The following is a 230,686-nucleotide window of genomic DNA, read 5'->3' as shown; positions in this document are numbered from 1 at the left end:
CCAGAAGCCACAATGGTATCTACATATATGGAGATCAAAAAGCTATTTCAAACCAAAGAAGCGAGCAAAACCGGCTTTAACCTAGATCCAAAAGATTTAAAAAATATCTTAAATCAGATCAAAAAAGGCAAAAATATCAGCGATGACGCTAAAGCCAAAATGGCAAAATCAAATTTACGCCTAGTTGTCAGCATAGCCAAAAAATATACTAACCGTGGGTTGCCGTTTTTAGACCTTATCCAAGAGGGTAATATAGGCCTTATGAAAGCTGTGGATAAATTTGAGTATAAAAAGGGATTTAAATTCTCCACATACGCCACATGGTGGATACGACAAGCTATCAGCAGAGCTATCGCCGATCAAGCTCGTACGATTAGAATTCCAATCCATATGATTGAAACTATTAACCGAATTAATAAGATAAATAGAAAATATGTCCAAGAAGAAGGCAAAGAACCAGATGTTTCAATTATTGCTAAAGAAGTTGGGCTAAGTGTTGACAAGGTCAAACAAGTTATCAAAATCACAAAAGAACCTATCAGCCTAGAAGCTCCAATAGGTAGCGAAGATGATGGTAAATATGGTGATTTTGTAGAGGATAGAAGCGCATTAAGCCCGATGGAAGCAATATTAAAAGCTGATTTAAAAGAGCAAATTGATGAAGTTTTAGACCAGTTAAATGATAGAGAAAAAGCTGTAATTAGAATGAGATTTGGTCTATTAGATGATGAGAGCGATAGAACTCTTGAAGAGATTGGCAAGGAATTAAATGTAACTAGAGAGCGTGTCAGACAGATTGAAAGCTCAGCAATCAAAAAGCTAAAACACCCAAAAGTTGGTCGCAAACTAAAAAACTATATTGAGGGGTAAATTTGCAAGGGTTATGTGCTTTGAAATTTAAATCACTATGCCAAAAAATTAAATTTAAAGGCTCTACCCCCCCCCTATTTTCTGAATTTTAAGGGGAAAATATGCTAAACTCAGCTCATCAAATACTAGCTCACACAGCCAAGATCCTACCAGATAAATCAGCGTTTATAACGCCAAATGGCACCACCATTAGCTACTCTAAGCTTGATGAGCTTAGCGGTGCTTTGGCTAGTGAAATTTTAAATCATAAAATATATAAATCCCCTATTTTGATAATTTTACCTAAATCCATAGAGGCGATTATAAGCTTTTTTAGAGTGTTAAAAAGTGGTAATTTTTATACTATAATAGATGAAAATATGCCACTTGAGAGAATTGATAAAATAATTCGCACACTCTGCCCTGCTTTGCTTATTACTAGCAAGGATTTAGCGCTAAATTTGGATTTATTAACCATTTTTATTGATGACTTACCAGGTTTTAAACCTGATCAAACCATTCTAAATAGTGTTAAAATTATTGATACAGATTTAGCCTATACGCTATTTACTAGCGGAAGCACTGGCGAGCCAAAGGGCGTTAGTATCAGCCATAAAAGCCTAATAGATTTTACCATTGCTTGTGTGAATGATTTAGCAATCGATGATAGTCATGTAATCGCCAATCAAGCGCCATTTTATTTTGATTTAAGCGTTTTTGATATCTATGTTAATACATTTGTTGGTGCTACTACTCATATTTTACCAAGCTCTATTTTTGCTTTTCCGCTTAAAGTAGTTGAGTATCTAATCACAAATAGTGTTACTACCATTCTTTGGGTACCAAGTGTGTTAATATATTTTGCTAATTCTAATGCCCTAAATGGAGCAAATTTATCCCTTAAAATGATAATATCTTGCGGCGAGATGATGCCTACAAAACAGCTAAATTACTGGATAAAATCCATTAAAAATGCTAAATTTTATAATATGTATGGCCCTACTGAAACAACTCTAGCAAGCTCATACTATATGGTTAATAGAGAGCTTAGAGATGATGAAATTTTACCAATTGGCAAGGCTTTTAGTAATACTGAACTTTTAGTCTTTGATGAAGATATGAAACTTATTACTAAACCAAATATAAAAGGTGAGCTATACATTAGAGGTTCAGGGCTAAGCTATGGCTACTATAACGACCCAGTTAAGACAGCTAAGGCTTTTATCCAAAATCCTTTACAAAGTAGCTACGCTGAGCCAATCTATAAAACTGGCGATATCGTAGCATATGATGAACATGGTGATTTGATATATTATGGTAGACAAGATTCGCAAATTAAACTTAACGGCTTTAGAATTGAACTTGGCGAGATTGAGACAGTACTTGGAACACATCCTGATATTTATAGAGTTGCGTGCATTTTTAAAGATTATCAAATCATTGCATTTTATGAGAGTGCTAATGTGATTACAAATTTAAAAGAATTTTTAAAATCAAAACTCCAAGAGTATATGATTCCACGCAAATTTATCTATAAAAATAAATTCAAACTAAATCAAAATGGAAAAATTGATAAGGAAGCACTAAAAAATGAGTGAAGCTAAAATTTTATTAAATGAGATTGGTAGAGATGATATTAATGATGATAGCTCAAATTTATTAGATTGTGGGCTAATTGATAGCATTGATATCATATCCTTAGTTGCTGCTATGGCGGCACGATATGGGAAGGATTTAGATGCAAAGTTTTTAAGTGCAGAGAATTTCCAAAGTATCGCTGCATTAGATAAGATGATAAAAGAGGCATATGGAGTATAAAATGGATTATGAAAAAGAGTATATTTACGCCCCAAAGTGCTATGAGAGTTGCGCTGGGTATTGCTGTGCTGGATTTACTAATCCAAATTTTAAGCTAATTCGCTCAAATTTCATCGCTTTACCACTTTTTGATATCGAGTATAAGGAGTATCTAAAAGCAGGCGCTATAAATGGCATGGAAGTAGCCAAAAAGAGTGAAAAATTTAAATTAAAAGGCGGACAAACAATAATCCTACACTGGCTTCACTGCGATAAAAAGGGGCTTTGTAATCCTCACGCCAATCGTCCATTAGTTTGCAAGTTATATCCGATCTTACCTAAAGTTAGCCCAAATGGTGAGATTTTAGGATTTTTTAATGGTACGATTTTTGATCTATTCTTTAGTGCTAAATCTCATCCTTGTACTCTTATAAGAGAAAATAGACAAGAAACTCAAGATATGCTAAAAGCCAATTTAAAAGATCTTTTAAAAGATCCAAATTATATATTTATATTTATGGTAGCAAATATCGCAGTAGAGCATTTGCAAAACTATATAAAAGCTAAATTTGGCACATATATCATTGATGATATAGCGCCTAATAAGTTAGCTGAGTTTTGGAATGAAGTAGAGATGGCAATGATGCTTAGATGTGCGTGGAATACGCATGAATTTGCCTTTGATATAGAAAAAACATATAAAAGCGTAGCCCAAATTTGGGGTGAGTTTTTACCAATTGAACCATGAATTTAGATGAAAAACTAAAAAAATCTGAGCGCCTAGAGAGTCGTCCGACTTACTATATAACTGAGTATATTTGGCGAATTTTGATAATCCAAAGATTTATCTTGCCTACACTCTTGCATACGGCTATTACGCCAAATTTAATTACAATATTTGGTATGGCTTGCACTTTGCTAAGCTTTGCTTTGCTTTATAATGGATATAATGTTCTTAGTGGAATTTTTTATATTATTTATAGCTTAGCTGATCATACAGATGGAATGCTTGCTAGGCTTAGGGGACAAAGTAGCACTTTAGGTCATTATATGGACTATGCTAGTGATTATATAGCGTGGTTTGGTTTAATAGTTTTGGCTGGATATTTATATGATATTAATGCTTTTTTAGTGAGCTTTATATGTATTATTTTACTTTTTCATCAGCAATTTTGTAAGCATTTTATCCATCCTCGTCTAAAAAAGCTTAAAAATATCCACCGATTTGGGTTAAAAAAGTGGCTTTTAGAGCGTGGGGTTTTACTTGGGATTGATGCGAGTTTATTAGCATGGATTTTAGCCTTTGGGATATTTAGTGGTGAGTTTGAAATTTGCTTTTATATCCTTGGGATGATATATATTTCAGATATCATTTATAGACTTTTTGAGTTAAATTTGAATTTAAAAATACAAAAAAAATTAGGGGGGGGGTAGATGGACTTTAAAGACAAAACCTATATCATAACTGGTGCCACATCAGGTATAGGTAGATGCATAGCTCGTACTCTAGCTAAAAAGGGCGCTAGACTCTTATTGCTTGGTAGGGATATTAAAAGATTAAATTCGCTCAAAAATGAACTAAGCTTAACAAGTCAAACCAGTCATAATGTAGCAGTCTTTGACTCTAATAATTTAGATAGTATTGAGAGCGCCGTGGCTGAATTTGCTAGCAAATTTAAACTAAATGGCTTTATTCATAGTGCTGGAGCTCTCAATCCAATGCTACTGCGTGATCTAAATTTATCCAAAATGCATGAGTTGATAAATATAAATCTATTAACATTTTTTGCGCTTGCAAAATCTGCACTAAAGCATGGTAGATACGCCAAGAGCGACACTAGTATAGTAGCTATTAGCTCTATGGCTGCATTTGGTGCTGAGCCTGGTCTAAGCGTATATAGCGCTAGTAAGGCTGCACTAAATTCAGCTGTACGAAGTCTAGCTAAAGAGTATTCTAAAAAAGGAGTTCGCATAAATGCTGTAGCGCCATTATTTGTCAATACACCAATGTATGAGAGCTTTACTAGCGAATTTATATCTCAAGAAACTCAAAATGAACGATTAAAAGAGATAATGCCACTTGGGTTGATTGAGCCTAAAGAGGTGGCTGATTCGGTTTTGTTTTTGCTTAGTTCTAAAGCTAGTAGAATTACTGGAGAGTGTCTTAAAATCAGCTCAGGGGGGGGGTTAGGCTTTGGCAATTCTAAATTCGAGTGTTAAAACGGAAAGCAATATATGAAGATTGCATACTACCTACCAAATGAGCGTGTAGATAATGAATATTTTGCAACCTTAGCTAATAGCGATGAGTGGAGCTGCGAACAAATTTATAAAAAATCTGGTATCTTAAGCCGCCAAAAATCTGCTAATGATGAGCTAACTAGCGACCTAGCTGCTAAAGCTGCTTTGAATTTAAGTAAAGAGTATGATATAGACCTTAGCGATATAGATACGCTATTGCTTTGCACTCAATCGCCCCAGTTTCTACAACCAGCAACTGTCTATCTGCTTCATCATAAGCTAAATTTACCTAAAACAACAAACGCTATGGAGATAAATATAGCGTGTAGTGGCTACATTCATGGTCTATTAGTGGCTAAATCATTAATACTATCTAATAGCGCTAAAAAAGTATTACTATGTACAGCTGATATGTGTTTTAAAATGTTTGAGCATAGCGATATGGCTCAAAGGATACTCTTTGGTGATGGAGCTAGTGCTACGATAATTGATGAGAGTAACGCTCATAAAATTGCTCAGGTGATTAGCGGTACAGATGGGAGTGGATTTTTTAGTATGTATAAACACCATGGAGGTTATGCTAGTCCATTTAATGGGCAAGATCCAAAAGATATAGCCCTAACAATGAATGGCCCTGAGGTTTTTTTATTCACTATTAGAGAGGTACCAAATTTAGTTAGGCAAACTCTAAAAGCAAATAATTTAAACAGTGATGATATTGACTTTTTTGTCTTTCATCAAGCAAATTTATTAATTTTAGAAGCCATTACTAAATCGCTTAAACTTGAGCGCTCAAAGGTAATTTTTGATATAGAAAATATAGGTAACACATCATCATCAAGTGTGCCAATTGCCCTAAAAAGAGCCATAGAAAATGGCACTATAAAACCAGGTTTTAAGGTATTAATAGCTGGTTTTGGCATTGGGCTTGCATGGAGTGCTACAGTAATAGGGATCTAAAAGGATAAAAATGGATACAAAAATAGCAAAATTTAAAGATGTAATAGAATGTGATGAGACTCTAACACCGCAAACACCGCTAGACTCCATAGCCGAGTGGGACTCAATGGGTAAGATTAGTACAATTGTAATGTTGGCTGATGATTATGGTTATACACTTACATTTGATGAGTTAAAAAAACTAAGTATTGTTGGTGATATATTGGATTTGATGAATGAGTGAATTTAGTAGATATGGCGTCAAAATCGAAAAATTAAAGCTAAAAGATATAGAGATTTTGCGTAATTGGAGAAATGACCCAAAAATCGCTAAATTAATGCTAAGCCAAAATGGCACACACATAACCAAAGAAGAGCAATTAAACTGGTTTAACTCTATCCAAAATCAGCCAAATTCGCTATATTACATGGCTTTTGTGGGTGGCGTAGCTATTGGGTATTTTTGTTTTCAGCAAATTGATTGGCAAGTCCGCACAGCAATACCAGGCGAAATCATCTCCATACCACAGCACCTAGACGAAGCTAGAATCACGCTTGGGGCATACTGCGCTATTTATGATATGGGCTTTGAAAATTTAGGTCTTAAAAAACTAAAAGCATATTGCAAACTAGAAAATAAACGAGCTATAAGAATGGCAAAACTACTAAATTTCAAAACCACTCACACAGATAATCAATGCATATATTTTGAGCTTGACAAAGATGATTACTACCAAATGCGAGATAGCCTGATAGCTAAACTTGGCTTATCATGATTGGGAATGGCGTGGTGATTAATCTTATAATTTTTGCGCTTTTAAATGCTATATATTTTGATTAAAAATCTTATGATATTTATCCATATATCCAAAAATATAAAAAGACGAAGTTTTATCTAAAGCCATAGGGGGTTGTATTTCCCCACTTTCGTGGGGCAAGGCTAATAAGCCTTGACAACAATTATACAAAGTAGTATAATTACCGTAAATACATTAAGCATTTATTCTTCTCTCCTTTCTATGGAGACGGAATTTGCCGTAGGGGTTCCAGCCCTATGGCATATCCCCATAACAAAATTATAGCATATAATATTCTAATTTATCTATGATAAAAAGCATAAGAAATGCTCACTGCTAATATTAATTATTACTTTATTTATTTTATGATTAATTATCAAATTTACAATAAAAGTTATAAAGAATATAGGATAATAATAGAAAAATTGAAATAGCTAAAATATTTTATGTTAAATTCCAAATTTTAAAAGAATCATTAATAATATAAATCACATAACTCAAAATAGTTCAAATCTCACGCAATCAAAGCTTGGAAATTAAAATTCCCAAGCTTTGAGGTTAGAATTATAAATTCTAGATGTTAAGGGCTTACATCATACCGCCCATTCCACCCATACCGCCCATATCAGGCATTGCTGGCATAGCTGGTTTATCCTCTTTGATTTCGCTTACTGTAGCTTCTGTAGTAAGTAGCAAGCTAGCTACGCTAACAGCATTTTGAAGTGCTATGCGTTCTACTTTAACAGGATCTATGATACCAGCTTCAAACATATCTACATACTCTCCGCTAGCAGCGTTAAATCCGTAATTTGCCTTATCAGCACTGCTTACTGCGTGAGCTACCACACCAGCATCAAATCCAGCATTTTCAGCGATTTGGCGAAGTGGAGCAAATAAAGCACGCTTGACGATATCAGCACCGATTAACTCATCGCCTTTTAAATTCAAATCTACTTTATTTCCAGCCTTAATCAAAGCAGCACCGCCGCCTATCACGATGCCCTCTTCTACTGCTGCTTTAGTAGCGTTTAGAGCGTCATCTACTCTATCTTTTTTCTCTTTCATTTCAGTTTCAGTAGCGGCTCCGACTTTGATAACTGCTACACCACCGCTTAATTTGGCCAATCTTTCTTGAAGTTTTTCTTTGTCATAGTCGCTTGTAGTTTCAGCTATTTGAGCTTTGATTTGGCTGATTCTAGCATCTATCGCCTCTTTTGAGCCAGCACCATTTACGATTGTAGTGTTATCTTTGTCGATTACTACTCTATCAGCTTGACCCAAATCATTTAAACTAGCACTCTCCAAAGTTCTACCTAGCTCTTCGCTAATTACTTCACCACCTGTTAAAATAGCGATATCTTCTAGCATAGCTTTTCTTCTATCACCAAAGCCAGGTGCTTTAACTGCTGAGATATTTAGCACGCCACGAAGTTTATTGACAACTAAAGTTGCTAAAGCCTCGCCCTCTATATCTTCGGCGATGATTAGTAGAGGTTTGCCTGTTTTTTGGATTTGTTCTAAAACTGGTAAAAGATCTTTTAAATTTGATATTTTTTTATCAAATAATAGTATAAATGGGCTGCTTAGCTCAACTTGCATTTTCTCTGCATTTGTGATGAAATATGGGCTTAGATATCCTCTATCAAACTGCATACCCTCAACTACATTTAACTCATCATTTATTGATTTAGCCTCTTCAACTGTGATAACTCCATCTTTGCCTACTTTTTCCATAGCTTCAGCTATTAGATCGCCAACGCTTGTGTCGCTATTAGCTGAGATTGTAGCTACTTGGGCGATCTCTTTTTTGCCTTCTACTTTTTTAGATGCGTTTTTAAGCTCGTTTATCACTGCAGTAGCGAATTTATCCATACCTCTTTTTACTTCGATTGGATTTGCTCCAGCTGTGATATTTCTTAAACCTTCTTTAAATATAGCATGAGCCAAAACAGTAGCTGTAGTAGTGCCATCACCGGCTTCATCGTTAGTTTTGCTAGCTACTTCTCTTACTAGGCCTGCGCCCATATTTTCTATAGTATCAGCTAGTTCAATCTCTTTAGCCACGCTAACGCCATCTTTTGTTATTGTTGGCGCACCAAAACTTTTTTGTAAAAGCACATTGCGACCTCTTGGACCCATTGTTACTTTAACCGCATCGCTTAATTTTTTAACGCCATTATATAATCTATTTCTAGCATCATCTGCAAATATAATCTCTTTTGCCATTTTCTATCCTTTTTACTATTTTATGATACCTAAGATATCATCTGTATTTAATACTAAATATTTTTTGTTATCAAGCGTAATTTCGCTACCGCTATATTTCGCAAATACAACTCTATCGCCTTCGCTAATGCCTTCTACTTCTTTGCTAACAGCAATAACTTTGCCTTCGCTTGGTTTTTCTTTGGACGCATTATCTGGGATGATAATACCTGAAGCTGTAGTTTTAAGCTCCTCCTCTCTTTCTATAAGCACACGCTTACCTAATGGTAAAAAATTCATTTTGATCCTTTCATGTAATCTGATTTAAAAATTAGCACTCTATATATTTGAGTGATGAAAATATATCATAATTTTATATATATGTCAATAAATTTTGAGCAAATTTAAATAGAATTTATCAAAAACATTTAGTCTAAGCCACTAAAGTTTAAATTAATTTCGCATAAAAATAGATTTGTGATTTTGATTTTATTAAATTAAATTTTAGTATAATAAACAAAAATTTATAAGGAATTTAAATGAGAGTTATATATTGGATTTTAGGTAGTTTAGTGGTAGTTTTGGCTGCTATTTATACACTGCTTTTTAGCAGTGTTGGAAATAGTATTTTAAAGCCATATATAGAAAAAATCGCTTCTGAAAAAAGTGGAATGGATATTAGACTTGACGAATTTAAGCTTGGTATTAGCAATCTTGATATAACTGCTAGCGTCAATAACGCCTTAAAAGCTAGAGTTTATGGGAATTATAGCCTATTTAGTCAAGCACTTGATCTTAATTATACCACAGCTACAAGCGATTTGAGCAACCTTGGAATAGCTATAAAAGATGATATTAACCTAAAAGGTAAGGTCATTGGTAAACTTAGCAACTTCATCGCCGATGGTAGCGGCAAGATTGTTGGATCAAATTTACGTTTTGCAGCTAGAATCAAGGACTTTGCTCCACTTGAGATAAAGCTAGATGCTAAATCATTAAATTTAGCTCAAATCACAGCTATTGCTCTAGGCAAACCATACATAACAGGCAATATGAATATCCAAGCTGATATCACTAGCAAGGACACACTATATAGTGGAACAGCTAACCTAAATATACCAAAAGCTATAACAAATAATGAGTTAATTGCAACTGATTATGGAATTAATTTACCAAATAATTTTACTATAAAGGCTGATTCAAATCTAAATCTAGAAGGTCGCACAGCTAAAGCTAAAAGTATAATTACCACACCAATTGCTGTTGCAGCAGCTCTAAATTCTATATACAATATAGATGAAAATGTATTAAATAGTGATCTGAATTTAAATATCCCAAACTTAGCCAAGCTAGAACCAATAATTGGCCAAAAACTAAGCGGAGAAATTACAGCCAAAGCCAATACAAAAATATCTAATGGAAATTTAGAGTTTTTAGATGCTGATATAAGTGGATTAGGTGGGGTTATAACTGCTAAAATGGCAGATAATAAAATAAACGCTGATATCAAAAAAATAAAACTAAACGAGCTTTTAAAGCTAGTTTCAATGCCAGCAATTTTAAATGGCAATATTAATGGGGCTGCTTTAATTACTGCACTAAATGATCCAAACAAAAGAGCTGGAAATGTAAGTATAAATATAAATGGTGGAATAATTAATGCTAATGAATTAAATAAAATGATAGGTGCAAGCCTACCTAAAAATGTAAGCTTTAATTCAGATATTCAAGCCGCACTAAAAGGTGATAATGCAGAACTTAAAGCAAATTTAATATCTGAGATTTTAAACCTAAACAATCTAGATGCTAGCTACAATCTAGCCCAAAATACTGCCAAAGCAAATGCCCAAGCACTAGTACCAGATTTAGCTAAGTTTGGCAATATCTCAGGCACAAAACTATCTGGCCAAATCGCTCTAAATGCAGATATAGATGCCAATTTAAATAATCAAAAATCACCACTAAAAAGCGCCAATGTAGATATTAAAGCAATGGATGGCATAATCACAGCAAATCTTGATAATGGAAAACTAAAGGCTAAAATTCAAAATATCCTAGTTCAAAATATATTCTTGATGATTGGACAAAAACCACTTTTAAATGGTGAACTAAATGGTGAACTAAATTTAGATAGCATTGATATAGCAAATCTAAATGGAAAAGGCGATATAAAACTTGAAAATGGTGTATTAAATGCAGCTAATTTAAAAGAACTAACTAATAAAGAATTTCCACAAAATACAACACTAAACGCACATATCAAACCAACATTTACCAACTCAACCGTGCATTTTGCCTCCATAATTAATTCAAATTTAGCTACAATAAATAAATTTGATGGAAGCTATGATATTAATAAAAATAGCCTAGAAGCACTATATAACGCAGATATACCAAGCCTTGCAAAACTTGAGTTTTTAACTGGAATGAAGTTAAATGGCGCACTAAATCCAAGCGGAAAAATATCAATCAATGAGAGTGTAAATGCCACATTAAATAGCGATTTTATAGGCTCAAAACTAAAAATTGATATCAAAGATAATAAAGCAAATTTAAATCTATCAACATTTGAGATTGCAAAATTGCTTGAATTTTTAGATTTTATGCCATTTTACGAGGGTCAAGCTACGCTAAATGCTAATTATAATCTAGATAGCGCCAAAGGAGATTTTAATGCCGATATAGCCAAAGGTCAATTAGCAAGAAGTGGGTTAACTACGCTAATAAGCACAGCAATTCAAAAAGATATCACAAAAGAAGTATTTAAAGATGGCTATTTAAAAGGAACAATTGATCTAAATTTAATAAATTTTATAACTCAGCTTAACTCGCAAAAGGCAAATATCAGTATAGCTAATGGTAGTTTAGATACTGCTACAAAAGCTATCAATATTCCAATAACAGCCAATATAGAAAAAACAGATATCGATATAAAGATAACTGGCACAAGCGATGAACCAAAATATTCTATCAGCTCAAACTATATCAAAGAGAAAATAAATGAAGAAATTAGCAAAGGAATAGATAAACTTTTTGACAACGATAAGGAAAAAAGTCAAGGCGCTAAAGAGCTGATAAATGGCTTGCAAAATCTATTTAATTAAAATCATTAATTTGAGACTTAAATACAAGTCTCAAATTAATACTAAATTTTAAATCAAATCCTTTCTAGCTTGCCCAATAGCATTAAGTAAATAATCCACATCATCTAAACTATGAGACCAATGCAAACTCACACGCAACCAGCCTGGCTTAAAGCTTAAAGGTTCATCATCTTTTAATCCCAATAAATCATGACCATATGGCCCAGCACATGAACATCCAGCACGACTTTGAATTCCAAATTTTTTACTTAAAACCTGAGCTAAATCAAAAGGTGAAATACCTTTAATATTAAAAGCAAAAATAGCTAACCTTTCTAAATTTTTAGGCACATAATCTATCACACCTTTTATATTAGAAAGTCCTAGCTCAAATTTATCCATAAGCAAAGTCTTTTGCTCATTTATAAACTCTAAACCAACCCTATTTCTAAGCTCAAATGCTAAATATGCTCTAACTAACTGAGTGATCGCTGGGGTTCCAGCATCTTCAATTTTCTCTATATCTTCTAGATAATGAATACTTTTTTTACTGACATAGCCTACTGTTCCACCAGCTGAAAATGTCGGTAAATTTGAGCTAAATAGCGACTTTCTAATTGCTAAAATACCACAACTCCCAACACCGCCAAGCAGCTTATGTGGCGAGATAAATATCGCATCGCAAAGCGAGCTATCTACATTTTCATAAGCAATAAGACTTGAGGCATCTACAGCAATTATAGCGCCATATCGCTTAGCAGCTGCATTTAGCATAGCCAAATTTGTCTTTATACCAGTTACATTTGAAGCAGCACTTATGCTAATTATGATTTTTCTATTGGCATTGATTTTTAAAATTTTATCAAGCTCACCCCAGTGAAGTCCACCATCTCTAGCCAATGGAATACGAACTACCTCACACATCCCAGTTCTATAACTAATCTCATTGCTATGATGTTCATAAGGTCCTACAATTACAAGCGGTAAAGATTTTTTAATAGTATCAAAATCAATATTTAAAGCCATTTTAGTTGCTGGTGGGATATAAATTCCCATTATCTCTTGAAATTTTTTAATCGCAGCACTACTACCTTGCCCACATGGTAAAAGCAAAAAATCACTTTGTAATCTTAGTAATCTTTTTATTCCAGTACGTGCATTTTCATAGTAGTTTGTAGTAATATTAGAACATTCGCTGCACTCGCTATGTGTATTAGCATAGGTTTGAAGCATTCGCCTAATTTCATCTTCAATTGGTATATACCCAAGCCCACTAGCTGTCCAGTCAAAATAATAAATCCCATCTTTTAATATGATATTTTGGCGAATTTTATCGATATTCAATGGCTTTTTCCTAGATTTTTTATCTTATTATACTAAATTTTTACCAAATATAAATTTATACTACATTTTTAGCTTTAAAATCTGCTAGTCTTTTTTTAGCTCGTTGAGTTATTAACTCGTCCATGTCATAGTATTCAAATGTAGCTCCATGCTGCATTGTTCCATCTAAAATATCACCAGCTTGACGGTTTTTTAAATCAATTTTAGCTACAACAAATCCATCAAGCGTCTGAGCAAATTCATTTAATCTACTTGGAATACTTGCAAGCTTAGTATATAAATAACACCAACCTCGCCCACCATTTCTACCAACCCTACCACGCAGCTGATGAAGTGAAGCAAGTCCTAGCTTTTCAGGACCTACAATTACGATAGTTGAAAGCCGTGGAAGAGAGATCCCAACCTCAACAATAGTCGTAGCTAATAAAATATTTCCATCATTTGCAAACTGTTCTAAGATATCATCTTTTTGCTTATCTTTACCATGTGTTACATAGACTTTTTGAAATTTATTTAACCAAAATGGCGCAGCTACACTTAGACTTTGATAATTGCTTACCTCGCTCTCTTCTACTAGCGGATAAACAATGATCGTCTGTTTATTTTGTGAAATTTGCTCTTTGATATGTTCTAAAAGTGCGCCAAATCCACTATTTTGAATAATATGTGTGCTAATTTGCTTAGCAAATGGAATCTCTTTTAAAAAGCTAAAGCTTACTAATTCAGACTCAATGAGTGAAAGCGTTCTAGGAATTGGTGTGGCGCTAAACTGTAAAAAATGCGCCCTTAAGCTCTCATCGCGCGTTAATTCATCTATTTTTTGTCTTTGAATAGAACCAAATCTATGCTGCTCATCAATCATTATAAGAGTACTTTTTGGAAGTTCTTGATACAGTAAAGCATGAGTGCCAATGATCAAATCTGCGTCATTTAAATTTACATTTTTTGCCCCTTTTTGTAGATATTTTACTCTCACAAAATCAGGCAAAAGCCTCATAGCCTCGCTATAAAGCTGTGTAGCTAAAATAGTTGTAGGTGCCATCAAAATCGAGCGGTTTGGATAATTAAGTAGTGCTGCGCCCAAGATTACCAAAGTCTTACCGCTTCCTACATCACCCATTACTACACGCTTTGCTGCTATACTTTTAGCTAAATCTTCCTTAATATCTTCTAATGCTTTTATCTGATCGCTTGTAGGAATGAAAGGCAATGAGCTAAGCCAATGCGTAATATTATAGGGCTTAATAGCAGTGGCCTTAAAAAGCACCTTTTTAGCACTAAGCTTTTTTAGATAATTATAAATTTCAATAAATTTAAGTGTATCTAGCTGTTTATTATTTAAATTCATAACCGAATTTAAAGCCTCATCGCTAAGTTCATGTAAGGCTAAAATTTGCCTAGCCTCATCACCATTTAATCCTTGAGATTTTAAGGATTCTAAATTTATATATTTTTTGATTAAATTTTGAATTTGGTTGTCTTTTAATGCTCTTTTATAATGTGGAATAATCTGGCCAACTTTTGTAATAATTTTAGGATTACTAAACTGCCAAAGCCCATTATATAATACGGATTTACCATGGATATAGAGTCTTTTGCCACGCTTAAAAGAGGCGTAATGCCATGGCCTAGCATTAAATATCACAATAGAAACATCACACTCCCATGAGATACAATAGGCCAAAATACTAAGCATCGTAGGACGAGTTATAGATGATTTAATCTCAATTTCTACACTATTTTCACCGATACTTGGCTCATTTTTAACACGCAAATCATCAAAGCTTTTAGGCAAAATCAAAGCTAGATCAAGTAAACTTGCGATACCTAGCTCTTTTAACTCCTTGTACTCCACTATTTTGGCTCGCTATATAGACAACTATACAAGCACGCAATACTAAGCCAATTAAGCTCTTCAAGACTAGCTATAAACTCATTTAGCTCCTTTTGCTTTAGTGATTTAATACGCTCTAAATTTAGATCAAATTCGCCCAAATCATAGCCTTGATAATACTCTTTTTGAGCTATTGCAAGACGCTTAAACATCGTCTCTTTTCTAAGTGGCTCACTACCAAGCAAGAAATTTCTAGCTGCATTTAACTCTTTTTGAGTTACGCCCTTTTTGACAAATTTGGCAATCTGACTTTTTATTAGATGTATAGCTTTATCTTTATTCTCATTTTTAGTCTGCAAATATCCACTCATTGAATTATAGCTAAGATTTAAATTAGCCGAACAATATACGCTATATGCTAGTCCTCGCTTTACACGAATCTCCTCCATAAGCCTAGATCCAAATCCACTACTACCTAGAATAAACATTGCTACACTCAGCTTATATCTATCTTCTAAAGCAAATTTAAGCGGTGAGCCAAAATATATATAAGCCTGCTGGCTTGGTCTAGAAATTATCTCTTCTCTTTGTTCAGTGCTAACTTCTACAGGACTTAACTCTCTAACCTCTCCAACTTTTAATACATCAGCTAATCTATCAAATTTAACTCTCTCAAGCGCTATATCACCGCCTAAAACTATAAACATATTTTCTAAATTTAAACTATTTTCTATAAACTCTTTGATATCGCCAAGCTCAATTTGAGCGATACTTTCAGGTGTGCCGATACTAGGCGCAGCTAAGCGTGAGTTTGGATATAAAATTGCTTTTAATGCATTGCTTGCTTGATAATCAAAATCACTGTTATTTGAAGCAATGATGCCAAGTGTCTGAGTTTTTAGTTTTTTTAGGATATTTTTATCATAATTTGGCTGAGCTAGTAATTCTAACAGCATATCAAAACCATATTCAAAATGTTCACTTAAACACTCTAAGCTAATTTCAAAAGTCTCATATCCAGCGCTAGCACTAAGTAAAATCGCACGCATATCAAGCGCCCTATTAAACTCATTACTACCTAATCTTTTACTACCTTCACCTAGCAATTCAGCAGCCATTGTAGCTATGCCATGTTTTTTTTCATTGCAACTTCCAGCCACCTTAAAGACAAGCTTAATTCCAACAAGTGGCAATTCGCTACTATGTTCATAGATTAGAGCAATATCACTATTAGCGATTTTTAAATTTAATCTTTCCACTATTTTACCTCATTTAGATAGTATTTTATTTGCTCTTTTCTTAAAATTCTTATATAATTTGTACTACCAATTTTGCCAGCTGGATAGCCTGCTGTAAGCGTATAGGTGGCTTCATCGCTTATTAAATTTGCATCTTTTAATCCTTTTATGGTGTTGGCTAAAAGCAGATTTAACTGATTTTGTGGCACAACTAAACTTGGAGTTACACCCCAAACAATAGTCAAACTTCTAGCCACGCTCTCATCATGAGTTACAGCAATTATTGGCATAGTTGGACGATTACGAGCCATCTTAATAGCGCTTGAACCACTACTAGTAATTGAAATAATAGCATTTGCGCCTATTCTTTGAGCCAAATGCGAACTAGCACTTGCTACCATATCAGTTTCATCAGCAAATTCAAACTCATCAAATTTGCCATATGGATATATAAGCTCACTTTGGACTATTGTTGCACTCATAGACTTAACCACTGCTACCGGATTTATACCTACAGCGCTCTCTTCGCTTAGCATAACAGCATCTGTTCCATCTAATACAGCGTTTGCTACATCGCTTATTTCAGCTCTTGTTGCACTTTGACTCTTTGCCATTGAGAGCATCATTTGTGTAGCAGTAATTACTGGGCGGTTTGCGGCATTAGCCTTTTTAATAATTAGCTTTTGAATGGTTGGAACTTTATAGTATGGCACCTCAATACCAAGATCTCCACGAGCAACCATAATTCCATCACTAGCTTCTATTATGCTATCAATATTTTCTACTGCATCAAATTTCTCTATTTTAGCAAATACCTTAGCACTTGAGCTAAACTCTTTTAATATAGCTTTAGCATTTATAATATCATTTGCATTTTGCACAAAACTAATAGCAACAAAATCTACTCCATTTTGTGCTCCAAATAACATATCAGCTCTATCTTTTTGAGTAATAACATCGATATTTAGTTTAGTATTTGGGAAATTTACCCCTTTATTTGAGCTTAGTATGCCATCATTTTCTATTACAGTTTCAATCATATCTGGCAGACATTTTACTACCTTAGCCTTTATCATTCCATCATATAAATATATATATTCACCCTCTTTTAACAAGGATAAAATTTGAGGCTGATTTATGCTAAGTTCATAAATTTCTCCATTTTTGCGGCCAATTATACTCTCTTTTAATACATTTAATCTATCACCTGCTTTTAACTCAAATGGTTCATTTAATGTACCAATTCTAATTTTTGGTCCGCAGATATCTTGAAGTATTCCAACCCTGATTCCTAAGGCATTTGAAGCCTCTTTTATCTTAGCAATTGTAGATTGATGATATTCATGTGTTCCATGTGAGAAGTTTAGTCTAAATACATTTACTCCCTCTATAATTAAAGATTTAATAACCTCAATAGAATCACTAGATGGGCCAATTGTTGCTACGATTTTTGTTTTTTTCATATTTACTCCTAAATTTTGGTAATTATACCAAATTTAAGGATAAATGATAAGAATTTTGGCAGAATTTAGGCGGATTATCCGCCTAAAATATTAATCAAATAACTCTTCGTTTAGCTTAGCTTCGTTGAAGTTCCTACCTAGATATTCACAAACTTCACGAACATCCCTTAATGCATTGCCAAGACAGCTAGTAGCCCCTGGACTTGGTGTCATATTAAAAATTATACCAGTTTTTGGATTAATACTTGCCTCACCTAGCATTAGCTTTTTCTCAGTTTTATTTAAAACTTGTGGGCGAACGCCACCAAAACCTTTAGCATAATAGATATCATTTGTAGTTAGGCTTGGGACAATTTTTCTAGCATCTTTTACAAATAGTTTTTTATTAAGATATGGTACTTCAAATAAGAAATTACGTAAGATATAGTTGCGAATTTCACTATCTTTAAATAGATCAAACAAGATACCGGCAATAGCTGTGTCAAAATTTAAAGTCTTACAAAAGTCAAGGAAGCTACCCCAATTCTCATGATATCTCTCAAGTTTAGGCAATGCAAGTGCTGTTGGTCCAAATCTTGTACAACCATCAGCTAAGATATCAGGGTCACCATGAAGTGCAGCAAATGGAAGTTTTGGATTTTGCACCATATAAACTTTACCATTTAGAAGTTTTTGCTTAGTTAAATAAAAGCTACCAGCTACTGGCAAGCAACCAAAGTCTAGACCATAGCCCATTTTATGTGCTAAATATAATGAATGAGCACCTGCATTTACTACAACAAAATCAGCACTAATTGATAAGCCATTTGCGGTTTGGATATAGTATTTATCACCATTGCGGTAAATTTCATCTACTCTTGAATTTAAATATACATCGCATTCGCTTTTATCTTTTTTAGCATTTTCTATAAATGTAGTTGTAAATGCACCATAATCAACTGTAGTATATTCTCCACTTTTTACACCCATACCAACTACATTTTCAGCTCTATGAGTGCCATCACTATTTAAAATAATTTTTGGCTCAATTTTAGCTAATTCAGCCTTATCATAAAACTCTAAATATGGATAAAGCTCTTTAAATTCCTCATATCTATTTTTAATATAATCTACCTCGACATCACCTACGCCAATTGCCATTTTTTGACCATCAAACATATATTTACCTTGATAGCCGTGCTGCAAACCGTATTTTACTACCATTCTAGCAGTTTTGCTTACCTTTTGAGCTTTTTCAAATGTATAGTTTGTCTCTATATCACCACAATGTACAGTCTGAGAATTAGCTGTTCCTTTTGAATTTAACGTAGCAAGACCGCCGTACTTTTCTACCAATGCAATATTTTTAACATCTGTATATCTTGCTAATTCATATAGTAGCGCACCACCACTGATACCACCACCGACTATCACCACCTCGTAGTGTTTTTCTTTCATCCTTAACTCCTAAGACAATTTTTGAATTCCATAGTATATATTAATAAAACTTAAAGATAACAAAAGAAAAATAGTAAATTACAATATTTATAAATTTATCAGTTTATATGTTACAAATTTACTCTAATAAATATTAAATTTTTCTTTTATTGTCTCTTGATCAAATCCGCTAGCAATACAAAGCATTAAAAGCACTCTAGCCTTTTGTGCATTAAGCGAATCACTAAGGATAAAATTTAACTTATTAAAATCTAACTCATCTCCACTAATTATGCCACTATTTGTACGGCTTGAGATTACTACTATCGCTCCTTTAGAATTTGCAAATTTCAGCGCATGGAGCATATTTGGACTTAGGTTGCCATTGCCAAGAGCTGCGCAGATTATACCCTTTGCACCTAAATTTAAAGCGCTATAGACAGCCTCACCGCTAGCCCCTGCGTAATCATAGACTATCTCTACGCATGGCAAATTTTGTAAGCTTGATAGATCTTCACAAAATTTAGCACTAAACTCGCTTTGCATCGTATGGCGTCTAAGACTTTTGGTATAAAATACCGCCTTGCCATAATGTACAATTCCGCATTTACCGCAATTTGGTGAAGCAAAGGCATTTAATGCTGTTGTATTTGTCTTTATAATCTCACGAGCTAGGTGAATCTCATCATTTATCACCACCAGCACACCCATATTAGCACTATTTTTACAAGCTGCGACACTTATAGCATTATATAAATTTATCGCTCCATCGCTACTTAAGGAGTTTGCACTTCGCATAGCTGCAGTTATTACTACTGGTTTTTGGCTTTTTATGGTTAAAGTTAAAAAATACCCGCTCTCTTCAAGCGTATCAGTTCCATGAGTTATAACTAACGCATCTATTTTATCATTAGCCAATAACTCATTTGCCCTATGTGAGAGTTTAAGCCAAATTTTTTCATTCATATCTTGAGAACCGATATTACAAATCTGCTCTGCACTAATATCGGCTATACTTTTTAACTCATTAAATTCGCTTAAAATCTCATTAATACCAAATTTGGCACTCTCATATACTGAATTTATCGGCCCAGTACTAGCACCAGCGATTGTTCCACCAGTAGCTAAGATTGCTATCTTTTTCACTGCGTATCTATCTCATCGTAGCTTTGAGTATATGGTAAGGTTTTTGAAGTTTTTGCCCCAAGCTTTTTGAGCATTTCAAATTTACTTATTAAATTTCCACGCCCTTGATAAAGCGTAATTTTACCATCTTCAATAACCTTACTCATAGCAATTATTTGATTTTCTAATCTCTCATAATTTTTAATAAATACATCAAATTTATCATATATTTTTCCAGCTTCAGCAAAGATTTTCATTGCATTTTCATCACTTTTTAAATTGCGCCAACATATATAGACGGTTTTTAGCGCCATAAGAAGTGTAAGTGGAGTAGTTATAAATACACCTTTTTCATAGGCATATTCATATAAGCTACTATCAGCACCAAGTCCTACAAACAGCATATTATCATTAGGAATAAACATAAATACATACTCATAATTTTTACTATCTAAAAATGTGTAATTTTTAGAACTTAAATTATCAATATGATTTTTTATATCCTTTGCTAATGCTTTAGCATAAGCCTCCTTGGTGCTATCATCTGTAGCATTATGGTATTCATTATAATTAACCAATGAGCATTTAGCGTCTATTATCGCATGCTTACTTTCATCAAATTTCACTACCACATCTAGATATTTTTGATTTCCATTTTCATCTTTGCAAGCTACTTGCCTATCATAGTTTTGACCCAAAATCAACCCACTACTTTGCAATACACTATCAAGCTGAATTTCTCCCCAGTTACCAAGTAGTTTTTTATTGCTCTTTAATGCATCGGCTAAATTTTGCGCTTGCGTCATCACCCCTTTTGTTTCACTTTTTAAATTTTCAAAATTTACTTTGAAGGCGCTATTTATCTCTATATTTGACTTTTGATATTTACTTATCTCATCTTTTAAAGGAGTGATTAAACTCTCTAAAATCTTAGCTGAACTCTCAGTCATCTCTTTGCTACTTAAATTTAGCAAATTCTCGCTCATCTGTTTAGTTTTTAGATCAAAATACTCCCTAGTTTTATTATCTAACTCATCTTGACGAGCCTTTAGTTGAGCATTTGTCTCATTTGCATTTTCTAATTTTGTTGTTAATTCTGTAATCTTTTGTATATTTTGTATATTTTTCTCTTGAAGCTCTTTATTTTCATCTTTTGCGCTATTTAACTCTTGCTCTTTTATATTTAAATTTGCATTTAAATCACTCAATCTTTGACCTAAAGCACTTAATTGACCACTCTTTTTAAATAGCATAAATCCTAACCAAAAGCTTGCGCTAGCAATTACTGCAATCACTCCACTTAAAATCTCAACCATCGCATCCTCCATATAAGAAAAAACCTAAGCCTTTTCTTATTAAATTTAGATTTTTTTAAGGAATTCGCATTTTAGAACTACTGTCCCAACGCCATTTATTTTGCACTCTACCTCACCATCCTTGCTAGTTAGCTTGATATTTTTAATTGTTGTGCCACATTTAATAGTACTGCTTGCGCCTTTGACTTTTAAATCTTTAATAACTGTAACGCTATCGCCTGCGTTTAGCTCTGTACCATTTGAATCTTTTGCCATATTCTCTCCCTTAGTTGAATTAAGAGCAAATTATAGCTAGTTAATGCTTAAATTTCGCAACCTAGAAATGATAAATTTGGATATAAAATTTATCTTAAATTTAATAAATTTAGTAAATTTATGATACAATCTAGCCATTTTTTTAAATAGGATAGAATCTATGGATATTAGAAAAGAGTATTTAGAGTTTTTTAAAAGCAAAGGACACGAAGTAGTTGCTTCTTCAGCCTTGGTTCCTGATGATGCAACCTTGCTTTTTACAAACGCTGGAATGGTTCCATTTAAGAGTATATTTACTGGGGATGTACCACGCCCTAATCCACCAATTCGTACTAGTTGCCAAACTTGTATTAGAGCTGGAGGCAAACACAACGATTTAGATAATGTAGGCTATACAGCCAGACATCATACATTTTTTGAAATGTTAGGAAATTTTAGCTTTGGTGAATATTTTAAAACTGAAGCAATTGCCTATGCTTGGGAGTTTGTAACTGAAATTTTAAAACTACCAAAAGATAGATTATATGTAACAGTCCATGAAAACGATGATGAGGCTTATGAAATTTGGCAAAAACATATCCAAAAAGAGAGAATTTATAAATTTGGTGATAAGGATAACTTCTGGGCAATGGGAGATACTGGACCTTGTGGGCCATGTAGCGAGATATTTTATGACCAAGGCGCTGAACACTTTAATAGTGATGAAGATTATATGGGTGGCGATGGTGATAGATTTTTAGAAATTTGGAATCTTGTATTTATGCAGTTTGAAAGAAGTAGCGATGGAACTATGACGCCACTACCAAAACCTAGCATCGATACTGGAATGGGGCTTGAGAGAGTTACAGCTATTAAAGAGGGCAAATTTAGCAACTATGATAGTTCACTATTTATGCCACTTATCAACGAAGTAGCTAAGATTGCAAATTTAACCTATGAATATGAAAGTGGTGCAAGCTTTAGAGTTATTAGCGATCATATCAGATCGGTTGTATTTTTGCTAGCTCAAGGCGTAAATTTTGATAAAGAAGGTCGTGGATATGTCTTAAGAAGAATTCTAAGACGAGCCCTAAGGCATGGATATCTTCTTGGCATAAAAGAGCCATTTATGTATAGACTTGTAGATAAAGTAGTAGAATTAATGGGTGGTCACTATGAATATCTAAACGAGAAAAAAGAGTATGTAAAAGAGCTAATTAAGCTTGAAGAAGAGAGATTTTTAGCTACTATTGCTGCTGGATTAGATCTATTTAATGAAGAACTTGCTAAAACTAAAGATATTTTTAGTGGCGAAGTAGCGTTTAAGCTTTATGATACTTATGGTTTTCCGCTAGATCTAACTGCAGATATGTTAAGAGAAAAAGGCTTAAGTGTAGATGCTGCTAAATTTGATACTTTAATGAGTGAACAAAAAGCAAGAGCAAAAGCTAGCTGGAAAGGGAGTGGCGATGCGGCTAAGGAGAGTGGGGATTTTAAAGAACTACTTGAAAAATTTGGCAAAAATGAATTTATCGGATATGACAGCTTAAGCTCAACTAGCCGTGTTCTAGCTCTACTTAATAACGAATTTAAAATCACCAATAAATTAAGCACTGGCGAGAGTGGATATATAATGCTTGATAAAACTCCATTTTATGCTCAAAGCGGTGGACAATGTGGAGATAGTGGCAAAATAAATGATAACAAAGTTTTAGATACTAAAAAATATTTTGAACTAAATTTAAGCCAAATTCAAGTAAGTTCTACTATTAGCGTAGGTGACGAAGTAGAGTGCAAAGTAAGCCCAAATAGATTAGAAATCCGTCGTCACCACTCAGCCACACACCTACTTCACGCAGCACTTAGAAGCGTTTTAGGCTCACATATATCTCAAGCTGGAAGTAGCGTAGAGGCTGATAAATTAAGATTTGACTTTAGTCATCCAAAACCTGTAAGTAGTGATGAGTTAGCCCAAATTGAAAAATTTGTAAATGACCAAATCCAAGCAGGCGCTAAAGCAAAAGTAGAAATAATGGATATAAACTCAGCTAAAAATAGTGGAGCTATAGCACTCTTTGGTGAAAAATATGGCGATGAAGTGCGTGTTTTAACTTTGGGCTGTTCTAAGGAGCTATGTGGTGGCACTCATGTTGAAAATATCAATGAAATAGGTAGTTTTTTTATTACCAAAGAGAGCGGTGTAAGTGCTGGAGTTAGGCGTATTGAGGCGGTTTGTTCTCGTGCTGCACTAAACTACGCAAATGAGCTAAGAAACGAGCTTGAAGAGATTAAAGCTAGCTTAAAAGGCGCTAGTCCAATTGCTGCTATTGCTAAGTTAAAAGATGAGATAAAATCTCTTCAAAATGAGATAAAAAATGCCACTTCATCAGTAGAGCTAAGCTCTAAGCTTATAAATGGCATTAATGTAGTTGTTGATGAATTTAATGGTGATATCAAGGCAAAAATTGATGAAATAAAAAATAAATTTGATAGTGTTGTAATATTTTTAGCTAGCGCCAAAGATGGCAAGGTAATGCTAGCAGCTGGATCTAAAAATTGCAATATAAAAGCTGGAGAATTAGTAAAAGCAATTGCCCCAATTGTAGGCGGAGGCGGAGGTGGAAGAGATGATTTTGCCACTGCTGGAGGCAAAGATATAAACAAAATATCAAATGCCTTAGAAGAAGCTAACAAATTAATTAAGAGTAAACTTTGAACGCTTTAAATAGTTCATTTGCTAGACTTGACCAGATTGCGCCATTTATGCATATTAGTGTTGCAGCGCTTTTTATTGCTTTACAAATTACGGTAGTAGTTTGTGGTCATTACTGCTTTAAGGATATTGAGCAAAATCCACATCGCTATAAGCTAATTTTAAAGGAATTTAATAAATTTCTTTTTAGCGCCTTAGCGATAGTGGCATTTTTAGGCTTTGGCGGAATGTTTATGTCTTATGGAGAACGATTTCCAATTGGCGATCCGATGGTCGAAGCAATTGTTAAAACTAAGATAGCAATTTTAGCATTTATTGGGGCAAATTTAGCATATATTTGGTATAAATTTCGTCAAGCCAAAGAGGCGTTTTTAAAAGATGATATGCTTATGAGTCATGAAAATTTGGTTTTGATAATATATTATTTTACCCCTTTAAATATCGTTTTATCATTTATTAATATCTATCTTGGTGTTACTTTTAGAGGATTTTTATGATAGTTTTAGCATCTAGCTCAGCTAGTAGAGCGATGATTTTGCGTGAATATGGTGTTGAGTTTATTCAAGTTAGCCTAGATTATGATGAAGAATTTGACACAAATTTACCACCAGCAAAATATGCTATGAGTATCGTAAATAACAAAGCCAAGCAATTTTTTGATAAATTTAAAAACCAGTATGAGCGTGTTCTTTTTGCTGATAGTAGCGTAACAGCTTGCGGAAAAATTCTTGGTAAGGCCACAGATGAAGCGCACGCTAGATATATGCTAGAGTTGCAAAGCGGAAATTTGACTAGCGTCTATACTGCCATGAAGTTTATTAGCCCAAATATCTCTATTGATATGCTAAGTATTGCAAGCTATAAATTTGCTAAATTTAATTCATCTCATTTAGATGAATACATAGCTAGTGGATTATGGAAAGATAAAGCTGGAGCGATGATGATAGAAGGATTTAATAAAATATATATAGAACAAGAAAGCGGCAACAAACCCACAGCCATGGGGCTAGATATTATAAATTTAAAGGCATTTTTATGAAATATATTTTCAACCTAATTATAATTTTAGCATTAGCTAGCGTGGCTGGAATTATATATTTTTACTCTCAGATTAAGATTGATATATCTAAAATTGTAGATTACAATCCAAAATTAACTACTCATATTTATGATAAAAATGGTGATTTAGTAGCCTATATTTTTGATGAAGAAAATAGACAATACGCTAAATTTAGCGAAATTTCGCCACGCATTATAGAAGCACTCATTGCTATAGAAGATACAGCATTTTTTGAACATGGCGGGATAAATTATGAAGCGATTTTTAGAGCAGCAATTAAAGATATTCAAGCAATGTCTTTAGTTGAAGGAGCCTCAACCCTAACTCAACAACTAGTCAAAAATATGCTCTTAACACGTGAGAAAAAATTTACTCGTAAACTAAAAGAGCTAATAATCTCTTACGAAGTTGAGTACACTCTAACTAAAGAACAGATAATTGAGCGATATTTAAACCAGGTATATTTTGGTCACGGATATTATGGGATTAAGACTGCTGCGCTTGGATATTTTAAAAAAAATCTTGATGAACTAAGCTTAAAAGAGATATCTATGCTAGTGGGCCTACCAAAAGCACCTAGCAGCTATGATCCTACAAGACATTTAGATCTATCTCTCTCAAGAGCAAATAATGTACTGCTAAGAATGCACAATATCGGCTGGATAACAACCAAAGAGTATCAAGCTGCTATAAAAGAAACGCCAAAAATCTATGATCAAACCCTAACCCAAAACAAAGCTCCATATCTAGTAGATGAGACTATAAAGCAGCTAGCCCCTCTATATCCTGATATACGATATGGTGGATATAAAATCACTTTAAATGCTGATTTAAAAATACAAGAGATAGCACAAAATGCACTTAAATTTGGCTATAACGAAATCCTAAAACGAAATAAAGACGCAAATACCACAGTATTAAATGGCGCAATGATCGTCACCAATCCTACTAATGGAGATATACTAGCTTTAGTAGGCGGTGTAGATTATGCCAAAAGCAACTTTAACCGTGCTACACAAAGCTCCCGCCAGCCGGGTTCTAGTTTTAAACCATTTATATATCAAATTGCTTTAAACCAAGGATTATCCCCACAAAGCAAAATAGCTGATATATCTAGAATTTATGAAGGAGTAAATAAAAATAACAAAGAAGATCAAGACTGGAAACCTAAAAACTTTAGTGGCAATTTTAAAGGCTTAATCACTTTAAATGATGCATTAAAACAATCGCGTAATCTTGCTACAATAAATCTTTTAAATTCTATTGGCCTTGATGTAATTCAAAGAGATTTAGAGGATTTTGGTTTTAAAGATATTCCTAATAATCTATCAATTGCACTTGGAAGCTTTGGAGTTAGTCTTATGGATTATAGCGAACAATACTCGATATTCCCAGGACTTGGTACTAGACATGAGACTAGACTAATTAATTTTGTAGAGAACAAAAATGGTGAGATATTTAAATTCGAGCCAAAAAGCAGCGAGATTATCAAACCAGAACAAGCATATCTAATGATTAAAATGCTTCAAGATGTTGTAAATAATGGAACTGGTCGCTCAGCAAAAGTTGATGGAATTGAACTAGCAGGAAAAACCGGAACTACAAATGAGAGCGTAGATGCATGGTTTTGCGGTTTTGGCCCTGAGATTCAAGTATTAATATGGTATGGAAATGACAATAACACTCCGATGCGCTATGTAGAGGGTGGTTCTAGAACAGCCGCACCAGTATTTAAGCAGTTTATGCAAGAGTATATAAATGAATATCCACAAACTAAACGCAAATTTGATATGCCTCCTGGCGTATATCGTAAAGTTTATAACGGAGTAGATGCATTATATACAACTACTTCTCCGCTACCAAAAGAACAAAATAATATCCTAGAAAAGCAAGATAGAGAAGGGATAATTTTTTAGTTTTTTAGAGTTTAAATTTGATAACTTCAAATCTAAACTCTAATTATTTATAGCATAAGTAATTAAAGCTAGTTTTTGTAAAAATTTAAATGATAGTAGTATATTAAGGCAAATTTAAAAATTACTTTTTACTATTTGCTACCTTAAAAACTCTTGTATGGCTATCTGATTTTGATAAACTTAGTCTTATTATAGAATTTTCTAATGCCTTTAACGAATGAGGTATAAATGCAGGCAATGTAATCATATCAAATTCATTCATAACCAAAATCTTGCCACTCATTTCAAATTCAATACCACCACGAAGCACTTGAACTATAATTGCATTTGGAGCCATATGTTCTTTCATAACCGCATCTTTAGCCATAGTTATGCGAATTTCCTTGCTAAATTCACTCTCACAAAGCATAGCAGTCTTAACACCATCAAAAATATTAAAATTAAAAATAATTTTTTCCACAGTAAGTCCAAAATAATGATTAAAAATCGAGATAAAGAAGAAGCCCCAAAAAAAAGGGGCGAAATTGCAATAGAAATTATTTTTTAAGCTCTTTAATTCTAGCAGCTTTACCACGTCTATCACGTAGATAGAATAGTTTAGAACGTCTTACACGACCTCTACGTAGTACTGTAATACTCTCTAAGCTATCGCTATAAATAGGGAAAATTCTCTCTACACCAACGCTATTAGCACCAATTTTGCGAATGATAAAAGTCTCACCAGTACCACTACCGCGGCGAGCTATACAAACGCCTTCAAAGTTTTGAATTCTGCTTTTGTCGCCTTCTTTGATGTGGATAGCAATTCTCAAAGTATCACCAGCACGAAAGTCAGGCACAGACTTAGTCGCGATTTGAGCATTTTCAAATGCTTCAATATATTTATTTCTCATCTTTTTTCCTTAAAGTTTGGCGATTTAAGAGTTTGATACAAATCAGGGCGAAAAAACCGAGTTTTGCAAAGCGCCATATGATTTTTTAAAGCGTTGATTATACTATGATTACCCTTTAAAAAAGCTGAAGGCACAGGTGAGCCATTAAAAATATTTGGCTTTGTAAAGCTTGGAGCCTCTAAAATTCCATCTTCAAAACTCTCAATATCTAATGAATTTGCATTACCTAAAACCCCGGCAATATTGCGGCTAATAGCATCACAAAGACTCATAGCAGCAAGCTCACCACCAGTTAAAATAAAATCCCCTATGCAAAAAACCTCATTTACTCTAATCTCGATAACACGTTCATCTATACCCTCGTATCTACCACAAATAAAACTAATATTTTCTAGCTTCGCAAGTCTCTTAGCGTCATTTTGATTAAATTTTTTACCGGCTGGAGTAAGATAAATTACATGCGTCTGCCCTATACTATCAATCGCATCACAAAGCGGTTGCGCACTCATCAAAAGCCCAGCCCCACCACCAACCATATACTCATCAACTTTTTTATGTTTATTTTGAGTAAAATCTCGTGGGTTTATACAATTGATCTCTATTAGTCCACTTGTCTGAGCTCTGCCAAGTATAGAATCGCTAAAATATGGCGTAACTAAATTTGGAAATAAGGTTATAAAGTTAAATTTCATAAGCTAAGAATTAAGCAATATATCCATAGAGTTTTTTACATCTACTCTTTTGCTGTTAATATCAATCTGAATAATAAAATTATCTTGATATGGTATATAAAACTGCTTTGCAAGTCCTTTGCTAATAAGTTCTGTGCTAGTCTTAATATCAAATAAAAATCCAGCCCCAACTTCTAAAATATCGTCAATTTTACCAAGCAAAATCTCGCCCTCATAAACCATAGAATCTATGATATCAAAATAAAAATACTCATCTTTTTTAAGCTTACAACTCTTTTTAGTATCTTCTACAGTACGGTATAAAACTCGATTTACAAGCTCTTTTGCTGCTTCAATACTCTCAAATCCATCAAATATTACGAGCGAATTAGAAGGTTCATAGCTCTTAATGGATAAAAGATTACCAAACTTATCATAAAATTTAGCGCCTTTTTTATACTGCTCTATAAAATCACTACGGTTATGAAGCTTTAAAGCTCCCTTTAATCCTACGGTTTTACCAAGTATGCAAACCTCTACTAAATCACTCTTCAATAGCTTTTACCGTAATTCTATATGAAGTTGGATCTTTGGCTTTATAGCCTATAACTACGGTTTTGATAGCATTTATCATTTTGCCATCTTTACCGATTAATTTTCCGGTATCGACCCTACTAGCATAGATAATAATCTCATCGAAGTTCTCACCTAAATTTATCCGCTCTGTGCGGATAATATCAGGTGAATCACTTATAAGTTTAGCATACTCTTTTAAAAAATCTTCAACCATTATTTTGTAATTTGAGCGACTCTATCGCTTAGTTTAGCGCCAACACTTTTCCAATATGCAAGTCTCTGGGCATCAAATTTAATCACTTCTGGCTCTACCATTGGATTGTAATAACCAATACTTTCAATCCAACCACTATCACGTCTTTTTCTACTATCAGTTACTACGATACGATAAAATGGTCTTTTTTTACGTCCCATTCTTGTTAATCTAACTACTGTTGCCATCTTTTTCTCCTAAAATATTTTTTATAAGGCTTAGTTATAGCTAAATTCATAGCCATAAATAAACCCTAAATTATTTAGGGCGGTTAGCGTTTGCCAACATATTTGCAAAGCCTTTCATACTATCTTTATTAGAGAATTTTTTAGCCAACTTTGCAGCACTACTAAACTGCTTTAAAAATCTATTTACAGTCATTTGGTCAAGTCCAGCACCAGCAGCAATTCTACGCTTTCTAGCATTATTTAATAGATCTGGATTCTCTCTTTCTTTTGGAGTCATTGAGCTTATCATCGCTTTTATATGTTTAATCTGCTCTGAATTATCTAAATCAATATCTTTTAACTGATTTGCCATAGAACTCATACCAGGAATCATTCCTAAGATTCCTTTCATGCTTCCAAGTTTTTTAACACTCTCAAGCTGAGCTATAAAATCATTAAAATTAAACTCACCTTTTTTAATCTTTTTATTGAGCTTTTTGGCCTCTTTTTCATCTATGATTGTAGAAGCTTTCTCAGCTAAAGTTGCCAAATCGCCCTCGCCTAAAATTCTGCCAACGATTCTATCAGGGATAAAACTCTCGAGATCGGCCACTTTTTCACCCACACCGACGAATCTCAGCGGAATTCCTACTTGGTGTGCTATACCTATAGCTACACCGCCTTTTGTATCTGCATCAAATTTACTTAAAATAACCCCAGTAATACCAAGAGCCTCATTAAAACTAGTAGCAGTGCGTACGCCATCTTGCCCACTCATCGCATCCGCAACATAAAAAATTTCATCTGGATTTAATACAGATTTTACCTCTTTTAATTCACTCATTAATGCTTCATCTATTGCCAAGCGACCAGCAGTATCAACTAAAAGTACATCATAAAGACCATCTTTTGCTTTTTTTAATGCTTCCTTAGCTACATTTACTGGATTATTTTCACCATCGATACTAAAAAGCTCGATCTCATTTGCGCTACAAAGCTGTCTAAGCTGTTCTACTGCTGCTAAACGCTGCAAGTCGGCTGCAGCTACTAAAACACGTTTTTTACGTGCTTTTAGGTAGCTTGCTAATTTTATAGTTGTTGTGGTTTTACCACCACCTTGTAAGCCGGCCATTAACACAACTGTTGGAGGGTTTGAAGCAAACACAAATCCGCTACCTTTATTACCATCATTTGGAGCGGTTAAAATATTCGTTAAATTAGTTTTTATACTATCTAAAAACTGCTTTTGGCCTATAGTGCCCTTTTTCATATCAGCTTCTACAAGACTTACAAGTTCTTTTGTCACCTTGTGATAAACATCAGCCTTTAACAGCGACTTTTTCAGCGTCTCAAGCGCATTTTTTAATGCCTTTTCATCATCAACAAATTTAAGTTTATTTACAGCTGATTTTAGCGATTCGCCAATAAGTTCAAACACTATATACCTTTTAAATTTGATTAAAATTGCTAATTATACCCTAAATTTCTTTAACTTTCTTTAATTGCTTAACTATACTTATACCTTTATGACAGATATTTTATGTAATACATAGATGCAAACTAGTACTAAAACAAATATGTAAAGCATAAAATTGGCTATAAAATATTAAATTAATTTTTTAAAAGCACTTCATTATAGATTACTTTATAAACTTAGCGGTTCTTTAACAGTTACCGCCAAGCAAAAAATAATTAATAATTATATCTCTTGCTAAGTTTAAAACCTAGATAGACATTTAATAAAACATACTTTCAAAATAACAATTATTTTACATAGACTTTATATTCAGAATATCCTCTAATATCCATCTGATCATATGGGATAAACTCTAATGAAGCACCATTAATACAATATCTAAGCCCTCCTTTATCAATTGGCCCATCATCAAATACATGACCTAAATGGCTGCCGCTCTGTCTTGATGTGACCTCTATTCGTTCCATTCCATGACTTAAATCCCTATGATAACTAGCCGCATCAGTTGTAATTGGCCTTGTAAAGCTAGGCCACCCACATCCAGCATCATATTTATCGCTAGAGCTAAAAAGCGGTTTTTTACTTACAATATCTACATATATCCCACGCTCATCAAATTTATCATACTGACTACTATATGGTCGCTCAGTGGCCTTTTCTTGTGTTACTTTAAATGCTAAATCGCTTAACTTTTCTTTTAATTCAGATAGGCTTGGAATTTTAAATTTGCTTTCATCATATAGTGGTTTGCTAGCCAAATTTAAATCAATATGGCAATAACCATTTGGATTTTTATCTAAATATTTTTGGTGATATTCTTCTGCTTTTATATAATTCTTAAGTGGCTCTATCTCAACTACAATTGGTTTAGTAAATTTAGCCTGTTTGCGACTGATAAAATTCTCTATAACACTCTTTAGCTTATCATCACTATAATATATACCAGTGCGATACTGTCTGCCTATATCATTGCCTTGTTTATTGATAGAAAATGGATCAATAATACGAAAATAATGCTCTAAAATTTCATTAATATCAACCCTATTAGCATCAAATTTAAGCCTAACAACTTCTGCGTGATCTGTACGAGCAATCTGATTATAGCTAGTTTGGTCACTTATGCCATTAGCATAACCTACTTCGCTATATACCACTCCATTAATAAGATCAAAATATCCCTGAGTCCCCCAAAAGCACCCACAACCTAGATATATCTCTGTTAAATTTTCCATACTATTGCCTTTTGGATTAGCCATTAAAGCAGTAATGGCAAGAATTATTGTAGTTATGTATTTTATCATTATACAACCTTGAAATCTAAATTTAGACAATTTTAGCAAAACCAAAAAAATAAAATCTAAATATATTATTAAGATTTAAATTTAATCAAAAGCCCATTTAAAGGGGTAAAACTCTCAAAAGAGCTTTGCTATATGTAACCCTATAAACGAAGCCAAATAAGCAACAAATGTAGTAAAAATGAATAGATAAGCTATATATTTATATCCGCCAGCCTCTTTGCCAAAGACAATTGTAGCTGCTAAACAAGGATTATAAATCATAACAAATAGTATAAACGCTATAGCTACATCAACTGGTATAGCCTCTTTAATTTTACTCATTAGACCTTGACTTGTCTCATCAACTTCTGAACCTAAAGAGTATAATACACCCATTGTAGAGATGGCAACCTCTTTGGCTGCTAGACCACTAATAAGCGATACGCTTAGCCTCCAGTCAAATCCAAGCGGAGCAAAAACTGGCTCTATAATCTTACCAGTCATTCCTAGATAGCTATTTTCTATCAAATATTTTTCTAATTCAAATGATAATTCATCTTTTTGTTCATCACTTGTAGCAAGCTCTATCTTTTGTTCATAATCTGCTACTACATCTTTATGCAACGGAAAAGTGCTAGCTATCCATATAAGCACAGTAGCAGCAAGAATAAAAGTACCAGCCTTTTTAATATACATTTTAGCTTTATTATAAACCATAAACCAAACTAGCTTCCAATTAGGTATTCTATACTTTGGCATCTCCATAACAAATGGCTCATCAGGCCCTTTAAATGCCGTCATTCTAAGAATCTTAGCAGCAATAAGCCCCAAAATCGCCCCTAAAATATATATAGCAAATAGCCAGTTGCCTGCTTGAGACTCTAGAGCAAACGCTCCTACAAATAGCACATAAACAGGAAGTCTAGCCCCACAACTCATAAAATTGATAATAAATAGAGTTAGTAAGCGATCTTTTTGGTTTTTAAGTGTGCGAGTAGCCATAAAAGCCGGCACCGAACAACCAAAACCAGTAACTAGCGGAATAAAGCTCTTACCATGTAAGCCAAATTTATGAAAGAATCCATCAAGCAAAAATGACACACGAGCCATATATCCAGTAGTCTCTAAAAGTGCTATTCCAAAAAACAAAATTATAATATTTGGCAAAAATAATATAACGGCACCAACTCCACCAATAATCCCATCAGCTAGAAGTGAAGCGAGCATCTCATTGGCTATATTTTCTTTAATTACATCACCAAGCGCAGAAAACCCAGCCTCTATATAATCCATCGGTATAGACCCAAGCGTAAAAGTAAGCCAAAACAACAACCACATAAAAAATAAAAATATAGGAATTCCAATATATTTATTAATTAGCACCTTATCTACAATCTTAGTATAATTAATTTCTTTAGGCTTATTATATTTAACACTCTCAGTTATTGCACCATTTACAAAATCGCTATACTCTTGCATAAAAATTTGATTTACGGACTCTGTTTTATATTGTATGTATAAATTTTTATGACTATCGCTAATAATGCGTGAAAGCTCAGTAAAAATTGGCTTATCATGTAGGTTTTTATAAATTTCATTATCTTGTTTAAGCAAAGCAATAGCAATATCTTTAATATCTTGATTCATCGATTTAATATTTGGATCATTTTTAGCAATTAAAAACTCATAAATTCTTTGTATCTCATTCTCAATCGCATCACTAAATATACGCTTATTTTGTCTATACTCAGTCTCATAAGTTTTAATAATGCAATCAAGCAATTTATCTAAATTTAATTTTGTACTAGCTGAAACCAGCACACACGGCACTCCTAAAAGCTCCTCTAAGGTATCAACATTAATATTAATACCCTCCTTTATAGCTTCATCACCCATATTTAGTACCAAAATCATCTTTTTATTCTTTTCCATTATCTGTGTCGTAAGGATTAAATTACGCTCTAGATTAGTAGAATCAGCAACATTTATAATAAGGTCATAATCATTTTGCAATATATAATTCCTAGTTACTTTCTCCTCTTGAGAGTAACCATAGATGGAGTAAGTGCCAGGCAAATCAATTATATTGATAATATAATTTTTATAATTTAATTTAGCTTCCGATTTTTCAACTGTTACACCAGCAAAATTACCAACTTTTAAATGCGAGCCACTTATAGCATTAATTAAAAGCGTTTTACCAACATTAGGCTGTCCAACTAGTGCTATTTTAATAATCTTTTTCATTAAATTTTTCCACCTCGATACTTTTAGCTTCATCACTTCTAAGCATTAAGCACATCCTATCACACTCTATTAAGATTGTTGAGTCACCTAAAGTACTATAAACTTTTTTGACCATTTTAGCCCTAGAAAGTCCTAGACTAAAAAATCGCTCAAGCAACTGCTCTGTTACGTTAAAATTTGAAATTTTAGCTACTTCACCGTTTTCTAATAGATCTAGAGTCATATTTATAACCTTTAATAATGAAATGCATTATCAATTATAGTGAAATATACATTAAAGTTTTATTAAAAATAGTGGTTATGTTGCAGAATGAAATTTTTGAATTGCTAATACATATGCGCAACTACAAGATAGCTTAATACTAATATATAAATAAGATTTTAAACTAAAAATATTTAACAATATTTATTAAATAAAATTAATCTATTATTGTCTAGAACAGCTTAAATTTTATTCCTATAATAATTATATTTGACGCAATCTTGTGTTATCTGGCGTATAATAGAATATTTTGTAATGCTACAATTTAGGTATTATAAATAAAATATAATTAAAAGAAAATTTATTTAATTTTTATAAAAGGATAATTTTACTGATTAAGCTTAAAAGGTTAAATTTGGTTTCTAACAGCTATGATTTTTTAAAATCTAAGAAAAAAACTTGGATAAAAGTAAATAAAGAGTATTAATCCTATTTAATTACAAAATGGCCTCCCCAATAGGATTCGAACCTATGGCCTCAGAATTAGGAATTCTGCGCTCTATCCTGCTGAGCTATGAGGAGCAAACTCCGCCGAAGCGGAGAAAATCAAAATGTATTAACCATTTCTCTTTTTGATAATTTCATCAGATACATTTTTAGGAACTTCTTCATAGTGATCAAATTCCATTGAGTATGATGCACGGCCTTGAGTTTGACTTCTTAAATCTGTAGAGTAGCCAAACATCTCAGCAAGTGGACAGAATGCAGTAACAATTTTATTACCACCTCTTTCATCCATTGAGCTAATTTGACCACGGCGTCTATTTAAGTCACCAATTACATCGCCCATATACTCTTCTGGAGTCTCTACTTCGACTTTCATCATAGGCTCAAGGATAACAGCACCGGCCTTTCTAGCACCCTCTTTAAAGCCCATAGAAGCAGCAAGTTTAAACGCCATTTCAGAAGAGTCAACTTCATGGTAGCTACCATCAAATAGTGTAACTTTAACATCTTCTACTGGATAACCAGCTAAAACACCGTTTTGAAGTGCTTCATTACAACCTTTTTCAACAGCTGGGATATACTCTTTTGGTACAACCCCACCTTTGATATCATTAACAAATTCAAATCCGCTACCTGGTTCAAGCGGCTCAAGGCGTAAAAATACATGACCATATTGACCACGACCACCTGATTGTTTAGCGTATTTATACTCTTGCTCAACTGTCTTTTTGATAGTTTCACGATAAGCAACTTGAGGTTGACCAACTTCCGCTTCAACCTTAAATTCTCTTAACATCCTATCAACAATAATTTCAAGGTGTAATTCACCCATACCAGCGATAATTGTTTGGCCGCTTTCTTCATCAGTGCTAACTCTAAAGCTTGGATCTTCTTGAGCTAATTTGCCTAGAGCTATACCCATTTTTTCTTGATCAGCTTTAGTTTTTGGCTCTACTGCAACGCTAATAACTGGTTCTGGGAAATCCATTCTCTCAAGGATAACTTTATCTTTTTCACTAGCTAAAGTATCACCTGTTAAAGTATCTTTAAGACCAACTACAGCACCAATCTCACCAGCATAAAGCACTTTAATCTCTTCACGTTTATTTGAATGCATTTTTAATAGACGGCCGATTCTCTCTTTTTTATCTTTCGTTGAGTTATAAGCATAACTACCGCTCTCAAGTTGGCCTCTATAAACCCTTACAAATGTAAGCTGTCCAACAAACGGATCGGTCATAATCTTAAATGCAAGACCAGCAAATTCGCCATCATCTGTGCTATCTACAACTACTTCAGTACCATCTTCAAGCTCACCTCTAATAGCTTCAACTTCATCTGGAGCTGGCAAGTAATCAACAACTGCATCTAGAAGTGGTTGAACACCTTTATTTTTAAATGAAGTACCACAAACCATAGGAATAATACTCATAGATAGACAACCAGCTTTGATACCTTTTTTAATCTCTTCAATAGTTAACTCTTCGCCACCAAAGAATTTTTCCATTAGAGCATCATCAGTCTCAGCTACAGCTTCAATCATTTTATTGCGATATTCTTCAGCTTTTTCTACAAGATCAGCTGGAATATCTTTAACTACAAAATCAGTTGGTTTTGTATCATCTTCCCAAACAAGTGCTTTCATAGTAATTAGATCTACAACACCCTTAAACTCATCTTCAGCGCCAATTGGAATTTGGATAGGCACTGGATTTGCTTTTAAGCGGTTTTTGATCTGCTCTTCAACATTATAGAAGTTAGCACCGATTCTATCCATTTTATTTACATAAACCATTCTTGGAACACGGTATTTATTAGCTTGTCTCCATACTGTTTCACTTTGAGGTTGAACCCCACCAACAGCACAAAATACAGCTACAGCACCATCTAAAACACGCATAGATCTTTCAACCTCGATAGTAAAATCAACGTGTCCTGGAGTGTCTATAAGGTTGATTTGATGGTTTTTCCAAAAACAAGTAGTCGCAGCAGAAGTAATCGTAATACCGCGCTCTTTTTCTTGTTCCATCCAGTCCATAGTAGCAGCACCATCATGAACCTCGCCGATCTTATGGCTCATACCTGTAAAAAATAGAATTCTCTCACTAGTTGTAGTTTTACCAGCATCGATATGCGCAGCGATACCGATATTTCTAACCATATTTAATGGAGTTTTTCTTGACATAGATACTCCTTATTACCAACGATAGTGAGCAAATGCTTTATTAGCTTCTGCCATTTTATAGGTATCTTCTTTTTTCTTAAATGAAGCACCTTTTGAATTTGATGCATCTAGCAACTCAGCGGCTAATTTTTCTATCATTGTTCTCTCGCTTCTTTTGCGAGCAAAACTGATAATCCAACGGATTGCTAGAGCTTGTTGGCGAGCTGGGCGGACTTCTACTGGCACTTGATATGTAGCACCACCTACACGGCGAGATTTAACCTCCATAATAGGTTTTACATTATCGATAGCACTGTTAAATACTTCGATACCTTTTAACTCTCCACCTTTAGAATCAATAGCTTTTAAAGCGCCATACATAATCTCTGTAGCTACACTTTTTTTGCCATCATACATAAGTGAATTAATAAATTTAGTTATAACTTTATTGCCATAAATTGGATCAGGCATTACTTCCCTAACAGGGGCTTTTCTTCTTCTCATAACTTTCCTTCAAATTTAAATTTTACTCAAACTAAGCCATATCTAAGGGCTAGTCTGCGTCCTAAAAGATTACTTTTTAGCTTCTTTTGGGCGTTTAGCACCATATTTAGAGCGTGAAACAGTTCTTTTAGCCACGCCAGCTGTATCAAGCGCACCACGGACAATATGATATTTAACACCTGGTAAGTCTTTTACCCTACCACCACGCACTAGCACGATGCTGTGCTCTTGTAGATTGTGACCTTCACCACCTATATAGCTGATAACTTCAAATCCACTTGTTAGCCTTACTTTGGCAACTTTTCTCAAAGCTGAGTTTGGTTTTTTAGGAGTTGTTGTATAAACTCTGGTGCAAACTCCTCTTCTTTGAGGACACTCTTTTAACGCTGGTGATTTAGATTTTACGATCACTTTTTTGCGTTCTTTTCTGACCAATTGATTAATGGTTGGCACAATTTTTCCTTTCAACTAAATTTATTAAAAAGTTGCTATTTTATCCAAATTTTACTTAATTTAAAATGAAATATATTCTATGTATTTATAAAATTTTTTAAAGCCTGTTCTATTGCTTTATTTCTAGATTCTATATCCATTTTTGACCAAATTTTATCTTCTCTATTACCAAGTTCTTTTACCTCTTGTGAGTTATGATTCTCTTTATATTTTTCTTGTTTTAAAGAAAAAAAGTTATTAGCGCATTTAATATTTGTTAGTTTATTAAGCAAAATTTTATTACTAATTTGCTCCAAATATTGTAAGTGACTTGTCTCGTTCCACTCATCAAAATTCGTATTTTGCCAAGTTTTAGGTAAAATATGCTCTACTTCTAATTTATAGCTTTCTATATCACTAGAAAAATTATTTAAAAATCTCTCTGGCAAGAATTTGCTATAAGAAAAATTTATATTTTGATTTAGCTCTGCATTCATTTTAAAAACTAAATCTTTAATTTCATTTGTATTTGTTTTATTATTTAGAATTTTAACAATCATTGCTTTTAGCAGTTCAAGTAGATAAATTTCGAATTCTTTATTAAAATTCTCATTAAATTCATCTTTTATAAAATTATCCTTATTTCTCCAAACCAAAAAAGCCACAAAAAATCTCCACATATCATTTTGATACAAACAAAGAATTTTAAAATATCTATAAGCTTTTTGGCTTAAATATACTTCAGGTGCTCCCCAAAAATAAACTAGAATTTAAGTAAAATTCAGATCAATGATCCAAATTTTACTTAATTTTTTGTAGTTTATTAATCTTTATACTTCATCTTGATTTTTTTATCTTGATAAAGACCAGTACCCACAGGTATCATACGACCTAAAATAACATTTTCTTTTAAGTCTTCAAGGTAGTCAAATTTAGCCGCTATACTAGCTTCTGTAAGCACTTTTGTAGTCTCTTGGAAAGAGGCTGCAGAGATAACACTATCACTACCGATAGCTGCTCTAGTAACGCCTAAAAGCACAGGCTCAGCGATCGCTGGCTCGCCACCCATTCTAATGATTTTCTCATTTTCTTCACGGAATTTACGACGGCTAACCATATCGCCTACGATGAAATTCGTATCGCCGCTATCTACAATTTTAATCTGTCTTAGCATTTGAGATACAATAATCTCAATATGTTTATCACTAATAGCAACGCCTTGAGAGCGATAAACTTGCTGAATTTCACTAATTAGATATCCATGAAGTGCCTTCTCTCCAAGAATTCTTAGCACATCGTGGCTACTTACTAAACCATCAGTTAATTTCTCACCAGCATGAACAAACTCGCCATCACGGACTTGAATTTGTCTTGATTTATCGATTAGATACTCAGCCGTTGTGCCATCTTCGGCTACTATTACTACTCTTTCTTTAGAGCGTAAAGGCTTTTCAAATCTAATAACGCCATCGATTTCAGCAATTATTGCTGTATTTTTAGGACGACGAGCTTCAAATAATTCAGATACTCTAGGAAGACCTCCGGTGATATCTTTTGATTTTGCTACAGCTTTTGGTGTTTTAGCTATAGTATCAGCTCTTTGAACTGTAGCACCATCTTTGACAAATATCGCAGTTTTTGGCTCTAGTTGATAGCGAATTAATTTGCCATTATCAGTTGTAATAACAATTGTAGGTTTAACTCCGCTTGGTAGATACTCATTAATAACTAGCCTGCTCTCACCTGTAGCTTCATCATACTGCTCAGTTACACTATATCCTGGTTCAATATCTTCATATGCTACCGCACCAGCTTCTTCAGCGATTACTGGATTTGAGTATGGATCCCACTCAGCTATAATTAGCTTAGAATCAACCTGTGGTTTAGCTAAGATATCAGTAGCTACTACATCAGAGCTATCATCAAATTCAATTACACTATTTCGTGGGATATAATGACGCACAGCCTCTCTATCTTCTTCATCCGCTACTACGACAAATAGACCTTTTTCTGCTACTATATCGCCTTTTTTGATATCTTTGATTCTCTCTAGATAATCACCTTTTAAGATATAGTATTTTAGCACACCATGCGCACTAGCTACAATCTCTTGAGTTACTGGATCGCCATCAGCTACCTTAACTTCACTTGCAAATGGAATACGATTTGGAATATTCCATCCATCTTTAATCATCTCTACGATACTTTCATTCTCTTTTACTTCATCACCTTTTGAATAAGGAATATAGAATTTACCATCTATTTTACCGCTTACACCAGCTAGCTCATTTGGTTTAGCAAGGTCGTGCTTTCTTAAGACATATTTAACTTCGTCTTTTTTGCCTTTTACGATAATATTTACATCCTCATGAGCAACTTCAATATCTATAACACCATCAAATGGGGCTTTAATCTTTGGTTCAACCAACAATATAGCAGCGTTGCGTCTATTTATCACTATAGATTTGCCATTGTTTTCATAGGTTTTTAGGTTATAATATCTTATAAAGCCCTCTTTTTGTGCTACGATTTGTCTATCTTGTTGTTCAGTAGAGGCAGTACCACCGATATGGAAAGTTCTTAGCGTTAGCTGAGTTCCTGGCTCACCGATTGATTGAGCTGAGATGATACCTACGGCTTCACCTGGTTTGACTAATTTACCCTCACCTAGATTTATGCCATAGCACTTAGCACATACACCTTTTGGTGCTTTACATGTAATTGGCGTTCTAATACTAATTGATTTTATACCAGCTTCGATAATTACTCTAGCCTTAGCTTCATCGATTAATGTGCCTTCTGTGTATAAAATTTCATTAGTAATAGGATCGATAACATCATCGCTTAATACTCTACCTAAAACTCTCTCTTCTAAACTCTCAATTAACTCACCACTCTCAGTGATTTCAGTAATTTCAACACCTTCGTGAGTGCCACAATCATCCATTGTAATCTTAACATTTTGAGCAACATCAATTAATTTTCTTGTTAAATATCCAGCATTTGCGGTTTTAAGCGCAGTATCAGCAAGACCTTTTCTAGCGCCGTGTGTTGAGATGAAATACTCAAGGACATTTAGACCCTCACGGAAATTTGAAGTAATTGGTGTCTCAATAATACTACCATCAGGCTTAGCCATAAGACCACGCATACCAGCAAGTTGGCGAATTTGAGCCGCACTACCCCTAGCGCCGCTATCAGCCATCATATAAATAGAATTAAATCCGCTCTTATCATTTTTGATGAGTTTCATCATATCGCTAGCCACTTTGTTGTTTGTATCTGTCCATATATCAACAATTTTATTGTATCTTTCTGAATCAGTTAGCAAACCTGAGCCATATTGATTTTGGATTTCACGAACTCTTTTTTTGGCTTCATCTACATATGAATATTTGCTATCAGATACTATTATATCAGCTATTGATATGCTAACTCCAGCTTTTGTAGCGTATCTAAACCCAAGATTTTTAAGCTTATCCAAAAATCCCGCTGTGGATTCTAAGCCTCCGTTTTTATAGACATAATCAACTAAATTTGCTATGTCTTTTTTCTTCATTACCTTATTCCACATACTCTCTGGAACTGAATTCTCTCCCAAATCAGGTAGAATTGATTTGATAATCAATCTCCCCGCAGTTGTAAATACAGTCCTACCATCTACCATTGTCTTAATCTTAGCATGTAGATCAAGGAAGTGAGTCTCAACTGCTATCATAACTTCATCAACGCTAGCAAAAATTTTATTTGAGCCTATTACATCTACTTTTTCAAGGCTTAGATAATATATACCAAGAACCATATCTTGGCTAGGGACTGTCACAGCCTTACCACTTGCTGGAAGCAAGATATTCATAGAACTAAGCATTAAAATTTTACACTCAGCAATTGCCTCTTGAGATAAAGGGACATGAACGGCCATTTGGTCACCATCGAAGTCAGCATTGAAAGCTGAACAAACAAGTGGGTGAAGTTGAATAGCCTTGCCCTCTATCAATACTGGGTGAAATGCTTGAATCGACATCTTATGTAGAGTTGGAGCCCTATTTAATAGCACTGGATGATCAGCAACAACCTCTTCAAGGCACTCCCAAACCTCATTTGTCTTATCTTCTATCATCTTTTTGGCTAATTTAACATTTGTCGCATAGCCTTTTTCTTCAAGGCGGGCTAAAAGATGTGGCTTAAATAGCTCTAAAGCCATCTTCTTAGGCAATCCACACTGATCCATCCTAAGTCTAGGACCAACTACGATAACGCTACGACCTGAGAAGTCAACTCTTTTACCAAGCAAATTTTGTCTAAAGCGCCCTTGCTTACCTTTGATAATCTCGCTTAGAGATTTTAGTGGGCGTTTATTCGCACCTTTTACGGCATTTGCTCTTCTACCATTGTCAAATAGAGCATCAACTGACTCTTGCAACATTCTCTTTTCGTTACGGATAATAATCTCAGGCGCATCAAGCTCCATAAGTCTTTTTAGTCTTGCGTTGCGATTTATAACACGGCGATAAAGATCATTGACATCACTAACTGCGAATTTACCACCATCAAGGCTTACTAATGGGCGAAGATCAGGCGGTAAAACAGGTAAATTTGTTATCATCATCCACTCAGGGCGATTACCTGAATTTAAAAAGCTCTCAACTACTTTTAATCTTTTTACAATACTTTTTTTCTTAGCTTCGCTATTTGTGCTTTCAATCTCTATTTTTAACTGCTCTAAGATGCTAACAAGATCTAAATTTTCAAGCATATCACGGATGACTTCACCACCCATTCTAGCACTAAATCCACTATCGGCAAATCTTTGTTCTAAAAGTATATATTGCTCTTCATTTAAGACATCATAAATTTCAACTTTTTTGCTATTTTCGTTATCATAGTATGCTTCACCTGGATTTTCTACTATATATGCTTCATAATATAATACACGCTCTAAGTCTTTCATTTTAATACCAAGAAGCGTACCTATACGACTAGGAAGTGAATTTACATACCAAATATGCGCCACTGGAGTAACTAGCTCGATATGCGCCATTCTAGAACGGCGAACCTTAGAGCTTGTAACTTCAACTCCACATTTTTCACATTTGATACCCTTATAGCGCATCTTTTTATATTTGCCACATAAGCACTCATAATCCCTAATAGGCCCAAATATTTTAGCACAAAATAGACCATCTCTTTCTGGTTTTAGAGTTCTATAGTTGATGGTTTCAGGCTTTTTAACTTCGCCATAACTCCATGCTTTTATACGTTCAGGACTTGCTAATCTTAATTTAAATGCTTCAAAATCTCTTGGTCTTGCATCTTCTTTAATCTCTATAGGTTTTAACTCACTCATTATTATCATCCTCATCGTAAATCTCAACATCTAGTGCTAGAGATTTTAGCTCGTTTGTTAAAACAAAAAATGTCTCTGGAATACCAGTACTTGGGACATTTTCACCTCTAGTTAATGCTTTATAAGCTAGCCATCTTCCTTCAACATCATCAGATTTTACAGTTAGCATCTCGCGAAGTGTATGGGCAGCACCATAAGCTTCTAAAGCCCAAACCTCCATCTCACCAAATCTTTGACCACCGCTTAATGCTTTACCACCAACTGGTTGCTGCGTAACTAAGCTATATGGGCCAGTACTTCTAGCATGGACTTTTTCATCTACTAGATGGTGAAGTTTTAGCATATACATACAACCGACATTTACACGCTCAGCCATCTTAGATCCGGTTCTACCATCGTATAATTCAGTTTTACCATCCATATCGATCTTTGCCATCTCAAACAATTTGCTAAATTCTTCAGCCTTAACCCCTTCAAATATAGGAGTAGCAAATCTTACACCGCTTGCCCAATCTCTTGCATATTCTATTAGCTTCTCATCATCGATTTTTTCTAATATTGCTTTGGCATCCATTAGTCTTGATACATCAGCTATTTCAATCATTTTAGCTCTTAATTCTGTTATCCACTCTTTTGACTTTCTATCAAATATCTCTTGAATTTGCTCGCCAAGCTTCATACCTACAAGACCTAAGTGGCTTTCTAAAATTTGACCAATATTCATACGACTAGGAACGCCTAGTGGATTTAAAACAATATCTACTGATCTACCATCTGGAAGATATGGCATATCTACATCTGGAACGATATTTGATACAATACCTTTATTACCATGGCGACCAGCCATTTTATCTCCAACTTTTAGCTTACGCTTAGTAGCTACATATACTTTGACAAGTTTGACTACTCCGCTTGGCAAAATATCATCTTTTTCTAAAATTTCAAGCTTAGCATCATGCTCATCTTTTAATTTTTTCTTCTCATTTTGGAAGTAAGCTTTCATATCTTCATAGCTTTTTTGTACATCTTTACTAAAGCTTTTTACATATGAATTTAGAGTAAATCTATTTATATTGGCAAGATACTCTTTTTGTATCTTTTGACCTTTTACATATGTAGTTTTACCAACTTCTAAATCGCTTTGGAGTTCGTTATTAGCTAGTAAAGCAGTTACTCTTAACATCTCTTCTCGGTCAAGCATTAAAAGTCTATCGTGATGCTCTTTTTCTAAGATATTTTTCTCATCTTCATAGGCTTTAAATGATCTTGAGTCTTTTTCATAGCCTTTTTTAGTAAAGATTTTAACATCGATTACCACGCCTTCCATGCTTGCTGGAGCGTATAGGGATTTATTTACTACATGGCCAGCCTTTTCGCCAAAGATTGCTCTTAGAAGTCTTTCTTCTGGAGTTGGCTTAACTTCACCTTTTGGAGATACTTTACCTACTAAAATCATACCTGGTTTTATATGAGTTCCGATTCTTACGATACCACTTTCATCTAGATGCTCGATCTCTTCTTCTTTCATATTAGGAATATCTCTAGTAATCTCTTCTACGCCATCTTTTAGCTCTCTAGCTTCAATCTCTTTTTCATAGATATGAACACTAGTAAATGCATCTGTGCGAATCATTCTCTCGCTCATCACAATAGCATCTTCATAGTTATATCCATTCCACGGCATAAAGGCAATTAAGGCATTTTTACCAATTGCTAGCTCACCTTGATCCATACTAGAACCATCGGCAATTATCTGACCAGCTTCTACTTTTTGTCCTTTTTTTACGATTGGGTGTTGGCTAAATGTCGTATTTTGGTTGGTACGCATATTTTTTTCCATTGTATATTGATCAATATATGGACCATTTTCATCTTCGCCTAGAATAAATATATTTTTATTATCAACTTTTTCTATTACACCGCCACGTCTTGCTTTAATAGCTTCCCAAGCATCACGTGCTACAATAGCTTCCATACCTGTACCTACAATAGGTGCAGTTGATTTTAAAAGAGGCACAGCTTGGCGTTGCATATTTGAACCCATAAGCGCACGGTTAGCATCATCATGCTCTAAAAATGGAATCAATGAAGCAGCTACCCCCATAACCATACCGCTACAAAGGTCAATTAGTGTTACATCATCTCTTTTGGCAAGTATCATCTCACCATCTTGTCTAACCTCTATTAAATCCTCGCTAATCATACCATTCTCATCTAAAATTGTAGATGCTGGAGCGATAATATGACCCTCTTCTTGAGTTGCTGTAAGATAGACAATTTCATTTGTTACTCTACCATTTTCTACTTTACGATATGGAGATTCAACAAAGCCTAAATCATTTACTTTAGCATATGTAGAAAGAGTATTTATAAGACCGATATTTTGACCTTCTGGGGTCTCAACTGGACAAATTCTACCATAGTGAGTTGGATGGACATCACGAACTTCAAATCCGGCTCTCTCTTTTACCAACCCACCCTCGCCAAGTGCTGATAATCTACGCTTATGAGTAACTTCACTAAGCGGATTAGTTTGATCCATAAACTGACTTAGCTGACCACCGGTAAAGAATTCCATAATAGTAGTGGTAATCATCTTAGGATTTACAAGATCATATGGCATAATCTCATCGATATTGTTGCTTAGGCTTGTAAATTTATCCCTAATAGCCTTTTGCATTTTTACAAATCCTAAATGAAGCTCATTAGCTAAAAGCTCACCAATAGAACGAATACGGCGGTTACCTAAATGGTCTCTATCGTCTATATGACCTTGACCATTTTTTACCTTAATTAGATATTTAGCAGTTTTAATGATATCTTCATTAGTTAATACTGTTACATAATCAGGCGCATTTAATCCAAGCTTGTGATTCATCTTCATACGACCAACCTTGGTTAGATCATATCTTTCTGGATTAAAGAATAGATCATTTACAAAACTTCGAGCAGCTTCTTTAACTACAGGCTCACCTGGACGCATAACTTTATAAATTCTAATTGCAGCTAGATCATTTTCATCTTCTACGCCTTCTGTTTGTTTAAGAAGTTTAAGAGTCTCATAATCTTGCAAAAATGAGTTAATAATAGCATCATCGACTCCATTTGCTAAATCATTTGCTATCTCTATACTATCTTGCTCATTAGCAATTTTAGCTATCTTATTCTCATCAAGTTGTGTAAGAGTATCATATAAAACCTCACCACTATCTTTATCGATAACAGGACTAGCAAGATATCTATTTACCAATGTTTCAAGCGGATATTCTATAAATTTAACGCCATCTTCTATTAATTTATCAGCTTTTTTTCTAGTTAATCTCTTACCAGCTTGATGTAAGATATTGCCATCTTCATCTTTAATATCATAATCAACCCTACCAGTAAAGTCATCTGGATTAAACTCTACTAAGAATTTATTATTTTGAATTTTTAGAGTTTGCATAGGGTAAAATAACTTCACAATATCTTGTTTTTTATATCCTAAAGCCCTAAATAAAATGGTAATTGGCACCTTACGACGCTTATTAATACGAACATATAATACATCTTTTGTATCATATTCAAAATAAAGCCAAGACCCACGATCTGGGATAATCTGAGCAGTATAAATAAGTTTATTTACAACCGTAGGACTCTCTTCTTCTTTAAAAATCACACCTGGGCTTCTATGCAGCTGATTAACAACAACTCTCTCAACACCATTAATAATAAATGAAATTCTATCGGTCATTAAAGGAATTTCACGAACAAATATCTCTTGTTCTTTGATATCCTTTACTCCAATTTTTTCACCTGTTTTTTCATCTCTATCATGAACTATTAATCTAATTTTTATTTTTAAATTTACAGAATATGTTAAACCTCTTTCCATACACTCTCTAATTGTGTATCTAGGCTTACCTATTTCACTACTGACATATTCAAGTGAAAGTCTATTTTGCGGATCGTGAATAGGAAAAATAGATTTAAATACTTTTTCGATTCCGCTTTCGGTTTGTGAATTATCAAGATTTAAAAAATGATCAAAACTCTTTTTTTGTAATTGTAATAAATTTGGAACATCAATCTCTTTAGCAACATTAGAAAAATCTACCCTAAGACGATTTCCAGAATAAAGGCTATTTAGCATTTTACTACCTCTATAGAATAGTTAATTGAAAGAACGTCGTAAAAACGACAATGGAGTTGGAAGCGAGAAAATCTCGCTTCTACAAAATTGTAAATTATTTAAGTTCGACTTTAGCGCCAGCTTCTTCAAGTTGTTTTTTAGCTGCTTCAGCTTCTTCTTTGCTCGCACCTTCTTTAAGAACTGATGGAGTACCTTCAACAGCATCTTTAGCCTCTTTAAGACCAAGACCAGTTAAAGCACGAACAACTTTAATTACTTCTATTTTTTTAGCACCACTATCAACTAAAACGATATTGAAATCAGTTTTTTCTTCAGCAGCTTCAGCAGCTCCGCCAGCTACAGCACCAGCTACCATTACTGGAGCAGCACTTACACCAAATTTTTCTTCAAATTCTTTTACTAATTCACTTAGCTCAAGAACTGATAAATTTGAAATAAACTCTAATACATCTTCTTTAGTTATTGCCATTTTAATTCTCCTAAATTTTATTTTTTAAATTAAGCAGATTGCTCTTTTTTCTCTTTAAGCGCATTTAAACCAATAGTGAAATTTTGAATTGGCGCATTCCAAACTTGTAGTAGCATAGCAATAAGTTCGTCGCGAGACGGCATTTTTGACAATGCAACAACTTTAGATACAGGAGCAACTTCACCATCAATATAAGCTGTCTTGATTTTAAATAGATCTTTATTAGCTTCTTCAAATTTAGCTACAACTTTAGTAACTGCTAGTTGGTCTTCACCCCATACAAAGATATTTGTATCTTTAAGCTCCATACCATCTTTAGCAGAGTTATTCAAAGCTATTTTTGCTAAAGTATTTTTAATAACTTGAACTTTTACATTTTGCTCTTTAGCAGCAATTCTTAACGCCTCAAGTTTTTTAACACTTAAACCTCTATAGTCACATACTACTATAGCTTCGCTAGCTTTAAATTCAGCCTCAAGGTTTGAAATAATTTCAGCTTTTTCGTTTCTAGTCACTTTCATTCTCCTTTCCGACCGGTGATTTCAAGCAGAGAGAGCGAAAATACGCTCAATTAAGCTTACGCCTCGGCTATCTCCAATCTAAGATAAAAATATTAATTATTTAAGATCCATAAGCTCTTGAGTTTCAAGAGATATAGATGGACTCATTGTTAAAGATAGTGTTGCAGATTTAATATATTTACCTTTTGCAGCTGCAGGTTTATGTTTATTTATCATCTTAATAAAGGCAAAGATATTATCATTTAGCTGCTCTTTTGTAAAGCTAACTTTACCTAGACCAGCATGAATATTTCCTTGTTTATCAACACGGAAGTTAACTTGACCACCTTTAGCATTTTTAACAGCCTGAGCAACATCCATAGTTACTGTACCAGTTTTAGGATTTGGCATTAAACCTTTTGGTCCTAAAAGACGACCAATTTTACCAACTAAGCCCATCAAATTTGGAGTAGCAATAAGCACATCAAAATTGATAACTCCCTTAGCAATTTCATCAACAAAATCCTCAGCGCCAACTATATCAGCACCAGCTGCTTTGGCTTCATCAGCCTTAGCATCTTTAGCAATTACTGCTACTCTTACAGTTTTACCAGTACCAGCAGGTAAAACTACTGAACCACGAACCATTTGATCAGCATGTCTAGGATCAACATTTAATTTAAGTGCTATTTCAACTGTTTCATCAAATTTAGCTGAAGCAAGTGTTTTAACTGTCGATATAGCTTCATCTAAATTATAAATTTTATTTGAATCTACTTTCTTAAGTAATTCTGCAAATCTCTTTGTAGTTTTTTTTGACATTAATTTCTCCGCATTTTTAAAGTGCTACCACTAATTTTAAATCCTAGTGGTAAGGATTAATCTACTACAGTTATACCCATAGAACGAGCTGAACCAGCTATAATTTTAGCAGCTTGCTCTCTATCTTTTGTATTCATATCAACTATTTTTTTATCAACAATCTCAAGAATTTGAGCTTTTGTTAACTTGCCAACTTTATTTTTAAGCGGATTATCCGCACCTTTAGTGATGCCAGCAGCTTTTTTGATTAGATCAGTTGCTGGTGGTTGTTTTGTGATAAATGTAAAGCTTTTATCTGCATAAACAGTGATAACAACTGGAATATTATAACCAGCCATATCTTTTGTTCTTTCATTAAATGCTTTACAAAATTCCATAATATTTACACCTTTTTGACCTAGAGCAGGACCAACTGGTGGACTTGGATTTGCTTTTGTAGCTGCAATTTGCAATTTAATTTCACCTACAACTTTTTTAGCCATAAACTATCTCCTTAGACTATCTTTTCAACTTGTGAATACATAATTTCAACAGGTGTACTTCTACCAAATATTGATACATTTAAGCGAAGTTTACCATGAACCATATCATACTCTTCTACAGTTGCGTTAAAGTTTGCAAATGGGCCTTCTGTAACACGAACAATTTCGCCAGTTTCAAATGAAATTTTTGGTTTAGGCGCTGCTCTTTTACTAACCTTTTCTAAAATAAGATTTATATCTTTATCACTCAAAGGTGTAGGTTTCTTTGCTTCACCAATAAATCTGCCAACCTTAGGAAGAGACTGAATTTTGTGCCAAAGTGCAGTATCAAGATCCAAATAAGCGAAAGCATAACCTGGATATAGGCTTCTTTCATTAATCTTTTGCTTTCCATTTTTAATCTCAATTACATCTTCAGTAGGAACGATAACTTCTAAAAGTTTCTCTTCAATACCATGATCTTTTACTAGATTTTCAATGGCTCTTTTGACACTCATCTCACTACCTGCATAAGTTTGAATAGCATACCACTTATGTGCCATAATATGTCCTTATACAAGCTTAGAAACAGAAAATGACATAATTAAATCAACCAAAGCCAAAAATAAAGAAACTATAGTCACAACAGCAAAAACTGTTATAAAAGCATTTCTAATCTGCTCTTTGGTAGGAAATATAACCTTGCCAACTTCTGCACGTGATAATTTTAAATAACTTATAAACTTTTCCATATCTAACCTTTTGTGGCAGGGCAAGAGGGATTCGAACCCCCAACCATCGGATTTGGAATCCGGCGCTCTACCGTTGGAGCTATTGCCCTATATAAATACAGCTAAGAAGTTAGCTTATTTTAGCTTAACTTCTTTATGAACTGTATGTTTTTTTAATCTTGGACAATATTTTTTAAGCTCTAACTTTTCAGTTTTTGTTTTGCTATTTTTGGTTGTTGTGTAATTAATATCATTACATTCAGAACACTTTAAACCAATTTTAACTCTATTTGCACTTGCCATATTTTTTCCTTAAAAAGGGTGCAAATTAATTTCGCACCCATAAGTTAAATTACTTAATAATTTTAGACACAACGCCAGAACCAACAGTTCTACCACCCTCACGGATAGCAAATCTTGTACCCTCTTCTAGCGCAACTGGAGCAATAAGTTCAACAGTTATTTTTAGGTTATCGCCAGGCATAACCATCTCTGTACCTTCTGGTAGAGTGATTGAACCAGTAACATCTGTTGTTCTTACATAAAATTGTGGTCTATAGTTATTAAAGAATGGAGTATGACGACCGCCTTCTTCTTTAGTTAAGATATATACTTCACCTTCAAATTGTGTATGTGGAGTGATAGATTTTGGCTTACATAGAACCATACCTCTTTCAACATCTTCTTTTTTAGTACCACGTAATAGAACGCCTACATTATCGCCAGCTTCACCTTGATCCATCTCTTTTCTAAACATTTCAACACCAGTAACTGTTGTTGTTTGAGTATCACGGATACCAACGATTTCAATAGTATCACCAACTTTCACAACACCTTTTTCAATTCTACCTGTAACAACTGTACCACGACCAGAAATTGAGAATACATCTTCAATTGGCATTAAGAAATCTTTATCAGTTGCACGAACTGGAGTTGGAATATAGCTATCAACTGCATCCATAAGAGCCATAATTTTAGCTGACCACTCACCATCTATACCAGCTTTAGCTTCTTCAAGCGCTTGAAGAGCAGAACCGCTAACAATTGGAGTGTCATCACCTGGGAAATCATATTCACTTAGAAGTTCACGAATTTCCATTTCAACTAACTCTAAAAGTTCAGCATCATCAACCATATCAGCTTTGTTCATGAAAACAACGATATATGGAACACCAACTTGGCGAGATAATAGTATATGTTCACGAGTTTGTGGCATTGGGCCATCAGCTGCAGAAACAACTAGGATAGCGCCGTCCATTTGAGCAGCACCAGTAATCATATTTTTAACATAGTCGGCGTGACCTGGACAGTCAACATGTGCATAGTGGCGATTTGTTGTTTCATATTCAATATGAGAAGTAGCAATTGTAATACCTCTCTCTTTTTCTTCTGGAGCATTATCGATATTATCGTAATCTTTAAGCTCTGCAAGACCTTTTCTTGATAAAACAGCAGAAATAGCAGCTGTTAGTGTAGTTTTACCATGGTCAACGTGACCGATAGTACCAATATTTACGTGTGGCTTATTTCTTGAAAACTTCTCTTTAGCCATTGTATCCTCCGTTATAAAATTCAACTTTTATACTTAAAGTTTGTATTTTTTGTATTTCTTATTTCTACTTTTATGGAGCTCATAGCGGGACTTGAACCCGCGACCTCTTCCTTACCAAGGAAGTGCTCTACCTCTGAGCCATATGAGCGTTTCTAGATATGGAAACTTCAGCTTGGCAAAACAGAGTTATACTAAAATTATACAAACACCGAAAAACTAAAAAATGACTAAGATTAACTGCAGAATAGAATATAAATTCAAAAAAACAGCTCCCAGTCAAATTTAAATGGAGCGGGAAACGGGACTCGAACCCGCGACCCTCAGCTTGGAAGGCTGATGCTCTAGCCAACTGAGCTACTCCCGCGTATAGCAATGGTGGTGAGACGTGGATTCGAACCACGGAAGACATAGTCAGCAGATTTACAGTCTGCCCTCGTTGGCCACTTGAGTATCTCACCCTAAGTAATTAAAATAATGATTGCTATATGTATCTGGTCAAACACTGTAAAGATAAATGGAGCTGGTGAACGGAATCGAACCGCCGACCTACTGCTTACAAGGCAGTTGCTCTACCGGCTGAGCTACACCAGCACCTTTAACTTGTGAGCTGGAATTATAGCTAATTTTATTTTATTTGTCAAGGGTTTTTTGAATAATTATAAAAAATTTCGCCAATTTTTTTTATAATCGGCGAAATTTAGTATTTAGAATTTATTTTTATTTATATTAGCAAGCATCCCTTCACTCATCTCTTCAACATTATTTGAGATACTAGCTATTTTAGTAGTTTCTTCATAATTGCGTTCTGTACCATTCTCTATAGCGCTCATAGCTTCGTTTATTTGATTGATTGCTGCAGTTTGTTCGTTAATGCTAGCACTCATATCAGTAATACTTTGAGTTAAAATATTTACATTAGCTTCAATTTCAGTTAGAGATTTGCCAGTTTTTTCAGCTAATGTTCTAACTTCATCGGCCACAACTGAAAATCCTCTACCATGTTCACCAGCACGAGCAGCTTCTATAGCAGCATTTAGAGCAAGTAAATTTGTTTGTTCAGCTATATCTTTAATGATAATAATAATATTTTTAATATCATCACTTTGCTTTATAACCTCATTTGCTCTTTCATTTATAGAATTCATTGAGCTGCTTAACTCCTCTACGGCTGCGGCACTCTCTTGTAAAGATGCTGCTTGAAGTTTTGATGATTCATTTAATTTATCAATTCCATCTTTCATATTGTGTGATGCTTCATATAGTGTTTGACTGGATTTTTGTGATAGGCGTAGCATCGCTACAGTAGCATCACCTAACTCATTTACACCATCAGCCATTTTAAGAAGATAGTGTTTTAAATTCTCATTTGAAGCTCTTTGAGTATAGTCATGCTCTGAGTATTTGGCTATAATTTTAACTATCTCATTTATATTTTTTTCAAGTGCTAAGGCCATGTTGTTTAGCGTCTCTTGTAGTTGTTTCATTAGTGGAGAGTCGCAATTGCTATTTAAACGCACATTAAAACTACCTTGAGATAGCTCTTTTAGAGTTTTTACTGTTTCATTAATAAATTTACGCTCAGAGCCGATTTGAATGCGTAAATTTGATATATTTTGGTTAATCATCTTAGCTATTACGCCAAATTCATCTTTTGAGTTAATATCTATAGTCTTGCAATCATCTTTTTCATGTCCAAGGAAAGCAAAAAATCCTCTAAGTCCATCACTAACTGGCTCAATTTGAGCTATCTTTTTACGAAGAACAATAGAACCAAGCACAATCACGATAATGTTAATAATGAATAATCCTAAAACAGCATCAAAATATAGTGTAGTTTTATCGATTTTAGATTGCACTTCTTGATCTGTTCTGTTCTTAAGCATCACAAAAAACTCATCAATTGGCTCCATAATTTTAGCTTTTTCAATGTGATATTCTTTAGAATGAGTTAAATCAATTGCTAGGCCTACATCTGGCTGACCTATGATGGTGTATTGACCATTACTATCCATAAATTTACCCATTACCGCATTCATAGCTCTAGTTTCGATATCTACTAAGTAATTTGAGCGAGCCTCAGACTCTTTTAATTTATCTAGCTCGGCTCTACTAAAGCCTAACGCTTCCATTTTTTTAGTCAAAGCAATTGTCTCGTTACTATCTGGGCGAGGCTTTTGGCCTGTTGCTGCTACAAAATCCCAATAAATTCTTTCATAATTCATAGGTCTTGGAACTTTACCATTTCTAATATCTAATATAGTATTATACTGGTCAATATAGTGACTATCACCTGTAACGCTATAAGTACGAGCTAATCTAGTTAAATCATCAGAACTTTGGCGAAGTTCATCAGCTAGTATATATGACTGATATCTTCTCTCAGATGCCTCTATAAGCTCATCTTGTACACCAATCACTCCAAGTAGAGCGACTAAATTTAAAACGACTATAGTAATAATCGCACCAAAAATAGCATAAAACAAGGTAGTGAATTTCATGAAAATCCTTAAAAATAGTAAAATTGCGATTTTGTTATAATACAAACATTGTAGTTAAATATTGCTTAAGTTTATGGGTAAATATTAATAATTTATTTAAAGAATTTTAACTTCGCGTGAGAAAACTCACGCAATAAATATAATTGAGTTTATAAACTCTCTTTGATCTCTATAGTAGTGATTTTATCCCCTTGTCTAATCGCATCTAAAACACTCTTGCTCTCATCATCTATCAACTCGCCAAATATAGTATGAACACCATTTAGATGTGGCTGAGCGCTATGGCATACGAAAAATTGGCTACCGCCTGTATCTCTGCCGGCGTGTGCCATGCTTAGGCTACCTCTATTGTGTTTGCGTTTTTGACCGACACATTCGCATTTGATTCTCCAGCCTGGGCCACCAACTCCATTGCCATACGGGCAACCACCTTGGATAACGAAATTTGGTATAACTCTATGAAAATTAAGTCCATCATAAAATCCAGATTTAGCTAATTCTACGAAGTTAGCTACGGTTTGTGGGGTCTCATCTGGATATAACTCGGCTATCATATCGCCTTTATCTGTTTTGATAACTGCGAATTTACATTTAGATAATTCATTTGTATCTATATCATATATTTTTAACTCTTCCATTAATTCTCCTTATTCTATATTTGTATATACTGCTTGAATATCATCGTCATCATCAAGCTTATCTAAAAGCTTTTCAATCTCGCTAAGCTCCTCATCATTGAGCGAAATTGTGGAATTTGGAATGTATTGTAAGCTACCTTTTTTAAGCGTTAAATTACACTTCTCAATCCCATCGCTAAGCGTGCCAAAGCTCTTATAATCACCATATATCATCAAGCTATTTTCACCTTGTTCTAATAGCTCAAGACCATAATCTATAAGCTCTAATTCTAACTCTTCTAGATCGCCACTTGGTAACTCTACTTCAAATACCGCCTTACGACTAAACATAAAGCTAAGGCTACCACTTGGCAAAATCTCTCCACCATTTTTGTTAAATATAGCCTTTACATTGGCCACCGTCCTAGTGGCATTATCAGTAGCTGCTTCTACGATGATTTGAACGCCGTGAGCAGCCTTACCATCATAAAATATAGTTTTGATATCGCTACTATCTTTGCCACTTGCCCTTTTGATTGCTGCGTCAATATTATCTTTTGGCATATTTTGAGCTTTGGCTGTAGCTATGGCTGAGCGGAGTTTTGGGTTCATATCTGGATCGCTTCCACCCTCTTTGGCCGCTACTGTGATCGCTTTGGCTAATTTTGGGAATAACTTGCTCATCTTATCCCATCTAGCCTCTTTACTAGCTCTTCTATACTCAAATGCTCGTCCCATTTTTGTCCTTTTGGATTTTCTAAGGCGGTAATTATATCAAAAAATCGTTAAATTTTAATTAGCTATATAATTATATAATTTTTAAAATCTCAATTAAATTTAGGATAAATCGTGAAATTTGAAGTTAAAAATATCAATTGCCAAAGTTGTGTAAATTTGATTAAGAATTCTCTTGAAGATGAATTTGGCACTATTATCATTGATTTAACAAGTGAGCCAAAAATTCTTACTATAGATATAAATAGTGATGAGATTAAGGCTAAATTTATAGATGAGCTAAATGAGCTTGGCTTTGAAGTTATTAAAGAAATTTAGGAATTTACTTGAATAAGATTGAGTTAAAAATCAGCGGAATGAGCTGTGTAAATTGTGCAAATTCTATTAAAAAATCAGCACTAAAAATCCCGGGAATAAAGTCTGCAAATGTAGATTTTAACACTCATTGTGCTGTATTTGAATATGATCAAAATGCTGATATAGAAGCATTAAAAAATAAAATTATTAAACTTGGTTTTGGTATTGCAAACAATCAAGATGAGCTTGAAAATGCTCAAAATAAAGAATTAAAAAATTACCAAAATAAATTTATAATCTGTTCTATAATTAGCGCAGCTCTTATGTGGGCAGAGATGAGTAAATCCAATCCTATACCTATGCCATTTATGATTGCTTTGGCTTGTATTGGGATATTTTATTGCGGATCTAGTTTTTACTCTCATGCATTAAAGAGCTTAAAAGAGCATAATTATGATATGAATGTACTTATATTTTTGGGTACTTTTTGCGCATTTTGCTACTCTATTTTTGCTACAATTTTTCATAATCAAATTCCAACAAATCTAAACTATCTATATTTTAGCGGTGCGACAATGATTATAACCTTTGTCTTGCTTGGCAAATATTTAGAAAATAAAGCCAAAGCCACTGCTTCATCTTACCTAAAATCTTTAATAAATCTAAGCCCAACCAAGGCTTTTATCATCTCTAGCGATGGGAGTACCAAAGAGACTTTAGCTAGTAATCTTAAAATCGGAGATATAGTTTTAGTCAAAACTGGCTCTATAATTCCATGTGATGGCATTATAGAAAATGGAGGTGCTGAGATAGATACAAGTGCAATAAATGGCGAAAGTATGCCAATTTATAAAAGCACTGGTCAGATGGTATATAGCGGTACTCTAAACTGCAATGGCCATATATTAATAAGAGTTACTAAAAGTCCAAATGATACCTTACTGGCTCAAATTTTAAATCTTATTCAAAACGCAGCTAGTAAAAAGCTATCTATCTCACGCATAGCTGATAATGTAGCAAATATTTTCATCCCTTTAATAATAGCTACTTCTGTGGCTACATTTTGTATCTGGGCTAGTTTTGGCATGGAATTTAATGGAATTTTAAGTGCTATTTGCGTGCTTATTATCTCATGTCCTTGTGCTTTAGGACTTGCTACACCAATTGCTATAGTTTGTGCTATATCACTGGCTTTGAAGCATTCAATTTTAATTAAAAATCCAGTTGCCCTAGAGCAATTCAATGATATTAAATTTGCCGTATTTGATAAAACTGGAACCATCACAACAGCAGATATAAGCGTAATAGAAACCAGTCTTAATAAAAATGATTTATCCATAGTAGCCAATATCTCGGCACTAAACTCGCACCCAGTTTCAAATGCGATTACAAACTACGCCAAAGAGCTAATCAATGTCAAATTTCAAAGTAAATTTGAGTATATTAGCGGGCTTGGGATTAAAAGCGATAATGTTTTAATAGGCAATGAAAGATTACTAAATTTAAATTTAATATCCATAGACAAAAATCAAAAAGCCATAATAGAGCAAAAAATGGATATTGGCTATGGGGTTATCTTAGTAGCAATTAATGGCAAATTTAGCGGTTATATTGCAATTAGCGATACTATAAAGCCTGAGGCAAAAGAGGTTATAAAGAGCCTAAAATCACAAAATATAACCCCAGTAATTTTAAGCGGAGATAGCCATAAAATCAGCAATCTAGTAGCCAAAGAACTTGGTATTGATATGGTTTATAGTGAGGTTTTACCACATCAAAAATATGAGATAATAGAAGATTTAAAAAAATCAGGAAAAGTCGCATTTATAGCAGATGGAATCAACGATGCTGCTGCTTTAAAAGCTGCTGATATCTCTATAGCGATGAACTCTGGAAGCGATCTAGCTAAAAATAGCGCCGATATAATCTTAATGCAAAATAGCCTAAATGGAGTTATAAAAAGCATAAATCTAGCCAAAAAAAGTAACACTACTATAAAACAGAATTTAACTTGGGCGTTTGGATATAATACTATTTGTATTCCAATTGCTGCTGGAATTTTAGAGCCATCTTTTGGAATTCATCTTACACCGATGTGGGCAGCACTTGCTATGAGTCTAAGCTCTATTAGCGTAGTTTTAAACTCTTTAAGATTAAAACTAGCTAGAATTTAGACTATGTTTATTCACATAGATCTTGATGCATTTTTTATCAGTGCAGCTGCAACAATAGATAAAAGCTTAATTGGTAAAAAAGCCGCCGTAGCAAGTGGAAGTAAATTTGATATATTTGGCGACTATCATGAGTATGGCATAATTTTAAGCGCTACCTATGAAGCTCGTGCTATAGGAATTAACTGCACTATGCACTCAAGTTTAGCTAAAAAACTCTGTCCTGATTTAATCATAGTTCCAACAGATTTTGAGCTATATCATACATTATCAAATTCTCTTTATAATTTATTGCTTAATTATACTGATGAAATTGAGAAGTATAGTATTGATGAGTATTTTATAGATCTTGCTGGAACAAAATATGATATTAATCCTTTAGTATTTGCTAATAAGCTTAAATTTGAGATCAATAATAAACTAAATTTACCTTGTAGTATAGGAATTGCGCCAAATAAACTACTAGCTAAGCTTGCAACCAATCTAGCAAAACCTAGCAAAATATATCAAATAAATAGTCCCCAAGAGATAGAAAATCTACAAATTTCCAAGCTTCCAGGAGTAGGTAAATCTCTTTATAAAAGCTTACAAAAATATGGAGTTACTACTATTAAAGATGCTCTAAACGCCAAGCATATATTTGACAAACTTGGCAAATATGCCATAAATCTTTATAGCTCTTTAAATTTAATCCATCAAGACAAAATTATTAAAAATCAGCCACGCAAATCTCTAGCTATAGCTAGAAGCTTTGCCCCAATTAAAAATAGAGATGATATCAATAAAAGATTAATGACTCTGTGTAGGCATCTATATTTTGAAGTAGCCTCACTTGCTTTAACCCCAAGCAGGATCGAGCTAAAATTTCGCTATAAAGGACAAGAACAAATAAGCATAAGCACTACTATTAATGCTAACTTTACTCACAAATTTTTAGAACAGATTACTAAAGATCTATTTATAAACTTAGATAAATTTAAAGAGTATGAGATAAACTATCTAAGTCTTTGTGCGGCTAGATTTGATAAGCAGCAACAGCGATCTTTATTTGATACTCAAAGTCCAAAAAATAGCAAAATTAGTACTGCCATAATGCAAATTCAAAAAAAATATGGTGTAGATGCTATTAAAAGCCTATCTGAGTTTTAAGCAAAATTTAGCTAAAATCAGCAAAAAATTTAAGGAAAATTATGAAAGTAGCCGATGCGTACTCTATGATTTGTATGGTTTTTGCTAGTAATTTTGCTAATGCAATCACTGATGAAGTAATCAAAAAACTACAGCCAACTTGGATGATAAAAACCCAAAATCTAGAAAATGAAAAGGGTAACGCCCTGCTAGCTAGAGCTTTAATGCACTGCAAAGCTGAGGAGATTGCTGCAGATTTGGATAATTTTAAAGTTGCGTGCTCACTAAAATTTTTTAGGCAAGTTAGCGATGAAGAGATAGAGCATTTGTATAAACAGCTTAACTTTGATAAGCCATTTACTAACTTACGCGCTACCCATGTTTCAAATATGTTTGCTCTACTTGGCGTTATATTTAAAAATAATACAAATGAAAAAACTCATACAATTCTTGGAATGTATTTGGTTGATTTTTTCCTGCCTAGTTTGGTGTTATTTGCTAAATTTCTGCGTTATAATGCCAAAACTCCATATTATCAAGCTATGGGAGAATTTATAATGGACTTTATAAAAACTCTTAAGACAAATTTGGGGTTAAAAATTGACGTTAAATAGTTGGAATTTAATCTATTTAAATATGAACCCAGTGGCATTTAGCCTATTTGGATTAAATATACACTGGTATGGAATTATGTATGTTTTAGCCTTGCTAGTAGCGCTTTGGATGGCTAAATTTTTTGTTAAAAAAGACAAACTACCAATCTCAAATTCGCTTTTAGATAGCTACTTTTTCTGGGTTGAAATCGGCGTAATTTTAGGTGCTAGGCTAGGCTATATCATCATTTATGACCCAAATACCCTATACTATCTCACTCACCCATGGCAGATTTTTAATCCGTTTATAAATGGCGAATTTGTAGGTATTCGTGGAATGAGCTACCATGGTGCTGTGGTTGGATTTATTATTGCGACTCTTCTGTTTTGCTATAAATTTAAGCAAAATATCCTTTTATATCTTGACCTTGTAGCAATTAGTGTGCCATTAGGTTATATCTTTGGTAGAGTTGGAAATTTCTTAAATCAAGAGTTAATTGGTCGTACTACTGATGTGAGCTGGGGGGTAGTAAGTGCGGGCGTATTACGCCATCCTAGCCAACTTTATGAAGCCGTGCTTGAAGGACTAGTGATATTTGTTATTTTATATTTTTACCGTATTTATAAACGATTTAACGGTGAATTAATCGCCCTTTATGCTATGCTTTATCCCATTATGAGATTTATTTGTGAATTTTATAGAGAGCCTGATTTTGGTATTGGGTTTGTCGCATTTGGGCTAAGTATGGGGCAAATTCTCTCTATTATTATGTTTGGCTTTGGTCTTTGGCTATACTTTTGGCTTAAATTTATTAAAAAAGAGAAGCTAATATAGTGGCAATTATATTTGCCGCTATATTGGATTATTATGAATTTACCTATTTTTAAGTGATTCTTTTAATATATTTTTGATATCCTTAGTTATCTCTTCTTCGCTCTCAATCATCTCGTATAGCTTAAATCCAGCCTCGATAATTGCATATAACTCAGGCTTTGTTGTTCGCCATCTTTGTAGTGTTCTAGTAGTGGTGCGTAGTATCCGCGCTTTATCTTGCATTGTGTATTTTATCAAAATAAATTAATAACTTTGTATCCAAACAAAAATTAAAATATTACTTAATAATTGTTATTATAAATTTAAACTTAATGTCTTATAATTCATATTGCTGACTTTACAAAAATGATTAAAATGTTTAAGGCATGGGGCTTGTCGTTGGTCATCCTACTTTAGAACAAGTAGATATGGAAACTTGTCAAAAAGAAATTGTAGACACCGTAAAACCAGAATAATCTTTTCGAACCTAGATTTCTAGGCTTGGTTTTATCCAAATTTATTTCAATGCCTTTCAATTTTGTTTTATAATAATAGCTAAATTTAACTAAAATTCACCGGATCGATATCAGGTAAGGCGCCATAATCTCTAGCAATTTTACTAGCCTTTAATAGCGGAGTATGAGTAGCAGATCGTAAAAGTATCTGATAGCGGTGCTTAGATGCTATCAACTCTATGATGCACTTACCATACCCTACTATCTCTAGATCGGCCATACTCTTTAGCTTGCCTAAAATTTGCTGCATTTTACTCACGGCCTTAGATTCATCTTTATCTTCAATTTTAATACGCAAAAGCCTCATAAATGGTGGATATAGCCCCTCTCGCACAGCCATCTCATCAGCAATAAAACGATCAAATTCATCCATATATTCAGCAAAAAACTCACACTTTAATCCTTGGATAATCACCCTGCCATAGTTAGCACGCCCCGCACGCCCCGCTACTTGCATAGCTAGAGCCAGACTCTTGCTTCTAGCTTGATAATCACTATAATCTAAATGCTCATCAAGCCCCATAATGATAGCAAGGCTAACATTATGATAATCATGCCCTTTGCTTAACATCTGAGTACCGACAATTATATCAATTTTATATTCATTAAAATTTTTAAGAAGAGTTGTTAGTTTTTTTTGTGTAGTAATCTCATCACGGTCAAATTTTGCCACATTTGCAAGCGGAAAATACTCTTTAATCTGAGCGACTAACTCACTAGTTCCAATTTTACGAGACTCTAGCATATCACTATTACACTGAGCGCAAACACTAGGAATCATACAAGCAAATCCGCAGTAATGACATCTCATTGCCCTATTTTTTTTATGTAAGCTTAGGGCAATAGAACAGTATGGGCACTGCATACTTTGGCCACACTTTTGACAAATTAGAAATTTAAAATTCGCTCTAGTTGGTAAAAATATTATTACCTGTTTTTTAGCCTGCAAGGCTTGTGAAATCTCACCTAAAATTAACTCATTTAATCCTGTTGGACTATGATCATAGATATACTCTTTTTGTGATGCGTAAAATCTTCCTTTTAGCCTAAAATTCGGAAATTTAGCATAGCTATTTAGACTTGGTGTAGCACTTCCTAAAATGCATTTTATCCCCATTTTATTTGCAATATAAATAGCTAAATCTTTAGCATTATAGTATGGGTCGCTGTTGCTTTTATAACTCTCATCATGTTCTTCATCAACTACAATTAACCCCAAATCACTAAAAGGCAAAAATAGCGCTGAGCGTGCGCCTGCAATTAGACGAATTTTGCCTTGACTAAACTCACTTAGCAAATTTTGCTTTTTTTTAGGTGTGATTTTAGAGTGCCACACACCTACGCTATCTCCAAAATATGCTTCTAAGCGCTCTTGCATCTGCGGTGTAAGAGAAATTTCAGGCATTAAAAATAATGCTTGCTTACCTAGGTTTAAATACTCACGAATTAAGCTAATATATATCTCGCTTTTACCGCTTCCTGTATCGCCAAAAAGCAAACTAATAGGATTTTTTTTAATAAATTTAGCAGCTTCAAGCTGTAGAGGGCTTAAATTTGGCGCTTTGATAAAACTACACTTTGATTTGTCATAATGGCTAAAAGGTTCAAATAATCCTAATGAAACACCAATTTCGCAGGTATAGTAATAACTAATAAATTTAGCCAGTGTAATTTGTAGCTGTGTAAAGGTTAAATTTAACCGCTCAATAACTGGTAATGTTTTAAAATCTGGCTTTGGTACTGCTTTTATTATACAACCATTTTGAGTTTTATTTCTTAGCTTTATAGTAACTATTTCAAATTCATTTAGCACGCACTGACTTTCATATGTAAGCGGAGCTAAATTTGCACCTATTATGGCAATCTCATAGTAGTTCATAGTTTTAGTTTATCACAAATTTCTTGTGGGCTTAGGCAATTTATAGTAGCATTGCTATCATAGCTAAATCTCACGCTATTATCAAAAACTAAATTTTGATTATCAATACTCCACTTGTGTAAATTTAACTCAGTGAAAATTTGCGAATTTAAAACTGGTTCTTGCACTTTAGCACTAAGTAAAAGAGCGGTTTTTTGGTGAAGAATATTTGCTTGAATTGTAGCTATATCGGTTTTGATTTTGAGTAAATTTGCATCATCTTTACTAAAAAATAGCCTTGGCACTGCTATTGCTAACAAAACACCAAGGATAATAATAACAAATGTTAATTCAATTAAGCTAAATGCTTTTATCATGAGTTAGGGCTTTGTCTATATTGCCAAGAATCGAGCTTAGCTCATTTTTTTGCTCATAATTTTCATAGCACTTTTGAATAAAGGCAGTAAGCAAAGCCTTGATAGTAAGGAGATTTTTATCATCCAAATAGTGTCGTAACTCCTCCTCAAAATAGTCAGCAAATTCATCATCAAGAGTAATATTAAAATCTTTACTAGCTATATTTAAAGAGATTTGTCTCATCGACCAAGCACAGCCTCAACTTGCTTTAATAAATCATCGCTAGCTAGGTCTTGATTTTTTAGCTCCTCTTCAAGCCTCATTATTTGATTTGATTTAGCTTCGTTTTGTGCTTTAACGCTAATTAATTCATTTCTTAAAGCCTCATTAGCTTCGCATACTTCTTCATATTTTAGCATCAGTTCAGTTACTTTTGAAGCTAGATTATTTAAAACCTTTCCGTTTTCTAACATTACAAATCCTTATTTTATGGTGATTAAAATAGATAATTTTATCATATTTTTTGTAAATATGGGCTAAATTTTAGCTATTTTTTAGCAATTTTAGTGTAGGAAATTTAAAATTTTGGTTAAATAAAAAATGGTAAAATCACCAAAAATTAAGGCAATAATATGGACAAATTTGATTTAAATAGCAAATTTTCACCTAGTAAAGACCAGCAAAACGCCATTAACAATATTGTAAACGCATTTAAAAATGGTGCAAAGTATAGCGTATTACTAGGCGTAACAGGTAGTGGCAAGACATTTACCATGGCAAATGTAATAAAGCAGTTAAATATCCCAACACTAATTATGACACACAATAAATCCCTAGCCGCTCAGCTATATAGTGAATTTAAAGGCTTTTTCCCACACAATCATGTGGAGTATTTTATAAGTTACTATGACTACTATCAGCCTGAGGCATATATCCCAAGACAAGATTTATTTATAGAAAAAGATAGCGCTATAAACGATGAACTAGAGCGCCTAAGACTATCAGCTACAGCAAATTTACTCGAACACGATGATACTATCGTGATAGCTAGCGTATCAGCAAATTATGGTCTAGGTAATCCAGCCGAATACAAAGGTATGGTTATTACTTTAGAGCGTGGTATGCAAATTAGCCAAAAAGAGCTACTTTTAAAGCTAGTTGATATGGGTTATAAGAGAAATGATAGCTACTTTGATAGGGCTGATTTTCGTGTAAATGGTGATGTAGTAGATATCTATCCGGCATATTTTTGCGATGAAGCTATTAGACTAGAGTTTTTTGGTGATGAAATTGAAGAGATTTATCACTTTAACGCACTAGAGAATAAAAAAACTAAAAATTTAAATAAATTTATTCTATACGCAACAAGTCAATTTGTAGTCGGAGAAAATCGCTTAAAAGAAGCGATTAAGGGGATTGAGGCTGAACTAGATGAAAGACTTAAATTTTATGAAAATCAGGGGCGAATGGTTGAATATCAAAGACTTAAGCAACGGGTTGAATTTGATCTAGAAATGCTAGCTACCACTGGAAGCACAAAAGGCGTAGAAAACTATGCTAGATATCTTACCGGTCAAAAAGCAGGAGAAACGCCATACTCGATGTTTGATTATTTTGAAATGAATGGACAAGATTATCTAATTATAGTTGATGAAAGCCATGTTAGCTTGCCACAATTTCGTGGAATGTACGCAGGCGATAGAAGTAGAAAAGAGATCTTAGTAGAGTATGGATTTAGACTGCCTAGCGCACTAGATAATAGACCGCTGAAATTTGATGAGTTTATAGCCAAAAAAGGGAAATTTCTCTTTGTCTCTGCTACGCCAAATGAGTATGAAATTCAGCTAGCAAACAATCATATATATGAGCAAATTTTACGCCCAACTGGCCTGCTAGATCCTGAGATTGAGGTAATTAGTAGTGATAATCAAGTTGAAGTTCTTTATGATAGAGCAAAAGCTGTAATAGAACGAGGCGAAAGAGTGCTAATAACTACTTTAACAAAAAAGATGGCCGAAGAGTTAACAAGATACTATCTAGAGCTTGGATTAAAAATCAAATATATGCACTCAGATATTGATGCTGTGGAGCGAAATGAGCTGATACGCGGCCTAAGGCGTGGGGATTATGATATTTTAGTTGGGATAAATTTACTTCGTGAGGGATTAGATCTTCCTGAGGTGAGCCTAGTAGCAGTAATGGATGCAGATAAGGAAGGATTCTTGCGTTCTAAAACTAGTTTAATTCAGACAATGGGGCGAGCTGCTAGAAATGTAAATGGAAAGGTGATTTTATTTGCTAATAAAATTACTAGTTCAATGCGTGAAGCTATTGATATTACCTCCGCACGCCGCAAATACCAAGATGAATATAATAAAGCAAATGGCATCACACCAAAAAGTGCAAGTCGCAATATCGAAGATAGTTTAAAAGAGGATGATACTATAGAGCTTTACACTAAGGCTAAAAAGCTTGAAAAGATGCCAGCTAATGAGCGTGCTAAGATAATCAAGGAGCTAAGAACTATGATGATAGAAGCTGCTAAAAATCTTGAGTTTGAAAAGGCAGCCGCACTGCGTGATGAGATTGCTAAGTTACGACAAATTTAATCATTATAATGTTTATTATTACTAGAAAATAAATAATTTTTAATAATAAACCCTCGCAATGACTAAGCATTGCGAGTAAATTTAAGCTATTAAAGATTTAAATTTAAGCTACTGTAGTAGTCTTAATATATTTTGTTGTACAGCATTTGCCTGACTCATAGCGTAGCTTCCACTTTGGGCTAGTATGTTAAATTTAGAGAAGTTTGCACTCTCGCTAGCAAAGTCTACATCTCTTATTTGAGATTCAGCTGATTTTACATTTACTTGGGTAACTGTAATATTATTTATAGTAGCTACTAATTGGTTTTGTACTGAACCTAGGTCAGCTCTTAGCTTGTCTAGAGTCTTTCTAGCTGCTTCAGCTACATCCACCATAGCCTGGGCACCACCATAAGTATTTACGCCACCGGCTTGAGCAGCTGTACCATACACTGCCGAGAAACCACCAGCAAAGAAGCCCATAGCCTTAGCAGTTTCAAAGCTAATTGTTCCTGAATTCATATATTTTAAATTTACAGAAGCTTGAGCATAACCAGTTGATGCATTAGCAGCGGTTATCATAGCGTCACCAGCAGTAAAACCAGATACTAAGGATATACCACCTAAACCAACTTTAATATCCCTAGCATCTTGGCGAATAAATGTGATTTGACCTAAATAAACCGTACCAGCCGAATGCGCATCTCCAGCTAATGAAGCACCCGTTTTAGCGCTAAATACAGTATTAGCACCAGTAGATGTTGAACCAAGTCTAATAGCTCTACCATCTTTAGCAGCTAAAACTAGATGACCATTTTCTAGGCTTGCTTCTACTCCGGTTTCATCTTTTTTAGCGTTAATTGCTGCAGTTAAAGCGTTGTCAGAATCATTAGCTTTTACGGTAATATTTCCGATTTTAACACCATTAATCATAAAATCTTTAATTGTACCAGCAGCAACCACGCCAAAAATTTGAGTATTATTAACTTCAGCTCTTATACCAGTTTTATCTGATACACCATTCATCATTTCAGCTACAGCTTTTAAACCATCTGTTTGTAATGTTTTTGCGCTAATAGTTTGAAATACATAACCACCCGGATATCCATCGATTCCGCTAAGTTTTACAACTGCATCTTCCATTTGAGAAATATTAGAAGCTACCACATTTTTTAGCGTCTCAAACCTAGTATGCCCAATTGTATTTGAGTTTGTAGCACCTATGCTTACTTTTGCAGTTTCATTACTATAAGCACCTATTTGGAAGTTTTTGTTTGAAAAATTTCCATTTAATAGCTGTTGGCCATTAAAGCTTGTAGTAGTAGCTATCATATCTAGTTCTTCAAGAAGTCTGCTAATATCATTTTGAAGAGCTCTTCTAGAATCAGCATTTTGACCATCTTGTGCTGCTTGGATAGCTTTGGTTTTAATAGTATCAAGAATTTTAATCTGTTCATCCATAGCTTTATCTGCAGTTTGAACAATACCAATTGCATCATTACCATTAGATATGGCTTGACCTAAAGAGCTAGCTTGGCTTTTTAATGAATCAGCAATAACAAGACCTGATGCATCATCAGCTGCTGTTTGAATTCTAAGACCTGAGCTTAGGCGACCAAGTGAGCTAGTAAGCTCTCTATCTGTGATTTGTGAGTTTGCGTGAGCATTCATCGCTGCGATGTTAGTATTTATTCTAAAGCTCATAACTTTTCCTTTGTGTTAAGATTTCCCTATAAAACTTAAATCCATTTAGGGGTTGTTTTTATTATATCGAACCAAATATTAAAAAGTTTATATATGGGGGGGGGATTTTGATAAATTTGAAGAAAATATTGCAAATTTTTTAATAAATTTGAGAAATTTATTAAATTTAGATTAGATATTATAGATTTAGGCTAAGTGATTTTATAATTTTTAGAGTGGAATTTAGATTGGATTAGGTGAGATATTAAATATTATGGGGGTGTAATTAAATTTGTGGGTTTTGGGGAGGTTAATGAGTTGGCTATGGGATAAGAGTGAATTTGATAGTTTTTGGTTTATAGATAATGTTAGGTTTTAGCATTGGATTCACCCTAGCAAGATTGGGTTGTGCTAGGGTGATCACAGCATTTATCTATACCTTAATGCTGCTTGATGAATTTGCCATAAAGCATTTTCTAGTGCCAAATTCATAGCATTCATTGCAATATTTTCACTACTCGTAGCATTATTTAAACCATCAAAACTTTTTTTAGCACTAATTATCTCATTTGATATTACTTTTCCATTTTGGCTTAGTTCTAGTGCAATCTGAATAAATGCATATCTTGGTTGAATACTCATTTCAGTAATATTTAATCCCATTTGCAAACTTGCATCACTGCTTAATTTTAAATGGCAATTGCTATTTAAATATAATACCAGTGCTTTTTTTAACATATCTTTGGGACTAGCGATATATTTTGCATTATTCATTTTTGATACATTTATACCATCTTTTGTAATAATATCACGACTATTGTAACCATCTTGTACTTTGATATAGGCTAAATTTAGCATCAAATCAGCTCTTCTATCGCAAATTTGAGTTGCATTGCTATCGTTATTATATCCCAACTCATAATAGCTTAATTTTGGAGCATCCTTGGCCAAACAACCAGACATCAATACGCCAAAAATCACTGCTAAAATAGTGCTTTTAATCTCTACTTTTAAAGAAAAATTCATAAGGGTTATCCTCCAAATTATTTAAATTATTTTTTATTTGTTCTGCTAAATCATTTAGTTCATCTATGCTTTGCTGAACAGACTTAATAGTTGGCGCTAGCATAGTTTTAAAATCGATCTGACCACTATTTATACGCTCATCGATATTGTTCCATGCAGTATTTATATCGCTAATACTCTTATCTAAATTAGCTGCGAGTCTATCTAGATTAGCACTCTTTAAATCTTGAGAAACAATATATAAATTATCGATAATTCCATCGATTTTATCCAAATTCTTATCGCTTGCGATAACATTCATTAGCGAATTTATTTTATTGATTGAATTTAGCAATTTATCTAAATTTTCTTGCCTTAAGGCTTCATCGATTTTACTAGCAATTTTATCTAAACTTACAGTTAAATTTGCCGTTCTTGAGCCTATTTTATCCAATAAACCCTCACCTAAGCTAATTTGAGCTCTTTCATTTTTATTAAAAATTCTAGCCGTATCGCTACCTTTAGTAATATTTATATAAGCAATTCCACTAATACCTGAGCGTTCTACAATAGCTTGACTATCAGTTTTAATAGGCAAATTATCATCTATACTAAGCCAAATCTCAATCGTTGCTGAGTGTGGATCGCTAAAATATATATCTCTTATATGCCCTACTGGTACACCTATAAATCGTACCTCACCATCTTTTTTAATCCCATTTGGCAGCTCTTTTGTAACTATATAATAATCCCTTGTTTCCTTGCTATTATATCCTTGCATAAATAATAAAAATATTCCAATAAACCCTACAACTAAGCAAAAAAATAGTCCAGCTATAAAATATGAATTTTTATTTTCCATCTCCTACCTCATCAAAAATAGATCTTTTAAAGGATTATCTTTAAATGCTAAAGCCTGTTTTAAATCCCCTTCAAAAGCGATTTTTTTATTATCAACTATCAAAAACCTATCCAAAATATTAAATATACTATCCACATCGTGAGTCACCATCACCACAGTAATCCCAAGACTATCACGCAGCTCACATACTAGTCTATCCATTGCTCTAGCACTGATAGGATCTAGACCGGAATTTGGCTCATCTAAAAATAAAACTTTAGGACTAAGTGCTAAAGCACGAGCTAAAGCTACTCTTTTTTTCATTCCACCGCTTAACTCGCTAGGATATAGACTCATTGCATTTGGCTTAAGACCAACTTTTATTAACCACATTTTAGCAATCTCATCAATGTCGCTTGAGTCAAATTTGCTATACTCTTTTAACATAATTGCAATATTATCTAATACGCTCATATTGCTAAAAAGTGCACCAAACTGAAACATAACACCCATTTGCAGCTTAATATTCTGTTGTTCTTCTTGTGTGGCTCTCCAGATATCAACGCCGCCAATTTTTACACTACCACTAGCTGGTTTTTTTAAAAATATCATAGTTTTAAGTAGCGTGGTTTTACCACTTCCAGATCCACCTAAAAGGCCGTAAATTTCACCGCTTTTTATATGAAAATTTGCTCCTTCATGTATTACTTTGCCACCATATGTAGTTACTATATCTTTACAAACTATCATATTTTAAGCTCTGTATAAATCACTGAAAATAACGCATCTAAAGCAATAATCCAAAATATCGCATTTACCACGCTTTTAGTAGTTAGCTCACCTACGCTACTAGTACTCCCACTAACTTCAAATCCCCTCATACACCCAATCAGCCCTATCATTGCACCAAAAAATGGCGTCTTAAGCATTCCAACAAAAAAATGCCGTAATTCTACACTCTCTTTAAATCTTTGTAAATATTCATAAAAGCTAAAATCTAAATAAATTTTACATACAATCATCTGAGCAAAAATACTAATAGCATTAGCCAAAAATACTACTAGTGGTACTGCAATTATCAGCGCCATAATCCTAGGCATAACAATAAATTTAAATGGATCAAAGCCCATTGTATTCATCGCTTCAATCTCCTCAGTTATTTTCATAACTCCAATTTGCGCTGTATAGCTAGATGCAGAGCGTCCAGCAATCACAATCGCAGCAATAAGCGGCCCAACCTCACGCAGCGTCATAATACCCATAATATCAACTACATAAATACTAGCTCCAAACTGGCTAAGCATACTTGCCCCTTGATAGGCCAATACTACTCCAATTAAAAAACTTGTAAGCCCTACAATTCCTATAGCCCCAAAACCAGCGCTAACTATATGATTAGATAATTCAGCAAACCGAATTTTAGTAGGTTTTTTAATCCCATCTAAAAGTGAAAATAAAAACTTACCCAAAAATATACAAAAATTAATAATATTTAGCCGAATATCAATAAATATTTTGCCAATTTTCTCAAGTGAATTTATACTGCTTGGTTTATAAATTTTTAGCCCTAAAATATCATTATCACGTACTAAAGCAAAGATTTTATCAAATTTATCATTTGAATTAATCAGCTTAAAATCTCCAAAATTTTTTGAGATAAAAATTGCCATCGCATAATCAATATGCTCTAAATTTTCTAAATCTAGCTTATCTATTTTTAGTTTTTTTAACTCTTTTAGTTGGGATTTTGGTGCTTTATAATCCCAAATTCCAATAAGCTTAAGAGTGGTTTTATCTAATTTAAATTTCCCCATTTTAATTGCTTTAAACTCTTAAATCAACCTACTGATCAAAAAGTCCTTTTTCAGACTCACTCATTATATGTACTGGTGGTTTTTTACCAAACATTTTATAAATTTGATCACTTAGAATTCTACCTTTAGCTGTCCTTTGAATATATCCATTACTTAGTAGATACGGCTCTATAACATCCTCTATAGTCCCCTCATCTTCGCTTAGTGCTGCAGCTATAGTAGAAAGCCCAAGCGCACGAGTAGAATAAGCTAAAATATTTAGATATTTCAGATCCATCTCATCAAATCCAAGCTCATTTACCCCTAAGCTATCAAGCGCTATTTTAGCTCTTTCGTGGCTAATTTTGCTCTCATCAGCAACTTCAGCAAAATCACGAATTCGCCTAAGCAACCTAAGAGCGATTCTAGGCGTCCCACGACTACGCCTTGCTATCTCTAAACTAGCCTCTTTACTAGCCAATTTACCTAGTTTATTAGCCGCTAAAGAGATGATTTGAGCTAACTCATCAGCATTATAAAATTGTAATCTAAATTGCATCCCAAAGCGATCACGAAGTGGAGCTGAGATCATCCCTGCTCTAGTTGTAGCGCCTATTAGCGTAAATTTAGGTATATCTATTTTAATCGTTTGAGCTGCTGGCCCACTACCTATGATAATATCCAAGCGAAAATCCTCCATAGCCGAGTAAAGCACCTCTTCAATAGCTGGGCTTAGGCGGTGAATTTCATCTATAAATAGCACATCGCCCTCTTCTAAATTTGTCAAAATAGCTGCTAAATCTCCACTTTTTTCTATCATTGGCGCTGATGTTATCTTGATATTTGCGTTCATCTTAGAAGCAATTATATGAGCCAAAGTTGTCTTACCAAGTCCTGGCGGCCCATAAAACAAGGCGTGATCTAGACACTCACCACGCTTTTTAGCCGCTGCGATAAAAACTTCTAAATTCGCTTTAATCTTATCTTGACCAATATACTCATCAAAATTTGAAGGCCTTAAGCTCACTTCATATTCAGCATCAAAGCTAACTCTCTCAATCTCTACAATCCTATCCAAATCCTAGTCCTACAAATCAAATTTATCAAATTTAGCACCCATTTTTTCATAGTAATACGCCCCGCCTCTAATCTCCTTAACCGCCTTAAATCCATGCTTTTGCAAGAGCTTTAAAGCCTCTTTAGAGCGAGTTGCCGTAGCACACATTAGATAGAATTCATCATCTTTTTTAAAAATATTCTCCACAGAGCTTACAAATAGCGGATTTACCTTGCCGCTTAAATTCGCATAAGTTATCAAATGCGACCCATCTAAAATCCCAAATTCCAGCCATTCACTAGGCAACCTGATATCTACTATTTTGCTATTTGGTATATTCATATTGACTACTTGGAAATTTAATATTTCTTACTTCATCAGCGTAATTTTTCATCGCTTCACGAATCAAATTCGCCCCATCCATATATCTTTTGACAAATTTAGGCCTAAACTCATCATAAAACCCAAACGCATCACTCCACACAAGCACCTGCCCATCACAGCTAGCACCAGCCCCAATCCCGATAGTAGGTACTTTAAGAGCTTTTGTTATCTCTTTGGCTAGATCACTTGGGACGCCTTCTATTAAGACCATTTTCGCCCCAGCAGACTCTAAAGCCAAAGCATCTTCAAGGATGGATTTTGCCTCTTTATCATCCTTGCCAGCGACTCTATATCCCCCTTCTTGGCGTGAGAGTTGAGGCTTTAAACCTATGTGAGCGATCACAGCGATTCCATTTTGATCTAATAGCTTTATTGTAGGTGCTATCTCTTTTGAGCCTTCTATTTTCACAGCATCGCAAAGGGTATTTTTGTAAATTTTCACAGCATTTTTCAAACTAATTTCTGGCGTGATAGTAGAGCCAAAAGGCATATCCACAACCAAAAACGCCCTTTTAGCACCCCTTTGAACGGCTCTTGCGTGATATATCATCTCATCAACACTTATCCCCAAGGTCTCATTAGCACCGCCAAAACTCATATTTAAGCTATCGCCTACTAAAATCATATCAGCATAATCATCAAAAAGCCGAGCAAACAAAGCATCATAGGCTGTTATCATAACGATTTTTTCTCTATTTTTCTTAGCGATTAAATCAGTGATTTTTATTTTTTTCACACTTTTCCTTTAATTTTTTGAAATATTTTACTAAATTTAACCTAAATTTTGTTACAATTTGGCAAAAAATCAAAGAGTAAATGATGGGTTTATTAAAAGAGCTAGAAGCAGATTACGATCTAGACATTATCGAGGACTATTTAACACACTTTGGCGTGATGAATGGATTACTCGATAATCTCATTGTAAATTTGGGTAGGAATGATAAATTTGATGCTAGTAGCTATGAGCTTAATAGAATTTTTCACAATATCAAAACTGCAAGCCAATACTTAGAACTAACCCCAGTAGTCAAACTAACTACACTGGCTGAAGATATCACAGCAAAACTAAAATCTAAGCGTGGAACAGGAGTTACTGCTTCAAATGAGCTTATTGACTGGCTACTTTTAGTAGCTGATCAGATGCAAGGCTATTTAGATGATATAGAAAACGATGAGATATATTTAAGAATTCTAAATCCCAAAATCATCGCTATCCCTAATGAGATATTTAATTAAATTTTAAGACAAATTTGAGTATTATAATTGCCTTTTTATGGGGGTGACTTGGCTTCGACAGGAGTAGTGAGGTCACGGTGGCATGCAGCTTTGGGCATAGCTTAAAAAGCCTAAATAAAATTAAACGCAAACAACGTTAAATTCGCTCCTGCTTACGCTAAAGCTGCGTAAGTTCAGTTGAGCCTTGCTATTTGGCGATACTATCTAGCTAAATCAGCGAGTAATTTTAGATAGTGTAGCTTTGCTATTTGACGAGTAGTAAGGTGAAATTTAGTCTTAGCTTGGCTAGTTGTTTTGGGAAGTGAGCACGGCTAGGTGAATTTTTCACTTCTGCTAAGCATGTAGAGGCTGTGGGTTTGTTATTTTTGGACTGCGGTTCGATCCCGCACACCTCCACCATTTAATATCTTATATCTATTTAAATCCTTTTTTATTTATTCAGTTTTATTGCCTATTTTTCATACTTGGAGAGGGTTTTTTATTGCTGTTTTTTCTCAATTGATTTTGAAAAAATACTATTAATTCTCAAAAAATTTTACTACTAATTAAGTCACTACTATTTTAATAAGTCACTATTGAAGGAGTTGTTATGGCTAATATTTCAAAGACTTGTTTGAGCGATAAGGATATCGAGCTTTTAGAGATAAAAGATAAAAGATATTTTGCTGTTGTGGGAAATCCTAAAGAGCTTGAAATTTATATTAATCCTAAAGGAAGCAAGGTTTTTTCAATTACTATTTATGACAAATATGGCAAAAAACATAAATACAAATTAGAAGAATTTAGAGTTGGGCTTTATAATGCATTTAAAGCTAGAAGAGATGCTATTAAGCTATTAAACAATTTTGATGAATTAGGAAAGGATTTTAATCTATTAAGTGGAACTAAAAAGCATACATATAAAGAGCTATTTATAAAGTATATGGATAAAAAATTAAGATAGATGGCGATAGCAAAGATTATGCTAAAAGAATAACCTTAGTACACGAAAAATACATAATCCCAGCAATTGGAAATAAAAATATCAAAGAGATTAAATATGAAGATTTGGTTGAGATATTAAACAATATTTTTAATCCTAATAATCCTAATAAAAGCAGATTAGAAACTATTTATAGACTTATTTCTATTATGAAAAATGTATTTGCAATCGCTATAAAAAGCAGATATATCAGTTATGATCCAACTTTTGGACTAAGAGACGAATATCATAGCACCGACAATCGTCTCATCTCTTGATACAAAAGTTATAAATTATATGATTGAGATTGTAAAAAGCGCTAAAGATTTTAATGAAAAATTTATTAACTTATATAGTCGTAAATAAGGCTACCACAAATAAATTTTTATCAAATGAACTGGATATATTAAGATCTGATCTAAAAGATATAATAGGTGAAAATCAAGATATATTTTTATTAAATCACCAAATTTCACAAAGAGTGGCGTATAAAAGAGCCATTAATAGTGGCTTATCAATCAGCGAATATAGTGATGAAAAAGCAAAAAATGAATTTGAATGCTTTTATAAAGAATTTGAAAAATCAATTAAATTTAATATAAAAAAAATTAGTTAAGAAAGGATATGTATGGGCTTTAAAGATGAGAATGAATTTCTAAATTCAGCTAGGGGGGATACTAATATTGCTCAAAAAAGAAAGACAATCCCAAATAAAGAAAGAATAGCAAATTTCAAAAGAAAAAAGACAATAACGATATATTTCACAGAAGAAGAGCACCACGATATCAACCAAACAGCATTTAATATGGGCTTTTCTGCTTCAGCTTTTATAAGATATGCTATAAAAGAGAAGTTAGATAACATTAAATCAAATAAAAGCTTTGGGAGCTAAATTTTAATAAAGAGTAGGAAACTAAAGCGAATTTAAGTAATAATCCAAATTTCATTTCTACTCTATTTTATTTAGAATAGACCATTAAAGAAAAATCTCTATTGCTTTTTAAAGATCTATGTATGATGTTTAATATTTCATAGACTAAATTCACTAATATCTTTTTTTACTGGTTTTTTTATCATTAGTTTCATAAACTTTATTTCTATATAAATTTCTAATTTTTTCAAAATCTTCGTGTTCGTAATTATTTTTTAACATTTTTAAGTTATCACTATTTATTCCATTTTTCTTAGCTATTTTTTCAAATTCATCTCTTGCCATCAACATATCAGATAAAATTTCTTTAAATTCGCTTTCATTTATCTCAAAAAATTCTTTTATCCCATTAAATAATTCAATAGAAGGCAAATTTACAAAATCTATAAAATTTAAAGCGTGGCTTTGCTTTGAATATATTATCATATCAGGCGTAATGTCAAATGCTGGACTTAAATTCCAGCTTTTTGTTTCTCTATCATATAAAACGCCGTGATTTCTCAAATGATCATCCGTATTACCAAATAAACCATTAAAAACCATTCTACGAAATAGCTCTTTTTTATTTTTACTATCTAATATAAAAGCCAAATCAACATAGCTTTTTTCATCACTTGTCTCATTATCTTTAACCCCTAAAAGCGTCATTGCTGATTTATATGGTATTCTCTCATTTCCTATCCTATCAAATCTTTCAACTAATAAAGCAGTTCCTTTTATCGTTTCATAAAGTTGTGTTTTACAAACATTGATTTTTGCTATTTTTGCCACTTCTAACATAGTTTGTTCGCATTTTGAAATTTGCTTATATTCATCTTTGATTGATGGAAATTTGGCGATATAAAGTTTGTTATCTTTAATGATGCTAGCCTTTGGTCTAGCTCCACCCAAACTACCGCTTGGAGCTAATAAATTTTTTATATCGCTATCTAAACTTTCGCCTTCTTCTACTCTACTAGCTGATTGGCAAAGTTCATTTATATTGGTTAATTTTGGAATATCAGTTTTTGAAGATACAAATTCTCCATCTCTTTTGATTCTAATAGAACCTACTCTAAAATAATCACTAACCCCAATTAAATATTCACTATTGGTAAGTTCGCTGTTTGATTTTCTTTTTTGGATAAGTCTTCCCCATCTATCAGGACTAATATCGCAAAAGATACCCCAAAGATCTTTTGAGATAAATTCCATATCCTTTAGAGGTAAATTTGGGTCTATTTCAAATCCATTTTTTAACCATTGTTTATCGTATGAAAAATAATATGTTTCGTTTTTACCTATTGCATATACTTTCATTTCTCCAATTTTGGTTTCATTATCATAAATTTCAAATAAATTTTTCATCTTACCTTTCAAATTGCAAATTTGATACCGGGATACCTTTTTATATACATAAATTCACTATATATGCTACTACGTCAAGTGCTTTCATTGTTTACTCTCTTCGCTATCCTTTTTAGTAGTAGATAATTGTATCATAAAATTAGCAATATTTTTCTTTTTAATGGTAGTAGATTGCTTGATAATAGAATTTTACACATAAATGAATTGTTTAAAAAATAACATATAAAATTTTTGTTTTACAATTTTGAATTTTTGATATTTTTTATAAAAATATAATACTTACCCCTTTTCATTTTTCTTTTTTTATAAGAAAGGTCTGATGAAAATTAACCAAATTTTAACAAAAATAAACAACTAATTATATATTATATTTAGTAAATATATAATTAATAAATCAAATAATATAATTTTTAATTTATTTATATTTTTTAATCTATTAAAATATATGCTATAATCTGTGTTTTAATTAGTAGTTAAGTATTAATAAGTTTCAATAAATAAAGTTATTAATTAGGTCATTATTAAAGTTGGATAATCTATAGATATAGTTAAATAGGTATTTTGTAGATATGTAATTAATTCGCACACCTCCACCATTTAATATCTTATATCTATTCAAATCCTTTTTTAATTATTCAATTTTATTGCCTATTTTTCATCCTTGGAGAGGGTTTTCTAGTGCTGTTTTTTCAATTGATTTTAAAAAAATATCATTAATTCTCAAAAAGTTTAGTCATTAATTAAGTCACTATTGAAGGAGTTATTATGGCTAATATTTCAAAGGCCTGTTTGAGCGATAAGGATATCGAGCTTTTAGAAATCAGAGATAAAAGATATTTTGCTGTTGTAGTAAATCCTAAAGGGAGCAAGGTTTTTTAGTTTGCTATTTATGATAAAAAAGATTGAATTAGGCAAAATAAGAATATAATAAAATCAAAGTCTCAATATAAAAGGTTTTACTATATGGATAATATAAAAGATACTAAACAATTATATATTTTTGCTGGAGTAAATGGGAGTGGCAAAAGCACATTTTACATTAATCAGCTTTTAAAAAATTATTTTTATGGTTATAGAGTAAATAGTGATGAGTTAGCAAAGGAATTAGGTAATTACGAAAGCTCATATATACAAAATAAAGCAGGTAAATTGGCTATTACTATGAGAAATAAATTTTTAAATAGTGGTGCTAGTTTTAATCTTGAAACAACACTTAGCGGAAAAGGAATTATCAGATTTATAAAATTGGCTAAAAACAAAGATTATAATATTACGCTTTTTTATATAGGCTTAGAAAATGTTGAAATATCTAAAAAAAGAGTAGCAATTAGAGTAAGCAAAGGTGGACATAATATAGACAATGAAATTTTAGAAAGAAGATTTGGACAAAGTTTTGATAACCTAAAAGAGCTACTTGGAGTATGTGATAAGATCTATTTCTATGATAACAATAGTGAAATTCTAGACGACAAAGAGCAAACCCTATCAAATGCCAAATTAGTGGCAGTTAAGCAAAATGGAGAATTTTTTACTATAATAGATAGTTATGCTAATGAAATTATTAATAAGTACAGAATACAAAAAAGAATATGAAAATATAAATAAACACAAAATTGACTTACTTAGGTGATTTATAATTTATCTTAATTTAAATTTTCATTTCATTGCCTTTATTTTTGGATTTATTTATACTGTTTGGAGTGATTTGATTTATAGGTTTTGTCGGTTGATAAATATTTTGCTGATTTTTATCTCTTTGATTAATATTTTAGAATTTATGCTATTTTGAGCATTATCTATATCTACTCTGTTGTCTGCTTGAGTTCTTTGATAGCTTATATTTGGGCATCGCATATCTCTATAAAAACTTACAAAATATACTTATATTTAACTTAATCTATTGACATCGTAAGAATATATGCTATATAATCCATCATAAAAATTTAAATATTCTATAAAAAAGAAGTCTTAGAAAGGAAAATAGATGAATAAATATCCAGAAGTGTATAGCTTAGAAGAGAGCTTAGCTATACTTGATAAATATAAAGATGATTTGACAAAAGAGCAATATAGAGCTATAAGATCTACCGTTTGCGGACACACTATTGAAAATATGTTTGCAAATGAAAGAAACATTATTGATATGATAAAAATTGCAAAAAATGAAAAAACAGCTGATGAAATAATCGCCGAATATAAAAAAGAGTGGGGAGTAAGTGTTTAAATTTTTAGATGATGGTATCCCTGAAAATGATTTTGATAGACAGCTTTTAGATTCTAATTTAGTAGGTGCAATAAATTTAGTAGAACTAAAAGAACGAGAAAGAGAAATTGCATTAAAAAAACAATTGGAGTTAGAACTTAATCCAATTAAAGTCAATTTTGACTATCAACATTTAAAAGATATACATAAAAAACTTTTTGAGGATGTATATACATTTGCTGGTCTTGATAGGGCTGATATTGGGCTAGAATGAAATACAATGATATAGATATCTTAGTAGCCTTTTTGGTGCTATCAAAGATGGAGATGAAGAATACACAGAAGCAAAACTAAATGTAAGAAAAGATGGTAGCCATATATCCAAAAACCAAACAAAAGCAGAGTTTCATGATAATTTCAATGTATTGATAGTTGCAAAGAAGTATCAAACAGGATTTGATGAGCCTTTGCTACATACGATGATGAAATATCAATATAAGCTCAAAAGAGTTTAGATATTCAAATAATAAATTAAATCAAAATATATCGACTTTCAAGCCAAAATAATATAGATAATTAAATATGAAAAAATATTAATCAAATTTGAACAATATGGTTTTTATTAAATAATAATGCTAAAAACTTAAAAAAGGATTTGGATAAAGGTAAAATTTCTTTAAGTGGCGGACAGAGAGGGATTTGAACCCTCGAAGCCCGATTAAGACTTGCACCCTTAGCAGGGGTGTGGTTTCAGCCGCTCACCCATCTGTCCTAAAAAGAGCTGAAATTATACAAGCTTTTTACTTAAAAACCGCTTAAATATGCTCTAAAATCCTTTGAGTAATCTCTTTTGGACTATTTGCTTTATATATAGGCCTGCCAACTACTATAAAATCAGCTTGATTTTGCACCGCAGTAGCTATATCAGCTACTCTTTTTTGATCTGCATTATCCTCACCAAACGGCCTAATACCTGGCGTTAAGGTTAAAAACTCTCTGCTAGTAGCCTCTTTAATAGCTAGACTTTCATATACTGAACAGACCATTCCATCTAGGCCACTTGCGTATGCCATCTGCGACATATTTACTACGCTTTTTTTAATACTAGAGTTATACACAGCTTTAAATTCACTCTCATCAAAGCTAGTAAGAGCTGACACTGCCAATACTAGTGGCCTACTAGGCAAAGCGTTTAATCTATCCATTACTGTTTTCATTGCTACTACTCCAGCACTAGCGTGAATATTTATCATATCAGCACCAACTCTAGATACCACCTCGCAAGCATCTGCCATAGTGTTTGGTATATCATAAATTTTAAGGTCTAAAAAGATCTTAAAATCACTAATGCTTTTTAACTCTTCTATAAATTTTGCTCCATCACGCAAATAGGCTCTAAGCCCAACCTTTAGCCATAAATCAAGCCCTTTAAGCTCTCTAGCTAGTGCTAGACACTCATCTTTTTGCGCCATATCTAATGCGATACAAAGCTTCACTTTTTATCCTTTGCGATAGCGTCTAAAACACCATTTATAAGTTTGATAGAAGATTCACTGGCTAATTCATTAGCTAGCATCACAGCCTCATTAATCGCAATAGCTGAGTCTATATCACTATATCTCATCTCATAGGCTCCAAGTCGCAGAATTTGTCTTTCTACGCTACCTATCTCGCCTATTTTCCACTTGCCAAGATAGTTATCTAGCTGTTCATCAATGCTAGATAAATTTTCTAAAATACCATTATATAAGCTAATTGTAAAGCTCTTTTGGTCGTTTCTTATCTTTTTTTCTTCTAAGAACTCATCGCTAAAATGCTCCATCTCGCTACCCATCTCCTTAGCATAGAGTAGGCTTACTACGCACTGTCTTACTTGATGTCTAGTAGCCATTTTATCCCTTTAAATTTTCATACAAACTAAGCAACTCAATAACTCCAACCATTGCTTCAAAGCCTTTATTTCCAGCTTTTGAGCCGGCTCTTTCTATGGCTTGTTCTAGATTATCAACTGTTAATACGCCAAATGTTACTGGCTTAGCGTATTTTAGCGTTATATTTGCTACGCCTTTAGTAGTTTCTGCACTTACATAATCAAAATGCGGAGTAGAACCACGAATTACAGCTCCTACGCATACTACAGCGTCGAATTTGCCACTTTCTAGAGCTTTTTGGAGTGCCATTGGTATCTCAAATGCACCAGGAACTAAGATTAAAGATAGATTTTCTTCTTTACCGCCATGGCGTAAAAACGCATCTTTTGCACCTTCTACAAGCCTATCAGTTATAATATGATTAAATCTAGCGTTGATTATAGCTATTTTTTCACTGCCTTTTAGGGCTAAATTGCCTTCTATTATATTCATTTTAACTCCTTATATTAATTTTAACATTATTACACTAAAAACTATCAAAAATAGATAAACTGCCTTTTTGATACCTATCTTTTCTTTATTAAATATTACTCCAACTCCAACAGCTCCAACAGCTCCAATCCCAGTCCAAACTGAGTAGGCTACTGACATTGGCAATATATTCATCGCAAAGCCAAGCAGACTTAAAGATATTCCAAAAGTTACTACTACAAGCATAAAAAGTGCAATCTTTTTGATATTTTGACTTTTTGCCATTTGATTTAAAAATACGACACCTAAAACCTCACAAACTCCAGCACCAAAGAGCGCAGCTGTATATATCACGCTTCACTCCTTTTAAGCCCTAAAACGCCGATAATAATAAGCAAAATAAATAAAATTCTAAGGAAACTAATGCTTTGATTATTAAAATAGTTTGTAATTATCTCGGCACCTACGATGAAAATTGTCCCAAATCCAATAAACATTGTATAAGCTATACTTGCGCTAAGATATTTAAAGCTCATCATAAATGCCCAAAAACTACAACAAGCAAGCAAAGCAGTAATCACCCATTCAAATGGTGTATTAGCATACTTTAAGCCATAAGCCCAGCCAGCTTCAACACTAGCTCCACTAATGACCCAAAAAAATCCTTTATTATTCACCTAAAGCGTCCTTGATTTTTTTGATCTGTTCTAAATTTGCTTTAAGGGCTTCAAGATTTAGCATATTTGGCCCATCGCACATAGCCTCACATGGATTAATATGCGTTTCATAGAAAAATCCATCCACACCCACAGCCGCTGCTGCTCTAGCAAGATATGGTACAAATCTGCTATCGCCACCACTTGTAGCGCCGTTTGCACTTGGCATTTGAACGCTATGAGTAGCATCGAAAACAACAGGCGCAAACTCTCTCATAATAGGCAAACTTCTCATATCCACTACTAAATTCCCATAACCAAATGTAGAGCCTCTCTCGCATAAAAATACCCCATTTGCCTTAGCTACTTCATAACCAAACTCACTTACACCACGAGTTTCTAAGACCTTTTTAACGCTATGTTTCATCGCATCAGGGCTTAGGAATTGACCCTTTTTGATATTTACTATCGCTTTGGTTTTGGCTGCTGCTACTAGCAAATCTGTCTGGCGACATAAAAATGCTGGTATCTGCAGGGCATCTGCTACTTGCGCTGCGGGCTGGGCTTGATAACTTTCGTGGATATCGGTTAAGATTTTAAAGCCAAACTCACGCTTAACTTCATCTAAAATTTTTAAACCCTCATCAAGTCCTGGCCCTCTAAAGCTACTAATACTTGTGCGATTAGCTTTATCAAAACTAGATTTAAAATAAAAATCTATCCAATCTAAATTTGCAAACTCTCTAAGCTTACTAGCAACCTTAAATACCAAATCTCTACTTTCTATTACGCAAGGTCCTGCTATTAATATCATTTTTACACCTTAAATTTCATTTTAGCTATGATTATACCCAAATATTGCTAAATTACCGCTCACGAGCAACTAAAATTCCAGCACCAATAATCATTACAATACCTAAAAATGCCCAAGCGTCAGGCAGGGCATCACCCAAAATTAACCCAAAAATCATACTAAAAACTACATCGCTATAGCCTACAGCTGCTACAACTCCTGCTTTTTTACTTGCTGCATAAGCTTTGGTTAGATAAATTTGAAATCCAGTAGCTAATAATCCCATAATAACTATCATAACCCAACCATTTAAGCTAGGCATCACAAATGGACTAATCAAAAAATCCAAATTTGGCCTATAATAAAAGCTCCCAACAATCATAGATAAAAGCGGCATAGCACTCCCACAAATCATAAAAGACAAAACAATCGCCCTAGTATCATAATGCTTTCTAAGCCCTCTAATACTAGTATAAGCAAGAGCTGCACCAATTCCACTAAGTAGGCCTATATATTCATCTTTGCTTACGCCAAGAGTTGGCTCAATAACAAATAAAATTCCAATAAATCCGATAAAAATCGCAAACCAGCCTAGATAGCTAAGTCTCTCTTTGAAAATAAAAGCAGCCAAAAGTGCTGTAAAAATTGGACTAGTCTTAGAAAATGTAAAGGCTGTTGCAAGGTCTATATGAGCAATATTGTAAAAAAATGCATACAGCCCAATTGTCCCAATAATTCCACGAAAAGCAAGTAGCCAAAACTTGCCACCAGCTTGATGAAGTGGCCTTTTATAAATCATCCAAATTATTAGCCCAAGTCCTATGATATTGCGAAAAAATACAATCTCAATAGAACTTAGCTCGCTGCTTAAAATTTTAGATAATGCTCCAGTCCCAGCAAAAAGCAAAGAGGCGATCAACATATAATAAATACCCAAATGGCGAATTAAAAATCTGTTATATCTCATTTTTATTTTATATCCGGTTTTACTTTAAATTTTTAAAATAAAATATTAGTTAAATTTCATTGAATTTAAGATAAATATCACAATCAATCATTAAGCCCAATTTACTTTCGTACCTTACATGGATTACCATAAGCTATACTACCACTATCTATATCAGATACTACCACGCTACCAGCTCCAATGGTTATATCTGATTTGATTTTAATCCCTTGAATAATACTCGAACCAATCCCTATCCAAGTACGCTCACCAATATTTACACCGCCTGCTAAAACCACACCAGGGCAAATATGCGCAAAATTGCCGATTATGCAATCGTGTTCTACTATAGCACCACTATTTATGATAACACCATCTCCAATTATACTATTAGCATTGATAATAGCCCTAGGCATTACCACGCTTCCAGTGCCAATTTTTACACTAGTGCTAATAATCGCACTTGGGTGGATGAGTGTAGCTAACTCAAATCCACTTTCAACTACAAGCCTTTGAAGTCGCTCCCTAGCTATAGTATTACCAATAGCTATGATTATAGGATATTTGGGCAATTTAGGGCTAAATTTCACTCCGTTTACATCATCTAAAAATATTAAATCATTATAACCATTTATACGAGCTATATCAGCTACAACTTTAGCGTGACCACCATTTCCATAGATATACAAACTAGTTATTGCCACTAAATTTCTCCGTAGTTACCATACCATCTTTATTTATTCCATCTTTTTTTATAACCTTTTTAATAGTTAAAAAAGCAATTTTAATATCTAAATTTAGACTTAGATTATCAGCATAATATGTATCAAATTCAAATTTTTGCTTCCAGCTAATAGCATTTCTACCATTTACCTGCGCAAGGCCTGTAATTCCTGGACGGACATTATGGCGACGACTCTGTTCTTTAGAATATAGTGGCAAATACTCAACTAACAATGGTCGTGGCCCAATAAAACTCATATCGCCTTTTAAAACATTAAAAAGCTGCGGAAGCTCATCTATACTAAGCGCTCTAATCCTCTTTCCAAATTCTCCAAGTCGAACCTCATCGCTAAGCAAATTACCATTTTCATCACGAGCATCACTCATAGAGCGAAATTTATAAATTTTAAAAATTTTAGCATTTTTACCGGGTCGTGCTTGGGTAAATATTACAGGTGTCCCAAGATGTTTTTTAATCGCAAAATATGCCCACGCCATCACTGGTGCAGTTAAGATTATTAAAATTAACGCCCCTAAAATATCAAAAATCCGCTTAAAAAAATATCTATACACTCGCAATTTCCTTATAAAACTCAATATATTTTGCCGTAATGATTGGCTGGTTATAGTGTTTTAGTACAATATTTCTAGCATTTTGCCCCATCTTTGTAGCTTCTTTTTCATCATCGAGCAACTTAGATATTTTTATAGCTAAATCATTAGCATCTCTAGCTTTACAAATTAAACCATGCAAACCATCAGTTATTGCTTCCTTGCAGCCATCGCAGTCGCTTACAACTGATGGTTTTGCCATACTCATTGCCTCTAACACCGTACGTGGAAAACCCTCTTTATAACTTGGTAAAGTAAAAAGATAGCACGATGAAAGCATATTGGCTACCTTATCACTCCAGCCTATATGACGCACATATGGTGAGCGTAAAAACTCCTCATCTAGACTAGATGTATTACCTAAATCACTTGAACCTACAAATACAAACTCACAATCTTTACGCCCACTTAAGATCTTAGCTGCTTCATAAAATTCCATCACTCCTTTATCTTTTAACGCTCTAGCTATCATTAAAACGATTTTCTTATCACTTTTAAAATCATATGGCGTTACTTTTTGTGGGTCAAATTCACTTGCATCTACTCCTACACTTTTAATTCGTTTTATCTTGTTTTTTTGGATTAAGTGGCGGCTCAACATATAATTAGGATCTGAATCATTGACAAAAATCGTAGCCCTTGATAGTCTAAATGTGATAAAATATAGCCCTTCAATAGCTACTCTTATAAGCCTACTTTTTAGAGTATTGGATATATAAAAGCTACCTAAGCCCTCTACTAAATTTATCACGCATTTTACGCCTGCTTGCTTAGCTGCAAGTGTCCCAAATACATTTGATTTATGTGCTGATGTTTGGAGCATATCTAAATTTAATCCACCTAAAAGTCTAGCTAAATTTGCTGTATCTTTAAAAACTTTAAGAGGATTTAAACTTGCCTTATCGATATCATAATGCACTAGTCTAAACTCAGCACCAATAAGACTACTATACTCTCCCTTTGGCGCAATAGCAATCACTTCATGCCCAAGCGCCTTTAATGCTCTCATTATTGGCAAACGAAAGTGATAAATACTCATATCTGAATGAGATAAAAACCCTATTACCACGCTCTACCTTTTAAGTTTATATACTTTAGCTGCTGGTTCTAAAATAACAGGCTCAAATGGTGTATCAGCGTAATTTTCTAGCACAAAAAGCTGAACATAGCTACTATTAAACATCTCCCTATCCATTATAACAAATCGCCCATAATCAACCATATAAATCAGATATATATCAGCTAAATTATCTATATTATGAATAGTTTTATTTAGCTTCATATTTTCATCATATTTAGTTTCAATATAACTATTTACCCTAAATTTCTGCCCACCTAGCTCAATATGCGTAGCATCATTTGAGATAATTATACCATTATCTAAAGCAATTCCATTTTGGGTTTGAGCAAAATTGGTCGCAATAACAAAAAATGATTCAGCCCACTCTTTGCCATTTAGTAGATCAAGACGACTAAATTTAGCTACAACCGGGAAAATCCCCATCATTCTATCAGGTAAGAAATAATATATATCACGACTCTTTAGAGGTGGACTAAAAGTTTCTTTTTTAATATCACTTAAAAATTCTCCAAGCTCGATATAGTTATAATCTTTTAAAATTTGCTCTAAATTCTTACCGCCAAAGTTTTGCATATAGCCTTTTTCAGTATATTCAACCTCTAATCGTGCCATATTAGCAGAATTTAATGGTGGCATAGTTAAAGCATAACTAACTGCATAGTTTTCTCTACCTAAATGTTTACCCCCATCAATTAATGTTTTTGTATCGCTATAATATCTAATCGCATAACCATAATCCCACCATGCCAAGGTATAATCATCTCTTTTTGCAATCTTGCCAAGCTTATCTAAAACATTCACTTCAGTTTTAAATAGTACGCTTGATGGTTTGTAATAATATATATGAACAATAGATGGAATCAACGCTGCTACTGTAATAATAAAAGCTATTAAATTTATCTTTGCTATTTTGGCTCTTTTGAGTAAATAATATAACAAATATCCAAATCCCATCGCCACAATCGGTACAGCATAAATTGTAAATCTTAGCCCACCTTTAAGTGCTAAAAAACCAAGACCAATCATTGGAATAGCTACTAAAAATATTCTAAATTTAAAACATAGCAAAACATAGCCAATTACACCAGCAATAAACACGCTCCAATGTCCGCTAATACGCTGAGTAAATAGATCTAAATCAATTCGCCCAGATTCCATAATTGTTTGATTAACATTATAAAAATAAAATGATACTGAACTACTATCACCAAGACTTCTAAATAGATAAAATTTAGCCTGAAACCATATCGGGTTTAATCCACCAAATATAACAAATAGCGCCAAAACAGATACAAAAAGCCCAATCATAACCCTAACGCTAAGTAAATTTGCCCTAAAATAAATCAAGCCAAAAAGCGCTATAATTAGCCCTAATCTAACTGCATAAGGCGCAGCAGTAATAGCTAAAATCATAAATAAAATCGCTTGATAATTCTTTAAATTTCTACGTTCTAAAACTACAGTATAAATAGCATAAAATAGCGTTATAGCCACACATAGTGTATAGCTAGATGGATACCACCAATTATATGCCAACATTGAAAGCGAAATAATTAAAAAAGATATCAAATCGCCTTTAAAATGTAGTCTGATTATTCCCCAAATAGCAAAAAGTGGTAAAACAATTACCAACATATCAGTATCATAATATCCAGCCATTGTGCGATTGTAGTAGCTATTTGCGATTGATGCAAGGAGACTAGCAACGAAAAATTCTTTAACATGGCCAAATTCTTTGCCTATTAAAATCATTGGCACAACAATAAGCGAGGCTAAAAATATGCTTAAATAGACCATAATAGTCTCTAAGCTAAATGGCAAAACCTTACAAAGCAAAAATGTCAATGTAGAAAGCGGAGTACCATAGTAGCTAAGATCGTTTGGCTGGTGAAATCCAGCTATCATATCTCTAGCGCCTTCAGCATAAGCATATCCATCATTTGTGCTAATCATCAGCTGATTATTCCAAATAAAATCGCTATAACCTCCAGCCCACAATACCCACTCCATACGGCATAACAAAGCAAAAAGGTAGGCAATAATTATAAATATTGAAATTTGATATCTATTTAGAAGCTGCATATATCTCCTCTAATTCATTTATAAGATTTTTAGCTATTATTTTTTTGTCAAATTCTTTAGCTCTTATGATAGCGTTTTTTTCATAATATTTTACAAAATTTGGCTCATCAATAGCTCTTTGCATAGCTTTTTGTGTAGCATCTTGATCGCCTACAGGAACCAAATAACCCCACTCATTCTCCCCTATTAGCTCTTTTGCTCCACTTTTATGCTCACTTGTAATTACTAGCTTACCGCACGCCAAAGCTTCAATTAAAGCATTTGAAAATCCCTCAAAAAGACTCACAAATACAAATGCATAACATTTTGATATATATTTATATGGATTATTATCAAAGCCAGGTAAAAAGACTCTATCTTCTAAATTTAGCTCTTTTATTAGATTTTCAAGTCTAGAGCGCAAAATTCCATCACCTAAGATTATTAAAGATTTATCACAATTTTTAAGTCTAGCATAGGCTCTAATTAAAAGTTCATGATTTTTACCGCTATCAAGCCGCCCAACACTTAAGAAAAATTCACCCTTAAATTCTATAGGTTCACTAGATTTACGAGCAATATCATCAAGATCAAGTGCGTTATATAGCACTCTCATTTTACGCTCGTCAATGCCAAAATTATCCCGCAAATCGGCCAAATTACCAAGACTATTTGGATAGATAAAATCACCTTTTGGATATAGCCATTTAAGTAAAAATTTACTAATCCTAGACTTTAGTGTATCATTAGCATACAGTACCGATGGTGTTGAACACTCATTTAACACTAATGGGCGTTTATCTCCTAAAATCCTAGCTAAAGCTGCAACATAACAAGGGCGATTCATCCATACAAAATGCAAATCCACATCAAGTGCTAGGCAAAGTCGCTTATATTTTAATGCCAAAAATGGTAATTTTGCAAATTTAATCAGTCCATTTTCAAAAGGCTTAGAATTCTCCAAATAATATATTTTAACATCATGTGGGATTGGGTAGGCGATGCGATCATTCATTAAAATTAGATAAATCTCATAACGCCCTACTAGCTCACTAAGCAGATTTGACACCACACGCTCAGCTCCACCGCCAGCCATTGAATATATAAATACTGCTAATTTTTTCATTATTTTCCTTTTAATTTACCGATTAATTCACTCCATTGGGAAATAATATTTTGTGGAGTAAATTTAGTTAAATTTATATTTTTTACCAAATTTTCTTTTAAATTTGGATCGCTTAGAACTTCACTTATGCATTCACTTAGCGCCTTAGGGCTAAAATCTTTAGCAATTAAAGCATCCTTTCTATGAGATAAAATCTCCATAGCTCCAGCTGTGGGTGTAGATATTCTAGCAACTTTATAAGCTGCAGCTTCATTTAACACATTACCAAAAGCCTCACTAAGGCTAGGCAAAACCAAAATCTCAGCCCTTTGATAGAGAGTCTCAACGCTCTTAATATGACCTAAAAATTCAATATTTAAATTTAAATTTTTAGCTAAATTTTCTAAATTTTGTCTTTGAGACCCCTCACCTGCAATAGCGATTTTATAATCTTTTAACAAATTTTTATCTACAAGAGCTAAAGCGTTTAGATATAGCTCATAGCCTTTTACTGTTTCAAGCCTACCAACACTTAAAATAAGTTTCTCTTTTTTAGCTAAATTAACACCTAAATTTGATGAAATTTTAGCTAAGTTTTCAACCATAAATAGCGGATTATATATTATTTCACAATGCTTAACAAAACTGTAATAATCTTTATCTCTTTTACTTAAAACCACTAATGCATCGCAAAATCTATAACTAAAATTTCTAATTTTTCGCCAAATTTGCGAACTTAGTAAATCATAACTCACATGTTCAGTAGCTATAATTTTTTTTCCCATAAATGCTGTGGCAATTAGCACATTTATATTAGTTTGATCCATAAAAGTGATTATAATATCAGGTTTTGCACTCTTTATATAGGATCTAATTTTTAAAAATTTACTAAATTTGCTTAACAAGCCTTTTTGATTATAAATATCTAAATGAGTAAGCTTACCACTAATTTTATAGTGGTTTTGATTCTCTTCAAAGTAGATGGTCTCAATCTCATAATTTTTACTTAACTCATGGCTTAAAAGCTCTACTACACGCTCAGCTCCACCATTTCTAAGTGCAGAAATTACTAACATAATTTTCATTTTAATACTCTATTTATAAGATTTAACCACTCTTGAGTGATATTTTGAGGCATAAAACTAGCTCTATTTTTATAGCCATTTTGAGCAATTTTAGCTCTTAAATTCTCATCTTGTATAGCCAAGTTTAGCTTTTTAGCTAAACTTTGTGGGGTAAAATCGCTACTTATTAGCCCATTTTTACCATCTTCTATTAATTCGCATGCGCCAACTGTAGGCGTAGCAATTCTAGCAACCTTATAAAAGCACGCCTCAATTAATACATTTCCTAACCCTTCGCTTCTTGAGCTTGAAACTATAATTTTAGCTCGCTTATAATAGCTTGATATATCGCTTACGCTTCCTTTGAATTTAACTCTATCGCTTTTAAACTCGCTTTTCAATTTTTCAAACTCACTTCCATCTCCACAAATCTCCACACTAAAATCTCCAATATTGCAAAATTTAAGTGAATTTAAAAATATATCGCACCCTTTTACACTCTCAAGTCTACCAACAAAAATTATTAAATTTTCTTTTTTACTTTCATCAAAATCAGTACCAACCTCTCCAAAAAATGGATTATAAATCACCGCACGATTTTTAACATATTTATAATATTCATAATCGTTTTTGCTTAAAAGTGATAAAGCATCACAAAATGGATATAGTAATCTTTTAGCCACTCTCCACTTTAAAGATAAAAAGCTATGTTCGCTATGTTCTGATATTATTAGCCTCTGTTTTAAGCCTAAATTTGCCATTAAACATAATAAATTTGTACTATCCATAAAGCTAATTATAAGATCAAACTCACCACTTTTAAAAATCTTACGCAATACAAAAATCTTGCTAATTACTCTTTTGAGATTACCTAAAATACCACTATTTTGTAAGCTTAGGCTTACTACACGCACTTGCTCATCAATCTCATAAAATGGCGCCTTGCTATCAAATTTAAAAATAGTTATTTCATGCTTAGAGCTTAAATTATTTGCTAAAATACTTAGCACCCGTTCTGCTCCACCAAATCCAAGCGTAGAAATCACAAATCCAATCTTCAAAAACGCCCCCTAATTTTAGCTATAAATATCGCCCTTTGTGCCAAATTAAATATCATAACAAACCCTACTAAATAACCAAGCCCGCTCATCAAAGTACAACAGAGTAAAAACTCCAGCCAATTAGTTACGCTTAACATATTTGAAATAGGATAAATTATTCCAGTAATTAAAGCAAAAACAGCAAGACATTTTATATAGATTGGATAAAATGTACTTAGTTTTAACCCCAAATTTGCCCCAGCATTTGCAATATCAAACAGACTAATCTTAAGCGCAATTCCAATGGTTATTACAATTGCTATCTCTTTGAGTCCAAACTCAAAAAAACTAAGCCCAATAAGCTGTATACAAAATACGCAAACAGCCATAAATAGCGTTACAAGTGCTGGTTTTTTAAGTTTATCAGTGATCAAATTTATACTAATTAATGGACGTGAACTAGCAAAAATAATAGATGGTACAAGCGAAATTAAAACTAGCTCATAAATAAATTCAATCTCCTCTTTGCTCTTAAATGGCAGCCAAAGTGTATAAAACTCATCAGCTAAAATCCCAAAAGTCGCAATCAATGGAAGCGAGACAAAGCTTACACTCTTAATAGCCAAAATAACCTCATCTTTAAGAGGCTTAGCGCCTGCATGCAAGGCAACCAGCCGTGGATTCCACGCTACTGCAGTAGTAACTACAAAACTCTCAATAATCATAGTAACTGAGCGAGAAAGCGCTAGTATCCCCATACTAAATGCACTAATAAAAATATTAACCAAAAGCAAGCTAGCGCCACTAATAAGCACTTGACTAAGCATATTTAAGCTATTAAAAAGCCCGCTTCTAGCTAAAACATAGACAAATTTTGTTCTAAAAAGCTTGGAATTAAAGTGTAAATTTAGCCCAAATTTATGATTTAAAAATAGAGCACTAAAAAATACAAAAATTGATGATATTAAAGCTGCAATTGCTGTGTAGTAAATCATAGCCTCAAACGCCCAAAATAACCCTAACACGCACCCAGCATAAATAGCAGTGGATATAGCATTGCGAATAGAGATTAAATACATCTGGTTTTTAATAAATGCATGCACGCTAAAAAGTGCATTAAATAGCCCAATACTAAAGTTGATAAAATATATTGCCATTGTAGCTCTTACATCGCTTAAAAGGGCCTGTGATATATTTATTATTGATTGAATTTTAACCAAAAACACAAATGAAACTAGCGCAACTATAAGACTAAAAATCAGATTAGCTACAATCACTGAACTATAAAATTTGCTAGCCCTAGCAAAATTGCCTTTATGATAGCTAGAGGCAATAAATCTACTAGCTACAGAGTTAATCACAAGTGTTAAGATAAATCCATAATTTACCAGCGAATTAGCAAGTGCTAAAAATCCATAAGCTTCATCGCCTAAAACACGCAAAATATATGGAGTAAGAAAAAAATTAATAGCTGTTTGTAGAGCAAAAACAATAATAGTTGTAAGCAAATTTAGATACATAACGGGCTATTTTTCCTTGAATATTTGGATAGATTTAGGTTGAATTCTAACTAAATTTAAATAATTCTTTGCTTTAATCAAAAATTATTAAAGTTAATAAATCTAAATTTAATATAAAAAATGTTAAATTTAGCACAAAAAATTTAAAAAACAAGCCCATATTTTGCCTAACTTTAAAAATAAATTTTGCAAATTTTTACTAAAATTTAGTCTTAAATTTAAGCCAAATTTGGGTAGCATTACGAATTCTAAAATTATCAAGGACAGTCTTATGGATTATTTGGAACTAGCTCATAAGTATCAAACACCGCTTTATGTGTATGATTTTGATCATATTACTACTCAATATGAGAGATTAAAAAAGGAATTTAATGCTAGAAAGTCACTTATTTGCTACGCTGTTAAAGCCAATTCAAATTTGAGCCTTTTAAAGCATATTGCTACTCTTGGTGGCGGGTTTGATTGTGTGAGTATAGGCGAAGTAAAAAGAGCCCTGCTAGCAGGCGCTAGTAACTATAAGATAATTTATAGCGGAGTTGGCAAGAGCGATGAAGAGATTAAAGAGGCTTTAAATTTAGATATTTTAATGATAAATTTAGAGAGCTTTGCTGAGATGCAAAGAGTTGAATTAATAGCCAAAGAGTTAGGTAAAAAGGCTAGAATCTCAGTTAGAGTTAATCCAAATGTAGATCCAAAAACTCATCCATATATCTCTACAGGATTACATGAAAATAAATTTGGTGTTAGTATAAATGAAGCTAGGAAAATTTATCTACATGCTCATAGAAGTGATAATCTAGATCCAGTTGGTATTCACTGCCATATTGGAAGTCAGCTAAGTGATATTAGCCCAATTATTGAAGCAGCAAATATTACTAGCGATCTATTAAAAGAGTTAAGAGCAGCTGATATAAATATTAAATTCTTTGATATAGGTGGCGGTATTGGCATTAGATATAGTGATGAAAATGAGCCAAATTTATATGAATATGCTCAAGGAATTTTAGCAGCACTAAAGGGTCAAGATGTAACCATCATATGCGAACCAGGTAGATTTATAGTAGGAAATAGCGGAGAATTACTCACTCAAGTATTATATGAAAAAACTAATGGTGATAAGCGTTTTGTAATTGTCGATGCGGCTATGAATGATCTTATTCGTCCAAGTTTATATGAGGCTTATCATGAGATAATAGCATTAAAAGATGGAGATAAAACTAATTGTGATGTAGTAGGCCCAATTTGTGAAAGCGGTGATTTTTTAGGTAAAGATATCGAGCTTCCAAGCCTAAATCATGGTGACTTGCTTGTGATTAAAAGCGCTGGGGCATATGGATATTCAATGTCTAGTAACTACAATACAAGAGGCAGAGCTGCACAAGTTGCTATTGAAGGCGGCAAAGATCGCTTAATAGGCAAAAGGGAGAGCTTTGAAGATATGATACAAAATGAGAGAGAGTTTATATAATGTATTTTATCGATGTTCAAGGAACCTTAATAAGCGATAGCGATAAAAGTCCAATTAATGGCGCTTGTGAACTACTTAAGAAATTAAATCAAAAACAAATTCCATATGTAGTTATAACAAATAATACAAAAATTAAAAGTGATGAGTTTTTACAAACGCTAAGAGATAAAGGATTGGCAATAAAAGATGGTGCTTATTTAGATCCATTTTGTGTATTAAATAAAACTATTTCACCTTGCCCTGTGGCACTTTTTGGAGCTAATGAGTTTATTTCTACTATGCAAAATATAGGCTACACACAAGATTTTAGCAATCCAAAAGCAGTTTTAATAGCTAGCTGGGATAAATTTAGCTTTGATGACTTTGCTACTATCAACGAACTTGCCCTAAAAGGGATAAAAATTATAGCTATGCATGAGACTAGTATCTACAAAAAAAATGGTAGATTATATCCAGGAGTTGGCGCTATTGCTAATATGATTAGTTACGCTACTGGAGTGCAATTTAGCAGTATTGGCAAGCCAAGCTTAGGATTTTATACAGCTGCGCTTGAGCTTTTAAAATTGCAAAATCCTAAGGCTGAATTTAAAGATATAACAATAATTAGCGATGACGCAACTGGCGATCTTTATGGAGCTAAAGAGTTGAATATGAGTACGGCTTTGGTTTTAAGTGGTAAAATAGATAAAAGTAGTGCCGCAAATTTAAATAGAGATAAAATTGATAATATATATGATGATGTGAGTAAAATTTGGGAGATTTTAAAATGAGCATTGATGAGTTAAGAGTTGGCATCGATAAGATTGATAATGAGATTTTAGGCCTACTTAATCAGCGTATGGAATTTGTCAAAAAAATTGGCGAATTAAAAGTTGGTTCAAATGCTCCAATTTATCGCCCAGAGCGTGAAAGAGCAATACTAGAAAGATTAAAATCATTACCTAATAACACTCTAAGCAGCAAAGCTATCGAGGCGATATATTTAGAGATTTTTGCTGTTAGTCGCAATCTAGAACTACCACAAAAAGTAGCATTTTTAGGCCCAGTTGGGACCTATACACATCAAGCAGCTGAGAGTAGATTTGGGGCAATGAGCAGCTATACGCCAATCAGTTCTATAGAGGGTGTTTTTAGGGAACTTAACAATGGTGAGGCTAAATATGGAGTTGTACCAATTGAAAATAATACAGAAGGTGCTGTTGGGATTACCCTTGATTGCTTAAGAAAATATGAAAATGTAAAAATCGTAGCTGAAATTTATATGGATATTCACCATAGTTTTGTTAGTTTAAATGAGAATTTAAGCGATATAAAAAAGATATATTCTCATCCGCAAGGCTATAATCAGTGTCATAAATTTCTAGATGATCATAATCTAAATTCAATAGAGTTTATACCAACTAAATCAACTGCTCAAGCTGCCTATTTAGCCTCACAAGATCCTAGTTCAGCAGCAATCTGCTCTAAAATAGCCGCACATATAAACAAAGTGCCAATAATGTTTGAAAAAATCGAAGATAATATGGCAAATAGAACAAGATTTTTTGTACTAAGTGATTTTAAAAATATCAAAAGTAGCTGCAATAAAACCAGCATCCTAGCACTCACTGCTCACCGTCCAGGCGGCCTTGTAGAGCTGCTTAATATGTTTAAAGAGGGTGGAATAAATTTAACCAAGCTTGAGAGTAGACCAATCAAACAAAAAGATTTTAAAACGGTATTTTATATAGATTTTGAGGGGCACATCGATGATGAAAATGTCGAAGCAGTGCTAAAAAATGCTAGCCAAAACGGACATGAGATCACCTGGCTGGGTAGCTACTTAAACCAAGAAGGACAAGAATGAATTTCAATTCACAAATATCAAATTTACCAATATATGAAGCTGGCAAGCCAATCGAGCTTGTTATTAGAGAGTTTGGCATTGAGCCACAAAATGTAGTAAAACTAGCTAGTAATGAAAATCCACTAGGCTGTTCATCGCTTGCACTTGAAGCTATGAAAGAGTCAATCAAATGTGCAAATTTATATCCAGATGATAGCTATTATGAACTTAAAGAGTCTTTGGCAAATTTATATCATGTAAGTAGTAAAAATATTGTAATTGGTAGTGGTAGCGACCAAGTAATAGAGTTTATCATGCACGCAAAGCTTAATCCAAATACAGCAATGCTAAGTGCAGGTATAACTTTTGCAATGTATGAAATTTATGCTAAACATATTGGGGCTAAAATTTATAAAACCTCAAGTGCTACACACAACCTAAATCAACTAAAAGAGCAATATTTAGCACACAAAGATGAGATAAAGGTTATATTTTTATGTCTACCAAATAACCCACTTGGTGAATGTTTAGATGCTAATGATGTATATGAGTTTATATCTAGCGTTGATAGTGATACCATTGTAGTAATTGATGGAGCATATATGGAGTTTGCTAAATTTAAAGATAGCAAAAAAGCTATAAATCCAAGTGATATAGTAAAACTAAATAACTCTATATATCTTGGTACATTTTCTAAAGCTTATGGATTAGGCGGAATGAGAGTTGGCTATGGTATTGCAAATGATCAAATAATTACTGCCATTAGCAAGCTTAGAGCGCCATTTAATATTACAACTCCTAGTCTAGCAGCAGCCATTGCAGCTATTAAAGATCAAGCCTTTATAACGCAAACTTTAGAAAATAACTTTAAAGAAATGGAAATTTTTGAAAAATTTGCTACTGAGAATGGGATTGAATTTATTCCAAGTTATACAAATTTTATTACTTTTAAATTTGATACCAGTAGAGACTCAACTCAAATTTGTGATAATCTACTAAGACAAGGTATAATTTTGCGTAATCTAAAAAGCTATGGATTAAATGCAATACGCATAACAATAGGTACCAGCAAACAAAATATAAAAGTTTTAGAAACTCTTAAAAAGGAAATTTAATAGATTATGGATTTTAAAGCTCTTTTTCAACAAATTAGTCAAGTCGTTCAAAATCTAACCAAAAAGCAAAAAATTGTAGTTATTAGCTCTGTTGTTTTGGTTATTGGATTTTTGGTGTTTTTGACTCTATTTAGCAGTAGTAATAAAAACCCAGAGGCTGAGTATGAAGGCTATAGCGTATTATTTCGCAATGTTGATCCTGCTATATCTTCTCAAATTATCAATGAATTAGAGGCTCAAGGCGTAAAATATAAACTAGCTGATGAAGGTACGATTTTAGTTCCTACAAGTGATGTCTATCGCCAAAGAATAGCCGTAGCTAGCCTTGGCATAATGGGTGATAATAAAAAGGGTTTTGAAATTTACGATACACAAGATTTTGGAGCAACCGAAAACGAACAAAGAGTTAAATTCCAACGTGCAATTCAAGGCGAGCTATCTAAAACCATCGAAAGTCTAGAGCCAATTGATAAGGCTAGTGTGTATATAGCTTTTCCTAAAGATAGCGTATTTACCGAGCGTCAAGTCCCACCAACAGCTTCGGTTGTAGTAAAAATTAAAGATGGCGCTAAGTTAAATCGTAGACAGATTGATGGAATTAAAAGAATCGTAGCTGGTTCAGTGCCAAATTTAAAACTAGAAGATGTAAAAATAGTAACACAAGATGGCGTAGCACTTGGCGATGATGAGATTGCATTAGAGAATGAATTAGTAGCTGCACAAATTAAATATAGAAGCCAATTTGAAGATTCATATGAGAGAAAAATCATTGATATGATTGGCAAATTTATTGGCGGAAAAGATAAAGTAACAGCTAAAGTTAGCATTGAATTTGATTTTTCAACCAAAGATAGCATAAATGAGATTTATGATCCAAACTCAGTTATTAGAAGTGAGCAAAATATAGAAGAAAAAAGGGAAGGAAAAGAGCCAAAAGATGTTGGTGGAGTTCCAGGTGCTGTAAGCAATATCGGCCCAGTTCAAGGCCTAGAAGATAATAAACCAACCGAACTATACTCCAAAAATGTCGCCAATACCAACTATGAAATTTCAAAACAAACAATAAAAGTAAAAGATCAATACGCCACTATAAAAAGAGTAACCGCAGCCGTAGTCGTAGATGGAAAGTATGAATTCCAAACCCTTGAAGATGGCTCACAAGCTCAGACTCCAACCTATATTCCATTAAATCAAGATGAATTAAACTCAATAAAAAGTCTAGTCCAGCAAGCAATCGGATATAATGCTGATAGGGGCGATGAAGTTACAGTAAGTAATTTTGAATTTAGACAAACTGGTAAAATTGCACAGGTAACAGGCTTCCAAAAAGTTGTAGATACATATTTTAAACCAATTGTACCGGTATTAAAATATCTAATAGTTTTAATAATTTTATATGTATTTTATAAACAAGTTATTACTCCATTTCTTAATAAAATGCTTGAAGAGTCTAAAGACGAAGGTCTTGAGCCGCTCTCACATGAATCTACTATCCAAGAAGAAGCCGAGGATACATTGGAGAAATTCAAAGCTGCTAGAAAACGGGTTGAAGATGAACTTGGAATTGGTGAGAATTTTGATGAAAATGAGCTTAAATACGAAGTTATGCTAGAAAAACTCAAACTCATTGCCACTGAAAGAAGCGATGAGATCGCTACATTGTTGCAAAATATGCTTAAAAATGATACTGGATTTAACTCCAATAAGGAATTCTAATGAAGCTAAACGAAGAACAAAAGGCAGTATATGAAGATTTGAGCATGGCTGAAAAAATAGCCATCTTACTCATTCAGCTAGGTGAAGATGTTACTACGATGCTTTTTGCGCATATGGATATAGATATTATCACTGAAATCTCAAAATATATTGCCACTGCCAAAACTATCGATAAATCAATAGCAGCTGCAGTGCTAGAAGAATTTTATGTAGTTAGTCAGTCTAACCAATATTTACAAAGTGGCGGTATCGAATATGCTAAAGAGATTTTATTTAGAACATTTGGTCCAGAAATCGCTCAAAAAATTATGGATAAACTCCAAAAATCACTCGAAACCACCAAATCTTTTGGCTATCTTGGCCAGGTGCGACCTCAGCAGTTAGCCGACTTTATCGTCAAAGAACATCCACAAACCATCGCTCTAATCGTAGCCCATATGGATTCATCAAGTGCTGCTGAAACCCTAGTTTATCTACCAGATGATATTAGAAGCGAAGTTGTAATGCGTATGGCAAACCTAGGCGATATTAGCCCATCTGTTGTCAAACGTGTTTCAACCGTACTTGAATCCAAGCTTGATAGCCTTACAAGCTATAAAGTTGAAGTTGGTGGACCAAGAGCTGTTGCAGAAGTTCTTAACCGTCTTGGTCAAAAAGCAAGCAAATCTACAATTGAAATTATTGAGAAAAATGATCCGGCTCTTGCTACGATCATTAAAGATCTTATGTTTACATTTGATGATATTAGCTCTCTTGATAACAATGCTATTAGAGAAATTCTCAAAGTTGTGGATAAAAAGGTACTTATGGTTGGTTTAAAAGGCAGCGGCGAAGAGTTAAAACGCAAATTCCTAGCCAATATGAGTCAAAGAGCAAGTGAAGCATTTATCGAAGAGATGCAATTTATTGGTGCTGTACGTGTAAAAGAGGTTGAAGAGGCGCAAAGAAAAGTTGTAGAACTAGTTCAAAAACTAGCTGAAGATGGAGTATTCCAAGTCGGCGTAAGCGAAGAGATGATAGAATGATAGCAAGTAGTGTAATACATAAAAACAACGAAGAGCATATAGTCGAGCCATATAGATTTAAGGTTTTAGCGCTCCAATCAAATGAATCACCAAAAGAGCAACCAGTCAAGGAGCCAATCCAAGATACAAATAGCGATGCAAGAGATGATTTTGAGTCAAATACACAAAATGCTGAATCAAGCTCAACTCCAGCTCAAGAGTCGTCAAATTTAATAGAATCAACATTTATTGAAGAGCTTTTAAAGCGAACTGATGATCTAAGCGGTAATATCGTTAAGCTTCAAATGCAGATTGAACATCAAGAGAATGAATTTAAAATTCGCCTAGAAAATGAGACTCAAAGAGCCAAAGAAGAAGGGTTAAGAGAAGGACACGAACAGGCTAAAGCTGAGTATGATGCAGCTTTAAATGAAATTAGCAAAAAGTATTCAAGTTCCATTGATAAGCTCGATGAGCAAACTGCTAAACTTGAAACTTTACTAGCAACTAGTCAAAGTGAAATCGCAGCAACTGCTATTGAGATTGCTAAAGAAGTAGTCTTAAAAGAGATAAAAGACAGCTCAGCTCAGATTGCCTTAAATATCGCTAAAAGCTTAATTGATGAACTAAACCAAGCTACAGCAATTGAGATAAAAGCCAATCCAAAAGATTATGAGTTTATAAAATCAAATTTAACTCTAAAATCTAATATAAAACTTAGCAGTGATGAGGCTGTATCAGTTGGTGGTGTAATCGTTCTAAGCGATATAGGCAATATCGATGGCAGCGTAATGGCTAGATTTGAGAAAATTAAAAAAATATTAAGCGAATAAAATGAATATAAAATCTCTAAAGCTAGGCGAACTAGAATCTCTAGCCTGTGATATCAGGGAACGAATTTTAAGTGTAGTTAGCACCAATGGCGGACATTTAAGCTCAAATTTAGGAGTTGTAGAGCTTAGTATTGCGATGCACTATGTATTTAATCCCCCAAATGATCCATTTATATTTGATGTTAGCCACCAAAGCTACACCCACAAGCTATTAAGCGGGCGTTGGAATGAATTTGATAGTTTGCGTCAATTTGGTGGAATTAGTGGATATACTAAACCTAGCGAGAGTGAATATGATTATTTTATAGCTGGACATAGTTCTACATCTATTAGTCTTGCAGTAGGCGCTGCTAAGGCTATTAAGCTTAAAAACGAAGATAGATTACCCGTAGCTCTAATCGGCGATGGGGCATTAAGCGCTGGGATGGCGTATGAAGCTTTAAATGAGCTAGGCGATCTTAAATATCCATGTGTTATTATCTTAAATGACAATGAGATGAGTATCTCAAAACCGATTGGTGCTATGAGCAAATACCTATCACAGATGATGGCGGGGCCATTTTATCAAAAATTTAAAAGCAAAATTAATCAACTTTTAGAGCTTATGCCAGACTCAGCGGCTTATATGGCTAAAAGATTAGAAGAAGGCATTAGACTCATTACTCCTGGGATGTTTTTTGAAGAGCTTGGGCTTGAGTATATAGGTCCAGTAGATGGGCATAATATCAAGGATTTAATCTCAGCTCTTAGCGTAGCAAAAAATATGAAAAAACCAGTTATAATCCATGCCCAAACGATAAAAGGCAAAGGTTATGAAATTGCCGAAGGCCCAAAAGAGAAGTGGCATGGCGTTAGTCCATTTAATCCGCAAAATGGTATAGCACTACAAAAATCTAGTCAAAAAAATGCTACTGAAATTTTTAGCAGTTTACTTTTAGAACTTGCTAGTAAATATGATAATATAGTAGGCGTAACAGCTGCTATGCCTAGTGGTACTGGAATTGGGGCTTTGATTGAGAAATTTCCAGATAGATTTTGGGATACTGCAATTGCAGAACAGCATGCAGTTACATCTATGGCAGCAATGGCAAAAGAAGGTTTTAAACCCTATATTGCAATATATTCAACATTTATGCAAAGAGCCTATGATCAAGTCATTCATGATTGTGCTATTTTAAATTTACCTGTAGTCTTGTGCATGGATAGAGCTGGCATAGTAGGAGAAGATGGTGAGACGCATCAAGGAGCTTTTGATATTAGCTTTTTAAACGCTATACCAAATTTTACTCTTGCAGCACCTAGAGATGAATTAATGTTTAAAGAGATTATGGAATTTTCTTATAGTTTTAATTCGCCACTTGCTATTAGATATCCTAGGGGAAATTTTGGGCTTAGTGATGAGTTTAAACCAGTTAAAGTAGAGCTTGGAAAATCCCAAATTTTATCGCAAAATAATGAAAATGTCGCATTTATTGGATACGGTAATGCGGTGGCTAAAGCATACAAGGTAGCTAAATTTTTAGATATTAATCCTACAATTATAGATCTTATCTTTATAAAACCACTTGATAAAGAGCTGCTTTTAAACCTTGCTAAAGAGCATAAAAAATGGTATATTTTTAGCGATAGTGCTAAGCGTGGTGGGGTTGGCGAGATTTTATCTGGATTTTTACAAGAGAATAATATTAAAGATGTAAGTATTGTAAGCTTTGAGTATGAAGATAAGTTTATAACGCATGGATCTATAAATTTAGTAGAAAATAGCTTAAACATCAGTATTGAAGAGATTGCTAAAAAAATCATACTTTAAACAAGATAGGCTAATAGATAAAAAATATTAATTAATAAAGTTGAATTTAAATATTTTTTGGATAAAATATACCCATTTAATTAAGAGGAAAAAAGTATGGATTACATGGAGCTTTTAAAACAAGCCAAACTTAAAGCCACTCCACAAAGACTGTGTGTGTTAAAAATACTAAGCAATCACACGCATCCAACTATAGATGAGCTTTATGAACAAATTAAAAGCGAATACCCATCTATATCACTTGCAACAGTATATAAAAATCTAAGCACCCTTATAAATGAAAATTTAGTAATTGAGGTTAATAGCCCAAACCAAAAAGCAAAATATGATATTTACGAGCAACCACACATTCATTTAGTATGTAGCAATTGTGGCAACATTACAGATATTAGCGCCAATGATGCGCAGATGATCTCATATCAAACCCATCTAGAACAAAAGATAGGTAACTTAATAAATAGATTAAATATCGTTGCAAATGTCTCAAATTGTTCAAAGTGTTGCTAAATTTAAAGCCCTAAATACGGGGTTTTAAAGCTATATTTTAGTAGTTTTAGTGTAAAATTCTTCACTTTTATTCAAGGAAAAATTTTGCAAAATATCAACTATTTAGAAATCACATCCAAACTCCCAAAAATAGGCAACAAAATGCTATATTTTGGTATCGATATTAGTGCTTATGATGGGGTTAGATTGCTAATTTTGCAAAAGCTCTTTTTAATTGATGGGCTTAGAAAACTCTACCAAAAAGATAAAAATAGTGCGATTTTGGCTATAATTGGAAAGCATTTAATAGAAATAAACTGCCTAATTAATAGCTTTGATTTTATATTTGATAAGCTTGTTGTTGTTAAATTTAGCAAACTTCTAGATCAAATTTTACCGCTATTTGAACATTTAGGCCAAATTTTAAAAGGACAAAATAATTCTGAATTAAAAGATATTTTAGCTCAAATTCAGATATATTTTGAGAATGGGTTTCAATCATTATGCTTTGAATTGGAGATTTTTTTATACGATACACACTCATTTTACTGCATTAAAGAGTGGAAAATTTCTTCATCATCAGCATATGCAATCCGCAAAAGTATAGTAAATTTACGCCAAGAAATTAAAGCCAAAACCGCCTTAAATTCAAACACTCTAAGCGAACTTTTTGTGCTTGTTAATGCATTTTATCAGATTTTTGGATTAACTAAATTTGAGCAAAAACTCTCAAAAATCACAAATTTAGTCTATAAATTCAAAAAATCTAACCAAAAAGATAGCAAATCAATAAATAAAGAATTAAATAAAAAGCTAAAAAAATTCGATAAAAAGCTAGCTAAAATCTCAAAAAAACTAAAACCATACTATCAAAAGGAAATCTAGTGCAAAACCAAGAAAAAATCATAAATATGTTTAATGAAATTGCGCCTACTTATGATAAAGCTAATAAAATATTAAGCTTTGGAATCGACGCTTCTTGGAGAAGCTCAGCCTGTGATCAAGTTTTAAAAAATTTTAACTCATCGCTAAATATTGCAGATGTCGCTTGCGGCACTGGAGATATGATTCAAGCATGGATTAATAGCGCCAAAAAAGCAAATTTAAAAATTGAAAAAATTACCGGAATTGACCCAAGTAAGCAGATGTTAAAAGTAGCCAAAGAAAAGCTCCCAAATTGTGAATTTAAAGAGGCAAAAGCTGATAATACAGGATTAAACCCAAATACCCAAGATATAGTTAGTATAAGTTATGGTATTAGAAATGTTGTAGCTAGAACTCAAGCTTTACATGAGTTTAATAGAGTTTTAAAAATTGGCGGATATTTAGTTGTTTTAGAATTTACCAAAAGGGATAAAAGTGGCCCAATAGCAAAGATTAGGGATTTTTATCTACACAATATTTTGCCTGCAATCGGTGGATTTATAAGCAAAAATAAAGAGGCTTATGAGTATCTACCTAGAAGCATTGAAGGTTTTTTAGACTCAAATGAGTTTTGTCGTGAACTTGAAGGAAGTGGTTTTGAGATGGTGATAGTTAAAGGGTTTAGTATGAATATTAGCACTATGTTTATTGCTAAAAAGGTTAAAAATATATGACAGTAAGCGATCTAAATGAGTCGGCTAAGGCGTTATTAGAGTCGCACTTTAGCGTAGTTGAAGTTGAAGGCGAGATAAGTCGCTTAACAAAACATAGTAGTGGCCACTGGTACTTTACGCTCAAAGATGAAAAATCTGCCATCAGCGTAGCTATGTATAAATTTACTAATCAAAATATAAAATTTGAAATAAAAGATGGAATGAAAGTTACGCTAATTGGTAAGCTTTCAATCTATAGCTCAAATGGTAGCTATCAGTTCATCGCTAGTCGCATTATTCCAATTGGTGTAGGTGAGCTTGAGCTTGCATTTAATCAGCTCAAAGAGCGTCTAGCTCTTGCTGGTTTATTTAATAGAGCAGATAAAAAACCACTACCAAAATATCCAAGCAAAGTAGGAATCATTACAAGTGCTAGCTCTGCAGCATTTGCTGATATGTGTAAGGTTATTAGTGATAGGTATGTTTTGCCTAAGTTTTATCTATTTAATTCCTTAGTTCAAGGAAATAGCGCTCCAGCAAATTTAATTAAGATGTTAAAGCTTGCTGATTCTATGGAGTTAGATGTAATTGTCATTGCTAGAGGCGGCGGGTCCAAAGAGGATTTGTGGTGTTTTAATGATGAAGGCTTGGCTTATGCAATTTATGAAGCAAAGACGCCTATTATCTCAGCTATAGGGCATGAGATTGATTATAGTATTAGTGATTTTGTAGCTGATCACAGATCGCTTACACCCACTGCTGCGATGGTTGATCTCTTGCCTGATAGTAATGAACTTCATCAAAAACTTGATATTTTTCAAAATACTCTTGAAGCGATTATATCATCTAAATTCAACAAATGTGAAAGCTATTTAAATTTAGCCAAAGCACAGATAAAATCTAAAGCAATAGAACAAAAAATCAACTTAGCTACTCTTACTTTAGATAGTTTTAAGTCAAATTTAGATAACTTTTTACATAAAAAATTTAATTTAGCTCAATCAAAAATTGATAAATTTGAGTTAGTTTTTAAAAGACAAGAGTATTTTTACAAGGTAACAAAAAATATGGCACATATTATAAAAGATTCGCAAATCATCTCATTATCTGAGCTAAAAAGCGGCGATGAGATTACTATTAGTTCACAAAATTTATGCAAACAAGCAATAATAAAATAAGGGGATAAAATGAGTAGAGTTTTAAATTTTAGTGCTGGTCCAAGTGCGATTCCATTAGCAGTTTTAGAGCGTGCACAGGCTGAATTTACCGATTATCACGGCTTTGGTTATAGCATTATGGAGGTAAGCCATAGGGGGAAAGTTTTTGAAGAGTTGCACAATAACGCCATTGCTAAACTAAAAAGTTTTTATAATATCGGCGATGATTATGCGGTGCTATTTTTACAAGGTGGTGCGACTTTGCAATTTGCTCAAATTCCGATGAATATTTACACTGGTGGCGTGGCCGAATATGTAAATACCGGCGTTTGGACGCAAAAAGCAATCAAAGAAGCCAAAATCCAAAATATCAATTACAAGGTAATAGCAAGTAGCGAAGATACTAAATTTGATCACATTCCAAATTTTAATTTTAGTGATGATGCTGATTATGGTTATATCTGCTCAAATAACACGATTTACGGCACACAATACGCCACACTTCCAAGCCCAAAATGCCCACTAGTAGTAGATAGCAGTTCTGATCTTTTAAGCCGTGAAATTGATTTTAAAGCACACAATATCGGATTATTCTATGGTGGAGCACAAAAAAATGCTGGCCCAGCTGGTATAACTATTGTTATAGTTAAAAAAGATTTAGCCGCAAGAGTTAAAGATAGCGTTCCTACTCCGCTTCGTTATATAACGCAAATAGAGGCTAATTCACTAGCTAATACACCACCTACATTTGGAATTTATATGTTTGATTTGGTTCTTGATTGGATCAAAGATCAAGGTGGTTTAAATGCTATAAATGCTGTAAATGAGCAAAAAGCAGCTGCTTTATATGAACTTATAGATAATTCAGATTTTTACAAAGCATTTGCAAAACCAGGTTCGAGAAGTTTAATGAATGTTAGTTTTGCCACTCCAAGTGCTGAACTTGATGGAGCTTTTGTTAAATTAGCTGAACAAAATGGAATGATAGGATTAAAAGGTCATAGAATCTTAGGTGGTTTAAGAGCTTCTATATATAATGCTGTAACACAACAAAGCGTACAAACTCTATGTGAATTTATGAAGGAATTCCAAAGAACACATGGATAATTTTTAAGCCTTTTAGGTAGTTAAACTCTATTTAAAGGGCTTTTAAATTTTATATTAAATACAAAATATCCGATTGTAAAAATTAGACATAAAAAAAGGCTACGACTCTTGCGAGTCGCAGCCAAATTAATTAAAAGGTAGAATTATAGTTTGTCGCCATCAGTTGATAGGTAGCTTGCTACACCTTCAGTTGTAGGTTTCATACCTTTATCACCTTTGTTCCAGCCAGCTGGACAAACTTCACCATGCTCATTTGTAAATAGCATTGTATCAACCATTCTTACCATTTCATCGATATTTCTGCCAAGTGGTAAATCATTTATTACTGCGTGGCGAACTGTACCATCTTTATCTAGTAGGAAGCTACCTCTTAGAGCTACTGCTTCATCAAATAGTACATCAAATCCTCTTGCCCACTCTTTTTTAAGGTCAGCTACTAGAGGGAATTGTACTCTACCGATACCGCCTTGTTTAATATCTGTTTCTCTCCATGCAAAGTGGCAGTATTCATTATCTGTGCTAACGCCGATAACTTCAATACCTCTATCTTTAAATTCTTTATATCTTTTGTCAAAAGCGATGATTTCGCTTGGGCAAACAAATGTAAAATCTTTTGGATAGAAAAATACTACTGCACCTTTTGGTCCAATGTTTTTATATAGATCAAAATTTTCTTCAATTTGACCATTGCCTAGAACTGCTACGCCACTTAGTTGTGGTGCTTTATTAGTAACTATCATACTAAATCTCCTTAATAATTTTTATGAATTGCGAAATTGTATCTGTATAAATTTAACTATAATTAAACGCAGATAAAACAATCTATAAAATCAATTTAAAAGTAATAAAAATATGAATTTAAAGAAAAATTTGCTATAATCGCCCAATTTTTTATTAAAGGAAAAAAATGCTAGGTGATTTTTTTTCAAAAATACGCAAAAAACAATCTCACCCAAGTGAAGCTCCAAGTCACTGGGTAAAATGCAGCAGTTGTAGCTCTTTAATGTATTTTAAAGAAGTTGAAGCATGCTATAATGTTTGTCCAAAATGTGGATATCATATGAGACTTAGCGCTCAAAAAAGAATAGAATTAATTAGCGATGTTGGAAGTTTTGTTGAATTTGATGCAAATTTAAGACCAATAGATCCATTAAATTTCGTAGATAAAAAATCATATAAAAAGAGAATTGAAGAAGGTCAAAGTAAAAATGGCAAAACAAGCTCAGTAATCTCAGGAGAAGCTACAATTGATGGCCAACCAGTTCAGCTTGTGGTTTTTGATTTTAGCTTTATGGGTGGTAGCCTAAGCTCAGTTGAAGGTGAAAAAATCACTCGTGCAGTTCGCAGAGCGATAGAAAAAAGAAATCCACTTATTATAGTAAGTGCAAGCGGTGGCGCAAGAATGCAAGAGAGTACATTTAGTCTTATGCAAATGAGCAAAACTAGTGCTGCACTCAAACTTTTAAGCGATAATAGATTGCCATATATCTCAGTTCTTACTGACCCTACTATGGGTGGAGTTTCAGCTTCATTTGCTTGGCTAGGTGATTTAATCATTGCTGAGCCAAAAGCTTTAATAGGTTTTGCAGGCCAAAGAGTTATTGAACAAACTATTAAAGCAAGCCTACCTGAAGGTTTTCAAAGAGCTGAGTTCTTACTAGAGCATGGATTAATAGATGCTATAGTCCCAAGAGATGAGCATAAAAAATATCTTAGTGATATGATAAGATTTTTTATGAAAAATGATAATTTTTATAGCCCAATTAATGAGGCTATTTAGTGCAAATTCTAGTCCATTGCCTTCAAAAGCTTGATGATGATAAAGATATAAAAGATTATATCAAGATGAGTAGCAAATGGGCTAATATTAAAGAGATTAATAAATTTAGCCCACAAATTGCTAAAGCTCAAATTCAAGGCCAAGCCGCATCGCATAGAGCATATGAAGAGGCATATAAGCCTTGTTTAAATGGTTTTTGCATCGGACTTGATGAGCGTGGTGAAATGCTTGATAGCTTTGAGTTTGCAAAGCTTCTTAAAGATAGAAATCAAATTTCATTTTTTATTGGCGGGGCTTATGGTTTAGGTGATAATTTACGAGGAGAGATGGATAAGTTAGTGAGTTTATCACGGCTAACATTTGCGCATAAAATAGCTAAACTCGTACTATATGAGCAGATTTTTCGCGCTCTTTGCATTAATGCAAACCACCCCTATCATAAATAAAAAGGAGTTATATGACAACAAGCCAACTAGAGTATTTTAAAGAGTTGCTTTTAGAGAGAAAAGAGCAAATTCAAAGAAATATCAATGATGCAGCTAGCGAGATTGATGGACTTAGACAAAGTGGTGCTACTGATGAGCTTGACTTTGCTAGTATTAGTGCTGATGAAGAACTAGAACACTCAATCTCAGCTAAACAACAACAAGAGCTTAATGAAATTGATCAATCATTAACAAAAATTGAATCTGGAATTTATGGTATTTGCGATATGTGCGAAGATGATATTGATATAGAACGCCTAAAAGTAAAACCACACGCACGCTACTGCATTACATGTCGTGAAATTGCTGAAAAAACAATAATAAAATAAGGGTAAAAGATGAAAACTAGACGATTTTTCTTATATTCTGTTATCTATATTGGGCTTGTTTGGCTGGTCACTTTTTCGTTTGCTGACCAAAATTATGCTATAAATATTCTTAGCTATACACTTGAATTACCAGTAGCTACATGGCTTGTGGTGCCACTTTGTATCTTTGCGATTTTAGCACTTTTGCATATGAGCTACTATGGGTTTAAAATCTACCTAGAAGGTAGAGCAATGAAAAGCGATGCTCAAATTTATAATGTTTTAGCTAAGGAAATTTACCTTGGACTAGAGTCAAATAAAGATTTTAAAACCGATCTTTTTGCGGCTTCAAGTGAGGTTACAAAATCTCTTTCTCCATGGCTAAATTTAGGCAAACCAGTTCTTCATAACGATGATTTAAGAGCCGCCTATGAGCTTTACAATGATGTAAAAACTGGAAAAGTATGTGAGTTAAAAAGATTTAAGCTTTTAAAAACTAATCCACTCTATATCCAAAATGAAAAAAACAAAATTCAAGCTGACTATAAATACGCTATTACCATCTTATCTAGCAATGATGCAAACGAAGAATTAAGAGCTTTTGCTTCAAATGCACTCGTAGAAAATGGTTCGTTTTTAGAACTATCTAAATTCAATCCAATCTACACAAATAACGATGTATTAACACTGGTAAATAGATACTCTAAAGACAAATTTGAAATTAGTACAAATGATATGTTTGGAATTATTAATAAAGTTAAATTTACCTCAGATGAATATATTAAAATTGCTAAAATTCTTAAAACAAAAGTTGATCCAGATCTGCTTATATCTATGTTTGAGCATCTTAGAAATGATGAAGGGGCTGCATTTGAAGCATATTTATATCTACTTTATGACTTCCAAATGATAGAAAAGCTTAGAGAAGCGATAATGAGCGGTAATGCTAAATTTGAGCGTATTGAGACCTTACTCTTTTTAAGAGATCATGGTAAAATCGCTAGAGCGGATCTATTTTATTAATGATTGATTTTAGCTCAAAACCGTTATTTTTAGCCCCTTTAGCGGGCTTTTCTGATCTACCACTTCGCAGCCTAGCTAAGCGTTTTGGCTGCGATTGTACAGTTAGTGAAATGATTAGCTCAAATGCTCTTGTATATGAACATGATAAGACCTTAGCAATGCTAGAAAAATCTCCACTAGAAACGCCATATATAGTTCAGCTAGCAGGTAGCGACACAGACGTAATCGCTAGAGCAGTAGAGATTTTAAATGAATTTGATGGGATTGATGGGATTGATTTAAACTGTGGTTGTCCAGTGCCAAAAGTAATAAAACAAAATGCCGGTTCAGCCTTATTAAATGAACCAAAATTGCTATGTAATATCATTGAAACGATTAAAACTAAATCAAATAAACGCTATACTTCGGTTAAAATTCGTCTAGGATTTAACACCAAAATGGCACACCTAATAGCTCAAGATTTAGCTAACGCTGGGGCTGATTTTATCTGTGTGCATGGACGAACTAGAGCTGGTGGATATAGCGCACCAGTTGATTATGAAGCCATCGCTAAAATAAAATCAAATACAACAATTCCAGTTATTGCCAATGGCGACATTAATCTAGATAACTATCAAAATGTATTAAAAACTACTGGTTGTGATGGACTGATGATTGGCAGAGCTAGTATTGGTTCTCCATGGATATTTAAAGAGATTAAAGAAAATCAAAGTATAAATCCAGATGAAAAAAGACAAGTAATTAAAGAACATTTTGAACTAATGCTTAATACTTATGGTAATCATGCTATAGGGATTTTTCGCAAACATTTACACGAATACTCCAAAGGTCTTAATGGGGCTAGCGAATTTAGATCTAGCGTTAATAAAATGCACTCTCCAGAGCAGATGAGAGAACAGATTGAACAATTTTTTGACCCATGCAGGGCTATATCTTAAAGGTTCAAAAAGTAAGAGATGAAGACTGTATTGTCACAATTCTCTCACCGCACAAACAGATCAAATGTTATAGGTTTTATGGCGCTCGTCACCCTATTATCACTCAAGGATTTAAACTTGATTTTGAATTAGTTGAAAGTAAAAGCTTTTTGCCGCATCTTCGCTCGACTATGCATCTAGGATTTAGCTGGTTAATCGAGCGTGAACGACTTTTAGTTTGGCAAAATTTTATGCGGCTAATGGCTGATCATTTACGTGATGTACAAGAGAGTGATGAGTTTTATTTTGAAATACTTGAAATGTGTGCTAAGAAATTTCACCGCCAAAACCCTATTAGAGTCGTACTTGAATCCTATGCAATGATTTTAAAATTTGAGGGGCGATTGCATATTGATACTAGTTGTTTTATCTGCGATGGCAAGCTTAATGAACAAGTCGGACTTGGTAGAGCATTTTTACTTGCCCATCCTGAATGTATAGGCAAAAATCCATTAAACTATGATAGCGTGATTAAATTTCTTTCTACTGCTTCAACTGCTCACTTAAACGATACGCAAATCAAAGAGTTATATTTTATCCTTTTAGAGGGGTTTTAATTTTTTGTTTATATGGATTGCTTTATCTTCTAAAACATATCAAGAAAATAATAATAAAATAAATCAAAAGTATTAAAGTAAATATTTTAATAAGTATTTATTTTGCAAGTTATTATTACGGCAATATGATATAATCTAAAACTAAAAAGCACTATTTTACACTAAATATATTAGAATTTAATATATTTTTTTATAAAATTTGTAGTTTAGAAAATTGCGGGAGAGCAAAATGAGTACTAATCTACTAAATAATCAGCAAAAAGAGATTGGCGATGAAGCTTTCATTACTACAAAGACAGATTTAAAAGGCTACATTACTTATGCTAATAGCTATTTTTTAAATATCGTAAATGCCAAAAATTCAGATCTCATAGGCAAAAATCACAATATAGTTCGCCATCCCGATATGCCAAAGTATGTATTTAAGCTACTTTGGGATAGGATAAAAAATAAACAAGAGATATTTGCTTTTGTTAAAAATATAACCTTTGATGGTGGATATTACTGGGTATTTGCCAATGTTACAAGCTCTCTTGATGAAAGTGGCAATATCATAGGCTACTACTCAGTGCGACGCAAAGCCAATCCACAAGCCGTGGAGAAAATCATCCCAATATACCAAAAAATGTTAGAATTAGAAAAATTCAGCGGAATCGAAGCTAGCCAAAAATATATAGCCGATTTATTAGCTACGCACAACACTACATACGACCGCTTTGTCAATGAACTACAAAGAGTAAAAGGATAGTAAATGGGTATATTTAGCAAAAAAAGTAAATTTGATGATATTGTTTATAATGAGATAGTAGCAGTAGTATGTGGCGCATCAAAAGGCAAATTAGAAGCTAGGATTACAAATATTGATAATGATTCTAGATTAGTAACGATAGCTAAGTATATCAATGACCTTTTAGATCAAGTAGAAGCCCTACAAAGAGAGACTCAAAGTAGCATTTTAGCAGCCAGAAGTGGCAAAGAGTATCGAAATATCTATGTTGAGGGATTTAAAGGGATTTTTAGAAATAACGCAGAATCTCTAAGCGAAGGCGTAACCGGTGTTTTAGAGGGGCAAAAAGGAAAAATCAGAGGAATTTTAAGCCAAAAATTTACCGAACTTGGCAATGGTACAAATGGAATGGATAGCGTTCAAAGAGATCTAATCGCAAGTGTAAGTGATTTAGCTAAGGTAGTAAATTCTAGTCAGCAAACTGCCGCTATTGCCGCCCAGAGCATAAGCAAAGTCGAAGAGCTAAGTTCAAATTTTCATATAATAACATCAAATACTAACCAAACTACTCAAAGTATATATCAAAGAGCAACCGATATTAGTAATGTAGTAAATTTAATTAAAGATATAGCTGACCAAACTAATCTTCTTGCTCTAAATGCCGCCATTGAAGCTGCTCGTGCAGGTGAGCATGGTAGAGGATTTGCAGTTGTTGCTGATGAAGTTAGAAAATTAGCAGAAAATACAACTAGGGCTACTGCTGATATTGAAAGTACCGTAACAATGCTAAGTCAAGACGCCGATGAATTAAACCGCTCAACTGATATGATAAATCAAGTGGCCCAAACAGCTTTAGATAACACAGATAAATTAAAAGAGGCTCTAGAAAATTTTAGTACTGACGCAGCTACTACAGCTAAAGTCTCAGAATTAACGCAAAATAAAACTATTGGAATTTTAACCAAAATTGATCTTATTTTAGCCAAAACCACAGCTTATAATAACGCATTAAATGAGCTAAAATTTACTCCAGAGCAAAAAGCGCATATAGATGAGTTATTGCATGATTGTGAGAGTAATTTTGCTAAATTCAGCCCAGAACAAACTGCTAAAATCAAAGAGGCTTTAGAGTTGATAATTAAAGTTTTAAGAGATGAAAATAGACAAGATATAGATAAACTTGTTGATAAATTTAATACCATAGAACAAAATAGTAGTTTTATCTTTAAAAGCATAGATAGCGTAGTATTAAATAAAAATTAATTTAGGATTTATATATGAGTTTGGATTTTACCCATCTGCATTTACATACTGAGTATTCGCTTTTAGATGGAGCTAATAAGATTAAAACTTTAGCTAAAAGACTAAAAGAGATGAATATAAAATCTTGTGCTATTACTGATCATGGAAATATGTTTGGAGCAATTGAGTTTTATAAAGGGATGAGGGCTGAGGGGATAAAGCCAATTATTGGTCTTGAAGCCTATATCCATAATAACGATGATATAAGCTCTAAAGAGAGTAGATATAGATTTCATCTATGCTTATTTGCCAAAAATGAGATAGGATATCAAAATTTAATGTATCTTAGCTCAATGAGCTATATCAAGGGATACTACTACTATCCAAGAATCAATAAAAAGCTATTAAGAGAGCATAGCGAGGGGCTAGTTTGTAGCTCGGCTTGTTTGGCAGGAGAGGTGAATTTTCATCTAAATTTAAGTGAGAGAAACATCAAAAGGGGTGCAGGCGGATATGAAGCGGCTAAGGCTGCAGCACTAGAGTATAAAGATATATTTGGCGATGATTTTTATCTTGAGATTATGCGTCATGGGATATTTGATCAGCAGCGAATTGATAGTGATATTATCAGATTATCTAAAGAGACTGGTATTAAATTAATCGCCACAAACGACGCTCACTACACCACCAAAGATAGTGCCATAGCACAAAAAATCTTTGTCTATATCTCAGCCAATAAAAATTTCGATGAGAGTGTCAAAGAGCAGGTTTTAAGCGAATTTTATGCTAAATCCCCAGAGCAGATGAGCGAGATTTTCGCTGATATCCCAGAAGTGGTATCTAATACCCAAGAGATAGTAAATAAGTGTAATTTAGAGATTAAATTAGGCAACGCCACTCCGCCAAATTTCAAATTCACCCAAGAATATGCCAAAGCAAGGGATCTAGCCTTGCCAAACCCAGATTTAGAGTATGATTTGGATAATGATAGCCTTTTGTTTGAATATGAGTGTAAAGAGGGGCTTAAAAAGCGTTTAGAGTTTATCGATCCTAGCAAACATCAAATTTACAAAGATAGGCTAGACTTAGAGATAAACACCATTAAAAATATGAAATTCCCAGGCTACATGCTTATCGTGGCTGATTTTATAAACGAAGCCAAAAAGCGTGGTATCCCAGTAGGCCCTGGGCGTGGCTCGGCCGCTGGAAGCTTGGTAGCTTACGCCCTTCGTATAACTGACCTTGATCCGATCCCATATAACTTGCTATTTGAGAGGTTTTTAAATCCTGAGCGTATAAGTATGCCTGATATTGATGTGGATTTTTGTCAAAATCGCAGAGGCGAAGTTATTGATTATGTGATTGAAAAGTATGGCCAGTATAATGTCGCTCAAGTAGCTACATTTAGTAAGCTCTTAGCCAAAGGCGTTATAAGAGATGTCGCTAGGGTTATGGGTATGCCATACGCTGATGCTGATGCGATGGCAAAGCTAATTCCTGATGAGCATAGCTTAAAAGGCTACACAAATAAAAATGGTGAATTTGAGCCTGGAGCCTTTGAAAAAGAGCCAAAAATCGCTGAATTGATAGAGAGTAATGAGCTAGCTAGAAGCGTGTGGCAATATGCTTGCGAGCTTGAAGGCTTAAATAGAAATCCCGGTATGCACGCTGCTGGTATAGTAATCAGCAATGAAGAACTATGGAAAAAGGCACCACTATGGCGACAAAGCAACGCCGAAGATGGCCACTATGTCACGCAATATACTAAGGATTATCTTGAAGATGTAGATCTTATTAAATTTGACTTTTTAGGGCTTAAAACGCTAACTGTGATTGATGATGCTATTAAGCTTATTAAAGCTAGATTTAATCAAGATATTTTATGGGAAAAGATCGATTTTAACGACCCTAAAACCTACCAAACTATACAAAGTGGCAACACTCTTGGAATTTTTCAGATAGAATCTAGCGGAATGCAAAAATTGGCCGCCAAATTAAAGCCCGATTGCTTCGAAGATATAATCGCTATGATCGCACTATATCGCCCAGGGCCGCTAAATTCAGGTATGGTGGATGATTTTATAGATATTAAACATGGCAAAAAGAGCGTAGAATACGCTTTTGATGCCTTGCGACCGATATTGGAGCCAACTTATGGGGTTATAGTCTATCAAGAACAAGTCATGCAAGTAGTTCAAACTGTGGGTGGATTTAGCCTTGGTGGAGCGGATTTAGTCCGTAGAGCAATGAGTAAGAAAAAAGAAGATGAGATGCTAAGGCTCAAAACCCAGTATCTAGATGGCGCTTCTCAAAATGGCTTTGATAGAGATAAGGCTGATGCTCTCTTTGAGCTGATTATGAAATTTGCCGAATATGGATTTAACAAATCCCACTCCGCAGCTTATGCTCTTATCACCTTTCAAACAGCATATTTAAAGACATATTATCCGGCTGAATTTATGGCTGCTCTTTTAAGTAGTGAAGAGAATAACGCCGATAAAATCACCAAATATATAGAAGAGATCCGCCGTTTAGATATAGAGCTACTCCCGCCTAGCGTTAGTAAAAGTAGTAGTGAATTTAGCGTTATTAGCAAGGATGGTAAGGATGCTATCATCTATGGACTGGGCGCTATTAAAGGCGTTGGTGGATCTGCGATTGAAGATATCACAAATATCAGAAAAGATGGCTTAAATAGTTTAGAAGATCTAGTATCTAAGAGCGATTGTACCGCAGTAAATAAGCGAGTTTATGAATCGCTTATTAAATCAGGTGCTTTGGATGAATTTGGCTACACTAGAAAAACTTTGATGCAAAATATTGAGTATCTCACAGACCAATCCAAAAAGAGCTCCGATATCAAAAGAGAGGCGCAATTCTCTCTATTTGGCGATGATGAGAGTATGAGTAAAATGGTGCTTAATCTAAGCTTAGCACCAGATGAATTCACCCAAAGAGAGCTTTTAAGCTTCGAACAAGAGTATCTAGGTGTATATATCAGCGGACATCCATTAGATGAGTTTAAAAGTAGCATTGAAGCCATTTCGCATACGAATTCAACGCAGTTTGACACTATCGAAGATGGCAATGAGATTATCGTAATAGGCAAGATAGAAGATATTTCAATCAAGCTGACAAAATCTGGCAATAAAATGGGTATCATAACCATCCTTGATATGTATGGAAGTATGGAAGCTACGGTATTTTCTCACATACAAAAGATAGAATCAATGCCAAAAGATGAGCTAAATAAACCACTTGTATTTAAGATGCTTTTTAATAGAGACGACCAACAAGTCAAGCTAAAAGTAAATGAAATTTACACTCTTGAAGAGGCCGGAAATACCAAAATCACACTAAAATCCAACAAAATCACCGCCGAAGAGATAGAAGAGAATAAAGAGTATTTCGACGCCATCAAGCACTCTACAATCCTAGATATCTTAAAAAGTGCTAAAAACGGCGAACATCTCATCATTGCTAAACTAAATGATATCAGCATCAAAGATACAAAATCAGGCAATAAAATGGCGGTATTAAGCGTAACTGACAAAAGCTCAAATGCTGATATGTTTGCCTTTGATGTGGCTTGTACTCAAGCTAGCGAGATAATCAACACAGATAGATTATACGCACTCAAAGTCACACCACCAAGGGATACAAACTCAAAAATGATAGTCAATCAAATCATCGATATAGACGAGGCAAAAAATGGCGATATAACCCTTAGAAACGCACCTAAAAAAAAGGTCATAAATACAGAAACCACTATCGAACAACCTAGCTCAAATATCGTTGGAAAATTAGAAATTGAGCTAAAATTAAGCGCTTTAAACAAAAATAAAATCAATCAAATTTACCAACTAGCACACAGACACAACGCTATAATCGGAGCCAAAAAGAGCTTGATTTTAAGAGTTTTAGATGAGAATAAAACGCAAATTATGCAGTTTGTAACTGAATTTAGCGTAACTGATGATTTCGAAAGTGAGTTAAATACGCTTTTAGCTGGATAAATATATTAAATTACTAAGTTATAATTTTGAAAGAATATTGAAATGGACAAAAAATTATCTAAACCATTTTTAAAATGGGCTGGTGGAAAAGGGCAGCTTTTAAATAAATTTAAAGAGCTATATCCACAAGAATTAATAAATGGAGAAGTTAAAATATATATTGAGCCATTTGTCGGTGGTGGTGCTGTTCTTTTTGATATTTTACAAAACTATCAAATTGAGAAAGCATATATAAATGATATTAACAAAGAGCTTATTAACTGCTATCGTTGTATTAAGGCAGATCTTAAAGAAGTAATAAAACAACTAGATATATTAGAAAAAGAATATTTGACAAGCGAAGATAGAGCTAATTATTTTTATAAAGTTAGAGATAGATACAATGAAATTCATTTAAACAAACACTATGACTTTGAAAAATGTGCTGATTTTATATTTTTAAACAAAACTTGTTTTAATGGACTTTATAGGGTTAATAAAGATGGAAAGTTTAATGTACCACACGGCAAATATAAAAATCCACTAATTTGCGATAAAGAAAATTTAAGGTTGTGTTCTAATCTATTACAAAAAGTTGAAATAAGTTTTGGTAGTTATGAACAAGTCTTAGAAAAAGCAGATAATAACACATTTGTATATTTTGACCCACCATATAGACCACTTATGGAAAAGAATTCATTTGTGAGTTATGATAAATCTGGATTTGATGATAATGATCAAATAAAACTTAAAGAGAATTATAAATTGTTAGATAATAAAAAATGTCTGTTAATGCTTTCAAATTCTGACCCTAAAAATACAAACGAAGAAGACAATTTCTTTGATGATATTTATAAAGGTTTTGAAATTGAGAGGGTTTTTGCAAAAAGAATGATAAACTCTTCAGCAAGTAAGCGTGGCGATATAACTGAAATTGTTATAATGAACTACAAAAGGAGAAGATAGAATGAATATTTTAAAAAGATTTATTGATAATTCTATAGTATATTATGATCGTGGTAAATTTGACGACTATTGTGTGTATCTAAAAGAAAAAAATTTATCTGCAAAAGCTCCCAGAGATATTGAATATTTTCAATATTTCATTGATTTAGCTAAAATTTATGGTAATAGTAAAATATATAATGATTTTTGTTTGATATATGATAAAACAACTGATGTTGTTAATAATGCAATACTTAACCTAATAACTGAAATAAGTGTTTCGTATGGAGAAAATTCCTTGTGGGTTGATAAATGGTTTACCGTGATATATCTAGGAATGGTGGCTGAAGAAAGAAAAGCTAATGCAATACTAAAGAAAAAAATTAAACGATTAGGGTTTCATCAAATTATGATGGAAAATCTATCGGCCTATGAAGCTGCAAATTTTAGCAGAGGAAAACGTGCTGTAATATTGTTACAAGAATGTCAAAAAAGAGATTTTTAATATAAAAAGAAATTTTAATGAATGGTTTGCAAATTTTACTGATAGTATAGCAACTTACGAATATTACACAGACTTTTAGCATTGTTTATAAAATATTGAATATGATTTTGATTTATCGTTTAAAAAATACCCTGAAATAGGAAAATATTTACCTCTACTTATTGCTGTAAGAGAAAAAGAAATCAAAGTAATAGATAATGGAAAAAATTAAAATATCATTTTACTAATATTGACGATATTGAATTGTTAGAAAAACTGGTTTATCTGACCTAATTTCAAATCTAGGTAAAGTTGCTAAAAGATTTGATTATGTAGTTAAAACCAATAATTGCATTTATGCTTTTGAAACAAACTTTTATTCAAGCAATGGCTCTAAACTAAATGAAACTACTAGAAGTTATAAAATGCTAGCTGAAGTTTTGAAAAGTTTTCTTGAATCTTTGGTTTGAATATACGATAAAAACACTAAATTATTCTTAAGCTTATTAACTTTTTTGCATTTATAAAATCACTAAAATATTAAACAAAACACTATTTATTAAATATTTCTACTCCATCAAATCCAAGTTCATTTGGTAAAATCGAGCCGTTAATTATAGTTGGAGTGATAATAAAGATTAATTCACTAGTTTTGCTAGTTTGTCGGTCGCTTTTAAATAGATACCCAAGCAAAGGAATATCACCCAAAATTGGAACTTTATTAATCTCGTTACCTAGGCTTTTAGCGATTAAACCACCTAAAATTATACTATCACCACTAGAAATTTCTACCACAGTAGATAACTTTTTTTGCATAGTATCTGGAGCGATTACACGAGGTTGTGTCTGCTTAGCATCATCAGCTGAATATTTAAAGCTGCTTAAGCTAGGATTTATACGCAGCATTATGCGATTCTCATCGCTAATTTCAGGTAGGAGGTTTAGTAAAATTCCTATAAATACAGAGTGCTGTTTATAAGTAGTTTTAGTAATCTCACTAGTATCATTATTAGTAATATCTTCAGCAATTCTATAATTAATATTATCACCTACTGAGATTAGGGCTTGTTGATTGTTCATTGCCATTATTTTAGGACTTGAGATTATTTGACTTTTCCCATTAGTATTTAAAAAATTTAATACACCATCAAGGCTAAGACGTAAATCTCCGCCAATGATAAATCCGCCAGAGATATTCTTTAGGCTATGAGCTGGATTTTGAGTAGTGCCTTTACTAAAAATTAGGCGTGATGAAGTACCATCGCTTAAATAACTTTTAAAACCAAGCTCAAATTTACTCCAATCAACACCTTTTGTATAGCTATTATCTAACTCAACAGAGATTATTTTTACATCGATTAAAACCTGCTTTTTAAGTCGGTTTGAGAGCAAATTTAGATAGTTTTGTACTCTTTGTAGTTGATTTGCAGTACCAGTGATATGAATTAGCCCAGCTGCTGGATTAATGATTGGGGCTGGAGCAATAAATGAATCATTATGGCTATTTAATACTAATTTTAGTTCATTAGCAAGATCTTGCCAAAAATCAAATTTTTCTGTAGTTTTTATTATATTATCTTGATTATTTTCATCATTTTGACTACTATTTTGATAATCCTCGCCAATCTCTATCGGAGCTGAATCTACAGAAGCTTTAGTAATTGCTTGACCTTGTCTAGCTGAGATAATATAATCCATTTTAAAGGTTTTAGTTTGTATATATGACAAACTTAACATTTTGTCATTAAACTCATAACTAAGATCATTTGACTCAGCTACTAAGCGTATAATTTCATCAAGACTAAGGCGTGAAATATTTATTAAATTTGTTGGGGTTTTTAATGCATTAGTGGTATTTGAATCGCTTAAAGCAATGCTAAATTTACAAATATTTGCAAGCTGAGCTAAAATTTCATATGATGTTATATTTGGGCTTAGACTCATATCTAATTTCTTATTTTTACACTCATTTGCATTTAGATTTATAGTTAATGCAGCTAGACTTAATATTTTAAAAAACTTTAATATCATTATTTACCTTTGAGATTGAAAGCCTAATTTTATTATTATTATGCAGTATTATTACAGTTTGATTTTCTATCTCTAAAATGCAAATCTCTTGACAACTTTGACCTAGTTCATACCAATTAGAGTTGATTTTGGCTCTATTTTCTATTATAGCCTCTAATTTTAAAGTGCTAGAATTAAAGTCTGTTTGAACATTTTGAGTGATGTAAAATGGCGATTTTACTTGGTTTATATCGCTTAAATTTGCCCTTAATGGGCTTTTATCGTATAAATCTAAGATATATTTGTATTTAGTACTTAAATCTTGAGAAAATAGCAAAGTAGTCATGGTTAAAAACAAACAAAGCAATCTCATTTTACGCTCTGCAAACTTAGTCTAATTTGACTACTATATGGCTCAAATCTAGCCTCTTTAATATCTATAAAGCCCCCTTTAAGCTCATCTATAAAAGCTAGTGTTTGAGTAAAAGTCGAACTAAAAGATAGATTATAATCATATAAAATAGCACTATTTTCTTTTATATTATTTGGCAAAATTTGAGAAATCTTTATATTATGTTCTTTTGCCTTATCCCCAATAAAGCTTAAAATCTCACTACTAGAACTAAATTTATCCAAGATTGCGACTAGATTTTTAGTGTGAGATTGGATAAAGATATTCTCAGCTTTTAAATTTTCTAGTTCAATTTTACTATCTTGCAATCTTTTTGTTGCTAGCTCTAAGCGATTTTGAATTTGCTGCGGAGAATTCATACTGATATAGTTATTTAACTGTAATTCATAATTAGCTAAAGCGTTTTGATAGAGTCTATCAAAATAGTCCCAGCTAAGATAAAGTAGATAAAACATAATCAAAAATCCACCCATAAATATCATATGTTGTTCTCTTTGGCTGCGTGATTCTAACAAGGATTTAAAATCCATTTTCTTGTTCTATCGTAAGGTTTGATTCAAAAATATTTTGATTGCTGATGAGTTGACCAATGTGAGTTTTAGCGCTAAAAGAGTTTATAAAATTATTAATATTTTGAGTATCTTGTGAGATGATTGCAATGTTGATTTGATTATTTTTTAATTCTATATTCCTTGCTTGAAGTGAATATTTATCCATCAAATTTGCGATATTTGCTAAAATTATAGCTGGATTTTGGTTATTAAATTTACTTGCAATAATATCGATTGTAGCCAAGTTTTTATTTATATTATTTTTTATATTTTGAATTTGTATGGTTATACTTTTAATCTCATTATTTAGTGCTATTAGACTACTATTTAAACTACTCACACTTGAGTTTTGCAAAGTCAAATTTGCTCCAAGTTTTGTAGATTTAGCCTCTATATTAAAAGTTAATATTAGCATATAAATCGGATAAATCAATCCCAAAATCGCTCCAGCAGCAATACTAATAAATAGCCTACCATCAGCTCTTTTATATAGCGGTTTAGGCTTATTAAATAGTGTAAAATTTAGCAGCTGCCCTTTATGTATTAGCTCCTTAGCGTATATTGCCATCATTAAATTAAGCGGTGCTGGACTTTTAAAATTATCTAAAAACTCAAACCCTCTAACCTCTTGCCCAAGCTTATTAGATAAAGCAGTATTAAGACCTATAATATCTCCTATAAATGAACTAAGATATATCCTATCTGGTATGATTTTATCGATATTTGCAATACTTTGGATAGTTTGAACAGTTATATTTAATAACTCAGTAAATTTATTGCTATTTTGATCTATAATCTTAGCCGTGCATTCAATTTTGCAATTCCTAGCTATCTTAGGCAAAGTATCGCATATAATTCCATGATGCATAACATATCGCCCATTACGATAAAAGCATAAATAACTCTCATCATTATCATAAAATATAAAACAATCTATGCTAGATTTATCAAGTAAATTAGAGCTATAAAATCCACCCATTAACAAAGGAGATGGAATAATTATATTAATATTTTTTAAGATATTAATCGCTTGAGTATCTAATTCCTTCAAAGCTAATTCAATATCGATGATATAAAGCATATAACCACCATCACTATCATCAAAATAGCTAATCTTGTACTCTTTTTGCGGATTTAAAAGCAGCTCATCGTATGCAAATTTGATAATCTTTATCCCTAGATTCTCTTTTTCATCAGTATAATATTTTAGAGTTGTTAAAGCTTTAGCTGGTATAAAACAAATACTAAATTCATTATTTTTTATTTTATATTTTACTTTAGGATTAAAGTGATTTGAGTAGTCATAAATTACATTTTTATATAAATCAACGCAGACCAAGCTACTCTTTTTCAACTTTTTACCTTAAAATATATAAAATATGTTAAATTCGGTATTTTTTAAATATTATAAAAATAAAATTATGAATTTATACTTTGATTATATCTATTTTTGCTTTAAATAAATTTAAATTGAGATAATTTTTATTAGAATATTTAATCACTAAATAATATAAATTTATTAAAATTCAATACTTTCTACTACTGGAATACTATCTACTGTGAGATTTTGCTTGGTTCTGTGATGTTTTTTGATAATGGCCGGTTCTTGCACTCGCTCAAATCCGGTAACCAAAACAGCAAAATAGTCAAATTTAGCACCATTTAATCTAGCATATACCAAATCACCGACATTGCAAGGCTTAGAGCTAAATCCTTGAGCTGATGTGAGCTTACCATTGCTAGTATCAGTAGATTCAATAGTATAAACATAACCGCTATTAACTTTACTAATTGAAGTTACAATGCCTTTTATATAGCTGTTTTTAGCAATTTCCGTGTGATTCTTAGCAGCTGTACATCCAGCTACTAAGAATAGTAATATAAATAAGGATAGACTACGCAGTAACATTAATAGCATTACCGCTAAGCTCCATAATGGCTTGATTGATTCTATCTAGAGTTTTATTCATTGTTTGCTCAGAGATATCAGGTAAAGCCTGACCCCATAAAGCTTCAGCCTGAGCGAAGCCATTTTTGACCCCTTCTAAGCCGCTTTTCATCTTTTCTACATCATCTCCAGCCCCATTAATAACAAAATCAGCTATGCGATTTGCGGTATTATCAATACCAAAATATCCATTATTGCTTATTAGGTTGCTTGCCTCTTGTGGGCTTAGGTCGCCAATTGGCTTACCGCTATAACCAGTAATATCTATATTTTGATTTAGTAAATCTTTTAATTCTTTAGTAAAATTATTTGCACTATTATCTTGATTATTAAACCCAAAGCTAAGACTCATAAAGCCAACTTGCATATTAAAATTACCATTTGATAATTCAAAGCTTTGTTGCATAAACTGCATATGATAGCCTCTTGTTAGCTCACTTGCGTCAATCTTGCTTGCAGCTTCTTTAATTCTTTCAATGCTATCTTTCGAATTTGGATTAATGCTTAAAAAATCTAAGCTATTTGTGCCATTTATTTGCATATTTTCTCCTTTTAGAAGTTTATTATAGATATCGGATTTTTTAGTTAAATATGTTGTATTTTAGTGGGTAAATTTAATTTTTGAGTGAATTTGGCTAAAAGAGTAGCCAAATTCAAATTTAAACCTATTTTTTCATACTTAAATAGCTATTTAAAGCACTTACATAGGCTTTAGCACTTGCCATCATAGTATCTATATCTAAACCATGACCTATAAATGGAGGCTCACTAGAACCAAAGGCCACCTTTACAGTAACCTTAGCAAGAGCATCTTTGCCTTGAGATACGGCTGAAACTTTATAATCTTTTAGCTCTCCAGCAACCTTGCTTATTCTATCAATTACCTTAAATATCGCATCAGCCGTACCATTTCCTAGAGCTGCATCACTAATAATATCACCATTAAATTTAATACTAATAGCTGCACTTGAATGGCCTGAGTTACATGAGCTAGTGCTTAAAGTTTCGATTGTATAAATCTCAGGTATTTTGATAATCTCATCACTTACAAGTGCTCTAATATCATCATCAAAAATCTCTTTTTTCTTATCACAAAGTAATTTAAATTTGCTAAACGCTTCATTTACCTCTTCATCATTTAGATCAAAACCTAAATTTACTAGCTTATCTTTAAAGGCATGACGACCGCTATGCTTACCTAAAACTAGAGCATTTTTCTCTGCTCCTATATCTTCAGCTTTGATTATTTCATATGTTTGAGCGCATTTTAACACACCATCTTGATGAATACCACTCTCGTGAGCAAAGGCATTTTTGCCTACAATTGCTTTATTTGGTTGTGGTTCTATACCTGTAATACTAGCTACTAAACGACTTGTAGCATATATCTCTTTAGTAACGATATCAGTATATAATCCGCTAAATTCATCGCTTCTTGTTTTGATCGCCATAACGATCTCTTCTAAAGCTGCATTACCAGCTCTTTCACCCAAACCATTAATAGTACATTCTACCTGTCTTGCTCCAGCCTTAATACTTGCTAGAGTATTTGCTACTGCAAGTCCAAGGTCATTGTGATTATGAACTGATATAATAGCTCTATCTCCGATGTATTCATTCATAATTCTAACCATGTCAGCTATCTCATATGGCAATCTAAAACCTACAGTATCAGGCAAATTTAAAGTCTTAGCACCAGCATTTACCACTGCATCACATATCTCTTTTAAAAATGATATATCGCTTCTACCAGCATCTTCGCAGCTAAACTCAACATCATCTACAAAACTTTTAGCATATTGTACCGCTTCAACTGCTCTTTTGATAACCTCATCAGGCTTCATCTTAAGCTTGTGTTCCATATGAATTGGACTAGTAGCGATGAAGGTGTGAATTCTTCTATTTTTTGCTGGAGCGATTGCATCGGCTGCTGCTTTTATATCACGCTCAAGAGCTCTTGAAAGACTAGCAACTTTAATGGATTCTACTTGTTTGGCTATTTGATTAATCGCATCAAAATCTCCAGGACTAGCAGCAGCAAATCCAGCCTCCATAACATCAACACCAAGGCGTTCTAATTGAAGAGCAATTTGAATTTTCTCTTCAGTATTCATAGAGGCACCAGGGCTTTGCTCACCATCTCTTAATGTTGTATCAAAAATTATAATTTTATTTTTATCCATTTTATTATCCTTAAATTTAATATATTTTATAGTATGCTATGCATAGAGTTATTAAAAGGAGCTACAGAGCAGATTAAGGAGAGAAAGTTTATAGATAAATATATAAATTTTTTTACTATTTGCTATCATTTTTGTTCCTTTATCTTGATATTTTTGGCAAAAAATCTCGCCCAAACAGCACGAATTATACCATATGTAGTATAAATAGAAATCAAAGCAGTAGCTGATTCTAAAGGATATAAATATAAAAGTGAAAATAGTATTACAAGCATTACGAGAGCTTTAATATAATTAGCACGACTAAAATCAACCTTTTTAAAGCTTGGATAGCGTACATTTGAGACCATAAGTATCGAAAGTGCCGCCATTAAAATGATAAATACCCATTCAAAACCAATTAAAATTTCATATTTATTATAAATTCCAATCCAAAATCCAGCGACTATAGCAGCTGTAGGAATCGGCAATCCAATAAACATATTTGGTTCATTTTCATTAGTTGTAACATTAAATCTAGCTAGTCTAATAGCCCCAAAAACTACAAACATAGCCGTAATAAGTGAACCAAATCTACCAAATTCGCTTCCGATACTAAAATAAAATAACATAGCTGGAGCTACACCAAAAGCAACTAAATCAGCCAAACTATCAAATTCAACACCAAATTTAGATGTGGTTTTGGTTAATCTTGCTACTCTACCATCTAGCCCATCAAGCACAAGAGAGATTACAAGATAAAAAATAGCCTTTCCAAATTCGCCATTAGCACTAGCTAAAATACTGATAATACCAGTAAATGCACTACCTGCTGTAAATAAATTTGGAAGTATATATATTAATTTATTATTACTATTCATCTATATAACCTATAATATTACAAGCTTTTACTTTATCACCTTTAGTAAGAGATATTCTCGTATTTAAAGGCATCAAAAGAGAGATTTTGCCATCTTTAATAAAGCCTATTCTACGACCAGATTTAACATAATTTATACTTTCTAAATAAATCTTAGAAGTAAGTGCTGAAGTGCTAATACGAAGTATAATATCTTGATTTTTAGATATTATGGTAGCTCGGTTATTTAATAAATTTGAGTTTGAATCGCTGCTATGTAAATTTAGACCATTACGCCTTTTAATATCAGATATCTCCATATCACAAGTAGCACGCAAAACACCGCAGTCAATAATTCTTGAGCGAATTAAAATTTCACTATAACCACGGCCATTATAATTGCATTTTTTAATATCTTCTACAACTCCATCAATAGGAGATAATATAGCTTTAGAATCTTCACTTTGCGGTAGTCTTTCAGGGTTTCTATAAACCCACAAAGTAGCTAAAAGTAAGATAGTAAAAAAACTAAACCAAAAATCAAAAATCCAAGATAGTATTAAAAGCACCACTGAAATAGTGATGCATTTATATCCATATCTGCTTATGATTCCTAGATTATTCATCTACTTGATTCTCTTTTGCTTTTTTAATGTCTGAATTCTCATCTTCAACATCTATTAAGCGTGTAGGCAAACCATTTGCTTCTTCAAATTCTTTAATAATCGCCCTAACTTTATCGCCCTCTATAGTCTCTTCTTCATATAAAGATTCTACCATTTTTTCTATCGCACCACGATAAAGCTCAAGCGTAGCAAGAACTGCTTCATATCTCTCATTTAAAAAGCTCTTTACAAACTCATCAAGTTTTTGTGCCATATCATCGCTATAATCTTTTAGAGTTTGGCCTCCATTTAAAAATACATTGCGTTGTTTTTCTAATACCATAAGGCCAGCTACATCAGTCATTCCATACATTGATACCATTGCTTTTATAATATCAGTAGCGCGTTCAAGATCGTTACTTGCACCTGTGCTAATCTCTTTGATAAAGACCTGTTCAGCAGCTCTACCGCCTAGCAATACATCAACTTTAGCAATCAACTCATGTTTTTGCATTAAAAATTTATTCTCTTCTGGGGCGTTAAGCGTATAACCTAAAGCTGCAATACCACGCGGTATTACCGATACTTTTGTAACCTTATCAGCCCCTTTTGTAGTTTCAGCTATTAAAGCGTGTCCGCACTCATGATATGTAACTATCTTTTTCTCTTTTGGATTTATACGGCGAGATTTTTTCTCTAAACCTGCAATTGCTCTCTCAACTGCTTCAACTAGATCTTTTTGATCAATTTTAGTTTTATTAGAACGGCCAGCCAAAAGAGCAGCTTCATTAATGATATTAGCCAAATCTGCTCCAGCCAAACCAGCAGTTAAGCGACCTATCTCATCCATATTTACATCATTTGAAAGCTTGACTTCTTTGCTATGCACTTTTAATATATCAACACGACCTTTAAAATCAGGTTTATCAACTAAAACTTGGCGGTCAAATCTACCTGGTCTTAAAAGTGCCGCATCTAAAACTTCTGGGCGGTTGGTTGCTGCTAGAACTATTACAGGACTTTTATCGCTATCAAATCCATCCATTTCAGCTAAAAGCTGATTTAGAGTCTGCTCTCTTTCATCATTACCACCCATCATAGAACCAGCCGCCCTACTCTTACCAATAGCATCAATTTCATCTATAAATACGATAGCAGGTGCTTCTTTCTTAGCATTTTCAAATAGATCTCTAACACGACTTGCGCCCACACCTACAAACATCTCTATAAAACTTGACCCAGAAACTGAGAAAAATGGAACCTCGGCCTCACCAGCAACAGCCTTGGCAAGTAATGTTTTACCAGTGCCTGGAGGGCCTACTAATAGCACACCTTTTGGAATTTTAGCACCTAAGCGAATATAGCGTTCAGGATTTTTAAGGAAATCTACGATCTCTTTTACCTCATCTTTAGCCTCTTCTACGCCAGCTACATCATCAAATTTAACTTTTGGCTTTTCGCTATTAATTAACTTTTTACTACTTCCCATACCAAGGATTCCACTACCCATATTTTTTTGCATTCTGCTGGCTAAAAACATCCAAATTGCAAAGAAAATAAATACAGGAATAACCCATGAAAATAGCATATCACTTAGCCAATTACTCTCACTATATGCTCCATAGCTGATGTTATTCTCTTCTAAAAGTGGAACTAAAGTTTGATCATTAGCAACTTTTTTTACTACATATGCTTGACCATTTCCACTAGCTTTTATCGTAGTTTGTCCGATTACAACCTCATTTATCTGCTTTGATTTAATTAGGGATTTTAGCTCTGAGTAGCTGATATTTTTTGAATTCGTACCAGATATTCCCATCTCATCAGGGCTCATACTACGAAAAATCAGCACCATTACCACAGCAAAAATCGCAAACATTAAAATAGGATTTTTATTAAAAAAACTATTATTATTTGGTTGATTTTTATTTTCCATTATTTTCCTTGATTTTTAAATACAAAACTCTCCCACTCATTTTGAGTTAAATTCTCTATCAACTCAAATTCGCTAAAAGCATTTATAATTCTATTTTTATATTTTGTAAGAATTCCAGATAAAATTATTATGCCACCGACTTTTATCTTAGATTTTAGGTCATTTGCAAGAAATAGTATAACATCAGCAATGATATTTGCTACTACAATATCATAAGACTCATTACTATTAGTTATAGAACCAGTCCAAATTTTATCTATAGCTATATTGTTTTTTTGCGCATTTTCAAGACTGCTTTGAACAGCTAGTTCATCAGTATCACAAGCGCTTACATTTAGCCCTAACTTTGCCATAGCAATACTTAAAATACCACTACCGCAACCAACATCTAGAGCATTTTTATATCCTTTAGAATATTTTGAAATTAGCTTTAGACATGAATTTGTACTCTCGTGATGACCAGAGCCAAAAGCTAATGCTGGATCGATAATAATATCTATTAGTCCATCTTTTGGAGTTTCCCAACTTGGCCTAATATAAAACTCACCGGCTTCAACCGGAGCTATGCCTTTTTTATATTCATTAATCCAGTCTATATTATCTTTGATTTGTAAATCAGTAGTTATTTTGCAGCCCAAGCGACTAGCAAACTCTTCAAGTCCCCACTTGGTATCTTCCAAGCTCTGCTCATCCCTAATAATAAAGCCACTATCGATCTCTTCTATACAGGTAAATCCAAATTCAAAAACAAGATCTTTTAATGGCTCAATTTGCTGGGATGTAACTTTTAATTCGTAATATTTATCTTTCATTATCCAAGAACGTCTTCAAGTTTCTCTTTAAGAACCTGCGGCGTAAAAGGCTTAACAATATAGTTATTCACTCCAGCTTTTAATGCTGTAATAACCTCAGCCTTACCACCCTCTGTGGTTACCATTATAATAGGCATATTTTCATACTTAGACTCAGCCCTAACCTTTTTAACTAGCTCTAAACCATTCATTTCAGGCATATTCCAGTCAGTAATTAACACGCCTACATCTGGATTTTGGCAAAGTATATCCCAAGCCTCTACACCATGCTCAGCCTGCAACACTTCGTTATGTCCAAGCCTTTCTAATGTATTTTTTATAATTCTTCTCATAGTAGAGCTATCATCAACAACCAATAACTTCACTAACTATCCTTTCTCAACTTTAGACGATATTTTATCTAAAATTACTTTTAAAATACTTTAACAGTTAAAAATTGTTATTAAAAATATCATTAAGTGCTATTTTTCCTTCATAATAAGCTTTGCCAATTATAACCCCAGATATTCCATTAGTTTTGCTTGCAGTCTCTAAATCGGCTAAACTTGCCACACCACCACTTGCAATTGTATCAATACCACTAGCTTGTGCAATGCTTGATGTAAATTCTAAATTTAACCCACACAGCATACCATCTTTACTAATATCTGTGGCAATTATCGCTTCAACTCCAGCATCTGCATATAGCTTAGCAAGATCAGTAGCTCTTATCTGACTTACCTCAGCCCATCCTTCTACTGCTACAAACCCATCTTTGGCATCTATTCCTACAACTATTCTGTATTTTTTAGCCATCTCTTTTACAAACTCAGGATTTTTAAGTGCAACAGAACCCAAAATCAACCTACTAACTCCTGAGTTTAAATAACTTTTTATACGCTCTTCATTACGGACTCCACCGCCAATTTGTATATTTAAATTTGTAGCATTTACAATTTTTTCTATAGTTTTTAAATTTACAGCATCTCCTGCAAATGCTCCATCTAAATCTACAATATGCAACCACTTAGCCCCAGCATCGCTAAATCTCTTAGCTAGCTCCCACGGCTCATTTGAGTAAATTTTAGCACTATCCATAAGACCTTTAGATAGCCTAACTGCCTTGCCATCTTTTAAGTCTATTGCCATATATTTTTCCATCTATATCTCCATAAAATTTTTAATTATTCTTAGTCCGCTCTCATGTGATTTTTCAGGATGAGGCTGAAATCCATAGACATTTTCATATTCTACAGCACTGACAAAATCATACCCATACTCAGTATAAGCTAAAGCAAATTTACTATCACAAACAGCATGATATGAATGAACAAAATACAAATAAGCACTCTTGCCAAGACCATCTATAATCTTGCTTTGTTTAGTAAATTTAGCCATATTCCAGCCCATATGCGGCACTTTAAGAGGTTTATCAAATTTAGATTCATCAAATTTAATAATACTCCCATCAATCACTCCAAGACCACTATGCTCACCAAATTCATAGCTCTTTTTAAACAAAAGTTGCATCCCAAGACAGATCCCAAGAAACGGCTTACCACTAGCTATAAACTCTAAAATTGCATTATCTAAATTTGTATCTCTTAATCTTTGTATCGCCTTACCAAAAGCACCTACACCAGGCAAAAGCAACTTATCATAGCTTTTTAATCTATCTGCGTCGCTTACTAATTCACTCTTAGCACCGACAAACTCAAGAGCATTTTGAACGCTTCTTATATTTCCAGCACCATAATCAATAATCCCTATCAATACTACCCCTTTTTAAAACAAATAAATAGCAACTCAAAGCAACCATCAAAAGCCCTACCCCACCGATAAGATAGATAGCGTATAATATCTGACTTGGATCAGTAATTGCAAATTTAAATACCAACATAAGAGATTCAATAGCTAAAGCTATAATAATACTCCCTATAAATCTTACCATTGTTCTACTGCCGCCATTTTGATGGTGATTTGGCCGACCTAAAACCTCAGCTTCAAATATCGCCTTAACAAGATCAAATATTGCAAGTGCTAAAGTAAGCACAATAGTGGATTCAAAAACCTCACTAATATTAATCTCATTAAAGCTTTTTAATACAAAGCTCTTTATACCATAAACAAATAAAACCAATGAGATCGCAAAAAGAGCAATAGAAAAAACAGAATATATAAGCTTTGTAAATTTGCCAAATATTCCATCTACAGAACTAGGACTAATCATAGCCAAAAGCTCTTTTAACCCAATATCCACACATGCTATATAAAGCAACTCTTGTTTATCATTACATATAGGCATTGAAGCTGTAACACAAAGGCGATTAGTAAGGCTTGATGGATATGGATCAGTTAGCACGCATCGCTTCTCACGAACACATCTATAATAATACGCCTTATTACTTCTATTCATTCCTTTTCCAGATATATTTTTAGAATCTAGACTTATGGTATTATCTAGTTGAATTCCATTTTTATCCAATATATAAAACGCATCAAAGCTATCAACCTCATGTGCGATCTTATCAAAGCCATCATTAATGCTTTGAACATTTACACCAGGGAGATTATTTGGTATATTTCTATCTAAAAGATGGCATAAATAGGCTCTAGCCTTATAGCGTATCTCACTAAATTCTTCAATCTCTTTAAAAATCACATTAATTCCTATTTTTATTATGATGAAACTCAGGCACGATAAGTTTTAATCTTTGTTCAACTTCTGCATCGTTTTGACTTTGTAATAGATCAGAAATTTGACTATTTAATAGATCGATATCATATGGTTGGCTTTTGGTTACAAAGATACTTTCAAATTTAGTTGCTACATCATTTGGATCAATCAAAAGCTCTTCATACAGCTTCTCACCCGGACGCAAACCTACAAATTTGATTCCAAGATGCTCTTTATTGCTTAATCTTAGCATTCTTTTAGCCATATCAGCGATACGAACTGGCTCACCCATATTAAGCACAAAAAGCTCACCGCCACTTGCAATGCTAGCTGCTTGAAGCACTAATTGACACGCCTCGCTAACTAGCATAAAATATCTTGTAATATCTGGGTGAGTTACGCTTAGTGGTTCATTGGCTGCTATTTGGGCTTTAAATTTAGGTATAACACTACCGCTACTTCCTAGCACATTACCAAATCTAACTGCAACAATCTCAGTAGAGCTAGTATTTGAATTTAACGCATATAATTCACAAACCCTTTTAGTAGCTCCCATGATATTTGTCGGCCTTACAGCCTTATCAGTTGAGATTAACACTACCTTTTTAGTTTCATATTTTTTGGCTAAATCTATAACATTTTTAGTTCCCATTATATTATTTTGCACAGCAATTAATGGATTAAACTCACATAATGGAACATGCTTATATGCAGCTGCGTGAATCACTATATCTGGGCGAAATTTAGAAAATACAAAATCAAATTCATTAATATGAGTGATATTTAACATAACTAAGCGATTACGCTCATCAGCGTTTGTGGCTTCATTAATCTGATATAGATTATACTCGCTATGTTCTACCATTATTAACTCTTTAGCACCAAATTTCAAGCACTGCTTACATATCTCGCTACCTATTGTTCCGCCAGCACCAGTAACCATCACTACCTTACCACCTATAAATGACTCAACAGCTGCACTATCTAGGTCTTTTGGCTTTCTAGCTAGTAAATCTTCTATGCTAATATCTGTAATTCCCTCATTTTTTTGCCCAATTAAAGAAAATATTTTAATATCTTTAAATCCTAAAGTATCTAGCTCATCATATAGTTCTTTAAGCTCATTTGGCATAAGTTTTAGAGCTATTATAGCGCTTTTTACGCCATCTTCTATATAGCTTTTTAACTCATCTTTATGACCTACTTGATAGCCATCGCAGTATGTGCCTACTAGATCTTTTCTACCATCTACTATACCTACGGCGTAATAGTTTGCATATCCACTTTTGAGTCCTTTTAGGATTTGTAGAGTTTTAGAAGTAGAGCCTATAATAACGCAAGGTTTGCCATTTTTAGCCTTTTTAAAATCCATTAAAGCTCGTTTTGAAATTCTTAAGCTACCTACCATAATAGCCGAAATAAGCGCATCTATAATGATAACACTTCTTGGAAAAGGAGCAAAAAGCTCCTCATAAGATAAAAATATTCCAAAAAATATTCCCGCACAAAGCAGACAAGCTAGTGAAATTTTTCTAGATTCATTTAATCCAAAAAATCTCCACGGCACTCTATAAATTTGAAAAGCCCATAGCATAGCAATCTTGATAACAATCAAAATTACTCCACTATATATCATACCAGGAATAAATATCTCAGGTATATCCCCACTAAATCTAAGTAAAAAAGCAAAATATATACTAAATGCAAATATCAAAGTATCGCATAGTAAAAAAAATGCTATTCTACGCCTCTTAGTCGCCCTAATCACAGCGCACTCCTAACGATATTAGCAACTTTTTCTACTAATTCATCACTCATATCAGCACCACTTGGAAGGCACATTCCCCTACTAAAATAATCCTCACTCGTGCCATCTACAACGCATTTAGCGCCTTTAAATACTGGTTGAAGATGCATTGGCTTCCATAGTGGTCTGCTTTCTATATCGTGTTTATTTAGTGCTTCTATAACTTTTAAATGCTTATTTTTATCTTTAAATAAAAGCGTAGTAAGCCATCTATTACCACGAGAATTTGGAATTTCAGGCATAAACTCAGCCACATCGCTAAGCAAATTTGAGTATATATCAAATATCTGTCTTTTTCTCTCTACTCTGCTTTGCAAGACCTCCATCTGCCCTACTCCAATAGCACCTAAAACATTACTAAGCCTATAATTATACCCATAATCTAAATGCTCATAGTGTAGCAATGGCTCTCTTGCTTGTGTGCTGTAATATCTAGCTTTATTAGCTATGTTTTCATCATGGCTAACTAACATACCACCACCACCTGTGGTTATGATCTTATTTCCATTAAAACTATAAACTCCAATATCACCAATGCTTCCAAGTGCTTTGCCTTTATAAAATCCACCCAAAGCCTCAGCTGCATCTTCTATAATAGCTATATTATTTTCAGTACAAATTTCTACTATCTCATCCATCTTTGCTGCTTGGCCATATAAGTGGGTTATAATTAGTGCTTTTGGCTTTTTATCGCTTTTATTTATTGCATCTTTTAAGAGTTTTGGGCTAAGATTCCAACTCTCATCACAATCTATGAATATAGGCTCACACCTTTCATACATTATAGGATTTACACTAGCAGCAAATGTAAAAGATGAAGCCAAAACAGCATCGCCATCGCCTATTTTTAAAACTCTAAGCGCTAAATGCAATCCAGCAGTTGCTGAGCTAAGAGCTACTGCATTTGGTGATTTAGTATAATCTTTTATACTATTTTCAAACCTATCTACAAACTCTCCAAGTGGTGCTATATAATTACTTTTAAATGCTTCATTGACATACTTTAACTCATTACCGCCCATATATGGTGCGCTCAAAAAAACTCTAGCCATTATATTCCTCTATTAATTAATGGCCATATTTTATCAAAGTTAGAATAAACTTAGAATTAATAACGCTAAAAAGTTAAATTTATTCATTGATTTGAGCTTACTATGCTTTTTGTCGCTTTGATTTTGTTATCAGTGTATAAAACTACATCTTTTATTACTAGCTTTTCGATCGCTTTGATAAAATTATTCATAAATTCAAAATCTATTTCGCCGTTAGTGGTTATGGGTAGTTTTATATTTTCATTTTTAACTCTTTCCCAACTTGCTTTTAGTTCGTAAGAAAATTTTAATTTTATGGATTTTTGGATAGCTGTTGCAAAAAAGTATAAAAGGCTTTTAGAAGCTGTAAACTTGGATTTAATTAAATATGCATTATATAAAACACCCGTTTCTTGTGGTTGCGGATAAACATTGCCAGTTGAAACTGCACCATCGTTCACAATATCTATCGTCATTGTAGCAGTTTCAAAGTCTTGTGGTCGTCCATAATACATAATTCCATTATCGCCATCCTTTGCATTAACTAGTGGGATTGAAAATTCTGAATTTTTAATTTTTGAGACATCATTGTCTTTATTAAATTTTGATTTTCTGAAAGATAAATTTAACTTTTCAAACAAATCACCAATTCTAAATTCGCCCCAATTATAATTTTCAAATTTAGAAAGAGCGGATAATTCATCGGCGGTTAATTCGTAATCTTTTAGTGACGCGGCGGCAAGATACGCCTCTAGCTCTGCTACTCGCTCCGCCTCTAGCTCTGCTACTCGCTCCGCCTCTAGCTCTGCTACGAAGCTCTCCATAAATTCAAAATCTATTTCACCACTAGCAGTTATGGGTAGTTTTATTTTATGTTCAGCAAAGCTCTTTTGTCTATATTGCTTTTCATATCCAAACTTTGTTTTATCCTTATTGATTGCACTTGTCATGAAAAGCAAAGACTTATTACCAATATCTATTTTAGGTAATAAAACTAAAATATTATCATCACAAAGAAATTTGTAATTTCTATAAAAACAATTACAAAACATATCTATTGTTAAATGATTTTCATAAATTTTTAGTTCATCATCATAAGCTATAAATTCAGCTACTCCTTGATTTTGCTCACCAGCTGTAACTAGTGGAATTTTGCCACTTTTACGCTTTGATTTAATAAATCTTGTGCCACGCTCTATATTAAATAATTCATTTAATTTAAATTCACCCCACTCAATGCTACTCATTTTTTGATTAAGTGGGGATATTACTTTCCCAGATTATCTTTTTGATTTTTGATTATTTGACTTACTTCCCACGCTAGATAGTCGCTTACAGTCTTTTTAAAATCCTCTAAAGTAGGCCTAGTATCAATCGGTGCTGATTGATTCCAGTCTGAGCCGCTAGTAGGGTCTATCACGCCTTCGAAGTAGTCATTTGAACTAAGCAAATTTAGATAATTTTTGCCATAATGCACTAGATCGACAACCTCAGCATACCTGGCCTTAGCATTACCAATATCTCGTAGATTTAGGCTAGATTTGGCCTTTTTGCGGTTTGCTCTTGCGTAGCCATCATCGCTAAAATTTATAAATTTAACCACATGTTTAGCATTATGAGCCTCACCTACTTTAAAAACATAAATATTAGTTTGAACACTAGATTTACCGATAAATAGGTCAATTGGCATTTTAATACTAGCTATTAAAGTGTTAGATTTTAGAATTTCTTTATTGATAGCTTGGGCTTTGCCACTTCCGGCTGAACTTTGGATAATGATAGCTGCATAGCCGTTGTCCATCATCGATAGGGCTTTTTGGACAAATATCATTCCATTACCCTCAGCTGAATATGGAGGATTTAGAATAAATGCATTAGCTTTGAATTTGCCCTGCTTTGTGCCATAGGCATAATCTCCATCAAAATCTCTAAGGCTATCTTTATTTAAAATATTTGAGCTACCATCGCCCATTAAGATCATATTTAACACAGCAAGCATATAAATATTTGGCAAAATTTCCAAGCCCATTAGCTGTTGAGCTTTTATTTCGGCGATTTTTTGCTTTTGAGAGTCTGGGGATTGAATTTGATTTTTAGCATCTTCTATCATTTCGTTCATCGCAGCAATCAAAAGTCCAGCCGAACCAGTAGCAAAGTCCCAAACAAAGCTATCTTTATTTACTCTAGCGAGTTTAACTAAGAGTGTTGCGACATATGGCGGAGTCAAAACAACATCATTTAACTGATCTTGAGTAAAGCCTAGCCAAGCATACATTTCATTGAATAATTTACCGGTAAAATCGATATTTAACTCACTTTTATAATACTCACCTAAATCATCTACGATTTTGCAAAATACACGCTTGAGTTGGCTCTCGCCGTTTATTGGCTTATTTAAATTTTCGGCTGTTAGAGTGTTAGCTAGCGTGCGAATTATTAGCCCTTGTTTATCTTCTGGGATGGATTTTTCTTTGAGAAAATTTTTGACTTTGCTTAAAATTTTATCGCCATCTCTCTCTCCGTTTTCTTCAGATGATATTAGCTTATCTTTTGTAAGTGGTGCAACCTTACCGCCCTCAACACCTAAAGTAGCGATAATCGTTGCTACAACAAGATAGACTCTATCATTTTCGCTTAAGCCTTTTTCATCTCTATAAATATCATTATTTAACTTAGTTAAAACTATAGAAATTTCTTCATCTTTTTTGGTTTTTATCGCTTCTAGCTCTTGAGGGGTTAGATTTAACTCTTTTAGCTTTTGAGTAAATTTGATAAAATTCTCATCTTTTAAAAATGATAAATCGCTATATTCACCTACTTTTATAGCTTTAGCTAAGTTGGCTTTGCTTACATAATATACGCCAATTTTTATCTCAAGTTTGTCGCTTAATGTATCTTTAAAGCCAGTAACGCCAATAGCAATAATCTCATCATAGTCAGTATGGTGTAAAATAGCATTAGCATAATGCACAGCACCATTAACCGCATATTCGTTAATATTCTTGAAATTTGGCTCATTTTTAGTATTTTTGTTATCGATTTGACCATCTTTATCAAGCTTAATTAGCTTATCTTTATAGCCTTTGTATTCAATTAAAACTGGATAATATTTTAGACTTTTTGGGTCTTGCTTTAGCAACTTAGCATCTGGGCGATTACCACCTGCACCGCCATTTTTAGAATAGTATAAATTTAATGCGTTATCAATTTGACTATTTAAAGATTCTTGTTCGAGTTTATAATCTAATTTATAGCTTTTTAACTGGGAATTAATGTAATCTGCAACATTTGGTTCTACTGATTGAACTTTGGATTTAGCCATTTTAGTTCCTGAAATTATGATAATTTAAAAGCTGTAATTATATATTAAATTTACTAAAATAACAACATTTATCTTTAATCATTAAAAATTCAATCAACTCATTATTCTTTTTTAATTTTTTATTGAATTTTTTATATTTATTCTTAGCTTTTTTAAATGTTTTGATAGCTATTTTCTATTCATATTTTCATATTTTGCATAATTTATTATATCCATATGATATCCCTTAATAATCCTTGATTGATCGATATTTATAGAATTTTCTTTAACAACCATAATTTTCTTAATTAATCACTTAGCGGCTTTAGAAGAGATAAAAAATTAAATATGATATAAAAATGTAAATTGAATAAAAATGGTGGTTAGAGGCAGAATTGAACTGCCGACACGCAGATTTTCAGTCTGCTGCTCTACCGACTGAGCTATCCAACCACCTTAAAAATGAGTTGTAATTATACCTTTTTAAAACTTAAATATAGATAAAATTCTACTCAAATTTGAGATTTTATATAATTTTTGCTATAAATTCTTTAAATTTATCTCCACGATGTGCATATGAACTAAACTGATCTAAACTAGCACACGCTGGACTAAGCAAAGCCACATCATCTTTTTCCATCATTTTATCTATCAAATTTACAGCATTATAAAGCTCTTTAGCATTAAATACTTTAGCGCCAAATTTATCGCTCATCTTTTCTATATCATCGCAATTTGAGCCAATAGCATAGATTGTAGCGCCTTGCTTAGCAGCTGTAGCAACTACTTTTTCTATACTCACACCCTTATCATCGCCACCTAATATAATATGAATCTTAGACCCATCATATCTAGCTAAGGCTTGAAGAGTTGCGTCTATATTTGTAGCTTTAGTATCATTGACCCATAATCTACCTTTGGCATCCTTTAACTCTTCAAGCTTGTGAGGCTCAATGATAAATTTATTAAGCAGATCAATACTACAACGACTAAATATTATACTCTCAATACAAAGCGCCATAATCGCATCCATCAAAAATGGAACCCTAAAATCAATCCTACCAATATCTATACTAAATTTATTAGCTAAATCAATCTCATCATCATAAGATATTATCTTAGCATATGATTTTACTGATTTTTCATACTCTTTAGGAATAATTGCTACACTGCCTTCTTTCATCATTGATAGTGGTTTTAACTTAGCATTTATATACTCTTTAGCACTTCCATGCCAGCTTATATGATCATCGCTAATAGGCAGTAACGCATATATATCAGGTGTTGCAAATTTCGTATAATGCATAGTAAAAGAGCTAGTCTCTAAAATCCAAATTTTAGCCTTCTTGCCCACTAAATCACCAAGTGGAATACCCACATTGCCACCCATTATAGCACCACGATCTCTTAATAAATGCTCAGTCATTTTAGTCGTTGTAGTCTTGCCATTTGTGCCACTAATCCAGATACTTTTTGGGGTGGAATTTCTAAAATAATCATACTCACTTATGAGATTTTTAGCCGATTTTATCAGCTTATGAGATGGCGGAAATCCAGGACTTGGAATCTCTAGTTCACTAATATTTGGATCAAATTTATCCACAGGCAATAGAGCATTTCCATACTCATCGCTACTAGCTACTTTAAATTTATCATCATAGATATTCCAGCCGCCGCTTTTGGCGATAGATTTTGTTGTATTAGCATATCCAAATAGAGATTTTACCATATTCTTACCTTAATTTTAAAGCTATCAAAGCAATTAAATTTGCCACCAAAGCTATCATCCAAAACCGCACAATAATCTTATTTTCGCTCCACCCCTTCATCTCGAAATGGTGGTGTAAAGGTGCCATTAAAAATATACGCTTTTTTCTAATCTTAAAGCTACCAACTTGCAAAATTACAGAGAGCGTCTCAACCACAAATACAAACCCGATTATTATAAGCAAAAGCTCATTTTTTGTAACAATCCCCATATATCCGATAAATGCACCGATACTAAGGCTACCACTATCACCCATAAAAACCTCAGCCGGATAGCAATTAAACCATAAAAACCCAAAAAGCGCCCCAATAACAGCAGTAACTAAGATCACAATTTCACCTAAATTTACCACCTTAGGTAGCAATAAATAAGAGCTATAAACTGCATTTCCCATCAAATAAGCAAATATTCCAAGACTAACTAATCCAAAAATAGAAGGCACACTAGCAAGTCCATCTAATCCATCTGTTAAATTTACAGCATTAGATGCTGAAGTAAATACCAAAACCCAAAATAACATTGCAAAAATAGATATATCTAAAATCGCATGCTTATAAAATGGAAAATAAAATAAAGAATCAAGTCCGCTAAAAAAATATAACAGCACAGCAGCTATCACACCAAGCACAATTTGAAAAATAAATTTAACCCTAGCGTGCAAACCAGCGTGATTTTGGCGACCAACTATCTTGCTATAATCATCATAAAAACCAAGCAGACAAAATCCACCCAAAACAAAAAGCCCAATAAGCACAAAAGCATTGCTTAAATTTGCACTCAAAAGCGTGGCCACTACAGCACAAATAACAAAAACAACACCGCCCATTGTCGGAGTTTTACCTTTTTGCTGATGGGATTGCGGAGCTAGCTCATATATAGGCTGATTAGCATTTTTAATCCTTGCCCAAGCTATAAATTTAGGCATAAAAAATAGAGTCAAAACAAAAGCTAAAAAAAAGCTAATCCCAGCACGAACACTAATATAACTAAAAAAATTAAATTCAAAAATTTCATAAATATAATAAAACACCAAAAATCCTAAGACGATAACTAAAAAATTTAAGATAAAATTATATAAATTTTTTGATAATATTTGGATAAATCTAGTTAAAAATTTAAAAAAATTATAATTATTTATAAATCAATGTTAAAATTGTGCCTAAAATATGCTTAAATAAGGACATAACCAAATGAGCAAAAAATCTATACTGGTAATCACTGATGGAATTGGATATAATCCAAGCAATGAATTTAATGCATTTAATGCTGCTAAAAAGCCAACATATGAGTGGTTAGAAGCAAATGCTGCTAAAAATTTATTAAAAACTAGCGGTCTAGCTGTGGGTTTGCCTGATGGACAAATGGGCAATAGCGAAGTTGGCCATATGACTATTGGCAGTGGAAGAATCCTATATCAAAATTTAGTTAAGATTGACAAAGCAATAGAATCAGACAAATTAAAAGATAATCCAGAATTAAAAGAGCTACTAAATAAAGTAAATAGAGTTCATGTTATTGGTCTTTATAGCGATGGTGGCGTACACTCACATATAAATCATTTTGATGCTATATGTCAAATTTGTATCGCAAATAAAAAAGAGGTTTATGCTCACCCTATAACTGATGGCCGTGATGTCAATCCAAAAACTGGAATAAATTTCATAAAATCTCTTCAAGACAAATTTACAGTTGCCTCAATCAGCGGTAGATTTTATGCTATGGATAGGGATAAAAGATGGGATAGAGTAGAAACTGCTTATAAAATCATAGCTCAAAATGAAAATTTACAAACCATAACTCCAGCCCAATATATGGAAAATTCATATCAAAAAGAGATATTTGATGAGTTTATAGAACCAGCTAGTTTTATAGATTTTGGTGGAATTAAAAAAGATGATGGAATAATCTTTATCAACTTTAGAAATGATAGAGCAAGGCAAATTTGCGCTGCTTTGGCTAGTGATGATTTTACTGAGTTTAATCGTCAAACTTACTGCAAAAATCTAATTACAATGACAAACTATGATGATAAATTTAGCTTTCCTATAATGTTTAAAAATGATGATATTAAAGATACATTAGCTGATGTTATAGCAAAAAATGGATTAAGACAACTCCACACTGCCGAGACTGAAAAATATGCTCATGTAACATTCTTTTTTAATGGTGGTAAAGAGGATCTTGTAGAGAATGAAACAAGAGTATTAATACCAAGTCCAAAAGTTAAAACATATGATGAACAGCCAGCTATGAGTGCATATGAAGTAACCGATGCGGTGATAAAAGGCATAGAAAATGGGATTGAATTTATAGTAGTAAATTATGCAAATGGTGATATGGTCGGTCACACTGGAAACTATGACGCAGCTATAAAAGCAGTTGAAGCAGTAGATGAATGCTTAGGTAAAGTGATTGCAAAAGCTAAAGAGTATGGCTACTCATATATGCAAATTAGCGATCATGGAAACTGCGAAGCAATGCAAAGTAGCGATGGCGAACTACTAACTAATCATACAACATTTGATGTATTTAACTATGTATTAGCTGATGGTATAAACTCGATAGAATACGGCGGGCTAAGCAATGTAGCTCCAACAATACTAAAATTAATGGATTTAGAAATTCCAGAAGTTATGGATAAACCACTATTTTAAAGGATAATAAATGAAATTTAGCGGAAAAAATGTTTTAGTTACTGGTGCAAGCCGTGGAATTGGTGCTGAAATTTGTAAAGTTTTAGCTAGTTTTGGACTTAAAGTTTGGATAAATTATAGATCAAATCCTAAGCTTGCAGATGATTTAAAAGCTCAAATAGAAGCTGGTGGCGGAAGTGCTGCTGTGGTGAAATTTGACGCTACTAATGAGGCGGAATTTATCGAGGCTATAAATTTAATTATTCAAAGCGATGGAGAGTTAAGCTATCTAGTAAATAATGCGGGGATTACAAATGATAAACTAGCTTTAAGAATGAGTGTAGATGACTTTGATAGCGTTATTGATGCAAATTTAAAAAGCGCATTTATTGGTTGTAAAGAGGCACTTAAAGTAATGAGCAAAAAACGCTTTGGTTCAGTTGTAAATGTAGCTTCAATAGTTGGTGAAATGGGTAATGCAGGCCAAACCAACTACTCAGCTAGCAAAGGCGGCATGATAGCAATGAGTAAAAGTTTTGCCAAAGAAGGTGCTAGTAGAAATATCAGATTTAATAGCGTAACTCCAGGATTTATAGCTACAGATATGACCGATGCTCTAAGTGATGAAATTAAAGCACACTACTCAGCAAATATTCCATTAAAAAGATTTGGAGAAGCTAAAGAAGTAGCCACAGCAATAGCGTTCTTGCTAAGCGATTATGCAAGCTACATCACAGGCGATACCCTTAAAATCAATGGTGGCCTATATATGTAGAAAACTTTAAGCCAAATTATAGTAAGATTACACTCATTTTTATTTTAGGAGAAAATTATGGCAATATTTGACGAAGTTAGAGATGTTGTTGTAGAACAACTAAGTGTTGCAGCTGACGCAGTAAAAATGGAGTCAAAAATAATTGAAGATCTAGGTGCTGATTCACTAGATGTTGTTGAGCTTGTTATGGCTTTAGAAGAAAAATTTGATGTAGAAATCCCAGATAGCGAAGCAGAAAAACTAATTAGCATCGCAGATGTTGTAAATTATGTTGAAGGTCTAAAAAAATAATTAAAATATTAAGTGATTAAATTTAAATTTTAGGAGAAGTAGCATTGAAAAGAGTGGTAGTAACTGGTTTAGGCATGATAACTGCGCTAGGTCTTGATAAAGATGTATCTTTTAAAAATATTTGCGATGGCAAAACAGGTGTAAAAAAGATAACCCTATTTGATGCTACTGATTTTCCAGTACAAATAGCTGCTCAAATAGATGATTTTGATCCAGCTACTATAATGGAAGCAAAAGAGATAAAAAAGGTAGATAGATTTATCCAATTAGGCTTAAAAGCCGCTAAAGACGCTATGGATGATGCGAATTTTAAAGATTTTGATCCAAGTGAATTTGGCGTTAGCTCAGCTGCTGGCATCGGTGGCCTACCTAATATAGAAAAGAATTCTAATATATGCTTAGAAAAAGGCCCTAGAAAAATATCTCCGTTTTTTATCCCTTCTGCACTTGTAAATATGCTAGGTGGATTAGTAAGCATAGCTCACAATTTAAAAGGCCCAAACTTATCAAGCGTAACAGCATGTGCTGCATCTACTCACGCTATATGCGAAGCAGCTAAAAGCATAATGATAGGTGAGACAAAGGCTATGCTAGTAATTGGTGCTGAATCTGCAATCTGTCCCGTAGGTATCGGCGGATTTGCTGCGATGAAAGCACTATCTACAAGAAACGACGATCCAGCAGCTGCATCAAGACCATTTGATGCAAATAGAGATGGCTTTGTAATGGGAGAAGGTGCTGGTGCATTAGTGCTAGAAGAGTATGAAAGCGCAATAGCTAGAGGCGCAAAAATCTATGCTGAAGTAGCAGGATTTGGAGAAAGCGGTGATGCTCATCATATCACAAGCCCAAGTCAAGATGGCCCACAAAGAGCTATGAGTAAAGCCCTATCAATGGCTGGAGATATCAAAATTGACTACATCAACGCTCATGGCACATCCACTTCAGCAAATGATGCCAATGAAACTGCTGCTATCAAAGCTGTATTTGGCGATAATATCCCAGCTATTAGCTCTACAAAAGGTCAAACAGGTCACTGTCTTGGTGCAGCTGGCGCTATTGAAGCCGTTATTTCTATTATGGCAATGGATCAAGGCATTATCCCGCCAACAATTAATCAAACAGACAGAGCGCCTGAATGCGATCTAGACTATACTCCAAATAATGCTAGAAATTGCGAACTAAATGCTATAATGAGCAACTCATTTGGCTTTGGTGGAACTAATGGCTCAGTTATATTCAAAAGGCTAAAATAATGGCTAGCTATCTTGATTTTGAAAAAGGTATTCAACAGATTGATGAAGATATCGCCAATGCTAAGATTAAAGGCGATGAGCATGCTATTGAGATCCTAAGCAAAAATTTAGAAAAAGAGATAGCAAAAACATATAAAAATTTAAATGAATTCCAAAGATTAAATTTAGCTAGACATCCGGATCGCCCTTATGCACTTGATTATATCAGAGCTCTTCTAACTGATAGCTATGAAATTCACGGTGATAGAACTTACGCTGATGATCCATCAATTGTCTGTTATAGCGGTTACATAGGTAATAAAAAGGTAATTGTCATAGCCGAACAAAAAGGCCGTGGAACAAAATATAAAATTATGAGAAACTTTGGTATGCCTCATCCTGAAGGGTATAGAAAAGCCCTTCGTGTAGCTAGACTAGCTGAGAAATTTGAAATTCCAGTTATATTTTTCATAGATACTCCAGGCGCATATCCAGGAGTAGGCGCTGAAGAGCGTGGTCAAAGCGAGGCAATTGCTAGAAACCTATTTGAACTTAGTGAGCTTAGAACTCGCACTATTGCTATAGTTATTGGCGAAGGTGGTAGTGGAGGCGCTTTAGCCATTGGTGTGGCCGATAGGCTTGCGATGATGAGAAATTCAGTATTTTCTGTTATTTCACCAGAGGGTTGTGCAGCAATTTTATGGAATGATCCTAGCAAAAGCGAAGCCGCTACAAAAGCTATGAAAATAACAGCTGATGATTTAAAAGAGCTAAATTTAATCGATGATGTGATAGATGAACCTATAATGGGAGCTCACAGAGATAAAGATGGCGCTATAGCTGCTGTTGGTGAGTATATCAGAACTAAGCTAGAAGAGCTTGAGAAGTTATCAATTGATGAAGTAGTAAGCGCTAGAATGGAAAAAATACTCTCTGTTGGAGCTTATGAATAATTGACTATTTAGTCAGGTTTTAGTATAACTTGGCTAAATTTTAATCTATTTTACTCATTAGGCCTAAAATATCTTTAATCCTTTTACCCAAATTTAACTTAATTAGATAATTGCTCTATTAATGGCACATTTAAAATCGTAGATATTTGAAGTAAGTGAGCAATATTAAAATGGGCTCCTTTTAGACTAATCTCAGCAAAACTTACTACACTTACAGATTTATATCCCTATCCAAAGATAAAGATAATTGCGAAACCTTGCGCTCTTTTCTAACTTTTGCTACATTTTGCCCAATTACTTTAGATGTAATTGGAGAATTAAGCCTTAAATTTGGTAAAGATTTTGACATCTATAGAGTTTGGACTGGATACAGCTATAAAATGGAGTCTAGCGATAAATCTGACATAAATGATTCAAACTATAGCAATAATGAAATAAAATTCAAATCACATAACATCATCTTAGGAGCAAGATACACTCCATCGATTAATGATAGTTTTAAAGCTTTAATTGGGTAGCTATAACAAAAGGAGCAAGTATTGATACAGCCAATAATGGCTCAACACAAAAAGTAGGTAATACTAAAACAGGCGGTATTTTGGATTGAAGCTTGGTGGTATTTATGCGATAAATGATAGCAATGAGATTGAATTTGGTCTAAAAAGCGATTACACATCTACAGGTTTAGAAGGTTATAAAATAGAATGGATTATGGTGCTTATTTAGGTTATAACTATAAATTTTAATTAAATAGCCAAAGAGATTTTCTCTTTGGCTAAAGATTATCTATTTTGATTTTGCACTCTTAAATTTCTAGCTAAATCACAAGAGTTATTATCACCGTTATTACAAGCGATTTGATAGATTGTTGCAGCAGTGTCAATATCTCTTGGCATACCATCGCCATGAGCAAACATATCTGCAAGCTGCTTACAAGCTGGAATATATTGAAAACCATAGCAAACCATATCATAAGCGATTGCTGCACTTCTAAAATCTCCACTTTTATAAATATCATCAGCTGCTCTTTTGCATTTAAAGGCATCTTTTAGCTTTGAGCATTCACTATAAAAGTTATCAATCTTAGCCTTAACCTCTTGTTCGCTAATGTTGATTGGCTCAGGTTTAACAGTAATTGGCCCAGGGAATTTTTGCACACAACCAGCCAGAATAAATCCAGCTAAAACTGCTACTATAACCTCTCTCAATCCTCTCTCCTTAATATATAATAGGTCTGCTTACCAGCTAATTTTTCTATGATAATTTTATACTTACTAGCCCATGACTGCACAATCTCATTAAATTCATCAATAATCTCTGGAATAGTACTTTCACATTTGATTTTAAATTTATCTTCACTATTAGATAGAGCGACAAACCCATCGCTATGTTTTATTTTTTCATGTAAATTTATAATATGCTCAATCTCTTTTTCATCAAAATCAGATGCTGATAAAACTCTTTTTACCTGCTCTAAAAGCGCATCATTTACATTATATCCAAGTCCAGTTAGCACTAGTTCTACACTCATTATCTCCCTTTAATTACTTGATTTTTGACTAATTAATACAGCTTCTATTATCTTTTTGATATCACCATCTAAAACTGCATCAGCTTGCGAGTAGGCGATATTGCTTCTATTATCTTTTACTTGTTTATATGGAAATAAAACATATGAGCGAATTTGATGACCCCAGCCCATTTCGCTTTTTTCTACTGATTGGCTAGCTGCTCTTTGCTTTTCTAACTCTAGCTCATATAGCCTTGATTTTAGCATTTTTAGAGCTGTAGCTTTGTTTTTATGCTGACTTCTATCATTTTGACATTGAACTACGATTCCAGTTGGATGGTGAGTTATGCGTACGGCTGATTCAGTTTTATTTACATGTTGGCCACCTGCTCCACTGGCTCTATAATAATCATATCTTATATCTTTTTCATCAATATCAATCTCGATATCATCATCAACCTCAGGACTTACCATTACACTTGAAAAGCTCGTATGACGCCTACCAGCACTATCAAATGGGCTGGTTCTTACTAGACGATGAATTCCATTTTCGGCCTTTAAATAGCCATAAGCATTTTCGCCTTTTACAATAAAGCTAACATCTTTTAATCCAGCCTCATCGCCCTCTTGAAAATCTAAAGTCTCAACCTTAAAGCCTTCTCTTTCGCAAAATCTTAGATACATTCTATATAGCATACTAGCCCAGTCATTACTCTCAGTTCCGCCAGCTCCTGGATGAATACTTACAATAGCATTTTTACTATCATCTTCACTGCTTAGCATCATGGCAACTTCTAAATTTATAATAGTCTCTTCTAACTTAACAGAGTCCTCAAATAGCGAATTTATAGTATCTAAATCATTTTCTGAATTTGCTAAATCAAATAATTCTATAGCATCATTTAATGAGTTTTTAGCATTTTGAAATTTAGCTAGCATAGAGTTTAATTTGGTCTTTTCTTTGCCTATTTGTCCAGCCATTTGGACATCACTCCAAAAGCTAGGGTCTTGTTCTAAAGCTTCAATCTCTTTAAGTCTTGATTGTATTAAAGAGGGATTTACAACTTTAGCAATATTATCAACCTTGATCTTTAAACCCTTTAAAAGTTCGTTATACTCATAGTTATCCAAAGTTTTACCTTTTAAATTTTTGGCGAAATTTTATCTAAAATATGGTTAAAATTTAATTATTTAAAGGAAAAATTTTTAGAAATTTATGCTAAAATTATAGATTAAAAATTTCAAAAGAGAGTCTTATGCAGATATTAAAAACAGTACAAGAAGTGCGTCAATTCCGTGCTACTTACAGTGGAAATGTAGGCTTTGTGCCGACAATGGGTGCTTTGCACGCCGGTCATGCTCAGCTATTAAAAAGCTCTGTATCACAAAATGATCATACTATAGCAAGCATTTTTGTCAATCCAACACAATTTTTAGCCGGTGAGGATTTAGATAGATATCCTAGAACACCTGAGGCTGATATTAAAATATGTGAATTATGTGGAGTAGATGCAATATTTATGCCTGATGCTAATGAAATTTATAGCCAAATAGAGCCAAAAATCTTAGCACCAAAAGAGCTATCTAGCACACTCGAAGGCGCTACAAGGCCTGGACATTTTGATGGTGTTTGTACAGTATTAACTAAATTTTTTAACATCATAAATCCTACAAACGCATACTTTGGCAAAAAGGACGCTCAACAGCTTTTAATAGTACAGCATATGGTAAAATCGCTATTTATGCCAATTAATATAGTTCCTGTTGATATAGTTCGCTCTAGCGATGGCTTAGCACTTTCGAGTCGTAACTCATACTTAAATGATGATGAATTAGCTCAAGCATTAAAACTCTCAAGGTCTTTGATGAAAGCTAGCAATTTAATTAAAGCAAATAAATTAAACTCTCTTGAGATAAAAGATGCAATGAGTAGCTGTCTAGAGCCTTTAAAAGTTGATTATATAGCAATTGTAGATAAGAGTTTAAAACCAATTGATAGCATTGAGCTTGGCAATACTATTATTTTAATTGCTGTATATGTAAGCAATACACGCTTAATTGATAATTTGTGGGTCTAATATGGCAAATTTATATTTAGTTTCACTTGGATGTAATAAAAATCTAGTTGATAGCGAGATTATGCTTGGAAGACTAAGTGCATATGATTTAGTAGATGATCCTAGCTTAGCTGATGTAATGATAGTAAATACCTGTGGCTTTATAGAAGATGCTAAAAGCGAAAGCATAAGTACAATTTTAGAGCTAGCAAGTTATAAAAAACCAAATTCAGTTTTAGTAGTTACTGGCTGCTTAATGCAAAGATATAAAGATGAGCTTATGCGTGAATTACCAGAGGTAGATATATTTACTGGCGTTGGAGATTATGCTAAAATAGATGAGATAATCCTTAAAAAACAAAATCTATTTAGTCCAGAAACATACTTGCAAGCAGCCAATACCAAAAGAGTAATTACTGGTTCAAGCTATCACGCATATATCAAAATCTCTGAAGGTTGTAATCAAAAATGTAGCTTTTGTGCAATTCCTAGCTTTAAAGGAAAGCTAAAAAGTAGAGAAATTTCAAGTATCGTTGATGAGATAAAAGAGCTAATTAGTAGAGGATATAATGATTTTAGCTTTATCGCTCAAGATAGCAGCTCATTCTTGCGTGATCATGGAGAAAATGAAGGGCTTATAGCTCTTATAGATGAGGTTGAAAAGATAGAAGGGATAAATGCAGCTAGAATTTTATATCTATATCCTACAACTACCAACGCAAAACTAATTCAAAAAATTATTGATTCCAAAGTATTTGTCAATTATTTTGATATGCCTATACAGCATATAAATGATGAGATGCTAAAGATAATGCGTCGTGGTGCTAATAAAAATAAGATAATTGAGCTTTTAACAATGATGAGAGAAGCACCTAATAGCTTTTTGCGTACTGGAATCATAATAGGCCATCCAGGAGAAAAAGATAGCTATTTTGATGAGCTTTGTGAGTTTTTAAGCAAATTTAAATTTGATAGAATCAGTGCATTTGCTTACTCCAAAGAAGAAGATACTCTAGCTTATGAAATGGAACAAGTAGAACCAAAGATTATCACGCAAAGATTAAATAAGATCGAAAAGATTATAAAATCTAGCATTGATGAGAGCTTTAAAAGCTTAGTTGGTCACACTATCAAAGTCCAAATCAATGGCGTAAGTAGCGAAGGGGAGATGTTTTATGGGGCTAAGGCTATAATTTGGGATAGAGATATCGATGGTGAGATTCTTATCAATGATAGCGAGATTGAAAATCCAAAAGTAGGACAAATTTATAATTGTCAGATCACTGAATTTGTTAATGATAAGCTAATTGGACAGATTGTTTGCAGTTAAATTTAGAACCATTAAAAGACAAAAAGGCGCTGCTAGCTTTTTCACACGGAGTAGATAGTACAGCTCTTTTTTATCTTTTAGTTAAAGCCGGAGTAAGCTTTGATTGTGCAATGGTAAACTATCAAACTCGCCCTAGTAGCAATACTGAAGAACAAAGTGCTATAAAACTTTGCAAACAATTTAATAAAAAAATATTTATTCATAAAGCTAATTTAAATTTAACCAGCTCCAATTTTGAGATGACAGCTCGTAAAATTAGATATGAGTTTTTTGACTCTATAATATGTGAGTTTGGTTATGAAATTTTGATTTTAGCACACCAGCTAAATGATGCAACTGAATGGCTATTAATGCAACTAGCTAAAGGTAGTGGCGCTGTGGGACTAGCTGGAATGAGCGAATTTAGTACAAGATACCTAAAATCTCAAAATAGAGAAATAGGAGTATTTCGTCCGCTTTTAAGTGTTAGCCGTAGTGAAATTTTAGAATTTCTACACTCTCAAAATATAAAATATTTCATAGATGACTCCAATCAAAATCTAAAATTTACCCGTAATAAAATTAGGGCTGAATTTAGTGATTCTTTTGTAGAGCAATTTAGAAATGGAATTAAAAAAAGCTTAGAGCTTTTAAGGGATGATGCAAAGCTACTTTTAAGTGAGTTTGAATATAATGATGGAGAGCTCTTTATAGTGGCTAAATCACAAAATTCAATCTATCTAATAGATCAAGCCTGCAAAAGGCTAGGCGTACTAATGAGCCAAAAGACTCGTCAAATTTGTACTCAAAATGATTGCGTAATATCGCATAAAATCACAATCACATCAAATAAAAAATATTACTTTATCGCTCCATTTATAAAAACCATAATGGATAAGAAACTAAAAGATAAATTTAGAATCCTAAAAGTTCCGGCCTTGCTTCGTCCATATCTAGCAAATAATTTAGAATGTCTTAAGGTTCTTGATAAATTTTTATCACAAAGCTAGTTTGTATATATCCATCTCTTGACTCCATCTTAACTGGAAAATCAACTCTGATAAGATTATCATGTGTATTCATATCAGCAATAAAATCATATAAATTTTGCGGATTTTTCATTGTAGCACTTACATTAGCTTCGCTAATTATATATTTAGAATTGCTTGTTATAGTTTTTGGCTTAGTAAAGTAGATATTATCAAAATACTTCCCAGCAACACCGATAAATTTCATCTGATTAAAGCTATTTTTAAGCGACTCTAACGCTTTTGTATTTTGCTGTTTTAACTTTTCATAGGTTGCTAAATGATCATTATAAAGCTGGTTAATTTTAGCTAAATTTACCTCTTTTTCACTGTGAATCTGCGCAGCTTGTTTGTATTTATCAATTGAAGGCATAGCCACAGCAAAAACCATTACTAGCACAAAAATCACAAAAATCAAACTATAAATTGCTAGCTTAGTAAGGTCGATATTTTCTAGACTTCTATCTACTCTCATTTGCCAACTTCTCCATTAGGGCTATTTTTATTAATACTTACAAAATTATACCAACCATTTGGAAGCTGATAAAATGTGGTATTTGATACAGCAAATATTGACTTTAATGGTGCTTCAAATAGTAACTTAAAACGATCTTTTGTTGGTGTTAGTCCTTTTACTTTTAGCATATACTCTTCCATATGAACGCTTTTAAGAGTTACTCCATCAGGAACTAGATTAAATAAATTCATCAAACTTTTATTTAAAATTGCATTTTTATGATAGATATCAAGAGTCATATCACGCTTTATAGAAGTGATTTTAGTCTGATTTTTTAACTCATTAATAGCTTTAAATTTAGCATCGTATTGAGCTTGTAACTCATTAGATTGTAAATTTATATTAAAAATTTGCATTCCAATAAAAATTGCTCCAGATATAAAAGCTGCTCCTATTAAAAACATTGTCCAAAGCCAAATTCTAGTAAAAAGAGAAAATAACGGCTTAACTCGTGGCTTGATAAAACTATAACTCATTGCAAATCTCTCTAATCATCATATTATTTATTAGCTTATCAATATCTTGTTTAATTAACTTAATATCTAGCATTAGCTCATTTTCTGCCATAATCAAAAACTCATTATCAAGACTTAGTCCATCAAATATTACAACACTCTCGATAAAATCGCCCAAGTAATTTTTATTTTGATAATACTCAGTAATGGCAAGCTTGATATTACTAATTAGTGTAACTTCTTTACCAATATCTCGTACACTATCTTCTAATTTTTTATTAGCATTAGCAATCTCTTCATGCTGTATATCCTCAAAATCATCTTTATCTACATTATCAAAATCGCTAAATCCACCGCCAATATCACCTAGGCCTCCAAGTTTGCTTAGTCTATCTTGCTCTTCTTCGATAACATTATCTAAATCTGCGCTCTCCTCTTTACTAAAGACCTTATCATAATAATCAAAACCATCATTTTCTTTTCTAGTATCAAAATATGCGCCAAATTTCATATCTTCGCCATCAAAAATCATGATAGTATTATTATCATTCATATGTAGCATATATAAAATTTTACCTTTTTTTGGGGACTCTTTAATAAGTGAGTGCAAAATACCAAATGGAGAATAAATAAGATCAGGCTTTAGTCCATTTAGCGTCTCTTCAAAACTAGTTAGCTCACTATCGGGCACAACAATACTCCAGCCTTTCATTTTAATCTTAGCAACTAGATTGTATGAGATATTAAATTTTTCAAATCCTCTAGCATCTACAGCTGGAAGCGCCCACTGCTTAGGGCTATTAAGCATAGCAGCTAGATATACTGAGTGATACTGCTTGGTACGCTTTTTAAGATAATCAACAAGTTTATAATCAACTACGCCATTATGAACATCAAATACAGCCTCATTACTACCTATAATCTTATCGCCTTTTACAGCACGTGAGTACAGATAGCACTGATTATCTTTAATAATAACACTAACATATAAAGTAGTCAAAAATCCACGAACCCAAGAGATTAAACCAGACATATTAAACCTTAAATTTTAAAAATTTTAGCCAATTTAGCTTTAAATTTAGATTATATTATCTACCTCATTAAATTTTTTAGCTATTAATGCTTTAGCTTCTTGCATATCTAAACCTTCTAAGCCAAATTCGTTCCCAATGCAATAGGTAAGCTTGCAAAAAGGCTTTGGCAAAATCATTTTATCCCAACTATTAAACTGCCAAAACCTGCTAGCTGTGTAACTTAAAACTATCAAATTTACTCCAGTTTTTTGTGCAACTGCCACTGAGCCATCGCTAATGCTATGTCTTGGACCTCGTGGACCATCTGGGGTAATTACTACATCAATTCCATTATGGATTGATTTTATTGCTGATAGAAAAACTTTCAAGGCTCCTTTTGATGAACTTCCTCTAATCGAACCAATACCAAAATGACTAATAATATCGCTAATTACTTGACCATCTTTATGATCTGAGATCATTACATTCGCATTTCTGCCTTGCCAACAACTACTAAAAATAAATGGCATAAATGCTAACTTCTCATGCCAAAAAAGAGCTACTACTGGCTTGCTCTTTGGCGCTTCTCCAATAAACTCCTTTTTGCAAGTTAGATATATAAGCTTAATTATAAAAACTAGTAAATTTTCTACTATTTTATTAACAAATTTAGCCCTAAATAATCTGCCCATTTAATACCATTCTTCTTGGTTGAGTGATTTGAACCTTAGCAAATTTGCCTAGCAACTCCTCGCTGCCTTTGGCCTGAACCAAAAAGTTATTATCTGTACGACCAGCTATCATTCCATCAGCCCTAAGCTCTTCAAAATAGACATCATAAATTTGTCCTATTTTACTAGCTACAATCTCATCTAAAATTTCATTATGTCTAGACTGTAAGCGTGTGAGCCTAGCCCCAGCTATGCTATCATCAATCTGATTTGGCATAGTTGCCGCTGGAGTTAGAGGGCGAGCTGAGTATTTAAACGAAAACACTTGCTCAAATCTAACTTTTTCTAAAACATCCATCGTATCTTCAAAATCAGCCTCACTCTCACCAGGAAATCCGACTATAATATCAGTTGATATGCTAACATCAGGACAAAGCGTTCTAAGTTTACTTGCTCTATCTAAAAACCACTCCTTAGTATATCCACGTTTCATAGCTTTTAGTATTGCTGTACTTCCACTTTGTAGTGGCATATGCATAGATTTACAGATTTTAGGATTTGAGCTAAACTCGCGTAAAAATTTATCATCCATATGCAAAGGATGCGGACTAGTAAAGCGAATTCTCTCTACGCCATCAATTTGACTAATTAAATTCAAAAGATCACTAAAATCTATCTTTTGCTCATTAGAACTACTAAATCTTTTGCCATAATTATTTACATTTTGACCAAGCAAAAATATCTCTTTAGCTCCGTTATTAGTGGCTTTTTTAATCTCATTTAAAATTATATCTTTTGGAATGCTTAGCTCATCGCCCCTAGTGTGCGGGACTATACAATAGGTGCATTTCTTATCGCATCCTATCATGATATTTACATAACTTTTATATGGACTAGTGCGAAACTCACCAAAGGCATACTCGCTCTCATCATGATTTATATCTACGCTCACAAATTTAGGCGTTTTGACTGCAGTTTTGATCTTTGATACATTTCTAGCTCCAAGGACAAAATCAACATACGGCGCACGCTTAAATACATCAGAGCCAAGATGGCTAGCCGTACAACCACAAACACCTATTTTTGCTCCTGGTTTTTTGACTTTTTCAAATCCGCCAACCTCACTAAAGAGCTTATGCACTGGTCTTTCACGCACAGAACAAGTATTTATAAGGATTAGATCAGCCTCGCCAATCTGATTAGTAGTCTCATACTCATCATCTAATTCAGCTATGATATGCTCGCTATCACGAACATTCATAGCGCACCCCAAAGTCTCTATAAAGAGCTTTTTTTTACTAAATTCAGCACTCAAAGTATATGCACCTCATACATATAGTCATTCTCATCTAGGCCATATTTTACCGTGCGGTGATATACGCTTAACCCTTTGTTCTCAAAATGCTCAACTAAGGCAATAAGCTGCTTATGTGAGTTATCACGATCAAAATAGAATATCTTTCCACCATCTTTTAGCGCAGCACTCTCGATCTTTTCTAGACTAATTGTTTTTGGTTTTGCATCTAACTCAGCTCTAGCTAATTTTAACTCCATTTTTTATCCCTTTTTGAGTGATTTTAACTCATTAGTATATCAAATTTGCTATAAAATTTCGTTTAAATTATATAGTATAAATATATTTAAAGATTATAAAAGCTAATATAAGATAAAATAACGGGCTTGCAAATTTTAAATCTCAATAATTTATTATTTTGACAAATTAATCACAAAAGGTAACTTTATGGAGAGAATATTAGATATAATCGAGTCAATAGCTAATGAAAAAAATTTAAACATTGATGATGTAAAAGCCAGAATCTTAAAGGCCTTTGAATCAGCTGCTAAGAAACTATATGGTTCAGAGTGTGAATATGAAGCACTAATTAATCCAACAACTAAAAATATCACTCTATATCAAAAAATTCTAGTTGTTAATAATGATGATGAACGCCTAGATAATGAGCATTTTATCAGCCTTGATAAAGCTCATGAATTTGATAAAAGCCTTGAAATAGGCGATAGTCTAAACTATGAAATAAATATAGAAGATCTAGGTCGCACAGCTGCTGGAACGCTTAGCCGTGAGATAGAGTATCATATCCAACGCCTAATAGAAGAGAAAATTTTTGAAAAATATAATGCTAAGATTGGTTCACTTGTCTTTGGTTCAGTTACACGAGTTGATTCTGAAGAAAATACATTCATCGAAATTGATGAGATCAGAGCTGTAATGAGCATGAAAAATCGTATTAAAGATGAAAAATTTAAAATTGGCGATGTTGTAAAATGTGTTATTAAAAGCGTAAGACTAGATAAAAAAGATGGTATAAAAGTTGAACTCTCTCGTACATCACCTAAATTTCTTGAAGCGCTTTTAAAAGCTGAAGTTCCTGAGATTAAAGATGGTGGTGTAATCATTCAAAATAGCGCTAGAATACCAGGTAAAAAAGCCAAAATTGCTTTATATTCTACTACCCCAAATATCGATGCAGTTGGTGCAACAGTAGGTATAAAAGGCGTAAGAATCAATGCTGTAAGTAATGAGTTAAATGGTGAAAATATAGACGCTATTGAGTATAGTAATGAACCAGCTATTTTTGTAGCACGCGCTTTAGCTCCTGCTATAGTAAGCTCTGTAAAAATAGATGGACAAAAGGCTATAGTATCACTAGTACCTGAACAAAAATCAAAAGCAATTGGAGCAAGCGGTATAAATATTAGACTAGCAAGTATGTTAACTAAATATGAGATTGAACTAGAAGAATTGACAAATGCCACACCAGCGGGTCAAATCAACAACGAAGAGGGTCTAAAAAATCTAAAAGCACTCTTTGGTGATCTTTAAAATAAAGAATTCGGTCTAGCCGAATTCTTTTACTATGAATTAAAAATTAATTTTATTATATCTTAAGCTCTAAAGCTAAAAATTTACCAGTATGAGAACCGCTCTTTTTATATCCTTTAGCTAACTCTATTGGACTACCCTTAGCAATTACCTTACCACCACCTGCTCCACCTTCAGGCCCCATATCTATAATATAATCACAATTTTTAATCACATCTAAATTATGCTCTATTACTATAACTGAATTTCCCAATTCAACCAAATGATGTAAAACTCCAGTAAGTCTATCAACATCAGCAAAATGCAATCCAGTTGTAGGCTCATCTAAGATATAAAGAGTAGAGCCAGTATCGGTACGACTAAGTTCTTTTGCTAGTTTAATCCGTTGAGCTTCACCACCGCTTAAAGTAGTAGCTGGCTGACCCAAAGTAAGATAGCCAAGACCGACTGAGCAAATAGTGCTAAGCTTAGCATAAATTTTAGGAACCTTAGCAAAAAACTCCAACGCTTCATCAGCGCTCATAGCCAATACTTCAGATATGTTTTTGCCTTTATATCTTATCTCTAAAGTTTGAGCATTATAGCGAGTACCTTTACATACATCACATATTACATTAATATCAGGTAAAAAGTGCATCTCAACCTTTATCTCGCCCTCACCGCTACATTTTTCGCATCTACCGCCTTTGACATTAAAGCTAAAGCGTCCGATTTTATACCCTCTAATCTGAGCCTCTTTAGTCGCTGCAAATAACGCTCTTATCTCATCCATCACGCCCGTATATGTAGCTGGATTGGAGCGTGGAGTTCTGCCTATTGGACTTTGGTCTAAATAGATAACCTTATCTAGCTGATCTAAGCCTTCTATTTTAACACCCTTTAAAGCTTGAAATTTTTTAGCACGATTTAGATCTATCTCAGCTGCTGGCAAAAGAGCTTTAAGCACTAGCGAACTCTTGCCGCTACCACTTACTCCAGTTACACCTACAAGGTTACTAAGTGGAAATTTAACGCTTAAATTTGATATATTGTTTATAGTTACTCCACTTAAGCTTAGCCACTGTTTTTGTTTTCTGCCTTGATAGTAATTAATATCTTTTTGACCATTTAAATATTTTGCTGTTTGAGTTTGACTTGCTAATAACTCTTTATATGTACCATTAAAAACTACATTACCACCATAAATTCCAGCTCCAGGGCCAATATCTACTATATAATCAGCAGCTTCAATAGTCTTTTTATCATGCTCTACTACAATTACTGTATTGCCTTTTTCTTGCAAATTTCGCAAGGTTTTAATCAGCTTTAGAGTATCTCTTTCATGCAATCCAATACTAGGCTCATCTAGCACATACATAACCCCACTTAGTCCGCTTCCTATCTGACTAGCGATCCTAATACGCTGCGCCTCGCCACCACTGATAGTTCTAGCATCTCTACCAAGACTAATATATCCAAGCCCTACATCATATAAGAAAAATAGCCTTTCATTTATCTCTTTTAAAATTGGAGTAGCTATTAGAGTTTGTTGAGGATTTAGGTGAGCAAATCTATCATTATTACTAAAAAATTTAGTAGCGTTTTCTATGCTCATGTTAATAATATCGCCTATTGATTTAGACGCTACTTTGACAGCTAGGCTATCAGCACACAATCTATCACCACCACAACTTTCGCATACTTTTTCAGTCATATACTCGCTAAAATCTTTATCATCTTTTAATATCTCATATGCAACTTTTAGCACTCCTTCAAAGTGCTTTTTAATTCTATGGCTTTTCCATAAAAAATCAATACTTTTTGCATTGCCATATAGTATTAACCTTTTAGCATCTTCATTGAGTTGATAATATGGTGTTTTCACACTGATATCATTTTGTTCGCAAAATGCCATTATAAATTTATAATAATAGCTCTTATTAAATCCATACATTACCTTAACAGCACCATCTTCAATGCTTAAACTATCATCTATTATCTTATTTAAATCCAAGCTAAATCGAATCCCTAGCCCATCACAGCTAGGACAAGCACCCTTAGGCGAGTTAAAACTAAAACTAAGTGGCTCAAGTGTATTAAAGCTAATTTTACAATTAAAACAAGCATTGTGTTCGCTAAAGTGAATATGAGAACTCTCTAGCCCTATCTCATCAGCATTTAAAATTTCAATTTCTAACTCACCAAAACTTTCATAAAGCCCTTTTTGAACATCATCTGCAATTCTTGCACTATTTTCTTCATTTACTACAACTCTATCTATAACAGCTTTTATAGTATGCTTTTTGGTCTTTGATAGTTCTATCTCTTCATCTAATCGCACCATCACGCCATCTATCATCGCTCTTATAAAGCCCTTATTTGCAAGACTCTCTAATGTATCAGCAAAGCTACCCTTTTTCTCTCTTACAATAGGTGAAAGAATTGTGATTTTAGTACCATTTGGAAGTTTAAGAATTTGGTCTATAATATCACTTGCACTCATTTGAGATACTACTTGATCGCATTTGGGGCAGTGCTGAATACCTATTCTAGCATATAAAAGTCTTAGATAATCATAAATTTCAGTAATCGTTCCAACTGTAGAGCGAGGGTTTTTACTAGTGCTTTTTTGATCAATTGCTATAGCTGGGGTTAATCCTTCGATATGATCGACATCTGGCTTGCCAACTCTATCAAGAAATTGTCTAGCATAGCTTGAGAGAGATTCTATATATCGTCTTTGACCTTCAGCATATAAAGTATCAAATGCAAGCGTACTCTTACCACTTCCACTAAGACCAGTAAATACCACTAATTTATTTTTTGGAATATCTAGGTTAATATTTTTTAGATTATGCTCTTTAGCACCTCTAATCTTAATCATTTCATTCATCTTTAATCCATATTTTAAATAAAATCTTGGATTATATCTAAAATTTAATAATAAGATATTTGTCTAATTATAAAATCCAAATTTAACACTATTTGAAATTTCTAAACAAGATGGCCAAAGTGTGTAAAATCTAATACCTTTATATTCTAATTCAATCTTATAAAATAGTCCGATAAAACTCTTGCTTATTACATTTGCTTCAAACTCTCCACCCATATAAATTTCTGAATAAGCAAATATATTATTGCGAGACTTAATCCAATCAAAAAACTTATCTTGAGATGTTAAATCACTGTGTATATAGTTCAATCCACCTAGCATTTGAGCGCTTTTTTCATCTTTTACACTATAAAAAAGCTTATTTGGAGTACCGATATCTAAAATTTTACCACCATCAATTAAGGCTATTTTATCACTTAAATAATAAGCATCATCAATATCATGAGTAACAACAATAGCAGATAAGCCCTCTTTTTGAATCATCTCTTTTAATTCTACTCTTAAAGCTTGCTTTAATCCTTGATCTAAATTTGAAAACGGCTCATCTAAAAGTAGTAATTTAGCACCAGCAGCAATCGCTCTAGCAAATGCAACTCTTTGAGCTTGTCCTCCTGAGATTTGATCTGGCTTTTTATCCTTTAGTCCTTGTATGCCAAATTTAGTCAAAAGCTCATTTATTTTATTATCTGCTTCTTTTTTGCTTAGTTTATTTAAAGCAAAAGCGATATTATCATATACGCTAAGATGAGGAAAAAGAGCATAATTTTGAAACATAAATCCAACATTTGATCCACATCTTAACTCATCGTATTGACTATTTTCTAATTTAGCAATACATCTTAAAAGCGTACTTTTTCCACTTCCACTACTACCTAAAATAGATAAAATTTCATTACTTTTAAGACTTAAATCAATCCCTTTTAAAACCTCATTTTGACCAAATTTTTTATGCAAATTTCTAATTTCTAGCACGTTTTGCCTTTATAAATATATGGGTAAAAATCAATATAAATAACGATAACACCACTATCATTAAAGATGGTAATGCACTATCATAAATTCTCTCATCAGTAGCGTACCAAAACGCCTTAACACTCAATGTCTCAAAACTAAATGGCGATAACATACGAGTAAGTGGTAACTCCTTAATAGTGTCTATAAATACAACTAAAAACGAGAGTAAGAAAAACTGCTTTAATAGAGGCATATATAGCTTTATCATTAATATAAAATAGCTTGGGCGTAGCATATATCCAGCCTCATCAATAGAAGTATGAATTTTAGCAAAACCACCATCAATAGAGTATATAGCAGTAGCTAAAAATCTAACTACATAGGCAAAAATTAAAACGCTAAATGATATTCCTAAAATTGCCACATTAAAAATCTCGCCTATAAATGCAGCTGCTATCATAAGACTTACACCAATAGCAGCCCCTGGAATAGCATATCCTACTGAACTAGCCTTAAGTATCCAAAAGCCAAATTTTCCACCTTTGCTAATTCTAGCTACAAAACACAAAATAAATGCCAAAATAGTAGTAACAAGCCCAGTAATTCCAGCTAAAATAAGCGAATTTAAACTCAAAATATAAAAATCAATTTCAAAAAGCTTATAATCTTTAAGCCCCCAATATCCAAGCCATATAAATGGCAATATAAATCCTATAAATAATATCATAAAACAATATAGAGTTGCTATTATGGATTTAAATTTACTAAGATCTCTTTTTTGAATAAACTCACTAATATCTTGATTAAAGCTAAATTTGCTCTTTTGACGCTCTTTATACTCTACATACATAAGAGCAAAAACACAAAGCATTAAAATTGCTGAAAGCGCACTTGATGAGTATGGATCTCCAAGATCATACCAAGTTTTAAAAATCCCTGCACTAAATGTATCTACCCCAAGATACGCACTAGCTCCATAATCGCTCAAAACCTCCATAAGCACAAGCATAAGCCCAGCTATAACGCTTGGCATAGCTATCTTAATGCTAACTTTATAAAATATCTTAAATTCGCTATACCCATGGATTTTTCCCACTTCATAAATAGCCATTGATTCGCTCTTAAAAGCTGACTTGGCAAATAAATATACATATGGATATAAAGATACACTAAGCACAAAAATAACACCATAAATATTAAAAATATCAATTCTAAAACCAAATATACTTTCAAACTCGGCCCCATAATCCATAATTCCAACATAAACAAAAGCCAAAATATAAGCTGGAATAGCAAGCGGTAAAATTAGTAAATTTTCTAAAATTTTACAAAAATAAAAATTATAATTACTAACCAAATAAGCCGTAGAAATACCCAAAATATAACAAATTATTAGTACAAAAAAGGCCACTATAAATGTATCTTTAACAAATCTAAAAAATAAAAACTCAAAAAAGTGACTTAAATTTCCACTAATTTGAGCTAGTCTTGATTCATCACTACTAGCAAAAGCCTCAAATAGATATGAGCCAAATTCAATAAAAATACTAATAACAGGAACAACAACTAAAAAAGCTATAAAAAGCCCAAGGGCCTTTATAGCTTTTGTTTTATCTCTCATCTAAATCCTACTTCATCATAGATAAGTACTGCATCTTTTACATTATCTGCGATTTTTGATACTTCTATGCTATCTTCTTTAAATTTACCAAATGATTTAACTACATCTGAAGGTTCTACATCACTTCTTGCTGGATACTCATAGTTGATATTTGTTAGCATTGTTTGAACCTCTTTGCTTAGCATAAACTCCATAAATTTCTTAGCTGCTTCTTGGTTTTTACTTGATGCTGTCATAGCAATTCCGCTCACATTAATATGTGCACCACGGCCATCTTGATTTGGGAATATTATACCAATTGAGTTACCAACTTCTACATCTTTTGGATTTTTAGATGTTCTTAGAAGTCCTATATAATAAGTATTCATAACAGCATATGGAGCTACGCCAGATACCATCTGTCTAGCTTGGTCTCTATCGCCACCTTTTGGTGGCATTGCTAAATTATCCAATACTCCTTTAGCCCATTTTTTAGCCTCTTCTTTGCCATCATTTGCAATAATTGAAGCAAGTAAAGTTTTAGAGTATGCAGCTGTAGCGCTTCTTACTAAGATTTTACCTTTTAGTTCAGGTTTTGCTAAATCTTCATAATTTTTTACTAAATTTGGATCGATTTTAGCATTTTTATCATATGCGATAATTCTTGCTCTTTTAGTAATAGCAAACCACATATCATCTTTATCTCTTAAATTTGGAGCTATTGTATCTTTTAGAAATTTAGAATCTACTGGGGATAATACATTTGCATTTTTAGCCTCAGTCAAATTTGAAACATCGGCAGTTATAAATATATCTGCTGGAGAATTCTTGCCTTCTAATTGCAATCTTTTAATTAGCTCAGGCGCTCTTGCAGTTGTGTGATTTATCTTAATACCAGTTTGAGCCTCAAATTTTTTATATATCTCAAAGTCAGCATCATAGTGTCTAGCTGAATATATATTGAGTTCAGCTGATACCAAAGTCGTAGCACTAAGTAGTGCAGCTATGATAATCTTTCTCATCATTTTCTCCTAGAATTTAATTTTAATGGCGAAATATTAGCTCTAAGAAGTAAATATTCTGTAAATGATAATAGTTATTAATTTCTATTGAATTAAATTTGGGTCGATAATTATTAAATTTAAATATAGCTTGAAATAAAATTTTAAATCAAAATTATAATAAAGTGTTACTAAATTACACATTTTTATAAATTTTTTACTGAATTTAGGCTTAAATTTATTAAATTTGAGATATTGCTGATATAATGCAATTTTAAATAATTTCATAATAAAGGTTAACAGATGTCTAATCCAAACATCCCTGTTGACAAGCAGACAAATGCTGTACAAATCATCGGCTTAATCGGTGGTGTTATAGCTGCTATGCTTGTTTACTACATAATGCCTAGCAATGCTGGCGAGATAGCCTTAGCAGCTGCAAATGGCAAAACACTCAATGTAAATGCTCTTCCCATAGTTGCCGCCGTGGCTGTTTTAATGGGTATATGGTGGATGACTGAGGCTATCGCACTTCCTGCTACGGCTCTTCTTCCAATGGTTTTATTCCCTATTCTTGGTGTTGATACATTCAAAAACGCCGCCGCTCCATACGCAAGTGATACTATATATCTATTCATGGGTGGTTTCGTTTTAGCCCTTGCTATGCAAAAATGGAATCTCCATACTCGTATTGCTCTTGGCATTGTACTTTTAGTAGGTACTAGCCCTAAACGCCTTGTGGCTGGATTTATGATAGCTACTGGCTTTATGTCTATGTGGGTTAGCAATACTGCAACTGCTGTTATGATGCTTCCAGTTGGTCTTTCTGTTCTTCATTTAGTAAGTAAATTAACCGGTAAAGAAGATGGCACAGTAGAAGGCGATTTAAAACACCTTGATGAAGTAAGCCGCAAAGGCACTCAAGGCGGATTTGCAAGTGCTGTTATCCATAAAGGAAAAGATGTAGTAAGTGAAATAAAAGACAAAACCGCAGCCTATACTTCAAATTTCGGTATTGCTTTAATGCTTGGTATAGCTTATGCTGCATCTGTTGGCTCTCTTGGCACTATTATCGGCACTCCGCCAAATGCGCTTTTAGTAGCTCATATGAAAAATGAATTTGGTATCGAAATTGGCTTTGGCGAGTGGATGTTGATGGGTGTTCCTCTATCTATTATTATGCTGATTGCTTGTTGGGCGCTTTTGGTTTATGTATTATTTAAACCTGAAATTAATGAGATTCCAGGCGGTAGAGAGGTCATTCATGCAGAATACAAAAAACTAGGTTCAATGAGTAGAGCTGAGTGGCTAGTAGGTGGCGTGTTTGTCTTGGCTGCGCTTTGTTGGATATTCCTTGGATTTATATTTAAACACTATGGAATTAAAGTCGCTAGTTTGGATTCTGTTATTGCTATGAGTGTTGCTGTATTGCTCTTTATAATTCCAGCAAATTCAAATCATGAGAGATTGATAGATTGGAATACGGCCAAAAAATTGCCGTGGGATATCTTAATCTTATTTGGTGGTGGTCTAGCGCTTTCAGCTCAATTTAGTAAAACTGGTCTTAGCTTATGGATTGGAAATCAAGTATCAGCCCTTGGATTTATGCCAATTATATTAATTATATTAATTGTTACAGCTCTTGTAATATTCTTAACAGAGATTACATCAAACACAGCTACAGCTGCTGCATTCTTGCCAGTAATTGCTGGTGTGGCGATCGGTCTAGGATACGAAGGAGAAAATATAATGCTATTTACAGTTCCAGTTGCTCTTGCTGCTACTTGTGCATTTATGTTACCAGTAGCTACTCCGCCAAATGCTATTGCCTATGGTTCTGGCTATGTCAAAATCAGCAATATGATCAAAGCTGGTTTATGGTTAAATATAATAGGTGTATTCCTAATCACACTAACAGTTGTATTCCTTGCAACTACAGTATTTGGATTAAGCTTATAATCCTTTTAGCTAGGCGAATTCGCCTAGCTACCTCATCTAAATTTAATACACTTTTTAAATCCAAAATTATTATCAACATAATTTTAATATTTATAAATTACATATTGTAATAAATATACAAATTTAATTAATAAAATTTGATAATTTCAATAATCATTTAGAAAAAAATATGATATAATTACGAATTACATAATTTATATTAACATTATAAAAATTAATAAGCATGGAAAGATTAAGATATGAAAATTTTACTTTGTATCTTTGTATTTGTTATAATAGGCTTTGCAAAGTGCCAACTAGTGCAAAAACCTAGTGATGATATAAATAGCGTAGATGTTAGCCAAACACAAATAGCATATAGTAATCTAAAAAATTTATATATAGCAGATCTTAAAACCTACAAAATCCTATCTCAAATAGATATAAAATCTGATAAAATCAATGTAATTAAATTTAATAATCTAAATCTTATAATTGGCCTAGATAGTGGCTATGCTATACAAATTAACCCAAAAGGGGTTAAATCAATTCTAATTGACCCGACAAAAACCAATATAATAGATGGCATTACATCTATAAATTTTATCAAAGATAAGATTATATTTACTCTTGGCAATGCGACTTTAATAATCTATGATACAATTAATAATATATATAAAAAATCAAATTTAAACCTAAACTCAAAGATAACTGCTACACATATAATTGACAACGCTCTTTATATCGCTAGTTTTGATAGAAATATATATAAAGTTGAATTAGATACGATAACAATCAACAAAATTATGCAAACATCAAATTTACCAACTGCAATGATGGATTTAAATCAAGAACTAATAATAGGACTAATAGATGGCAATATAATCTATAAAGATAAAATTTATAAAATCTCAAACAACCAAATAAGCACAATAAAAATTTATAAAGATAATATTTATATTGGCGATTGGGATTCAAATTTATATATTTATGATTTTAATTTAAATTTAAAAAATAGTACAAAAATCGGCTATGATTCAATTTTGGATATATTTATTAGTAAAAATAGCCAAGTTGCACTATGGAATAGTGCTATTTTTTCTTGTAATTTTGGTATTGAGTAATTGATACAAATTTTATAAAAGGAGAGCTTTATGTATAGTTTTATCAAAAAGCCATTAGTGCTTGGCGCTGGCTTATGCTTAGGCTTATCTAGCCTTTTTGGTGCTAGTGAGCTTGAAACTATCATGAAAGAGCGAAACTTGAGTGAAAAAGATGTCTTAGCAGCTGCTAAAACATATCAACCAAGTGGTCGCAAAGATGAGTATATCGTCTTTAGTTCTGGCGGTCAAAGTGGCCAAGTAATCGTATATGGCGTCCCATCTATGAGAATTTACAAATATATAGGTGTATTTACTCCAGAGCCATGGCAAGGTTATGGCTATGATAGCGAGAGTAAGGCTGTATTAAAAGGCGGTGCTATTAGAGGCAAGGAAATCACATGGGGTGATACTCACCACCCAAATTTCACTGAAAAAAATGGCGAATATGTGGGCGATTATCTATTTATAAATGATAAAGCAAACCCAAGAACAGCTGTAATCAATCTTCATGATTTTGAAACCACTCAAATCGTGGTAAATCCAATCATGAAAAGCGAACACGGTGGAAGTTTTGTTACTCCAAATACAGAGTATGTAATCGAAGCTAGCCAATACGCAGCTCCATTAGATAATAATTATCATCCAATCGAAGAGTACGAGTCTGTATATAGAGGTGCGATTACATTTTGGAAATTTGATTATCCAAAAGGTAAAATTGATGAAAAAGCTTCATTTTCACTTGAGCTTCCTCCATATATGCAAGACTTAAGTGACGCTGGTAAGGGCGAATCAATGGGTTGGGCATTTACAAATAGCTTTAACTCAGAGATGTATACAGGTGGTATAGAAAAGGGTCTTCCTCCATTTGAAGCTGGTATGAGTAGAAATGATACTGACTACATGCATATGTATAACTGGCAAATTCTAGAAAAACTAGCAAAAGATCCTAAAAACTACAAAGTAATTAATAACCACAGAGTTATTCCTATTAGCGTAGCTGTAGCTAATAATGCACTATTTTTAGTTCCAGAACCAAAATCTCCACATGGTGTAGATGTAAGCCCTGATGGTAGATATATTCTAGTAGGCGGCAAGCTAGATACTCACGCTAGCGTATATGACTTTAGAAAGATAAAAGCTTTAATAGATAAAAAAGAATTTGCAGGCAAAGATCCTTTTGGAATTCCAATTTTGGATATGCAAAAATCTTTGCATGGTCAAGTAGAACTAGGCCTTGGACCACTTCACAACTCTTTTGATTCTAAAGATGGCGTGGTTTATACCTCACTATATGTAGATAGTCAAATCGTAAAATGGGATTATAAAAAGTTAAAAACTCTAGATAGAGTAAATGTCCATTACAATATCGGCCACCTTGATACTATGGAAGGTAAATCTGCTAAACCTGTTGGCAAATATGCTCTAGCTCTTGATAAATTATCAATCGATAGATTTAATCCAGTAGGCCCACTTCATCCACAAAATCACCAATTAATCGATATAACTGGTGCAAAAATGGAACTAATCTATGATATGCCAATTCCTCTTGGTGAACCTCATGATGTTATCTCGATTGCAGCTAGCAAATTAAAACCTGCAATGACATACAAAATGGGTACAAACTCAAGAACAGGTGAGCAATCAGTCGGTATGACTCTAGCCGGTCAAGAGAGAGTCGAGAGAAATGGCAAAAATGTAACTGTATATGCTACTCTTGTTAGAAGCCATATAAATCCTGAGCATATAGAAGTAAATAAAGATGATAATGTTACTATCTATCTAACTAACTTAGAAAGAGCTCAAGATGAGACTCACGGCTTTGCAATTGACTTATATAATGTTCATGCATCTATAGAGCCTGGTAAAACTGCAAGCGTGAATTTCAAAGCTGATATGGAAGGCGTATTCCCTTACTATTGTACTGAGTTTTGTTCTGCTTTGCATCTAGAGATGATGGGATATCTATATGTAAAAGATCCTAAGAAAAAATATGAATCAGTCAAAAAAGCAAAACTAAAAGAGTTAAGCCCAGCTCAATTAGAAGCTGAATACAAAAAAGTAATCGCTACAAATAAAGCAACTGATGATGTTATCCAAAGCGTTGTTAAATTCTTAAAAGAGAAACACTTTGAGAAATATCCAAAAGTCAAACAACTTGTTGAAGATGCACTAGATCAATATAGCAAAATTCCTGAAGTAAAAGCAAAAGCTGATGAAGCCTATAAAAAAGGCGATGTCAATGGTGCTATTCTTTGGGAGTATCAAGTATGGCAATATATGGTTAAAACTGCTGATGTTGGTCTAAGAGCTAAAAACAACCTAACAAAAGCCCTTGCTACACCTATGACAGCTGTGCAAGCTCGTGGTGAAGAAGCTTATTTAAAAGGTGGATGTAATGGTTGTCATGTTATCGGTCAAGTAAGCTCAGGTCCAGATTTAACCGGTGTTCTTCTAAGACATGAAAATGCCGAACAATGGGTGTTTGATTTTATTAAAGATCCAGCTAGCAAATATGAAGAAGATTATGTTAAAGCTATGATTAACTTCTTTAATCTAAGAATGCCAAATCAACATATGACTGACCAAGAGATCAAAGATATAATTGAGTATCTAAAATGGATCGATGAAAATGCTGGATTGTATTAAAATTTAGCAAATGGGGCGGAGATTCCGCCTCATTAATTAAATTTACTATCCGCCCAGATGGACTGATAGTAAATTTAATTAAAGGAGTAAAAATGAAAAGGTATCAACTCTATACCATACTAGCTCTAATTTTAATGACTGTGGGATTTACTATTCCTGTAATTGCATATCATGGTGTAGCCAATAAGATTAAAAGTGGTGCTGAGATTCCAAGCTATGTATATCCAATATATAATCTCTACACTAAAATTCAATATAAAAATCATCTAATGGCACCAGAAGTTAGAAATGATTTAGCAAAAATGATAGAAACAAGATCTGAAATTGGAGTGCCAAGCCTTCCTATATGGTATGTATCTTTAGAGGCTCCTAATTATCCTAAAGAGGCCTTTCCAGATGGAATTCCAGTATATTTTCATGTAGATGGTTATAGTGGTGATGTGCATGAAATGAATACTATAAATCACTATATAGGTATGTATCCTATGGAGCATGGTGGCAATGTAGAAAGAGCAATCGCACCATACTATTTGCTTATTGCAACTATCTTTATGTTGCTATATCTATACTATAACGGTAAAGGAAATTCGCTATTACTAATCCCTACAATTATCGCTCCAGTACTATTTATGAGTGCATTTGCTGGTTGGCTATACTGGTATGGTCATAATATGCAAGAATGGGGTGCATTTAAGATTAAACCATTTATGCCAACAGCTCTAGGTGATGGCAAAGTGGCACAATTTACCACACATTCATATCCTACCATAGGATTTTGGGTTATGATTACTATGAGCGTTTTATCAATTTTAGCAATATTTTCTAAAAATAAATATCTTAAGGAAAATGCGTGAAAAAACTCTGCTTAATAGCTCTGCTATATAGCTTTACTTTTGGAAATGACTTACAAAATGCTATAGATAGTGCAAGTAGTGGAGATATAATAGAGCTTAGCAGTGGAGTTTATAGTGGTAATATCATTATAAATAAGCCAATTACTATAGATGGAAAAGATAGAAGTGCTATCATTAAAGGCGATGGAAAAGGCGATGTGATAAAAATCAATAGCTCAAATGTAAAGCTATTAAATTTAACCATTGAAAATAGCGGTAATTCTCATACTACTATTGATTCAGCTATAAGTTGTGATAGCGCTAGTGGAGTTGAGATTATCAACAATGCTATCAAAAATTCACTTTTTGGAGTAAATTTCAAGCAGTGTAATGGATCTAAAATAGTTGATAATTTTATCACTTCAAAGCCTGTTGATTTAGGACTTAGAGGTGATGGAATTCGCCTATGGTATAGCCATGACAATATAGTACAAAACAACCATCTAAGCAAGAGCAGAGATATGGTAGTATGGTATTCTAGCAATAACCAAATTCGCAAAAATTATGGCGAGTATGGCAGATATTCACTACACTTTATGTATGCTGGAAAGAATTTAGTTGAAGAAAATATATTTAAATACAACTCTGTTGGTATATTTTTTATGTTCTCTTCAGGAACAACTGCTAGAAAAAATCAAGTTTTAAACTCTACTGGTGCCTTTGGAGTTGGTATTGGTATGAAAGATACTAGTGATTTTATAATACAAGATAATATATTAGCCTATAATGCTAGAGGATTATATCTAGACCAATCTCCGTTTCAACCAGGCACTACAAATGTTTATGAAGATAATCAGATACTATACAACACAGTTGGAGTTCAATTCCATGCTACTCAGCATAAAAGCATATTTAATCGTAATGATTTTATAGGTAATATGGAGATTGCTATCAACGATACACCTGGTTCTAAAATTGATATAAATGAGTGGAGTAATAATTACTTTGATGATTATGCTGGATTTGATAGAGATAAAGATGGAATTGGCGATATAGAGTATAAGAATTTTACCTATCTTGATTCACTTTGGCAATACTATCCAAATTTAAGGCTATTTTATGGAAGTGCAATTATGAGTATTTTAAACTTCATCTCTAAACTCGCCCCATTTTCTGAACCAGAGCTATTAATCACAGATACAAGTCCGCATATGGAGCCATATCATGAATAGAAGAGAGTTTAGTATTTTTAGCATTGTTGCGATTGGATGCGCTGCTGGTAGTGGAGTTTTAATAAATAAATTCTATGAACCAAAACTACACCTTAGACCACCAGGAAGTGTTCAGAATTTTGAATCTTTATGCATCAAATGTGGCCAGTGCGTTCAAGTCTGTCCATATCATAGCATTGAACTTTTGGGGCTTGATGATGGGATAAATTTAGCCTCAGCATATATCAATCCAAGCAAAAGAGGCTGCTATCTATGTGATTTATTTCCTTGTGTATTAGCCTGTCCTAGTGGCGCACTAGACCATAGTATAAACTCTATAAAAGATGTTAAAATGGGAGTTGCTGTAGTAAGAGATATACAAAAATGCTATGCAACGCTAAATAAAAATGTAAGTCAAGATGATATTAGTATCCTACTAAATCGCCAAACCTATAACCAAAGAGAGAGTGATGCTAAAAAGATTATAGAAGATAATATTGATAAAAGCTGCTCATTATGTGTAAATTCTTGTCCAGTTGATAAGGCTATAAGTTTTATACAACTAAATGAAAAAAAGGTTGTAAAAATAGAGTCAAATTGCGTAGGATGTGGAGTTTGTCAAGAGGTATGCTTTGCTGGAGTGATTGAAATCTTACCACAAAAAAGCTATAACGAAATTTATGAGGAATCAAAATGAAAAAGTCAATTACAATTATACTAAGTGCAATAATATTTCTAGGATGTTCAAATCAAACAAATTCTAAAAATGATTCACAAGAGTCAAACAAAACAGCTACTACAAACTCAATTACAATCAAAAAAGGCAGCAGTGCCAATCAAACAAAATCTGATGAATGGGTAGTATATGATATAGATGGAAAGAAAAATATTAAATTTGGCATTGGCGAATCAAACGAAACTACAAAATCTATCGGCGCTATTGCCTTTACTAGGCCACCACTTCAAAGTATAAATAAAGCCTTGCTAAAAGGCCAATTAAGTAAAAATTTCATTACCAAATGTTCAGCCTGCCATGATGATTATGCCAATGGAATAATTGGTCCATCGCTATTAGATAAGACAAGCGAGCAGATATATGATATGATAATTGCATATCGCACTAAAACAAAAGCCAATATATTAATGGCAGATCTTGTAAAATCAATGGATGATAAAGAGGTGGCAGATATTGCCAATGAAATTAGCCAATTCAATGAACAATTTAGGAGTAAAAAATGAATATAGGCAAAGTAATAGCTCTATTTTTAGGCAGTTTAATTGTTGTTTTAATGCTTTTTATGTTGTTTAGCTCTGATAGCCCAACTCAAGCAACACAAGAACCAGTAAAAAATGAACCAAAGCCAGTTACGCAAACTACTAGCAATTCAAGTGAGTTTCAAACAAGCGATGAGTTAAATAAAATTAAAGAGTTAAAACAAAGCGTATCTCTAAGTAGCGATGGAGTAAGCAAGATATATTTACAAAGTTGCGCACCATGCCATGCTAAAGATGGCTCTGGAATCTTAGCTCCATCAATTATTGGAAAAAGCAAAGAAGCTATTCTAGCTAGATTAAATGAGTATAAAGCTGGTAAAATACCAAATAGTTTAATGGAAGGACTTTTAGATAATGTCAGCGATGAGAATTTAACAATTCTAGCTGAAGAGATATCTAAATTTAAATAAATATCATGAATAAATATCAAGGCCGCCAAACAGTAGCAAATGCTAGTTTTTTATCTACTTTTATAACCACAACAAAAGATGGCAAAAAGCGTCCTAGCATAAGGTTTTACCGATATTTTACGATGATTTTGATTCATCTTTTGTTTGTGCTTTCATTTGTAGCAGATATTCAAGTCATTGAAGGTGATATTACTGGGTCTAGAATGCTAGGATTTCACTTAGCTGATCCATTTATAACCACACAAATTATCCTTAGTAGAGCAGAATTACCTGTAAATCTACTCATTGGGGCTTTTACTATTTTAGCCTTTTATATGCTTTTTGCTGGGCGTGCTTTTTGTTCGTGGGTCTGTCCATATAATTTTTTTGGCGAATTTGCTGAGAGATTAAATGCTAAATTAGTTAGCAAAAAAATAATCAAAAAAAGAGAATTTGATACAAAAATCAGATATATATTTTTGATAATTTTTTGGATTTTAAGCTTAGTGAGTGGATATTTAATATTTGAGATTTTTAATGTTGTAGGTATAGTATCAAGATTCATCATATATGGATATAGTGCTGCAATTTGGTGGGCTGTTTTGGTATTTTTAGCTGAAGTATTCTTTAGTAGAAGATTTTGGTGTAGATATGTTTGTCCTATTGGAACATTATATTCATTATTATCTAAATTTAGAGCTATAAAAGTTAGCTGGAATAAAGAAAAATGCGATCACTGTGCTGTATGTATGGATGTTTGCATTGTCCCAAAAGTTCTAGAAATTACAAAGTCTAAAAATAAAGATGTTCCAGGAGAGAAATTTAGTATAATAAGCGGGGATTGCACTATGTGTGGTAGATGTATCGATGTATGCCATCAAGATGCTTTAAATTACGAAAATAGGCTTAAAAAGCTTTTATAAGGATTGATATTGATAAAAATAGAAAACTTAACTAAAAAATTTGGCTCACAAATTATTTTAAATAACTTAAATTTAAATATTCAAGATGGTCAAAAAGTTCTAATAATGGGACAAAATGGAGCTGGAAAATCTACTTTAATGAAGGCAATATTAGGTGAGTTAATCTGCGATAATGGCTCTATATTCATAGATAATATCAATCCAATTATAGATAGAAAAAATGCTTTAAGATATCTAAGTTTCGTTCCGCAAACTCCTCCGCCTCTTAAACTTAGTGTAGCTCAACTATGTGAATACTCTATAAGCTCAACCCAAACAGATTTAAATAATATAATTAACTATTTAAAAGAGCTAGATTTAAGCTATGAAAAAGAGTATAAAAAGCCATTTTATAAGCTCTCAGGTGGTATGAAGCAAAAGGTTTTAATCGCTCTAGCTCTTGCAAGAGATTCAAAGACTATACTCTTTGATGAACCTACTGCCAATCTCGATCCTCAAGCTAGAGAGAAGTTTATAAATATATTAAAATCTAAATTCCAATCTCACACCCTTATATTTATCTCTCACAGAGTAAGTGAGGTCCAAGGCATAGTAAATCGTGTTATTGAGATGGATTTAGGCAATATCATTAAAGATAGCGAGGTATAATAGTGAAAAATTTAATCCTAATAGCAAAAATTGATATAAAAGAGACATTTGCTTCAAAATGGTTTTTCTTTTATTTAGTTACCTTTGCTGGGTTAATTGCGATATTTTTTGTAACAGGAGTTGTTGATAGCAGAGTTGCTGGATTTAGTGGACTTACTAGAATGCTTTTGCTATTTATTCAAATTTGTATAATAATCTTGCCAATCTTTATTCTCATCACAACTGTGCGAAGTATAAACTCAGATAGAGAAACTGGGGCTTTAGAGTATCTTCTTAGTTTTCCAATATCGCTTAAAGAGTACTATTTTGGCAAAGCTTTAGGGCGTGCATTTACAGTCTTTTTACCTATACTTATAGCTCTTATCTTATCGCTTATTATAGCTATTTTTAAAAATGTAGATATTCCTTGGGGAGTATTTTTTTATTACACTTTATTGCTTTTAGTGCTATCTTTTGCCTTTTTATCGTTTGGGTTTTTAATCTCAAGCCTTATTAAAAGTAGCGAACTTGGGCTTGGATTTTCATTTTTATTTTGGCTATTTTTGTTAGCATTTTTAGATCTTGCATTAATAGGCCTAATGATGCAAAGCTCAATAAATGAAAATATCATCTACTCCATCTCGTTAGCAAACCCTATGCAAGTTTTTAGAATCGCAGCAATTAGTCTATTTGATCCAAATTTAGCCGTAATTGGTCCAGCAGCTTACTTTATTTTAGATGGATTTGGCAAGATTAATTTTTTAATATATTCAGCACTATATCCAACTTTACTTGGTATAATTTGCATGATATTTGGATATATTTCGTTTTCTAAGAAGGATTTAGTATGAAAAAACTTATACTTTTAGCTCTTTTTACTGGAATAGTTTTTGGGGCAAATTTAAAAGATAATGAGTTTTTTAAGGATACAAACTCTACTTGTCCTATTAAATTCATAGATGTTTTTAAATATCCTGATTGGATTGCAGTTTTAGAATATAAAAATGGTAAAAAAGTACTATTTAGCTCAGCCAAACAGATGTTTTACTACTTTTATACAAGCAAACCAAAAGAGGTTGTGCCGCTTAAAAAGATGTATGTTACAGATTATAAAACAAAAGAGCTTATCGAAGCTACGGAGGCATTTTATGTTTTTGGCAGCAATATAGTAAGTTTTAGTGGTGATGATTTAATACCATTTGCTAGCTATGAAGATGCGAAAAAATTTGCCGATGATAACTCAGCTAGTAGGATTTTTGAATTTAGTAAAATTAATAAAAAATTGATTGATTATTTAGATTAGGATTGATAATGAAAAATATTTTATATGTTTTAAGTGCTATTATCATTGGTGCATTATTTGCTTTTATAATAAATTCTTATGATGAACAAACCCAAAAGATCTCTGCTGATTCAAACATAACTTGCGATTTAAATACTCAAAACTGCAATATATCCTATAAAGGAAAAGAGATTGGATTTTCTTTTTACCCAAGACCACTTGAAGCTATGGTGCCGCTTACGCTTAAAGTAGAAGGGCTAAATGGTCAATATAAAAATCTCAATGCTAGAATTTATGGTTTAAATATGGATATGGGAACTATAAAAGCAAATTTAGAAAATAAAGGCAATCTATACATAGGTACAGTTGTGCTTAGCTCTTGCGTAGTAGAGGTGATGAATTATCGTCTAGAGCTTTATGATGGAGATAAACAACTTGGAATTTATATAGATTTTAATCTTAAAAGCTAATTGTAAATAAAGCCAAATAGCTATAAAAGCTATTGGCTATTAACCTTAAAAAATGTATCTAAATGTATATTTTCAAAAGCAGCTTGCAAACTTACAAATAGTTTTGGATTTTGCTTTTCAAGAGTAGCTAAAAGCTCTTTAGTTTCAGCCCTAGCGTGTGGCATTTTTACATCAAACCTCATAGCAGGACACGCCTCATCTCCAATTACTCTAAGCTCATTTCTAGTAGCATTATCACGCAATTGACGCTCACGCACATTAATAAGCGGTCTAATCACTATCACGCCATTTTTAGCAGTGTATTTAGGTGCTAGAGTTCTCATAGCTCCATTGTATGTAAAATTCATAAAAAAACTCTCTACAGCATCATCTAAATGATGTCCAATAGCAAGCTTATTAAACCCATTAGCTAGTGCATATGTATAGAGATATCCTCGTCTCATACGACTAAAAAAGCTGCAAAAACTTGAGTTTTTACGAATTTTATCTTTACTAATCTCAAATATAGAGCTATCAATTACGCTGTGTTTGATTCCATGAGCATTGCAATGCTGGGTTAAATATTCATAATTTTCACCCATTCCATAGCTTAGCGTTACTGCTTCAAATTCAAATTTATCAGGGGTTACATTTTGAAAATGCTTAAGAATATGTGCCAAACTAAGGCTATCTTTACCACCGCTTAAACCCAGTAAAATCTTATCGCCTTTTTCAAACATCTTATACTTAGCGTTAGTTTGGCCAACTTGTCTAATTAATTTTTTGCTTAGCTCTATCATATATTTTTTACCATTTCTAGAACAAATTTAGCCGATTTATCTGCTGCTTGAGTTAAAAATGTATCAAAATCAACCTCTGCTTTACCACCAGCTTCATCGCTAATAGCTCTAAGCATACAAAATCCAACACCAAGAGCAGCACAAACTTGAGCAACGCTTGCCCCTTCCATCTCTACAGCATCAGCTTTAAAAGCAGATTTTATCCACTCTTTTTTTTCTTCATTGCAGATAAATTGATCGCCAGTAGCAACTACTCCACCAATTAAACCAATACCTAAAGAATCAGCCACCTTTTTAGCTACGCTATTTAACTTCTCGTCGCTATTTTCAAAAATATTAATTCCAGGCACATAACCATGTGGATGTCCAAAAGCTGTAATATCTAAATCATGTTGAGCTGTAGTAGTGGCATATAGCATATCACCGATCTTTAAATTTTCATTTAAAGCACCAGCAACACCAGTAAATATCAGCTTTTCGCAACCAAATCTTTCAACTAAAATTATTGCAGTTAAAGCTGCATTGACTTTTCCAATCTTTGAATAGGCTATTACTAATTCATGATTGCCACACTGTGCTTTATAAAATGAATTTCTAGCATGATCAATCTTTTGATAATCACCAACTGCTTTTAGCAAAAACTCAATCTCTTCACTCATAGCCCCAAGGATAGCAATTCTCATCTTAACGCCTCTAAAGCTTCATTGAGTGAGCTTAAATTTGTGATACTATATGTTGGTTTATCGCAGATTTTTTTATTCATTCCTTTTAATACGCTTGCACCAAATTCAATAAAACAATCAACCTTATCAACATAATTTTTTACACTATTTTGATATAAAACTGGGCTAGTTAGTTGAAGTTTTAATAATTCTAAAGCCTCTTTTTTAGTAGTATAAGTCTTGGCTGTAACATTTGAAATTACTGGCGCAAACTCTTCACTTAGTAAATTTTCAAGCTCATTGGCAAGCTTTATACTAGCATTTTGAAGCAAAGGACAGTGACTTGCTACGCTCATATCAAGCAGCATTGCTCTTTTGGCTCCAGCAGATTTAAACTCATCTACAGTCGCTTGAAGATCGCCTTTGATACCAGCTACTACTATTTGACCATCACAGTTATAATTTGCTGCCCAAATTTGCTTATTACTATTTTTACAGATCTCTTCAACTTTTTCATTGCTAAGACCTAAAATCACCATCATTCCAGCGCCAATTTCTGCACAATCTTGAGCCATAAATTTACCACGCAAATTTACAACTTTAATAGCATCTAAAGGTTTAATTGCTCCACTTACACTAAGAGCGCTAAACTCACCTAAAGAGTGTCCAAAGCTAAGCTCTGGTTTCAAATTTAATTGACTTTTAAACGCTTCAAAACACATTAATGAGTTTAACACAATTGCTGGTTGAGTAAATTCAGACTCACCAAGCTTATCATTTGGCTCAAAAAGCAAGGATTTAAAATCAATTCCGCAATGCTGACTAGCACTATCTAATAGCTCCTTAGCACTGCTAAATTCATTATATATTTCCTGCCCCATACCAATACTTTGTGAGCCTTGACCAGGGAAAATAAAAGCTACTCTCATATCAAACTCTTAGTGGTGTTTACCGCAGCATCCGCCACCGTTTTCATCATGGTGTGCACCATTGCAACACTCATCTTCATCATCATGATGATGACCATGACCACCGCAACCACCATGACCACCACAGCCGCCATGTCCATGATGATGTTCATGACTATGACCACCACAACCACATACATGTGGCATAGCTACAACACCTGTTAGCTCCTCATCAGCATCAGCATCTCTATTTTCTGTAATCTGTACATTAAATTCCAAATCTTTACCAGCGTATGGGTGATTAAAATCTACAGTTACATCATTTTCACCGATAGCTTTTACAGTTACACGAACTGTGCTACCATCTTCTCCTTCGCCAAAAAGCTCCATTCCGATATTTAAATCAATTCCTGCAAACTGCTCTTTAGGAAGTACTTGCAAAGCGTTTTCATCATATTCGCCTACGCCTTGGCTAGCTGGAATTTTAATTGTAGCTTTTTGACCAACTTCTAAATTTAAAACACCACTCTCAAGTGCTTCTAAAACTTGATTTTTACCACTTACAAATGCAATCTCTTGACCACCTATATTTGATTCTAAAAGTTCGCCACTATTAGCATCTTTTAGCTCATAAAACATTTTAATAACTTTTGACATATCTCTCTCCTAAAAATTATTTTCTATCAGGCGCAGCTTTTGCCTCTGCGCTATCTGGGTAGGCTTGCTTTAATGCTTTATAAAATTTATTAGCACTTTTTATATCGCCTATTTTATCAAAACTGATTGCTGTATGATACAATAGCTTTGGCATATAATTACCCTTTTGGCTAATTGCTACACTCTTTTCATAATATGGTACGGCAGTTTTATAGCTTTTGTTAAAATATTCAATCTCGCCAAGCATAAAATTTGAGTAGGCTGGCTTATAGTTTTTACTAATTAAATGAGTGAAACACTCACTAGCTTTTTTATATTCCTTAGCTTTATAGGCCTTATCAGCCATTATTAAAATCTCAGAAGCTGGCATATCATCAAGTTTTAAATTTGATTTTGTCTCTTTATTTTGAGATGTTTGCTCTTTAACTTCTTTGTTTACAGCTTTTTTATCTTCAGATTTTGTTTGGGCTTTTGGCTGAGCAGTTGAAGTCTCTTGATGTTTATTATCTATTAAAGCAGTTAGCTCACCAAGTGCTTTAGTAATATTTTTAACATCTTCATCATGTTTAGTTTTGTTTGCTTTGATCTGTGATTTTAAATTTGATATATCTTTGGCGGTAGTAGTTTTTTGCAAATTTAGGCTATTTTCTAGCTGAGTTACTCTGCTTTCAATTGCTAAAATTCGCTGATTTATACCATCTAAAAGGCTTTTAACACCTTCGATATTCTCCTGAGCTAGAGCCACATCAGATTGCATTGAGCCTATATTTTGATCTAGTCTATCTACCTTTTTTTTATTATTTAATAAAACCTTTTCACTTTCTGTAAGGCCATATGGATTTTCTTTATTTATATTACCTGCATCGAATACTGAAACTTCAGCAAATATAGAAGTTGCAACCAAAACGGCTGCAACATGGATAAATTTTTTCATTTATTAGATAAAATTATGGAAGTAGTCTAAATTCATCACGACGATTTTGAGCATCGCAAGATTTTGTTTTTTCAGTACATACAGGTTTGCTCTCACCATTGCTGGTAATTTCGATTCTATCTGCAGCGATACCTTGTGCTATTAAAGCATCTTTAGCAGCTTTTGCTCTTTTTACACCTAAAGCGTAGTTATACTCATCACTACCCCACTCATCACAGTTGCCTTCTACCATTACTTTGTAGTTGCCAGCTTGATTAAAAATAGAAGCGTTTTGATTAATTACGCTTTGCATATCTGGACGAATGCTAAATTTATCAAAATCAAAATATACATTTCTAACTTGCGCTTGTAGAGAATTTAATCTTTCAGCATCACTCATCATACCTTGTTGACCAGCTTTGTTTGCATCAGCACTCATATCCACTTCTGGAGCTTTTGAGCTACAACCAGCCATAAATAGAGCCGCAGCAACAGTAGAAACTAGGACTAATTTTTTCATCTCATTCCTTTTTAAAAAAATTTTGGGCGAATTATAGCATAAATATTCAAATTTTAGATATAAATTTAATATTTATTACCAATCAATTGACTGTAATTTACCAATTTTTAAAGGGAACTGAAAACTGCGGTTTTCATGAACCCTGATAATTCCAACCAAACTACTTCCATTAATATTTTTGATAAATACAATGCTTCCACCATCACTAGAAAATCTTGGATAAGTATTAACTCCGCCTGCTGTAAGTTGTCTAATATAGTCGCTTTTTGTTGAAATTAAATATAAATTAAAAGTCTTTTGCTCATATTCATTTGCACTCTCACGACTTGAATATACCACATAATTATCAAAAGTACTAATTGAGTTATTATTTTTACCATGGAATACCATCTGTTCAACTAACCCATTGCCATCAAGACTAGTAGAAAATATATTTGGATATCCCATTCTATCACTGACAAATACCACTTTAGTATCATTATCTACAAAATTACCGTTGACATCGATTCCACTAAATGTAGTAATTCGTTTTAAGTTTTTAGTAAATATATCATATAGATAGATATCACTTTGATCATTTGGTGCCATTGTTAAAAGCAATTTAGTACCATCACGACTGACATCACTTGCTACAATCATACCGCTACTTTGAATGATTTTACTCTTTTGTTTAGTATGTAAATCAAATTTAAAAAGAGTCGGAGTTAAATTTACATAAGATGTGTAATAAAAAGCACTTTGATCATCATTTGCCCATTTTGGAAAGATATTTAATCCGCCGCTAATTATAATTTTTTGATATGTAAGTGTATAATCTGCTACTACAATATTGCTCTTGCCAGGTGTTGTATATTGAGAGAATATAATAGATTTATCCATCCACTCAATTGGAGATAAATTTAGATTTCTAGCAAGTTCTACAATACTTTTATGCGCTAAAAATGGAAATTTATCCACGCTTTGGATATACTCACCACTAAATCTTATCTGATTATTTTTAGCATTTAACACCTTAACTTTTAGACTTAATTGATTGCCTAACTGAGTTAGAGCATATCTGTATATCAAATCAGCATTTTGCTCGCTAGTAAGGATTGCGCTATCATTAAAATCACTAGTATAATACTTATCTAAGACCTCAAATGCTGAACCAACCTTTAAATCCCCTACGATAAGCTTAAAAAATTTATCTTGTAATGCTCTATTGCCAAAATTTTGCGTAGCATCTTGAACTATAATTTTTGGCAATACAAGCCCCTTATTTACAATATCGACTCTACCATCTGCAGCTATTAACCCAATGCAGATCATAAGTAACAAAAATAGCTTTTTCACTTTTACTCCGTTTCTATTAAATCAATTAAATTTATATCCAATACAGTAGCATCTTTACTAGGTGGAACTGGGAAATCTATGGCTTTTAACTGCTCTAAAAACTCCCTAACCTTGCTATTAAATGCACTATTTAATGAATACTCGTCTATATGATAGCTTAGTTTTCCAAATTTATCTATAATAATTTTAACCTTAGCATTATTGTTTGTATCTGCTTTATAGCGCACCCATCTATTTTGAATAATCTCTACTATATCGCCCATATATTTATTATATACGCCTGTCATTGATGATTTTGGTGCTTTTTTATCTATATCTTTTTGGAGCGAAGCGATAATATCAGCTGCACTTTTTGAATTAGATTTTGTCTCGCTTTTAGCATTGCTTTGAACGGCTTGAGTTGTCTGTGGAGTAATATCTATAGGTGCAGCCTCGCTAAAAAGATCGCTTAAATTTACACTTGGTCTATCTTGTTTTTGTGACACAATATCTTTATTTGTTGTCTCTTGTTTTAATTCTAAAGGTTGTTCTATTTGCTTTTTAATTATAAATTCTTCTATTTTTTGTTCATTTTGCTCAGGCGCTTTGATACTTTGACTAATATCTGATTCTACTACAAAAACATCCATAAATGCGTCTTTGTCATTTGTATATTTTATGCTCTCTTCATATCTACTGAGTTTAAAAAATATAAAAAATATAATGAAAAAATATAATATTACAGAACACCAAAAAGCACCTGTAGTGTTATATGAGATTCCAAATCTACTATTCATTAACCATTTGTTTCTAAGGCAACCTTAGAAAAACCTGCATTTTTCATACTTTTTAAAACAAACATAACATCATCATATATAAGCCTCTTATCAGCTTTTATATATACTGGTGAATTTTTATCATACTTTTTAGATAATAATACTAAATTATCGCTAAGTTCATTTAAAGACATTTTAGATTGATCAATATATACCTGTCTTTGACTATCAATTCTAACTGTTAAACTTTTTAACTCTTGGCTTAATACTTTAGATTTTGAACCATCTGGCAAACTAATTTGCTCTTCATAAATAATAGCTGGTGTTGTTACCATTAAAATAGCTAATAGCACCAGCATAATATCAACTAAAGGGGTAATATTTAGTTCTGGGTTTTCATCAAAATTTATCATCTATTTACTACTAAGCAATAAATTTGTTTCTCTTTGTATAAGACTTATTAATTCATAAGCTTTACGTTTAATCAATAGATTAAAACTATAAGCTGGAATAGCTACAAATATTCCACAACCAGTAGCAACTAAAGCTTCTGAAATAGCCGGCGCAATAACTGAAAGAGATGCTGCACCGCCACCTTGACCAAGTGCTGCAAATGTCTCTAATATACTAATAACAGTCCCAAAAAGCCCTATAAATGGTGAAGTAGATGCGATAATTGCAAGAGTTGTAAGGCCACTTGTAGAGTTATTTTGAGCTAGTGATATAAAGACTTCTAGACGTTCTTTGCTTAAATTTGATTGTGGGCATTTTTTTAAAACTGAATCTGTATTTTCAAGTTTATTTCCAAGCAAGATCGCCTCCAAAGATTGCTTCTCTCTTTTAATCCAGCGATTAAGTCCATTATATCTTGAGAATAAAATAGTAAAACTAATAACAAAGTAGAGTGACAACCACGCAAGAACGATGATTGTCACCAAGCTACTTTTAGATAAATAACTTATAAGAAGTTCTATAGACTCCACTTATCTAACCCTTACTGAACTATCAATCTTAGATAATGCAGTAGCTAAGATTCCATTGCTATCATGCATTTTTCTTACAAGAGCTTTAGCGTTTTCTATAGATTTAGCAATCTCACTTTCGCTATTGCCACTTACATGTACAGCACCATCAACTAAGATGCTAATTTTGTTTTCATCGATCTTAGCATAGCCCCAATCAATAGCAACTGCGTCATGACTTCCATCTAGATTTTCTATATCTACTACGCCGATTTTAAGCAAGGAAACCAAAGAGGCGTGGCCTGGCAAAACGCCAAACTCGCCATCTGCACCAGGAAGGACTACCATTTTAGCATCATTAGAAAATATTAGCCCTTCTGGGGTGACTATTTCTAAATGTATTGTATTCATATAGCTTCCTTTTTTGGCTTACGATTTCATCTTTTCAGCTTTAGCGATAGCCTCATCAATATTTCCTACCATATAAAATGCATTTTCAGGTAGGTGATCATATTTACCTTCTAAAATACCTTTAAATCCAGCGATTGTCTCTTCTAGACTTACATATTTACCAGGACTACCTGTAAATACCTCTGCAACGAAGAATGGCTGAGATAGATATTTTTCAATTTTTCTAGCTCTATCGACAGTTAATTTATCTTCTTCGCTTAGCTCATCCATACCTAAAATCGCAATAATATCTTGCAAGTCTTTATATTTTTGTAATACTGCTTGAACGCCACGAGCAATTCTATAGTGTTCTTCACCTAAAATTTGTGGATCTAGCATTCTAGATGTTGAATCTAGTGGATCAACTGCTGGATAAATACCTTTTTCAGCAATGGCTCTATTAAGAACTGTAGTAGCATCAAGGTGAGCAAAAACAGTCGCAGGAGCTGGGTCAGTAAGGTCATCTGCAGGTACATAAACAGCTTGAACTGATGTGATAGAGCCTTTTTTAGTTGATGTAATTCTCTCTTGTAATTTACCCATTTCACTAGCAAGTGTAGGTTGATAACCAACCGCACTTGGAATACGTCCAAGAAGTGCTGACATTTCTGAACCTGATTGAGAGAATCTAAAAATATTATCAATAAACATAAGAACATCTAGTCCCATCTCATCACGAAAATACTCAGCCATTGTTAGACCAGTTAAAGCAATTCTGTTTCTTGCCCCTGGTGGCTCGTTCATTTGACCATAGCATAGGGCAACTTTATCTAAAACGCCCGATTCTTTCATTTCATTATAAAGGTCGTTACCTTCACGAGTTCTCTCACCAACACCAGCAAATACTGAGTAACCACTATGTTTGAATGCAACATTATGAATAAGTTCCATAATAATAACTGTTTTACCAACGCCAGCACCACCAAATAGACCTACCTTACCACCTTTTGCATATGGAGCTAGAAGGTCAACAACTTTAATACCAGTTTCAAAGATTTCACTTTTTGTGCTTTGCTCTTCAAATGGAGGCGGATCTCTATGGATAGACCATCTATTGTCAAATTTTTCTTCAGCACCTTCGTCTATTAAATCGCCTACAACATTAAAAATTCTACCAAGAACTTTTTCACCAACAGGTACACTAATAGGTGCGCCTAAAGCCGTAGCCTCTAGACCACGAGTTAGACCCTCACTCATATCCATAGCAATTGTTCTAACTCTATTATCTCCTAGATGTGCAGCAGTTTCTAATACCAGCTTATGCGTATTACCTTCAACAGTAAAATTTACTTCAATAGCTTCGTTAATTTTAGGTAAGTAGTCTTTGAAATCAACATCAACTACAGGACCCATAACTTGGCTAATTACACCTTTCATTATTACTCCTTATAAATTTACTTCATACTCTCAACGCCACTTATAATCTCTATAAGCTCTGTTGTGATACTCTCTTGTCTTGCTTTATTATAGGCAAGATTTAACTCTTTTACTCTAGCTTTAGCATTATTTGTTGCATTATCCATAGCCTGCATTCTAGCACTATGTTCAGCCGCCAAAGAGTCAATAAGAGCATAATACATACTATACTCAAAATACTTTCTCATAAGCTCATCGAGTATTCTCTCATCATGTTCTGGCTCAAAGTCCATAAGTGAACTATGCAATTGATTATCTTCAATCACTGGTGGTTCAACTGGAACTATGGTATTTACTCTTAGTTCTTGAGAAATCATATTTTTATAGCCATTATGAACTAAAATAACTTTATCAGTTACTCCAGCTACAAAATCAGCAATAGCTACTTTAATAACCTCTTGAGCTTTTTCATATGTAGGTGCTGAACTCACGCCACGGTAACTTTCTAAAATCTCAATACCTTGGAAATTGAAAAATTCAATACCTTTTTTACCCACAGCTCTTAAGCGAACTTTAACTTTTTTAGATTTAAACTCATCTATCATATTTCTTACAGCTTTAATAGTTGAGATATTAAAACCTCCACAAAGACCTTTATCAGCAGTAACAAAAATTATATCAACCTTTTCTACCTTAGCCTCTGTATCAAAAAATTTATTACCTTCGCCAACGATTTTAAACTTATTAATCTCATAAGCTATCTCGCTTAAGACCTCATTGATCTTTAGAGCATAAACACGAGAATGGCGAGCTGCCTCTTCTGCTTTTTTTAATTTCGCAGTAGAGACGAGCTTCATCGCCTTTGTAGTTTTTTGCGTGTTTTGTACGCTCTTGATCTTTCTTTTAATATCCTTTAAATTTGACATATTTTAGCCTTATTCAGCGCTAAATATTGCTTTAAATTCATTTAATGCTTTATCTAGTGCCTCTTCGATATCTTTATCAAGCGCTTTTTTGTTACGAATTTGTTCAAAAATATCTGGGTATTTAGCCTCGATATATGGATAAAGCTCAGCTTCAAATTTAGTAACAGCAGACACTGGAAGATCGTCTAAATATCCATTGCTTCCTGCAAAAATAATTACAACTTGATTTTCAACTGGAAGCGGGCTGTATGGTGGTTGTTTTAGAACTTCAACCATTCTTTGACCACGCTCTAATTGCTTACGGCTACTCTCATCTAGATCACTTGCAAATTGAGCAAATGCTTGTAATTCACGGTATTGAGCTAGGTCTAGTCTTAGAGTACCAGATACTTTTTTGATAGCTTTAATTTGTGCAGCACCTCCAACACGAGATACAGATAGACCGACATTAATTGCTGGACGGATACCTGAGTTAAATAGATCACTCTCAAGGAAAATTTGACCATCCGTAATAGAGATAACATTGGTTGGAATATAAGCTGAAACGTCGCCAGCTTGAGTTTCAATAATAGGCAATGCTGTTAAGCTTCCTGCTCCTAGTTTATCACTTAGCTTACTTGCTCTTTCAAGTAGTCTTGAGTGTAGATAGAATACATCACCTGGATAAGCTTCACGACCTGGTGGACGGCGAAGAATAAGTGACATTTCACGATATGCAACAGCATGTTTACTTAAATCATCATAAATAATAAGCGCATGACGAGAATTATCACGGAAATATTCACCCATTGTTACACCAGCATATGGTGCTAAATATTGTAAAGCAGCTGCATCGCTAGCACTTGCATTTACAACAATTGTATAGTCCATAGCGCCATATTCTTCAAGTTTTTTAACAACTTGGGCTACTGTTGATTGTTTTTGACCAATTGCTACATAAATACAAATTACATCTTGACCTTTTTGGTTGATAATTGTATCAGTTGCAACTGTAGTTTTACCAGTTTGACGGTCACCAATAATAAGCTCTCTTTGACCTCTACCAATTGGCACAAGAGCATCAATCGCCTTAATACCTGTTTGAAGTGGCTCATGAACAGATTTTCTAGCCATAATGCCTTTAGCTTTTTCTTCAATAAATCTAGTCTCAGTAGCATCAATTGTACCTTTACCATCAATTGGCTCTCCTAAGGCATTTACAACACGACCAATAAGTGCATCACCTACTGGAACTCTAAGAAGTCTACCAAGTCTTTTTACGCTACTTCCTTCTTTAATATCATTACAACCACCCAAAACAACAACACCAACGCTGCTCTCTTCTAGGTTTAGCGCCATACCTTTTTGACCATTTTCAAATTCAACCATCTCGCCAGCCATGACATTTTTAAGACCATAAACATTTGCCACGCCATCAGCGACTGATATAACCTTGCCAGTCTCTTCAATATTAACGCTAAGATCAAAGTTTTCTATGCGTTCTTTGATGATACTGCTAATCTCATCAGCTTTTAACTTAACACTCACGCTTTTACTCCTTATTAAATTACTTTTAATATATATTCGCTCATTTGAGCTTTTAATCTATCGATTGAAAAACTAACTTCAACACCTAAATCGTCAATCTCAATTTTAATGCCATTAAATTCGTTTTTTACAGTTTGAAATTCAATATTTACATCAAATTTATTAGAAAATTTCTGCTCCAACTCACTCTTTTGAGTTTCGCTTAACTCGATATTTCCAGAGATTAAACCTTTAAATTTACCATCTCTTAAAGCTTTTTGATATTCAAATTCTCTTGCAATTTCTGGAATTAAATGTAATCTACCTCTATGGCTTAAAAGCATTAAGAAATTAGCAAGTTTTTCATTTTTATTATCATTAACTAAAGTTAGCAAAAACTCAACTTTAGACTTCGCATCAATGATTGGCGAGTCTATTATGTAGTTAAATTTATCTAGGCCAAACGCAGCAGCTAACTTACTAATCTCGTCACTTACTCTATTAAATTCATCAGCGTCTAAAGCTAAAATTAGTGCTTTTACATATTTTTTGGCTACTATTTCTCTCATTTAGCTCACCTTTTTCATAATAAGATTAATAAGCTCATTTTGATCTATTTTCATAGCATCACTTGCAAATAGCTCATCTAAAACTTCGCTAACTACGGCTCTAACAAGCTTTCTTTCTTCAAAGTCTTTTTGTTCTTCATAACTTTTTTCTAAGATAGCAATCTCATTTTGAGTATCTTTTTCTATCTTAACTAACATGATTTCTATCTCTTTTTTAACAGCTTGAGTTAAGTCATTTGCAATAACTTTAGCATTTTCTACCTTTTTGGCAGCCTCTTCTTTTTTAGCATTTGAGGCTTTTAGCTTCTCTTGAATAGCGTTTAATCTATTTGCAATAGCGTTAATTCTGCCATGATATGCAGCTTTAACTGGCTTAGCTATTAAGTAGTAGAGTATAGCAAAGAATATAACAAAGTTAATCACCCTAGGAATGATATCATACTCACCGCTTCCACTACCAGCACCAAAAGCAAGCATTGGAGCTGCTAATAATAGGATAAATTTAATATTCATACAAATCTCCTACATTTTTGATAAAGAACCAGAAAGGGTACTTTTTAATTCTGGAATTTTAGCGGTTAAATTAGATTTTAACTCAGCTTTTCTATCGGCAAGTCCAGCCATAAAGCTGTCAAAATCAGCTTCTAAACTCTCTTTTTTGATAGCAACTTTAGTAGCTGCTCTCTCTTTAGCTTCACTTAAAGCAGCATGCTTTTTAGCTTGGGCTTCAGCTCTAGCATCACCTATGATCTTCTCTATTTGAGCTTCGTAATTTCCAGTATCGCTAGCATTTTTACTAACGCTCTCTTCATCATTTTTGATAGATTTATTTCTATCATCAATGAAACCAAGCAAAGGCTTGTAGAGAATGGAATTTAGCACAAAGATAAGCCCTAAAAAGATCACTAATGTAATCAGCAACAACGGCGGATCTATCTGTAGCATCGGTTCTCCTTATGTAATTTCATTAAACTAATCGAGTATTTTACAATATTAAAAAATAAATTCTACTGAATTTTTTGAATTATTTTTATCATATTATCGATTTTTTTACTATCATTTAAATTTAAAGTAATTTTTTGCCCGTTTATTTTACATTTTATTCCAAGTTCTTCAATTAAATCTTTAAGCAAATTTAAATTTTTTCTATCCTCAAAATCTATCCTTGGTCTGCTTTGATTGCTATTTTTAAGTCTTTTTACTAAATTTTCAGTATCTCTTACGCTAAGCTTTTGCCCCATTATACTATCAGCTACTAGTTTTTGATTATCTTTATTTAGACCAACCATAATCTTAGCATGACCTTGAGTAATTTTACCCTCATCTATTAACTCTTTAGTATGTTCATCAAGCCCTAAAAGTCTTAGAGTATTGGTTATTTGCGTTCTGCTTTTTTTAACAATAGACGCTAAAGCCTCTTGGGTAATTTTATATTCATTAATTAGCTCTTGATATGCATTTGCTAGTTCAATTGGGCTTAAATTCTCTCTTTGGATATTCTCAATTAGTGCTAATTCTCTTAAATTTTTATCGCCGATATTTGCGACGATTGCTTTGATTTTATCCTCTCCTAAAAGTTTAGTAGCCCTTAAACGCCTTTCGCCAGCAATTAGTGTAAAATTATCACCCTTTCTAATAACAATAATTGGCTGAATTAGCCCGTGACGCTCGATACTTTGACTAAGTTCTCTTAATGATTCATCGCTAAAATTTCGTCTAGGCTGAAACGGATTTGGCTCAATTCTATCAATTTCAATATCAGCTACTAACTCTTTGTGTAATTCCTTATTATATGCTTGCTCAACATCACCTAAGATGGAGTCTAATCCTCTACCAAGTGCCATATTACCCCATTATCGAGTGAGCTAATTTTTGATAGGCTAAAGAGCCACTAGATTTTATATCATATAAAATAACTGGCTTACCAAAGCTTGGACTCTCAGCTAATTTAACATTTCTAGGAATTATGACAAACCCATCTTCGCAGTTTTCAGCCTTAAATAGCTTATTACTAAAGTGTTTTTTCAAGTCAGCAACCGTCTCTTTAGAGAGATTATTTTGCGAACTATACATCGTAGGCAAGAATCCTTTGATAGCTAATTTTGGATTTGTTGTCTCTTTTATCACTTTTACAGTGTTAAAAATCTGTGCTAAACCCTCCATAGCATAAAACTCGCATTGAATCGGAATAATAACGCTATCACTAGCAGTTAGTGCATTAATTGTTAAAATTCCAAGTGTTGGTGGGCTATCGATTATTATATAATCATAGCTATCACGGATGGTTGCTAGCTTGCTTTTTAAAATATTTTTATAGTCACGATTTTGCTCGTTAAATTCCTGCTCAATACCAACTAGCCCAATATTTGATGGGGCAATATCAAGCATTTGCAGCTCTGTTTTTAATATTATTTCGCTGATATTTTTTCTACCAGTTAAAACATGATAGATATTAAATTCATAATCACTTCTTTTAAAGCCTAGCCCAGTCGTCGCATTAGCTTGCGGATCAATATCAAGTAGCAAAACTCTCTTCTCAGCCACAGCCAACGAAGCTGCTAAATTGACAGCTGTAGTAGTCTTTCCTACGCCACCTTTTTGGTTGGCAATGGTTATAACCTCACTCATCTTGCTGAATACACCCTTTTATTATTTATTATTATCGAGCCATCGCTTTGCAATGTAGCACCGCTTAGGCTCACTGGCTTCTCATCTATATGGACACAAAAATTCTTTGACAATCCAAATTCTATCAAATATTTGCTAAAAATTTGCTTCCATTGCGGCTTAGCATTTAAACTTTTAAAATACAAATCTAGTATAAAATCCCTACTAAGCTCTATATCTAGGCACTTAGCAAAGCTAGGAGCACTTTTTAAATTTAGCCCTATTCCACATACATATACGCTATTAATTTTTGTTGTAATGATACCTGCAATTTTATGCTCTCCTAGATAAATATCATTTGGCCATTTTAGCCATAATTTTGAGCCCTTTTCTCTAAGTGCCAAGACTAAAATATAGGCAAAATATATGCTTGCAGATACTGGCTCTAAGTCGCTTGGTAAATCCTTGGCATCTATTGCAAAGCTTAAGTATAAATTGCCTTTTGGGCTCTGCCAGTTATTTGCTCTACTTCCTATGCCATGACTTTGACAATCAGCCACTATAGCACACGGGGGATATTTTTTAAATGATTTTATATCTTCAATTAGTTTAGTTTGTGTCGATTGACACTCACAAATATACTCTATCTCCAACACCTAGCCTTTTGCCATTTAAATAACTTTTTGCATCAACTGATTTTTTACCAGCTGCTTGTAGTGTTTTTATTAAAATACTTCCATTATTTACACCAACTACAAAACCATTATCATTAATGGATAAAATTTCACCAATTCCACCATTTAAATTTGCTACTTCTATATCTAAAATTTTTATTCCATTTTTAGTAAAAATCCCTGGCCATCCATAATATGCTAAAAATTTTGTCCAAATTTGACTAGCACTATCAACACTAAAATCAACTAGACCATCATCTTTTTTTATCTTTTTACACTTTGAACTAAGAGCATCAAACTGCTTGATTGGATTGATATTTTCATACTCATTTAGTATTTTAATAGTCAAATTTGCAGCCATTATGCTTAACTTATCAAATAATTCATATGAGTTCATATTGGTAATATCAAGAATACTAAAGGCTAAAATATCACCGCTATCAAGCCCTTCATTCATTGCCATAGCTGTAACTCCGCTTAAACTATTTTTATCTAAAATAGCCGATTGTATAGGAGATGCGCCACGATATGCTGGCAAAATAGATGCATGCAAATTAACACATGGCGCAATATCTAAAATTTCACGCGGTAGAATCTGTCCATAAGCTGCTACTATAATAATATCAGGATTTAGTGATTTAATATGCTCTTTAACTCCGCTCTCTTTTAAAGATTTTGGCTGATAAACTATATCATTAAGTCCTAAATCTATGGCTAGTTTTTTTACATCTGGCGGGGTAAGAGCTTGGCTTCTACCTACTGGTTTATCAGGCTGAGTATAGATAGCAAGAATATTAAATTTAGCCTTATAAATCTCTTCTAAAATTTTACTAGCATAGCTTGGAGTTCCCATAAAAACTATATTTTTCATCTTTTACCTTTAAAAATTGTACCGCCAATTTGGTTTGAGTTTAACAAAAACTCTTTTGCTACACTAAGATCAAACCCGCTGGCTAAAAACATATCTTTGCCATTTTGCATTAAAAAATCAGCCGCTAATAGCTTTGTAGTAATTCCACCTGTGCCATGCTTTGAGCCTGTTTGCGAATTTTTAGTTAATTCAGATTGATCGATACTAGTTACTACTGATCTTATTGTAGCAGTTTTATCTAAACTTGGATCGGCTGTATAATAACCATCTATATCACTTAATATAACTAGTAAATCAGCATCAAAATAGTACGCCACCGCACTTGATAATCTATCATTATCCCCATAAACTATCTCGCTAATTCCTGTAGAATCATTCTCATTTATAATTGGTAGAATTTTATTTTCAAGCAAGCCATTAATTACATTTTTAGCATGATTAGTAATTTTTCTAGAGTCAAAATCACCTGCTGTAAGCAAAATTTGAGCTGCCATTTTACCATATTTTGATAAGGTATTAGAGTATATTTCCATCAAATATGGTTGTCCAAGACTAGATAAAATTTGCTTATTTATAACACTTGTTCTTGGTAGATCAAATTTGGCTTGACCAGCACTAATTGCTCCACTGCTAACTAAAATAACTTCAAATTTATTGCTTAAATCACTTAAAAATTTACAAAGATTGTCTATTCTACTTTGACTAATTGCATTCTCATCGCTTAAAACATGTGAGCCAACTTTTATAACTATGCGTTTCACTCTAGCCCTTTTTATAATTATTTAGGGCTAGAATTATATCTAAATTTATCTAAATTTATCACCTAATTTTAGGCTGTAGTATCATCTTTTAAAATCTCTAAAAGAGCGAATTTAAGCTCTTTTAAATTTTCTCCGCTAACGCTTGAAATTGGCATTACAAAATATGGAAGTGAAGTATCAATTTTATATCCACTTTGTTTTGTTTCAAAGCCAAATTTAGATATAAAATTTTGAACTTTTTTATCAATATCCTCAGCCACATCTGCCCTAGTAAGAGCAATGGCAAAACTTCGTTTAGCAAGTAAAGGTGAGAATTTTTCAACTTCAGATCTTAGAGTTTCAAACTGCTCTTCAAGGCTTCTATAGTTTGCTAAATCTATCATATATAGCAAAACTTTAGTTCTTTCGATATGTTTTAAAAACTTAATTCCAAGCCCTTTGCCATCACTAGCTCCTTCTATAATACCTGGAATATCAGCCATCACAAATCCATTGAATTGATCTACTTCAACCAATCCTAGCTTTGGTGTAAGCGTAGTAAATTCATAATTTGCAATTTGTGGTTTAGCATTTGATACAGCTGAGATTAAGGTAGATTTACCAACATTTGGAAAACCAACAAGACCAACATCGGCAATCAGCTTTAATTCAAGTCTAATATTCTTAGTCTCACCTGGAAGTCCTGGCTGAGCTTTTGAAGGTGCTTGATTTACGCTAGTTTTAAAATGAATATTGCCAAGACCGCCTTTGCCGCCAAGTAAAAATAACTCTTTTTGCCCCTCAGTTGTAAGGTCTAGTAGCAACTCTCCACTATCATTATCATACACAGCAGTTCCTGGCGGTACAATTAATTCAAGGTTCTCACCCTTTTTACCAGTCATATTTCTTGGAAGTCCTGGTACGCCATTTGCAGCTTTTAAAACTCTTTTACCTTTGTAGTTTGCTAAAGTATGCGTATTATTATCAACTATAAAATATACATCACCGCCATTTCCGCCATCACCGCCATCTGGCCCACCTAGAGGAACATGCTTTTCACGGCGAAAACTAGCACAGCCTGGCCCACCTTTGCCACTACTTACAGTAAAATTTACACTATCTATAAACATTTTGGATATCCTTTATCTAAAGGCTATTTAAAGAATAAATTAATTAAAGAGAAAGCCCCGTTACGGAGCTTAAATTATGCAGCTGGATAGACAGAAACTTTTTTTCTATCTTTATCTTTTCTTTCGAATTTCACAAAACCATCAACCAAAGCAAATATAGTATGATCTTTTCCCATACCTACATTGTTGCCTGGGTGAGTTGCTGTTCCTCTTTGGCGGATTATGATATTTCCGGCTCTTACGAACTCGCCACCGAATTTTTTAACACCTAAGCGGCGACCTATACTATCACGGTTATTTTGGGTTGAACCCTGACCTTTCTTGTGTGCCATACCTTACTCTCCTTAGGCTTTTATGCTTGTAACTTTTACACGAGTGTATTCTCTTCTAAAACCGCGTTTTAATTTTGAATCTTTTCTTCTGCGTTTTTTGTAGATAACAACTTTTTTGTCTTTACCTTCTCGTATAACTTCTAAAATAACTTTTGCACCACTCACAAACGGCGCACCTACCTTTAAACTGCCATCATTAACTGCTAAAACCTCAGTGATTTCAACAATTGATTTTGCTTCGGCTTCAAAATGATCTAAATTTAGGAAGTCGCCTTCGCTAACTTTATACTGTTTTGAGCCATGTTTGATAATCGCATACATCAAACTATCCTTTAAAATTTGGTAAGACCAAAAAGCACTCTTAAATAAAAATTTATTAAAGAGATTTATGGAGCTATTTTGGATATTAAGGCGTGATTATACTAAATTTATTATAAATTTTGACTAAATTTGGTGTGAAATTTGAATTTAGCCTACCGAGTTGGTAGGCTTTGAGATTATAGCTCTGGTTTTGGAGTAGCTTCTGTGCTTGCTGGGAATTGTGGATATACAACTTTTGGTTTTTCGCCTGTTAGAGCATTTAAGAAGTTAATAATGCTTTTTGCTTCAGCATCGCTGATTTCGATACCTAATTGGACACTTCCCATCTCTTTTACAGCTTCATCAAGTTTCCATATAGCACCATTGTGGAAGTATGGAGCAGTCTCTGCTATATTTCTTAGAGTTGGAGTTTTGACCATACCATTTGCATCACCTTTAAAGTCGCCAATATTAGCAAATTTATATTTACCTGCTACTTCAAATGCTTGCATAGATCCACCTAGATTTACACCTGTGTGGCAAGTAACACAACCTTTGTCAATGAAAGTTTGTAGGCCTTGTTTTTCAGCTTTGTTTAGAGCTTTTAAGTCACCATTCATAAATTTATCAAATTTAGATGGAGTAAGAAGTGTTCTTTCGAAACTTGCGATCGCATCGGCGATATTATCAAATGTAATACCATCTTTATATATTTTTTTAAATTCAGCCTGATACTCTGGAAGTGAGCTTATTCTTTCTACAGCTAATTTAGCTGGAGTAGCCATCTCTGGTTCAGCTTCGATTGGGCCTTTGGCTTGATCTACTAAAGTCATAGCACGACCATCCCAAAATTGTGTTGTGTTTAACACTGAGTTATAGACTGTTGGGCTATTTAGATGGTGTGGATTTACCGTCCATTTATGACCCACAGCAGCAGCGATACCATCAGTTCCGCCTAGACCTAGGTTGTGGCAGGTATTACAGCTGATTATACCGCTTTTTGATAATCTTGGCTCAAAATATAGTTTTTTACCGAGTTCGGCTTTTGCTTTTGTAAATTTATTTGGTTTTACGCCTATCTCTTTTAGCAACTCATCTACTTGAGCTTGTGTAGTTGGAAGTGCTTTTAAACCAGCATCTTTAGCAGCTTTTAAAAGATCAGCATCACTAGCAGCAAATAAAGATGTAGCAACTAATACAGAACTTAAAAGTAATCTACTTTTCACAATGAAACTCCTTACAAAATTTGGTTTGCGATTAGAAATATAATAATTGAAAGTAAATAAAAAATAGCGAATTTAAGCTAAAAATACTCTTTAAGTATTAATTATTTGTATTAAATATAAATTTTACTTATTTTAATTAAGATAAATTTAATCTTTTTATATTGGTAAAATAGTGCTTAAAAGGTAGTGTTGACTCAACCGTTTAAATATCTTTAACTAAATTTATAATAAAAATTTATAATAAAAAAATTAAATAAAATTGTAAAAATGTTACCATTGGTAAATTTTATCCTACTAAAATACCAAAATTTAGTATAAATTCTTAAAATCTTCCTTAAAATTGTTGATTTTTATTTAAAATTTAACCATATAATTTAGCTTAGCCATTTTAAACAAGGATACATTATAATGAAAAAAATTTTTATAAGCTCTTTGCTTAGTTCAAGCCTACTTTTTGGCGCACTTAGCGATGCTGAGATTTTACAAGTTTTTGAAGGTGGCGATGAAGAGCTAAAATACACAATCGACTCACGCAAAAATCTACCAAATACAAATTTTGAAGAGATCAAAATCAAAATGAGTGATGGTGAAAATAGCGCTTACATTGCACTTTATAGTGATGGGGCTTATATATTTCCTGATGTGATTGATATTAAAAATAAAATCAGCTATCTAGCAAATTTTGAAAACGCTCAAGCCAAAATCGCCATAGAAAACGCAACCAAAAAACTAGGCGAACTTATCAAATCAATACCAAAAGATAATATAATCTCAATTGGCAATGATAAAAACAAAGAGACAAAATATCTATTTACAGATCCAGATTGCCCATATTGTCGCCAGGATTTAGAGCTAATTGAAGCTAAACTAAAAAGCGCAAATTTAAAAATAATCCTAGCACCAGTCTCAAACCACGGTATTCCTGCAATTAAAAAATCTATTGCGATACTAAACGAAGCAAAAAGTGCTAAAAATGATACCGCTAAAATAAAAATCCTAAGAAAATATTTTGCCCCAAATGCCAAAGAGCCTAAAATGATTAGCCAAGAAGAGATTGATAAGTTTAAAGCTCAAGTTGATAAAATTTTTACCACCGGTGCTGTACGTGGTGTGCCTATGCTAATTGATGCTAAAACACTAGGATTATAATGAACGCTTTAGCTATTATTACTGCTCGTGGTGGTTCAAAACGAATTCCACGCAAAAATATTAAAGAATTTATGGGAAAGCCTATGATCGCATACGCTATTGATGCGTGCAAAGATTCAGGGATTTTCGATGAGATTATGGTCTCAACTGATGATGATGAAATCGCAACTGTAGCAAGAGAATTTGGTGCAAATGTACCATTTATGAGATCTTCTAAAAACTCAGATGATTATGCGACTACAAATGATGTATTAACTGAAGTTTTAGAGCAGTATCAAAAGCGTGGAATTAAACCTTCTGTGGTCTGTTGTGTTTATCCGTGCGTGCCATTTTTAGATGGGGGGATTTTACGCTTAGCTTATGATAAATTTAAATCAAGTGGCGCTGATGGACTTACTCCTGTTGTTAAATTTAGTTTTCCGATTCAAAGATCCTTTAGGATTAAAGATGGTTTTTTAGAGTATAGAGAGCCGCAAAATGCATCTAAAAGAAGTCAAGATTTAGAGCCTATGTATCATGATGTAGGAATGTTTTACTTTTACAAAGGCACAAAGCTAAATGGTAAAAATATAATTCCATATATAATAGATGAATCTGTAGCGCAAGATATCGATACAATGGAGGATTGGAAGATGGCAGAGATTAAATTTAAGGTAAAAAATGAGCTATAAAATTGGACTAAAGCTTTGGAGTTTAAATGAGAATTATATAGCACCAGCTAAAGAGCTTTATGAGTGTGGCGAGTATGATTATATCGAACTTTATGCCGTGCCTAATAGCTTGCAAATGCTACCTTTGTGGAAAAATTTAGCTAAAGATTGCGGTGTTAAATTTGCCATTCATGCGCCACATTTTAGCAGTGGGTTAGATTTTTCAAATCCTAATAAACAGCGTTATAATCTAGAATTATGCGAACAAGTAAAACGCTATAGCGGCGAGCTAGAAGCCGTTTATACCGTATTTCATCCTGGAATTGGTGGAAGCATTGATGAGAGCGTGCGACAGATGAAAATGGTAAAAAATCTCAAATTTGCTATCGAAAATAAACCATATATTGTACCAATGGACAATGGAACCGCATTTTGCGTAGGGGCAGATTTTTTGAGTATTAAGCGAATTTTAGACGAAGTAGGATGTGAGTTTTGCCTTGATGCTGGACATGCGCTTTGTAGCGCAAACTATCAAGGATTAAATCCTTATGAGTATATTGCTAAATTAAACGAGCTAAATCCTAGAATTTATCATCTAAGCGATAACGATGAGAACGCAAAACTTGATGCACATATGCATTTTGGTGATGGGAGTATTGATTTAGCTAAAGTACTAGGCCTATTGCGTGGCGGAGAGTTTTTAGCCATTGAAACCATAAAAGATAGCAAAGATAATTTAGATGATTTTGCTAAGGATTGCTCAATTTTAAAATTGCTAATTAAAAATACTAAGTAATTTTATAGTATTTTTAATAAATTTATTTTATTGCTAAATTTGGGATTAAAATTTCAATCTCAAATTTAACTCTAAATATAAATTTATCACTTAAATTAATAATATATCAAATTATTTAAATATTGTAAATTTAAAAACATAAAAATAATTATAATAAATTATTTAGCTATTAATGCCGTACTAATTTTCCAAAATCACATCTCAACTATGATAATAATTCTTAAGATTATGAAATTAAAAAGATATTTAATAATTTATATCAAATTTATTTCCTAATTTATGCTATTTTTATAATCTTAATTTAAAGTTAAATTGAGTATAATTATCAAAAAGATTTGGAGAATTATATGGAATTTTTAAAAGAATATATAGATTATATTATATTTGCTACCTTAGGAATTATGGCGTTTATAGCCTGCTGGTGCGTGATAGAAAGAGTGTTGTTCTTACGCAAAGTAGATATAAACAGCTACACTAGCCAAACCAAGCTTGATAATGCTCTAAGCTATAATCTTACAACACTATATATAATCTACTCAAATGCCCCGTATGTCGGACTTTTAGGTACTGTTATTGGGATTATGATTAGCTTTTATGATATGAGTATTTCAGCTACTATTGATGTCAAAAGTGTAGTTTTAGGCCTCTCACTTGCGCTTAAGGCCACAGCCCTTGGCCTATTAGTTGCTATACCAAGTCTAATAGCTTATAATTATCTATTACGATGGGTAAATCTCATCTCTAGTCAATACACAAATAAGGCACAAAATTGATAAATTTACCTAAAAACGAAGGGCTAAATATAATCCCATTTATAGATATTATGCTTGTTGTTTTAGCTATGGTGCTTAGCATTTCTACATTTATTGCTAGTGGACAAATCAAAGTAGATCTTCCAAATGCTAGCTCAGCTCAACCGCTAGAATCCAAAGAAAAGCTAACCATCATAATCGACCAAAATGATAACTTTTATCTCAACGATACTATCATAGATATTAACGACCTTGAGGTTAAAATTGCTGCTACGCCAAAACAAACAGTAGTTGAATTAAAAAGCGACAAAGGTGCTAAATTTGATAGCTTTGTCAAAATTATTGATATTTTAAAGGTCAATAATCACCAAAATTTCTCAATCATTACGGAGAAAACACGATGATACGAGCAATTTACTCAAGCAAAACCCAATCATTTTGCTTAACTAGTATGCTATTTATTCCATTTATTTGGTTTGGTCTAAATGCATTAAAACCAATCGTTCCAGCTATCACTACACAAAGCATTAGCCTAAATCAGATAGTCCAAATTCCAAAACCAGCTCCAGTGCAAACACATAAATTTGAGACACCAAAACAAGTTCAAAAAATCGAACCAATCAAAACCACAAAACCAACTCCAGTCAAACCAAAGCCAACTCCAACTCCAAAACCAATGCCTATAGAATCTAAACCGGCTAAAAAAATAGAACAAACTACACAAGCAGCACAAACCACTCCAGCAGCACAAGCCCAACCAGTAGAACAAATACAAACATATAATATAACTAGCGCTACACTAGATCCATTTTTAGCAGCGATAAAATCAGCTATAAATGATAATCACATATACCCACGCACCGCTAAAAGACTAAGACAACAAGGCAATGTATTAGTTGAGTTTATATGGACAAAAGATATGGAGTTAAAATCTCTTAAAATACTAAAAGCTTCCAAACATAAAGCTTTAAATGATGCTGCTATAGCTACAATAACAGCAGCCGCTAAAAATTTTCCAAAACACGATAAAACCGTTCAAATTCAAATCCCGCTAGTTTATAAAATAAACTAAAAACTACTAAATTTGCTCATCTTGTCTTTGGGCGATTTGGATTTGGATTAAAAATTTAGATTAAATTTCTACATTTGTAGCTATATTTTGACCTTTTTTAGATACAATCTATAAAATCAAATTTGGAGTTATCATGAATCCATTTGTTATAGCTGAGATGTCGGCTAATCACTGCGGAGATAAAGATTTAGCATTTAAAATTATCAAAGCTGCCAAAGAGTGCGGTGCTGATGCTATTAAAGTTCAAACATATACAGCAGATACTATTACGATTGATTGCCGTGATGAGATATTTATGACTAGAGATGATGGACTTTGGGCCGGACAAAGCCTTTATGAATTATACCAAAAGGCCTACACGCCGTGGCAATGGCAGGCTGATTTAAAAGCTTATGCTGATGAGATTGGGATTGAGTTTTTTAGCACACCGTTTGATTTTAGCGCAGTTGATTTTTTAGAAAGCATCAATGTCAGTCGCTATAAAATAGCCTCTTTTGAAGCGATGGATTATCCACTTATTCGATATGCTGCAAAGCATAAAAAGCCAATGATAATATCTACTGGAGTTAGCACAATTGATGAAATTTACGAGGCAATTGACGCATGCAAAAGTGTTGGTAATCACGATATTACAATCCTAAAATGTACCTCTAACTACCCAGCTCAAATAGAAGATATGAATATTGCAACTATCTCTGATATGATGGCTAGATTTGCTCCACTTGGTGTAAAGGTTGGGCTAAGCGATCACTCAATGAGCTTAGAAGTACCAATCACTGCTGTAGCTCTTGGAGCTAGTGTGATTGAAAAGCACTTTACTCTTGATAGAGCCTTAGGTGGAGAAGATAGCGGATTTTCGCTAAACAAAGATGAATTTAGCGCAATGGCTCAAGCGGTTAAAAATGCATATAAAGCCCTTGGTAAGGTTGATTATAGCTTTAGCGAGCAAAATCGTAAATATGCTAGATCGCTTTTTGTAACAAAAGATATTAAAAAAGGAGAAATTTTAACCCCTGAAAATATCCGCTCTATTCGCCCAGCTCAAGGTCTTCACCCACGATATTATGAACAAGCCATTGGCAAAAAAGCTACAAAAGATCTTAAATTTGCTAAGCCTTTAGAACTTAGCGACTTTGAGTAAGCTATGCAAAAAGTCTATATAATAGCAGAAGCTGGAGTAAATCACAATGGAGATTTAAACACAGCTAAAAAATTAATAGATGAAGCTAAAAAGGCCGGTGCTGATGCTGTTAAATTTCAAACCTTTAAAGCTGAAAATTTAGCTAGTAAAACTGCTTTAAAGGCAGCCTATCAAAAACAAACTACAGATTCTAAACAAAGCCAATATGAGATGCTAAAGGCCCTTGAGCTAAGTATTAAATCCCATACTAAACTAATAGAGCATACCAAAAATATTGGAATTGAGTTTTTATCTACTCCATTTGATATTGATTCAGCAAATTTACTTTTTGAGCTTGGTCTGAGCAAATTTAAAATCCCAAGTGGCGAACTAACAAATCTACCGCTACTTCGTACTATTGCTAAATTTAAAAAACCAATAATTTTATCAACTGGGATGGCTACAATGGCTGAGATTTGGGATGCTTTTAATATTCTTACTACCAATGTAGCACTAGAAGATATCACGATTTTGCATGCAAATACTGAATATCCTACACCTTTTTGCGATGTTAATTTAAAAGCAATGGTTAGTATTGGGGCTGAATTTGGAGTTAAATTTGGCTATAGTGATCACACATTAGGAATTGCTGTGCCAATTGCAGCGGTTGCGCTTGGGGCAAGTGTGATTGAAAAGCACTTTACCCTAGATAAGACTCAGCCAGGCCCAGATCACAAGGCTAGTTTAGAACCAAACGAATTAGCTCAAATGGTAGCTGGAATTCGAGCAATTGAGCTAGCCCTAGGCGATGGAATCAAAAGCCCAAGCCCAAGCGAGATAAAAAATATAAACATTGCTAGAAAGTCTATTGTAGCTAAATTTGATATTAAAAAAGGTGAAATTTTTACCGATGATAATATCACTACAAAACGTACCACGCCAGCAGGAATTAGCCCAATGAAATGGGATGAAATAATAGGAACTCCAGCACAAAAAAATTATAAAAAAGATGAGATAATATGAGAAAAATATGCGTAATAACTGGATCAAGAGCTGAATATGGTCTACTTTATTGGCTGATTAAAGAGCTTAGCATCAGCAAAAGTCTGCAACTTCAATTAATTGTAACAGGTAGTCATTTGCGAAGCGATTTTGGCAATACATATTTACAAATTCAAGATGAGTTTAATATCAATAAAAAGGTTGATATTTTAAATTTTGCCAATGATGCTCTTGGTGTATGCAAATCTATGGGAGTAGCTACTAGCGAGATTGGCAAAGCCTTAAGCGAACTAGATCCTGATATTGTTGTGGTTTTAGGCGATAGATATGAGATATTTTGCGCAGCATCTGCGGCCCTAGTATTAGGTATTCCAATAGCTCACATTCACGGTGGGGAACTCAGCGCTGGAGCTATTGATGAGTCATTTAGGCATAGCATTACAAAGATGTCGCATATCCATTTTACTGCAAATAAAGAGTATGCTAAAAGAGTAGCTCAATTAGGCGAAGATCCTAAATTTATCTTTAATGTTGGCGGTATGGGAATTGAAAATATAAAAAGGCTAAAGCTATTAAATAAAGCCAAATTTCAAGACTCAATTAAATTTAATCTAAATAAAAAAAATATCCTAGTAACCTACCATCCACTTACTACTCAAACAGATAATAAAAAAGATTTTAAAGAGATTTTAAAAGCACTAAATGAATTAAAAGATACAAATATAATTTTTACAAAAGCTAATAGTGATGCTGGCGGAATAGCTATAAATAAAATGATAGATGAATATGTCAAATCTCGCCCTAATTGTATCGCCTTTGCCTCCCTTGGAAGCCTAAGATACCTAAGCGCACTTAAGCATGTAGATATAATTTTAGGTAATAGCTCTAGCGGATTACTAGAAGCCCCTAGTATGGGAGTCGCAACCATAAATATAGGCCCAAGACAAGATGGCAGACTAAAAGCACCAAGCATCATAGATATCAAGCCTATAAAGGCGCAAATTTTAAAAGCAATAAAACTTGCCTATAGTCCAAAATTTCAAAAAATAGTCCAGAAAAAACAAAATCCATATGGCAACTCAAAGCCTAGTAAAACCATAATCAAAGTTCTAAAAAATATAAATTTAAAAGATATCACAGTCAAAAGATTTAAGGATTTGGTATGACTTTAAATTGGGGGGGGGTCTACCCCAAAAAGGCCATAATATGAATATAAACTCTCTAAAGCTAAGCCCAACTAGCAGTATAAAAGAGGCTCTTAAAATAATAGATAGTGGCTCACTCCAAATGGCGCTAGTTGTAAATAGCGATGGCAAACTTTTAGGTACAATTAGTGATGGTGATATTAGGCGAGGATTATTAAGCTCAATGGAGCTAACTCAAAGTATTGAATCCCTATACTATCGCACGCCTATAGTTTCGCACTCGTTGCATGTCTCTCCAGATATCATTGCTAAAGCCAAAGCTAAAAATATACGCTACATTCCAATTATCGATGAAAATGATATCGCAACTGCTATTGTTAATATTTATGAACCAAACTTTAAAAAACCAAACCAGGTTATATTAATGGCTGGCGGATTAGGCACAAGGCTTCGCCCGCTAACTAATCAAATTCCAAAGCCAATGCTTCATGTAGGTCCAAAACCAATTCTACAAACAATCATAGAAAGCTTTCTTGCAAATGGGTATAGCGATTTTACTATTTGTGTCAATTACAAGGCTGAGATTATTACAAACTACTTTGGCGATGGAAAAAAATTTGGTGTAAACATAAACTATGTTTTTGAAGATAAACGCCTTGGTACAGCTGGGGCGCTAAGCTTGATAAATCCACCAAAAGATGATTTTTTTGTAATGAATGGCGACCTGCTAACAAATACTGATTTTACTAAACTTCACGACTATCATACAGCTCACAAATCTGTTGCTACAATGTGTGTGCGAGAATATGAGATGCAAGTGCCATATGGGGTGGTAAATTTAGATGATAATACTATCAAATCTATCACTGAAAAGCCACGCCAAAAATTCCATGTAAGTGCTGGAATCTATATGTTAAACCCACAAATCCTAAATTTTATTCCAAAAAATGAGTATCTAGATATGCCAGATCTTTTTAACTCTTTAGCTACTAAAAATCAAAATCCAAAAGCTTATCTAATTAATGAAGAGTGGCTAGATATAGGCAGAATCGAAGAGTACAACCTGGCAAATGAGCTTTATAGTGAGATTTTCTCATGAGAGCGCTTATACTTTCTATGGGGTCAATTGGTCGCCGCCACGCTGATGTTTTGCGCTCATTAGGATTTGATATTAGCGCCATTTCATCACAAAAAATTATTGATATAAAATGTTATAAAGAGCTTGAAACAGTAGATATAAATCAGTTTGATTACTTTATCATTGCCTCGCCTACATATTTGCATTTTAAACATTTAAGCTATATTGATTTAAATGTCTGTAATAAAATAATACTTTGCGAAAAGCCATTATTTGATAAATTTAGAGATTTTAATCCAAACAATAAGATTTTTATTGGGTATAATCTGCGTTTTCATCCACTAATTTTAGAGCTAAAAAATATGCTAAATCCAAGCGATATTTTAACTATTGAAGCTCGCTGTGGTCAATATTTGCCATCATGGCGAAAACGAAAATATACTAGCTCATATAGCGCTAAAAAGGAGCTTGGCGGAGGCGTTTTGTTAGATCTTAGTCATGAGATTGATTATCTTAGCTTTTTATGCGATTCTAAATTAGAATTGATTAAATCTTATCAAGCCAAAGTATCAAATTTAAATATCACTAGCGATGATATTTGTATGATTTTAGCTAAATGCAATAAGACTTTAATAAATATCAGCCTAAATTATCTAAGCAAAACACCATATCGTCAAATTTTAATTGAGACAAATAATAATACCTATCATCTTGACCTCATCGCAAATATACTTAAAATAGTAGATCAAGATGGAAAAATCACTCAAATACAAAAACCAAATTTACAAAGAAACGATACTTTCAAAGCGATGCATATAGATGCTTTAAACCTACAAAATCATATATGTACATTTTCTCAAGCTATGGATACAATGCAACTAATAGATCAAATTCAAAAGGAAAATATATGAGCAATATACTATGTACCATTTGCGCTAGAGGCGGTAGCAAAGGTGTAAAAAATAAAAATATCCGCCCAATTGCCGGTCTTCCGCTCATTGCTCACACTATAAATCAAGCCAAAGAGTGCGGTTTATTTAAACATATTGTAATTAGTACTGATAGCGATGAGATAGCCTCTACAGCACAAAAATATGGAGCGGAGGTCTTTTTTAAACGAGATAGCGCTTTAGCTAGTGATACTGCTGGCAAACTAGCTGTAATCCGTGATGCCTTACTAAAAAGTCAAGAGTATTATAAACATAAATTTGATTATATTATAGACCTTGATGCTACATCTCCTTTGCGTCTATCTAGCGATATTAATATGGCTTTTGAGCAGTTTATACAAGATGATAATGATATTCTTATTACTGCTACGCCAAGTCGTAGAAGTCCATACTTTAATCTAATAGAAAAAATAGATGGCAAGATAAATCTTAGCAAAACTCTACCAAATCAAATTTTACGCCGTCAAGATGCTCCGGCTACATATGATATGAATGCTTCAATTTATATATGGAAATCTTTAGTTTTATTAAATAACGATACCTTGTTTTTACCTAAAACTGGACTATATGTAATGCCTGCAAATCGCAGCATTGATATAGATGATGAGCTTGATTTTATGATAGTAGAGCATATTTTAAGGAGTAAAAATGCTTAAAGATAAAGTAGTTATAATAATTGGCGGTTCAGGATTAATCGGCAAAGCCTTTGTAAAATCAGCTATACAAAATCACGCTACTGTAATAAACGCAGATATAAATCAGCCAAACACAAAACTAGATTGTGAGTTTATCCATACTGATATAACTAATAAAAGCTCACTTGATAATCTAATAGAATTAACGAGTAAAAAATATGGCAAAATAGACGCTGTAGTAAATTCTGCCTATCCAAGAACAAAAAGCTTTTCTAACCACTTTTTTGATGTAGAGTATGAGGATTTTTGCACTAATACCAATCTTCAACTTGGTGGAGCGTTTTTGGTTATGCAAAGATTTGCTAAATTTTTTAAATCACAAGGATATGGCAATATAATCACACTCTCATCTATTCAAGGCGTAGTAGCACCTAAATTTCAAACCTATAAAAATACACAGATGAGTTCTCCAGTAGCCTATAGCGCTATTAAATCTGGAGTTATTCATCTAAGTCGCTACCTAGCTAAATATCTAAAAGGGAATAATATTAGAGTCAATTGCATAAGTCCAGGTGGAATACTAGATAACCAAAATGAGATATTTCTAAGTCAATACAAAAATGTCTGTCTAAATAAAGGTATGTTAGACCCAGATGATATCTGTGGGGCTTTAATATTTTTACTTAGTGATTATAGCCAGTTTATTAATGGACAAAATATAATCGTAGATGATGGATTTTGCTTATAATCTTAGTAGAGTAAAAATTTTGGCGTAGTAATCTATGCCAAAATCTAAGCAGTATCAAAGCCAAGTGATACTAACTATCAATGATAATTATATAATAATACTATCAAACTCCAAATTCTCTCATAAAAATAAATTTTTTAATCTCAAATCCAAACTTTTAATCTAAAAATAATTTATTAATAGTAAAATATCAGACGAATTAATTCATATTTTGAAAGGATAAAATATGTCGATATTTGACAATTTCAAGATTAAGAATAAGATGCTTATTCTCATCGTCATTCCGCTCATCGTCGCTATGATCATAGCTGGCAATCTCATCAATAAAGAGTATGATACCTATAAACGCACTCAATTACTCGAAGATGGAATCTTGCTCTCATCTCAAATTTCACTTGTAATACATGAACTACAAAAAGAAAGAGGTTCATCATCAGGATATCTAGGTAGTAAAAGTGAGGATTTTAAAAAAATTCTACTAAATCAACGCCAACTAAGCGATAAAGAGATAAATAAGCTTAATGAAAATCTATCTAAATTTGAAATAGATGCATATCCAGTTGAGCTTAGGGACTCTATAAAAGATACAATAAATGCACTAAATAATATCCAATCTATAAGAAGAGGTGTAGATAATTTTAGCGTTAAAGTAGGAGATGTTTTAGGATACTATACAAATACTATCTCAAAACTAATCAATAATATAGTAGTAATCTCTAATATCTCAAACAACTACAAAATAATCCGCTCTTTAACTGCATTTGTGAGCTTTATAAATGCTAAAGAAAATGCCGGTCAAGAAAGAGCAGTCTTATCAAATACATTCTCAGCTGATAAATTCGGCGATGGAATTTATAACAAATTTATCGCATTAGTTGTAGCTCAAAATCTATATACAGAAGAGTTTAAAAAATATGTAGACCCTGAGGAGCTAATCAATTATAACAATATAACTAGTGGAAACAAAGATTTTCAAGAAGTTGAGCGTATGAGAGCTGTGGCGATGAAAAATGCATTTACTGGCGGATTTGAGACTAGTGGTACATACTGGTTTGCTACTATTACCAAAAAGATTGATATCTTAAAACAGATAGAAGATAGACTAGCAGCTAGATTGATTCAAGACATAGACCAGATAAGACAAAGCAATATTAATGTGCTTGTTTTCTCAATTGGAATTTTAGCCTTTGCATTTATTGCTACATTTGGATTTAGCTACATTATAATCCATAATATTAATAGTAGAATTGCTAAAATCCTAAACTATCTAGTATATGTCCAAAAAACAAAAGATATTAGACCAAACAATGTTCTAAACAAAGGCAAAGATGAGATTGGGCTAATCTATGAACAAATAGAAGGATTTTTAAAAGTTATTAGACAGCTATTTGGTCAGCTTGATGGACAAATTCAGCAAAATCTACAAATTGCAAATGACTTACTAAGCGAGTCAAAAGTAATTCAAAATGATACTCAAGAGGGCTTTAAACTATCAAAAGATTCACAAATAATCGGTCATAGCGTAGAAGATAGCCTAAGCGATAATGCTTTAAAAAGCAATGATACAATGAACAATATCATCACAGCTAAAAATGAACTAAGCTCAACCTCTAGCGTTATATCTGAATTCTCTGAGCTAGTAACGCTTGATGCAAGTCGCCAACAAGAGCTATTAACTAATATCTCAATGCTAAATAATGATGCTCAAAATGTTAAGAATATTCTAACAACTATATCAGATATTGCTGATCAAACCAACCTTCTTGCACTTAATGCCGCCATCGAAGCAGCAAGAGCAGGCGAACATGGTAGAGGATTTGCAGTTGTTGCTGATGAGGTTAGACAGCTAGCTGAAAGAACTGGCAAATCTTTAGATGAGATTGATATAACTATCAATGCTATTACTAAGTCAATTGATGATGTAAGCTCAAAAATCACACAAACCTCAAGAGATTTTACGACATTTGTCGATGAAGCGCAAAATATTCAAAATACAATCCAAACAGCAAATGATAACATTGATCATGTCATCGCCCTAGCTACCCAAGCAATGGCTAGTTCAAAAGAGTTAAATGATAAAACCAATAACCTACTAAGTAATAATAAAACATTAAATGATAGGCTACAAAATATCTCAAATTCAATGGATAAAATTAGCTCAGTTTCTGATACACTAGAGCATAAAGCTGAGAATTTAAGGGATAAAATTAGCGAATTTAAGTTTTAATAGCTTGGTTAATAGTATTTGCTGCAATGGCTAAGCTTTTAGTCATTGCAAGAATAAGCATAAATAAGGCGATTTAATAAATAGATATTTTTATTAAATCACCTTATTCTCATAGTTGCAATATATTACTCTTAGATTCCATTATTGCCTTATATGCTTCATATAATATTTTTGAGCATCTATAGCTACGATCATAGCCCACCAAATGGTACTAGATTAAAGTTATTTGAGCGCTTGAGTATCTCTATTTACTACGGTGATTAGGAAGCAAAGCGTTGTGATAGTTGATTATAGTGTTATTTTCTACTCATCTAGGCTTAAATATATAGGTATTATTTGTGCTAATTATTAGATGGCCTTTTAAGGAATTAAAATACTCATCTAAATTTGAAATTTCATTAATATCTAAAAGCTTAACATTATCAAATTTATCTCTAGCAATTCTAGCGCAATCTTTAGCTACCTTTCCTTGAGCAATTACTTCTCAAAGCTTATCATCAAGCGCCTTTCTATCGATTTTGCCATTAGCATTTAGAGCAAATTTATCCAATCTTATAAATATTTTTGGGATCATATACTCTTGAATTTTTTTACTTAAAAACTCTCTAATCTTATCTATATCTCTACTAGCTTCATAAAACGCTACAATTTTCTCACCAGTAAATTTACATGCTGAACGCTTGATTTGCGGATGTGAATTTAATGCCGCTTCTATCTCACCTAGCTCGATCCTGTGGCCATTTAGCTTGATTTGAGAATCTAGCCTGCCATAACAGATTAACTCATTATACTCATTATAAGCTGCAATATCGCCAGTTTTATAAATTGGGTCGTAGAAGTTATTATGAAGTGGATTTTGGATAAATACCTGCGCACTCTTAGTCCTATCGCCATAATAACCAAGACTAAGACTACTACCACGCACGCATAATTCACCTTTGATAAATGGCTGAGTAATAAGGTTATTATCTTCATCAAAAAGTAAAATTTGTGTATTTTTACATGCTTTGCCAATTGGTAGTAGCTCATCATCACCAAATTCTCTATCACACACATAGTAGCAGCATACATCGGTTATCTCAGTTGGCCCATATAAATTAGCATAAAGTGCATTTGGCAAGGCTTTTCTCCAGATATTTAACTGACGATTTGGCATTATCTCACCACAAAATAACACCTTTTTAAGTGTTTTTAGCTCTTGATGTTCTAACGCTCTTGTATTAGCAAAGTATATTAACACGCTAGGAACCCAAAATATCATCGTAACACCGTGAGTTTTTAAATACTCCACTACCTTAGCTGGAAAGGCAAATTCAAAAGTAGATAAAAGATGTAAAGTCGCTCCGCATCTAACTGTAGTAAAGATATCTAAAATTGAGTTATCAAAATAAAATGGTGCTTGATTTACCAATATTTCATCACTTCCAACATCAAATGTTTTACTAACCCAAAATGTATAATCAATCACACTTTTATGGCTGATACTCACACCTTTTGGCTCACCTGTGCTTCCGCTAGTAAATAGCACATAAAGCAAGTCAGTATCAATAATCTCAACTCTACTAAGCAGTGATAAATTTAACTCAAAGCTATCAAATTCATCGCTATAAATTACATCAGCACCATATTCATTAACACTACTGTCTAAATCCCTTGCTGTAATAATAAGTGCAGGTTTTAAAATATTTATAATTTTTTGCACTCGCTCAAATGGCATTTTCTCATCTATAATACTATAAAAATTTCCACTTCTAGCCACGCCAAACATCGCTATAAGTGCTTCGATGGATTTTGGCAAAATTATTAAAACTGGCTTTTTATTTAACCCAAATTCTAAAATCTTGCTAGCCAAAGCGCTACTTTTATGGCTAAATTCAAGATAATTAATACAATTCTTACCGCTTACAAATAGTGTTTTATTTGGATATTTTGCTACACTTTTATCTAGAAATTCATAAATATTGCTAATCATCACGCTACCTTAAATATCTTATTTTTCACTAACAAATACCCCTTTATTCCAATCAAGTTCATAATCAATAAATGTATAAAGATTTTTACCGCCATTATTTAATAAATCATTATCTGTAATTCTAAAAGTATCACAAGAACCAAGCAGCTTGATATAATAACTATCAAATTTAACTTCCTTTAAAATACTTTCATAAAAACTATTTGGCATATTTTTTTACCCCAGCAGCACGAACATACATTACATAAGTTCTCTTAGTCTCTACGCCATTAGCATCAATATATCCAGCCGTAAAAGGCTTAAAATAGCGATATGGCACTTGCAAAGCCTTCTACATAGTGTGTAAATGTAATTCCCATATTGATTGCTACATTAAAAAAGACCATTTTCGCATCAAATTTATACATATAACCAAATAGCGAGTAACTCTCAAAGGCATCGATATTATTAAGATTAGCAAGCATTTTAGCATCCTTGCCCCAAACCATTAATGAATAAATCGGGTGAGCTGTACGGCCAAATTCAAGGCGGTTTTTTAATATCCAGTTAACTAACGCTCCAGTCGATCCAGATAATAAGCAAATTTACCTTTTAATAGTAAAAATTAATTAAATATTCCGCTACTGCTTAGGGTGATATCATTATCTATCCACTCTTTAACAGCTGGGATTTTAACTAAAGTTTTGCATAATGGCTCGCTTGAATTACTAGCATCATCAACACTAATAGTATCGCTTGTAAGCGTGATATTTAGGCAACTTGTCCAAGCTTCGTTTTTATCTAGTGATTTTTTATATGTTGGAGCGAGATTTTCTAGATTGCTTTGAGATTTTAATTCACCAGCTGGTAGTTTGCCATTTATAGTATAATATGCAGTAAGCTGGACGATGGTATCTTTTAGTAAAGTAGCTGATGTTACAGCACTTGCATCGTCCTTAGTAGCAACTAGCCTAGGTACTGCGATACTAGCTAAAATGCCAAGCACCACAATGACAAAGACTAGCTCAATCATTGTAAATGCGCTTCTCATCACGCCACCACATTTGGAAAATCATATACTAATCTTCCAGATTTTATAGTTTTGATTGCAGCACCTTTTAGTTTTTTACCTAGAAGTGGTGAGTTTTGTGATTTAGATTTGTTTAGCTTCTCATCGTAGAGATATTCAAAATCAGGATCGACAATTGTAATATCAGCCAAATAACCCTCAGCAATAACTCCTCTATCGTTTAGTTTTAGTAGTTTGGCTGGATTTAGACTAGTTAGCTCTACCATCTTATTTAAGCTTATCACCCCATCACGAACTAAATTTAAAGTAAGTGGAATGAGTGTTTGAAGGCCTAAAATTCCAAATGGAGCCTTATCAAATTCTCTTTGTTTTTCATCATTATGATGCGGAGCATGATCAGTACAGATGATATCTATAATTCCATTTTTTAATCCATCTCTCATAGCCTCTACATCAGCTTTGGTGCGAAGTGGTGGAGACATTTTGTAATTTGTATCATAGTTTTCAAGATAGCTATCATCGAAGGTGAAGTGGTGCGGACAGACTTCACAAGTGATATTTATTCCCTCTTTTTTAGCTGTTTCTATTAGTTTTAAACTCCATGCACTACTAACATGAGCTATATGGATATGGCCGCCTGTGAGTTTAGCTAAGAGCATATCACGACTTATCATTATCTCTTCTTGCTCTCTTGGCATACCTTTGATACCTAGCTTCATAGACATTAGACCTTCATTCATGTGGCCATTTCTACATAGTGAGCAGTCTTGAGAGTGATTTATGATAAATGAGTCGTGAAACGCTGAATACTCAAGCGCAGCTCTCATAACATCGCTAGAGCTAACAGGCAATCCATCATCGCTAAATGCCACGCATCCAGCCTCACTCATCTCTCCCATCTCAGTAATTCCACCGCCTTTCATACCTTTTGTTATAGCTCCAATTGGCATTAAATCTATTAGGCCTCGTTTTTTAGCCTTTTCTATCATATCTCTAGTTATTGTAGCATTATCATTAACAGGATTTGTATTTGCCATTGGACAACAAGCAGTTACTCCACCAGCTACTGCAGTTTGCGATCCAGTAATAATATCATCTTTATACTCAAACCCTGGATCTCTAAAATGCACATGGATATCAATTAATCCTGGCATAACTAGTTTGCCATTAGCATCTATTACTATATCAGCAGATGGCTCATCTGTGGTAATAGAGATAATTTTATCATCTTGTATTAATATATTTGCTTTTTTGCTCTCGTTGGCATTGATTATTGTTCCATTTTTTATTAAAGTTTTCATTATAGCCCTTTTAGATTTTTATAAACTATATCTAATATAGCCATACGCACAGCTACGCCATTTTCTACTTGTGATAAGATTGTAGATATGCGTGGGTCATCAGCTACATCGCTATTTAACTCTACTCCACGATTGATTGGTCCTGGATGGAGAATTATTACATTTTCTTTTGCTTTTTGCATTCTAGTTTTGCTTAGTCCAAAATATCTGCAATACTCTCTAATGCTTGGAAATGGAGTCTCATCATCGCTTCTTTCTAGCTGAATTCTAAGCATGATAATAGCATCGCTTCCACTTACTGCCTCATCCATATCTTTGCAAATTTCACAACCAAAAACCTTAGCATATTGCATCATTTGGGGTGGGCCAAATAGTTTAACTTTTATACCTAATGTTTGCATAGCATAGATATTTGATCTAGCTACCCTAGAGTGAGCTATATCACCAATGATTGAAACTGTAAGATTATTAAATGAGCCAAATTTTTCATATATTGTAAAGAGATCTAATAACGCTTGAGTAGGATGCTCATTGCAACCATCTCCTGCATTTATCACACAGCTAGGAGTGCGAGAAGCGACAAATTGTGCTGCACCTGAACTACTATGACGCATTATAAAGATATCTGTTTGCATAGATTCTATATTTTTGATTGTATCTATTAGGGTTTCGCCTTTATTGGTGCTTGAGTTACTAGCAGTGAAATTTATAGCATCGCTAGATAGCCTTTTGGCCGCAATTTCAAAGCTTGTGCGAGTTCTAGTGGAGTTTTCGAAAAATGAATTTACAACCGTTACGCCTTTTAAAAGTGGAGACTTTTTCTCATTTTGTAAATTTAAATTTTTGTAATCTTTAGCTAGGTTTAAAATTTGATATATATTCTCGGTGGTAAGATCTTTTGTAGAGATGAGATCCTTTTTGGAGTATGCCATTTTTGCCCCTTTTTTTAATACGATATTTTATCTAGATTTGGCTTAATGGTAGATTTAATTTTGAAATTTGAGATATTTATTTAAATTTAAATTTCTTTTTATAGTATTTACTTCAATATAAGTATATTTTGATATTATAGTGAAATTTAAATAATTTTTTAGGTGAAAATATGGCTATTTGGGAGAGCAAGGATATTGTTTTAGATAGTGGCGAAACTGTAAAGGCGCAAGCTCCTGTGATTATCTCTGCTAGTAGGGCGACTGATATACCAGCGTTCTTTGCTGATTGGTTTAGAAATAGATTTGAAATAGGCTATATAAAGTGGATTAATCCTTTTAATGGTAAGCCTTTGTATGTGAATTTTAATAATACTAGGCTTATAGTTTTTTGGAGCAAAAATCCTGAACCAATGATAAGACATTTAGATTATTTTGATAGCATTGGAGTCAATTATTATTTTCAATATAGCTTAAATGATTATGAGATTGAGGGGCTAGAGGCTGGTGTGCCAAGCAAAAAAAAACGTATTGAAACTTTTAAAAGATTATCTGATAGATTAGGAAAATCTAGAGTTATATGGAGATACGACCCACTTTTAATAACTAAAAATTTACCTATGGACGCTTTATTAGAAAGAGTAGAAAAAATTGGTGATGAGCTTTATAAATATACTAATAAGCTTGTATTTAGTTTTGCTGATATATCGTCCTATAAAAAGGTTCAAAATAATTTAAAAAATGTCCCTTATATTGAGTTTGATTCCCAAAAAATGGAATATATGGCAAAACATATATCGCAGATGGCTAGGCGTTGGGGGATTAAAGTAGCGACTTGTAGCGAAAAGATTGATTTGGATAAATTTAATATAAAGCATAATAAATGCGTAGATGATGATTTAATGATAGAACAGTTTTATAATGATCAAAAACTAATGAAATTTCTAGGGGTAGAAGTAAACCGGGGGCTTTTTGGTATAGAGATTAAAAAAACTAAGGAAAATAAGGATAAAGGACAAAGGGAAGATTGCGGCTGTATAGTTGCTAAGGATATCGGTCAGTATAATACATGCGTTCATCAATGTATATATTGTTATGCTAATACTTCAGCCAAAACAGCGATAAGTAACTATAAAAAATATCTTATAAATCCAAATTCAGAAAGCATTATAGGGGTGTAAAATGGCGATATCTAATTCCAATAAAGTCAGCGAAGAACCAGCAAGGGAATATGCAGTATCATTTCCACTAATAACAGATTTATCAGCAAATCAGCAAATGGTTTTAAATTCAAAAGATCCATTTTGGGTTACTGGGCCAGCAGGATGTGGCAAAAGCATAGTATCTCTATGGAGATATATAAATGATGCTAAAGATAATAATATTATAATGATAGCTTATACAAAAAGTTTGCGAAAATATTTAAATTGTTGCATAGAACAAAGTGGCAATAACATTAATGAAGTTAAATCATTATATGAAACTTTTAAATATAATAATAGCTGGATAATAGAACCTGATATAAAATATGATGTGGTTATAATAGATGAAGCCCAAGATATAGAGATAGAGGCATTTAAGGCAATTGCATCTGCTACTAAGAGGATTTGCATTAATGCAGATATGAATCAACAACTATATAGCAACCAAAATAGACCAGATACAGAAGAGAGATTGGAAAATATACTAAAAGATTGCGAATTTGAACCATTAAAAAAATACTCTTTGAATCGAATATATCGCTATGATCAAGGGATATATGAGTTTGTAACAGCCTTTATAGGCTTGGGGCAGAGCGTAGAAGCATTAGATAATTTTTCAAATGATAGATATACTTTACCAGTAGTTTATGAAAATATCCCAAATGATGAAGAGATATCTTTTATTGTTGAGCTTATAAAATCATATTCTGATACAAATATCGCTATATTGTTGCCATTTGCTCAAGAGGATGGTTGTAATAAATTCAATAATAAGCATATTAAAGAGTGTTCTGTAGAGTATTATTATGATGAGTTAAAAAGTCGTGTCGATTGCACTTATTATGTTAGCAATGAAAATGAGGTTAAAATAGGAAGAGTTCATATATGCACTTTTAAATCCGCTAAGGGTTTAGAATTTGATACTGTTATTATACCAAAATTACATCTTATAAGACTTATTACGGAAAATAAGACAATAAATCAAAATATAATAACTAAGAAAGATTATTATGTAGGATTAACAAGAGCTAAAACTAATTTAATTTTATTAAATAATGTTTCGTTAAATAAAATACAGTATTTTAATGATATGGGTAAAACTGATTGTTATATAAAAAAAGATTATAATGAAATGAAAAATTAAGAAAGAATAATATGAAAGAGATTTTTATACCTATAAAAAAAGATAACATAGTTCACTATTTTGGAACTGGAATTATTAAAGCAAGGGCATATTTTAAAACAGATCATATATGTGATATTCAAAATTTATGTCCTAATAATATCATAGCTTTAAAAAATAAAGAGTTACCTCAAAATTCTGATTGCTTAATTGCCGTGTTAGTTGAAGATGAGTTTGTTCAAGATAGTGAAAATATAATTATTATAAAAGAAGCTATCCCTATTTCAAGAATAAATAAAATTTATATCAAAGATATTGATAATATTGATAGGTTAATATCCAATGCAAATATGGCAACAAATACTGTAGGTGGAGGAGCTATTATTCATAAAGAGATATTTGAAAAGCTGAATATAGAACAAATTAATTTAACAATACCAATTCATTTACCTAATTCAAAAGATGAAAATTTAGCTATAAAGCTAGATAAATTTAATAGAATAATGGGAGCTATGGCTTTTATCAGTCATAAAGAAAATAATAACCTGAATAAAACTTTGTTTGATATTTTGTCTATATTAAATAAAGATATCGCTACAGAGTATAAAAAAATTACAAATTTTAAACCAAATTTAGAAATAATACCTATTAAAAAATTAGATTTATCAAATTATGAAATATTAAATTTTAAAGATTGCAAAAATAAACTTGATGCAAAGAATATAAGTGCTGGTATAAAAGATAAATTTGAAGTACCAATGGATAAATTTAAATTACATGATACAGATACTGGATTAAAAATTTTATATGATCTATTTAAAGCAAGCGATCCAATATCAAGCGAAAAGATTAAAAATATGAATAATGATACTCTTTTTCTTTATGGATACAATAAAGGATATGATGGTCTAAGGACATTTTATGAGAAAAAAAAAGTTAAATTTGATATAAATAGCTTTATAGGTAGAGTGATAATAGAGATAATATATCAATACGCCATAAAAGATAAAGATAATATAGATATATTGTTTTTAGATAAATATAAGCAAAATTCGAAAAGTAGAATGGAAGATGATAAAGATTATTATCTATTTGATTCATCAAGACCATTTAGTATATATGATTTTATAGATGAATATAAGATGAATTTTTATCAAAATGATACTTACTTGGCAAAATATATAGAAGAAGATAAGAATTTATCTAAAAACTTAAATGAATTAGATAACATAAAAAATCAAAATCTAGAAAAAATTTCTAATGGCATAGAAGAAATTATAAAACGATGTGCAGAGTATGAACAAAAAATAAATCAACTAAAAAAAGAAAATATTATATTAAGACAAAAGTTTGCAAATATCAATCAAAATGATATTTTGACAAATAGCGACAATTTAGATAGAAACTACATTATGGATAATAATCATATTGAAACAATTCAAGATAAAAAAGATAATTTAATAAATGAAATAAATGAAATACTTAGTAAACTAGATTCTAAACCATCTAAATCTAAACGAAAAATAGATTATGAAAATGCTTGTAATGATATACGAAAAATTATAAGCAAAGACAAAGGGCTTCTTGACTATGAATCTACTAATTAACACAATTAAAAATTTGCCACACTCTCTAGATGATAATTTTCAAAATATCTATGAATATATGAATGATGGCTATAATATTTATAGCCAAAATATTAAAGATGAGCTAGATAAAATAAATATTCACCAAGAGATAATATATAATAAACTTGATATATCAAATACTAGACATTTTTCTTTTATTATCTTGCTTATGAAGCTATATAATAGATATATGCTAGATACTTCTTTTTTCTATCTTTATGATAGATTAATACAAAATAAAATTGATTTAGGCTACACAGTCCAAGTTATGTATTTAATGAGAAAAAATTTAAATTTAGATAGAATTAAATCTAATATAAATGATATAATATTTACTCTCAAAAAAGGATATGAATCCAATGAAGACAGAGATATCATTAATTTTATAATAAAACAATATATCTTTAATTCACTAAAATTAAACCGAAAAAATCTATATATTTATAATAGTATATTAGATATTTTTGAGCAAAAATTTTTAGATGTTCAAAATGATTTTTTAGATACCAAATCTTTGCAAGATTTTCTATATCAAGCAAGAGATAAAGATGAATTTTTAAATCAATGGGATGCGCAAATTCATAATATTTTCCACTATGAGAGCATCGAAGATATAGCTATTAAGATAGAAAATGGCGATTATGCTGATTTTATAAATTCAATTAAAAATATCAAATTTACAGATATACAAAACCATGCTAAAGAATATTATTCAACACATATAACCGATACAAATTCTAGGCATTATAATTTAGATAGAGGCAAAGCTGTATTAAAAGACAAAGAAGATTTGATCCAGTATATATACTCTTTTGGTAAAATGCATTCATCTAAATTGCAAAAATCTTTAAAATTACTACTTGATGAATTTTATAAGCTAGATAAATTAAATGTAGTAGATTATGGGTGTGGCCAAGCGATGGGGATTATGAATTTATGTGATTTTATTAACAATAATAAATTAGATTGTAAAATAGATGAAATAATATTAATTGAGCCTTCCAAACTTGCTTTATCTAGGGCTATACTTCATTCTAACGCATTTTGTGTTGACTCAAAAATTAATCCAATATGTAAATATTTAAATGATATAGAAGAGAGCGAGCTCAAATTTAAAAATAAAGAAATTCCGGTAGTTCATATTTTTTCAAATATTTTGGATATGGAAGCTGTAGTCTTAAATCAGAAATTATATAATTCCATAGAAAATGCCATGGGAAAATCAAATTTATTTATATGCGTTAGTCCATATATTAACGCAACTTCAAATAATAGAATAAACATATTTTATGAGTATTTTCGTAGCAAATATAATGCTAGATTAATAAGCAACGAAGCATATGATAGAACAGAACATTGTTATACAAAATATTCAATACTATTTGAAGTTAATAAATAAAATTTAGCTTAAATATAATTTTTAATAGATAGCTAAATTTATCTCTTTTATTGACAATTTAAGAAAATTTGTATAAAATTGGTTCTTTCAAACTACAATTTTATTCGTTGTACTGCTATTTATTCACTATATTAAAGAGGTCTAATGGAAAATAAGGAAACTGCTCAACAATCAAACCAACCAACCAAAAAACAACATACACGCACACACACGCCTGTTGATGGATATAAAATAGAAGAGCTTAGGCTCCAAGATTTAGATAGCTTAGTTGCCATCGCTGAAGAGGTCGGAGTACAAAACCCTAGAGAATTTCGTCGTCAAGAGCTAGTATTTGAGATTTTAAAAGCACAAACTAAGCAAGGCGGATTTATCTTATTTACTGGAATTTTAGAGATAGTTGAGGGCGGATATGGCTTTTTACGCTCTACTGATGCGAATTTGAGTGATTCTGCTAATGATACATATGTTAGCCTAAGCCAGATTAAAAAATTCGCCCTAAGAGTCGGTGATATCATAACCGGACAAGTAAGAGAGCCAAGAGAACAAGAGAAATATTACGCTCTTTTAAAGATAGAAGCGATAAATTATAAATCCATAGCCGAAGCCAAAGAGCGCCCATTATTTGATAATCTAACTCCGCTATTTCCAAATCAAAAAATTCAATTAGAATATGATCCAATGAAGCTTACAGGTCGTGTGCTTGATCTTTTCACCCCGATAGGCAAGGGGCAAAGGGGGCTTATAGTTGCCCCACCTAGAACAGGTAAAACTGAGCTTATGAAAGAGCTAGCTCACGGCATTACAAGAAATCACCCAGAAGTTGAGCTAATAGTGCTTTTAATAGATGAGAGGCCAGAAGAGGTTACAGATATGCAACGCAGTGTGCGTGGTGAGGTATTTAGCTCTACATTTGACTTGCCAGCGTCAAATCATGTAAGGGTAGCCGAGTTGGTGATAGAAAAGGCTAAAAGGCTAGTAGAGATGGGAAAAGATGTTGTGATATTGCTTGATAGCATTACTCGCCTTGCTAGAGCGTATAACACAGTAACCCCAAGTAGCGGTAAGGTTTTAAGTGGTGGTGTGGATGCCAATGCTCTTCATAAGCCAAAGAGATTTTTTGGTGCAGCTAGAAATATAGAAAATGGCGGAAGTCTAACGATAGTAGCGACTGCTTTGATCGATACAGGTTCTAGAATGGATGATGTGATATTTGAAGAGTTTAAAGGCACGGGTAATAGCGAAATTATCTTAGATCGCACCATTTCAGATCGCAGAATTTATCCAGCTGTAAATATACTCAAATCCGGCACTAGAAAAGATGAATTACTACAAGGTAGTGATGATTTAGGCAAAATTTGGGCTATACGAAATATTATAGCTACTATGGATGATATAGAGGCTCTTAAATTTCTATACTCTAAAATGTTAAAAACCAAAAACAATAAAGAGCTTTTAAGCATAATGAACGAATAAGGACTAAATTTGAAAGCTTTAGCACTCAAATATCGCCCAAAGAGCTTTGATGAATTAATAGGCCAAGATGTGGTGGCAAATACGCTATCTCATGCCTTAGATTCTAATAGATTAGGCCATGCGTATCTATTTTCGGGGCTTAGAGGGAGTGGCAAAACTAGTAGTGCTAGGATTTTTGCTAAGGCTTTATTGTGTCAAAAGGGTATAAGCGCTCATCCGTGCGAAGTTTGCCCAAATTGTATAATGGCTAATGAAAATCGACATATGGATATCATAGAGATGGACGCAGCAAGTCATCGTAAAATCGATGATATCAGAGAGTTAATCGAGCAGACAAAATACTCACCAAGTAGTGCGAGATTTAAGATATTTATCATTGATGAGGTTCATATGCTAACCAAAGAGGCCTTTAATGCGCTTTTAAAGACGCTTGAAGAGCCACCTGATTATGTTAAATTTATTTTAGCGACTACTGATCCGCTGAAACTTCCAGCTACTGTTTTATCACGGACTCAACATTTTAGATTTCACTCTATTGCTAAGGCTAGTGTGGTAAAGCATTTGGAGTTTATATTAAATAAAGAAGGGATTGAATTTGAGCCAAGAGCCTTAGAGGTCTTAGCTAGAAGTGGTGGTGGTAGCCTTAGAGATACTCTTACCTTACTTGATCAAGCTATTATCTACTCACACGAAAAGCTCACGCATAAGGTTGTTGTAGATATGTTAGGACTGCTTGATCCAGCCAAGATTGATGAGATATTTGCAATAATAAATTCAAGGGATAAAAATAATCTTTTACAGCTTTTAAATGAGCTTCAAAATTATGATTCTAGCTCAATAATTGATGAATTAATCGAGTATTTAAAGTATAAATTTATACACCAAAATGGCGACTTTTCACTTTTGATTTTTGAGAGATTTTTTAGGATATTAAGCGAAGCTAAAGCTATGCTAAATAACTCAGCCGATCCAGAATTTGTTTTATTTATCACATTATTTATGATGCTTGAGGCATTTAATCTTACAAATATTGATGATGCGATATCATCACTAAAATCTCAATCACCCAATTCAAATTTATCGCTAAATTCAGTCTCAAATTTAACCTCGCAGCCAACAGAGCAAAACCATTCTAATTTAACATCAGTTAAGCCAAAATCAAAAAATAACTATCAACTATTTGTTGATGCCATTTATGATAAAAGCTATGAACTAGGTGTAATTTTTGATGAGTGTGTGAGTTTTAAAGGGTTTAAAGATAACACTTTAAATCTTGAGTTTGCTATGAGTGATGATCAGCTAATTTTGGCTAGGAAATTTTATAATGATGTAATTTTACCATCTGTTCGTAGTATTTATGGAGATAATAGCAAGCTAAATGTACAAAAAAGTGAACCAAAAAAGCAAAGCCCGCTTAGCCGTGCTCCAATGCCACCAATAATAGAGCAGACTACGCTAAATAAGCAAAATCCAAATTCAAAACCAACCGATGAGCCAAAAGGATTAGAGGCACTAAAATCATCAATAAGCCAAGAGGATATGAATTTAAAAGAGTTAAAACGGCTGTTTGGAGAGCCGCAGATTTTATCAAATAGTTAGGAAAATTATGGAAAATATAAGAAATTTCAGCATTATAGCCCATATAGATCATGGCAAAAGCACGCTAGCAGATCGCATTATAACAGAGTGTGGCGCTGTCGATGAGAGATCTATGAGCTCTCAAGTCATGGATACAATGGATATAGAAAAAGAGCGTGGAATCACTATAAAAGCGCAATCTGTAAGGCTTGGCTATACACTTGATGGGCAGAATTATATATTAAATTTGATTGATACCCCAGGGCATGTGGATTTTAGCTATGAAGTTAGTAGGAGTTTGGCAAGTTGTGAAGGGGCTTTGCTAGTAGTAGATGCCTCTCAAGGAGTCGAGGCCCAGACAATAGCAAATGTATATATCGCACTTGAAAATAATCTTGAGATAATTCCAGTAATAAACAAAATAGATCTCCCAGCAGCCGATCCAGATAGAGTCAAAAATGAGATAGAGCATGTTATTGGGCTTGATTGCTCTGAGGCTTTAGAGGTGAGTGCTAAAAGTGGAGTTGGGATAAAAGAGCTAATAGAGACAATAATTCGCAAGATTCCACCGCCAAAAGCGGATTTGAATTTACCACTTAAAGCGCTTATTTATGATAGTTGGTTTGATAACTATCTAGGCGCTTTGGCTCTTGTGAGATTATACGATGGTAGCCTTAAAAAGGGTGATGAAGTCTATGTAATGGGAACTGATAAAAGGCATATTGTATTAGATCTGATGTATCCAAATCCTGTTTTGCTTATCAAGACTAATGAGCTAAAAGCCGGCGAAGTAGGCATAGTGGTTTTGGGGCTAAAAGATGTAGCTAGTGTAAGTGTAGGTGATACTATAACTCTAGCCAAAAATAGAGCCGCAGAGCCAATAGGTGGATTTGAAAAGGCCAAGCCATTTGTCTTTGCTGGATTATATCCTATTGATACAGATAAATTTGAAGATTTAAGAGATGCTTTAGATAAATTAAAATTAAATGATAGCTCTATAAGTTATGAGCCTGAGACTTCAGCGGCTCTTGGTTTTGGATTTAGGGTTGGATTTTTGGGTTTATTGCATATGGAAGTTGTCAAAGAGAGATTAGAGCGTGAGTTTAATCTAGATTTGATAGCTACCGCACCGACAGTTACCTATCAAGTAGTATGCACCGATGGAGCTACTATAAATATTCAAAACCCAAGCGAACTACCACCAGTAAATAAAATAGAGCATATAAAAGAGCCATATGTCAAGGCTACTATCATCACACCAAGCGAGTTTTTAGGCAATATCATAACTCTTTTAAGCTCACGCCGTGCTATTCAAACTAAGATGGATTATATCACCACTTCAAGGGTTCTTTTGGAGTATGATATACCGATGAATGAGATAGTTATGGATTTTTATGATAAGCTCAAAAGCGCCACAAAAGGCTATGCGAGTTTTGATTATGAACCAAGTGAGTATAGGATTGGCAAGTTAGTTAAGCTAGATATCAAAGTAGCAGGTGAGACCGTAGATGCTCTATCTATCATAGTACCTGAAGAAAAGGCTATGAGTAAGGGTAGGGATTTTGTCAAAGCGATGAAAGAGATAGTCCCAAGACAGCTATTTGAAGTAGCGATCCAAGCTAGTATAGGAAGCAAAATTATCGCTAGAGAAACGGTCAAATCAATGGGCAAAAATGTAACTGCTAAATGCTATGGTGGCGATATAACACGCAAAAGAAAACTTCTAGAAAAACAAAAAGAGGGTAAAAAGCGTATGAAAGCCATAGGCAAGGTAACCTTGCCTAGTGAGGCGTTTTTAAGCGTGCTTAAGATAGATTAAGGGGAGATGATGAAAAGGGGATTATGGATTATACCAGCATTGATTATAGCTGGATGTAACTCTGATAGCTCTAAGGCGACAGATATATTAAATAGCGTTAAAGATGGTAATATCCAAGAGATTATCAAGGTTGCCTTGCCAGAAGAGATCAAATCCAACCCGGCAATGGAGTATATACAAAACGCTATGGATAAAAATCAAAATGAGATAATAAAAAATATAGAGATATTAAGCCAAGATATTAGTGAAAATAGCGCCTATATAACTATCAAAATCAGATCTGCTAATGCCCACATAGATGGAGATAAGATCAAGCTCAAAAGAGATAATAACGGAGAGTGGCAAATAGTAAAATAGTATATAAAATTAACAATGGCACAAAATTTGCTAATATAACTTAAAAGGAAAATAATGCCATATATCAACATTAGAGTAACTAAAGAGAATGGAGAGCCTACAGCTGAGCAAAAAGCACAGCTTATAGAGGGTGTAACAGAGTTAGTAAGTCGGGTTTTAGGTAGGAATAAATCTAGCACCGTTGTAATCATCGATGAGATAGATATGCAAAATTATGGCCTAGCAGGAGAGAGTATAAAATCTATAAGGGAGAGAAAATGAGAGTATTTTTGGTTTTAGTTTTAACAATGATTTTAGGTGGATGCGCTATAAGCAATAACACACAAACTAACCAGGAGCAAAAACCTAAACAAACACTATTTCGCATAGATGCAAAGTGTGAGCCTTGCTCACAAAGAGGCTATGAGACGCTAATTGATGGTAAATTATACAGAAGCGATGTAGCAATAAATTGTTGTGAAAATATCCGCACAATCGATACATCAGCAGCACTAAAAAAGGTATATATCCATAAAGTTATCGATTTAATAGAAACACAAAAGTTAATAAAAATTAATGGTAAATATATTAAATTTGATAAAAATTTTGCTAAAGTATTTTACGAAACATTAGCTGCTGAACTAGAAGCTCGTGGAATTTATGTTGCAAGTGATGGTGATTCGCCTTATACATATAGGGTTCAGTTTGAATTTGATAATATCAAAAGCATTTATAGTCCAGGTGCAAATTATTTAAATTCAAAACTCTTTGGTACGCTAAAAATTAAAAATATCAATAAAAATAGAACACTCTATATCACTACAACTCAAAATGTAAGCGATCTAAGCGTAAGCAAGATAGATGATTTTGACCTATATATGAATCTACTAATCAAGCAATCAGCCAATAAAGTTGCTCAAGAGATTTCAAAGTTATAAAAGGCCATTTCTAAGGCTATTTTGGTAAATTAATGCGGTGCCTTAAATGTGCTAAAATATCGCTTAAATTGATATGTAAAGATTGCCAAAAGATACTTAGTGAGTATCAGCAAGGTTGTAGATTAGTAGATGGATTTAAGGTATATTATTTTTATAAATATAGTGATATAAAAGAGATTTTATCTACTAAGCATCAACTTTGTGGCTCATTTGCGATTTCGAATTTGGCTCGTTTGAGTCTAACTAAATTTGCTAGTGAGTTTAGCTTTGGGAGCAAGGTTTTAGTCATTCCGCTTGATGATAATACAAAAAGCGGATATTCTCATACTGCTATCCTAGCCAAGGCTTTATCAAATTCAGAATTATCACCGCTTTATAGGGCATTGCGTGCTACAAATAGTGTGAAATATGCTGGAAAGTCTTTGGAGTTTCGTCGCAAAAATCCACGGCAATTCAAGCTTTTAAAGCAGATTAAATATCCTGTAATCTTAGTAGATGATATAATCACTACCGGCTCTAGTATGCTAGAGGCTCAAAAGCTCTTAAAAAGAGCCGGAGTTAGGGTGCTTTTTGGTTTAGTTTTAGCCGATGCTAGGGAGTAGGAATTTGAGTGTTAAAATCCTAAATTTATCAAATCCCACACCCAATGCTATATTTTTCTAACATTTGATTTAAGCTTGATATAACCACTCTTGCATCATCATCACTCATCATCTGATGGCACGGCAGACTAAGCTCAGCTCTATAAAAATCCTCAGCACCATCTAATCTCATCTCACCATATAAATTTTTATAAAAGCTAAATTGATAAGTTGGTTTATAATGCACTTGTACCCCAATGCCCATAGCGTGAAGTTCGTTATAGATATCCTCTTTTACGCACCATAAATTAGAGTTTAAAAGCACAGGATATAGATGTCTAGCACTTCTTATATTATCTGGGATATCTATCGTTTTTAGATATTTTGAGTTTTTAAAGGCATCATCATATATCTTAGCAATCTCATAACGCCTAGAGATAAACTTATCAAGCTTTTTGATTTGGCTTAGCCCCAAAGCACACGCCACATCGC

The 230,686-nt window shown here is 33.2% G+C and carries 236 protein-coding genes, 8 tRNA genes, 1 other RNA gene and 3 pseudogenes (1 of these 248 cut by a window edge); 105 read left to right on the top strand and 143 right to left on the bottom strand.

From position 1 onward, the window contains the following. The 9 genes from rpoD to CIGNP85_RS01175 form a co-directional block, all read left to right on the top strand. Nucleotides 1-870: the final stretch of an RNA polymerase sigma factor RpoD gene (gene rpoD / locus CIGNP85_RS01215; RefSeq protein WP_086234288.1), read on the top strand. 993 nt of this gene lie to the left of the window's left edge; 870 of the gene's 1,863 nt are visible here — the last part of the coding sequence; the start codon falls outside the window, past its left edge; it ends in the stop codon at nucleotides 868-870. A gap of 101 nt (nucleotides 871-971) precedes the next feature. Next, nucleotides 972-2,447: an amino acid adenylation domain-containing protein gene (locus tag CIGNP85_RS01210; RefSeq protein WP_086286684.1), complete on the top strand. Its 1,476-nt coding sequence runs from the start codon at nucleotides 972-974 to the stop codon at nucleotides 2,445-2,447. Continuing rightward, nucleotides 2,440-2,667: a phosphopantetheine-binding protein gene (locus CIGNP85_RS01205; protein WP_086224063.1), complete on the top strand. Its 228-nt coding sequence runs from the start codon at nucleotides 2,440-2,442 to the stop codon at nucleotides 2,665-2,667. The genes CIGNP85_RS01210 and CIGNP85_RS01205 overlap by 8 nt, the downstream gene beginning before the upstream one ends. After that, the gene (locus CIGNP85_RS01200) at nucleotides 2,657-3,394 is read left to right on the top strand and encodes a hypothetical protein (RefSeq protein ID WP_086286683.1); all 738 of its coding nucleotides are present in this window, start codon (nucleotides 2,657-2,659) and stop codon (nucleotides 3,392-3,394) included. The genes CIGNP85_RS01205 and CIGNP85_RS01200 overlap by 11 nt, the downstream gene beginning before the upstream one ends. Further along, on the top strand, nucleotides 3,391-4,080 hold the full coding sequence (locus tag CIGNP85_RS01195; RefSeq protein ID WP_086286682.1) for a CDP-alcohol phosphatidyltransferase family protein: 690 nt from the start codon (nucleotides 3,391-3,393) through the stop codon (nucleotides 4,078-4,080). The genes CIGNP85_RS01200 and CIGNP85_RS01195 overlap by 4 nt, the downstream gene beginning before the upstream one ends. Next, a complete protein-coding gene (locus CIGNP85_RS01190) occupies nucleotides 4,081-4,866 on the top strand; it encodes an SDR family NAD(P)-dependent oxidoreductase (protein WP_086286681.1) in 786 nt (261 codons plus the stop codon). It abuts the gene before it with no gap. 15 nt (nucleotides 4,867-4,881) lie between these two features. After that, nucleotides 4,882-5,847, top strand: a complete 966-nt coding sequence (locus CIGNP85_RS01185; RefSeq protein ID WP_086286680.1) for a ketoacyl-ACP synthase III — start codon at nucleotides 4,882-4,884, stop codon at nucleotides 5,845-5,847. Nucleotides 5,848-5,857: 10 nt separating this feature from the next. Beyond that, a complete protein-coding gene (locus tag CIGNP85_RS01180) occupies nucleotides 5,858-6,070 on the top strand; it encodes a hypothetical protein (RefSeq protein ID WP_086232378.1) in 213 nt (70 codons plus the stop codon). After that, nucleotides 6,063-6,602 carry a GNAT family N-acetyltransferase gene (locus tag CIGNP85_RS01175; protein ID WP_086286679.1) on the top strand — a complete coding sequence of 180 codons (540 nt, stop codon included), beginning with the start codon at nucleotides 6,063-6,065 and terminating at the stop codon, nucleotides 6,600-6,602. Before CIGNP85_RS01180 ends, CIGNP85_RS01175 begins: the two co-directional genes overlap by 8 nt. 609 nt (nucleotides 6,603-7,211) lie before the next feature. On the opposite strand, the gene groL is transcribed toward CIGNP85_RS01175, so the two are convergent. After that, the gene (gene groL, locus CIGNP85_RS01170; protein ID WP_086232376.1) at nucleotides 7,212-8,849 is read right to left on the bottom strand and encodes a chaperonin GroEL; all 1,638 of its coding nucleotides are present in this window, start codon (nucleotides 8,847-8,849) and stop codon (nucleotides 7,212-7,214) included. Nucleotides 8,850-8,864: 15 nt separating this feature from the next. Next, the gene (gene groES / locus CIGNP85_RS01165) at nucleotides 8,865-9,128 is read right to left on the bottom strand and encodes a co-chaperone GroES (protein WP_086227752.1); all 264 of its coding nucleotides are present in this window, start codon (nucleotides 9,126-9,128) and stop codon (nucleotides 8,865-8,867) included. Between the two features lie 239 nt (nucleotides 9,129-9,367). On the opposite strand from groES, the gene CIGNP85_RS01160 reads away from it, so the two are divergent. Further along, nucleotides 9,368-11,932: a hypothetical protein gene (locus tag CIGNP85_RS01160; RefSeq protein WP_086286678.1), complete on the top strand. Its 2,565-nt coding sequence runs from the start codon at nucleotides 9,368-9,370 to the stop codon at nucleotides 11,930-11,932. Between the two features lie 48 nt (nucleotides 11,933-11,980). Here CIGNP85_RS01160 and CIGNP85_RS01155 read toward each other — a convergent pair whose 3' ends face one another. The 8 genes from CIGNP85_RS01155 to CIGNP85_RS01120 all read right to left on the bottom strand — a co-directional run bounded on the left by CIGNP85_RS01155 (nucleotide 11,981) and on the right by CIGNP85_RS01120 (nucleotide 21,902). Then, nucleotides 11,981-13,255 carry an aminotransferase class V-fold PLP-dependent enzyme gene (locus tag CIGNP85_RS01155; protein WP_086226530.1) on the bottom strand — a complete coding sequence of 425 codons (1,275 nt, stop codon included), beginning with the start codon at nucleotides 13,253-13,255 and terminating at the stop codon, nucleotides 11,981-11,983. Between the two features lie 55 nt (nucleotides 13,256-13,310). Continuing rightward, nucleotides 13,311-15,110, bottom strand: coding sequence for an ATP-dependent DNA helicase RecG (recG, locus tag CIGNP85_RS01150; protein ID WP_236845127.1), 1,800 nt, complete (start codon nucleotides 15,108-15,110; stop codon nucleotides 13,311-13,313). After that, nucleotides 15,110-16,348 (bottom strand): M16 family metallopeptidase, encoded by a 1,239-nt coding sequence (locus CIGNP85_RS01145; protein ID WP_086286677.1) that lies wholly within the window; start codon nucleotides 16,346-16,348, stop codon nucleotides 15,110-15,112. The genes recG and CIGNP85_RS01145 overlap by 1 nt, the downstream gene beginning before the upstream one ends. Beyond that, nucleotides 16,348-17,790: a pyruvate kinase gene (gene pyk, locus CIGNP85_RS01140; RefSeq protein WP_086286676.1), complete on the bottom strand. Its 1,443-nt coding sequence runs from the start codon at nucleotides 17,788-17,790 to the stop codon at nucleotides 16,348-16,350. Before pyk ends, CIGNP85_RS01145 begins: the two co-directional genes overlap by 1 nt. A gap of 90 nt (nucleotides 17,791-17,880) precedes the next feature. Next, the gene (locus CIGNP85_RS01135) at nucleotides 17,881-19,227 is read right to left on the bottom strand and encodes an FAD-dependent oxidoreductase (RefSeq protein ID WP_086234277.1); all 1,347 of its coding nucleotides are present in this window, start codon (nucleotides 19,225-19,227) and stop codon (nucleotides 17,881-17,883) included. Between the two features lie 123 nt (nucleotides 19,228-19,350). Continuing rightward, a complete protein-coding gene (locus CIGNP85_RS01130; protein WP_086227746.1) occupies nucleotides 19,351-20,352 on the bottom strand; it encodes an asparaginase in 1,002 nt (333 codons plus the stop codon). After that, complete coding sequence (gene rmuC, locus CIGNP85_RS01125; RefSeq protein ID WP_179186958.1) at nucleotides 20,349-21,647, bottom strand: DNA recombination protein RmuC; 1,299 nt, start codon at nucleotides 21,645-21,647, stop codon at nucleotides 20,349-20,351. The genes CIGNP85_RS01130 and rmuC overlap by 4 nt, the downstream gene beginning before the upstream one ends. 45 nt (nucleotides 21,648-21,692) lie before the next feature. After that, a complete protein-coding gene (locus CIGNP85_RS01120) occupies nucleotides 21,693-21,902 on the bottom strand; it encodes an alkylphosphonate utilization protein (protein WP_086286675.1) in 210 nt (69 codons plus the stop codon). 160 nt (nucleotides 21,903-22,062) lie between these two features. Here CIGNP85_RS01120 and alaS point away from each other — a divergent pair, with 160 nt between their 5' ends. The 4 genes from alaS to CIGNP85_RS01100 are packed head-to-tail and all read left to right on the top strand — an operon-like array spanning nucleotide 22,063 to nucleotide 27,570. Beyond that, a complete protein-coding gene (gene alaS / locus CIGNP85_RS01115) occupies nucleotides 22,063-24,597 on the top strand; it encodes an alanine--tRNA ligase (protein WP_086286674.1) in 2,535 nt (844 codons plus the stop codon). After that, nucleotides 24,594-25,091 (top strand): hypothetical protein, encoded by a 498-nt coding sequence (locus CIGNP85_RS01110; RefSeq protein ID WP_086269551.1) that lies wholly within the window; start codon nucleotides 24,594-24,596, stop codon nucleotides 25,089-25,091. The genes alaS and CIGNP85_RS01110 overlap by 4 nt, the downstream gene beginning before the upstream one ends. After that, nucleotides 25,088-25,633 carry a septum formation inhibitor Maf gene (maf, locus tag CIGNP85_RS01105; protein ID WP_086235840.1) on the top strand — a complete coding sequence of 182 codons (546 nt, stop codon included), beginning with the start codon at nucleotides 25,088-25,090 and terminating at the stop codon, nucleotides 25,631-25,633. Before CIGNP85_RS01110 ends, maf begins: the two co-directional genes overlap by 4 nt. Continuing rightward, a complete protein-coding gene (locus tag CIGNP85_RS01100) occupies nucleotides 25,630-27,570 on the top strand; it encodes a transglycosylase domain-containing protein (protein WP_086286673.1) in 1,941 nt (646 codons plus the stop codon). Before maf ends, CIGNP85_RS01100 begins: the two co-directional genes overlap by 4 nt. 121 nt (nucleotides 27,571-27,691) lie before the next feature. On the opposite strand, the gene CIGNP85_RS01095 is transcribed toward CIGNP85_RS01100, so the two are convergent. The 33 genes and pseudogenes from CIGNP85_RS01095 to CIGNP85_RS00935 all read right to left on the bottom strand — a co-directional run bounded on the left by CIGNP85_RS01095 (nucleotide 27,692) and on the right by CIGNP85_RS00935 (nucleotide 56,810). Beyond that, entirely contained in the window at nucleotides 27,692-27,979 is a 288-nt protein-coding gene (locus tag CIGNP85_RS01095; protein WP_179186968.1) for a cupin domain-containing protein, read from the bottom strand. 127 nt (nucleotides 27,980-28,106) lie between these two features. After that, on the bottom strand, nucleotides 28,107-28,463 hold the full coding sequence (rplS, locus tag CIGNP85_RS01090) for a 50S ribosomal protein L19 (protein WP_086224039.1): 357 nt from the start codon (nucleotides 28,461-28,463) through the stop codon (nucleotides 28,107-28,109). Continuing rightward, entirely contained in the window at nucleotides 28,460-29,155 is a 696-nt protein-coding gene (trmD, locus tag CIGNP85_RS01085) for a tRNA (guanosine(37)-N1)-methyltransferase TrmD (protein ID WP_086268523.1), read from the bottom strand. Before trmD ends, rplS begins: the two co-directional genes overlap by 4 nt. Before the next feature lie 3 nt (nucleotides 29,156-29,158). Further along, on the bottom strand, nucleotides 29,159-29,689 hold the full coding sequence (gene rimM, locus CIGNP85_RS01080; RefSeq protein ID WP_086268524.1) for a ribosome maturation factor RimM: 531 nt from the start codon (nucleotides 29,687-29,689) through the stop codon (nucleotides 29,159-29,161). Then, nucleotides 29,679-29,924 (bottom strand): KH domain-containing protein, encoded by a 246-nt coding sequence (locus CIGNP85_RS01075; protein ID WP_086226545.1) that lies wholly within the window; start codon nucleotides 29,922-29,924, stop codon nucleotides 29,679-29,681. Before CIGNP85_RS01075 ends, rimM begins: the two co-directional genes overlap by 11 nt. Further along, a complete protein-coding gene (gene rpsP / locus CIGNP85_RS01070; RefSeq protein ID WP_063998335.1) occupies nucleotides 29,924-30,151 on the bottom strand; it encodes a 30S ribosomal protein S16 in 228 nt (75 codons plus the stop codon). Before rpsP ends, CIGNP85_RS01075 begins: the two co-directional genes overlap by 1 nt. A 70-nt stretch (nucleotides 30,152-30,221) precedes the next feature. Further along, the gene (gene ffh, locus CIGNP85_RS01065; RefSeq protein WP_086224035.1) at nucleotides 30,222-31,568 is read right to left on the bottom strand and encodes a signal recognition particle protein; all 1,347 of its coding nucleotides are present in this window, start codon (nucleotides 31,566-31,568) and stop codon (nucleotides 30,222-30,224) included. A gap of 326 nt (nucleotides 31,569-31,894) precedes the next feature. Further along, nucleotides 31,895-32,908 (bottom strand): peptide-methionine (R)-S-oxide reductase MsrB, encoded by a 1,014-nt coding sequence (gene msrB / locus CIGNP85_RS01060; RefSeq protein WP_086268526.1) that lies wholly within the window; start codon nucleotides 32,906-32,908, stop codon nucleotides 31,895-31,897. 114 nt (nucleotides 32,909-33,022) lie between these two features. Beyond that, entirely contained in the window at nucleotides 33,023-35,134 is a 2,112-nt protein-coding gene (gene feoB, locus CIGNP85_RS01055; protein ID WP_086268527.1) for a ferrous iron transport protein B, read from the bottom strand. After that, nucleotides 35,118-35,357 carry a FeoA family protein gene (locus CIGNP85_RS01050; protein WP_086286672.1) on the bottom strand — a complete coding sequence of 80 codons (240 nt, stop codon included), beginning with the start codon at nucleotides 35,355-35,357 and terminating at the stop codon, nucleotides 35,118-35,120. The genes feoB and CIGNP85_RS01050 overlap by 17 nt, the downstream gene beginning before the upstream one ends. A 484-nt stretch (nucleotides 35,358-35,841) precedes the next feature. Next, nucleotides 35,842-35,918 (bottom strand) — tRNA-Arg (locus CIGNP85_RS01045). A 34-nt stretch (nucleotides 35,919-35,952) separates the two neighbouring features. Continuing rightward, a complete protein-coding gene (gene fusA, locus CIGNP85_RS01040) occupies nucleotides 35,953-38,028 on the bottom strand; it encodes an elongation factor G (protein ID WP_086243888.1) in 2,076 nt (691 codons plus the stop codon). A 12-nt stretch (nucleotides 38,029-38,040) separates the two neighbouring features. Beyond that, entirely contained in the window at nucleotides 38,041-38,511 is a 471-nt protein-coding gene (gene rpsG, locus CIGNP85_RS01035) for a 30S ribosomal protein S7 (protein ID WP_086233970.1), read from the bottom strand. Nucleotides 38,512-38,580: 69 nt separating this feature from the next. Then, the gene (rpsL, locus tag CIGNP85_RS01030; protein WP_063998572.1) at nucleotides 38,581-38,964 is read right to left on the bottom strand and encodes a 30S ribosomal protein S12; all 384 of its coding nucleotides are present in this window, start codon (nucleotides 38,962-38,964) and stop codon (nucleotides 38,581-38,583) included. 77 nt (nucleotides 38,965-39,041) lie between these two features. Continuing rightward, nucleotides 39,042-39,608, bottom strand: coding sequence for a GmrSD restriction endonuclease domain-containing protein (locus CIGNP85_RS01025; protein ID WP_236845537.1), 567 nt, complete (start codon nucleotides 39,606-39,608; stop codon nucleotides 39,042-39,044). 158 nt (nucleotides 39,609-39,766) lie between these two features. After that, nucleotides 39,767-44,290, bottom strand: a complete 4,524-nt coding sequence (gene rpoC / locus CIGNP85_RS01020; protein ID WP_086267661.1) for a DNA-directed RNA polymerase subunit beta' — start codon at nucleotides 44,288-44,290, stop codon at nucleotides 39,767-39,769. Beyond that, nucleotides 44,283-48,422 (bottom strand): DNA-directed RNA polymerase subunit beta, encoded by a 4,140-nt coding sequence (gene rpoB / locus CIGNP85_RS01015; RefSeq protein WP_086286671.1) that lies wholly within the window; start codon nucleotides 48,420-48,422, stop codon nucleotides 44,283-44,285. The genes rpoC and rpoB overlap by 8 nt, the downstream gene beginning before the upstream one ends. A 94-nt stretch (nucleotides 48,423-48,516) precedes the next feature. Next, complete coding sequence (rplL, locus tag CIGNP85_RS01010; RefSeq protein ID WP_086224027.1) at nucleotides 48,517-48,891, bottom strand: 50S ribosomal protein L7/L12; 375 nt, start codon at nucleotides 48,889-48,891, stop codon at nucleotides 48,517-48,519. 29 nt (nucleotides 48,892-48,920) lie between these two features. Continuing rightward, nucleotides 48,921-49,406: a 50S ribosomal protein L10 gene (gene rplJ / locus CIGNP85_RS01005; protein WP_086226552.1), complete on the bottom strand. Its 486-nt coding sequence runs from the start codon at nucleotides 49,404-49,406 to the stop codon at nucleotides 48,921-48,923. A 102-nt stretch (nucleotides 49,407-49,508) separates the two neighbouring features. Further along, nucleotides 49,509-50,213 (bottom strand): 50S ribosomal protein L1, encoded by a 705-nt coding sequence (gene rplA, locus CIGNP85_RS01000; RefSeq protein ID WP_086286670.1) that lies wholly within the window; start codon nucleotides 50,211-50,213, stop codon nucleotides 49,509-49,511. Nucleotides 50,214-50,269: 56 nt separating this feature from the next. Continuing rightward, nucleotides 50,270-50,695 (bottom strand): 50S ribosomal protein L11, encoded by a 426-nt coding sequence (gene rplK, locus CIGNP85_RS00995; protein ID WP_086224024.1) that lies wholly within the window; start codon nucleotides 50,693-50,695, stop codon nucleotides 50,270-50,272. Nucleotides 50,696-50,706: 11 nt separating this feature from the next. Further along, the gene (nusG, locus tag CIGNP85_RS00990; RefSeq protein ID WP_179186969.1) at nucleotides 50,707-51,240 is read right to left on the bottom strand and encodes a transcription termination/antitermination protein NusG; all 534 of its coding nucleotides are present in this window, start codon (nucleotides 51,238-51,240) and stop codon (nucleotides 50,707-50,709) included. A gap of 6 nt (nucleotides 51,241-51,246) precedes the next feature. Next, the gene (gene secE, locus CIGNP85_RS00985; protein WP_086224022.1) at nucleotides 51,247-51,426 is read right to left on the bottom strand and encodes a preprotein translocase subunit SecE; all 180 of its coding nucleotides are present in this window, start codon (nucleotides 51,424-51,426) and stop codon (nucleotides 51,247-51,249) included. 13 nt (nucleotides 51,427-51,439) lie between these two features. Further along, a tRNA-Trp gene (locus CIGNP85_RS00980) sits at nucleotides 51,440-51,515 on the bottom strand. 25 nt (nucleotides 51,516-51,540) lie between these two features. Beyond that, nucleotides 51,541-51,708, bottom strand: coding sequence for a 50S ribosomal protein L33 (gene rpmG / locus CIGNP85_RS00975; RefSeq protein WP_086226555.1), 168 nt, complete (start codon nucleotides 51,706-51,708; stop codon nucleotides 51,541-51,543). Between the two features lie 49 nt (nucleotides 51,709-51,757). Beyond that, complete coding sequence (tuf, locus tag CIGNP85_RS00970) at nucleotides 51,758-52,957, bottom strand: elongation factor Tu (protein ID WP_086224020.1); 1,200 nt, start codon at nucleotides 52,955-52,957, stop codon at nucleotides 51,758-51,760. Nucleotides 52,958-53,030: 73 nt separating this feature from the next. Further along, nucleotides 53,031-53,105: transfer RNA gene (locus CIGNP85_RS00965), tRNA-Thr, on the bottom strand. Between the two features lie 139 nt (nucleotides 53,106-53,244). Beyond that, nucleotides 53,245-53,321: transfer RNA gene (locus tag CIGNP85_RS00960), tRNA-Gly, on the bottom strand. A gap of 9 nt (nucleotides 53,322-53,330) precedes the next feature. Further along, nucleotides 53,331-53,415: transfer RNA gene (locus tag CIGNP85_RS00955), tRNA-Tyr, on the bottom strand. Nucleotides 53,416-53,472: 57 nt separating this feature from the next. Continuing rightward, nucleotides 53,473-53,548 (bottom strand) — tRNA-Thr (locus tag CIGNP85_RS00950). Nucleotides 53,549-53,661: 113 nt separating this feature from the next. Continuing rightward, nucleotides 53,662-54,048, bottom strand: a pseudogene (locus CIGNP85_RS08660) (methyl-accepting chemotaxis protein); the annotation flags it as partial. A gap of 1,556 nt (nucleotides 54,049-55,604) precedes the next feature. Next, the gene (locus CIGNP85_RS00940; protein WP_086224018.1) at nucleotides 55,605-56,093 is read right to left on the bottom strand and encodes a peptidylprolyl isomerase; all 489 of its coding nucleotides are present in this window, start codon (nucleotides 56,091-56,093) and stop codon (nucleotides 55,605-55,607) included. A 9-nt stretch (nucleotides 56,094-56,102) separates the two neighbouring features. Beyond that, complete coding sequence (locus tag CIGNP85_RS00935; protein ID WP_086224017.1) at nucleotides 56,103-56,810, bottom strand: YebC/PmpR family DNA-binding transcriptional regulator; 708 nt, start codon at nucleotides 56,808-56,810, stop codon at nucleotides 56,103-56,105. 111 nt (nucleotides 56,811-56,921) lie between these two features. On the opposite strand from CIGNP85_RS00935, the gene CIGNP85_RS00930 reads away from it, so the two are divergent. The 5 genes from CIGNP85_RS00930 to lgt are packed head-to-tail and all read left to right on the top strand — an operon-like array spanning nucleotide 56,922 to nucleotide 61,831. Further along, nucleotides 56,922-57,125 (top strand): heavy metal transport/detoxification protein, encoded by a 204-nt coding sequence (locus CIGNP85_RS00930; RefSeq protein WP_086226559.1) that lies wholly within the window; start codon nucleotides 56,922-56,924, stop codon nucleotides 57,123-57,125. 8 nt (nucleotides 57,126-57,133) lie between these two features. Then, nucleotides 57,134-59,278, top strand: a complete 2,145-nt coding sequence (locus tag CIGNP85_RS00925; RefSeq protein ID WP_236845536.1) for a heavy metal translocating P-type ATPase — start codon at nucleotides 57,134-57,136, stop codon at nucleotides 59,276-59,278. 3 nt (nucleotides 59,279-59,281) lie between these two features. Then, nucleotides 59,282-60,424, top strand: coding sequence for a Y-family DNA polymerase (locus CIGNP85_RS00920; RefSeq protein WP_086286668.1), 1,143 nt, complete (start codon nucleotides 59,282-59,284; stop codon nucleotides 60,422-60,424). Nucleotides 60,425-60,465: 41 nt separating this feature from the next. Beyond that, on the top strand, nucleotides 60,466-61,017 hold the full coding sequence (locus CIGNP85_RS00915) for a hypothetical protein (RefSeq protein ID WP_086232354.1): 552 nt from the start codon (nucleotides 60,466-60,468) through the stop codon (nucleotides 61,015-61,017). Between the two features lie 22 nt (nucleotides 61,018-61,039). Beyond that, nucleotides 61,040-61,831 carry a prolipoprotein diacylglyceryl transferase gene (lgt, locus tag CIGNP85_RS00910; protein WP_086286735.1) on the top strand — a complete coding sequence of 264 codons (792 nt, stop codon included), beginning with the start codon at nucleotides 61,040-61,042 and terminating at the stop codon, nucleotides 61,829-61,831. A gap of 39 nt (nucleotides 61,832-61,870) precedes the next feature. Here the strand turns inward: lgt and CIGNP85_RS00905 are convergent, their stop codons facing one another. The 5 genes from CIGNP85_RS00905 to CIGNP85_RS00885 form a co-directional block, all read right to left on the bottom strand. Next, nucleotides 61,871-62,065, bottom strand: coding sequence for a hypothetical protein (locus tag CIGNP85_RS00905; protein ID WP_086228798.1), 195 nt, complete (start codon nucleotides 62,063-62,065; stop codon nucleotides 61,871-61,873). Between the two features lie 306 nt (nucleotides 62,066-62,371). After that, the gene (locus tag CIGNP85_RS00900; protein ID WP_086286667.1) at nucleotides 62,372-64,204 is read right to left on the bottom strand and encodes a primosomal protein N'; all 1,833 of its coding nucleotides are present in this window, start codon (nucleotides 64,202-64,204) and stop codon (nucleotides 62,372-62,374) included. After that, nucleotides 64,201-64,560 (bottom strand): type II secretion system protein, encoded by a 360-nt coding sequence (locus CIGNP85_RS00895; protein WP_086233978.1) that lies wholly within the window; start codon nucleotides 64,558-64,560, stop codon nucleotides 64,201-64,203. The genes CIGNP85_RS00900 and CIGNP85_RS00895 overlap by 4 nt, the downstream gene beginning before the upstream one ends. Further along, the gene (locus CIGNP85_RS00890; RefSeq protein WP_086224011.1) at nucleotides 64,544-64,783 is read right to left on the bottom strand and encodes a hypothetical protein; all 240 of its coding nucleotides are present in this window, start codon (nucleotides 64,781-64,783) and stop codon (nucleotides 64,544-64,546) included. Before CIGNP85_RS00890 ends, CIGNP85_RS00895 begins: the two co-directional genes overlap by 17 nt. Then, nucleotides 64,780-65,013: a hypothetical protein gene (locus tag CIGNP85_RS00885; RefSeq protein ID WP_086224010.1), complete on the bottom strand. Its 234-nt coding sequence runs from the start codon at nucleotides 65,011-65,013 to the stop codon at nucleotides 64,780-64,782. The genes CIGNP85_RS00890 and CIGNP85_RS00885 overlap by 4 nt, the downstream gene beginning before the upstream one ends. Nucleotides 65,014-65,172: 159 nt before the next feature. Between CIGNP85_RS00885 and uvrB the strand changes: the two genes are divergently transcribed. Then, nucleotides 65,173-67,149, top strand: coding sequence for an excinuclease ABC subunit UvrB (gene uvrB, locus CIGNP85_RS00880; protein ID WP_086286666.1), 1,977 nt, complete (start codon nucleotides 65,173-65,175; stop codon nucleotides 67,147-67,149). Nucleotides 67,150-67,257: 108 nt separating this feature from the next. Here uvrB and CIGNP85_RS00875 read toward each other — a convergent pair whose 3' ends face one another. The 8 genes from CIGNP85_RS00875 to panB form a co-directional block, all read right to left on the bottom strand. Beyond that, nucleotides 67,258-68,832: a flagellin B gene (locus CIGNP85_RS00875; RefSeq protein ID WP_086286665.1), complete on the bottom strand. Its 1,575-nt coding sequence runs from the start codon at nucleotides 68,830-68,832 to the stop codon at nucleotides 67,258-67,260. Between the two features lie 408 nt (nucleotides 68,833-69,240). Beyond that, nucleotides 69,241-69,837 (bottom strand): hypothetical protein, encoded by a 597-nt coding sequence (locus CIGNP85_RS00870; protein ID WP_086233842.1) that lies wholly within the window; start codon nucleotides 69,835-69,837, stop codon nucleotides 69,241-69,243. Beyond that, nucleotides 69,809-70,678 (bottom strand): MlaD family protein, encoded by an 870-nt coding sequence (locus CIGNP85_RS00865; RefSeq protein WP_086278051.1) that lies wholly within the window; start codon nucleotides 70,676-70,678, stop codon nucleotides 69,809-69,811. The genes CIGNP85_RS00870 and CIGNP85_RS00865 overlap by 29 nt, the downstream gene beginning before the upstream one ends. 3 nt (nucleotides 70,679-70,681) lie before the next feature. Next, on the bottom strand, nucleotides 70,682-71,407 hold the full coding sequence (locus CIGNP85_RS00860; protein ID WP_086226642.1) for an ABC transporter ATP-binding protein: 726 nt from the start codon (nucleotides 71,405-71,407) through the stop codon (nucleotides 70,682-70,684). After that, entirely contained in the window at nucleotides 71,404-72,471 is a 1,068-nt protein-coding gene (locus tag CIGNP85_RS00855) for an MlaE family ABC transporter permease (RefSeq protein ID WP_086225165.1), read from the bottom strand. The genes CIGNP85_RS00860 and CIGNP85_RS00855 overlap by 4 nt, the downstream gene beginning before the upstream one ends. A gap of 28 nt (nucleotides 72,472-72,499) precedes the next feature. Next, nucleotides 72,500-73,528: a Holliday junction branch migration DNA helicase RuvB gene (gene ruvB / locus CIGNP85_RS00850; RefSeq protein WP_086286664.1), complete on the bottom strand. Its 1,029-nt coding sequence runs from the start codon at nucleotides 73,526-73,528 to the stop codon at nucleotides 72,500-72,502. A 9-nt stretch (nucleotides 73,529-73,537) separates the two neighbouring features. Then, nucleotides 73,538-73,849, bottom strand: a complete 312-nt coding sequence (locus CIGNP85_RS00845) for a rhodanese-like domain-containing protein (RefSeq protein WP_086236255.1) — start codon at nucleotides 73,847-73,849, stop codon at nucleotides 73,538-73,540. Next, nucleotides 73,833-74,627, bottom strand: a complete 795-nt coding sequence (gene panB / locus CIGNP85_RS00840; RefSeq protein WP_086225162.1) for a 3-methyl-2-oxobutanoate hydroxymethyltransferase — start codon at nucleotides 74,625-74,627, stop codon at nucleotides 73,833-73,835. Before panB ends, CIGNP85_RS00845 begins: the two co-directional genes overlap by 17 nt. Before the next feature lie 83 nt (nucleotides 74,628-74,710). Between panB and CIGNP85_RS00835 the strand changes: the two genes are divergently transcribed. The 6 genes from CIGNP85_RS00835 to CIGNP85_RS00815 all read left to right on the top strand — a co-directional run bounded on the left by CIGNP85_RS00835 (nucleotide 74,711) and on the right by CIGNP85_RS00815 (nucleotide 76,980). After that, the gene (locus tag CIGNP85_RS00835; protein ID WP_086241630.1) at nucleotides 74,711-75,127 is read left to right on the top strand and encodes a phosphorelay protein; all 417 of its coding nucleotides are present in this window, start codon (nucleotides 74,711-74,713) and stop codon (nucleotides 75,125-75,127) included. A gap of 39 nt (nucleotides 75,128-75,166) precedes the next feature. Then, nucleotides 75,167-75,526, top strand: a transfer-messenger RNA (tmRNA) gene (gene ssrA / locus CIGNP85_RS00830). Between the two features lie 190 nt (nucleotides 75,527-75,716). Next, complete coding sequence (locus CIGNP85_RS00825; protein WP_086241631.1) at nucleotides 75,717-76,070, top strand: hypothetical protein; 354 nt, start codon at nucleotides 75,717-75,719, stop codon at nucleotides 76,068-76,070. Continuing rightward, nucleotides 76,061-76,366 carry a phage integrase central domain-containing protein gene (locus CIGNP85_RS08655; RefSeq protein ID WP_442861928.1) on the top strand — a complete coding sequence of 102 codons (306 nt, stop codon included), beginning with the start codon at nucleotides 76,061-76,063 and terminating at the stop codon, nucleotides 76,364-76,366. The genes CIGNP85_RS00825 and CIGNP85_RS08655 overlap by 10 nt, the downstream gene beginning before the upstream one ends. A 53-nt stretch (nucleotides 76,367-76,419) precedes the next feature. Next, nucleotides 76,420-76,704, top strand: a complete 285-nt coding sequence (locus CIGNP85_RS00820) for a hypothetical protein (RefSeq protein WP_086241632.1) — start codon at nucleotides 76,420-76,422, stop codon at nucleotides 76,702-76,704. Nucleotides 76,705-76,716: 12 nt separating this feature from the next. Next, complete coding sequence (locus tag CIGNP85_RS00815; protein WP_086241633.1) at nucleotides 76,717-76,980, top strand: plasmid mobilization protein; 264 nt, start codon at nucleotides 76,717-76,719, stop codon at nucleotides 76,978-76,980. Nucleotides 76,981-77,133: 153 nt separating this feature from the next. On the opposite strand, the gene CIGNP85_RS00810 is transcribed toward CIGNP85_RS00815, so the two are convergent. Then, the gene (locus CIGNP85_RS00810; RefSeq protein WP_086252609.1) at nucleotides 77,134-78,366 is read right to left on the bottom strand and encodes a type II toxin-antitoxin system HipA family toxin; all 1,233 of its coding nucleotides are present in this window, start codon (nucleotides 78,364-78,366) and stop codon (nucleotides 77,134-77,136) included. 963 nt (nucleotides 78,367-79,329) lie between these two features. Here CIGNP85_RS00810 and CIGNP85_RS00805 point away from each other — a divergent pair. Beyond that, nucleotides 79,330-79,959 (top strand): zeta toxin family protein, encoded by a 630-nt coding sequence (locus tag CIGNP85_RS00805; RefSeq protein WP_086234254.1) that lies wholly within the window; start codon nucleotides 79,330-79,332, stop codon nucleotides 79,957-79,959. 117 nt (nucleotides 79,960-80,076) lie between these two features. Here the strand turns inward: CIGNP85_RS00805 and CIGNP85_RS08300 are convergent, their stop codons facing one another. Beyond that, entirely contained in the window at nucleotides 80,077-80,220 is a 144-nt protein-coding gene (locus CIGNP85_RS08300) for a hypothetical protein (protein ID WP_179187317.1), read from the bottom strand. Nucleotides 80,221-80,350: 130 nt separating this feature from the next. On the opposite strand from CIGNP85_RS08300, the gene CIGNP85_RS00800 reads away from it, so the two are divergent. Together CIGNP85_RS00800 and CIGNP85_RS00795 are read left to right on the top strand one after the other, a co-directional pair. Beyond that, nucleotides 80,351-80,590: a hypothetical protein gene (locus CIGNP85_RS00800; protein WP_086286663.1), complete on the top strand. Its 240-nt coding sequence runs from the start codon at nucleotides 80,351-80,353 to the stop codon at nucleotides 80,588-80,590. Beyond that, nucleotides 80,583-80,843 (top strand): hypothetical protein, encoded by a 261-nt coding sequence (locus tag CIGNP85_RS00795; RefSeq protein WP_439098028.1) that lies wholly within the window; start codon nucleotides 80,583-80,585, stop codon nucleotides 80,841-80,843. Before CIGNP85_RS00800 ends, CIGNP85_RS00795 begins: the two co-directional genes overlap by 8 nt. Nucleotides 80,844-81,250: 407 nt before the next feature. On the opposite strand, the gene CIGNP85_RS00790 is transcribed toward CIGNP85_RS00795, so the two are convergent. The 16 genes from CIGNP85_RS00790 to CIGNP85_RS00715 all read right to left on the bottom strand — a co-directional run bounded on the left by CIGNP85_RS00790 (nucleotide 81,251) and on the right by CIGNP85_RS00715 (nucleotide 94,512). Further along, nucleotides 81,251-81,341: transfer RNA gene (locus CIGNP85_RS00790), tRNA-Ser, on the bottom strand. A gap of 43 nt (nucleotides 81,342-81,384) precedes the next feature. Beyond that, the gene (pyrF, locus tag CIGNP85_RS00785; protein WP_086251500.1) at nucleotides 81,385-82,065 is read right to left on the bottom strand and encodes an orotidine-5'-phosphate decarboxylase; all 681 of its coding nucleotides are present in this window, start codon (nucleotides 82,063-82,065) and stop codon (nucleotides 81,385-81,387) included. Beyond that, nucleotides 82,062-82,460, bottom strand: coding sequence for a transcription antitermination factor NusB (nusB, locus tag CIGNP85_RS00780; protein WP_086225159.1), 399 nt, complete (start codon nucleotides 82,458-82,460; stop codon nucleotides 82,062-82,064). Before nusB ends, pyrF begins: the two co-directional genes overlap by 4 nt. Before the next feature lies 1 nt (nucleotide 82,461). Then, nucleotides 82,462-82,932, bottom strand: a complete 471-nt coding sequence (gene ribH / locus CIGNP85_RS00775) for a 6,7-dimethyl-8-ribityllumazine synthase (protein WP_086226712.1) — start codon at nucleotides 82,930-82,932, stop codon at nucleotides 82,462-82,464. Between the two features lie 9 nt (nucleotides 82,933-82,941). Further along, a complete protein-coding gene (locus CIGNP85_RS00770) occupies nucleotides 82,942-83,265 on the bottom strand; it encodes a DMT family transporter (RefSeq protein WP_179186960.1) in 324 nt (107 codons plus the stop codon). After that, nucleotides 83,262-83,588 carry an SMR family transporter gene (locus tag CIGNP85_RS00765; protein ID WP_086232488.1) on the bottom strand — a complete coding sequence of 109 codons (327 nt, stop codon included), beginning with the start codon at nucleotides 83,586-83,588 and terminating at the stop codon, nucleotides 83,262-83,264. Before CIGNP85_RS00765 ends, CIGNP85_RS00770 begins: the two co-directional genes overlap by 4 nt. After that, nucleotides 83,581-84,381 (bottom strand): 3-deoxy-8-phosphooctulonate synthase, encoded by an 801-nt coding sequence (gene kdsA / locus CIGNP85_RS00760; protein ID WP_086278045.1) that lies wholly within the window; start codon nucleotides 84,379-84,381, stop codon nucleotides 83,581-83,583. Before kdsA ends, CIGNP85_RS00765 begins: the two co-directional genes overlap by 8 nt. A gap of 52 nt (nucleotides 84,382-84,433) precedes the next feature. Next, nucleotides 84,434-85,327, bottom strand: a complete 894-nt coding sequence (locus CIGNP85_RS00755; RefSeq protein WP_086286662.1) for a DMT family transporter — start codon at nucleotides 85,325-85,327, stop codon at nucleotides 84,434-84,436. Between the two features lie 101 nt (nucleotides 85,328-85,428). Continuing rightward, nucleotides 85,429-86,010, bottom strand: a complete 582-nt coding sequence (gene pglD / locus CIGNP85_RS00750; protein ID WP_141031734.1) for a UDP-N-acetylbacillosamine N-acetyltransferase — start codon at nucleotides 86,008-86,010, stop codon at nucleotides 85,429-85,431. After that, nucleotides 85,997-86,602 carry an undecaprenyl phosphate N,N'-diacetylbacillosamine 1-phosphate transferase gene (gene pglC / locus CIGNP85_RS00745; protein WP_086226716.1) on the bottom strand — a complete coding sequence of 202 codons (606 nt, stop codon included), beginning with the start codon at nucleotides 86,600-86,602 and terminating at the stop codon, nucleotides 85,997-85,999. The genes pglD and pglC overlap by 14 nt, the downstream gene beginning before the upstream one ends. Then, the gene (gene pglA / locus CIGNP85_RS00740; RefSeq protein ID WP_141031733.1) at nucleotides 86,595-87,710 is read right to left on the bottom strand and encodes a N,N'-diacetylbacillosaminyl-diphospho-undecaprenol alpha-1,3-N-acetylgalactosaminyltransferase; all 1,116 of its coding nucleotides are present in this window, start codon (nucleotides 87,708-87,710) and stop codon (nucleotides 86,595-86,597) included. The genes pglC and pglA overlap by 8 nt, the downstream gene beginning before the upstream one ends. Nucleotides 87,711-87,713: 3 nt before the next feature. Next, nucleotides 87,714-89,804 carry an STT3 domain-containing protein gene (locus CIGNP85_RS00735; protein WP_086286661.1) on the bottom strand — a complete coding sequence of 697 codons (2,091 nt, stop codon included), beginning with the start codon at nucleotides 89,802-89,804 and terminating at the stop codon, nucleotides 87,714-87,716. Beyond that, a complete protein-coding gene (pglJ, locus tag CIGNP85_RS00730; protein WP_086243399.1) occupies nucleotides 89,788-90,909 on the bottom strand; it encodes an N-acetylgalactosamine-N,N'-diacetylbacillosaminyl-diphospho-undecaprenol 4-alpha-N-acetylgalactosaminyltransferase in 1,122 nt (373 codons plus the stop codon). The genes CIGNP85_RS00735 and pglJ overlap by 17 nt, the downstream gene beginning before the upstream one ends. Continuing rightward, nucleotides 90,909-91,973 (bottom strand): glycosyltransferase, encoded by a 1,065-nt coding sequence (locus CIGNP85_RS00725; RefSeq protein WP_086226719.1) that lies wholly within the window; start codon nucleotides 91,971-91,973, stop codon nucleotides 90,909-90,911. The genes pglJ and CIGNP85_RS00725 overlap by 1 nt, the downstream gene beginning before the upstream one ends. Beyond that, the gene (locus CIGNP85_RS00720) at nucleotides 91,970-93,013 is read right to left on the bottom strand and encodes a glycosyltransferase (protein WP_086226720.1); all 1,044 of its coding nucleotides are present in this window, start codon (nucleotides 93,011-93,013) and stop codon (nucleotides 91,970-91,972) included. Before CIGNP85_RS00720 ends, CIGNP85_RS00725 begins: the two co-directional genes overlap by 4 nt. Then, nucleotides 93,010-94,512, bottom strand: coding sequence for an MATE family efflux transporter (locus CIGNP85_RS00715; protein ID WP_086225149.1), 1,503 nt, complete (start codon nucleotides 94,510-94,512; stop codon nucleotides 93,010-93,012). The genes CIGNP85_RS00720 and CIGNP85_RS00715 overlap by 4 nt, the downstream gene beginning before the upstream one ends. A gap of 271 nt (nucleotides 94,513-94,783) precedes the next feature. Here CIGNP85_RS00715 and lysA point away from each other — a divergent pair, with 271 nt between their 5' ends. From lysA to serC, 13 genes are all read left to right on the top strand, one after another. Continuing rightward, complete coding sequence (gene lysA / locus CIGNP85_RS00710; protein WP_086286660.1) at nucleotides 94,784-95,980, top strand: diaminopimelate decarboxylase; 1,197 nt, start codon at nucleotides 94,784-94,786, stop codon at nucleotides 95,978-95,980. Next, nucleotides 95,980-96,750, top strand: a complete 771-nt coding sequence (locus tag CIGNP85_RS00705) for an HAD-IIA family hydrolase (RefSeq protein WP_086240326.1) — start codon at nucleotides 95,980-95,982, stop codon at nucleotides 96,748-96,750. The genes lysA and CIGNP85_RS00705 overlap by 1 nt, the downstream gene beginning before the upstream one ends. Next, complete coding sequence (gene pheA / locus CIGNP85_RS00700) at nucleotides 96,747-97,826, top strand: prephenate dehydratase (RefSeq protein ID WP_086228512.1); 1,080 nt, start codon at nucleotides 96,747-96,749, stop codon at nucleotides 97,824-97,826. Before CIGNP85_RS00705 ends, pheA begins: the two co-directional genes overlap by 4 nt. Further along, a complete protein-coding gene (gene hisC, locus CIGNP85_RS00695; RefSeq protein WP_086286659.1) occupies nucleotides 97,823-98,920 on the top strand; it encodes a histidinol-phosphate transaminase in 1,098 nt (365 codons plus the stop codon). Before pheA ends, hisC begins: the two co-directional genes overlap by 4 nt. 6 nt (nucleotides 98,921-98,926) lie before the next feature. Further along, nucleotides 98,927-100,636 (top strand): flagellar basal-body MS-ring/collar protein FliF, encoded by a 1,710-nt coding sequence (fliF, locus tag CIGNP85_RS00690; RefSeq protein WP_086225144.1) that lies wholly within the window; start codon nucleotides 98,927-98,929, stop codon nucleotides 100,634-100,636. Next, nucleotides 100,636-101,661, top strand: coding sequence for a flagellar motor switch protein FliG (gene fliG / locus CIGNP85_RS00685; RefSeq protein ID WP_086225143.1), 1,026 nt, complete (start codon nucleotides 100,636-100,638; stop codon nucleotides 101,659-101,661). Before fliF ends, fliG begins: the two co-directional genes overlap by 1 nt. After that, the gene (fliH, locus tag CIGNP85_RS00680; RefSeq protein ID WP_086241649.1) at nucleotides 101,658-102,473 is read left to right on the top strand and encodes a flagellar assembly protein FliH; all 816 of its coding nucleotides are present in this window, start codon (nucleotides 101,658-101,660) and stop codon (nucleotides 102,471-102,473) included. Before fliG ends, fliH begins: the two co-directional genes overlap by 4 nt. Nucleotide 102,474: 1 nt before the next feature. Next, complete coding sequence (dxs, locus tag CIGNP85_RS00675) at nucleotides 102,475-104,283, top strand: 1-deoxy-D-xylulose-5-phosphate synthase (RefSeq protein WP_086286658.1); 1,809 nt, start codon at nucleotides 102,475-102,477, stop codon at nucleotides 104,281-104,283. Between the two features lie 96 nt (nucleotides 104,284-104,379). Next, the gene (locus tag CIGNP85_RS00670; RefSeq protein WP_086226728.1) at nucleotides 104,380-104,790 is read left to right on the top strand and encodes a Fur family transcriptional regulator; all 411 of its coding nucleotides are present in this window, start codon (nucleotides 104,380-104,382) and stop codon (nucleotides 104,788-104,790) included. An 84-nt stretch (nucleotides 104,791-104,874) separates the two neighbouring features. Further along, a complete protein-coding gene (locus CIGNP85_RS00665) occupies nucleotides 104,875-105,654 on the top strand; it encodes a hypothetical protein (protein WP_086232502.1) in 780 nt (259 codons plus the stop codon). Continuing rightward, the gene (gene ubiE / locus CIGNP85_RS00660) at nucleotides 105,654-106,367 is read left to right on the top strand and encodes a bifunctional demethylmenaquinone methyltransferase/2-methoxy-6-polyprenyl-1,4-benzoquinol methylase UbiE (protein WP_086286657.1); all 714 of its coding nucleotides are present in this window, start codon (nucleotides 105,654-105,656) and stop codon (nucleotides 106,365-106,367) included. Before CIGNP85_RS00665 ends, ubiE begins: the two co-directional genes overlap by 1 nt. Next, a complete protein-coding gene (xseA, locus tag CIGNP85_RS00655; RefSeq protein WP_086238964.1) occupies nucleotides 106,364-107,524 on the top strand; it encodes an exodeoxyribonuclease VII large subunit in 1,161 nt (386 codons plus the stop codon). The genes ubiE and xseA overlap by 4 nt, the downstream gene beginning before the upstream one ends. Nucleotides 107,525-107,533: 9 nt before the next feature. Further along, the gene (gene serC, locus CIGNP85_RS00650; protein WP_086286656.1) at nucleotides 107,534-108,610 is read left to right on the top strand and encodes a 3-phosphoserine/phosphohydroxythreonine transaminase; all 1,077 of its coding nucleotides are present in this window, start codon (nucleotides 107,534-107,536) and stop codon (nucleotides 108,608-108,610) included. Nucleotides 108,611-108,753: 143 nt separating this feature from the next. On the opposite strand, the gene CIGNP85_RS00645 is transcribed toward serC, so the two are convergent. After that, nucleotides 108,754-109,350, bottom strand: coding sequence for a peroxiredoxin (locus tag CIGNP85_RS00645; RefSeq protein WP_086225135.1), 597 nt, complete (start codon nucleotides 109,348-109,350; stop codon nucleotides 108,754-108,756). Nucleotides 109,351-109,517: 167 nt separating this feature from the next. Between CIGNP85_RS00645 and accD the strand changes: the two genes are divergently transcribed. From accD to CIGNP85_RS08640, 13 genes and pseudogenes are all read left to right on the top strand, one after another. Further along, on the top strand, nucleotides 109,518-110,390 hold the full coding sequence (accD, locus tag CIGNP85_RS00640; RefSeq protein ID WP_086225134.1) for an acetyl-CoA carboxylase, carboxyltransferase subunit beta: 873 nt from the start codon (nucleotides 109,518-109,520) through the stop codon (nucleotides 110,388-110,390). Continuing rightward, nucleotides 110,390-110,836, top strand: a complete 447-nt coding sequence (locus CIGNP85_RS00635) for a 23S rRNA (pseudouridine(1915)-N(3))-methyltransferase RlmH (RefSeq protein ID WP_086228502.1) — start codon at nucleotides 110,390-110,392, stop codon at nucleotides 110,834-110,836. Before accD ends, CIGNP85_RS00635 begins: the two co-directional genes overlap by 1 nt. An 11-nt stretch (nucleotides 110,837-110,847) precedes the next feature. Next, nucleotides 110,848-111,204, top strand: coding sequence for an RNA polymerase-binding protein DksA (gene dksA / locus CIGNP85_RS00630; protein WP_086228501.1), 357 nt, complete (start codon nucleotides 110,848-110,850; stop codon nucleotides 111,202-111,204). 9 nt (nucleotides 111,205-111,213) lie between these two features. After that, nucleotides 111,214-112,206, top strand: coding sequence for a hypothetical protein (locus CIGNP85_RS00625; protein WP_086252623.1), 993 nt, complete (start codon nucleotides 111,214-111,216; stop codon nucleotides 112,204-112,206). Beyond that, nucleotides 112,206-113,144 carry a tRNA dihydrouridine synthase gene (locus CIGNP85_RS00620; RefSeq protein ID WP_086252624.1) on the top strand — a complete coding sequence of 313 codons (939 nt, stop codon included), beginning with the start codon at nucleotides 112,206-112,208 and terminating at the stop codon, nucleotides 113,142-113,144. Before CIGNP85_RS00625 ends, CIGNP85_RS00620 begins: the two co-directional genes overlap by 1 nt. After that, nucleotides 113,126-113,740 carry a recombination protein RecO gene (gene recO / locus CIGNP85_RS00615; protein WP_086226737.1) on the top strand — a complete coding sequence of 205 codons (615 nt, stop codon included), beginning with the start codon at nucleotides 113,126-113,128 and terminating at the stop codon, nucleotides 113,738-113,740. The genes CIGNP85_RS00620 and recO overlap by 19 nt, the downstream gene beginning before the upstream one ends. A 229-nt stretch (nucleotides 113,741-113,969) precedes the next feature. Beyond that, a complete protein-coding gene (locus tag CIGNP85_RS00610) occupies nucleotides 113,970-114,488 on the top strand; it encodes a PAS domain-containing protein (protein ID WP_086233815.1) in 519 nt (172 codons plus the stop codon). Nucleotides 114,489-115,064: 576 nt separating this feature from the next. Beyond that, nucleotides 115,065-115,730: pseudogene (locus CIGNP85_RS08650) on the top strand (methyl-accepting chemotaxis protein); the annotation flags it as partial. 14 nt (nucleotides 115,731-115,744) lie between these two features. After that, nucleotides 115,745-119,725 (top strand): DNA polymerase III subunit alpha, encoded by a 3,981-nt coding sequence (gene dnaE, locus CIGNP85_RS00600; protein WP_086241654.1) that lies wholly within the window; start codon nucleotides 115,745-115,747, stop codon nucleotides 119,723-119,725. 42 nt (nucleotides 119,726-119,767) lie between these two features. Then, nucleotides 119,768-120,670, top strand: a complete 903-nt coding sequence (locus CIGNP85_RS00595; RefSeq protein ID WP_086286655.1) for a DNA adenine methylase — start codon at nucleotides 119,768-119,770, stop codon at nucleotides 120,668-120,670. A 1-nt stretch (nucleotide 120,671) separates the two neighbouring features. Then, nucleotides 120,672-121,154 carry a DUF7004 family protein gene (locus tag CIGNP85_RS00590; protein WP_086286654.1) on the top strand — a complete coding sequence of 161 codons (483 nt, stop codon included), beginning with the start codon at nucleotides 120,672-120,674 and terminating at the stop codon, nucleotides 121,152-121,154. 94 nt (nucleotides 121,155-121,248) lie between these two features. Beyond that, complete coding sequence (locus CIGNP85_RS08645; protein WP_141031736.1) at nucleotides 121,249-121,365, top strand: DpnII family type II restriction endonuclease; 117 nt, start codon at nucleotides 121,249-121,251, stop codon at nucleotides 121,363-121,365. A gap of 31 nt (nucleotides 121,366-121,396) precedes the next feature. Further along, entirely contained in the window at nucleotides 121,397-121,603 is a 207-nt protein-coding gene (locus CIGNP85_RS08640; protein WP_086286733.1) for a DpnII family type II restriction endonuclease, read from the top strand. 82 nt (nucleotides 121,604-121,685) lie between these two features. On the opposite strand, the gene mshL is transcribed toward CIGNP85_RS08640, so the two are convergent. The 22 genes from mshL to mraY all read right to left on the bottom strand — a co-directional run bounded on the left by mshL (nucleotide 121,686) and on the right by mraY (nucleotide 144,018). Next, a complete protein-coding gene (gene mshL / locus CIGNP85_RS00580) occupies nucleotides 121,686-123,164 on the bottom strand; it encodes a pilus (MSHA type) biogenesis protein MshL (protein ID WP_086286653.1) in 1,479 nt (492 codons plus the stop codon). Beyond that, the gene (locus CIGNP85_RS00575; RefSeq protein ID WP_086232516.1) at nucleotides 123,145-123,516 is read right to left on the bottom strand and encodes a hypothetical protein; all 372 of its coding nucleotides are present in this window, start codon (nucleotides 123,514-123,516) and stop codon (nucleotides 123,145-123,147) included. Before CIGNP85_RS00575 ends, mshL begins: the two co-directional genes overlap by 20 nt. Continuing rightward, complete coding sequence (locus CIGNP85_RS00570) at nucleotides 123,513-124,085, bottom strand: hypothetical protein (protein ID WP_086280321.1); 573 nt, start codon at nucleotides 124,083-124,085, stop codon at nucleotides 123,513-123,515. Before CIGNP85_RS00570 ends, CIGNP85_RS00575 begins: the two co-directional genes overlap by 4 nt. Then, the gene (locus tag CIGNP85_RS00565) at nucleotides 124,075-125,460 is read right to left on the bottom strand and encodes a hypothetical protein (protein WP_086286651.1); all 1,386 of its coding nucleotides are present in this window, start codon (nucleotides 125,458-125,460) and stop codon (nucleotides 124,075-124,077) included. Before CIGNP85_RS00565 ends, CIGNP85_RS00570 begins: the two co-directional genes overlap by 11 nt. A 165-nt stretch (nucleotides 125,461-125,625) precedes the next feature. After that, nucleotides 125,626-126,015, bottom strand: coding sequence for a hypothetical protein (locus CIGNP85_RS00560; protein WP_086286650.1), 390 nt, complete (start codon nucleotides 126,013-126,015; stop codon nucleotides 125,626-125,628). Beyond that, nucleotides 126,002-126,595: a hypothetical protein gene (locus tag CIGNP85_RS00555; RefSeq protein ID WP_086286649.1), complete on the bottom strand. Its 594-nt coding sequence runs from the start codon at nucleotides 126,593-126,595 to the stop codon at nucleotides 126,002-126,004. The genes CIGNP85_RS00560 and CIGNP85_RS00555 overlap by 14 nt, the downstream gene beginning before the upstream one ends. Nucleotides 126,596-126,719: 124 nt before the next feature. Next, on the bottom strand, nucleotides 126,720-128,237 hold the full coding sequence (locus CIGNP85_RS00550) for a 2-isopropylmalate synthase (RefSeq protein ID WP_086233808.1): 1,518 nt from the start codon (nucleotides 128,235-128,237) through the stop codon (nucleotides 126,720-126,722). Nucleotides 128,238-128,362: 125 nt separating this feature from the next. Then, on the bottom strand, nucleotides 128,363-129,094 hold the full coding sequence (gene pssA, locus CIGNP85_RS00545; protein ID WP_086225115.1) for a CDP-diacylglycerol--serine O-phosphatidyltransferase: 732 nt from the start codon (nucleotides 129,092-129,094) through the stop codon (nucleotides 128,363-128,365). After that, entirely contained in the window at nucleotides 129,087-129,698 is a 612-nt protein-coding gene (locus CIGNP85_RS00540; protein WP_086226749.1) for a phosphatidylserine decarboxylase, read from the bottom strand. Before CIGNP85_RS00540 ends, pssA begins: the two co-directional genes overlap by 8 nt. After that, on the bottom strand, nucleotides 129,691-131,613 hold the full coding sequence (ftsH, locus tag CIGNP85_RS00535; protein ID WP_086225113.1) for an ATP-dependent zinc metalloprotease FtsH: 1,923 nt from the start codon (nucleotides 131,611-131,613) through the stop codon (nucleotides 129,691-129,693). Before ftsH ends, CIGNP85_RS00540 begins: the two co-directional genes overlap by 8 nt. Further along, nucleotides 131,613-132,425, bottom strand: a complete 813-nt coding sequence (locus CIGNP85_RS00530; RefSeq protein WP_086225112.1) for a 50S ribosomal protein L11 methyltransferase — start codon at nucleotides 132,423-132,425, stop codon at nucleotides 131,613-131,615. The genes ftsH and CIGNP85_RS00530 overlap by 1 nt, the downstream gene beginning before the upstream one ends. After that, on the bottom strand, nucleotides 132,425-132,790 hold the full coding sequence (locus CIGNP85_RS00525) for a chemotaxis response regulator CheY (protein ID WP_086225111.1): 366 nt from the start codon (nucleotides 132,788-132,790) through the stop codon (nucleotides 132,425-132,427). The genes CIGNP85_RS00530 and CIGNP85_RS00525 overlap by 1 nt, the downstream gene beginning before the upstream one ends. A 64-nt stretch (nucleotides 132,791-132,854) precedes the next feature. Beyond that, complete coding sequence (gene hisA / locus CIGNP85_RS00520; RefSeq protein WP_086226750.1) at nucleotides 132,855-133,565, bottom strand: 1-(5-phosphoribosyl)-5-[(5-phosphoribosylamino)methylideneamino]imidazole-4-carboxamide isomerase; 711 nt, start codon at nucleotides 133,563-133,565, stop codon at nucleotides 132,855-132,857. Continuing rightward, nucleotides 133,566-134,177 carry an imidazole glycerol phosphate synthase subunit HisH gene (gene hisH, locus CIGNP85_RS00515; protein ID WP_086286648.1) on the bottom strand — a complete coding sequence of 204 codons (612 nt, stop codon included), beginning with the start codon at nucleotides 134,175-134,177 and terminating at the stop codon, nucleotides 133,566-133,568. Then, complete coding sequence (locus CIGNP85_RS00510; RefSeq protein WP_086268126.1) at nucleotides 134,161-135,066, bottom strand: PDC sensor domain-containing protein; 906 nt, start codon at nucleotides 135,064-135,066, stop codon at nucleotides 134,161-134,163. Before CIGNP85_RS00510 ends, hisH begins: the two co-directional genes overlap by 17 nt. 1 nt (nucleotide 135,067) lies before the next feature. After that, nucleotides 135,068-136,849, bottom strand: a complete 1,782-nt coding sequence (gene pglF / locus CIGNP85_RS00505; RefSeq protein ID WP_086241663.1) for a UDP-N-acetylglucosamine 4,6-dehydratase (configuration-retaining) — start codon at nucleotides 136,847-136,849, stop codon at nucleotides 135,068-135,070. Then, nucleotides 136,846-137,940: a UDP-N-acetylbacillosamine transaminase gene (gene pglE / locus CIGNP85_RS00500; protein WP_086286647.1), complete on the bottom strand. Its 1,095-nt coding sequence runs from the start codon at nucleotides 137,938-137,940 to the stop codon at nucleotides 136,846-136,848. The genes pglF and pglE overlap by 4 nt, the downstream gene beginning before the upstream one ends. An 83-nt stretch (nucleotides 137,941-138,023) precedes the next feature. Further along, complete coding sequence (locus CIGNP85_RS08420; protein ID WP_086286646.1) at nucleotides 138,024-139,166, bottom strand: restriction endonuclease subunit S; 1,143 nt, start codon at nucleotides 139,164-139,166, stop codon at nucleotides 138,024-138,026. Nucleotides 139,167-139,186: 20 nt separating this feature from the next. After that, on the bottom strand, nucleotides 139,187-141,241 hold the full coding sequence (locus tag CIGNP85_RS00490) for an HsdM family class I SAM-dependent methyltransferase (protein ID WP_086286645.1): 2,055 nt from the start codon (nucleotides 141,239-141,241) through the stop codon (nucleotides 139,187-139,189). A 356-nt stretch (nucleotides 141,242-141,597) separates the two neighbouring features. Next, nucleotides 141,598-141,673, bottom strand: a tRNA-Phe gene (locus CIGNP85_RS00485). A gap of 73 nt (nucleotides 141,674-141,746) precedes the next feature. Then, nucleotides 141,747-142,949: a UDP-N-acetylmuramoyl-L-alanine--D-glutamate ligase gene (murD, locus tag CIGNP85_RS00480; RefSeq protein WP_086286644.1), complete on the bottom strand. Its 1,203-nt coding sequence runs from the start codon at nucleotides 142,947-142,949 to the stop codon at nucleotides 141,747-141,749. 4 nt (nucleotides 142,950-142,953) lie between these two features. Then, nucleotides 142,954-144,018, bottom strand: coding sequence for a phospho-N-acetylmuramoyl-pentapeptide-transferase (gene mraY / locus CIGNP85_RS00475; protein ID WP_086226758.1), 1,065 nt, complete (start codon nucleotides 144,016-144,018; stop codon nucleotides 142,954-142,956). A 160-nt stretch (nucleotides 144,019-144,178) separates the two neighbouring features. Here mraY and gpmI point away from each other — a divergent pair, with 160 nt between their 5' ends. From gpmI to CIGNP85_RS08580, 7 genes are all read left to right on the top strand, one after another. Further along, complete coding sequence (gpmI, locus tag CIGNP85_RS00470; protein WP_086286643.1) at nucleotides 144,179-145,642, top strand: 2,3-bisphosphoglycerate-independent phosphoglycerate mutase; 1,464 nt, start codon at nucleotides 144,179-144,181, stop codon at nucleotides 145,640-145,642. A gap of 10 nt (nucleotides 145,643-145,652) precedes the next feature. Continuing rightward, nucleotides 145,653-146,396: a 3-oxoacyl-ACP reductase FabG gene (gene fabG, locus CIGNP85_RS00465; RefSeq protein WP_086286642.1), complete on the top strand. Its 744-nt coding sequence runs from the start codon at nucleotides 145,653-145,655 to the stop codon at nucleotides 146,394-146,396. A gap of 57 nt (nucleotides 146,397-146,453) precedes the next feature. After that, on the top strand, nucleotides 146,454-146,687 hold the full coding sequence (gene acpP, locus CIGNP85_RS00460; RefSeq protein WP_086225098.1) for an acyl carrier protein: 234 nt from the start codon (nucleotides 146,454-146,456) through the stop codon (nucleotides 146,685-146,687). A 44-nt stretch (nucleotides 146,688-146,731) separates the two neighbouring features. Next, nucleotides 146,732-147,943: a beta-ketoacyl-ACP synthase II gene (locus CIGNP85_RS00455; RefSeq protein ID WP_086228476.1), complete on the top strand. Its 1,212-nt coding sequence runs from the start codon at nucleotides 146,732-146,734 to the stop codon at nucleotides 147,941-147,943. Next, complete coding sequence (gene accA, locus CIGNP85_RS00450) at nucleotides 147,943-148,875, top strand: acetyl-CoA carboxylase carboxyl transferase subunit alpha (protein ID WP_086225096.1); 933 nt, start codon at nucleotides 147,943-147,945, stop codon at nucleotides 148,873-148,875. Before CIGNP85_RS00455 ends, accA begins: the two co-directional genes overlap by 1 nt. Before the next feature lie 257 nt (nucleotides 148,876-149,132). Next, a complete protein-coding gene (locus tag CIGNP85_RS08290) occupies nucleotides 149,133-149,393 on the top strand; it encodes a hypothetical protein (RefSeq protein WP_179187346.1) in 261 nt (86 codons plus the stop codon). 85 nt (nucleotides 149,394-149,478) lie between these two features. Further along, nucleotides 149,479-149,601: a hypothetical protein gene (locus CIGNP85_RS08580; protein WP_272887997.1), complete on the top strand. Its 123-nt coding sequence runs from the start codon at nucleotides 149,479-149,481 to the stop codon at nucleotides 149,599-149,601. 56 nt (nucleotides 149,602-149,657) lie between these two features. Here the strand turns inward: CIGNP85_RS08580 and CIGNP85_RS00440 are convergent, their stop codons facing one another. From CIGNP85_RS00440 to prfB, 3 genes are read right to left on the bottom strand one after another with little or no spacing between them, the layout of a single operon-like run. Beyond that, complete coding sequence (locus tag CIGNP85_RS00440; protein ID WP_086226763.1) at nucleotides 149,658-150,083, bottom strand: SEL1-like repeat protein; 426 nt, start codon at nucleotides 150,081-150,083, stop codon at nucleotides 149,658-149,660. Further along, the gene (locus CIGNP85_RS00435; RefSeq protein ID WP_086226764.1) at nucleotides 150,080-150,406 is read right to left on the bottom strand and encodes a type II secretion system protein; all 327 of its coding nucleotides are present in this window, start codon (nucleotides 150,404-150,406) and stop codon (nucleotides 150,080-150,082) included. Before CIGNP85_RS00435 ends, CIGNP85_RS00440 begins: the two co-directional genes overlap by 4 nt. A gap of 9 nt (nucleotides 150,407-150,415) precedes the next feature. Continuing rightward, nucleotides 150,416-151,516, bottom strand: a complete 1,101-nt coding sequence (gene prfB, locus CIGNP85_RS00430) for a peptide chain release factor 2 (RefSeq protein WP_086229733.1) — start codon at nucleotides 151,514-151,516, stop codon at nucleotides 150,416-150,418. A gap of 125 nt (nucleotides 151,517-151,641) precedes the next feature. Between prfB and panC the strand changes: the two genes are divergently transcribed. The 3 genes from panC to tilS are packed head-to-tail and all read left to right on the top strand — an operon-like array spanning nucleotide 151,642 to nucleotide 154,761. After that, nucleotides 151,642-152,463: a pantoate--beta-alanine ligase gene (panC, locus tag CIGNP85_RS00425; RefSeq protein WP_086286641.1), complete on the top strand. Its 822-nt coding sequence runs from the start codon at nucleotides 151,642-151,644 to the stop codon at nucleotides 152,461-152,463. Nucleotide 152,464: 1 nt separating this feature from the next. Next, nucleotides 152,465-153,772, top strand: coding sequence for a 30S ribosomal protein S12 methylthiotransferase RimO (gene rimO, locus CIGNP85_RS00420; RefSeq protein WP_086225090.1), 1,308 nt, complete (start codon nucleotides 152,465-152,467; stop codon nucleotides 153,770-153,772). Continuing rightward, nucleotides 153,763-154,761 (top strand): tRNA lysidine(34) synthetase TilS, encoded by a 999-nt coding sequence (tilS, locus tag CIGNP85_RS00415; RefSeq protein ID WP_086286640.1) that lies wholly within the window; start codon nucleotides 153,763-153,765, stop codon nucleotides 154,759-154,761. Before rimO ends, tilS begins: the two co-directional genes overlap by 10 nt. Here the strand turns inward: tilS and CIGNP85_RS00410 are convergent. The 6 genes from CIGNP85_RS00410 to CIGNP85_RS00385 are packed head-to-tail and all read right to left on the bottom strand — an operon-like array spanning nucleotide 154,727 to nucleotide 158,989. After that, on the bottom strand, nucleotides 154,727-155,254 hold the full coding sequence (locus CIGNP85_RS00410) for a hypothetical protein (RefSeq protein WP_086286639.1): 528 nt from the start codon (nucleotides 155,252-155,254) through the stop codon (nucleotides 154,727-154,729). The two genes, tilS and CIGNP85_RS00410, sit on opposite strands and share 35 nt — an antisense overlap. Continuing rightward, nucleotides 155,251-155,772 carry a hypothetical protein gene (locus CIGNP85_RS00405; RefSeq protein ID WP_086286638.1) on the bottom strand — a complete coding sequence of 174 codons (522 nt, stop codon included), beginning with the start codon at nucleotides 155,770-155,772 and terminating at the stop codon, nucleotides 155,251-155,253. Before CIGNP85_RS00405 ends, CIGNP85_RS00410 begins: the two co-directional genes overlap by 4 nt. Further along, entirely contained in the window at nucleotides 155,762-156,784 is a 1,023-nt protein-coding gene (locus CIGNP85_RS00400) for a hypothetical protein (protein WP_086225086.1), read from the bottom strand. Before CIGNP85_RS00400 ends, CIGNP85_RS00405 begins: the two co-directional genes overlap by 11 nt. Nucleotides 156,785-156,829: 45 nt before the next feature. Continuing rightward, complete coding sequence (locus CIGNP85_RS00395; protein ID WP_086225085.1) at nucleotides 156,830-157,456, bottom strand: lysophospholipid acyltransferase family protein; 627 nt, start codon at nucleotides 157,454-157,456, stop codon at nucleotides 156,830-156,832. Continuing rightward, nucleotides 157,440-158,750, bottom strand: a complete 1,311-nt coding sequence (gene miaB, locus CIGNP85_RS00390) for a tRNA (N6-isopentenyl adenosine(37)-C2)-methylthiotransferase MiaB (protein WP_086268673.1) — start codon at nucleotides 158,748-158,750, stop codon at nucleotides 157,440-157,442. The genes CIGNP85_RS00395 and miaB overlap by 17 nt, the downstream gene beginning before the upstream one ends. Further along, complete coding sequence (locus CIGNP85_RS00385) at nucleotides 158,747-158,989, bottom strand: HP0268 family nuclease (protein ID WP_086225084.1); 243 nt, start codon at nucleotides 158,987-158,989, stop codon at nucleotides 158,747-158,749. Before CIGNP85_RS00385 ends, miaB begins: the two co-directional genes overlap by 4 nt. Nucleotides 158,990-159,176: 187 nt before the next feature. On the opposite strand from CIGNP85_RS00385, the gene nusA reads away from it, so the two are divergent. Beyond that, a complete protein-coding gene (nusA, locus tag CIGNP85_RS00380; RefSeq protein WP_086228467.1) occupies nucleotides 159,177-160,280 on the top strand; it encodes a transcription termination factor NusA in 1,104 nt (367 codons plus the stop codon). 55 nt (nucleotides 160,281-160,335) lie between these two features. Here nusA and uvrA read toward each other — a convergent pair whose 3' ends face one another. From uvrA to CIGNP85_RS00360, 4 genes are all read right to left on the bottom strand, one after another. Continuing rightward, nucleotides 160,336-163,152, bottom strand: coding sequence for an excinuclease ABC subunit UvrA (uvrA, locus tag CIGNP85_RS00375; RefSeq protein ID WP_086286637.1), 2,817 nt, complete (start codon nucleotides 163,150-163,152; stop codon nucleotides 160,336-160,338). 63 nt (nucleotides 163,153-163,215) lie between these two features. Continuing rightward, complete coding sequence (locus tag CIGNP85_RS00370; RefSeq protein WP_086252642.1) at nucleotides 163,216-164,124, bottom strand: ABC transporter ATP-binding protein; 909 nt, start codon at nucleotides 164,122-164,124, stop codon at nucleotides 163,216-163,218. Then, nucleotides 164,111-165,727 (bottom strand): ABC transporter permease subunit, encoded by a 1,617-nt coding sequence (locus CIGNP85_RS00365; protein ID WP_086286636.1) that lies wholly within the window; start codon nucleotides 165,725-165,727, stop codon nucleotides 164,111-164,113. Before CIGNP85_RS00365 ends, CIGNP85_RS00370 begins: the two co-directional genes overlap by 14 nt. Next, complete coding sequence (locus tag CIGNP85_RS00360; RefSeq protein ID WP_086228463.1) at nucleotides 165,724-166,728, bottom strand: Fe(3+) ABC transporter substrate-binding protein; 1,005 nt, start codon at nucleotides 166,726-166,728, stop codon at nucleotides 165,724-165,726. Before CIGNP85_RS00360 ends, CIGNP85_RS00365 begins: the two co-directional genes overlap by 4 nt. A gap of 282 nt (nucleotides 166,729-167,010) precedes the next feature. Here CIGNP85_RS00360 and CIGNP85_RS00355 point away from each other — a divergent pair, with 282 nt between their 5' ends. From CIGNP85_RS00355 to CIGNP85_RS00295, 13 genes are all read left to right on the top strand, one after another. Continuing rightward, a complete protein-coding gene (locus CIGNP85_RS00355) occupies nucleotides 167,011-168,666 on the top strand; it encodes a DASS family sodium-coupled anion symporter (RefSeq protein WP_086225078.1) in 1,656 nt (551 codons plus the stop codon). A gap of 239 nt (nucleotides 168,667-168,905) precedes the next feature. Continuing rightward, entirely contained in the window at nucleotides 168,906-169,769 is an 864-nt protein-coding gene (locus CIGNP85_RS00350) for a hypothetical protein (RefSeq protein ID WP_086240407.1), read from the top strand. A 30-nt stretch (nucleotides 169,770-169,799) separates the two neighbouring features. After that, nucleotides 169,800-172,394 carry a Sec-dependent nitrous-oxide reductase gene (nosZ, locus tag CIGNP85_RS00345; RefSeq protein ID WP_096022322.1) on the top strand — a complete coding sequence of 865 codons (2,595 nt, stop codon included), beginning with the start codon at nucleotides 169,800-169,802 and terminating at the stop codon, nucleotides 172,392-172,394. Nucleotides 172,395-172,486: 92 nt separating this feature from the next. Next, nucleotides 172,487-173,248 carry a cytochrome C gene (locus CIGNP85_RS00340; RefSeq protein WP_086244280.1) on the top strand — a complete coding sequence of 254 codons (762 nt, stop codon included), beginning with the start codon at nucleotides 172,487-172,489 and terminating at the stop codon, nucleotides 173,246-173,248. Further along, complete coding sequence (locus tag CIGNP85_RS00335; protein WP_086229721.1) at nucleotides 173,245-174,459, top strand: nitrous oxide reductase family maturation protein NosD; 1,215 nt, start codon at nucleotides 173,245-173,247, stop codon at nucleotides 174,457-174,459. The genes CIGNP85_RS00340 and CIGNP85_RS00335 overlap by 4 nt, the downstream gene beginning before the upstream one ends. Then, on the top strand, nucleotides 174,452-175,135 hold the full coding sequence (locus CIGNP85_RS00330) for a 4Fe-4S dicluster domain-containing protein (protein ID WP_086286635.1): 684 nt from the start codon (nucleotides 174,452-174,454) through the stop codon (nucleotides 175,133-175,135). The genes CIGNP85_RS00335 and CIGNP85_RS00330 overlap by 8 nt, the downstream gene beginning before the upstream one ends. Then, nucleotides 175,132-175,677: a c-type cytochrome gene (locus tag CIGNP85_RS00325; protein WP_086226780.1), complete on the top strand. Its 546-nt coding sequence runs from the start codon at nucleotides 175,132-175,134 to the stop codon at nucleotides 175,675-175,677. Before CIGNP85_RS00330 ends, CIGNP85_RS00325 begins: the two co-directional genes overlap by 4 nt. Then, the gene (locus CIGNP85_RS00320; RefSeq protein ID WP_179187319.1) at nucleotides 175,674-176,123 is read left to right on the top strand and encodes a c-type cytochrome; all 450 of its coding nucleotides are present in this window, start codon (nucleotides 175,674-175,676) and stop codon (nucleotides 176,121-176,123) included. Before CIGNP85_RS00325 ends, CIGNP85_RS00320 begins: the two co-directional genes overlap by 4 nt. Before the next feature lie 5 nt (nucleotides 176,124-176,128). Continuing rightward, nucleotides 176,129-177,025 (top strand): NapH/MauN family ferredoxin-type protein, encoded by an 897-nt coding sequence (locus CIGNP85_RS00315; protein WP_086226781.1) that lies wholly within the window; start codon nucleotides 176,129-176,131, stop codon nucleotides 177,023-177,025. A 9-nt stretch (nucleotides 177,026-177,034) separates the two neighbouring features. Then, nucleotides 177,035-177,673, top strand: a complete 639-nt coding sequence (locus CIGNP85_RS00310; RefSeq protein ID WP_086232542.1) for an ATP-binding cassette domain-containing protein — start codon at nucleotides 177,035-177,037, stop codon at nucleotides 177,671-177,673. Between the two features lie 2 nt (nucleotides 177,674-177,675). Further along, entirely contained in the window at nucleotides 177,676-178,503 is an 828-nt protein-coding gene (locus CIGNP85_RS00305; RefSeq protein ID WP_086225070.1) for an ABC transporter permease, read from the top strand. Next, nucleotides 178,500-178,955 carry a nitrous oxide reductase accessory protein NosL gene (locus CIGNP85_RS00300; protein WP_086229715.1) on the top strand — a complete coding sequence of 152 codons (456 nt, stop codon included), beginning with the start codon at nucleotides 178,500-178,502 and terminating at the stop codon, nucleotides 178,953-178,955. Before CIGNP85_RS00305 ends, CIGNP85_RS00300 begins: the two co-directional genes overlap by 4 nt. Nucleotides 178,956-178,963: 8 nt before the next feature. Next, the gene (locus CIGNP85_RS00295; protein ID WP_086225068.1) at nucleotides 178,964-179,404 is read left to right on the top strand and encodes a hypothetical protein; all 441 of its coding nucleotides are present in this window, start codon (nucleotides 178,964-178,966) and stop codon (nucleotides 179,402-179,404) included. A gap of 29 nt (nucleotides 179,405-179,433) precedes the next feature. On the opposite strand, the gene CIGNP85_RS00290 is transcribed toward CIGNP85_RS00295, so the two are convergent. The 26 genes from CIGNP85_RS00290 to CIGNP85_RS00165 all read right to left on the bottom strand — a co-directional run bounded on the left by CIGNP85_RS00290 (nucleotide 179,434) and on the right by CIGNP85_RS00165 (nucleotide 199,621). Further along, entirely contained in the window at nucleotides 179,434-180,183 is a 750-nt protein-coding gene (locus CIGNP85_RS00290; protein WP_086232545.1) for a tRNA 2-thiocytidine biosynthesis TtcA family protein, read from the bottom strand. Beyond that, entirely contained in the window at nucleotides 180,180-180,866 is a 687-nt protein-coding gene (locus CIGNP85_RS00285) for a 5'-methylthioadenosine/adenosylhomocysteine nucleosidase (RefSeq protein WP_086286634.1), read from the bottom strand. The genes CIGNP85_RS00290 and CIGNP85_RS00285 overlap by 4 nt, the downstream gene beginning before the upstream one ends. Next, on the bottom strand, nucleotides 180,863-181,774 hold the full coding sequence (gene fabD, locus CIGNP85_RS00280; RefSeq protein WP_086253730.1) for an ACP S-malonyltransferase: 912 nt from the start codon (nucleotides 181,772-181,774) through the stop codon (nucleotides 180,863-180,865). The genes CIGNP85_RS00285 and fabD overlap by 4 nt, the downstream gene beginning before the upstream one ends. Nucleotides 181,775-181,783: 9 nt before the next feature. Further along, nucleotides 181,784-182,410, bottom strand: a complete 627-nt coding sequence (locus CIGNP85_RS00275; RefSeq protein WP_086228452.1) for an FKBP-type peptidyl-prolyl cis-trans isomerase — start codon at nucleotides 182,408-182,410, stop codon at nucleotides 181,784-181,786. A 16-nt stretch (nucleotides 182,411-182,426) separates the two neighbouring features. After that, nucleotides 182,427-183,344 (bottom strand): tetratricopeptide repeat protein, encoded by a 918-nt coding sequence (locus tag CIGNP85_RS00270; RefSeq protein WP_086286633.1) that lies wholly within the window; start codon nucleotides 183,342-183,344, stop codon nucleotides 182,427-182,429. Nucleotides 183,345-183,357: 13 nt separating this feature from the next. Further along, complete coding sequence (locus tag CIGNP85_RS00265) at nucleotides 183,358-183,843, bottom strand: OmpA family protein (RefSeq protein WP_086234199.1); 486 nt, start codon at nucleotides 183,841-183,843, stop codon at nucleotides 183,358-183,360. A 75-nt stretch (nucleotides 183,844-183,918) separates the two neighbouring features. Then, complete coding sequence (tolB, locus tag CIGNP85_RS00260) at nucleotides 183,919-185,178, bottom strand: Tol-Pal system protein TolB (RefSeq protein WP_086225061.1); 1,260 nt, start codon at nucleotides 185,176-185,178, stop codon at nucleotides 183,919-183,921. Nucleotides 185,179-185,180: 2 nt separating this feature from the next. Next, a complete protein-coding gene (locus CIGNP85_RS00255; protein ID WP_086238933.1) occupies nucleotides 185,181-185,954 on the bottom strand; it encodes a TonB C-terminal domain-containing protein in 774 nt (257 codons plus the stop codon). Further along, nucleotides 185,954-186,346 (bottom strand): biopolymer transporter ExbD, encoded by a 393-nt coding sequence (locus tag CIGNP85_RS00250; RefSeq protein ID WP_086225059.1) that lies wholly within the window; start codon nucleotides 186,344-186,346, stop codon nucleotides 185,954-185,956. Before CIGNP85_RS00250 ends, CIGNP85_RS00255 begins: the two co-directional genes overlap by 1 nt. Then, nucleotides 186,347-186,916, bottom strand: a complete 570-nt coding sequence (locus CIGNP85_RS00245; RefSeq protein ID WP_086238932.1) for a MotA/TolQ/ExbB proton channel family protein — start codon at nucleotides 186,914-186,916, stop codon at nucleotides 186,347-186,349. It lies immediately after the preceding gene. Beyond that, nucleotides 186,917-187,306: an ATP synthase F1 subunit epsilon gene (gene atpC, locus CIGNP85_RS00240; protein ID WP_086226793.1), complete on the bottom strand. Its 390-nt coding sequence runs from the start codon at nucleotides 187,304-187,306 to the stop codon at nucleotides 186,917-186,919. An 18-nt stretch (nucleotides 187,307-187,324) separates the two neighbouring features. Further along, a complete protein-coding gene (atpD, locus tag CIGNP85_RS00235) occupies nucleotides 187,325-188,722 on the bottom strand; it encodes a F0F1 ATP synthase subunit beta (protein WP_086225056.1) in 1,398 nt (465 codons plus the stop codon). 17 nt (nucleotides 188,723-188,739) lie between these two features. Further along, on the bottom strand, nucleotides 188,740-189,627 hold the full coding sequence (gene atpG, locus CIGNP85_RS00230; protein ID WP_086228447.1) for an ATP synthase F1 subunit gamma: 888 nt from the start codon (nucleotides 189,625-189,627) through the stop codon (nucleotides 188,740-188,742). A 9-nt stretch (nucleotides 189,628-189,636) separates the two neighbouring features. Continuing rightward, nucleotides 189,637-191,154 carry a F0F1 ATP synthase subunit alpha gene (gene atpA / locus CIGNP85_RS00225; RefSeq protein WP_086225054.1) on the bottom strand — a complete coding sequence of 506 codons (1,518 nt, stop codon included), beginning with the start codon at nucleotides 191,152-191,154 and terminating at the stop codon, nucleotides 189,637-189,639. Between the two features lie 14 nt (nucleotides 191,155-191,168). After that, complete coding sequence (locus CIGNP85_RS00220) at nucleotides 191,169-191,702, bottom strand: F0F1 ATP synthase subunit delta (protein WP_086232552.1); 534 nt, start codon at nucleotides 191,700-191,702, stop codon at nucleotides 191,169-191,171. Further along, nucleotides 191,703-192,215 carry a F0F1 ATP synthase subunit B gene (locus CIGNP85_RS00215; protein WP_086225052.1) on the bottom strand — a complete coding sequence of 171 codons (513 nt, stop codon included), beginning with the start codon at nucleotides 192,213-192,215 and terminating at the stop codon, nucleotides 191,703-191,705. Between the two features lie 9 nt (nucleotides 192,216-192,224). Continuing rightward, nucleotides 192,225-192,647 (bottom strand): FoF1 ATP synthase subunit B', encoded by a 423-nt coding sequence (locus tag CIGNP85_RS00210; protein ID WP_086286632.1) that lies wholly within the window; start codon nucleotides 192,645-192,647, stop codon nucleotides 192,225-192,227. A gap of 62 nt (nucleotides 192,648-192,709) precedes the next feature. After that, complete coding sequence (locus CIGNP85_RS00205) at nucleotides 192,710-193,546, bottom strand: ParB/RepB/Spo0J family partition protein (protein ID WP_086225050.1); 837 nt, start codon at nucleotides 193,544-193,546, stop codon at nucleotides 192,710-192,712. 1 nt (nucleotide 193,547) lies between these two features. Further along, nucleotides 193,548-194,330, bottom strand: coding sequence for a ParA family protein (locus CIGNP85_RS00200; RefSeq protein WP_086225049.1), 783 nt, complete (start codon nucleotides 194,328-194,330; stop codon nucleotides 193,548-193,550). After that, on the bottom strand, nucleotides 194,327-194,965 hold the full coding sequence (locus tag CIGNP85_RS00195) for a biotin--[acetyl-CoA-carboxylase] ligase (RefSeq protein ID WP_236845535.1): 639 nt from the start codon (nucleotides 194,963-194,965) through the stop codon (nucleotides 194,327-194,329). The genes CIGNP85_RS00200 and CIGNP85_RS00195 overlap by 4 nt, the downstream gene beginning before the upstream one ends. Continuing rightward, the gene (fmt, locus tag CIGNP85_RS00190; protein WP_086286631.1) at nucleotides 194,940-195,854 is read right to left on the bottom strand and encodes a methionyl-tRNA formyltransferase; all 915 of its coding nucleotides are present in this window, start codon (nucleotides 195,852-195,854) and stop codon (nucleotides 194,940-194,942) included. Before fmt ends, CIGNP85_RS00195 begins: the two co-directional genes overlap by 26 nt. After that, on the bottom strand, nucleotides 195,851-196,615 hold the full coding sequence (gene proB / locus CIGNP85_RS00185) for a glutamate 5-kinase (RefSeq protein ID WP_086229704.1): 765 nt from the start codon (nucleotides 196,613-196,615) through the stop codon (nucleotides 195,851-195,853). Before proB ends, fmt begins: the two co-directional genes overlap by 4 nt. A 68-nt stretch (nucleotides 196,616-196,683) precedes the next feature. Next, the gene (gene obgE / locus CIGNP85_RS00180; protein ID WP_086226798.1) at nucleotides 196,684-197,724 is read right to left on the bottom strand and encodes a GTPase ObgE; all 1,041 of its coding nucleotides are present in this window, start codon (nucleotides 197,722-197,724) and stop codon (nucleotides 196,684-196,686) included. Between the two features lie 74 nt (nucleotides 197,725-197,798). Next, on the bottom strand, nucleotides 197,799-198,056 hold the full coding sequence (rpmA, locus tag CIGNP85_RS00175) for a 50S ribosomal protein L27 (RefSeq protein WP_038455086.1): 258 nt from the start codon (nucleotides 198,054-198,056) through the stop codon (nucleotides 197,799-197,801). Nucleotides 198,057-198,068: 12 nt separating this feature from the next. Continuing rightward, entirely contained in the window at nucleotides 198,069-198,377 is a 309-nt protein-coding gene (rplU, locus tag CIGNP85_RS00170) for a 50S ribosomal protein L21 (protein WP_086286630.1), read from the bottom strand. A 176-nt stretch (nucleotides 198,378-198,553) separates the two neighbouring features. Further along, the gene (locus CIGNP85_RS00165; protein ID WP_442861927.1) at nucleotides 198,554-199,621 is read right to left on the bottom strand and encodes a cytochrome-c peroxidase; all 1,068 of its coding nucleotides are present in this window, start codon (nucleotides 199,619-199,621) and stop codon (nucleotides 198,554-198,556) included. Between the two features lie 369 nt (nucleotides 199,622-199,990). Here CIGNP85_RS00165 and CIGNP85_RS00160 point away from each other — a divergent pair, with 369 nt between their 5' ends. From CIGNP85_RS00160 to CIGNP85_RS08630, 15 genes and pseudogenes are all read left to right on the top strand, one after another. Then, nucleotides 199,991-200,731, top strand: a complete 741-nt coding sequence (locus tag CIGNP85_RS00160) for a thioredoxin domain-containing protein (RefSeq protein WP_086238927.1) — start codon at nucleotides 199,991-199,993, stop codon at nucleotides 200,729-200,731. Further along, nucleotides 200,731-201,402, top strand: coding sequence for a pseudaminic acid cytidylyltransferase (gene pseF, locus CIGNP85_RS00155; RefSeq protein ID WP_179187345.1), 672 nt, complete (start codon nucleotides 200,731-200,733; stop codon nucleotides 201,400-201,402). Before CIGNP85_RS00160 ends, pseF begins: the two co-directional genes overlap by 1 nt. Then, nucleotides 201,392-202,177, top strand: coding sequence for a sugar phosphate isomerase/epimerase family protein (locus CIGNP85_RS00150; RefSeq protein ID WP_086286628.1), 786 nt, complete (start codon nucleotides 201,392-201,394; stop codon nucleotides 202,175-202,177). Before pseF ends, CIGNP85_RS00150 begins: the two co-directional genes overlap by 11 nt. 347 nt (nucleotides 202,178-202,524) lie before the next feature. After that, entirely contained in the window at nucleotides 202,525-202,950 is a 426-nt protein-coding gene (exbB, locus tag CIGNP85_RS00145; RefSeq protein WP_086225039.1) for a TonB-system energizer ExbB, read from the top strand. Then, nucleotides 202,947-203,333: a TonB system transport protein ExbD gene (gene exbD / locus CIGNP85_RS00140; protein WP_086225038.1), complete on the top strand. Its 387-nt coding sequence runs from the start codon at nucleotides 202,947-202,949 to the stop codon at nucleotides 203,331-203,333. The genes exbB and exbD overlap by 4 nt, the downstream gene beginning before the upstream one ends. Continuing rightward, nucleotides 203,330-204,001, top strand: a complete 672-nt coding sequence (locus CIGNP85_RS00135; protein WP_086268687.1) for an energy transducer TonB family protein — start codon at nucleotides 203,330-203,332, stop codon at nucleotides 203,999-204,001. Before exbD ends, CIGNP85_RS00135 begins: the two co-directional genes overlap by 4 nt. Before the next feature lie 133 nt (nucleotides 204,002-204,134). Beyond that, nucleotides 204,135-205,142: a pseudaminic acid synthase gene (pseI, locus tag CIGNP85_RS00130; protein WP_086225036.1), complete on the top strand. Its 1,008-nt coding sequence runs from the start codon at nucleotides 204,135-204,137 to the stop codon at nucleotides 205,140-205,142. 3 nt (nucleotides 205,143-205,145) lie between these two features. Beyond that, complete coding sequence (gene neuB, locus CIGNP85_RS00125) at nucleotides 205,146-206,144, top strand: N-acetylneuraminate synthase (protein ID WP_086226806.1); 999 nt, start codon at nucleotides 205,146-205,148, stop codon at nucleotides 206,142-206,144. Next, entirely contained in the window at nucleotides 206,141-207,289 is a 1,149-nt protein-coding gene (gene neuC / locus CIGNP85_RS00120; RefSeq protein WP_086252653.1) for a UDP-N-acetylglucosamine 2-epimerase, read from the top strand. Before neuB ends, neuC begins: the two co-directional genes overlap by 4 nt. 40 nt (nucleotides 207,290-207,329) lie before the next feature. Beyond that, nucleotides 207,330-208,367 (top strand): nucleotidyltransferase family protein, encoded by a 1,038-nt coding sequence (locus CIGNP85_RS00115; protein ID WP_086229696.1) that lies wholly within the window; start codon nucleotides 207,330-207,332, stop codon nucleotides 208,365-208,367. Then, the gene (locus tag CIGNP85_RS00110; protein WP_086286627.1) at nucleotides 208,364-209,257 is read left to right on the top strand and encodes a Gfo/Idh/MocA family protein; all 894 of its coding nucleotides are present in this window, start codon (nucleotides 208,364-208,366) and stop codon (nucleotides 209,255-209,257) included. Before CIGNP85_RS00115 ends, CIGNP85_RS00110 begins: the two co-directional genes overlap by 4 nt. Next, the gene (locus tag CIGNP85_RS00105; RefSeq protein WP_086225031.1) at nucleotides 209,254-209,952 is read left to right on the top strand and encodes an acylneuraminate cytidylyltransferase family protein; all 699 of its coding nucleotides are present in this window, start codon (nucleotides 209,254-209,256) and stop codon (nucleotides 209,950-209,952) included. Before CIGNP85_RS00110 ends, CIGNP85_RS00105 begins: the two co-directional genes overlap by 4 nt. Next, the gene (locus CIGNP85_RS00100; RefSeq protein WP_086286626.1) at nucleotides 209,945-210,679 is read left to right on the top strand and encodes an oxidoreductase; all 735 of its coding nucleotides are present in this window, start codon (nucleotides 209,945-209,947) and stop codon (nucleotides 210,677-210,679) included. Before CIGNP85_RS00105 ends, CIGNP85_RS00100 begins: the two co-directional genes overlap by 8 nt. A gap of 226 nt (nucleotides 210,680-210,905) precedes the next feature. Further along, a pseudogene (locus CIGNP85_RS08635) lies at nucleotides 210,906-211,784 on the top strand (nitrate- and nitrite sensing domain-containing protein); the annotation flags it as partial. Nucleotides 211,785-212,246: 462 nt separating this feature from the next. Continuing rightward, entirely contained in the window at nucleotides 212,247-212,906 is a 660-nt protein-coding gene (locus tag CIGNP85_RS08630) for a methyl-accepting chemotaxis protein (RefSeq protein WP_236845064.1), read from the top strand. Nucleotides 212,907-213,390: 484 nt separating this feature from the next. Here CIGNP85_RS08630 and CIGNP85_RS00090 read toward each other — a convergent pair whose 3' ends face one another. The 6 genes from CIGNP85_RS00090 to CIGNP85_RS00065 form a co-directional block, all read right to left on the bottom strand. Beyond that, entirely contained in the window at nucleotides 213,391-214,878 is a 1,488-nt protein-coding gene (locus CIGNP85_RS00090) for an amino acid adenylation domain-containing protein (protein WP_086286625.1), read from the bottom strand. Nucleotides 214,879-214,896: 18 nt separating this feature from the next. Next, a complete protein-coding gene (locus CIGNP85_RS00085; RefSeq protein ID WP_086268691.1) occupies nucleotides 214,897-215,088 on the bottom strand; it encodes a hypothetical protein in 192 nt (63 codons plus the stop codon). 89 nt (nucleotides 215,089-215,177) lie between these two features. Then, a complete protein-coding gene (locus tag CIGNP85_RS08465) occupies nucleotides 215,178-215,420 on the bottom strand; it encodes an AAC(3) family N-acetyltransferase (protein ID WP_272888181.1) in 243 nt (80 codons plus the stop codon). 62 nt (nucleotides 215,421-215,482) lie between these two features. Beyond that, a complete protein-coding gene (locus tag CIGNP85_RS08570) occupies nucleotides 215,483-215,908 on the bottom strand; it encodes a type II secretion system protein (protein WP_086225025.1) in 426 nt (141 codons plus the stop codon). Next, nucleotides 215,908-217,188 carry a dihydroorotase gene (locus tag CIGNP85_RS00070; RefSeq protein WP_086286624.1) on the bottom strand — a complete coding sequence of 427 codons (1,281 nt, stop codon included), beginning with the start codon at nucleotides 217,186-217,188 and terminating at the stop codon, nucleotides 215,908-215,910. The genes CIGNP85_RS08570 and CIGNP85_RS00070 overlap by 1 nt, the downstream gene beginning before the upstream one ends. Beyond that, nucleotides 217,188-218,120 carry an aspartate carbamoyltransferase catalytic subunit gene (locus CIGNP85_RS00065; RefSeq protein ID WP_086236046.1) on the bottom strand — a complete coding sequence of 311 codons (933 nt, stop codon included), beginning with the start codon at nucleotides 218,118-218,120 and terminating at the stop codon, nucleotides 217,188-217,190. The genes CIGNP85_RS00070 and CIGNP85_RS00065 overlap by 1 nt, the downstream gene beginning before the upstream one ends. Nucleotides 218,121-218,290: 170 nt before the next feature. On the opposite strand from CIGNP85_RS00065, the gene CIGNP85_RS00060 reads away from it, so the two are divergent. The 11 genes from CIGNP85_RS00060 to CIGNP85_RS00010 all read left to right on the top strand — a co-directional run bounded on the left by CIGNP85_RS00060 (nucleotide 218,291) and on the right by CIGNP85_RS00010 (nucleotide 230,215). Beyond that, nucleotides 218,291-219,298: a DUF1848 domain-containing protein gene (locus CIGNP85_RS00060; protein ID WP_086268694.1), complete on the top strand. Its 1,008-nt coding sequence runs from the start codon at nucleotides 218,291-218,293 to the stop codon at nucleotides 219,296-219,298. Between the two features lies 1 nt (nucleotide 219,299). Beyond that, on the top strand, nucleotides 219,300-220,463 hold the full coding sequence (locus CIGNP85_RS00055) for a 3'-5' exonuclease (protein WP_086241699.1): 1,164 nt from the start codon (nucleotides 219,300-219,302) through the stop codon (nucleotides 220,461-220,463). A gap of 11 nt (nucleotides 220,464-220,474) precedes the next feature. Further along, nucleotides 220,475-222,049: a hypothetical protein gene (locus CIGNP85_RS00050; protein ID WP_086241700.1), complete on the top strand. Its 1,575-nt coding sequence runs from the start codon at nucleotides 220,475-220,477 to the stop codon at nucleotides 222,047-222,049. Continuing rightward, a complete protein-coding gene (locus tag CIGNP85_RS00045) occupies nucleotides 222,033-223,469 on the top strand; it encodes a hypothetical protein (RefSeq protein ID WP_086241701.1) in 1,437 nt (478 codons plus the stop codon). Before CIGNP85_RS00050 ends, CIGNP85_RS00045 begins: the two co-directional genes overlap by 17 nt. 144 nt (nucleotides 223,470-223,613) lie before the next feature. Further along, nucleotides 223,614-224,942, top strand: a complete 1,329-nt coding sequence (rho, locus tag CIGNP85_RS00040) for a transcription termination factor Rho (RefSeq protein ID WP_086225018.1) — start codon at nucleotides 223,614-223,616, stop codon at nucleotides 224,940-224,942. A 9-nt stretch (nucleotides 224,943-224,951) separates the two neighbouring features. After that, entirely contained in the window at nucleotides 224,952-226,541 is a 1,590-nt protein-coding gene (locus CIGNP85_RS00035; RefSeq protein ID WP_086286623.1) for a DNA polymerase III subunit gamma/tau, read from the top strand. Nucleotides 226,542-226,548: 7 nt separating this feature from the next. Further along, complete coding sequence (gene lepA / locus CIGNP85_RS00030; protein ID WP_086286622.1) at nucleotides 226,549-228,339, top strand: translation elongation factor 4; 1,791 nt, start codon at nucleotides 226,549-226,551, stop codon at nucleotides 228,337-228,339. 9 nt (nucleotides 228,340-228,348) lie between these two features. Next, complete coding sequence (locus tag CIGNP85_RS00025; RefSeq protein WP_179187344.1) at nucleotides 228,349-228,696, top strand: DUF4878 domain-containing protein; 348 nt, start codon at nucleotides 228,349-228,351, stop codon at nucleotides 228,694-228,696. A 54-nt stretch (nucleotides 228,697-228,750) separates the two neighbouring features. Continuing rightward, a complete protein-coding gene (locus tag CIGNP85_RS00020; RefSeq protein ID WP_086225014.1) occupies nucleotides 228,751-228,957 on the top strand; it encodes a 2-hydroxymuconate tautomerase family protein in 207 nt (68 codons plus the stop codon). Beyond that, nucleotides 228,954-229,613 carry a hypothetical protein gene (locus CIGNP85_RS00015; RefSeq protein ID WP_086232572.1) on the top strand — a complete coding sequence of 220 codons (660 nt, stop codon included), beginning with the start codon at nucleotides 228,954-228,956 and terminating at the stop codon, nucleotides 229,611-229,613. Before CIGNP85_RS00020 ends, CIGNP85_RS00015 begins: the two co-directional genes overlap by 4 nt. 32 nt (nucleotides 229,614-229,645) lie before the next feature. Further along, a complete protein-coding gene (locus tag CIGNP85_RS00010; RefSeq protein WP_086286621.1) occupies nucleotides 229,646-230,215 on the top strand; it encodes a ComF family protein in 570 nt (189 codons plus the stop codon). 28 nt (nucleotides 230,216-230,243) lie between these two features. Here CIGNP85_RS00010 and CIGNP85_RS00005 read toward each other — a convergent pair. Further along, the coding region (locus tag CIGNP85_RS00005) for a DegT/DnrJ/EryC1/StrS family aminotransferase (protein WP_179187343.1) at nucleotides 230,244-230,686 on the bottom strand (443 nt) is incomplete at its 5' end.

The organism is Campylobacter sp. P0085, from assembly GCF_002139495.1.
In the GTDB taxonomy this organism is placed as follows: domain Bacteria; phylum Campylobacterota; class Campylobacteria; order Campylobacterales; family Campylobacteraceae; genus Campylobacter; species Campylobacter devanensis.
Note: the sequence above shows the minus strand (reverse complement) of the source record. Positions and strands in the feature narration are given on the sequence as shown.

What these genes read in the sequence shown, in the direction of transcription:
- CIGNP85_RS01210 (WP_086286684.1), top strand. Translation starts at nt 972, where the DNA reads ATGCTAAACTCAGCTCATCAAATACTAGCTCACACAGCCAAGATCCTA.
- CIGNP85_RS01205 (WP_086224063.1), top strand. Translation starts at nt 2,440, where the DNA reads ATGAGTGAAGCTAAAATTTTATTAAATGAGATTGGTAGAGATGATATT.
- CIGNP85_RS01200 (WP_086286683.1), top strand. Translation starts at nt 2,657, where the DNA reads ATGGAGTATAAAATGGATTATGAAAAAGAGTATATTTACGCCCCAAAG.
- CIGNP85_RS01195 (WP_086286682.1), top strand. Translation starts at nt 3,391, where the DNA reads ATGAATTTAGATGAAAAACTAAAAAAATCTGAGCGCCTAGAGAGTCGT.
- CIGNP85_RS01190 (WP_086286681.1), top strand. Translation starts at nt 4,081, where the DNA reads ATGGACTTTAAAGACAAAACCTATATCATAACTGGTGCCACATCAGGT.
- CIGNP85_RS01185 (WP_086286680.1), top strand. Translation starts at nt 4,882, where the DNA reads ATGAAGATTGCATACTACCTACCAAATGAGCGTGTAGATAATGAATAT.
- CIGNP85_RS01180 (WP_086232378.1), top strand. Translation starts at nt 5,858, where the DNA reads ATGGATACAAAAATAGCAAAATTTAAAGATGTAATAGAATGTGATGAG.
- CIGNP85_RS01175 (WP_086286679.1), top strand. Translation starts at nt 6,063, where the DNA reads ATGAGTGAATTTAGTAGATATGGCGTCAAAATCGAAAAATTAAAGCTA.
- groL (WP_086232376.1), bottom strand. Translation starts at nt 8,849, where the DNA reads ATGGCAAAAGAGATTATATTTGCAGATGATGCTAGAAATAGATTATAT.
- groES (WP_086227752.1), bottom strand. Translation starts at nt 9,128, where the DNA reads ATGAATTTTTTACCATTAGGTAAGCGTGTGCTTATAGAAAGAGAGGAG.
- CIGNP85_RS01160 (WP_086286678.1), top strand. Translation starts at nt 9,368, where the DNA reads ATGAGAGTTATATATTGGATTTTAGGTAGTTTAGTGGTAGTTTTGGCT.
- pyk (WP_086286676.1), bottom strand. Translation starts at nt 17,790, where the DNA reads ATGAAAAAAACAAAAATCGTAGCAACAATTGGCCCATCTAGTGATTCT.
- CIGNP85_RS01135 (WP_086234277.1), bottom strand. Translation starts at nt 19,227, where the DNA reads ATGAAAGAAAAACACTACGAGGTGGTGATAGTCGGTGGTGGTATCAGT.
- rmuC (WP_179186958.1), bottom strand. Translation starts at nt 21,647, where the DNA reads ATGGTTGAGATTTTAAGTGGAGTGATTGCAGTAATTGCTAGCGCAAGC.
- CIGNP85_RS01120 (WP_086286675.1), bottom strand. Translation starts at nt 21,902, where the DNA reads ATGGCAAAAGATTCAAATGGTACAGAGCTAAACGCAGGCGATAGCGTT.
- alaS (WP_086286674.1), top strand. Translation starts at nt 22,063, where the DNA reads ATGGATATTAGAAAAGAGTATTTAGAGTTTTTTAAAAGCAAAGGACAC.
- maf (WP_086235840.1), top strand. Translation starts at nt 25,088, where the DNA reads ATGATAGTTTTAGCATCTAGCTCAGCTAGTAGAGCGATGATTTTGCGT.
- CIGNP85_RS01100 (WP_086286673.1), top strand. Translation starts at nt 25,630, where the DNA reads ATGAAATATATTTTCAACCTAATTATAATTTTAGCATTAGCTAGCGTG.
- CIGNP85_RS01095 (WP_179186968.1), bottom strand. Translation starts at nt 27,979, where the DNA reads ATGCTTTGTGAGAGTGAATTTAGCAAGGAAATTCGCATAACTATGGCT.
- rplS (WP_086224039.1), bottom strand. Translation starts at nt 28,463, where the DNA reads ATGAGAAATAAATATATTGAAGCATTTGAAAATGCTCAAATCGCGACT.
- trmD (WP_086268523.1), bottom strand. Translation starts at nt 29,155, where the DNA reads ATGAAATTTAACTTTATAACCTTATTTCCAAATTTAGTTACGCCATAT.
- CIGNP85_RS01075 (WP_086226545.1), bottom strand. Translation starts at nt 29,924, where the DNA reads ATGGTTGAAGATTTTTTAAAAGAGTATGCTAAACTTATAAGTGATTCA.
- rpsP (WP_063998335.1), bottom strand. Translation starts at nt 30,151, where the DNA reads ATGGCAACAGTAGTTAGATTAACAAGAATGGGACGTAAAAAAAGACCA.
- msrB (WP_086268526.1), bottom strand. Translation starts at nt 32,908, where the DNA reads ATGATAAAATACATAACTACAATAATTCTTGCCATTACTGCTTTAATG.
- feoB (WP_086268527.1), bottom strand. Translation starts at nt 35,134, where the DNA reads ATGAAAAAGATTATTAAAATAGCACTAGTTGGACAGCCTAATGTTGGT.
- CIGNP85_RS01050 (WP_086286672.1), bottom strand. Translation starts at nt 35,357, where the DNA reads ATGACTCTAGATCTATTAGAAAACGGTGAAGTAGCTAAAATTTCAAAT.
- fusA (WP_086243888.1), bottom strand. Translation starts at nt 38,028, where the DNA reads ATGTCAAGAAAAACTCCATTAAATATGGTTAGAAATATCGGTATCGCT.
- rpsG (WP_086233970.1), bottom strand. Translation starts at nt 38,511, where the DNA reads ATGAGAAGAAGAAAAGCCCCTGTTAGGGAAGTAATGCCTGATCCAATT.
- rpoC (WP_086267661.1), bottom strand. Translation starts at nt 44,290, where the DNA reads ATGAGTGAGTTAAAACCTATAGAGATTAAAGAAGATGCAAGACCAAGA.
- rpoB (WP_086286671.1), bottom strand. Translation starts at nt 48,422, where the DNA reads ATGCTAAATAGCCTTTATTCTGGAAATCGTCTTAGGGTAGATTTTTCT.
- rplL (WP_086224027.1), bottom strand. Translation starts at nt 48,891, where the DNA reads ATGGCAATAACTAAAGAAGATGTATTAGAGTTTATTTCAAATTTATCA.
- rplA (WP_086286670.1), bottom strand. Translation starts at nt 50,213, where the DNA reads ATGTCAAAAAAAACTACAAAGAGATTTGCAGAATTACTTAAGAAAGTA.
- rplK (WP_086224024.1), bottom strand. Translation starts at nt 50,695, where the DNA reads ATGGCTAAAAAAGTTGTAGGTGAAATTAAATTGCAAATTGCAGCTACA.
- secE (WP_086224022.1), bottom strand. Translation starts at nt 51,426, where the DNA reads ATGGAAAAGTTTATAAGTTATTTAAAATTATCACGTGCAGAAGTTGGC.
- rpmG (WP_086226555.1), bottom strand. Translation starts at nt 51,708, where the DNA reads ATGGCAAGTGCAAATAGAGTTAAAATTGGTTTAAAGTGTTCTGAATGT.
- tuf (WP_086224020.1), bottom strand. Translation starts at nt 52,957, where the DNA reads ATGGCTAAAGAGAAGTTTTCAAGAAATAAGCCACACGTAAATATTGGT.
- CIGNP85_RS00940 (WP_086224018.1), bottom strand. Translation starts at nt 56,093, where the DNA reads ATGGAAGAGTTAAAAATATATGATATAGATACAAATGAATTATCTAAA.
- CIGNP85_RS00935 (WP_086224017.1), bottom strand. Translation starts at nt 56,810, where the DNA reads ATGGGACGAGCATTTGAGTATAGAAGAGCTAGTAAAGAGGCTAGATGG.
- CIGNP85_RS00920 (WP_086286668.1), top strand. Translation starts at nt 59,282, where the DNA reads ATGTTTATTCACATAGATCTTGATGCATTTTTTATCAGTGCAGCTGCA.
- CIGNP85_RS00915 (WP_086232354.1), top strand. Translation starts at nt 60,466, where the DNA reads ATGAAAGTAGCCGATGCGTACTCTATGATTTGTATGGTTTTTGCTAGT.
- lgt (WP_086286735.1), top strand. Translation starts at nt 61,040, where the DNA reads ATGAACCCAGTGGCATTTAGCCTATTTGGATTAAATATACACTGGTAT.
- CIGNP85_RS00900 (WP_086286667.1), bottom strand. Translation starts at nt 64,204, where the DNA reads ATGAACTACTATGAGATTGCCATAATAGGTGCAAATTTAGCTCCGCTT.
- CIGNP85_RS00895 (WP_086233978.1), bottom strand. Translation starts at nt 64,560, where the DNA reads ATGATAAAAGCATTTAGCTTAATTGAATTAACATTTGTTATTATTATC.
- CIGNP85_RS00890 (WP_086224011.1), bottom strand. Translation starts at nt 64,783, where the DNA reads ATGAGACAAATCTCTTTAAATATAGCTAGTAAAGATTTTAATATTACT.
- CIGNP85_RS00885 (WP_086224010.1), bottom strand. Translation starts at nt 65,013, where the DNA reads ATGTTAGAAAACGGAAAGGTTTTAAATAATCTAGCTTCAAAAGTAACT.
- uvrB (WP_086286666.1), top strand. Translation starts at nt 65,173, where the DNA reads ATGGACAAATTTGATTTAAATAGCAAATTTTCACCTAGTAAAGACCAG.
- CIGNP85_RS00875 (WP_086286665.1), bottom strand. Translation starts at nt 68,832, where the DNA reads ATGAGCTTTAGAATAAATACTAACATCGCAGCGATGAATGCTCACGCA.
- CIGNP85_RS00870 (WP_086233842.1), bottom strand. Translation starts at nt 69,837, where the DNA reads ATGAATTTTTCTTTAAAAGTAGAGATTAAAAGCACTATTTTAGCAGTG.
- CIGNP85_RS00865 (WP_086278051.1), bottom strand. Translation starts at nt 70,678, where the DNA reads ATGGAAAATAAAAATTCATATTTTATAGCTGGACTATTTTTTTGCTTA.
- CIGNP85_RS00860 (WP_086226642.1), bottom strand. Translation starts at nt 71,407, where the DNA reads ATGATAGTTTGTAAAGATATAGTAACTACATATGGTGGCAAAGTAATA.
- CIGNP85_RS00855 (WP_086225165.1), bottom strand. Translation starts at nt 72,471, where the DNA reads ATGGGGAAATTTAAATTAGATAAAACCACTCTTAAGCTTATTGGAATT.
- CIGNP85_RS00845 (WP_086236255.1), bottom strand. Translation starts at nt 73,849, where the DNA reads ATGAATATACCAAATAGCAAAATAGTAGATATCAGGTTGCCTAGTGAA.
- CIGNP85_RS00835 (WP_086241630.1), top strand. Translation starts at nt 74,711, where the DNA reads ATGGGTTTATTAAAAGAGCTAGAAGCAGATTACGATCTAGACATTATC.
- CIGNP85_RS00825 (WP_086241631.1), top strand. Translation starts at nt 75,717, where the DNA reads ATGGCTAATATTTCAAAGACTTGTTTGAGCGATAAGGATATCGAGCTT.
- CIGNP85_RS00820 (WP_086241632.1), top strand. Translation starts at nt 76,420, where the DNA reads ATGAAAAATTTATTAACTTATATAGTCGTAAATAAGGCTACCACAAAT.
- CIGNP85_RS00815 (WP_086241633.1), top strand. Translation starts at nt 76,717, where the DNA reads ATGGGCTTTAAAGATGAGAATGAATTTCTAAATTCAGCTAGGGGGGAT.
- CIGNP85_RS00810 (WP_086252609.1), bottom strand. Translation starts at nt 78,366, where the DNA reads ATGAAAAATTTATTTGAAATTTATGATAATGAAACCAAAATTGGAGAA.
- CIGNP85_RS00805 (WP_086234254.1), top strand. Translation starts at nt 79,330, where the DNA reads ATGGATAATATAAAAGATACTAAACAATTATATATTTTTGCTGGAGTA.
- CIGNP85_RS08300 (WP_179187317.1), bottom strand. Translation starts at nt 80,220, where the DNA reads ATGCGATGCCCAAATATAAGCTATCAAAGAACTCAAGCAGACAACAGA.
- CIGNP85_RS00800 (WP_086286663.1), top strand. Translation starts at nt 80,351, where the DNA reads ATGAATAAATATCCAGAAGTGTATAGCTTAGAAGAGAGCTTAGCTATA.
- nusB (WP_086225159.1), bottom strand. Translation starts at nt 82,460, where the DNA reads ATGGCTACTAGACATCAAGTAAGACAGTGCGTAGTAAGCCTACTCTAT.
- ribH (WP_086226712.1), bottom strand. Translation starts at nt 82,932, where the DNA reads ATGAATATAATAGAAGGCAATTTAGCCCTAAAAGGCAGTGAAAAAATA.
- kdsA (WP_086278045.1), bottom strand. Translation starts at nt 84,381, where the DNA reads ATGATATTAATAGCAGGACCTTGCGTAATAGAAAGTAGAGATTTGGTA.
- CIGNP85_RS00755 (WP_086286662.1), bottom strand. Translation starts at nt 85,327, where the DNA reads ATGAGATATAACAGATTTTTAATTCGCCATTTGGGTATTTATTATATG.
- CIGNP85_RS00735 (WP_086286661.1), bottom strand. Translation starts at nt 89,804, where the DNA reads ATGCAGCTTCTAAATAGATATCAAATTTCAATATTTATAATTATTGCC.
- pglJ (WP_086243399.1), bottom strand. Translation starts at nt 90,909, where the DNA reads ATGAAAAAATTAGCAGTATTTATATATTCAATGGCTGGCGGTGGAGCT.
- CIGNP85_RS00725 (WP_086226719.1), bottom strand. Translation starts at nt 91,973, where the DNA reads ATGAAAATTATGTTAGTAATTTCTGCACTTAGAAATGGTGGAGCTGAG.
- CIGNP85_RS00715 (WP_086225149.1), bottom strand. Translation starts at nt 94,512, where the DNA reads ATGTATCTAAATTTGCTTACAACTATTATTGTTTTTGCTCTACAAACA.
- lysA (WP_086286660.1), top strand. Translation starts at nt 94,784, where the DNA reads ATGGATTATTTGGAACTAGCTCATAAGTATCAAACACCGCTTTATGTG.
- CIGNP85_RS00705 (WP_086240326.1), top strand. Translation starts at nt 95,980, where the DNA reads ATGTATTTTATCGATGTTCAAGGAACCTTAATAAGCGATAGCGATAAA.
- pheA (WP_086228512.1), top strand. Translation starts at nt 96,747, where the DNA reads ATGAGCATTGATGAGTTAAGAGTTGGCATCGATAAGATTGATAATGAG.
- hisC (WP_086286659.1), top strand. Translation starts at nt 97,823, where the DNA reads ATGAATTTCAATTCACAAATATCAAATTTACCAATATATGAAGCTGGC.
- fliF (WP_086225144.1), top strand. Translation starts at nt 98,927, where the DNA reads ATGGATTTTAAAGCTCTTTTTCAACAAATTAGTCAAGTCGTTCAAAAT.
- fliG (WP_086225143.1), top strand. Translation starts at nt 100,636, where the DNA reads ATGAAGCTAAACGAAGAACAAAAGGCAGTATATGAAGATTTGAGCATG.
- fliH (WP_086241649.1), top strand. Translation starts at nt 101,658, where the DNA reads ATGATAGCAAGTAGTGTAATACATAAAAACAACGAAGAGCATATAGTC.
- dxs (WP_086286658.1), top strand. Translation starts at nt 102,475, where the DNA reads ATGAATATAAAATCTCTAAAGCTAGGCGAACTAGAATCTCTAGCCTGT.
- CIGNP85_RS00670 (WP_086226728.1), top strand. Translation starts at nt 104,380, where the DNA reads ATGGATTACATGGAGCTTTTAAAACAAGCCAAACTTAAAGCCACTCCA.
- xseA (WP_086238964.1), top strand. Translation starts at nt 106,364, where the DNA reads ATGACAGTAAGCGATCTAAATGAGTCGGCTAAGGCGTTATTAGAGTCG.
- serC (WP_086286656.1), top strand. Translation starts at nt 107,534, where the DNA reads ATGAGTAGAGTTTTAAATTTTAGTGCTGGTCCAAGTGCGATTCCATTA.
- CIGNP85_RS00645 (WP_086225135.1), bottom strand. Translation starts at nt 109,350, where the DNA reads ATGATAGTTACTAATAAAGCACCACAACTAAGTGGCGTAGCAGTTCTA.
- accD (WP_086225134.1), top strand. Translation starts at nt 109,518, where the DNA reads ATGCTAGGTGATTTTTTTTCAAAAATACGCAAAAAACAATCTCACCCA.
- dksA (WP_086228501.1), top strand. Translation starts at nt 110,848, where the DNA reads ATGACAACAAGCCAACTAGAGTATTTTAAAGAGTTGCTTTTAGAGAGA.
- CIGNP85_RS00625 (WP_086252623.1), top strand. Translation starts at nt 111,214, where the DNA reads ATGAAAACTAGACGATTTTTCTTATATTCTGTTATCTATATTGGGCTT.
- CIGNP85_RS00620 (WP_086252624.1), top strand. Translation starts at nt 112,206, where the DNA reads ATGATTGATTTTAGCTCAAAACCGTTATTTTTAGCCCCTTTAGCGGGC.
- recO (WP_086226737.1), top strand. Translation starts at nt 113,126, where the DNA reads ATGCAGGGCTATATCTTAAAGGTTCAAAAAGTAAGAGATGAAGACTGT.
- CIGNP85_RS00610 (WP_086233815.1), top strand. Translation starts at nt 113,970, where the DNA reads ATGAGTACTAATCTACTAAATAATCAGCAAAAAGAGATTGGCGATGAA.
- dnaE (WP_086241654.1), top strand. Translation starts at nt 115,745, where the DNA reads ATGAGTTTGGATTTTACCCATCTGCATTTACATACTGAGTATTCGCTT.
- CIGNP85_RS00595 (WP_086286655.1), top strand. Translation starts at nt 119,768, where the DNA reads ATGGACAAAAAATTATCTAAACCATTTTTAAAATGGGCTGGTGGAAAA.
- CIGNP85_RS00590 (WP_086286654.1), top strand. Translation starts at nt 120,672, where the DNA reads ATGAATATTTTAAAAAGATTTATTGATAATTCTATAGTATATTATGAT.
- mshL (WP_086286653.1), bottom strand. Translation starts at nt 123,164, where the DNA reads ATGATATTAAAGTTTTTTAAAATATTAAGTCTAGCTGCATTAACTATA.
- CIGNP85_RS00575 (WP_086232516.1), bottom strand. Translation starts at nt 123,516, where the DNA reads ATGAGATTGCTTTGTTTGTTTTTAACCATGACTACTTTGCTATTTTCT.
- CIGNP85_RS00570 (WP_086280321.1), bottom strand. Translation starts at nt 124,085, where the DNA reads ATGGATTTTAAATCCTTGTTAGAATCACGCAGCCAAAGAGAACAACAT.
- CIGNP85_RS00560 (WP_086286650.1), bottom strand. Translation starts at nt 126,015, where the DNA reads ATGTTACTGCGTAGTCTATCCTTATTTATATTACTATTCTTAGTAGCT.
- CIGNP85_RS00555 (WP_086286649.1), bottom strand. Translation starts at nt 126,595, where the DNA reads ATGCAAATAAATGGCACAAATAGCTTAGATTTTTTAAGCATTAATCCA.
- CIGNP85_RS00550 (WP_086233808.1), bottom strand. Translation starts at nt 128,237, where the DNA reads ATGGATAAAAATAAAATTATAATTTTTGATACAACATTAAGAGATGGT.
- pssA (WP_086225115.1), bottom strand. Translation starts at nt 129,094, where the DNA reads ATGAATAGTAATAATAAATTAATATATATACTTCCAAATTTATTTACA.
- CIGNP85_RS00540 (WP_086226749.1), bottom strand. Translation starts at nt 129,698, where the DNA reads ATGAATAATCTAGGAATCATAAGCAGATATGGATATAAATGCATCACT.
- ftsH (WP_086225113.1), bottom strand. Translation starts at nt 131,613, where the DNA reads ATGGAAAATAAAAATCAACCAAATAATAATAGTTTTTTTAATAAAAAT.
- CIGNP85_RS00530 (WP_086225112.1), bottom strand. Translation starts at nt 132,425, where the DNA reads ATGAAAGATAAATATTACGAATTAAAAGTTACATCCCAGCAAATTGAG.
- hisA (WP_086226750.1), bottom strand. Translation starts at nt 133,565, where the DNA reads ATGGAAAAATATATGGCAATAGACTTAAAAGATGGCAAGGCAGTTAGG.
- pglE (WP_086286647.1), bottom strand. Translation starts at nt 137,940, where the DNA reads ATGGCTAGAGTTTTTTTGAGCGCACCATATATGGGCGGTAATGAGTTA.
- CIGNP85_RS08420 (WP_086286646.1), bottom strand. Translation starts at nt 139,166, where the DNA reads ATGAGTAGCATTGAGTGGGGTGAATTTAAATTAAATGAATTATTTAAT.
- CIGNP85_RS00490 (WP_086286645.1), bottom strand. Translation starts at nt 141,241, where the DNA reads ATGGCTAAATCCAAAGTTCAATCAGTAGAACCAAATGTTGCAGATTAC.
- murD (WP_086286644.1), bottom strand. Translation starts at nt 142,949, where the DNA reads ATGGTAAAATCTCTATTTGGATATGCTAATACAACAAAATCTATCGCC.
- gpmI (WP_086286643.1), top strand. Translation starts at nt 144,179, where the DNA reads ATGAGCAAAAAATCTATACTGGTAATCACTGATGGAATTGGATATAAT.
- fabG (WP_086286642.1), top strand. Translation starts at nt 145,653, where the DNA reads ATGAAATTTAGCGGAAAAAATGTTTTAGTTACTGGTGCAAGCCGTGGA.
- acpP (WP_086225098.1), top strand. Translation starts at nt 146,454, where the DNA reads ATGGCAATATTTGACGAAGTTAGAGATGTTGTTGTAGAACAACTAAGT.
- accA (WP_086225096.1), top strand. Translation starts at nt 147,943, where the DNA reads ATGGCTAGCTATCTTGATTTTGAAAAAGGTATTCAACAGATTGATGAA.
- CIGNP85_RS00435 (WP_086226764.1), bottom strand. Translation starts at nt 150,406, where the DNA reads ATGAGTGTAGAACTAGTGCTAACTGGACTTGGATATAATGTAAATGAT.
- panC (WP_086286641.1), top strand. Translation starts at nt 151,642, where the DNA reads ATGCAGATATTAAAAACAGTACAAGAAGTGCGTCAATTCCGTGCTACT.
- rimO (WP_086225090.1), top strand. Translation starts at nt 152,465, where the DNA reads ATGGCAAATTTATATTTAGTTTCACTTGGATGTAATAAAAATCTAGTT.
- CIGNP85_RS00410 (WP_086286639.1), bottom strand. Translation starts at nt 155,254, where the DNA reads ATGAGAGTAGATAGAAGTCTAGAAAATATCGACCTTACTAAGCTAGCA.
- CIGNP85_RS00405 (WP_086286638.1), bottom strand. Translation starts at nt 155,772, where the DNA reads ATGAGTTATAGTTTTATCAAGCCACGAGTTAAGCCGTTATTTTCTCTT.
- CIGNP85_RS00400 (WP_086225086.1), bottom strand. Translation starts at nt 156,784, where the DNA reads ATGTCTGGTTTAATCTCTTGGGTTCGTGGATTTTTGACTACTTTATAT.
- CIGNP85_RS00395 (WP_086225085.1), bottom strand. Translation starts at nt 157,456, where the DNA reads ATGGGCAGATTATTTAGGGCTAAATTTGTTAATAAAATAGTAGAAAAT.
- CIGNP85_RS00385 (WP_086225084.1), bottom strand. Translation starts at nt 158,989, where the DNA reads ATGGAGTTAAAATTAGCTAGAGCTGAGTTAGATGCAAAACCAAAAACA.
- nusA (WP_086228467.1), top strand. Translation starts at nt 159,177, where the DNA reads ATGGAGAGAATATTAGATATAATCGAGTCAATAGCTAATGAAAAAAAT.
- uvrA (WP_086286637.1), bottom strand. Translation starts at nt 163,152, where the DNA reads ATGAATGAAATGATTAAGATTAGAGGTGCTAAAGAGCATAATCTAAAA.
- CIGNP85_RS00365 (WP_086286636.1), bottom strand. Translation starts at nt 165,727, where the DNA reads ATGAGAGATAAAACAAAAGCTATAAAGGCCCTTGGGCTTTTTATAGCT.
- CIGNP85_RS00360 (WP_086228463.1), bottom strand. Translation starts at nt 166,728, where the DNA reads ATGAGAAAGATTATCATAGCTGCACTACTTAGTGCTACGACTTTGGTA.
- CIGNP85_RS00355 (WP_086225078.1), top strand. Translation starts at nt 167,011, where the DNA reads ATGTCTAATCCAAACATCCCTGTTGACAAGCAGACAAATGCTGTACAA.
- CIGNP85_RS00350 (WP_086240407.1), top strand. Translation starts at nt 168,906, where the DNA reads ATGAAAATTTTACTTTGTATCTTTGTATTTGTTATAATAGGCTTTGCA.
- nosZ (WP_096022322.1), top strand. Translation starts at nt 169,800, where the DNA reads ATGTATAGTTTTATCAAAAAGCCATTAGTGCTTGGCGCTGGCTTATGC.
- CIGNP85_RS00340 (WP_086244280.1), top strand. Translation starts at nt 172,487, where the DNA reads ATGAAAAGGTATCAACTCTATACCATACTAGCTCTAATTTTAATGACT.
- CIGNP85_RS00330 (WP_086286635.1), top strand. Translation starts at nt 174,452, where the DNA reads ATGAATAGAAGAGAGTTTAGTATTTTTAGCATTGTTGCGATTGGATGC.
- CIGNP85_RS00325 (WP_086226780.1), top strand. Translation starts at nt 175,132, where the DNA reads ATGAAAAAGTCAATTACAATTATACTAAGTGCAATAATATTTCTAGGA.
- CIGNP85_RS00320 (WP_179187319.1), top strand. Translation starts at nt 175,674, where the DNA reads ATGAATATAGGCAAAGTAATAGCTCTATTTTTAGGCAGTTTAATTGTT.
- CIGNP85_RS00315 (WP_086226781.1), top strand. Translation starts at nt 176,129, where the DNA reads ATGAATAAATATCAAGGCCGCCAAACAGTAGCAAATGCTAGTTTTTTA.
- CIGNP85_RS00300 (WP_086229715.1), top strand. Translation starts at nt 178,500, where the DNA reads ATGAAAAAACTTATACTTTTAGCTCTTTTTACTGGAATAGTTTTTGGG.
- CIGNP85_RS00295 (WP_086225068.1), top strand. Translation starts at nt 178,964, where the DNA reads ATGAAAAATATTTTATATGTTTTAAGTGCTATTATCATTGGTGCATTA.
- CIGNP85_RS00290 (WP_086232545.1), bottom strand. Translation starts at nt 180,183, where the DNA reads ATGATAGAGCTAAGCAAAAAATTAATTAGACAAGTTGGCCAAACTAAC.
- CIGNP85_RS00285 (WP_086286634.1), bottom strand. Translation starts at nt 180,866, where the DNA reads ATGAGAATTGCTATCCTTGGGGCTATGAGTGAAGAGATTGAGTTTTTG.
- fabD (WP_086253730.1), bottom strand. Translation starts at nt 181,774, where the DNA reads ATGAGAGTAGCTTTTATTTTCCCTGGTCAAGGCTCACAAAGTATTGGT.
- CIGNP85_RS00275 (WP_086228452.1), bottom strand. Translation starts at nt 182,410, where the DNA reads ATGTCAAAAGTTATTAAAATGTTTTATGAGCTAAAAGATGCTAATAGT.
- CIGNP85_RS00270 (WP_086286633.1), bottom strand. Translation starts at nt 183,344, where the DNA reads ATGAAAAAATTTATCCATGTTGCAGCCGTTTTGGTTGCAACTTCTATA.
- CIGNP85_RS00265 (WP_086234199.1), bottom strand. Translation starts at nt 183,843, where the DNA reads ATGAAAAAATTAGTCCTAGTTTCTACTGTTGCTGCGGCTCTATTTATG.
- CIGNP85_RS00255 (WP_086238933.1), bottom strand. Translation starts at nt 185,954, where the DNA reads ATGAATAGTAGATTTGGAATCTCATATAACACTACAGGTGCTTTTTGG.
- CIGNP85_RS00250 (WP_086225059.1), bottom strand. Translation starts at nt 186,346, where the DNA reads ATGATAAATTTTGATGAAAACCCAGAACTAAATATTACCCCTTTAGTT.
- atpC (WP_086226793.1), bottom strand. Translation starts at nt 187,306, where the DNA reads ATGAATACAATACATTTAGAAATAGTCACCCCAGAAGGGCTAATATTT.
- atpD (WP_086225056.1), bottom strand. Translation starts at nt 188,722, where the DNA reads ATGAAAGGTGTAATTAGCCAAGTTATGGGTCCTGTAGTTGATGTTGAT.
- atpG (WP_086228447.1), bottom strand. Translation starts at nt 189,627, where the DNA reads ATGTCAAATTTAAAGGATATTAAAAGAAAGATCAAGAGCGTACAAAAC.
- CIGNP85_RS00220 (WP_086232552.1), bottom strand. Translation starts at nt 191,702, where the DNA reads ATGAGAGAAATAGTAGCCAAAAAATATGTAAAAGCACTAATTTTAGCT.
- CIGNP85_RS00215 (WP_086225052.1), bottom strand. Translation starts at nt 192,215, where the DNA reads ATGAATATTAAATTTATCCTATTATTAGCAGCTCCAATGCTTGCTTTT.
- CIGNP85_RS00210 (WP_086286632.1), bottom strand. Translation starts at nt 192,647, where the DNA reads ATGCTACAGATAGATCCGCCGTTGTTGCTGATTACATTAGTGATCTTT.
- CIGNP85_RS00205 (WP_086225050.1), bottom strand. Translation starts at nt 193,546, where the DNA reads ATGGCACTTGGTAGAGGATTAGACTCCATCTTAGGTGATGTTGAGCAA.
- CIGNP85_RS00200 (WP_086225049.1), bottom strand. Translation starts at nt 194,330, where the DNA reads ATGAGTGAGGTTATAACCATTGCCAACCAAAAAGGTGGCGTAGGAAAG.
- fmt (WP_086286631.1), bottom strand. Translation starts at nt 195,854, where the DNA reads ATGAAAAATATAGTTTTTATGGGAACTCCAAGCTATGCTAGTAAAATT.
- obgE (WP_086226798.1), bottom strand. Translation starts at nt 197,724, where the DNA reads ATGTTTATAGATAGTGTAAATTTTACTGTAAGTAGTGGCAAAGGTGGG.
- rpmA (WP_038455086.1), bottom strand. Translation starts at nt 198,056, where the DNA reads ATGGCACACAAGAAAGGTCAGGGTTCAACCCAAAATAACCGTGATAGT.
- rplU (WP_086286630.1), bottom strand. Translation starts at nt 198,377, where the DNA reads ATGTATGCGATTATCAAACATGGCTCAAAACAGTATAAAGTTAGCGAA.
- CIGNP85_RS00160 (WP_086238927.1), top strand. Translation starts at nt 199,991, where the DNA reads ATGAAAAAAATTTTTATAAGCTCTTTGCTTAGTTCAAGCCTACTTTTT.
- pseF (WP_179187345.1), top strand. Translation starts at nt 200,731, where the DNA reads ATGAACGCTTTAGCTATTATTACTGCTCGTGGTGGTTCAAAACGAATT.
- CIGNP85_RS00150 (WP_086286628.1), top strand. Translation starts at nt 201,392, where the DNA reads ATGAGCTATAAAATTGGACTAAAGCTTTGGAGTTTAAATGAGAATTAT.
- exbB (WP_086225039.1), top strand. Translation starts at nt 202,525, where the DNA reads ATGGAATTTTTAAAAGAATATATAGATTATATTATATTTGCTACCTTA.
- CIGNP85_RS00135 (WP_086268687.1), top strand. Translation starts at nt 203,330, where the DNA reads ATGATACGAGCAATTTACTCAAGCAAAACCCAATCATTTTGCTTAACT.
- pseI (WP_086225036.1), top strand. Translation starts at nt 204,135, where the DNA reads ATGAATCCATTTGTTATAGCTGAGATGTCGGCTAATCACTGCGGAGAT.
- neuB (WP_086226806.1), top strand. Translation starts at nt 205,146, where the DNA reads ATGCAAAAAGTCTATATAATAGCAGAAGCTGGAGTAAATCACAATGGA.
- neuC (WP_086252653.1), top strand. Translation starts at nt 206,141, where the DNA reads ATGAGAAAAATATGCGTAATAACTGGATCAAGAGCTGAATATGGTCTA.
- CIGNP85_RS00115 (WP_086229696.1), top strand. Translation starts at nt 207,330, where the DNA reads ATGAATATAAACTCTCTAAAGCTAAGCCCAACTAGCAGTATAAAAGAG.
- CIGNP85_RS00110 (WP_086286627.1), top strand. Translation starts at nt 208,364, where the DNA reads ATGAGAGCGCTTATACTTTCTATGGGGTCAATTGGTCGCCGCCACGCT.
- CIGNP85_RS00105 (WP_086225031.1), top strand. Translation starts at nt 209,254, where the DNA reads ATGAGCAATATACTATGTACCATTTGCGCTAGAGGCGGTAGCAAAGGT.
- CIGNP85_RS00100 (WP_086286626.1), top strand. Translation starts at nt 209,945, where the DNA reads ATGCTTAAAGATAAAGTAGTTATAATAATTGGCGGTTCAGGATTAATC.
- CIGNP85_RS08630 (WP_236845064.1), top strand. Translation starts at nt 212,247, where the DNA reads ATGAACAATATCATCACAGCTAAAAATGAACTAAGCTCAACCTCTAGC.
- CIGNP85_RS00090 (WP_086286625.1), bottom strand. Translation starts at nt 214,878, where the DNA reads ATGATTAGCAATATTTATGAATTTCTAGATAAAAGTGTAGCAAAATAT.
- CIGNP85_RS00085 (WP_086268691.1), bottom strand. Translation starts at nt 215,088, where the DNA reads ATGCCAAATAGTTTTTATGAAAGTATTTTAAAGGAAGTTAAATTTGAT.
- CIGNP85_RS08570 (WP_086225025.1), bottom strand. Translation starts at nt 215,908, where the DNA reads ATGAGAAGCGCATTTACAATGATTGAGCTAGTCTTTGTCATTGTGGTG.
- CIGNP85_RS00070 (WP_086286624.1), bottom strand. Translation starts at nt 217,188, where the DNA reads ATGAAAACTTTAATAAAAAATGGAACAATAATCAATGCCAACGAGAGC.
- CIGNP85_RS00065 (WP_086236046.1), bottom strand. Translation starts at nt 218,120, where the DNA reads ATGGCATACTCCAAAAAGGATCTCATCTCTACAAAAGATCTTACCACC.
- CIGNP85_RS00060 (WP_086268694.1), top strand. Translation starts at nt 218,291, where the DNA reads ATGGCTATTTGGGAGAGCAAGGATATTGTTTTAGATAGTGGCGAAACT.
- CIGNP85_RS00055 (WP_086241699.1), top strand. Translation starts at nt 219,300, where the DNA reads ATGGCGATATCTAATTCCAATAAAGTCAGCGAAGAACCAGCAAGGGAA.
- CIGNP85_RS00050 (WP_086241700.1), top strand. Translation starts at nt 220,475, where the DNA reads ATGAAAGAGATTTTTATACCTATAAAAAAAGATAACATAGTTCACTAT.
- CIGNP85_RS00045 (WP_086241701.1), top strand. Translation starts at nt 222,033, where the DNA reads ATGAATCTACTAATTAACACAATTAAAAATTTGCCACACTCTCTAGAT.
- rho (WP_086225018.1), top strand. Translation starts at nt 223,614, where the DNA reads ATGGAAAATAAGGAAACTGCTCAACAATCAAACCAACCAACCAAAAAA.
- lepA (WP_086286622.1), top strand. Translation starts at nt 226,549, where the DNA reads ATGGAAAATATAAGAAATTTCAGCATTATAGCCCATATAGATCATGGC.
- CIGNP85_RS00025 (WP_179187344.1), top strand. Translation starts at nt 228,349, where the DNA reads ATGAAAAGGGGATTATGGATTATACCAGCATTGATTATAGCTGGATGT.
- CIGNP85_RS00020 (WP_086225014.1), top strand. Translation starts at nt 228,751, where the DNA reads ATGCCATATATCAACATTAGAGTAACTAAAGAGAATGGAGAGCCTACA.
- CIGNP85_RS00015 (WP_086232572.1), top strand. Translation starts at nt 228,954, where the DNA reads ATGAGAGTATTTTTGGTTTTAGTTTTAACAATGATTTTAGGTGGATGC.
- CIGNP85_RS00010 (WP_086286621.1), top strand. Translation starts at nt 229,646, where the DNA reads ATGCGGTGCCTTAAATGTGCTAAAATATCGCTTAAATTGATATGTAAA.